Genomic DNA, 230686 nt, shown 5'->3' on the forward strand with positions numbered 1-230686 from the left:
AGGAATTGTAGAAAAAAGATGGACTGCTAAACGTAAAAAAGCCATTTTAGAAAGCCGGGTAAAACCTATTGAACTCATTTATTCTGTTTTACAAAAAAAGAACAAATCGCTGAAAGCATTTGTTTCTGCTTCTGCAGTTGGAATCTATGGAGCCGAAACTTCTGACGAGATTTGTACAGAAAACACTCCTCCAGCCAATGATTTTTTAGGCACTACCTGTCAGAAGTGGGAAGGAGCAGTTACTAAAATAGAATCACTGGGTATTAGAACTGCAAAAATCAGGACCGGAATTGTTTTAGGCAGAAATGAAGGTTTTCTTAAAAAACTGCTGCCGGGTTTTAAAATGGGCTTCGGAACCATATTAGGAACGGGAAAACAATTTTTGCCCTGGATTCATATTGAAGATTTATGTGGTATCTACTTAAAAACCATTCAGGATGAAGAACTAAATGGGCCTTATAATGCAACTGTTTTAGATAAGACTACAAATGAGACATTATCTAAAACACTTGCAAACTTGCTCGGTTATTCGATTTGGCTTCCTAAAGTTCCGGCTTTTGTTCTTAAAATTGTTCTTGGCGAAATGAGTATCGCTGTATTGACAGGAAAAAGGGTTTCTTCTGAAAAAATTAAGGGCGCAGGTTTCCATTTTCAGTTTGAAGATTTAAAAACGGCACTTTCAAACTGTGTGTCCTAATTACGGCTACTTTAAGGATAACAGAACCTTTTCGTCATTTCCAATTATACCGCTTAATTCTGTATTAGCAGTTTTTGCAATTTTGGAAGCTATTCTGTCTGGTATTTCAATATCAAAATCTGAAATAGTGATTGGGAAGTCAGACTTGATTTGAATTCCTCCGTAAACTTTTTTCAGAAAAGCCTTTACCAGCATGTCCTTAGATTTTCCGCGGATTATTAATTTGCCTTTTATCAGATATTCTTTTTCTGTTTCATCAATATCTTTTAAGTCAAATTTTGCAATTTTACCTTTAAAAACAGCTTTGGGATACCGATGGCTTTCTATATAATTTTCGTTGAAATGCTCTTGCATCAAATCCAGTTTAAAATGAAAGTCTCTCATTAAAACAGCACAAAATAATGTACTAGTTTTTGGATCCAAAATAATCATAACCGATCTGTTTACCGCTTTTATTTCTTCAAAAAATGGTACACTGGCTTCAAAGTTTATTATTGCTTTCTCAGTAGTAATTTTTTCCTGGGCAATAAAAGAATAAGTGGTAAACAATAAAATTAAAAATACAGTTCTTTTCATAATCGTCAACATTTAAACAATTATGTCATTCGGTTTTTAATTTAAGAAGAAGAAAAAATCAGGATCAAAAAAATCGAATGGCGACTCCGTGAAAAATTCCGTAACCTGCAAATGGTTACACTTAAAGTTACGAAATTTCCATGAATTCGGTTGACGATTTTGTGCTAAATATTTGTGAATGTTTTAAGTATAACTATTCATGAACTGCAGTACAAATTTCTATTAAAAAGCCATTCAAATCCCTTACATAGGCAACGATTTGACCCCATGGTTTCTGTTTAGGCTCTGTAACCAAAACAGCCCCTAAAGAAGTTGTCTTTTGCACCAGTTCACCAACATCATCTGTTATAAAACCTAATTCAATGGCAAAAGGTTTATCTTCTAAACTGCTTTCGATAAAACCTTCTGGTAGATTTTGTGAAGCCAGGTTTTTTGAAGCGAATGAAATTGTAGTTTCTCCTGTGCTTAATTCACCATAATCATTTTCAGGAGTTATAAATTTTCTTGAAAAGCCAAATGCGTTTTCATAAAAAGTAATTGTCTTTTCTACATCTTCTACATATAAAATTGTATAGCCAAATTTTACCATCTTGTTTTTATTTAAAATATTTATTACTACAAGGTAACAAATTATCCAATTTCGAGCAATACATTATACTTGTCTAAATTTGCCAGATCCTCTATTGAATTTACTTTAGCTTCTTTGGCGTGTTCTTCTATTTCTTTTTTGGTTTCAATTTGTTTGATGCATTTTCTAAAGCGGCGTACCTCATCCAGATTCGTCAAAATTAATCCCGGAACCTGAACGCTTTTCCCTTCTTTATCTTTTGCAACCATTGTAAAGTAAGATGAGTTGCAATGCTTAATCACACCCGTCTGAATGTGTTCTGCCTCTACCCTAATGCCAACTACCATAGAACTTCTCCCAACATAATTCACTGAGGCTTTCATCGTCACCAATTCGCCTACTTCAATAGGTTTTAAAAAGTTTACTGTATCGACTGAAGCAGTTACACAATAATTACCGCAAAATTTTGAAGCACACGCAAAAGCAATCTGATCGAGAAGCTGTAAAATATATCCTCCGTGAATTTTTCCGCTAAAGTTGGTATGTGACGGAAGCATTAACTCGGAAATACTAATTTTTGATGAAGAAACGGGTTTGAAATCTGTATTCATTAATAGTGTTATTTATAGTTTTGGTTTGTTTATTTAAATGGAATTAATTTAATAATTGGTTTTCTTCAGAATTGGAAGCCCTGGTAACAATGTTCTCCGGAAGTGATTTTTTAGCTTTCGCCCCCATTTTCTTTAATTTTTCGACACTGGAAATCAGGTTTCCTCTTCCCTCAACAAGCTTGCTCATAGCGTTTTCATATTCGGATTTTGTGTCTTTGATTTTGTTGCCAATTTTTACCAGATCAGTTACAAAACCCTCAAATTTATCATATAATGCTCCTGCCTGACGTGCTATCTCAAAAGCATTTTCCTGTTGCTTCTGATTGGCCCACATACTGTCAATTGTACGTAAAGTCGCAAGTAAAGTCGTGGGTGTAACAATTACAATATTTCGTGCAAAAGCCTTATTATACAAATCGGAATCTTCATTTAAGGCAATGGCAAATGCGGGTTCTATCGGCACAAAAAGCAAAACAAAATCAGGACTTTCTATTTGATACAGATCGTGATAATTTTTACTTCCAAGCTGTTCAACATGTCTTTTTAAGGAATTGACGTGTTCCTTCAGGAATTCATTTTTAAAGATTTCGTCTTCTTCATTAGCCCATTTTTCATAAGCAGTCAGTGAAACCTTAGAATCAACAATCATTTTTTTACCGTCCGGCAGATTAATCACTACATCGGGAAATACACGATTCCCATCGGCATTGGTAAAACTTTGCTGAACTTCGTATTCCCTGCCTTTTTCAAGTCCTGATTTTTCAAGCACACGTTCCAGAACCAGTTCGCCCCAGTTGCCCTGCATTTTACTGTCACCTTTTAATGCTTTTGTCAGATTCAAAGTCTCTTTACTCATCTGAATATTCATTTCACTTAAACCTAAAATCTGCTGACGAAGGGCTGCATGATAATCAATACTCTCTTTATGTGTCTGCTCTACTTTTTGCTCAAATCCCTGAATTTTATCCTGCAGAGGCAACAGAATGTTTTTCATGTTTACGGAATTTTGTTCTGTGAATTTTGCCGACTTTTCTTCAAGAATTTTATTCGCCAGATTTTCGAATTCTTTGGTAAATTTCTGCTGCAGTTCAGTTATTTCGATTTTTTGCTCTTTATGACGTTCCCATAAATTTTCAAAATCAACTTCTTTTTTAGACAACTGTATTGCCAGACTGTCTTTCTCGTTTCGAATATTATCTTTTTCCAAATGGATTAAATGAAGCTGTTTTTCAAGATTATTTTTTTCACTTTGAAATTGTTCTTTCTGCAATTGAAATTGCGCACTGGCCGAATTAAGTTTTTCACTCAAACTTACTTTTTCCGACTCAAATTTAGCCGATGATAAAATTCTTCCTAAATAAATACCTAAGACTGCAGCAATAACAAAAACTGATAAAAGTGGAAGAATATCCGGCATAACTACGTTAATTTTTAAGTAAAAGTACGCAATAATACGTAGTTCTTAATCTTTGCAAATAAAATTTCACGAATTAGTAACCATTCTAAATTAAAAAAACAATTCAGTTGATTTTAAAAAAAATGTTTTTCAACGCAACCATTTTAAAACGATTGCATCTATTTAATTATAAACCTAATAATAATACTCATGAAAAAGTTAATGTTAAGCTTATTTATAGCTTTTGGATTCAGTGCCTGTTCACTGAATGATGATTTACCACAGAATACATGTGGAGAATATACGACTGTTCCTTTTAGCGGCTTCCCTCTGCCTTGTAACTATAATCTTAAAGAACAATATCCTAATCCAGCGGCTTTAATTGTTAGCAGTCAGGAAAAACTGAATCAGTATTTTACGCAACATGCCAATACATGTTCTGTTACAAGTGACCCAACTATCAATTTCAGCAATAACTTTTTAGTTGGAATTTTCTCAGGTCAAAAACCAACAAGCGGTTACGGTATAAAAATTACCTCGATAGTAGAAAACAACTGTCAGATTTTTGTTAACTTTTACGAATATGGTCCACAAACCGGAGAAACACCTACCACGGGTACAACTTTTCCTGCCGATTATGTTTTAATTCCTAAAACGACAAAACCTATCTATTTTAACAAAACTACAGAAAACAAAGACAATATTGTAATTGGAACTTTTGGTGCCGTTAATGACTTTTTCCAGTTAAACGATTACAATATTCTTAAATTCTTAAACGTTACGACCGGAAATTATGAATTTGGTCAGTATAAAAATACTGCTACAATAAAAAGGGGTGAATACACGTTGTTCCTGAAAAATGTCCCAACTGAAATCATAAACTTAAAAGGCCAAACCAAAACCTACGGATCTCCGGACCCGGCGAATCAGGGCGGTGTTTATTTTGAATTACGCCAAGGTGCCAGTACAACAAAAATCTATATCGACAATACTGATACAGCTGATCAAAGTACAGAAGTGAAAGCTTTCAAGAAGGCAATTAAAGACAAAATTGTACTCCTAAAAATTTAAACCAATCATGACAAAAAAACTATTTCTTTTTATTCTATTTAGCATTTTCACAACAGCCTATCCATTAAAAGTTAACACAGCCAAAACCAGTCAGATAATTGATACCTGGATCTGGCAAAAAACGATAGGGGGAGAAAACAATCCTTACATTGCTACTCCAAAAACAATAGGATTCAATAAAAAAATAGTTTTTACCCGCGAAGGAAAAATCATTACCTACAAAGATGATGTCGAAATTCGCAACAGCACATATGAAATCAAAAAAGGAATCAGTGTTCTGGATCAGTCAGAGAAAGACCTGATTTCTTTTGAAGGCAAAACATATATTATAGAAATACTTGATAATCAAAACTTAACAATCATAAGTAATGACTCTGAAGGTACACGTACTATCTACAAAAAATAGGTTAAAAGTATAAAAAAAGTTATTTTTACCAAAACTAAACCACCCTATTTTTGAAAGACGACTTAGACATATATATTAAACAATGTATACAAAATGACAGAGCAGGGCAACTGAAAATCTATCAGTTGTTCTCGCCTGTTTTATATGGTATTTGTTTAAAATATATGAAAAATGAAGACGACGCCAAAGATGTTTTTCAGGAAGCGTTTGTTATTGTTTTTCAAAAAATCCATCAATATAAATTTGAAGGCAGCTTTGAAGGCTGGTTAAAACGTATTTTCATCAATAAATTAATCGAAACTCTAAATAAGAAAAAAAAAGAAAGTTTCTTTTTGGATGTTTTTGATCCTGATACTGATTTTATAGAAGAAGAGGAACTGGAAATTATTCCGATAGCGCAAGAAAAACTACTCGAATACATTAGAGAATTACCCGATCAATACCGCATGGTTTTTAATTTGTATGTTTTTGAAAAAATGAAACACAGAGAAATTGCGGAACTGCTCAAAATTTCAGAAGGAACTTCTAAATCCAATTTAAACAGGGCCAAACGAATTTTACAAAAAAGAATTTTGAGTATTAAAAATTTTAAGACAGCATGAAAAAGCAAAAAATAGAAGATATTTTTTCATCAATTGAAAACTTTTCGAGTGTTCCACCACCCGAATTATGGAGTAAAATTGAAGAAGAACTTGATAAACCTAAAAAGAAAAAGAGAGTTATTCTTTGGTGGTCAGCTGCTGCATGTCTGTTATTAGGATTATTACTTCCTGCTGTTTTACATTTTAATTCTAATTCAGGAGTTGAAACTATAAATAATGGATCGATAGAAAAAAGTATTGTTATTGACGAAAACAAAAATGACGTTAATAACAACAAAACAATATCTGTAGAAAAAAATAATATCAAAAAAGAATCAAGTATTGTAGAGAATTCACCTATAGAAAACACAGTAACTGAATCAAACAACCCTCAAAATAAAAACACATATAGAACAACAACTACTCATAACCATTCTAATAATAAAATTAATTCAGGCAACTCCAAACATAATTCAAGCACCGGAACAGAAAGCTCTAATCAGGCTGTAGCTGAAAGAACATACACTGCAGGGAGTCAAAATTCATTTAATTCTTTTTCAAACAATCAAACCCATGATGAAAAAAGAAATAATGAGAAGGTTTTGGCTGAAAAAACATTGACTGCAGAGAAAAAAAATTCGTCTAATTCTTTTTCAGATACTAATCAAACAACTACTGAAAAAAGAAATGGAAACCAGGTTCTGGCTGAAAAGACATTGACAGCAGGAAAACAAAATTCGTTTAATTCTTTTTCAGATACTAATCAAATAACTACTGAAAAAAGAAATGAAAACCAGGTTCTGGCTGAAAAGACATTGACAGCAGGAAAACAAAATTCGTTTAATTCTTTTTCAGATACTAATCAAATAACTACTGAAAAAAGAAATGAAAACCAGGTTCTGGCTGAAAAGATATTTACTGCAGGAAAACAAAACTCGTTTAATTCTTTTTCAGATAAGCAAATACCAAATTCTGTTTTTGAGGACAAATTAAATTCAAAAAACAATGCTCCTGTTGCTTTAAATTCTCCAAATGTAATTCCGAATAACAAACAGAGCATGCAAAAACAAGTCTCTGATAAATCAATACTTCCTGAAAATATTCAAAAAAATAATTCAATAACGTCTAATTCATTGAGCATACAAGATTCTCTTCAATTAGCAGAATTGCAAAACCTGGAAAAAGGCATTGTCGAAGTTAAAACTGAAAAAGACAAAGAAATTAAATCAAATCCCAATTCTGAGAAATGGTCTTTGGAAGTTTTTGCAGGAATAGCAAATTCTGAAAACTACAATAACCAAAAAACATTGGGTAATGTTAATGAATCAAAACAAACAAATTCATATGGAGTAAAGACTAATTATAAACTCAATAAGAGATGGGCTGTAAGTTCTGGTTTAAAAATTAACGAATTAGGACAAAGTATTGCTAATGTTTCGTATTATAGCAGTAATAATACTTCTTCAGCACCTGTAATGAATGATTATTTTAGCCCAAATACCTTCGTTATTGAATCAATGCCAAAAATAACAAACAACCCGAACTATGTTTTTGTTTCGAGAAATACAAGTAATGTCTTAAAAAGTGAAACTCTTGAAAAAGGGAATATTGACCAGAGTTTAAAATACATTGAAATGCCTCTTGAGGTTTCTTACGCCCTTTTCAATAAAAACAAAACCAGTATTAGTTTGAACACAGGGGGTTTTGTAGGGAAATTAATTTCTAACAATGTGACTTTAAACGGAAATTCAATTGGGGACAATTTAAATGCCAGTGACTTTGTATATGGCTCTTTACTAAGCAGCACCTTCCAATATCGTTTATACAAAAAAACATATGTTTTTGTAGAACCGGGCATGAACTATTATATCAATCCGTTGAACAATCAAACTTTTAACCAGTTTCAGTGGGCTTTCAATTTTGGACTAAATGTTTCATTCTAACGGTGATTAAATAATGACAACTCAGGACAATTGGATTACTCCAGAAACTTTTCCTCATGATTTAATTTTAGCCAGGAAATTGGTTTATGACTCCTGTAATTTAGATTGTACAATGCCTCATCCGGAAACTGAAAGTACTGAATATAGTGCTTATCGTTTTAATATTAATAAAAATAGGATCTGTTACAGAGAAGCAAAAATTACCCCAACCAAAACGGGGCAATTCGTCACTTTATGGAAACGCAATTTATCCGGAACAATAGAACCTTTTGATTTTTCAGATCAAATAGATTTTGTTATCATTAGTGTTCGAAAAGAAAATAATTTTGGTCAATTTATCTTTCCAAAAGCTGTTTTGTTAAAAAATGGTGTTTTTTCTACCTCAACTAAAGAAGGCAAAAGAGCTACGAGGGTCTATCCCCCATGGGATATTACTACCAGTAAACAAGCCCAAAAAACGCAGCAATGGCAACTGGAGTATTTTTTAGAAGTCTCAGAAAATGATTTTAGTGTTTCAAGAGTAAAAAAAATATTTGGAATAGAATAGAAAAAAACAGGCAGTCTAAATTGAACTGCCTGTTTTTTCCTATTTCACTTTGATTTATTTTTTTATAAGCTTTCCTTTATAGATAACTTTATTATTTTCTGTCAAAGTATAAATATAGATTCCCGAATTCAAATAACTCACTGGAATTTCTGTCGTACTTATTTCCCCACCCAATTTTACATCAATAGAATTTCCAGTCAAACGGCCATTGATGTCATAAAATCTTAATTTCAGGTTTTTATCTGAATTGCTTTTTACCAAAACATTTACCACATCTGTTACAGGATTAGGAAATAGTTTGGCTGCGAATTTTTTATTTTCAAAATCAATTGTCCCAAGATTATCTTCTTTCAGTTCAAAACGAGCAATTACTGGCCCATGGTCTGAAGTGGTATTTGTATAATTTGAAATATCATTTCTGGGATCGTAAACTGCAATTGAATTTTGTATATATTCATCTGTTAACTCATTCGAAATAATAATATGATCCAGAAATCCTCCGGAACTTAAAAAACTGTAAGCCCCTGCCTGGCTAATACCAAGGGTAAGCGCATTATATCTATTTGTATCTGTAACAAAAGCTTCATAAGAAGAAGGATTTGGCGTAATAACCGATGCTTTTACATCATCATTAAAATCGCCTAAAATCATAAAATTTGCATTTGGATAATGTACGTCCAAACTATCTTTTAAGAATTGTGCATCGTATTTACGCATATTGTATCTTGATATGTCTGTTCCGCTGTTTGCACGGGCATGAAGATCAATAAGGTTAATTTCTTTTTTCACTCCGCCAATATTAGTTTCTATTTGTACCAGATAAGGCAAACGCCCGGAAGAGAAAAAGCTGTCGTCATTTCCGCCTGGATAACCAGGCAGAGTTGCTGTATTAGCACGTACCTGATCATACAAATCCTTAAACATGACACGGGTCTTTTTAACGGTTGTGGTTTGAGTATTGTACAATACAACCAATTTTTGAGGAGGAAAATTTGGATCAGGTGCATTAAATGAATATGACCATGAAGTTGAAATCGTTTTGTCAAACGTTTTACCGTTGATATTTATTTTCTGGATCAATGCATCAATTGACGGATCATCAGATACTTCCTGAACAACATAGACGTCTGCGTTCAGTTTGTTCATCACCCTCGCAACATTATCAATTTGAAGAGCATCATCAGTTGGACCAAATTCAACTCCGTCTGTTCCTTTTACATCAGTACCAAAAAACTCTAAATTATAAGTTACAACATCAAAAGTATCTGCTTTTAAAATTGAAGAACCGGTAAATGAACCAATCGGCTTATTTAGCGAAGTACCGGTAACTGTTAAAACACCTGAAATAGTTAATTCTTTTACCGAAGGAGCAAATTGCACATAAACCGTTTTATTGTTTGCAGCATCAGTAGCATCAACAACAATGCTTGACTGAAATGAAATATTATCTAACGACAATTTGTAATCTGCAGATGCTGTAAGAGTAATATCTCCATAACCTTCTGCTTTAAAAATAAAAGACTGGCTGGCAGATACTGCATTAACGCTTACATCCCCAAAATCTAAAACAGGATTTGCATCGACATAACCTGCCTCGTCAGTAATTGCAATATCATCAATTGACCATTCTGCAGCATTGTTAGTACCTCCGGCTGTAGTTTCATAGACCCAGGCTACATAAGTATTATTCGTTTTAAATCCGCTTAAATCTATATATTGTGATGCTGAGTAAGTTCCGGTTACCGTTGGAAATTTACCGTTTAATGCTACCCAGGTTGCTGTTTCCGGATTGCTTTTACCATCATAATCTGTCGAAACCATTAATTTTAACTCAGAACCTGCATAAAATTTACGGGAATAAAAAGACAGTAATATAAATTGGCTAAAATTATCCAAACGTAATCTTGGGGAAATCAACCAGTCTTTGCTGGCTCCGGCATCAGAATATCCGTTCATGAGTACAGCTCCGGTTCCTGAGTTTACATTTCTTACAGTTGTTGTATGTGTCCATGTATTTAAGCTGCCCGCTGTATTATGTTTTGTCCATCCACTGTTAGTTAAAACATTTGCATCGTTAAAGCCCTGAACATAAGGATTGATTCCAATACCTGATAAAGAGATGTTTTTTACCGCTGCGCCTGCTGATTCATGTGCTATCGATCCTGAAAAAGCAGATACAGAAGTTGGTCTAAACCTTACATAAACCGTCTGTGCTGCATTTGAAGCAAAATCAGAAGCAGCATATATTACAGAAGAACTAAATGTGTTATTATCTTTAGAAACAGTAAAATTAGCTGATGCAGTAACAGTTACATCTGCTGTAAGATTTGACCCCTGAATTTGGTAACTTAAACTTTCAGAGCTATAACTGGCTTCGGAAAAACCTAAATCAAGAGAAGAAACTGAAGTTGACAAAGATGGAGTAGCTACACTTGAAGTTGTAACATCTACTTTATTTACAACGGACTGAATATTTCCATAAAGGTCTTCCGAAACTGAAAAAACAGCGTAAGCTGTATTCAAATTTAATCCTATAAAACTTTTGATATATTCCTGAGAAACATCAGTAATGTCTAAATAGCCTGATTGTAAAGCTGCAGTCCCGGATGCATCCTGACCCGCTTTTACCTGAGTCACCGACGGACTTGTACTACCTCCCGGCAGCATCACATAATACGTTTTACCAATTTCATTTATTTTGTTGGCAAAGTCAAAACTTTCAGATAAGACATTGACTGCTTTTGGATAGCCTGCCTCACTAATTGGGGCATAAACGTCGCTTCTTAGATCAACATTATCAATTGCAAAAGATGGTCGGGACCCGCCGCCGGATACTTGTCTTGAAATCCATCTTATTTGCACAACAGGCTGATTGTTACATTCTGTGGGTAAAGTGACTTTTATGGTTTGCTCATTTTGTGGCGTAGTAACTCCTGAACCCGTTTGTGTAGCTGTATTATTTCTATAGACAGTCCCTAATAATGATGTAAAAGACGCTGTAGTACCTACTCTGTATTGCAGAACCATTTCATTAATACGGGTATTACTTCCTCCGTCATAAGGATTACGAATTGTCATAGCATCATACTGCACCATTATGGCAGACTGTCCTGTTGCATTAAAAGCAAAACCAATTGTTAAATCTGAAGAACTATTATTCAGAAAACCAATTTTGCCATTATAGTTATGAATGTTTCCACTGCTTGTACCTGCTGAACTACTGCCTATTAATGGCTTGTCTGCAACTAATGTTCCATTTGTATTAAAAGCAGATCCCGGCGCAGACGCTGCTGTCCATCCCTGAAATCCAAATGGATAATCTGTAGAATTCGCTGCTAAACCAGTAAAATATTCTGTGTAAGGCAATGATCCTACAGGTACTGGCATCGTCTGAGCGACAAGGCTGCCTGAAAACCAAAACAAATATGAAAGAGCCATTAAATGCCTGAAGAAGTAAATGTTTTTCATAATTTTTAAAATTAAGTTTAAGATTACAAATTTATGTATCTTAAAGTTAAGACATTATTATAAAACTATAAACATTACACTCCTTTTTTATAAACATTCAACAAAAAATGGTGTTTCAAAATGAAATATGATAAAACATTATTAACAAAACCAGCTTTAAGCTTTCAAATTAACATTTTCAGAACCCCTACTTTTAACAAAAAAAAAATCATTCATGACACATAAAAAAAGCTGTCTGCAGAACAGACAGCTATGAAACTGTTTTTTTAAAAAAACTTAAATCGCTGTGTAACCGCCATCAGCAATTATATAGCTTCCTGTTGTGAAAGAAGATTTCTCAGAACTTAAAAATAATACCAATTCTGCAATCTCCTCAGCACTTCCCAAACGATTCATAGGTGCTTTTGCTGCTACAGCATTCATGGCATCTTTATTTAAGTTGTCTTTTAATAATGCTGTTTCAATATAACCGGGCCCTACAGCGTTGCATCGAATATTTTTCTGTGCATATTCTGCGGCAATATTTTTCGTCAATCCAACAACGCCATGTTTAGAAGCGGTATATGCCGGACTTAAAGGTGCTGCCACCTGTCCGTGAATTGATGCAATATTCACGATATTCCCTCCACCGTTTTTTTCCATCTGTTCCAATTGATAACGACAGGCATAAAAAACACCGTTTAAATTTAGTGCAATCACTTTATCCCATGCATCTGGTGCATATTCTCCAGTTGGTTTTGCAGGACCGCCCATTCCGGCATTATTACAGGCTACATCAAGCCTTCCATACTTGGATACTGTTACTTCAACCATATGTTTATTATCCATTGCGCTTGATGAATCTCCTTTTACAAAAAAGGCTTCTCCACCATTTTGCTTTATAACATTTACAGTTTCTTCGCCATGTTCGACATTAATATCCGAAACTACAACTTTTGCTCCTTCACGGGCATAAGCTTCTGCAACTGCACGCCCAATTCCTGACCCCCCGCCCGATACATAAGCTACTTTATTTTCTAAAAGTGCCATATTTTTAATTTTAAAATTTGTAGATACAATTTACGAAGATGTACTTTGCTGACCTTATCCAAAACAGACTTTACAATAAGATTATGATTTTCTCACAATCAAATGTTATTTAGGAATAAAGAACAATAAAATGAGTTTATTATTCATTCTTATCTTCATCCAGTTTCATGTTACCCCGGTCCTGATGATTATCCGGATGAGAATTTGGATAACGGTTAGGCGTAATATCTGAATTTCGGTCTTTGTTTTCAACTGTTTTTTTTGCTTCTTTTTCAGATGAAACTCCACGATTGGCATTGGCATTGCTCTGGCTCACATCATCTTTTACTTTTGTAATTTCCTCATTCTCATTTCGAGCCCTTTCTACAACTGTTTTATTTCCATGCTTATCGGCAACTACTTCTTTTTTTAAATTTGCATTTTCTGAATTTCCATCGTGTGAAATATTTTTCCCTTTAGATTCGTCTATATCTTTTTGTACTCCGTTTATCTTTTTTGATCCTAAATTATTCGTTTCCATGTCATTGATTTTAAATATTCTTCTTATATAATATTACGAATTCTAAATTTTAAAACTAAATGGTTTAACATTGCTTTGGGTTTATTCTTCGATAATTTTCAATCAAGATAAAACAAAACTATCTTTGCAGTAAAATATAAAATATGCATCGTCACTTCCTTCTTTTTAAACCTTACGGCTATCTTAGTCAATTTATTTATGAATTGAAAAGAAAGAAAAAGCTTTTGGGTGAATTGCATGATTTTCCTGAAGGGACAATGGCAATCGGAAGACTTGATGAAGATTCTGAAGGTTTACTTTTACTCACTACTGATGGAAAAGTAAGTGAACTAATCAGGAGTAAAAAAGTAGATAAGGAATATTATGTTCAGGTTGACGGCATTATAACTCCTGAAGCGATTGAACAGCTTCAAAAAGGGGTTGAAATAGGTTTTGAAGGTGGTAAATATAAAACGAAACCCTGTAAGGCTTTTATTGTTACTGAAATTCCTGATTTTGGCCCAAGAGCCAAAAAGATCAGGGATGAGCGTCACGGCCCGACATCATGGGCTTCGATAACCATTAATGAAGGAAAGTTTCGACAGGTTCGAAAAATGACATCTGCAGTTGGTTTTCCTACTCTAAGACTTGTACGCGTTCGAATAGGAAATGTATATTTGCAAGACTTAAAAGCTGGTGAAGTTTTAGAAGTTCCCTCTTTTCAATTAGATGATGAATCGATTTGAGAATTAGATATTTCAAAACTTCTAACTTTTAACCTCTAACATTTAACTATAAAAAAATGCTAAACATTGTTCTTGTAGAACCGGAGATACCAAATAATACCGGAAACATAGGCCGCTTATGTGTTGGCACAGAAAGCAGGCTGCATTTAATTCATCCTTTCGGATTTGTAATTAATGACAAAAACCTGAAGCGTTCCGGATTGGACTACTGGGTACATCTTGATGTCACCGAATATCAAAATGCAGAAGAATGGATACAGCAAATTCCGGACAAATCGCGCGTATTCCTGATGAGTTCTCATTCTGATAAATCGTATCTGGAAAACGTATTTCAGGATGGCGACTGGCTGGTGTTCGGAAAAGAAAGTGTTGGGCTGAGCAAGGAATTTATGGCCAGATTCGAAAATCATCTGACTATTCCGATGTCTCCTCTGATTCGCAGTTTTAATATTGCTAATTCCGTTGCTTTTGTGGTCGGAGAAGCTAGGAGACAGATTGGATTGAAAAAGGTTTAATCTTTATTTGTTTACTTTTCATTGAAAAGTTGGTTTGGAACAGGATTTCTAGCCCTGATGGAAGCGACATCCTTTTTTGCCGGGGTTCGGCGAAAAAGATATAGCGGACAGCAGGATTAGCTCTTGCAAATTTAACTCACAATAAACTTCCCTTTTTCAACATCAAAAACAATATGTTCGTCTTTAAACAAAGCATTAAAGCCTCCTTTTGAGATTAAATTACACGGTTCATCCTGCATTACCATTTCCGGGGTCATCATAATCATTTCATCACTCAACTGGATGGCCAGATCAATATCATGGCTCGAAAACAAAATGCATTTTTGAGTTTCCTTCGTTAGCTTTTTCAGCAATTTGAATAGTGAAACCTTATGTAGCAAATCAAGATGAGTTGTAGGTTCGTCTAAAATAATCAAAGGTGTGTCTTGTGCCAGTGCCCTTGCAATTAAAACTTTCTGCAATTGTCCGTCGCTGATTTCAAAATGCCTTTTCGAAGCTAAATGTTCGATTTGCGTCAGCTCCATCGCTTTCCTTACTTTGTCTATATCAGTTTCTGTTAAAGTTCCAACCCAATTCGTATAAGGCTGACGTCCCAAAGCAACCAATTCGAATACTGTGAGATTACTTGGAGGCAGCTTCTCGGTTAAAACCACACTCAGGTTCTGAGCCAAATCCAATGGTTTATAATCTGAAATATTTTTATCATTCAGAAAAACGCTTCCTGACAAAGGTTTTTGAATACCTGTGATTGTTCTCAGCAAAGTTGACTTCCCTATTCCGTTTGCACCAATCAAAGCAATGAGTTTTCCAGAATCAAAAGTTAAATTTAAATCTTGTGCAATAACCACAGTTCCTTTCCTGGACCTATAGCCAATACTTAGATTTGAAGTTGAAAGAATAGTGTTATTTTCTGTCATTGATTTGAATTACTTAAAGTTATTTTTTCGCACCAATAACCAAATTACAACCGGAGCACCAATTATAGACGTAATCGCATTTATGGGAAGCGTTACATCAAATCCCGGCATTTGTGAGACTATATCACAGAATAGCACAATAATGGCTCCAAAAAGCAATGTACTCCAAAACAAAATCGTATGATTACTGGTTTGAAAAGTAAGTTTTGCAATATGCGGAACTGCAAGGCCTATAAAAGCAATTGGACCAGCAAAAGCGGTTATACTTCCGGCTAAAATACTGGTTGCAAAAATAATGATTAAACGTGCTTTTCTTAAATTCAAGCCCATACTTTTTGCATAATTTTCGCCCAGAAGTAATGCGTTTAAAGGCTTAATACTGCCTGCACTCAAAACTAAACCAAAAATTACACTGACAGCTAAAACTATAATTGATTTCCAGGAAAGGTTTCCTAGATTTCCTAATGACCAGAAAGTAAATTTCTGAAGCTGCTCTGCCGTACTAAAATAAGTCAAAACACTAACTATTGCAGTGGTAAAGCTTCCGAACATTAAGCCAACAATCAAAATTGCCATGGTATCTCTTAACCTTTGTGAAACTAGCAAAACCAACAATAAAACAAGTGTGCTTCCTAAAGTAGAGGCCAAAACAATTCCGTAAGATGACAAAGCGATTACTTTTAAAAAATAAGGCAAAAAACCTGCTCCCAAAATCACAAACGCAACTCCCAAACTTGCACCAGAACTCAATCCTAAAACATAAGGCCCTGCCAGCGGATTCCTAAATAACGTCTGCATTAGTAAACCGCTTATAGAGAGCCCTGTCCCAACTAAAACTGCTGTAATCGCTTTTGGTAAACGGTAATTAATTATAATATACTCCCAGGTTGATTTACTGACCTGTCCGCCTGTTAAACTTGTATAAACATCTTTAAACGGAATATTTACAGACCCAAGACTAATGCTCGCAAAAAACATTAAAAGCAGACCTACAGCCAAAATGGCAAATAAAATTGTATTTCGTTTTTTGTTGCTCAATTTAATTCAGTTTTGTTGCAAAAGTAAACTCATAACCCGGCAGTAAATCCGGATGGAAAATTTTGATATAATCTTTCAGCACCAAATCCGGTCGGCTTGGTGATACTTCATAATAAATGGTTCCGCCTGTAGGACCAAACTTACTTTCTAAACAATAAACCGATTTATTGGCAAAAGCGTCAAACTTGCTGTAATGTGGATTCGCTTTTTGTAATTCGTCTAAGGTTCTAAAGGAGCCTGAGACAATCCAGAAATTAGCGTTTTTGGCTTTATCTAATACTTTCTCAAACGACAAACCTTCGCTTCCGGTCCCTTTTAAATCTGACCACAAATAATTGGCCTGAGCATCTTTCATAAATTGGGCAACCCAGCTGTTACCTTTGGCAACATACCAGACATCTTCATACATTGAACCATATAAAACTGTTGATACTGCGGGTTTTTTAGCCACTAATTTTAACGCCTGATTGTAACTTGTTACAATTTTATCGAACAATTCTTTCGCTTTGTCTTCCTTACCAAATAAAGCGCCGTAAAGTTTTATCCATTCGGCTTTTCCAAGTGGAGACTGCTCCATCCAGTCTGCCTGAATCAGCACATTTAGACCACTTTTTTTCAAATTATCCAGCATCGGATTATTATTGTCTACTCCAAAAGTCACAATAAGATCGGGTGATAATTCTATTAATTGTTCCATATTTAATTTTTCGTTCTGCCCTACATTTTTAACGGAACCTTTGTCAATTAAAGTTCTGGTTTTTTCAGAAGAAATATAATCCGTGTGTGGAAAACCCGTTAACTTATTTTCTACGTCAAGCATTTCGAGAAACGGAATATTGGTTGTCGAAGTTACTACAATTGATTCCAGCGGAACTTTAATTGTTGTATAATTGTTTAGGCTATCAGGCACTTCAGCATCTTTTTCTTTTAAAATGTATTTAAAACTTTTATCTGCATTTGGCCAGGGATTTGAAACCGTAACCACAGAGTATCCTTCGTGTTTTACTATTGAAAGACCTGATGCATATCCGATACTGTTTTGAGGAATTTTGGAATTTTTGATTTCTATATTTTCATTCTTTTTACATCCCGAAAGAAGAAAAAATGAAGCAATGAAAATAAATTTGGAAAATAACTGTTTCATAGATTGTTGTATTGTTTCAAAGAATATGGCATCGTTATTGTTCGTTATTGCTGCTGCCTTTATCAATAATGACAAAGGTAACGTAATTTACATATTTTTTTATTTACCTTTATTCTTACAAATTTAAACAAACCCTTTTTTACATATTATGAATAGTATAAAAACAAAAGTTTGTTCGAGCTGTGAATCCTCTTTTGGGTGCGGAAATATTTCTCCTGAAAATACTTGCTGGTGCAATGATTTCCCTCCTATTTTTAATCTCTCAAAAGGAGGAGATTGTCTTTGTCCGGAATGCTTTAAAGAAGCTTGTATCGACAAAATTGATGCTTATGTTGAAACTATTACTCCTAAAAAAGCCCATAAAAACAAAGCGATATCTTTACCAAAAACCGAAAAAATAATTGAAGATATTGACTATTATATCGAGAATGGCAATTATGTTTTTAAAACCTGGTTTCATTTAAAAAGAGGAACCTGCTGCGGAAATGCTTGTCGTCATTGTCCTTATTAATTTCCTGAAAAAATAAATCTTACTACTTTAGCCGAAATTAACATAGGCACCATTTGCGTTAGGGATAGTAGTGGAAAGCCCACAGTAAAATGAAATGAAATGGAATTTTGCGAGGACTTGAAACGAATAGCCCGACCGGAGGGAACGCCCAAAACATTAATAAATGATTTACTTAATTACCGGAGGCGAAAGATCCGGAAAAAGCAGTTATGCTCAAAATCTCGCTTTGCAGCTTTCAAATACACCAATGTATGTGGCAACGTCCAGAAAATGGGATGATGATTTTCAGAACAGAATTGACCGCCACCAAAAGGAGCGTGATGAGCGCTGGACGAATATTGAAAAAGAAAAATATTTGAGTGAGATTGATTTCTCTGGAAAAACGGCTTTGATTGACTGCGTAACACTTTGGCTGACCAATTTTTTCGTTGACACTAAAAACGATGTTTCATTATCACTTAAAGAAGCAAAAAGCGAATTTGAAAAAATGGCACGTCAACCCAATACTAACCTGATTATTGTAACAAATGAAATCGGTATGGGCGTACATGCAGATACTCATATTGGCAGAAAATTTACCGAACTGCAAGGCTGGATGAATCAGTTTCTGGCTTCAAATGCCGATGAGGTTGTACTGATGGTTTCAGGTATTCCTGTCAAAATAAAAGGCTAGGTAAATTTCAATGACAAAAATCAATATAAATAAAGAATTTCGATTTTTAAATTCCAAATTTCAAAGCGCTGTCTTAACTTTACATAAATTCAAATATCAGAATTATTACAATTGATTTTGCCATTGTAATTGATTTTTGAAATTGTAATTGTAATTGATTTTTGAAAATGAGCAGTCTGGACGATATATTAAAATCACGCCGCGATACACGCCACTTTACAGCCGATGAAGTTCCTGATGAGGTGATTGAAAAAGCTTTGCAGGCAGGGCATTGGGCACCATCTGTGGGGCTAACTGATGCCACGAGATATTACATCATAAAATCTGCAGAAGTAAAAAGCGCCGTTAAAAATCTGTTTTTGGATTATAATAAAAAGGCTGAAGAACTTACTGATAATCCCGAACAAAAAGAACTTTATAAATCCCTGAAACTCGAAGCGATTGAAGAAGCTCCAATTGGACTTATCATTGCATATGACCGATCTGTACTAAATCAGTTTACAATTGGAACTATTGGCAGTAATGAAGCGGTAAAATTCAGTTCGGTTTGTGCAGCTCAAAATATCTGGCTTTCGCTAACAGAGCAAGGTTACGGAATGGGCTGGGTTTCGATTTTGAATTATTATCAGTTTAAAAAAATACTTGATTTACCCGAAAATATTGAGCCACTGGGCTATTTCTGCATAGGAAAACCGGCAACTAATTACGGTAATCAGCCCATGTTGCAGCAATTGCACTGGAAACAAAAATCGGAAGCCCCGGATTGTACAGAAATTAAAAATGTTATTGAAAATTGTGTTTCAGATTTTGTTTTAAAACCTCAGCCTGAAACTGAAGACAAAACACATTTTAGGAGCCTTTTACAGGAAAAAATAGATTCTAAAACCAAACCCGTTGGAGCTTTGGGAACTTTAGAAACACTCGCTTTTCAAATCGGAACGGTTTTTAAAACCTTAAATCCCAAAATAATCAAGCCGAATATTGTGGTTTTTGCAGCTGACCACGGAATTGCAAATCATGGTGTCAGCGCTTACCCGCAAGATGTCACCAGACAAATGGTTAATAATTTTCTGGAGGGCGGTGCAGCGATTAATGTTTTTTGCAATCAGCATGATATTAAACTCTCCATTGTAGATTCGGGTATTAATTATGATTTCCCAACAAATGCAAAATTGATTAATGCTAAAATCGCTAAAGGGACACAATCTTTTTTACACTCCCCGGCAATGAGCGAAACTGAATTGCAGTTATGTTTAGAAAAAGGAAAAAAAATTGTCGAAACTATTGCAAAAACAGGCTCTAACTGTATTGGTTTTGGCGAAATGGGAATTGGGAATACCTCAACAGCTTCAGTTCTGATGAGTATTTTAACTGGTTTTCTAATTGAAGAGTGTGTAGGTAAAGGAACCGGAGTTGCTGATGAAAAATTGATTCAGAAGCAAAAGCTGCTTGAAAAAGCTATTAAAAACTATTCTGGGTCTAAAGAATTAATGCCACAGCTCGCCTATTTTGGAGGTTTTGAGATTATACAAATGGCAAGCGGAATATTAACGGCTTTCGAAAATAATATGATTATTTTGGTTGATGGTTTTATTTGCAGTGTTGCCTTTTTGATCGCTTCAAAAATAAATCCTGCTATCATTCAAAATGCTGTTTTCTGTCACTGCTCTGCCGAAAAAGCACATCAAAAATTATTGAATTATCTGCAGGCAAATCCAATTTTAAATTTAGATTTGCGACTTGGAGAAGGAACAGGCTGTGCTGTTGCTTTTCCTGTTTTAAAATCTGCTGAAGCTTTTTTAAACGAAATGGCGAGTTTTGAAAGTGCAGGAGTCAGCAGGAAATGATCAAATTGCAATGTCAATATCAATTGCAAATTTCAATTTTAAAATATTCTATAAATGAAAAAAGAACTTCATATTTTCTTCACCTGCCTAATGTTTTATACCCGGATTCCGTGTCCAAAAAACATAAGTCACGATCCTGAATATTTAAACAAAGCTACACGTTATTTTCCTTTAATTGGCTGGATTGTGGGAAGCATATCATTTCTTGCATTCTATATTTCTTCTCTTTTTCTTTCTGCAGAAACTGCGGTAATTTTAGGAATTATAGCTTCAATATTAACAACAGGAGCTTTTCATGAAGATGGTTTTGCTGATGTCTGTGATGGTTTTGGCGGAGGCTGGACCAAAGAAAAAATTCTGATGATTATGAAAGACAGTGCCATTGGTGCTTACGGAGCGATTGGTCTGGTTTTGCTTTTTTTATTGAAATTCAAATTACTATCTGAATCTGTTTTACTTTTTACAAATAATAATTTCTGGCTGCAAATTTTTCTGTTATTTGTGTCTGCTCATTCCTTAAGCCGTCTGGCCGCCATCAGCATTATTTTTACGCATGAATACTCACGAGATGATGCAAGCAGTAAAAGTAAGCCTATTGCAAAGAAGCATAGCTGGAAAGAAGTTTTAGGTTCTTTTTTCTTTGGATTACTTCCTTTATTGGCACACTCCTTTTTTCAATATCAAATTCTTTTAGTTCTAATTCCGGTTTTCATAACGCATTATTTTCTGGCGCGTTATTTTCAAAAATGGATTGACGGCTACACAGGTGATTGTCTCGGTGCAGCACAGCAGGTTTGCGAAGCGGTTTATTATTTAAGTATTCTTTTGATATGGAAATTTATTTAGTCCGTCATACCGAAACGATCTGTGAAAAAGGAATTTGCTATGGACAGTCAGATGTCGATATCGCTGAACCTTTTGATACTGTTTTTAAAAAAATCCTTAACCATTTACCCTCTGAAGCAATAATTTTTTCCAGTCCGCTGAAGCGATGTGTTACTTTGGCAAAATATATTCAGAACAATATAAAAACTATTTCTTATGAAGAAGACAAACTTCTCATGGAAATGAATTTTGGCGATTGGGAAATGAAAAACTGGAATAACATTCCACAGGAACAGCTTAATCCATGGATGGAAGATTTCGTTAATATCCGGGTATCAAACGGCGAATCTTTTGTTGATTTACATGAAAGGACTGCTGTTTTTTTATCTGAAAAAAAATCAAAAAAAATAAATTATCCGGTTATTATAGTAGCTCATGCAGGCATTATCAGAAGCTTTTTATGCCATCATTCTTCAATTCCTTTGAAAAATGCTTTTCAAAATAAAGTAGATTTTGGGCAGGTTATCAAAATAGATTTTTAAAGTCCTTTTGTTTAGAATTTCTTTTAAAAAGTAAAACAAATTTGATTTTTACATATTTTTAACTTTATCTTTGCACGCAATTAAGGTTGTGTTTTAATTACAAAAACACATTAAAAGGGAATCAAGTTACTGATTTTAAATTATTTAAAACCAAAAATCTTGAGCTGTACCCGCAACTGTAAGCTTAGTTCTTTTTTAAGAATGTTTGCTGTTATCTACAAAACCACTGTCATTTTCTTGATGGGAAGGTAAACAGCAAGACGCAAGCCAGGAGACCTGCCTTATTTAACAAATATCGAACTCTCGGGAAAAAGAGTGTAGAAATTATGATTTTTAAAAAACGATTTACTTTTTGCTTGCTGCTTTTGTGCCAGATTATTTCGGCGCAGCATGACTCTATTACCAAATTAAAAGAGGTTTTAGTTTCTGATACCAATCTTAAAAAATACTCCGATTCCCAATCGGTTTTAAAACTCAATGATTCGATTATTAGTAAAAACGAGGCTTTATTAACCGATTTATTAAACTTTAATTCATCACTTTATTTCAAGGAATATGGTCGTGGAATGCTTTCTACGGTTTCTTTCAGAGGAACAACTTCTTCTCAGACAGCTGTAATATGGAATGGAATCAACATTAATTCTCAAATGAACGGAAGCACTGATTTCAATACGATTTCAGGCACTGATTATAATTCAGTAAGTGTAAAAGCGGGAGGTGGAAGTGTAATTTATGGCAGCGGTGCTGTTGGCGGGACAGTACATTTAAATAACGATTTGGACTTTTATAATCGTTTTGAGAATAATTTAAAACTGGATTATGGAAGTTTTAATACAATTGGAATCAATTATAAAACCAATATTTCCAACAAAAAATGGAGCGCACAAATTGGAATTTCAAACAACAGTTCAACCAATGATTATAAATATGTAGATAAATACACGTGGAAAGGCGAACAGCGCTGGAACCGAAATGGTGAGTACAATATTTTTACGATGAGTGCCAATTTAGGTTACAAACTGAATGCAAAGAACATTCTTAAGTTATACACTCAGACATCCAATACAGACCGAAATACTTCTTTAGTTACAGAAACTGAAACTCCAAGTAAATACATCAATGGTTTCAATAGAAATTTATTAGAATACGTGGGTAGTTTTGGCAAACTCACCGCAAATCTCAAAACAGCCTACATATTTGAAAACTACCAGTATTATGCGGATAATTCAATAAATGATTACACTTACGGAAAAACAGAGAGCTTAATTACAAAAGCTGATTTTGGTTATACTCTATTTAAATCAACTCAGATAAACGGGATTGTAGATTATAATAAAACCACAGGAACAGGAAGCGGTTTTGGAACCAATACCCGTGAAATCAGTTCGGCATCTTTATTGGTAAAACAAAATATTTCTACTAGTTGGATAAATGAATTTGGTGTTCGAAAAGAATTCACAGACAATTACAAATCACCTGTTTTATTTTCTTTAGGCTCATCTTATCAGTTTGGCCAATTGTACAATTTAAAATTGAATCTGTCACGTAATTTCAGAATCCCGACCTTTAATGATTTATATTGGGAACCAGGTGGAAATCGCGATTTAAAACCTGAAAGTTCCTATCAGGCTGAAATAGGAAATGTATTTACATTCAGCAATATCACACTAACCCAGACTTTTTATTACATCAAAATAAAAGACTTGCTACAATGGGTTCCAGGCAATAATGGTATTTGGACTCCTCAAAACACAGACAATGTGAACAGCTACGGAGCAGAAACTTTACTAAGCTGGAAAAAACAATTTGGTAAAAATATTTTTTCAGTCAATGTCACCTACGCACATACCATTTCTGAAAATATTAACACCAAAAAACAGCTCTTTTTTGTTCCTTTTGATAAAGCTACAGCAGCAATTGCTTATTCAAGAAATAGAATTTCTGCCAATTATCAATTTTTATATAATGGATTTGTTTACACAAGAGCCGATAACGATCCTGATGAAATTATAAATGATTATATGATATCCAACATCGGAATTGATTATGATTTTAATTTTTTTGACTCTTTCAAATTAGGCTTCCAGGTACTGAATTTATTTAATGAAGCTTACGAAAGTCTTGAAAACAGATCTATGCCGGGTCGCAATTTTAATATGTATTTAATCTTAAAATTTTAATATAATGAAGTTTAGCAAATTATTTTTAATAGCACTAAGTGCCTCTCTATTTGTTTCATGTTCAAGTGACGATGGCGATTCAAACGAACCACAAGGAATTTATGATAATGGGGTTTTCATTTTGAATGAAGGAAGCTCAGGACAGGGAACTGTTTCTTTTTTGAGTGAAGATTTTAGTGTTTTCACTAAAGATATTTACACGGCAGTTAATGGTGATGATTTACTTGGAAAATATGCGCAGAATATTTTCTTTTATGAAGATAATGCTTATATCATTGCTGGAGGTTCAGACGTAATTAACGTAGTCAACCGATATACTTTTAAATTAGTGGATAAAATAGAAACCGGCCTTAAAAATCCTAGATATGGAGTTGTAAAAGACGGAAAAGCGTATGTAACCAATGCAAATTCTTATGCAGATTGGGGAGCTCCCGCTACAGACCCTGGCAATATGGACGATTACGTTGCTATTATTGACTTAAAAACCAATAAATATGAATCTAAAATTGATCTGAATGCAACCGGTAATCGTTTGGTTTTAGAAAATGGCAAATTATATATTACCGAACCTGTTACAAGCACCAGATTATTGGTAGTAGATATCGCTGCCAAAAAATTGGAAGCACCAATAGAAATCGGTTCAAACGCTGATTGTATTGAAGAAGAAAATGGCTTTTTATACATTTTAAGAGGTCCTTACACAAACAGAAGTGAAATTGTAAAAGTAAAATTATCTGACAAATCGGTTTCAAAAATTACTTTCCCTGAAACTTTAGACGGAGCCGGTTTTATGGATATCGAAGATAACAAGGTGTATTATACAGTAGGAAGTTCGGTTTATGCAATCAATGCTAATGCAACAACAGCTTCAACTACTCCAATTGTTACTTCTCCTGCGGGCTATGTATATGGATTTGCTGTAAATAACAACCGTATTTATATTGCTGACGGAGTTTTCACTAAAGATGGTTCAGCTTATATTTATGATTTAAGCGGAGCGCTACTTAAAGAATTAACAACAGGTGTGGGAACAAACGGTTTTTACTTTAACGACTAAAACTAAAATGCCCTTACTAACAAAATCGTAAGGGCATTTAAATTATTTCTTTTATGATAAAAAAATTACTATTTACCTTATTGCTTACATCATCGCTAATTTCTGCACAATCTTATGCTCCTGCAGCAGATCAGTCTGGCAGCACAGCTATAGCAAAAAACAGTTCCGTTTTTATAGGATGGGCAACCGGAATTACAGTTGTAAGAGGACCTCAGGATATTGCGGTTCCCAATAGTCCTTTAGCTAATGTCGGAACACCAGCAGACGGAATGAAAGGCGGAACATCAGGATCTGGTATCGTTTGTCTGGGTGATGGCGGAAGTGCGACCTTAACATTTGACACTCCGATTGCCAATGGTCCCGGATTTGATTTTGCCGTTTTTGAAAATGGTTTTAAAACTGGTGGTCCGGGGTTTGCTTTTTTAGAATTAGCTTTTGTGGAAGTAAGTTCAGACGGGATCAATTTTTTCAGATTCCCATCCCACAGCGAAATTCAAACAACTACGCAAGTTGGCCCTTTTGCAGGAATCGACTGCCGATATATTAATAATCTGGCAGGAAAATATATTAACGGTTACGGAACCCCTTTTGATCTTTCAGATCTTCCTGACAATATACTGTTAGATAAAGATAATATAACACACGTTAAAATAATTGATGTAATTGGGACGATAAATCCTTTGTATGCTTCTTATGACAGTAAAGGAAATATCATAAATGAACCATATGCAACAGCATTTGGCTCAGGAGGCTTTGATTTAAATGGTGTGGGCGTAATTAATCAAAAAACTTTAGGCAACAAAGACTTCAATATTAATTCTGTTGCATTATACCCAAATCCGGCTTCGGATATTGTTTATATAAACAGTAATGAAGAAAGTAGTGTTCACATTTTTGACATCACCGGAAAAATTGTAAAAAAACTGCCCAAAGCAAATTACAGCGAAATCATTGTTTCAGATATAATCCCCGGAACTTACCTCTTTGAAATTAATATTGAGGAGAAAAAAATCATAAAGAAAATAATTATCAATTAGTTAATTTTGTTTTTTTAAATTGTTTTTTTGGAAAAGGCTTTCATACACGAAAGCCTTTTATTGTTTTATAGAACCATTATTAGCATTACTAAATTCTGATTCCAGGCGGAAGCAATTCCTTATATTTTGGATTTTTCCTAAAAAAAGTAGCAATTTTTGGATGAATTGGAACGACCCTGAATTTTTTCTCAGTACTCAGATCCATTATATTTTTAAGCAGAGTATCAATCATTAGCGGATTTTCAAAATTTTCCGGCGTATTGATTTTAGTCAAAAAAATCTTTTTTTCCTGAAATGAATATTCAACACTCAATAAGCCCTCAGGAACTGTGGCTTCAAATTGTCTTGCAAAAGTATTGTCTTTAATTTCCATTACGGTAGGTTCCATATTTATCATGTTTTTGGGGTTAATAAAAAATATTAGAAAAAGAACGTGAAAATAATATGAGATAAAATCCTTTAACAAGGGATTTATCTGTAAAGAATTCGGACTACAAAGATAATCATTTGATTTTCAATACAAGACATTTCTTTTAAAGATACAGAATGATTTTAGATAATAATTGTTTGCTAATTTTATTATAATTAAGTTTAAGATTTGCTGTACATATTAGGAAAAGGGGTAAATTTAACTCAAACTTAAACCTCTCCCCGGAAATGAGTAAGATTCCTGTTTATTTTATGCCTGGATTAGCTGCCAGTCCAACCATTTTTGAAAGAATAAAATTAGATGAAAGCGTTTTTGAAACAATTCTGCTGGAATGGGAAATCCCAAATCCACAGGAATCATTATCTGATTATGCTCTTCGAATCACAAAAAAAATTAAACACGAAAATCCTGTTTTAATTGGCGTTTCTTTCGGCGGAATTCTGGTTCAGGAAATGGCCAGACATATCGAAGTCCGAAAAGTAATTATTATTTCGAGCGTCAGAAGCAATGCTGAATTTCCAAGGAGAATGAGAGTTGGGAAAACTACAAGGGCTTACAAGCTCATTCCGATGAAGCTTATTTTGAATATTGAGAATCTTGCCAAATATTCTTTTGGAGAAAAGGTCAATAAGCGTATCAAATTATACGAGAAATTTTTGGCTGTCCGTGACCTTCGTTATCTGCAATGGGCAGTTGAATCTGTTATTTTGTGGAACAGGAATCAAATAGACGAGAAAGTAATCCACATCCATGGTGATCAGGATGATGTATTTCCTATAAAATATATCAATAAATGTATTGTTGTTAAAGGCGGCACACACATTATGATTCTGAATAAATACAAATGGCTGAATGAGAATTTGCCTTCAATAATATTGGAGGATTAGAAAGGAAGTAAATTTCCTTTTTTTTAATTTAAATTCCCATAATTTAATCTTTGCCGATTATTCCAGCCCTGATAGAATCGATATCCTTATATGGCGGGGTTTGCCATATAAGATACAAGCGGATAGGAAACAGCTCCTAAAAAAAATCCCAAACTCACATTGGAATTTGGGATTTCAAATATTATATTTTAAAGAATTTAGATTTTCTTCATCTGCTCCTTCATCATCGAGATCTGCTCTTTAAGCATTCCCTGCTTGTCTAATTTTTTAGCTTCATTCAATAAATTAGTTGCTTCGAGTTTTCTTCGGCGTGACATAGCAACTCCTGCGAGATTTAATTTTGCCACAGCTAAATCCATATCCATTGACAAACCAAGTTCGATTGCTTTTTTGAAATGTTTTTCGGCCTGATTGATATTGGTCTGAGACAACATAATTCCGTGCAGGTAATTAAAGTATCCCTGTTGTTTTCTTACTAATGCAGCTTCAGGATTTTTGATGTATGTCAGCCATTTTTTAGCCCCATCAAAGTCTTGTTTTCTTAATTTAAGGAAAGCTAAAAGGATGAATTCATTTTTAAAGTATAAAAAAACCGGAATAGCTGTCAGCAAAATAAGGAAAATTCCATTCCCGATATTGCTCTCTGTAAATTGCCAAACGCCAGCGACTACAAGAAGTCCGGCTAAAATAAGTTTAATATTTTTATGAAACATAATAGGTGTATATTTGTGACTGCAAATATAGTAAAATGAATTAAAAATATTTTTATTAAAGTACTTGCCAGAAAAAAAAGTCTTTGTATATTTGCACTCGGTTTTTGAACAACGATATCCAAAACCAAGAAAGAGTTAATAGATACCATTTTTAAAGATACAAAGCAATGAGCAAAAGAACGTTTCAACCATCGAAAAGAAAAAGAAGAAATAAGCACGGATTTATGGACAGAATGGCTTCTGCGAATGGAAGAAAAGTTCTAGCGCGTAGAAGAGCTAAAGGAAGACATAAATTAACTGTTTCTAGCGAACCTAGACACAAAAAATAATGTTTGTATAAGCATACATAAGGCGATTACTTTTTTAGTATCGCCTTTTTTTATACCTTGTCGGTAAAAATTTTCTCAACATTCTAGTTTATAACACACTAGAACCGTTTTTTAAAATCGTAAATAACTACACAATACATATAAAATGCCTAAAGACACATCAATAAAATCAGTTTTAATTATAGGTTCAGGACCTATTGTTATTGGCCAGGCTTGCGAATTTGATTATGCAGGATCTCAATCTGCACGCTCTATTCGTGAAGAAGGAATTGAAGTTATCTTGATCAACTCAAATCCAGCAACAATTATGACCGACCCATCTATGGCCGATCATATTTATTTGAAACCATTAACTACAAAATCGATTATTGAAATTCTGAAGGAACATCCACAAATTGATGCTGTTTTACCAACAATGGGAGGTCAGACCGCTTTGAATTTGTGTTTGGAAGCTGAAGAAAAAGGAATCTGGCAGGATTTCGGCGTAAGATTAATTGGTGTTGATGTAAACGCAATTAATATTACTGAAGACAGAGAGCAGTTCAAACAGCTTTTAGAAAGAATAAATGTACCAACAGCGCCAGCAAAAACGGCTACTTCATATTTAGAAGGAAAAGAAATTGCTCAGGAGTTTGGTTTTCCGCTTGTAATCCGTCCTTCGTTTACACTTGGAGGAACCGGAGCCGCTGTGGTGTACAAAAAAGAAGATTTTGATGAGCTTTTAACAAGAGGCCTTGAAGCTTCTCCAATTCACGAAGTTTTAATTGACAAAGCTTTGATGGGATGGAAAGAATACGAATTAGAGCTTTTAAGAGATAAAAATGACAACGTTGTAATTATTTGTTCGATCGAAAACATGGATCCAATGGGAATCCATACAGGAGATTCGATTACAGTAGCACCAGCAATGACATTATCAGATACAACTTTCCAGAAATTACGTGACTATGCCATCTTAATGATGAGAAGCATCGGGAACTTTGCGGGAGGATGTAATGTACAATTTGCAGTTTCTCCAGACGAAAAAGAAGATATCGTGGCAATCGAGATCAACCCTCGTGTATCCCGTTCCTCCGCTTTAGCATCAAAAGCAACCGGATATCCAATTGCAAAAATTGCTTCTAAATTAGCTTTAGGATACAACCTGGATGAGCTACAAAACCAAATTACTAAATCTACTTCGGCTCTTTTTGAACCAACTTTAGATTATGTAATCGTAAAAATACCACGTTGGAACTTTGATAAATTTGAAGGCTCAGACAGAACTTTAGGTCTTCAGATGAAATCTGTAGGTGAGGTTATGGGAATCGGACGTTCTTTCCAGGAGGCTCTTCACAAAGCAACCCAATCTCTAGAAATTAAGAGAAACGGCTTAGGCGCTGACGGAAAAGGATATAAAGATTACGAATTAATTATCGACAAACTGACTCACGCAAGCTGGGATCGTGTTTTCGTAATCTACGATGCAATTGCGATGGGAATCCCATTGAGCACTATTCATGAAATTACAAGAATCGATATGTGGTTCTTAAAACAATACGAAGAGCTTTATACTTTAGAGAAAGAAATTTCAAACTACAAAGTTGCTGATCTTCCTAAAGAATTGTTATTGGAAGCGAAACAAAAAGGTTTTGCAGACAGACAATTAGCACACATGATGAATTGTCTTGAAAGCGAAGTACACACTTTACGTATGGAACAAAAAATCAACCGTGTATTTAAATTGGTTGATACTTGTGCAGCAGAGTTTAAAGCACAGACTCCTTACTACTACTCTACTTTTGAAGCTGAAATCGAAAAAGCAAACGGAGAGCGTTTTGTGGACAACGAAAGTATCGTAACAGAGAAAAAGAAAGTAATTGTTTTAGGTTCCGGACCAAATAGAATCGGACAAGGAATTGAATTTGACTATTCTTGTGTACACGGAGTTTTAGCAGCTAAAGAATGCGGCTACGAAACGATCATGATTAACTGTAATCCTGAAACAGTTTCTACAGACTTTGATACAGCTGACAAATTATACTTCGAGCCAGTTTTCTGGGAACATATCTACGATATTATCCAACATGAAAAACCAGAAGGTGTTATTGTACAGTTAGGCGGTCAGACTGCTTTGAAATTAGCTGAAAAACTTTCTAAATATGGTGTGAAAATCATCGGAACCAGCTTTGACGCACTTGATTTAGCAGAAGACAGAGGCCGTTTCTCTGACTTACTGACTGAATTACATATTCCTTTCCCAAGATTCGGAATCGCTGAAACAGCTGATGAAGCTTCAAAACTAGCTGACACGCTGGATTTCCCACTTTTAATCCGCCCTTCTTATGTATTAGGAGGACAGGGAATGAAGATTGTAATCAACAAAAAAGAACTTGAAGAGCACGTTATCGATTTATTGAAAGCAATTCCAGGAAACAAATTATTATTAGATCATTACTTAGCTGGAGCAATCGAAGCTGAGGCTGATGCAATCTGCGATGCTGATGGAAATGTTTACATCATCGGAATTATGGAACACATCGAACCTTGTGGTGTTCACTCCGGAGATAGTAATGCAACATTGCCTCCTTTCAACTTAGGAGAATTTGTAATGCAGCAAATTAAAGATCACACATATAAAATTGCAAGAGCTTTAAAAACTGTTGGATTAATCAACATCCAGTTTGCAATTAAAGATGATACGGTTTACATTATTGAGGCAAATCCAAGAGCTTCAAGAACGGTTCCGTTTATTGCAAAAGCTTACGGAGAACCGTATGTAAACTACGCTACAAAAGTAATGTTAGGCCACAGCAAAGTAACCGACTTTGATTTCAACCCGCAATTAAACGGTTATGCGATCAAACAACCAGTTTTCTCTTTCAGCAAATTCCCAAATGTAAACAAAGCATTAGGGCCAGAAATGAAATCAACAGGAGAAAGCATCTTGTTTATTGATGACTTAAAAGACGATCAATTCTACGAATTGTACTCCAGAAGAAAAATGTATCTGAGTAAATAATCTCAAATCTATTATAAAAAAAAGCTCCAATGAAAATTGGAGCTTTTTTAGTTTTGATTTATTCTAAAATTATTCGCTTTGACCAAAATTCATGTTATCTCTTGTGTTTTTCTGAACAGAAATAGCGCCAAAAAGTGCTAACAAAAAAGCAAAAGCATAGAATCCCTTTTCACTTGGTAAAATAGTGGCATTCCAAAGTCCAACTACCAATAAAACAATTGATAAAAGAGTTCCAAACCAACAAATTCCGTAATAAATATCTGTTACCGGAAGATTTTCTAATCTGTCCCTAACACTTTTTTGCAATGAAACTACAGCAAAAAGCCCGAACATTAAAACGGTAAAGTAATATCCTTTTTCGTTTAACTGCATTTCAGCTCTTGCAAGCCCGACTATAAAACCAATTGTTCCAGCTCCCAGAGCTACCCATGATGCCGCTATAAAGGCATTCGATGTTTTTTGTATCATATTTATTATTTTGGTAAGTCGCAAATATAATCAAGTAGCTCAACTTTTAGAATAGAAAAAACAAATATTATTCAGCATAATCTTTCAAATATACAAAAAGCCCCAAATCGAGGCTTAATTGTATTAATCCAGAAAATAATTATTTAACCAATTGCTGCAATGGTTTCAATTGTTCCATATCAATATTTGATTTTTTCAAAACCGACATTAAGGTCATAATATTATTTGGATTCATGTTTTTCCCTAAAACGCGAACGACAGCAAAACCGTTTTCTTTTCTATTGGCAAAAATCACAAACTCTTCTATATTTTCATCAGTGCCCACAAAACTCACAGAAGCACCATCTTTACCAGAACCAACCTTCATCAATTCCTGATATTTAGGATTTTTTAAAAGAGATTTTACTTTGGCACTCTCTTGCTCAAATTGTGCTTGATTTTTATCATTTGTCTTAAAAGCCAGAATATTCATTTTATCAAAAGAATTTAAAGCTTCTGTTTGCTCAGGCGATAATTTTGTTTTATCAACATTTAAAATACTAGGTGAAACATCAAGCGTTATAAAATCCTTATTCTCTGTATTTTCCACAAAATATTTTTGCAGTGAAGGCTCAGAATTACAACTTATTAAAGTTAGCAATACTATAAAGGCTGAGGTAAAAACATTAGCTTTCATTTTATTTTTTGGTTTTTGAAGCCTTTTTCAAATCTGCTCCACCGGGAAGCTGCATCTTATCTGTTAGTACTGATATTTCATTTAAATCAAAGTTCCCGGTTAAAGACAGCAAAACTGTATCTTCATTTTTGACACCATCAATAAACATAAATAATTCTTTTATCTTAGTATCACTTGCACCTGATTTGACGTAAATTTTCACATTTTTCCCGCTATCATTAATACGCATCAATTCTTCTAAACTGGCCGTTTTAATGTATTTATCAGCAGATAGTTTCATATCTGCTTCAATTTTTGGATTTTTGGTAGTAAACACTTTCAAATTATCCAGTTTTTTAATCAGATTCATGTATTGCTGAGTTTCTTTATCAGAAGCATCCACTTTTACCTTACTCATTATGTCGAACATTTTTTTATTGACAATGACAGAAGTCACGTCGTCCTGGCCATCAAATTTATCAAAGGCATTTTGTGCATAAAAAGAATGAGTAAAAAGGGCTAAAATTACTGTTATGATGAAATTTTTCATGTTATATAAAATTTATTGTTTAAAAATTTTGTTTTTTGATTGTTCATATTCTTTAATGTAATGTACACTTTCTATACCTACATTCACATTGTTTGATAATAATGACAAAGCTTTTTGAGTTGCCTTCAGCGCTTCTTCAGGATCATCATAAGTCCCTAATTCTGATTTTGCCACAACATTATTTGTACTGTTGTCGCTCACATAATAAAAGGTACCGATTCCCAGTAAAATTACAATCGAAGCCGCAATCGATAACCACGCCACATTTCGTTTTTTAGTTTTTAGTGGAATCTCCTGCATCATTTTTTGTTCTTTTACCTGAGAGAAATAGCTAAAAATTGGCTGATATTGCTTTAAATGCTGCGCAACATTTGGCGAAGAAAAGTATTCTTTTAATTCGTTTTCTTCAGCAATAGTAGTTTCTCCCTGAAAGTATTTTTCTAATATATTTTTTATTTTATTTAATTCCATAACTATGTGTATTAACCATTGATTCTCTTATTTTTTTTCTCGCTCTTGAAAGTGCTACCCTAATAGCTGTTTCATTCATGTTTACAATTTTTGCGATTTCCTCAAATTCGTATTGTTCAACATCCCGCAACTGAATTAATATTTGAAGCTGCTCAGGCAGTTGGTTTATTATTTTCTCAACCCATTCCAAACTATCTGAATCTTCAAGTTTTTTATCTAACTGAGGCTCCCGATCAGTAAAATTATTATGTACAATTTTAAGATTATCTGCTCTTTTAGACTTTAACTGATCGAAGCAATAATTTTTTGTCATTGTCATAGCCACAGCTTCAATATTGTTATAAGTCTCTAAATTTTCTTTTTTGCTCCATAACTTCACCATTACTTCCTGAGTTGCATCTTCAGCTTCTTCGGTGCTTGTCAATAATCTTTTTGCCAGACGAAAAACTTTGTCTTTAAAAGGGCTTATTAACTCTATAAATACAATCTGGTTCATATTTGGTTAATTATTGGTTTTGATCAGTCACATGTAACCCATATATTTGATTAATGTTTTTTGACGTGTTTTAAAGTCATATTCATTTTATAAATCAAAGGTGGTTTGTTAGCTTATATATTCAAGACGAATTAGTATTATTTTTGTTACACTCAAGTTTAAAAAAATATTGTAAAAAAACTGTACATTCATTATAGTTAAAACTAAAGGTACTATTTTTACGTTTATATCATGACAAACTCAGAATTATGAAAAAAATATTAAAAAGGGCTTTTTTATTGTTTTTAGCAGTATTTAGTTTTCAATCCTGTGATGACAAAGATGATGTTGCTACTTCAAAAGATTTACAAATAAATAATTTCATCTGGAGAGGATTAAATAAGGTTTACCTTTGGCAGGCGGATGTTCCTAATTTAGCTGATAACCGTTTTACAGACCAAAATGCATTAGATTCGTTTTTGAAAGGATATTCAGAGCCGGAAGATTTATTTCAGGATTTATTAAATAAACCAAAAAGCAAGTATCCAATTGGAATCGCCATTGATCGTTTTAGCTGGATTGTAGATGATTATACCGTTTTAGAACAGGAATTAAACGGAATTACAAAGAATAGTGGTATTGATTTTGGGTTAGGCAGACAATCCGAAGGATCCGAGAGTTTGGTAGGCTACATTCGGTATATAATTCCTAACTCTGATGCTTCAAAGAAAGATATTAAACGTGGTGATTTATTTACAAGTGTGAATGGCATACCGCTTACAGAATCAAATTACAGATCATTACTTTTAAACTCTGATTCTGACAGTTATACGTTAAATTTAGCTGAATACAATGGGAGTGCTTTTGTTTTGAACGGCAAATCAGTAGCGTTGACAAAAACAATTTTAGAAGAAAATCCAATTTTAATCAATAAAATAATCTCTTCAGGAAGTCATAAAATAGGCTATCTAATGTATAATGGATTTTATGCCGAATATGACAACGAACTGAATCAGGTTTTTGGAAAATTTAAAACAGAAGGAGTTACTGATTTTATTTTAGATTTAAGATATAACGGAGGAGGCTCTGTTCGTTCTTCAATTAGATTAGCAAGCATGATTACGGGACAGTTTCCAAATGATATTTTTGCGAAAACACAATATAATCTCAAACGAATGAATACGTTAAGCAGCTCACAATTAGAGTCATTAGAAGAAAAATTTGTATCAACGTTTAACGGTAATGCAGTAAATAGTTTAAAATTAAATAAAATTTACATTATAACAACAGGAAGTACCGCTTCTGCCAGTGAGTTAGTTATTAATGGTCTAAAATCACATATTGATGTGGTTCAAATTGGAGGAACCACTGTAGGTAAAAACGTTGGTTCTCAAACGGTTTATGATTCACCATCTTTATCGAAAACAAAAGTAAATCCGACACATAAGTATGCCATGCAGCCTTTGATTTTTAAAATTACGAATAAGGATAATTTTGGTGATTATACAGCAGGATTAAAACCAGATTACGAATTATCTGAAAGAGCAAGGACTCTTAGAGTTTTAGGCGAGGCATCAGGAGACCCGGAAGACGATCAGGCGGAGCCTCTACTGAACCTTGCAATCTCAATTATAAATCCAAAAAAAACAACCACAAAAAGAACACAACCAGAAAAAGGATTAACCCTTCCCTATTTTACAGACTCAAAATCAATGCGTCGTTTTGGAAAAGAAATGTATTTAGAAACCGTACCCAAAGGTTAAAACAATAAAAAACAGAAATCCCTCTAAGGCCATATATAGTTCTTAGAGGGATTTTTATATAAAGCAGAAAATTTTACTTTTCAATTTCTCTCATCGAATCCATTTTTTTATGTGCCAGGAAACCGGCAACATCTTCAAAATGTTCTTTTACACGTTTGTTTCCAAATTCGAAAACTTTAGTTGCTAATCCGTCAAGGAAATCACGGTCGTGAGAAACCAGGATTAATGTTCCGTCAAAATCACGCAATGCATCTTTGATAATATCTTTAGTTTTCATATCAAGGTGATTTGAAGGCTCATCCAGAATCAACAAGTTTACTGGCTCCAACAATAATTTAATCATCGCCAGACGTGTTTTTTCACCTCCTGAGAGTACTTTTACTTTTTTGGTAATATCGTCACCCTGAAACATGAAAGCTCCTAATATATTCTTGATTTGAGTACGAATATCTCCGACGGCAATAGCATCAATCGTTTCAAAAATGGTCGCATTTTCATCTAATAATGCTGCCTGATTTTGAGCAAAATATCCAATTTGCGCATTATGTCCAATTTCTACACTTCCTGAATCAACACCAATCTCTTTCATAATCGCTTTGATCATGGTTGATTTTCCTTCACCGTTTTTTCCAACAAAAGCCACTTTCTGACCACGTTCAATTACAATATTAGCATCTTTAAAAACAACGTGATCACCATAAGATTTAGACATCTCTTTTACAATAACAGGATACTGTCCCGAACGTGCAGCAGGTGGAAATTTCAATCGCAATGCAGAGGTATCGACCTCATCAACCTGAATAATTTCTAGTTTTTCCAACATTTTTACACGAGACTGAACCGCATCTGTTTTCGAGAAAGTCCCACGAAATCTATCAATAAAAGCCTGATTATCTGCAATGAATTTCTGTTGTTCATCGTACGCTTTCTGTTGATGAATTCTTCTGTCTTTTCTGAGTTCCAAATAATGGGAATATTTGGCCTTGTAATCGTAAATCCTTCCCATTGTTACTTCGATAGTTCTGTTTGTAATGTTATCTACAAACGCCCTGTCGTGCGAGATTACCACAACCGCTTTTGCCGAAGTCAGTAAAAATTCTTCTAACCATTGAATACTCTCAATATCCATGTGATTCGTTGGCTCATCCAGTAAAATCAAGTCCGGTTTTTGCAAAAGGATTTTAGCCAGCTCAATACGCATTCTCCATCCTCCTGAAAATTCAGAAGTCTGGCGTGTAAAATCTTCTCGTTCAAAACCAAGACCTACTAAGATCTTTTCAACTTCAGCTTCGTAATTTATTTCTTCAATAGCATAATATTTCTCACTTAAATCCGAAACTCTTTCAATTAATTTCATGTAAGCATCACTTTCATAATCAGTACGAACGGTTAATTGTTCGTTGATTTCATCAATTTCGGCTTTCATTTTAAAAATCTCACCAAAAGCTTTGGAAGCTTCTTCCATTACAGTCGATCCGTCTTTGGTCAATAAATGCTGAGGCAAATAGGCTACTACTGCATCTTTTGGGGTCGAGATACTTCCGGTTGAAGGTTTGCTTTGGCCCGCAATTATTTTTAAAAGTGTCGATTTTCCCGCACCATTTTTACCCATAAGGGCAATTTTATCATTTTCATTGATAGCAAAAGAAACATCGCTAAATAATGTAGTTCCACCAAACTGAACCGAAATATCGTTAACTGTAATCATTGGGATTTTTTAGTTTTTTAGACTGCTCAGATTTTTAAATTTCCCAGCAAGTATTTTTTTGAAGGTGCAAAGATAGATTTTAATTAGATAATTTGCGAATGCGATAATTAGATAATTATCCGAATCTCTAAAAATAAAACCCGACACGTTTTTAAATCTGTCGGGTTTATAAAAAATTATCTTATTGACTAATTATCTCATTGACACATTAATCCTTTCTCCATTTTTTGGTTTCCTCAAAAACATGTTCTAAGATTGCAGCTTCTGTTTCATCAAACTCGATATTTCTTCTTCCCATTACCAATTTAGCAGTTTCAAAAGCTTTTTTGGTAATATAAGTTGTAAATCCGGCAGCACCTCCCCATGAAAAACTCGGAACAAAATTGCGAGGAAAACCAGATCCGAAAATATTAGCGCTCACTCCTACTACCGTCCCTGTATTAAACATTGTATTGATTCCGCATTTACTATGATCCCCCATCATTAAACCGCAAAACTGAAGTCCGGTTTTGGCAAAGCCTTCTGTTTCATAACTCCATAATTTCACTTCTTCATAGTTATTTTTCAGGTTCGAATTATTGCTGTCTGCTCCAATATTACACCATTCGCCTAAAACAGAATCACCCAGGAACCCATCATGCCCTTTGTTTGAATTTGCAAAAAGAACTGCGTTTTTAACTTCTCCCCCTATTCTGGATCCCGGTCCAACTGTTGTAGCGCCGTAAATTTTTGCATTCAGTTTTACCTGTGCATTTTCACATAAAGCAAAAGGGCCACGGATAACGGTTCCTTCCATAATTTCGGTATTCTTACCAATATATATTGGTCCGGTTGAAGCATTTAAAGTCACAAACTCTAGTTTAGCACCTTCCTCAACAAAAATATTCTCAGGTGAAATAACATTCACGCTTTTCGGAATTGGCTGTGATTTTCGATCTTCTGTCAGATATTCAAAATCAGCACGAATGGCAGCGTCATTTTTAGAGAAAATATCCCAGGTATGTTCAACTGTCAGACATTCGTCACTGTATTGAATAATATCATACGAGTCAAAATCGACTTCCTCCTGATTATCAGTTGAAAAAAAAGCAATTACATCATCCCCTCTAAAAATGGCCTGGTTTTCCTTTAAATCAGAAATCATTTCTACAAGCGTATCATTGGGCAAATACGCCGCATTTATCATCACATTTTCTTCCATCTCCACCATCGGAAATTTGGCCGACAAATATTCTTCTGTAATTGTAGTGATTGTAGAACCCAATCGGGCTTCCCATTTTTGACGAATAGTCATAATTCCGATTAGAATATCAGCCACAGGCCTGGTAAAAGTAAAAGGTAATAAAGCATTCCGAACGGGACCGTCAAAAAGAATGTAGTTCATAATAATAAATTTGGTACTTGTTAAAATCTTGATTTGGTTATCAGTTCCAAAGTTACAAATATTTATGCGTTAGATTAAGAGTCTGTTTTCATAAAACAAAGAAAACTCTTCCGTTATTTTCAAATAACAGATTAAACCATAAAAAAAGCCCTCCGAATGGAAGGCTTTTGTATGAATAAAATAACTATTATTTTTTAGCGTGTTTTGCGTATTTAGTTTTGAACTTGTCAATACGTCCTGCAGTATCGATAAGTTTAGATTTACCAGTATAAAAAGGGTGAGATGTTCTTGAAATCTCCATTTTTACAACTGGATACTCAACTCCGTCAACTTCAATTGTTTCTTTTGTATCTGCTGTAGATTTAGTGATAAAAACGTCATCATTTGACATGTCTTTAAATGCAACTAATCTGTAATTTTCTGGGTGGATTCCTTTTTTCATCTTTTCTTTTATTTATTGTTTCAGAGCATTTTCGTTTTGAAGCTTTCTCATGGTTAGAAAAAGGTGTAAACAAATTATACTCTTTTTTGTTTAAAAATTTAATTATTTTTGAGTGTGCAAATTTACAATTCTTTTTTAATAAACAAATACTTAACCTGCTTTTTTTTAGTTAATTTCGAAAAGCTTTTTTTATATTCGATTATAGCGGGAATTGCTATATTTGTGGATTAATTTTAAACATATAAAAATATGATTAATGAAGTTATAAAGAAGAATGGGATTACGTATGGTGTAATGATTGGAATTGCATCTGCATTAATTACAGCTACAATATATGCAATTGATTTAAACTTATTTACTGCATGGTGGATGGGATTATTAGGTATTGTTATAAGTCTGACGATTTCTATCATTTTGCTTTCTAAAACCAAGAAAGAATTAAAAGGCATTTTTCCTTTTAAAGATGCTTTTACTACTTATTTCATAGCAGCAGTAATCGGAATTCTGATTTCTACTTCTTTTAACATTGTCCTTTTTAACGTTGTAGATCCTTCAGCAAAAGATACTTTAAACGAATTAATGATTAAATATACGGTAAACATGATGCAGAAATTTGGATCACCAGCTTCTGTAATTAATGAAACCATTGACAAAATGAAACAGTCGAATCCTTATTCAACTTTTGAATTATTAAAAGGTTCTGTTTTCGCGATAGTAATCAGCGCCGTTTTCGGATTAATTTTCGCAGCATTTTTTAAAAGCAAAACTACACAAGAATAAAAAATAAATGAATTTATCTATACTTATACCGCTTCTAAATGAAGAGGAATCACTAAAAGAACTCTACTCATGGATTATTAAAGTGATGCAGTCTAACAATTACTCTTATGAAATCATTTTTGTAGATGACGGTAGTACGGATGATTCTTGGAATATTATCGAAAGCTTTTCTAACGAAAATCCGAATGTAAGAGGAATTCGTTTCATGAAAAACTTCGGAAAATCGCAGGCTTTACATGCCGGTTTTGCAAAAGCACAAGGCGACGTCATTATCACAATGGATGCCGATTTACAGGACAGTCCTGATGAAATTCCGGGATTGTACGAAATGATTACTGCTCAAAAGTATGATTTGGTTTCAGGCTGGAAGAAGAAACGTTACGATTCTGTTGTTGCAAAAAATCTTCCTTCAAAATTATTTAACTGGGCCGCCAGAAAAACCTCTGGTGTTGCGTTAAACGATTTTAATTGTGGGTTGAAAGCCTACAAAAACGTTGTTGTAAAAAACATTGAAGTCTCAGGCGAAATGCACCGGTATATTCCGGTTTTGGCTAAAAATGCCGGATTTGGAAAAATTGGTGAAAAAGTAGTAATACATCAGGCCAGAAAATATGGCGAAACCAAATTTGGAATGGAGCGTTTTATTAACGGATTCCTTGATTTGATTACTATTTGGTTTTTATCGAGATTCGGAAAAAGACCAATGCACTTGTTTGGCGCGATTGGTTCTTTTATGTTTATCATTGGATTTTTAGCAGCAGGATATATTGGAATTTCCAAATTGTACCATATGTATACAGGGATGAAATATACTTTAGTTACAAATAATCCGTGGTTTTACATTGCCCTGACAACAATGATTCTGGGCACTCAGTTGTTTTTGGCCGGGTTTTTAGGCGAAATTATTTTACGTACTAAAAGCAATGAAGCCCGATATAAAGTTGCCCGGGAAGTTAATTTTTAACGCAATGCCCTAGCCCTGATGGGAACGGCATCCTTTTGTGGCGGGGTTCGGCACAAAAGATATAGTGAACAGCAGGATTAGCTCCTGAAAAATACTTATCTTTAATTAAAACATTAAAAAAATAGTTACATGAATATAGCACCTAATATTTTAGACGCCGTAAACGAATGGTTAACACCAACATTTGATAAAGAAACACAAGCTGCTGTTAAAGAATTAATGACCACATCTCCAAAAGAACTTGAGGAAAGTTTTTATAAAAACCTGGAATTTGGAACAGGCGGAATGCGTGGCGTTATGGGTATCGGAAATAACCGTATCAATAAATATACGCTTGGAAAAAACACACAGGGACTTTCTGACTATCTGCATGAAGTTTTTCCTAATCAGACGATAAAAGTAGTGATTGCTTACGATTGCCGTCACAACAGTAATACTTTGGCAAAAGTAGTAGCCGATGTCTTTTCTGCAAACGGAATTCAGGTTTATTTGTTTTCTGATTTGCGTCCAACTCCTGAATTGTCTTTTGCGCTTAAATATTTAGGATGTCAATGCGGAATTGTATTGACTGCTTCGCATAATCCACCTGAATACAACGGATACAAAGTATATTGGGAAGACGGCGGACAAATTGTTCCACCGGAAGATGCAGCTATTATTAAAGTAATTGAAAGCCTAACCTATGATAAGATTAAATTTAATGCGAATGAAAGTTTAATCCAGTACATAGATGCTGAAATCGATAAAGCTTTTGTTAAATCATCTATTGAAAACGCAAGTTTTAATACTCCGGCTGAAGCCAAAGATAACCTTCACATTGTATTTACTTCATTGCACGGAACTTCTATAAAATCGATTCCGGACACTTTATCTGAGGCTGGTTATAAAAACGTACATATTGTTCCTGAACAAGCGGTGCCGGATGGAAATTTCCCTACTGTTAAATCCCCAAATCCTGAAGAGCCTGAAGCACTGACTATGGCTTTAGCTTTGGCAGACAAAACCAATTCGGATATTGTAGTGGGAACTGACCCCGATTGTGACCGTTTAGGCGTTGCTGTTCGTAATAACGATGGTAAAATGATTTTGCTGAACGGAAACCAGACGATGGTTTTAATGACTTCATTTTTATTAAAGCAATGGAAAAAAGCTGGAAAAATCAATGGAAAACAATTTGTTGGTTCTACTATTGTTTCTACTCCAATGATTATGGAACTGGCTACAAGCTATGGTGTAGAATGTAAAGTTGGTCTGACCGGATTTAAATGGATTGCCAAAATGATTAAGGATTTCCCTGAACTTCAATTTATTGGAGGTGGTGAAGAAAGCTTTGGTTTCATGGTTGGCGATGCAGTTCGTGATAAAGATGCTGTGGCTGCAACTCTATTGATCTGTGAAGTGGCTGCTCAGGCAAAAGCTGCCGGAAGTTCTGTTTACAAAGAACTTTTACAGCTTTATGTTGAGAATGGTTTCTACAAAGAATATTTGGTTTCTTTAACTAAAAAAGGAATTGAAGGTTTGGAAGAAATTAATCAGATGATGATTAATTTAAGAGAAAATCCATTGAAAGAAATCAACGGGCAAAGAGTAATCATGGTCGAAGATTATCAGTCCTCTGTTGCTTTGAATTTACTGACCAGTGAAGAATCTGTAATGGATATGCCGAAATCAAACGTTTTGATTTATTATACCGAAGACGGTTCTAAGATTTGTGCCAGACCAAGCGGAACTGAGCCAAAAATCAAATTCTATATTAGTGTAAATGCTGAAATTGAGTCGGTTTTGGATTTTGATGCAGCAGAAAAATTCTTAGATCAAAAAATACAAAATATCATTGCAGATATGCAATTAAGTTAAAATAACGAACTAAGTATAAAATTTTCTTAAGCCCTGATTGTATTTTCTCAATACAAATCAGGGCTTTTTTTATAAAAAAAAGCAAAAAGAAATTGAAACCTCCCTAATTCGATTAATTTTGTGCGATAAAAAAATAAATTTCAAAAAAATAAATGAGTAATTTCAAAAAAATACTACCTTTTATATATCCCTATAAAAAATATGCATTTTTAAACATCTTTTTTAATGTTTTGTATGCACTTTTCAGCACCCTTTCATTCATGGCATTAATTCCGATGATACAGGTTTTATTTGACAAAACAAAAAGAAACACAGTGATGCCTACTTATCAAGGAATCGCACACATAAAAGAATATGGAGAAAACTACTTAAGCTATTATATCACCACCAATACTGACCAAAACAATCCCGGTTTTGTACTTTCGGTTATGGTCGCCATCATTATTTCTATATTCCTGTTAAAAAACCTGGCTGATTATCTGGCCATGTTTTTTGTTACTTATTTGCGAAATGGCGTTTTGAAAGATATGCGAAATGCGATGTATAAAAAAACACTGGAATTACCATTGGCTTTTTTTTCTGAAAAACGAAAAGGAGATGTTATTTCAAGAATTTCTGCGGATGTCAACGAAGTCCAGACTTCTTTTTTAGCCATCTTAGAACTCATTGTAAAAGAACCTTTAACCATAATTTTTACCATAATCGCTATGTTAATCCTTAGCGCCAAACTAACTTTATTTGTTTTTGTATTCATTCCGGTTTCAGGGTATATTATTTCGTTAATTGGGAAACAGCTTAAAAAGAAATCCAGTAAAGCACAGCAGGAACAAGGCACCTTTTTATCTACCATTGAAGAAACTATTGGAGGATTAAAAGTTGTAAAAGGATATAATGCTGAAAATTATTTCACTACTGTATTTCAAAATTCAACTGACCGTTTCTTTAAATTATCAAACAGCATCGGACATCGTCAGAATTTAGCTTCTCCGGCAAGTGAATTTATGGGAATTATGGTAATTACCATTTTATTATGGTACGGAGGCCAGATGGTTTTGATCGAAAAAACATTAGACGGAGCATCATTTATTGCTTATATGGGGCTTGCTTACAACATACTTACACCTGCAAAATCAATTTCAAAAGCATCCTATGCTGTGAAAAGAGGAAATGCAGCTGCTGACCGGGTATTGGAAATTTTAGAACAGGAAAACACAATTGTTTCTAAACCAAAAGCCCTTGAAAAAGAAACTTTTGACAATAACATTAGTGTTCAAAACATCAATTTCAAATACGAAAACGAAACGGTTTTAAAAGACTTTTCTCTTGAAATCAAAAAAGGTCAGACTGTTGCCCTTGTTGGACAATCAGGAAGCGGAAAGAGCACAATTGCAAATTTGCTAACCCGTTTTTATGATGTCAGTGAGGGATCTATTTCTATTGACGGAGTTAACATAAAAGAAATAAATCTTCAGTCCCTTAGAAGTCTGATGGGTTTGGTTACCCAGGACAGCATTTTATTTAATGACACTATCAAAGCCAATATTTCTTTAGGAAAATTAGATGCTACAGATGACGAAATCATTGAAGCTTTAAAAATAGCCAACGCATTTGAATTCGTAAAAGAATTGCCTTTAGGAATCTACACTAATATTGGCGACAGCGGAAACAAATTATCAGGAGGCCAGAAACAACGTTTATCTATTGCACGTGCAGTACTTAAAAACCCGCCAATTATGATTCTCGATGAAGCAACATCAGCACTGGATACCGAAAGCGAGAAATTTGTTCAGGTTGCCCTTGAAAACATGATGCAGAACAGAACCTCAATTGTTATTGCTCACCGCCTTTCTACGATTCAAAAGGCGGACTTAATTGTCGTAATGCAAAAAGGACGAATTGTAGAGCAAGGAACCCATGAAGAATTAATTGCACACAACGGCACCTATAACAAACTGGTAACAATGCAGTCTTTCGAATCTTAAGATTCACTTACAATAACCTTATTAATTTACACAGATTAAGGAAACATTAAAACTGAGTTTAATTTCCTTAATCTGTGTTTATTTTTATAACTTTAGGTTAGTTAAAGAATAAATCATTTAATTCTCTCAGAATGTATCTTAACAACCCAAACATCAAACTGCCTGACGATCCTGATACCGTTGTCTGGAAATACCTTGATCTATCTAAATTTCTTGATTTATTACTCTCAAAAAAATTATTCATGTCCCGATCTGACAAATTTGAAGATCAGTACGAAGGGACTTTCAGTGAACCAACTTTCGAAGAAATTAAAAAACTCGCCATCGACAACCCTGAGTTTTTAAATTATTATAAAACACATCGGGAAAAGGTAGCTGTCAGCAGCTGGCATATTAACGAATACGAATCGTTTGCCATGTGGCAGATTTTCACACAAAACAGTGAAGGATTAGCTATACAGTCCACGATTGGAAGATTGCAAAAAGCAGTAAATCCTGAGCAAAATTTTGATCAGTATATCGGTGAGGTAAATTATATCGACTACAAAAAAGAATATATTCCGTTTGATGATTCCTTCTTCCCTTTTTTATTTAAGCGAAAAAGTTTTCAATACGAACGTGAAGTACGCATTATTACAGACACGTCCCAAAGTACTTTAAAACTGAATGAAGGATTAAAAATCAATGTTGACATTAATGAGTTAATCGAAAAAATATACATTCATCCTAAATCAGAAAACTGGTATAAAAAACTGGTTATTGAATTGGTAGATCGCCTGGGATTTGGACTAGAAATAGAAAAATCAGATCTGGAAAGCGATATTTTGATTTGAGTTTTTAAAGTTGCTAAGATTCTGAGGTACTTAGCTACTGAGTTTTTTCTAGCCACAATAAAAAACCGTATAGAAATTTAAAATTTCTATACGGTTTTCCTTTTTATTTATTCTAAAGGCAGAATCTTTTCTATCTGCTGCAAAACCTTAGAAGCTAAGTACCTCAGAATCTTAGTATCTTAAATAGGCTTATAATTTTTCACTTCCCAGTTTTTTAAAGCCAAATCGATATAATTATAATGCAAAACATCGTTTTTATCAAACTGCCCATTTTGATTGGTATCTTCAATTGTTCTGAAATACAGACGATTTTTTGATTCAATTATATTCCAGTCTACAAGTTCCTGTAAATCCGTAGAAACTTTTGTAAAGTTTTCTCCGCTAATATCACTAAGATAAAGGGTTTTGATATCACCTGTATCTATCTTACCATCTTTATTCGTATCCGAATCTGTAAGCGTATAAACCATGATTCTATTTTGTGTTTTATCAGCAATTGTTTTTAAATATGTCGCTGTTAGAATTAAAATAGGTTTATCAGACAGCGGTCGTATGGAATCTGAATCTGTTTTTTGAAATTTCAAATTTTGTAAATAACCCGTAATTTCATATTCCCCTAAATTAGAAATAGTAAAACTTACATCATTTACACTTGAAGACCCGTAACGGGCTTTCGACCCTTTTTCAAAAACCCGTAAATCTCCAACAGGATGTATCAGATAGTTAGTTCCTTCCATCTGGATTGGCAAATCTGCCACTTCAATTTGTGTTGAATCTGTTTTACTGACACTTACTTTGTTCGAGACATCATAACTCACTTTTGGTTTTTGAACTTCTTCGCGGCAGCTGATTAGTGTTCCGACAATTGCTAAGGCTGTATATTTAAAGTACTTTTTCATCTGCAAATTATATTCGATTATCAAATATACTATTTTTGATTGTATTATTGGTTTTTATTGAATTTTACTAATGAAAAGATGTTAATTAGAACAATTCCTAAATAGGCTGGAAAAACAATCCAGTTCTTTCTATATGAATCAATAACCCCTCTTTCTTCTTCTTCTTCTTTCTTTTCTTTTTCTAATTCCTCAACATAAACACAACCACAATATTTAGTTGTCTTTTTTTCTTTAATTAATACTTCATTTTTAAACTGAGGAATTATAAAGATCCAAATATCATCATCATACAGCATCCATGTTGAAATATTTTCTATATAAAGCATATCTATTATTTCAACAAAAACTTCATAGGACAGCTTTTTCCCTAAATGTACTCTAATTCCGTTTACCGTATCGAGGTTATTTTTCATTTTTTTCAAAGAAAAACTTAATTTACTTAAGCTATTTCTATTAAAATCGATAGATTGATCAAAAGTAAAAACTTTGTATTCTCTTAAACCTTTAATTTTATTTGTAATAAAGATTCCTCGTTTTTAAAACTAACGTTTAATCCATTATTAACCGGAAAAAAATAATTTTTCGAAAAATGAAATAAAAAAAACAATGGAATCAAAGCCAACGAAATCATTCCCGGAACATATAAAATTCGTTTCCTTTTTATCCGTTTTTTCATTACAATCTCGCATTCAGTTTTATATTAAAAACTCTCGAAGTCATATAATTTGGAATCGCATATTGATTTTTAGAATAAGCGTCCCGCACCCAGGTATTGGTTATGGCATTTTGATTATTGAAGAGATTGAAAATTTCTAACCCCAATGACAATTCCTTAAAGTTTTTAAGCCAGCTGGCTTTTACTGAATTATTATGATCAATAAAAACTTTTGCAAAACCTACATCGGCTCTTCTGTAATCATTTAGTCTGTTTTGGTATAAGTAAGGATCTGAGTAAGACGGCGAACCTCCCGGCAAACCGGTATTGTAAACTAAATTCAAATACAATTTGATACTTGGAATGTTTGGCATATAATCCTGAAACAACATCGCAAATTTCAATCTTTGGTCTGTGGGTCTGGCTATAAAACCTTTATTTTCGTAATTCTCTTCCGTTTTCAGATAACCAAAACTTATCCAGGATTCTGTTCCGGACACAAACTCTCCGTTTAACCTGAAATCTACTCCCTGTGCATACGCTTTGGCATTATTATCTGCTACATATCGAATTCTTACATTGTCAATTGAATAGGTATTTACATCTGAAAGCGATTTATAATAAACTTCGGTAACCCATTTAAAAGGACGGTTCCACATTTTAAAATTATAGTCGTTACTTAAAACAACATGTATCGATTGCTGTGCTTTGACATTTGGATCAACTTCTCCGTTCATATCACGAAGTTCCCGATAAAATGGCGGTTGATGATACATACCTCCTGAAAGCCGAAAAATCATATCCATATCCCAATCCGGTTTTAAAGCAAATTGCGCACGCGGACTAAAAACAGTCTGATTTTTTCCTTCAACAGCTGCTCCGGAAACCTGCCAGCTCTGAAAACGAGCACCAACTGTATACCAAACCTGACTGGATCCAAGATCCGACTTATTATTCCATTGTGCGTAACCGGAAAAGCGGTTTATATCATTAAAATTCGTCGCACGAATATTTTGATACGGCAAAAGCGGTCCGGTATACGGCTCGTATGGCTGATTATTTTTCGGAAGATTTAAAATAGGAGGATTTAATGAAAACCCTGCCGAATCAATCATCTCCCACTCTACAATTCTGTCACGTATTGATTCTCTTGTAAATTTCAATCCAAATTCTATCTGGTTGTTATTCTTCCACTCTTTGAAACCTTTAATTTCAATATTCGCTATCAGGGCATCGAGATCGTTACGGGCGTGATTAAGCTGGGTACCGATTCCTCTGGTAAAATCGACATCATCAGGATTCATATTTCCTTCTTCATCTATATTTCCCAATCGGTATTGTGCCAGAATATCAAAATGTTCCTGCTCAATAGTATGAAATAAGGATCCAATCAATTTGAAAGTAAGCGTTGAAGAAGCTTTATAAGTTGTTTTTATAGCTCCAAAATAAGTATCATACTGATCTTTTTCCTGACCTTGGTAAAAAACAGCAAGCGCCATAGGCTTATCTATAGTTCCAAATTTTGTTTCACGTGTTAAGGGGCGATATAAATACTTGTTTTGCGAAATATTGCCTAAAAAACTCAACTGCCATTTTTGAGAAATATCATAATTAATATTCGTCTGAATGTCTGCAAATGATGGCGTATAATTGGTCTGCGTATCCTGACTATTAACCAGTAGACTGTTGTTGCGATAACGCACACCCGTTACGGCAGACCATTTTTTATTTTTGGAAACAGCATCAACAGAAATACTTCCACCAAGAAAACTTGCTTCGAGCGACGCTCCGAATTGGGTAGGTTTTCTATAAGTAATATCTAAAACGGAAGAAAGTTTATCACCAAATTTAGAATGAAATCCACCTGCAGAAAAATCTACGTTTTGCACTAAATCAGTATTCGTAAAACTCAATCCTTCCTGTTGACCGGAACGAATTAAAAATGGACGATAGACTTCGATTTCGTTTACATAGACCAGGTTTTCATCGTAATTCCCTCCACGAACAGCATATTGTGTACTCAACTCGTTGTTTGAATTTACACCAGGTAACGTTTTAAGTATATTTTCGATTCCGGCATTTGCTCCCGGTACTTTTTTTATGGCAGTCGGATCAATAACTGTAATACCCTGAACACGTTTTTTATTTTTTGAAGAAACAAAAACTTCCCCCATTTGTTCCTCGGAGTTGTTCATCACAGGATTAAAAACAAAGGTTTCGTAAGGTTTCAGATTTACCGTTAAGGTCATCATTTTTAAAGAAATGTGCGTAAAGACCAAAACCACCTTTTTGTTTGACGGTATAAAAATATCAAAACGACCTTTAATATCAGATTTCGAAACTTTATCACCTGCAGTAATATTTACATCAGCAACCGGACGATTTTCACTATCTGAAATAATTCCTTTAACACGAGCGCTTTGGGCAGATGAAACACAACCAACACATAAAAAAAGGAAAACAATTATTAACTTAAAATTATTCAAACGCTTAGATTTTATTTTTGTTGACTTCTAAAAAAATGAGTTTCAAAGATAGCAGAATTCCCTACATTATCAACTACTTCAACTTTTAAATCATTAGCACCTTCAGCGACTATTGCATCATCAAAAGTGTGTGTTATTTTTCTCGTTTTATTATCATATTCAAACAAAATCCAGTTTCCGTTCAGATATCCATTATAGGATTTTATTCCGGATAAAGCATCGCCAATTGTAAACTGAATATTTTTGACTCCGGTAATCCATTTATCCTGAATTACTTTATTGATTTTTATAACCGGAGCAATCGTATCCAAAACCAAACCGTACTGTCCTAATATTTTTGATTTGATTGTAAAAACATCATTTTTTCTGGTTGTAGCATTATAACTTTTACTATTTCCGTTAAGTCTTGCAATAAAAAGTTTATCTCTTATATTTTCAGCATAAGTACTGTCTTTTATAGTAACTGTAAAATTTGAATGCACCGGAACAACATCTTCATGAATATAGATCCGGTTATTTTTTACATCAAAATTTAAATTAAAATCTTCATAAAATGTATTGGCAGGAAAGAAAACAGACATATTGTCTTTTTCAAAATTCGAATCCTTATTATATCGGATAAAATAATTGGAAGTTACAGGCTCAGCATTTACAATTGGCGTTTCCAAATCATATTCAACAGGAACGGTAACCGAATTTAAATTACCGAAATAATCAGAAACTTCAATTCGGTAAGATGAAGCAAGATTTGGTTCAACCGGAATTATTCCGTTAAGAGAATCTGTTTTGATAATACTTAGGGCGAAAGGCGTCTCCATAAATAACTTTTGCACCCGCTGCCCTGTTTTTTTGTATCTTGGATAATCAATAAAAGCATTAATATATCGCATTTCGTCAAAAGAATAGGTATTAAACTGATAATTGTATTTCGGATCACCATTTAAAAAACCTGTTACATTAAAAACCCCGTTTCTGTTGTTCGATACATCATCAAAATCCACAGCAGTGATTCCGAAACCTATTTTCCCGTTCGCTTTTACTTTACCTGCCAGATAAGTCCCGTCTTTCTGAAGCGAAAGGTTTAGTAATAAAGGCTGTCTGGATTGATTTACAGTAGTATTATCTATCGGATAGACGAATAAACTGGAAATGGTTGGCTTTTTATTATCTTTTAAATACTGGTCAAATCCAAAAAACATAGGATTTATTATAAATTCTGTTTTTGTATCACGAAATTCAAAATGCAGATGCGGCCCTTCAGAAGAACCTGTATTACCTGAAAGTGCTATTATTTGCCCTTTAGCAACCGGAAGTTCTTCTGGTTTAGGGAACATTTCAATTTCAAATGATTTTTCACTGTAATGTGTTTTTTGAATGTATTCCTGAATTGGTCCAATCGCAGTTTGTAAATGTCCGTAAACTGTAGTATAACCATTTGGATGCGTGATATAAATGCATTTTCCGTTGCCATATGTCGAAATTTTTATTCGCGACACATAGCCATCAGCAACAGCATAAACATTTAAACCTTCTCTCTGATTCGTTTTTAAATCGAACCCAGCGTGAAAGTGATTAGGCCGCAGTTCACCAAAATTACCCGATAGCTGCATAGGAATATCCAGCGGTGATCGAAAATAATCTTTAGGATACTGAGTCTGGGAAAAAATAATATTATAAGTAAATAAAAAAAACAAAGAAAATCTCATAAGCAACATTTTTGCTAAGATAAAAAAATCAGAAGCGAAAACCGAAGATAAACAGGCAAAAATACAATTCACTGAATTTCATTAATTTGCTTATTTTTAATGTAAAAAAATCGATAAAAAATTGCATTAATAAAAAGGAATACTAACTTTGTAGGATTAAGTAATGAAAAGGATTTATAATGAGTGTAATTGCTGAAATAATTGATACTCTTGAATATAAAGTCGAAAAGCTTTTTGCGAAATCAAAAGCTTTAGAAAAAAACAATCAGGATTTACGATTTGAACTAAACAAAGCAACGCAAATTATCCAGAAACAATCTGAAGAAATGGAAGCTTTGAAGAAGCAATATGAAACACTTAAGATAGCCAATTCGTTGCTCGGCAGCGACAATAACAAGAGAGAAACAAAGCTTAAAATAAATTCATTAATTCGCGAAATCGATTACTGTATTGCACAACTATCAGATTAGGAAATATGGACGGAAAGCTTAAAATTAAAATATCAGTTGCAGACCGGGTTTACCCGTTAACGGTTGAGCCTGCTCAGGAAGAAGGACTCAGGAGTGCTTCTAAGAAAATTGATGCTATGATTAAGCAATTCGAAGAAAATTACGCAGTTCGCGACAAACAGGATGTTTTGGCTATGTGTGCCCTGCAATTTGCATCACAAGTAGAACAAAAACAAATTGATAACGCTATTGATGGCGAAGCAACCATCGCAAGAATTAAAAGATTAAATTCGCTTTTAGATCAATATCTCGAAAATTAAACGTTCTTTACACGAAACTAAGATACTGCCTACATTAGTTCACAATTGGTAAACTCAACACTAACAATTTAGAATGAGCAAATCGTCGCTACTATAGTATGCCCTCCTTTGGCTGGGGAAACTTGAACAGTGAGTTAGCTCAAAACTTGTCTTTACGAGTTTATTCAAGCAATTAATGTAGGCTTTTTTATATATAAATTTTAACAAACATGGACATCATAACGATCATTATTTCAGGTATTGTAGGTATTGCAGCAGGTTTTGCGATAGCTAAAATTATCGAAAAAAGTAATATTTCTAATTTAATCAAAAACGCAAAAAAAGAAGCCGCTTCGATTTTAAAAGATGCTAATTTAGAAGCTGAAAATATTAAAAAAGATAAAATTCTTCAGGCAAAAGAAAAATTTATTGAGTTAAAGGCAGAACACGAACAGGTAATTCTGGCAAGAGACAAAAAAGTTGCCGAAGTCGAAAAAAGAGTTCGTGATAAAGAATCACAGGTTTCAAATGAATTATCGAAAGCTAAAAAAGTAAACGATGATTTTGAAGCTAAAACCCAGGAATATAATAACAAAATTGAACTTCTGGACAAAAAACAGACTGAAGTTGACAAACTACACAAAAGTCAGTTACAGCAACTGGAAGTAATTTCAGGACTTTCTGCTGAAGAAGCAAAAGAACAATTAGTGGAAGGCTTAAAAGCTGAAGCCAAAAGCAAAGCTATGTCTCACATTCAGGAAACTATTGAAGAAGCAAAACTTACAGCTCAACAGGAAGCGAAAAAAATCATCATCAACACTATCCAAAGAGTTGGAACTGAAGAAGCCGTTGAAAATTGCGTTTCTGTTTTCAACATTGAATCAGATGATGTAAAAGGTAGAATTATTGGTCGTGAAGGACGTAACATCAGAGCTCTTGAAGCTGCTACCGGAGTAGAAATCATTGTTGATGATACGCCCGAAGCTATTATACTTTCCTGTTTCGATCCTGTTCGCAGGGAAATTGCACGTTTGTCTTTACACAAACTAGTAACTGACGGACGTATTCACCCGGCAAGAATTGAAGAAGTTGTTGCTAAAACTGCTAAACAAATTGATGATGAAATTATTGAAGTTGGTAAACGTACCGTTATCGACTTAGGAATTCACGGTTTGCATCCTGAATTAATCAAAGTAGTTGGTAGAATGAAATACCGTTCTTCTTACGGACAAAACTTATTACAGCACTCCAGAGAAGTTTCTAAACTTTGCGGTATCATGGCAGCTGAACTGGGCTTAAATGTAAAACTAGCCAAAAGAGCTGGTTTACTACATGATATTGGTAAAGTACCGGATACTGAAAGCGATTTACCTCACGCTTTATTAGGTATGCAATGGGCTGAGAAATATGGCGAAAAAGAGGAAGTTTGCAACGCCATTGGAGCACACCACGATGAGATTGAAATGAAATCTTTATTATCTCCAATTATTCAGGTTTGTGACGCCATTTCAGGTGCAAGACCGGGCGCAAGACGTCAGGTTCTGGATTCATACATTCAGCGTTTGAAAGATCTTGAAGATGTAGCTTACGGATTCAGCGGTGTTAAAAATGCTTATGCTATTCAGGCAGGCAGAGAACTGCGTGTAATTGTAGAGAGTGAAAAAGTTTCTGATGAAAATGCAGCAAACCTGTCTTTTGAGATTTCACAAAAAATCCAAACTGAAATGACTTATCCGGGTCAGGTAAAAGTGACCGTTATTCGTGAAACCAGAGCAGTTAATATAGCCAAATAATTCACAAAGATATTTCAACAAAAAAACTTCTCAGCAACGGGAAGTTTTTTTTATTTCCGATTTCATCTAAAAACTCAAAAACCAGATAATTATCTTCTGGGATGAAAACTATGCATTACTTCTTTCAGAAAACTCCTGTCTAAATGAACATAGATCTCCGTAGTAGTTATTGATTCATGACCAAGCATCAATTGAATAGAGCGCAAATCAGCTCCATTTTCAAGTAAATGCGTAGCGAAAGAATGCCTCAAAGTATGTGGACTGATATTTTTATTTAAACCTGTTTTTATCGCTAAATCTTTTATAATAGTAAAAATCATAGCACGGGTTAATTGGCTGCCTCTACGATTCAAAAACAAGGTATCTTCATTCCCTTTTTTGATATTCAAATGACTCCTTATTTCTCTTTGATAGATGGCAATATATTTCTGCGTTAAATCACCAATCGGAACAAAACGTTCTTTATTCCCTTTACCGGTAATTTTAATAAAACCCTCATCAAAAAACAGATCCGAAATTTTCAAAGAAACCAACTCTGAAACACGAAGCCCGCAACCGTACAAAGTTTCCAGCATAGCTCTGTTTCTTTCCCCTTCATTTGAACTTAAATCAATTGCCGCTATCAAACGATCAATTTCTTCAACGGATAGCGTATCGGGCAATTTTCGTCCAGTTTTTGGCGTTTCAATCAATTCCATAGGATTATCTGTCCGGTAATCTTCAAAAACCAAATAATTAAAAAAGCTTTTTAATCCTGAAATAATTCTGGCCTGAGAACGTGGATTAACTTCCTTCGAGACTGAATATATAAATTGCTGAACCGTTTCATCTGAAATTTTTATTGGAGAAACCTCTATTTGAGTAGTTTCTAAAAAAAGACATAACCGTTCAAGATCAAAACTGTAGTTTTCAATTGTATTTTTAGACAAACCTCTTTCGATTCGCAAATACGATTGATAATCTTTTATGTATGTTTTCCAATTCATACTCACAAAGTAACATATTTTTTGAGCATAAAAAAAACCTTCCTGTTAGGGAAGGTTTTAAAATATAAATATTTTCTTTTATTAGAAATGTAAAGCAAATCCAACATTGAATTGGAATGCACTTTCGTAAAAATCATCGTTTAATGAATGGTTGTAACGAACACCTGGCTCAATAGAAACGTTTGATCCTAAAAAGATAGCATATCCACCTTGAAGTCCAATGTAAGAAGGATTTTCATCAAAGTCTTTGTTATCTACTCCATTGTAAGAAAGCTCAACTGGAAATTTGTTTGCTATATAATATTTAGCTCCTACTTTGTAAGCGAAAGTACTGAAATCGTCTCCATCGTCTCCATAACCTAGACCTAATTTTACAGCTAAATTATTAGCTACAAAGTATCCTCCTTCAGCTCCAATGTTATAAGCAGTATTTCCATCTTGAGACCATAATCCAAATTGAGTACTTCCTACACCGTCACCAAAGCCAGTATTAGCTTCAATTAACCATTTTCCTTTTGCTGTTTGTTCTTGAGCGTTTGCGAATGCAAAAGCCATAACTGCGATTGCAGATAAAATAATTTTTTTCATTTTTTTTGATAAATTAATGATTATTTAGTAGGACAAATCTATGTTAATTATTGGCAACAAACCAAATTATAATATCAAATAATTTATAAATTATGTTTAAAAAATCTTGTTAAAAGAATCAAAAAACTAGAAATCAAATAATTACATTTTTAAAAATCACTAAAAATAGTGAGATAAAAAAAAACACAATTGTTAGTAAAATTCTTTCATTAATAAATAAACAAATGATGTTTCCTGTTAATTTGAGCAATAAATAAGTGGAAATCTTGAAACTTCACCCGGCAATAATTATAAATATTATAAGTTTATATTAATGTTATTTTGTAACATTCTAAATCTTAAAATTAACATTATGAAAAAAGTATTTTTAGCAGTGGTTTTGTTTCTTGCAACAGCTGCATCTATTCAGGCACAATTATTAAAAATCGGGGTTAAAGCAGGGGTTAACTTTGCAAATCAAACAGGGGACGCTACTGATGCGCCCGGAATTGACAAAGAAGGTATAACAAGCTATCATGCAGGTTTAGTAGCCGAGATTAAATTGCTAGACAGATTTGCTGTTCAGCCAGAGCTTTTGTATTCAACTCAGGGAGCTACATACAAAAATGCTGTTGACGAATTTAAAAATGAATTAGGTTATTTATCTATACCTGTCATGGCCAAATTTTATTTAACAGATTCTTTCAGTCTTGAAGTAGGACCACAAGCTTCATTTTTATTGAGTGAGAAGGATAATGTAGATTTTGAGGACGCAGAAACTTTTGAATTTGGTGTGAATGCCGGATTAGGATTTAAGATAACTGAAAATTTCTTTATTCAGGGCCGTTATGGTTTAGGATTAACGGATGCTACAAAAAATGCAGATGTTAGAAATACAACCATACAATTGTCTGCAGGATTTTTGTTCTAAATAATATCACATACTTTTATTAAACCGTTCTGTTTATTCAGAGCGGTTTTTTTATTTTTACACATTAGTAAAATGATTTCTGTAAAATGTAAAATGAAATCCTTTATATACCTTAATCAAAATAAAATTCCATTATGAAAATCGCTATTATCAACGGCCCAAATTTGAATCTATTAGGAAAACGTGAACCTGAAGTTTACGGAAGCCAGACTTTTGAAGATTATTTTGAAACGCTGAAACAAAAATTTCCAAATGTTGAACTTTCTTATTACCAAAGTAATATTGAAGGCGAACTGATTGAAAAAATTCAGGAAGTAGGTTTTACATTTGACGGAATTATTTTGAATGCCGGTGCTTATACCCACACTTCAATTGGTTTAGGCGATGCGATGAAAGCTGTAACCACTCCTGTTATTGAAGTTCATATTTCTAATACTTATGCCCGCGAAAGTTTCAGACATCAATCGTATTTGTCCGGAAACGCAAAAGGGGTTATCCTCGGTTTCGGATTAAAAAGTTACGAACTTGCTATTCAATCGTTTTTATAATATTTACTTAAATAATAATCCAATCGTATTAAAAAAAGCTTTTTAGTATCCTTATAATCAATCAGTTGTTTTTTATCAAATCCACAAATATTGAATAATTCTTAAAATATCAATAAAAATTCTAAAATAAATAATTTAATCTCTTATAAATTGTTAAAAAATAAAAAAGTATTAATCTTTAATTTCACTTACGCAATTAATATATTTGCCTATATTTAAAAATTTAACTTATGAAATTAAAACTTTACTCTTTATTTTTTATTACCTGTTTATCTTTCGCGCAACAAGCAACCCACTTAAATTTTGATGGTTTTAACGATCAGATTAACCTAGGAAATGCGTTAAGTACAACTTTAGACCCCTTAAATAAAATTACAGTCGAAGCATGGGTTAAACCCACTAACAATACTGCCCAAAACGGTGTGATTTTTGGTAATTATGCTTATCCTACTGATAATGGATTGTGCCAGGTATTACTAAGACGGGACCAGAATACTTACACTTTTCATGTTAATGACGGAATATCACTCAAAGTTGTGACTGCCGCAGCAAGCGTACAGTTCGGAACCTGGCAGCATGTTGCAGGAGTATGGGACGGAAGTTTACTTAAAATTTATGTTAATGGTGTTTTGGCTGCAACCACAACAGGAGTTACAGGTTCTAGTTTTCTTAGTCTTCCAAATAACTCTTACACTATTGGCTTTTCGTATGCAGGAGCTCCTGATGAAGCTTTCATAGGAGATATAGACGAAGTCAGGTTATGGAACTATGACAGAACGGCTGCACAAATTTTAGAAAAGAAAGACTGCGAATTATTGGGTACAGAAACAGGCTTACTTGCATACTACAATTTTAATCAGGAAAATGCAGGAGGAGATAATTCAGCTGCAACAACATTAACAAATCTAGTTTCCGGAGGATCAAATGGTACGCTTTCTAACTTTACACTAAACGGAAGTACTTCAAACTGGGTTTCAGGCTCACCTATCGTTACCGGCAATATTTGTACAACACTTAGTTCACCGTCTTTAGAATTTGAAAAAAATATTAAAATATATCCAAATCCGGCTAAAGACAAAGTAAATATTAATATACAAAATGCTACGAATGTTGAGTTAAGGGTTTATAACTTAAATGGTAATACTGTATTAAGTGAAAAACTAAACACAGCTACAAATTCTGTTTCTATCGAAAATTTAACAACTGGAACTTATTTCTTCAAAGTTATTTCGAATGAAGGAACCTCTACCACAAAAGTTATTAAATTATAATTGAACTGAAAAAAACGGGCTATTTTAGAAATTAGCCCGTTTTTTTTCATCATTTCTCAAATCCTTAGATAAGTAATATCTTAAATTATCATTTATTACAACTATAAAAAGAGTTTAACTAATTTATTAATTGTAACTCGATATAACCTTTCTAAATCTTTTTAATTTTAAGTCGTACTAAAAATTATTTCACTGTCAATTTAACAAATTATTAGTACCCTCAGATTTAGCTTATTTTATTTTTGTAAGAGAAACTTTTTTACATGAGAAACTATATTTTATTTGCCTATTTATTTTTTTCGCTTTCCAGTTTTGCCCAAATCAAAGGAACCATAACGGATGAAAAAGGAAATCCTTTGCCGTTTGTTTCTGTCTTTGAAGAGAACACGTATTTTGGAACAACATCAAATGAACAGGGAAACTATCAATTAAATGTAAAGGAACCAGGCAAAAACAAAATCATTTTTCAGTATCTGGGTTTCAAAACCCAAAAGCTCACTGTCCCTTCAGATTCAAATACAGCAATCCTTGATGTGAAAATGTCTGAAGAAAGTTTTACTTTAAATGAAGTCATTATTGATCCAAAAAACAATCCTGCAAACGCAATCATAAAAAACGCAATTGCTAACAAAAAAGAAAACTCGGACAAAACAGGACGCTATACTGCAGATTTTTATTCGAAAGGAATGTTTAAAGTAAAAGATCTACCTAAAAAAATCCTGGGGCAAAAACTAGATCTTGGTGAAGACATGACATCTAATTTAGACTCAACCGGAACCGGTATTTTATATCTTTCTGAAACCATTTCAAAAGTCACTTTTGAAAAACCGGATAAGTTAAAAGAAAAAATAATTGCTTCTAAAATATCCGGAAATAATAGAGGTTACAGCTACAATACCGCAGCCTTATCTACTTATGACTTTTATGACAACACCTTAGATTTCGACATCAAACTCATCTCTCCTATTGCGGACAATGCTTTCAGTTATTACAAATACAAACTCGAGGGCACTTTTTTTGATGATAACAATCGCCAGATTAATAAAATTAAAGTAATCCCTAAACGTGATAAAGAGCCTGTTTTTGAGGGCTACATTTATATCGTTGACGATAGTTTTGCCATTTATGCTATAAATTTAGACATTAAAGGTTATCGAATGAAAAATGAGTTTACCGAAGTAATGAGTCTAAAACAGAGTTTCAGTTATAATACTGCCAATAAAATCTGGTCAAAAAATGCGCAGACGCTTTCCTTTACTGCGGGTGTTTTTGGAATAAAGTTTTCCGGAAATTTCAATTATGTTTATTCTAATTACGAATTCCCATCTTCCTTTGAAAAGAAAACTTTCGGAAATGAAATCGCAGCTTTCGAAGTCAATGCCAATAAAAAAGACGAAACGTTTTGGAATGAAATACGTCCGATTCCTCTGACTATTGAAGAAAGCACAGATTATACTAAAAAGGACAGCCTGCAAACCATTAGAAAATCCCGAAAATATACAGATTCAATTGATGCTAAAAACAACAAATTCAAAGTTTGGGATATTTTAATGGGTTATGATTACAAAAACACATTCAAAAAATACTCATTTAACTACAAAGGCTTGTTAAATATAAGTTCTTTGAGTTTCAATACAGTCCAGGGATTCAATTTAGATTCAGGATTTTCATTTAAAAAATGGAATGAAGAGAAAGGAAAAAGCACGTCTGTAAGCACAACTTTTAATTACGGTTTTTCAGATGAAAGACTGCGTGTAACAGGAGAATTTAGTCATCGTTTCAACACTACCAATTATGCCACAATTTGGGGTTCGGGAGGCATAAAAACGATGCAGTTTAATAATTCTCAACCCATCACTAAACTTGTCAATTCAATAAGTTCTTTATTCTTTAAAGACAATTATATGAAATTGTACAATTTAGAATTCGCACAAATTAATTATGGCCAGGATATTGCGAACGGGATTAATCTGACAGGACAAATTGGTTACGAACAGCGAAAACCATTGTTCAACACTACTGATTATTCTTTTTTCAAAAAAGATGATTTTTACAGCTCCAATAATCCTTTAGCACCAAATGATCACACAACTCCTGCTTTTGAGACTCATCATTTATTTAAAACACTTATCACAACCAGAATTAATTTCGGAAATAAATACATTTCAAGACCAGACGGAAGATATAATTTCAAAAATGATAAATACCCAACAGTTTATTTAGCATTTGAAAAAGCCTTTGCTGCGAGCGGAAAAAAATATGAATTTGAAAGAATCGGCGCCTCTGTTCAATATGATTTAGCATTAGGAAACAAAGGAGTTCTGGGAACAAATTTCAGGCCCGGAAAATTCTTCAACGCTGAAAATATTTCTTTTATAGATTACAGACATTTTAACGGAAACCAGACGCACATTGGCACAACAGACCGCTATTTAAACGTTTTCAATTTAATGCCTTATTATTCTAACAGCACAAACGACAGTTATTTTGAAATGCATCTGGAACACAATGACCTTGGATTTGTAACCAATAAAATTCCGCTGATCAATCTTTTAAAATCAACAATGAATATCGGATTTCATTCGCTCGCAATTCCGGATAGAAAGCCGTATTCTGAGTTTACCATTGGTTTAGATAATCTGGGATTTGGAAAATTTAAATTATTCAGGATTGATTACATTCATTCTTATCAGGGTGGTGTTCAGCAAAATGGCGTTGTATTTGGGTTGAAAATTTTGAATGTGTTGAATTAAGCTTTTTTTAGATTGGGGGGCGTTACCTACGGCCGGGCTGTCCGCTGTATCTTTTTATTTTTAAAGAAAAAACAAAAAGGATGCCGCTCCCATCCCTAACGCATTTATGGGTAAATAAACATTTATGATATTAATTAAAATTTTACTCAAAACGAAAAATCCGCTTAATCTGCCAGATCTGTGCGAAACTAACAATTTAAACGGATTGAAATTATTTCAAATTAACATCAGTATCTTAGCTACTTAGCAGCTTTTAATTATAATCATCCGGCTCTATATGAATCAGAACATTTCCTAATTGCGGAATTTCTTCTTTTAATTTGTCCTGCAACTTATGAGATAAATCATGCCCTTCTTTAACCGAAATTTTTGCCGAAACAATAGCATGAAGATCGACATGATAACGCATTCCTGCTTTACGAATAAAACATTTTTCGGTGCCTAAAATCCCTTTGACTGTTAGAGCGGTAACACGAATCATTTCTACTAAATCATCGTTTAAATGCTCATCCATAATTTCACCCAGTGCAGGTCTGAAAATCTTATAGCTGTTGTAAAGAATAAAACTGGCTGCAAAAAGCGCTGCCCAGTCATCTGCAGACTCATATCCTTTTCCCATAAACAATGCAAGCGAAATACCTATAAATGCTGCAACAGATGTTATCGCATCACTTCGATGATGCCAGGCGTCGGCCGCTAAAGAAGTACTGTTGGTCTGTTTACTGCGTTTCATTACTAATCTAAACGAATATTCTTTCCAGATTATAATTGCGCCTAAGACGTACAAAGTCCAAGATTTTGGCAAATCATGTGAAGTCTGAATATTGGCAATACTTTCATAACCAATAATTGTTGCCGAAGTAATTAAAAAGCCAACTACCAAAAACGTAATCAAAGGTTCTGCACGTCCATGCCCATAAGGATGATTTTCATCAGCTGGTTTATTCGAATATTTAATTCCAAACAAAACCAAAAATGACGAAAATATATCCGTAGTCGATTCGATCGCATCTGCAATCAGGGCATAAGAATTGCCAAAAAAACCTGCGAAGCCTTTTATGAGTGCTAAGCAGGTGTTTCCGGCTATACTGAAGTATGTAGCTTTTATAGCTTTTTGTTCGTTTGTCATGTAACGGACATTTGTTTTTTTTGCCGCAAATTCACGAATTATTCTGATAATCTTTGACGATTAAAATTCGTGAATTGCTTCGCCGTCAGCTATGGTCGTGGCTAACTTTTTATGCTCTAACGATTTTTGCGCCGATCGCTCTTAAACGTTCGTCAATACGTTCATATCCACGGTCAATTTGCTCAATGTTTTGAATTGTACTTGTTCCTTTTGCAGAAAGCGCCGCAATCAACAATGAGATTCCCGCACGAATATCCGGAGAAGACATGGTAGTTGCTTTTAGTTGAGATTCGAAATTGTGTCCCATAACCACTGCTCTGTGCGGATCACACAACATGATTTTTGCCCCCATGTCAATTAATTTATCTACGAAGAACAAACGGCTTTCGAACATTTTCTGATGTATTAAAACATCTCCTTTTGCCTGCGTCGCCACAACCAGAACGATACTTAACAAGTCAGGCGTAAACCCTGGCCATGGCGCATCTGCAATAGTCAGAATAGAACCATCGATATCTGTTTTTACTTCGTATCCGTCTTTATGGGCCGGAATGTAGATATCATCGTTATGTTTTTCGATTGTAATTCCCAGTTTTCTGAAAGTATTCGGAATCAAACCTAAATTATCCCAGCTTACGTTTTTGATCGTGATTTCGCTTTTTGTCATAGCTGCGAGACCAATCCAGGAACCAATTTCTATCATATCCGGAAGAATTCTGTGTTCACATCCACCAAGGCTGTCAACACCTTCGACAGTCAACAAGTTAGATCCAACTCCTGTTATTTTAGCTCCCATAGAGTTCAGCATTTTACACAACTGCTGTAAATATGGTTCACAGGCAGCATTGTAAATTGTAGTTCTTCCTTTTGCTAAAACAGCAGCCATTACAATATTTGCTGTTCCGGTTACAGATGCTTCGTCTAAAAGCATATCTGTTCCCTGAAGACCTTCCTCCGGAGTTTCTACTCCGTAAAAGTGATCTTCTCTGTTATATCTGAATTTTGCTCCAAGGTTAATAAAACCCTCAAAATGCGTATCTAATCTGCGACGTCCAATTTTATCCCCACCCGGTTTTGGAATGTATCCTTTTCCGAAACGGGCCAAAAGCGGACCAACAATCATAATAGAACCACGAAGTGCTCCGCCTTCTTTTTTGAAAGCTTCAGTTTCTAAATATCCAACATTAACCTCATCGGCCTGAAAAGTGATTGAACCTGGTTCGTTACGTTGAATTTTCACTCCTAAATTACCCAGTAAAGTGATTAATTTATTGATGTCTATAATATCAGGAATATTATTAATTTTTACCTTCTCTCCTGTCAGAAGCACAGCACATAAAATTTGTAATGCCTCATTTTTTGCTCCTTGCGGAGTGATTTCTCCTTTTAAAGGAGTTCCTCCTTCGATTTTAAAAATTCCCATAGATTTTTTTTAAGGTTCTGAGTTACTGAGGTTCTAAGGTTCTAAGTTTATTTTCTCCCTCAAAGAAAAACTTAGTAATTTAGTTTCTTAGACACTTAGCAGCTTTTTACTTTTGATTATTGTTTTTCTGAAAAGGCTTTTTACCTCCTTTATTATTTTTATTGTTTTGAATTTTTGGCTGTCCGGGCTGAGAAATTTTATTCGACATACGTTTGTTGGTACGCATTAAATCAGTTGTATTTAAAAGCTCTTCTGTACTTTGTAACAAATTGATTTTTCCTCCGGAAAGTTCATATAAATGTTCAAAGATTACATCATCTTTTACAGTGTCTTTGTTCCAGCTTAAGAAAGATTTTTTCATATGATTAGCAATCACCATCACCAAAGCATTTTTCATTTCGCCTTCCTCCCATTTATTAGCAACATCAATCATGTATTTAATGTTGTTTCCATAAAATCTGTACTTAGGAAAGTTTTGGGGATACTGCAAAGCATCCGGTTTTAGCTGTAATACGTCACGTGACGGAATTGGATATGGTGATTCTACATTTAACTTAAAATCAGACATGATAAAAAGCTGATCCCATAATTTATGCTGAAAATCAGGCACATCGCGCAAATGCGGATTTAAACTTCCCATTACCTGAATAATGTATTTCGCGGCTTTGTTCCGTGTTTCATCATCTTCAATAATAGTAGCCTGATCAATCAGTTTTTGCAAATGACGACCATACTCCGGAATAAGTAAACGCTGTCTTTCAGAATTATATTCTAAATTAAAAACAACGTCGTTTGCGTTTTCTTTTTTATATTTTTCGATCATAATTATAATGAAACTATACCATCTATGGTAGAAACTTCTTTGTATTTGCCAATTACTTCATCAGCACTATTCATCGTTACATCTATAGAAACACTGGTAAATTTACCTGTTTTAGATTTTGTTGTTTTGATAACCGCACCCATCCTGTCAAAAGCTTTTTCAACTCGCTCCACATTATCAGCTACCGAAGGCACTATGAATTTATACAAATATTCTGCAGGCCAGGTGTTTGAATTGTCGAGCTCAACCTTTAGTCTTTCGTAAAATTCTGCGGTGTTTTTTTCTTTATCGTTCTCCATTTGTAATTAAAAATAAACGCAAATATACGGTTTTGGTTTCTGATTTCGGATTTTAGATTTTAGATTTTTTTCAATGAAAGACATCTTATTATTTTTGATTTAAAAGAGACAGAATACAAACTAATAATTAATATTTCAAAAATAAAGCATGGGGTTCTAAAATTTACAAAAAACATGTTTACTAATTGGCTGTGATGGCAGCGAAAATCCTTTTGCTTTTTTCTTCATAAAGCAAACATCAGGAACTCAAGTTTAAAAAATTGCCAAATCTTTCGCTTCTGACAAATATTCTTTTTAATTATAAATAACTTTAGGTAAATTTGCACTTAATTTTTAGAATAGTGCAAAAAGAAATCATAGTTCTCCTTGGCGGTCCTGGCACAGGAAAATCTACGCTTATAAACGAATTAGTAGCTCGTGGCTATTGCTGTTACCCTGAAATTTCCAGACAGGTTACTCTCGAAGCACAACAGCGTGGTATTGACCAATTATTTCTGGAACAGCCTTTATTGTTTAGCGAAATGTTGCTGCAAGGCCGTATCAAACAGTTTGAAAACGCACTTACTGAACCTGACAATATCGTTTTTATAGATCGCGGGATTCCTGACGTTGTTGCTTATATGGATTATATTGGCGATGCATATCCGGAACATTTTTCTAAAGCCTGTGAGGATTTCAAATATTCCAAAACTTTTATTTTACCCCCATGGGAAGAAATCTACGAAAGCGATACAGAACGTTACGAGAATTTTGAACAGGCATTGGCAATCCAGGAACACCTTATTGAGACATATAAAAAATACGGTTACAATTTAATCGAGGTTCCAAAAGACACGGTTGAAAACAGAATTCTTTATATATTAGACAAAATTTAGCAGTCAGGATTAAAGTTGCAAAACCAGAAACTGCTTTCTAAATTTTTAACTTTAATACTTTGGTCATGCAGGAAGCACAGGATATTCTTTTAAAATACTGGAAACATACCAGTTTCCGACCGCTGCAAAAAGAAATTATTGATTCGGTTTTAGAAGGCCACGACACTTTTGCACTGCTTCCCACAGGTGGAGGGAAATCGATTTGTTTTCAGGTTCCCGCAATAATGCAGCCAGGAATTTGTCTTGTTATTTCGCCTTTAATTGCTTTAATGAAAGATCAGGTTGCGAATTTGCAAAAACGAGACATTAAAGCGATTGCCCTTACAGGCGGAATTCATACTGATGAAATCATCGATCTTCTGGACAATTGCCAATACGGAAATTACAAGTTTTTATACCTTTCTCCTGAGCGCTTACAGTCTGACTGGATTTTGGAGCGTATTAAAAATCTTCCAATAAATTTAATCGCAATTGATGAAGCACATTGTGTTTCGCAGTGGGGACACGATTTTCGACCGGCTTATCTGAAGATTTCAGAACTTAAAAAATACTTTCCGAAGACTCCTTTTTTAGCTTTGACCGCTACAGCAACACCGAGAGTTATTGAAGATATTAAAACCGAATTAGGATTAAAAGACCCCAATTTTTTCCAACAGTCTTTTGAAAGAAAAAATATCGCATACATGGTCTTTGAAATAGAAGACAAATTGTACCGTGTCGAACAAATTTTAAAAAAAAATCCACAGCCATCAATTATATATGTCCGTAACAGAAAATCGTGCCTGAATATGTCAACACAGCTACAATCGTTGGGGTTCAGGGCAACTTATTATCACGGCGGACTTTCGGCTAAAGAAAAAGACAAAAACATGCAATTGTGGATGTCGGAGCAGGCACAGGTTATTGTTGCCACAAATGCCTTTGGAATGGGGATTGACAAAGACAACGTAAAAACGGTCATTCATACCCAGTTGCCTGAAAACTTAGAAAATTATTATCAGGAATCCGGAAGGGCCGGACGAAACGGAGAAAAAGCCTTTTCGGTTTTACTTTACAACAATTCTGATGCAAATCAGACAGAACAGCAGTTTTTAAGTGGCCTGCCAGACAAAAAGTTTCTGAAAACGATGTATATCAAGCTTTGCAACTATTTTCAGATTGCGTATGGCGAAGGATTAGACGAGTCGTTTTCGTTTAAACTAAATCATTTTTGCAATAAATATGACTTCCCAACTTTAAAGACCTACAACTCTTTGCAGTTTTTGAATCAGCAGGGAATCATTACCTTATCACAGGAATTTTCAGAGAAGATTACCATGCAGTTTTTAATCGAGTCGAAAGAAGTGATTCGGTACATGAGTCTAAATCCGAATGATGAAGAAGTTATCCTTGCGATTTTGAGAACCTACCCGGGTGTTTACGAAATGAAAACACCTTTTAACCTTTCGCTTATAGCCAAAAAGTCACAACATACTGAAGAACAGGTTTTGGCTGTTTTAGAAAGACTAAGAGAAAAAGAAATCATTGAATACAAATCAAAAAATAATGATGCCACCATATTGTTTAATGAAGTCCGCGAAGATGAATTAACTATAAACAGAGTTTCAAAATATCTGGAAAAACAGAATCAGTTAAAAAAAGAGCAGCTAATGTCTGTTCTACATTATATAAAGGAAAACAAAACCTGCAAAAACAGATTAGTTTTAGATTATTTTGGAGAAGAAACGATGGAGAACTGTGGTGTCTGCTCCTACTGTATCATCCAAAAAGGAAAAATTACAGAAGCCGATTCAATTGCTGATAAAATACTTCATTTATTAAAAACAACTGCATTAACTTCGCGGGAGATTCAGAATCAGATAAAATTAGATACTAAAGATGTTTTAGCGGTAATTCAGGAATTATTAGAAAACAATCACATCGTTATTTTAGCGAACAATAAATACACTTTAAAAACCTGATGGAAAAATTACGAATTATATTCATGGGAACTCCTGAGTTTGCAGTTGGCATTCTGGATACCATTCTTAAAAACAATTATGAAGTTGCCGGTGTCATTACTGCTGCTGATAAACCGGCAGGACGAGGGCAAAAAATAAAATATTCAGCTGTAAAAGAATATGCACTGGCGAACAACCTTACATTATTGCAGCCAACCAATTTAAAAGACGAAGATTTTTTATCCGAATTAAAAGCACTGAATGCCAATTTACAAATTGTAGTTGCTTTTAGAATGCTTCCAAAAGCAGTCTGGGAAATGCCCGCGTTAGGAACCTTTAATCTTCATGCATCGTTATTACCAAATTATCGCGGTGCTGCACCAATAAATTGGGCAATTATCAATGGTGAAACTAAAACAGGGGTTACTACTTTCTTTATAGATGATAAAATTGATACCGGAGCAATGATTTTAAATTCGGAAATTAAAATTGAACCTCAAGAAAATGCAGGCCAGTTACACGACCGATTAATGACCCTAGGGAGCCAAACGGTTATTGACACCTTGAAAGTGATTGAAAACGGAAATGTAAAAACAACTATACAGGAAGATAATGAAGAAATTAAAACGGCTTATAAACTAAACAAAGAAAACTGCAAAATAGACTGGACAAAGCCTGGAACAGAAATTAATAACCTGATTCGCGGTTTGAGTCCATACCCTGCTTCCTGGTGTTTTTTAAAAGATAAAAATGAAGAATTAACCATCAAAATTTACGAAGCAAAACTACTTTTAGAATCACATACACACGAAATTGGAAAACTAATTTGTAGCAAAAAAGAATTAAAAGTTTGTGTAGAGGATGGATTTTTACAATTATTAAGTTTACAATTGCCCGGAAAAAAGAGGATGCAGGTTGCTGAATTATTAAATGGTATGGTTTTTTCTGATGATGCAAAAGTCTATTAAACACCAATAAAACAGGGGTTTCTAACTATATTTAGTGATAAAATCGCTTGCTTTATGAACAAAAAAAACAAGTTATTAACAATTCTTGCTAAATTTAGAGAAAACACTTGCAAGGAACGGATTTCCTACTAAATTTGTGTATTAACAATTTTTTTTAACCAACAATTAATAACTAATTATTATGAACAAATCAGAATTAATCGATGCTATCGCTGCTGATGCAGGAATTACAAAGGCTGCGGCAAAATTAGCTTTAGAGTCATTTTTAGGTAATGTAGGTACTACTTTGAAAAAAGGTGGAAGAATTTCATTAGTAGGATTTGGATCTTGGTCAGTATCTGCAAGAGCTGCAAGAGACGGAAGAAACCCGCAAACTGGAAAAACTATCAAAATCGCTGCTAAGAATGTAGTAAAATTCAAAGCTGGAGCTGAATTAGAAGGTGCAGTGAACTAAGTAAGAAAGTTCGCTAAACTTATAACATAATTAAAACCCTCATTTTTTGAGGGTTTTTTTGTACGGTTTAACGATTTTATTTGGGTTTTTACAAATTTTATGATTAAATTTAATAAAAATTGTAGCCGTATGATTTCAGAAAAATTAAAAAAAGGACACCTGCTTATTGCCGAGCCTTCAATAATTGGAGATTTATCATTTAACAGATCGGTAATTTTATTAGCAGACCATAACAAAGAAGGATCAATAGGTTTTATCATTAATAAGCCCTTAAAATACACCATTAATGATTTGATACCTGAAATTGATGCCAATTTCAAAATATATAATGGAGGCCCTGTAGAACAGGATAACCTATATTTCATTCACAACATCCCTGAATTAATTCCAAACAGTGTAGAAATTTCTAACGGAATTTATTGGGGAGGTGATTTTGAATCGACTAAAGACTTAATAAACGACGGATCTATTCACAAAAACAATATTCGTTTTTTCTTAGGTTATACAGGTTGGGACGAAAATCAGCTGGAAAATGAAATGCAGGGAAATTCGTGGATTATAACCGATAACAGTTATAAAAACAAAATCATCGGAAAATCCACCACTCATTTTTGGAAAGAGCAGATTATTGAACTTGGAGGTGACTATCTTATATGGTCAAATGCACCTGAGAATCCATATCTGAATTAATTTTCAGAAATGGATTCATTTAACTTTTGAACTAATAAGTGAGCCAGATTGCTTGTAAATTCTTTTTTCCGGTATTTAGTTATCGGCTGTATTCCCGTGATTACATTTGTCAGAAATAATTCATCTGCTTTCTGAAGATCAAATGGTGAAATTACTTCTTCTAACACTTCTATACCCTCTATTTTTTTTGCCAGGGCTAAAATCTGTTTCCGCATAATTCCATTCAGACAACCTTCAGAGACCGGTGGCGTAATCAGTTTTTTACCCGTTACCATAAATATATTTCCCTGTAATGCCTCAATTACATTTTTAATATCATTAAGCAAAATACAATTTTGCAGGCCATTTTCATGTGCAAAAATACTTCCTGTTACATTTATTATCTTATTAGTCGTTTTAATTGATGACAACAATTGTTTAGACACATAGAAATCTTTATATAAATCAACTTCGTACGGAGCTGTATTTAAAGCATAAGAGATATTTTCAAGAGGTGTTGCAAAAATTAAAAAAGACACAACATTTGATTCTGGCAAATACAATCCTCCATTATTTCTAAAAATTGTTATTCTGGCTCTTGCTGATATGGCAATACCTTTTTCATTAACTAGATTTAAAATCTGTTCTTCAAAATATTCCATGGTAAAATTCATTGGAATTTCCATTCTCACCACGCGCATTGAAGCCATTAGCCTGAAATAATGATCCTCCAGAAACAAAATCCCGCCATTCACAATTTTTAGCGTTTCAAAAACTCCATCTCCATACAGAAATGCACGATTTTGAGTTAGTATATTTTCTTCGTGCCCAATGTTTCCGTTAAAATTAATCATAAAAAAACCCTGAATTTTGTTCAGGGCAAATATAAGGCATAAAATAGACTTTTACTAAACAGAACCTATAAGATGTTTCAGATCTGAAATCTGATTCTCCCACAATTGTTTAGCTTCACCAATTTCTTCTTTTTCGGCAAAATCAATAACCATCAATGAAACATCTTTGGTTAGTTCATCAACCAATATATGCAGCTCAAAGAAATAATCTGTGTCTTTGCTTGCTTCATCAACCCATTTAAATTTTACTTTTTCACCTGTTTTTTTAGATGCCAGACGTGCTTTTTCCTGTGAATCATTCCAGATAAAAGTAAAAAACTCACCTCTTGAGTTTACATTGTCTGCAAACCATTCTGATAAACCTGAAGGTGTTGATATATATTGGTATAATAACTGTGGCGACGAATTGATTGGAAACTCTATTTCGTAACGTATTTTTGAATCCATGTGATGCATTTAATTTTTTCGAAATATAAGAATATCTGTCCAAAAACAATGCATTTTTAAAAATATTTTTTTTTCTTCATTTTATAGTTGTAAGCTTTAATATTATTTCTATATTTGCACCCGCAATCAGGAACTGATTCTGACTGCAGTCCAGGCGAGGTAGCTCAGTTGGTTAGAGCGCAGGATTCATAACCCTGAGGTCACGGGTTCAACTCCCGTCCTCGCTACAAAGACAAACCCTTAAACAGCAAATGTTTAAGGGTTTTTCATTGAAACTTCCCTAAAAAATTATCGACTTCAAATAGCTCAAGTGGGGTTCTCAAGTGAGGAAGCTATTAAAAATATATTATTATTTAGATACCTTGCTTTAATCTTCAAAACTTAATTTGAATCGTTAATAATCGCAACGAGAATACTTCTATCATTTTTGTATTGGTTATTATTTGACAAAAAAACACATCAATTACGTTTTTCCCTATTTTTTATAAAATATATTTTAATATTTTCACAAAACCCTACTATTTTTCAACATTATGATATCATCATACGAAAAGTTTAACAAATGGGTTTACAAATATTACATTGATAATTGTATTCTTCAAAGAGGTTTTAAAGCAAAAGCTGAAAAAATCGCAACAGAATGTAGAGAGAATCTAGGCATTCATGCTTGCGCGCCTTTATGCGCATTTAAATTAGCAAAGAGTTTAAATGTTGATGTATTCAATATGACAGAATTTTTAAAAAATGAAAAAGAAATTGAAGGATGGAGTGCCTTGACTATGGTAACAAAAAAAGGTAATCGCATTATCATTCACAATAATTTTCATAACTCGTTTCGCCAACAAAGTAATATTATGCATGAGATTGCCCATATTTTATGCGAGCACAAAATTAAAGAACTACCTAAAGGCATGAATTTACCATTTGGAATGAGAGATTTTGATAAGTTACAGGAAGAAGAAGCAATATACTTAAGTGCCACATTACAACTATCAAAACCTTGTCTTTTATGGGCTAAAAAAAGGAATTTAACAAATGATGAAATTTCACGTCATTTTAACTGTAGTATTGAAATGGTTAAATTTAGAATGAGTACAACCGGGTTAAATAAACCTTTTTATTCGAAGAAAAAAGCTTCTTAAGAATTAAAGTATATCTTCTAATCCTTTTTTTCAAAAGATAAAAATACTACAGTTTTGTGGTACTACATTTAATCGAATATCTAATCGTGTTGTGCAAATTTAGAGTTATGTATTTTGCACATATGTTTTACTACGTTTTATTGAGAAGTATTATACTTAAATCGTTTACCATATAAGTATACTTTTAAAATGAACAGCGTAAACAATCTTAAATTATCACTATACTAGTTTATAAAATATATTAGAACGATATGTGTCTTAAAAAAAAGCTCTTTGATATATTTTAAAAACTTAAAACATTATCTTTTCAAAGCAAAATGACCTCTAAAGATTCTATTATCTTCAAGTTTCACAACATACCAATAGTCATCTGCCGGCATTTGTACACCTAGATAAGTTCCGTCCCAACCTTGACTCATTGGATCAATTTGTTTTAATAGTTTTCCATATCGATCAAAAATCTGAATAACTGAGTTTCCATTTGAAGCTGCATTAACCCCTTCTATGTTCCAGTAATCATTATGACTGTCTTGATTTGGGGTGAAAAATTTTGGGATACCAAACACTGCCACCTCTTTCATTACGGTTCCACAACCGTTCTGGTCTTTTATAAAAACTGTATGAATTCCGGAAGGAACATTTACAAAAGTATTCTCTTCCTGATAATATCCATTTTGATCATCCAGAGCATAAACATAATCCCCAGTTCCTGAAACTGAAACGGCGATATTATTGGATTCATTAACAACTGCAACTACATTTGAGGCAATGTCAGATGCAAAAACTTTTATTGTACGAGTTCTTATACAATGTGTCCGCTTATTGCTTACATCAACCGTAAAAATTCCTTCTTTGTTTATAGTTAAACTATAATTCGTTTCACCGGGAATAACATTACCATTCCAAGACCACTGATAATTAAAATCATTAAGTGTATTTAAATCTATGAGTCCGGCATCTATTTGTTTTGTAAAAGTTGGCAAATTGCTGCATACCAATTCTTCTCCACTCAACATAATTTTAGGAACAGGATTTACAACGAAAGCCAAAGTCGCCCTGGCGCTGCAATGGAGATTTTTAGGATTTGTAATTTCTACAGTTATCTCTTGTGAACCCGTAACAAATGGATTGGGAAGCGGACTTGACAGCCTATTACTGCTACTATCATAATAATTAACAATCATTCCTGTCTGATTACCCAATAAAGAAGATTCAAAAGAAGAAGTATCAAAAGCATATTTTCCATCTTGTAAAACTGGATCTTCTTCGTCATCACAAACATTGGTCAAAGCAGGATCAACCGGAAAAACTTGTGGCAGGTCATCCACTACAAAAGTAATAGTCGAATTAAATGAACAAGCTGTTGGTGTTTTATTTGTAACGACAACCTTTACGACCTGAGAAGTAGTTACAAAAGGATTTGGAAGCGGACTTGGTAGTAGATTATTATTTTGATCAATATAAGAAACAGTTACATCCACTAATCCATTTAGTAATTCTTCTTCCAGACTTAATGTATCAAATGCAAATAGACCGTCCTGATTGTCATCGCAATGTTTTTTTTCAATTTTTTTTACAATTGGAACTGATTCAACTTTTAAGGTAATATATCCTCCTAATCCTAAGCAATCATTATTGAGTTTACTGTCAACACGAATGAAAATTCTTTGCATATTGGGCGAAGCTGTATTCCTATGATTCGAAATATCAGCAATTGCATTTTTTTCAGCTAAAGCATCTATAATATTCTGGTAATAAGTAACATCTAAAAGCTGCCCTGAAGGAAATATATTTTTGATTTCATTTGTAACTGTACTGAAATCAAATTTTGAAATTCCATCTTTATTTGTCCCTGAAATTTCATCATCACATTGCGTAAATGTTTTAGAATATGTAGATGGAATTTGGGTTGTAGAAACAATCAGATTTAACTGAGCAATTCTATAACAACCATTAGCATTCGCTACGCGAACATAAACCTTATCTACACTAACAATTTGATTGGTATAAGCACTCGCATTTGAGATAACATTTACATTATTTTGTGCATCAGGTAAGGTCTTGTGAAAACTAATAGTTTCAGTTGCTGAATTAACGGTTATTTTATTTATTGCTTCTTCCAAATTAAAAATACTGATCCCATCAATATCATCATCACATTGCTTTAAATCTACAACATTCACGATCGTTGGCATAGCATAAACTTTTAAGTTAAATGAGGTTGTACCTATGCAGTTTGGATTGTCCTTATTTACCACTTTTACAAAGATAGTTTCAGCTGCAATTGTATTTTTATATGAACTAGGCATAACAATAGGTATAGTTAATGCTGAATCCTTATAATATGAAATTACAAACTGCAAAGCCGATTGACCATTTAAAATTGCTGCTGCCCTTTGGGTTAAATCAAAGGTTGCTTTTCCATCTATATCACTCCCAACACTTGTATTATCGCAACTCATTAAGTTAGGTATTACCGTTGGTAAATTGGGTAAAGGAGTATCAAATACATCAATACCGAAAGTGGCACTGCTTTTACATTCACCATTGGCTTTGTTTGATACTTCGGCTGTAATGGTTTCTTTTTGATACGGAACAGTATTGATATAAGTCCCAGGAGAAGTAATTGCCACATTATTGACAAAATAATTTACAATAAACAAATTAGGATCTTGTCCATTTAAAATTACAGTATCTTGACTGCGTAAATCAAAAGTATGTAAACCGTCATTGTTATCATCACAAACTAATATGTCTTGAGGTGCTTTTGCAGTTGGGGTCTGATAGATTGTTATAACTTTGGTTTTGGTACTGCTGCCATTTGCATTTGTTACAGTTACTGAAACATTGAATGTACCAGTAGCTGTATAAATATGGTTTGGATTAATGGTATTTGAAGCAGTCCCGTCTCCGAAATCCCAACTGGCAGAAGTTATGCCTTGGGAAGCATTTAATTTAAATTCTGTAGCTGCTCCCAGACAAACCTTTTTGACTGTAAAAGAAGGATTAAAATATGACTGACAAAAGGAGGGTAAGCCCAAAATAGATTTTTTGCCCCCTAAATCCACTAAACTAGCTTGTAAATCACAACTCAATCCCAAGGTGTTCGGATTATTAATCACTCCCAGACTGGAGGTGTTATAATTTGCAATATAAATTTTATTATTAGGTCCTAACTGCAAAGCTCCCAAAAAATAAGGTGTCGTAGCAATCAAATTCTGGCTTAAAGCTATATTTGGAGCTTTTAAATCGTATTGATAAACCTTACGGTCTATTTGAAGCGCCATATACAATACCTCACTATTTGGCGAAAATTCTGCTCCATATGGCTGGTGTCCATTGTTTATATCTATAGGGTTTGATACGATACCTGTTGCAGTATCAAAATCAAATAACTGTGTCAGGGATAAAAATTGATGACATGCAACTAATTTTTTTCCATTGGGTGCTATTTTCATATAGCCCATTACATTATCCATTGACGAATCATCAACCACAACACCTGAGTTTGAAATTACAGGAGTTGAATTTATACCAGAGGAAGATAATAAGTGAGCATAAAATGCATTGTTTTTCCAACCATGGGTAACAATCCAATAATCAATCCCATTTGCATGTTTTACCACTGAGAGTTTTTCGCACACAGGGGTAAAAATTGAAATGTTTTTATTAGCAGTCACAGCTCCCAGTCCTCCATCCAGGTTAATGTCTATTTCGCTATATTCTAATCCGTCAATTCGGGCATTTACGGTGGTTGTAAATATATAAAACAAATTAGAAGAACCTGGCTTTTGAACAATTGTTGCAGATTGGGAACTGGAAGTATGTCCTTTCAAACCTGTTCCGTTTATCATGACCTGATGCTTTTTATTGTAAACAGTTATCCCATCTGTATAAAACATTAAATCACCATTACTGTCTGATAACGTAGCACAACCTTCTATAGTATTCAATTGTCCATCTACAAGAGGGGTTACAGAACCATCTGTATGAAATTTAAGTCCAGCATTATTCCCAAAGTACCATGTACTTGCTTCTCCTTGAGAAAAAGAGAATGAAGTACAAAACATCAATAATACAGCGACCCGAAATTGTTTAATCATAATCCTATTAACTTATTCATAAATTATATTGCTTTGATAATAGTTGTTTTCTTTTATGATATTGAATAAACTTCCCAGCTAAGTCCGGTGCTATCAAATTGTAACTTCGTAAAGTACATTAAAATTTATTATCTTTTTTAAAACAAAAATTCCAGAGCAGTAAGTCCAAGTTCATTGGGATTATTATCCAAGAACTTATAACACTAATCCTTAAAGGTTTATTTATATCATCGAATAAAGTATATATAATTGGTAACACTTAATCCGAAATAAGTCTAACCAATTAATAGGATTTTTTTAAAACATATTACTCTTTATTTTTTTTATCTTCAAAATTTGATAAATAGGTGTTTAATAAAATAACTTCCTCTTCATTTATTAATCCTTCTTGTTGATATGGGACAATTACATCAGTTACAAAATCAAACTCCTGAATATTATTAATTTTTTTACGTTTTAAAATTTTAACTAATTTATTTTCTCTTTTGTAGGGCAAGTTTTGTGCCTTTATTTCTTTCCAGAATTCTTCAACAAAAACTCCGCTTCCTTCTAGAAATGTGGTAAAAATATTTTCGTATACATATTTTAAACTTTGCATATTACAAAACTGTGGTTCTGGATTTAAGGCCATTTCTTTCCATTCCATATATAAATCAATAAAATGATTAATTTGATTTTTATTTTCAGTTACATAATGTTCTTCCCACCCTTTTGGAGGAAATTTTTGAAGTACAGCTATTGCAATGTCTGATGCTTTAGCAAGATTTTCTGATGCGATTTTATATTTGTCAGTCATAATTTATTATATTTTTCGTTTAAATAATTTTTATTAAAACAAAAGTCTTAATCCATATTCTATATATTTTGGTAAATTTCCATTGTTTATACCTATACCCCATATAGAATTCCCACTCATCCCTCTAGCATACCAATATTCTATTTGTAATTGTTCACTTCCTCGTATTGACCAATAAGAGGGATCACCCAATCTATTTGTATAACCTCCGTCTACAGTCGCTGGTAAAGAGCTAGTAAGTACTGCATCTCCATAACCAATCATATGATGTCCGGCATCCCTTTGTTTTACTATTTGTTCTGGGGTACCAACACCACTAGATCTGCCCACATAAACTTTCGAACCATCCAAACTTGTTTTTGTATAGGTTACATAATGAAAACCTTTGGGGTCAAGTGATCTGTTTATTGCATCTACAATTTCTCTTGTATCCTCTAATATAACTTCTCTATTATTCAATAACCAAATACCTGTTCCAATTCCAGCCACTACTGGTATAAGAACATCATCGGCTACACCTATTACAGTTGCATCATCTGCGACTAAAACTGCTGTTGCACTACCAGCATATTCAAGGGCTTGATTATTATATCTTGATGAATTTGAACTCTCATTAGAAACGTATGGATGCAAATCTTTATTCCCCACATCCGCTGCACTAATCCCTAACTCAGGTGGTTTATTATAATTATCTAAATAATTATTCGTAAAATTTGTAGCCACTGTCGATGCTCCAATCGACGCTCCTTTTGCAGCAATATTTAAATATGCAGAGGAATTCCATTTTGCAGGATTTAATTCGCCTCCACTAGCATAAGCACCGCTTACATATGCAGCAAATAAATATCCAACAACTACATTCCAAAATTCACCGCTTGGATCTGTATACTTAAGAGGATTATTTAAAACATAGCCATAGCGATTATAATTCTGGCTATCAAACGGATTCTGAATATTATTGTCTGCTTGTATAAAACGACGCAATTTAGGGTCATATAAACGGCCGTTCATATGTATAAAACCTACACTCTGCAAGTGTTCATGACCGGTATATCCTCTGTCTAAAAGTGTTAAACCTGTAAGTGTATTCCCTGCACCGTCAAGCACTTTAATAATATTACCCCAAGGGTCAAACAAACGTTTTTCAACAATTGTTCCTGCCTGATTACTAATGGCTATAATGGATTCCTGATAATCACGATGCAAATATAAATAATTTTGATTACTTCCTCCGTCACTCTTAAATACTACTGGTGCAGAATATCCATCACCTCCAATATAAGTAATAAATTCTACTTCTCCAGTTATTTTATTTTCTTTAATTTCCATAGTACCATCACCAGAATAGTATTTACGGTAAGGTCGTAACAATTTATCCTGGACTCCTCCATAAAATATAGTACTGCGATCATTATTGTCATTATAATTAAAACTTACTTTCTCAACACCTGTATCTTCAATCTGATAAGGGCTGTTAAAAGCATTATAAGTAACAGTCTGCGCTGGTTTGCTTTGATAATAAGGCAGAGCATTAGTACTAATGTCAATCGATGAATTTTGATACACTTTTCCACTGGTTGGATAATTATAAGTACCCAAATCATTTGATGTAATTCTTCCTTTTGTATCATATCCTTGCAAAGCGGGAATTTTTCTTTTTCCAACAACGTTATCGAGGATGAATACATTTAAAGAGGTTGTATTCACCTTCTCTATTCTTAAAATTACATTCGTATACTGAGTTACAGTATGGCTTAGGGTGTAACCGATACTAGTTGATGCTATTGTCCCTTTTAGATATTTAACCGTTGCTAATGAGACCGGATCCTGTTCCTGAATATAAACATTATAAGAGTCTGAACCGAGTATCCTTCTCAGATCAAAAGCTAAAGTTATTCCATCGCCCAATTTTGCTCCTGTAAGCAACGTTCTCTTTACTGTACCTCCTGCATTTGTGATCTGAACGCTAAGTGCACCGCCTGAGCTGGATATTCCGGAAACATTTTCTCCCTGATAACCTTCAACATTCGAAGTATTAAACGTATTGCTTAAAAATTGTTCAAGCGTAATAATCTCAGTAAGTCGATCTAAAGAATCATATTTAAACTCTTCCGGATAATCAAAAAGGTTGGTTTTTCTACTGTTCAAATTTCCTTTTTCACGATCAAAAAAGTTTTCCAGCTTTAATAAGTTTGTTGTTCCGAGTGTAAATTCCTTACTTGTATTATATCCGTCACCATCATGTTTATTTGTTACAATAATACCATTCCCAAATGTACCCCAACCTAGTTCTCCATTAAAATCGATATTATCTTTTTGCCACAAAACAGTTGTGCCATCCAAAATCTGATAAAAGCTACCGTTCTGATACGTTCTTTTTAGGGTTTTACTGCTTGTTTTGCCTCCAGCTGTAGAGATGGAAGTTTCTGTGTCAATTCTTCCAAAATGATCATATGTAATAGCTTTTGTAAATGCTGCATATGGTGTATTTTCTGCTATTTTGTCATTTCTATGCAAGCTATCATAAAAATATGTCTTGGTTGTCTTGATGCCTCCATTCCAGTTATCTGTGAATTCACTACCTGATATCTGCTTTAAGGAATTATACGAATAAATCGTTTTAGAATCCGTATTTGTTCCCAGGATTGTTTTTTCTTCTAATCTTCCGAGAGAATTTAATTTGTAATTGGTAATTCCATTATTGTTTTCTTCTTTAATAAGCTCATTAAAATCGTTATAAGTGTATTTGTATGTCCCTGCTGAAGGATCTTCGAGTTGAGTTTTCCTTCCCCATTTATCCTGAAGTATTTTTGTTTTTATCCCATCTACATCAGTTTCTTTCAAATTGCCATTTGCATAATAACTGTATTTGATTGTGCCTCCAGGGCTGTCAATTACTTCAATAACATTTCCAATAGCATCTTTTGTTATTTTTTTTGTTTTAGATCCATCATCAGCAGTGCTGGTCAGTCCTGAATATGTAATATTAGCGCGAAGACCAGTGGGAGAAATCTGCTGAATTACCCTTCCGTAAACATCATATATTTTTTGAAACCGGCGAATAGAGCCCGCTTTATATGGTACACCTTCCGCAATAATCCTATCATAAATATCATGAGTGTAATTTTTAGTAATATAATAACCACTCACATTTGCTTTTACTACTTCATTTATTTTTCTGCCAAACTCATCATATTTCTCGGAAGTCTCAGTACCGTCACTGGAAACGGCAGATAAAACCGTAGAATTGTCCACAATATTATTCGTGTAAGTATATGCTATTGTATTTTGAAGATAGTCTGTGGCTTTAATTTTTCTGAACCACGAATCACATTCATATGTTGATGTTTGCCCGTAAGGATTTGTTTCTGTCTTCAAAGTTCCGTTGGGATAATAAGTAAAAGTAGTCTGTAATGATTCAATATCTGTCTTTGAAGTTAAAAAGCGTCCAGATGAATCATATGTCCAACTTGCTGTTCTGGAATCTGGCCCGGCTGTTATTTTTTTTGATGTTATATTACCATATAAGTCATAAGTATTATACTCTGTTACATAATTCGTTGTAGCATCTGCCCTTTTTTCAACCCGGGAAAGTAATTGATCCGAATTGTATGTGTATTTTTCTTCGCTCGTCGCTACATGTCCGTTGTAAGAAACTGTTTTAATTTTGCTTTTTTAGCCTGCCTACTATGTAAGGAGTCACACTAGGATCCTGATAAGCTGCATCGGTTACAGTAGTTTGTACAGTTGATGCATTATCTTTCACTAAGGTTGTCACCTTAAGAGGATTTTTATACGAATCAAAATCTGTTATTGTCTCAGTACTTGTGTTAGTTAATCCATCAAATTGTATTGATGATGTATTTTTAAGTTTAAAAACTTTATTGCTTTGTAATGCGTCTTCCGGTGAATTATATCCCAAAATTGATTTTGATATAAAAGTTGTTGGCGTATTATCGGAAGGTAAAGCCAAACCTACTACACTGTACTTTTCAACATTTGCTCCTCTTAAAAGAAAATTATTCTTAGACACTCTAGAAACTACAGGAGCATCATAATCATTATGTAAATTGGTACTCATAGTTGCTCGGAATCCTAGAAAACCTAATCCCTCAACATTCATCATTGCACCAAAATATTTAAAAAGCCTTTTCGAATGTGCTTTATTCGGATAATATATTTGAGAAACCACATTAAAGTTCGGGCTTGTTTGGATTGCAAGGTTTGGATATAACTCAGAATCACCCCCTTCATAAACACCATTACCATTTTTTAATGGACTATAAGTTATTTCTTCTTTCACTCCATTACCCAAAGTTATATTTTTTAATAAATGCTGATCAGTTGAAAAACAGTTGTTTGAAAAAAATGAAACTCTTGCACCCAATAAAGCTAATTCCATTTTACTGGGATCAGTTTTGTTCTTCCTACTAAAAAGGGGAGCTAATGTAATATCAAAGTGGTTATCATCATCAGGAAAAGAGTCTTCAGTATCATAGGGTACTAAAACTCGTGAATATTTGTGATTTAACCATACATTAGGAGTTGTACCTCTCCGATAAAAACAATTAATTTCAATAGAAGATGATTTCTCTGAGTAACCATATGGCTCCTTATACGAACCAAATCCCTTTGTAGTTGGCTTAATTCTTAGAATATCATCTTTGCCATCGCCATTAAAATCCATAGCAAATATTTGTAAATTAGACACATTGGGATACTCCGGAATATCAAAAGATGAAGGTAAAAATTCCTCGATAAAATACTTCCCACCAGTTGATATTAAAATTTTCCGTAACATAACCAAGAAAATATCACTTTTCCCATCACCGTTAAAATCTCCTATTACAATAGGAAATTCAAGCGGGCTATTATGACTTTGATCAGCGATATCACCAGGTATATTTTGCTGCCAGCGTATAATTTTACTTAATACTTGGGTAATTTTAAATTTTCAGGAATTTATTTTATAAAATAATTACAATAACTTTGTAGTCTCACAAGCAATTACAGAAACAACATGGATATAGTCAAATTTAAAATCACATCGAAAACCATAAAAGTAGAAGTGCGCAATTCCAACAATTATGTTTTTAATTTTAATACGGCTTTAGAAATTGCAAAAGAAGACAGAGATGTTTTACTAAAACTATACAATGCCCTGGATATTCTTTTTAAGAAAGAAACTCCAAGCGAAATAAAAAACTACATTTCACCAAACCAGACCAATATATTAGACCAGATTTCTGCTGCTGATAATTTAGAACAGGAAAAATAACATTGACACATCAAATTATACTAACACGCAGCTGAGGAAATTAAAAAAATGATGTGTTTTTATTATATACAGACTTACATATAATTTTCTTTTACAATTATATCCAATGGTATAAAGTGTACTGCATCTAAGTTTTCCTCTAAAATAATTTTTTTATAGAGGTAATTCACTCCCATATACCCCTGCTCTTGAGGTTTTTGATTAATTAAGAAATCAATTATTCCAGAATTTAAGTGTAGAATGTTTTCTTTTAAGAGATCATAGCCAATTATCCTTATTCCCTTAATGTTTTGCTTCTCTAAAAACTGAGCCACAACGTAAGCCCTGGAGTTAGGAACAAATATGCTGCTAACATTCTTAAACATTTCCAGATTTAGCAGATTTACATCAGGATTTTTGATCGTAATTTCAGAAAAACTAAAATTAGTCAGTTCCGGATGCTCTTCAAAAAAAGTATAAAATCCTTTAATACGCTGTAAATAAACGGAGGTATTATCTATTTCTTTAGCGATCTTAACTATAAGTACATTTCGCTTATTCCTAACTGCAAAACTAATTAGCCGTCCTGCAAGATATCCGCTTTTAAAAGCATCCTGACCAATATAATAATGATCTATTTTATCTTTAATATCGGAGTCAATCATTGCTACCGGTTTATTTTTCTTCTTATAGTCGTCTAAAAACATTAGCGATTCCTCATGAAAAATTGGAGAAAAAAGTAATCCGTCACATTCAAAATCAAGAACCTTAGCAACCATTTTTTGAAATGATAAGCTATCGAAATCATAAAGAAAATAATGCAGTTCAACACCAAATTTCCCAAACTCTTCTGCAGCTTTATTCACTCCGTTGAGCTGACTCTCCCAATATTCAAACTTCTCAGTCTTTGGCAAAAAAACAGCTATTTTACATTTCTTATTTGAAGCCAGATTGCTTGCAAAAATATTTCGTTTAAACCCATGTTTTTTAATTATGGCATTTACTTTATCTATATTCTCCTGCGAGACCTGACCACGCTTGTGAATAATCCTGTCCACTGTTCCAGGCGAAACATTGGCTAGCTCTGCTATTTTTTTGATTGTTATGATATTCCTCAGCTTTAAGTTAAATATTTAATGAAAGTGGTAAAATTAATTTTTTTTATTCAAAAGTCGATTTTTATTTAAGTTTTATATGTGTTTACAAAATACGTGTTCACACACGAATCAAGAAACTACATCTTTTAAAATTATTTGGAAATAACTTTTAACAAAAAAACATTTGCGCACACGCATAAATTATTAAATATGAAGTTGACTACTACCAAAAAAAAACATACCCGATTTGACCTGATCATGCGATTTATGATTTCCAGAAAGATCATTTACAAAAGATACTTGATCTTAATATCATCGAAACGATTTTACCGACGCAAGTATTCCTAATCTTTTTGTAAAACAACAATGCCAAAATGATGCAGTTATTAGATCCAGATCAGGAATTTGATTCTATTGGCGATTAGATTATTCCCCAGAATATGAGTCGCTTTTGGTCGTTTAATCAAAGAAAATGCATTAACTAAAACAAATCGTTTATAACCTAAATCTGCGAGATAGTGGTTTCCTAAAAAGAACTATTGGAAGATAGCTGGAAGAATTTGAGGCGTATTAGTTTCAAAATTAGGCAATTCCCTTTTTTATTCAGACAGGTTACACTATTATATTTATTCTTTGTGCTGTGGCTCACCTGACTAATAAATGGTCATCAAAACTCTGATTCCAAAGTATGCTGAGATTAATGATTTATAAAAACTATAAAGTATTCGATTAAATTATTTTATAAAAAAAGGGAATATTCATTAATCCGAATATTCCCTTTTAATATTATAATTTAGCTTATTTTACTAAAACTTTTACTGTTTTTGTACCTTCATCTGATTCTGCTTTTACAATATAAACACCACTATTAACAGATAAACTTACATCACCACTAATTTCAGTAGATTTAACCAAAACACCTGTTATGCTATACACACTAAGTTTAGTAGCTGTAGTTACATTTGCTACATTGATTTTTCCATCTGCACCAAATATAGTTGCTTTAGAATCTGCTTGAAAATTATTAGTTGAAAGTGTTGCCCCAGAAACTTCAATCTTATAAACTGCAAAAGCACTATCTCCATAAATATAAACCAAACCAGCATTTGTAACATTAACGGTAACTACATTAGATATATTAGCAGTTACGTCATTAGTAACTGAACCGCTTCCATAAGGAGTTGCTGTTCCATCTGATACATAAAGAGTACGTGTTGAAGGTGCTGTACCATTAGTAGGTATCGCTGTTGTATGTTTTATCCAAGCTTTAACTGTACATGGACCACTTACATTAAAAGAAAAGTAACGAATAGTAGGTAAAGAAGTACCTGTTGCTGCTGCACTTGAACCTCCAGTACTTGCTCTATTTGCTCCAACATATCCATCAGAAAAAGTTTGGCCATTATTTGTTATATTAGCAAAAGCAGAAGCACCAACAGCAGTATGTCCATATAAATTCAGACCTCCAACGTTTATAGTATTTGGTGAAGTTCCTGCAGTGGTGCCCGAAGCACTTGTAAGAACCCCTGAAACAGGAAACGCTGGACTTGCAACTGTAACGCTACCATTAACACTAACAGTATTGTCGCTAAAATTCCAAATTGTCGTTTGCGCATTAATAGTCGTAGCTGAAAACAGCACAATCGACGCTAAATAAAGTAATTTTCTTTTCATAAATCTATAGTTTTTAGTTTGTTAAAATGTAATCGATTGCCTAAATTTAAATATTTTTTTTATTATATTCAAAAAATAACTTATTTATTTTTAGGTATTCATCTTACTAATCCAACCAAATAGCTCTACAAAAAAGCAAGCCTAAGATAAAAATCTCAGGCTTACTTAAAAAATATTATGTATCAAAAATTTTAATGGGTAATCACCTTTACAGTTTTTTGACCATCAACCGATTTAATTACAATAATCCACACTCCATTTTGAAATTCAAAATCAATATCCTGAGTTGTTTTAAATGTTTTTACTTTAGCTCCTGAAATGCTGTAAACAGTTACAGCAGTTTCTGATTTTACATTTGAAATCACAATTCTGTTTTTATATGCGGATACGTTAACTGATGAAATTGGTGTATTGTCTTTTACTCCCAGAGTTTCATTAGAAATCAATTGTGGCAACGGATCCCATCCATCACTTCCTTTTGTAAAATTTAAAGTTGTAATCGCAGTACCATCATTCAGTACAGGTGTTGTTAATTTGGTAGACCAGACAGCACGGCTTGTGCTATTGTTTACTCCGGAATTTTCGATAGTTCCGTATTCGTACATTTTAGCAGATTCTCCACTTAATGAATTATTCCATCCTGCAGGCACAATTAAAGACAGGTTTTCACTACCCGGATAATTTGATGTTTCAATTGTAGTATTATAAAAAACTACTTCACTTGTGTTTGCTGCCCACGGACGACCAAAATAGCCCGGTTTTGCACGATAAAGGGAAGCTGTTTCTTTACCCGGAATAGCTGAGGTCACCTTACACTCGTACATCAAATATCCTCTTCCAGTAGTTTGTTGTGCGGCTGTAATGTAAGCCTGATCACTACTCACGTCACTTGTATTCATTGCAAAATCTGTTTTGTAGAAAACAGCATTCATTCCTCCAAAGATATAATCAACCGCGCCCATCATTACTCCTTTATACACTACGACTCTTGTTCCAGTGCCTCCATAAAAAGAATCCTGACGACCCACTACCCTGCATTTATTCAATACTACTTTATCAACATTGTTAAGAATTGAAATAGCAGCTGCTCTTTCAACAAAACTCCTGTTTTGGACAGCAGTGTTTCCAATATCTGTTGGACGGAGTCCTTTATTGCCCACGGCCCACATTTCAACCACATCTTCTGATTCTTTTTTAGAAATGTACTGGTTAAAAGAATTCTCAAAAATAATATCATTGGCTTCAAAACCGTTGGCATTTATTACTACAGTCGCATTCCAATAAGAACCATTTGTTGTTCCTGAACCAGCATTCGCATAAGATAAGTAGCCATTTTCTTTGTTTACTTTTAAAACATCTTCATGCCATTTCTGATCTGATGACATACTGTAATAACTATATCCATGACCGTAATATGAAGTAACCCTAACCGCAGAGCTTCCAATATCTACACCCTTATTCAGTAATTCAATATCAGGATTTGCGGCGGCATTTTTTAATGTTACATTAGCTTGGTTTATTACCAGCATTTCTTCATAATTTCCAGGATCAATCATAACTGTGACACGATCTGAAGTGGTACGTGGCATTTTTGAAATAGCGTCTAATGCCTCATTTATGGTTTTATATGTTTTATTAGTTCCTACAGTTATTGTTGAAGCATAAGGCACACTTCCTCCAATTTTTATTTCAGTAATATACGTTGTTAAGGCTGTACCTCCCATCGCAATCGTTACATATCCGGACGTACTTCCAGGATATGTATATTCTACTTTTTCTACATTTGCTGTACTGTTAGTTGCTGTTGTAATTGATGCACCACCGTCAATAGAAAAATTAGCTGTATAGTAATAAGAAACCGTAATTTTATCTCCCACATTCACCGGAACCTGAATAGTGCCACCGGTTTTAGCCAATAAATGACCAGAGGAAACACTATTGGAAATAGTCGCAGCGGTTCCGCCAAACAACATCCCTTTATAGGCTGTCGTAGAACTTGTTATTGTTTTATCATCAAAAGACCAGACTGAAACCGGTTTGAATGCTAAAGACTTTGCAACTGCTGAACCATTAATTGTTAAATTAGAAACTAAACCAAGCTCAACCGAATAAGCATCTAAGCCAGTATAGCTAAGTTTATATGTCCCATTACGCAAAGAAATACCGGTTGTTGAGTTAAAATTATACACATATCCGTTTTCGTTCAGATTGGTAAAGGTCAATTTTAGATTACTTAATTGTGCAGCATCTAAACCTGTAGCATTTATTGTTACACCATAAACTGGCTTTGCTGTAAACGCAACATCTGCTGAAGTAACACCGCTTATATTTACAATGTTTGATACAATTTCATAATCATTAACTCCCTGACCTGAAACAACATATTGTGTATTCGATTCTAGATCTACAGTATAAGTAGCATTAGCAGTATTAATTACAGGTTTAGGAATATATACTTTATTTGCAGATGCATCTGGAGTATAAGTCAAACTTAATTTTGAAACATCTGTTCCTAACCCTGTAATTGAACCACTTACAGTATATAAATCTACTTTTAGAACTGAAATATCGTAGGTTGTAGTTGCATCTGAAACCGCTAAATATTCACCATTGCTAATAATATACCCATTAGCATTAAGTAAAGTCATTTTATAAGTGAAACCCTTAGGAAGATTCACACTATAAGTTCCTCCGGTAACAGGTGCCGTCCATGATTTTCCTGCTGTATTTGTAAATACTACAGAGTATCCATTAGGAATCCCTGCAGCTTGTGAAACATCTAAATTACCTGTTATTGTTGCATAAGAAGCTGGTTTTCTATAAATCCTGTAGTAATTACCTTTACCGCCCAAACAAGTTACTGTAAAATTTCCTGCTTGCTTAGCCTGAAATTTGGCAAGTGTAACAGCAGTACCGGATGTTGTTAAGGGTATCAGATCAGTTTGTGTATTTGTAGTTGTATTTACAACCGTTAAATTACTATTTGAGGCACCTGATTCTATACTTGCAACAACTGTTACTTCATCATCTTCATTCAATGTTAAAGTAAAAAAACGTGTCGTAGCACTCGCATTACCATTACAATAGTACCTTGCTGTATAATTTGTATCCGTTGTACCTAAATTACCTGTTGCGTATCTTGTAATAGCTGTATTAGTTGTATATAACCTGTCATTATTACCTGTTTTAAGTGTCAGTGCTCCTGAAGTGAGTGTTAAAACTGTAGAATTAGATAATGTATTAGCGGAATTTGAGGTTCCCTGCACAACTGTTGCACTATAGGTGTACCATGTATTAATATCTGCGGCCGTCAATTTATTATTATATAAACTGGCGTCTAATGTCGCGCCTCCAAAGTCCCAGACATCAGTTTTCTGGGCATGAGTAAACGATACAAAAAACAGTATCGCAATAAGCAATAAGGGTAATTTTGTTTTCATAGAAAGTGGTTAAATAAATTAGTAAATTTTTTAATTGTTTATTTTTAGTGATCAATGTTAAAATCCGTTGGTTTAATTAAAACTATGATTTAAAAAAAAGGCATGCAAAAACGGTTAAATTTCAGCATGCCTTGTTTTATAGTTAGGAGAATAACTTATTATTTAATCCAACGTGGATCTCCAACTTTTCGATCAATCAAAGCCTGATTTTTAATTGTGAAATCACCTGTTGCTGCATTAACAAATTGTGGATCTAATGCAGTTCCTTCCGGATCCGATTTGAATGGTTCAATTGGTGCAGCCTGATTAAGAGTTGCCGCATTAAAATAATTATTATTTGTAAATGTCGGATTTTTAGTTGTTGATTGATTAGCATATCTTGCTACTGTTGCAGCAAATATTGAATTACGAACAATTGCAGCATTATCAGCAAAACGAACATATAATATTTGAAGACCACTAGTAGCAATTGTATTTGTTACACCATACAAAGTGCAATTTTCAATTATTACATCAGTTGTAACTGCACCAAATACTGTAGCATTATCTGATCTAATAAAAGCAGCTCCCGGAACACAATTATTAAATGTACTTTCTTTAAATTTAATTTCATCTGCAAAAGCAGCTCTAAAGTCTACAAACGATCCTGTTCCAGCAGTTCCAACATTAGTTACAACTGAATTTTCTACAATTATTGATGGTATATTTGCATTAATACCAGTACCAGCTCCAACTAATGTGCGCTCATAATCATGAATAGTACATCCACTCACTAAAAGCTTACTATAATTTCCACTTACTGAATACCTTATAACATCTACTTTATTACCTGCTGATGCAGGAGAACCTGTTAGATCCAAATCAATCAAATTAATATCACCTGTAACTCCAGTCGCGAAAGGCGCCAAAGAAAAACTAAGTTTTAATTTTGGTTTATCAAAACTTCTTAAACCTCTAATAGTAATTGGTTTATTCAATACAATAGTACTAACCTGTGAAGTATAATCTCCAGGCTTTAATATTAATATATCCCTTGCAGCTGCATTAGCTATTATTGTAGCTAAATCATCCGTTGGACTAACCTCTGTCCCATCTGAAAGATCAATACCCGTTTTGATTGCCTGAGACCCCCTTCTTGAAGTATTGTTGAATATATCTGCAGTATATGAAGTCAAAGAACTTAGCCCTGTAACAACTGCAATTCCAGCTGTTTTTTCCTGAGCAGTAATAGTATGTGTAACTGTAGGTTTCGTTTCGTCAGCCGGTGTAAGTACTATCCTTGTAGCAGTACTATTCGGAACCCATCTTAGAGTAGCTTCTTTACCAAGCACATCACCAGCCTGAGCCACTAAGAAAATTTGTTCATCTAAAGTTTGAGCCGAAGTCTCTGACCATTTTGAATCTTCTTTTCCTCTGTTACTTATTGCTTTCACTCTTATAGAATAAAGTGTTTCTCCTTCTAAAACTACCGTTACCGGCAATTGATCAGCAGTAACGTTTAATTCTTTAAAAACAGTACCAAAATCTGTGTCGTTTGCACTAAACTGAACCACATAATGATCATCAGATTCGTTAGTATCCCAAATTAATTCAACAGATGTTCTATTACGCACTGTAGCCTTCACATTGGTTGGGGAAAGCTCACGATTAGTATTTAATTCAGTAATAATATCCTCTGTATGACTTTCACAACTGCCCGCTATCACTACTAGCATAGAAGCGGCAATTATTCCTTTGAATATATTTCTTTTTTTCATAATTTCTTTTTCTACATTAAAAATCACATAAAAGCATTATTGATTTGGATATCCATAATCATTTACCAATTGTCCACTACTACTACTTATAAAGTTCAGCCAAATAGGCCAGAACTGACGGTTATCTGGATTAACACCAGCCTTATATACCGAATTAATTTTAGCATCATTCAAATTATTCCATGTAAAAGATGAATAATCAGCTCCAGGATTTGTAGATTCACCACGATTTAGTCCATAGATTTGTAAAATAGTAGTATTGTCTTGTCCTCCATATTTAGATTCATTAGCCACATCTTTTACATATCTATAATATAAAGTACCCGGCACATCTGCATACTCATTAGCTCTATCACGCAAATTGACCATTTTCACTTTAGTTTCATCTAATTTAGTTTTCAAAATATTCCAACGAATTAAAGCTTGTTTACGTTCCATTTCACCAGTAAATTCAAATTTATGCTCTTTTACAATAGCATCAAACATAGCTTCCTTTGAAGATAATGCATTTACATATGCATCCACTTTAACAGCTCGGTCAGCAGGCGCAAAAGCTCTTTCTCTAATTTGCTTCAAATACGGAGCAGCTGCAGCCGGACCTTCTAATTCATTAGCTGTTTCAGCAGCGATCAACAATACTTCAGCATAACGCATATATACTTTATTTACTCCGTCATCACTCGCAGCAGTAACTCTTCTCTTCATCCATTCATAACGATATTTACCAAAATACCATGTATTTAAAGCTACCAGTTCCTGTTTAGCAATACCATTGACAGCTGTACCCCAACGATAAGGTACACAAGTTACATCTCTACGGGTATCTTTTTCGTCAAAATCATAAAAAACAGTAGGCAGTGGTCCAGCGGAACCTCCTGGTCCCGATCCATTTGACTGAAATTGATTTGGTGACTGATTTTTAACCGCAAAACTAAACAACACACGCCCACGACCTTCGGCAAAAGGAATCTCCCAAAGTGATTCTCCTCCTGCAGTTATATAATCCTGGTTCACATTTCTCCAAAATCCTTCAAAAGTAGAATTTAACTGTGCTGTACCACTTTGAATTACCGAACGTGCTTCACTTAAAGCCAAAGCATACATTTTATCAACAGACAAATCCGGATCATTACTTTTACGGATTCCATCAGGATATTGCTGGTATCCTGAAGCTACTAAAGCCAAACGTGCTCTTAAACCTTTTACAAAAGCTTTATTAATACGCTCAACGGTTGTAGTCCCGGATGATCCATTAGGCCATGCTACCAATGCAGAAGCTTCTCCTAAGTCAGCAATAAGTTGTTTATAAATTACATCACGATTTGTTTTAGGAAGATATATAGTTTGGTTGCCAATAGGTTCAAAACGATATGGTACATCACCCCATGCTTTCATTAAATCAGCATAATAAATAGCACGCAATGTCAATGCTTCACCTAAAAGTTCTCCCATTTCAGTTCCCGGGGATGGATTTCCGTATTGGCGAAGACCTCTAATAGCAATATTTGCACGCTCAATACCTCCATACATAGAGGCCCAGGCATTATCAGGTGTATTCATTTGAATGTTATCTATTCTGGCATCGTAAGTACACAAATCAGATTGTGCAGTAACGGATTGCGAATTATTATACCATTCAACATCTGTATTCATTCCATAAAATGGTATAAAACGACCTCTATAAGAATTAGTTTCCCCAAAAGGAACCTTGATTCCATCAATAGCTCCTTTAGCTAATCCAGGAGTAGAAAAAATTACAGATTCATCTAATGTTGATTTGGCCGGAGCATCTAAATAATCATCTCCAAGCTCCTGGCAGGCAGTAAAAAGTGTAGCCAAAGCTAATCCTGCAATTATTATTTTATATTTCATTTTTTGTACTACTTTAAAATTAGAAATTAACATTTAGACCAAAAATCAACTGTCTGCTGCGTGGGTATGCTGATGAATCAACTCCCGGAGTCAAAGTCGTTTTTCTTCTTGTTGAAACTTCAGGGTCAGAACCTGAATAATTTGTCCATACAAATACGTTAGTAGCCGTCAAATAACCACGTAACTTCGTTAAACCTAAATGAGAGACAAAACTATCCGGAGCAGTGTACCCTAGAGTTAAAGTGTTTAAACGTAAGAAGGAAGCATCCTCCACAGCCCAGTCACTCATCACAAAGCGCCCCATATAAGGTGACCACATAGTTGTATTAGCATTCAAAGCTTCTAAATCTGTAGGATTTGTAACTAATTCTCCTGTAACTGGATTTAAATTAGTCCAACGTTTCCCGTCAGCCATAATCGCACTTAAATTTCTATACTCGCCATTGGTCTGATTAGCAGTTGAAAATTCAATTTTATCGGCATTGTAAACATCATAATCAAGAGCCCAGTTAAAAGCTGCAGACAAATCAAATCCATAAGCATTGGCATTGATTACCATACCCCCTGTATTTTTTGGAAGTGCACTACCAATAACCTCTTGATCTTTACTATCAATTATATTGTCACCATTCAAATCTTTTAATTTCATAGAACCAGGTTGTACTGAACCCACAGGGCCATTATCAACCAAACCACCTTTTAAAGTATATGTGGTTCCATTCCAATCAAAATCAGAAACTTCATAACGTCCAACATTTCTGTAACCATACATTTGTCCTAAAGCAGAACCCACCATTACCATATAATCATTAGTAATTTGAGTTGATGCCCAACCTGATGAGTATGGGAAATCTGGCATTATACCTAATGAATTGATTTTGTTTTTATTTATTCCTACATTAAATGCAAAGTTTAAACCATAATTTTTCCCTTCAATTGCAGCAATATTCAAACTAGCTTCAAATCCAGTATTTTGAGTTTGTCCCATATTACGATATTGATACTCATAGCCTGAACCAGCTACGGGAAATTCAATTAGCAAATCACTGGTTTTATTGTTGTAAAAATCTAATGTTCCACTAAGACGGTTATTAAAGAAACCGAAATCCAAACCTATATTTTGTGTAACAGTAGTCTCCCATTTCAAATCAGGATTAGCCATATATTTACTGTTGGTAGCCCAGCCACTAGAAACCCCATTTATTGTAGTTATAGGTCTGGATTCGAAGTTTTGAACTGTTTGGCCAGTAGGGATATTGTTATTACCAGCCTCTCCGTAACTAGCACGAACTTTCAACTGACTCAACCAGCTTTTATCTTTTAAGAATTCCTCTTCTGAAATTTTCCAGGCAGCAGCAAAAGCAGGAAAATACCCCCACACATTATTTCCTATAAACTTACTTGAACCATCAGCACGGAAAGTAGCTGTTAACAAATAACGATCTTTAAAACTGTAATTGGCTCTACCAAAAAAAGATAATAATTTATCATCAGGAGTATAGAAGTTATCTATAAAACGAGCCTGGTTAGTATTTGAAGGAGTACCTGTATAAGCTGGGTTAGGAACTCCTGACTGTGTTGTTAATTTTCTTGCGAGATTTAAATCAAAAAACTCAGGAAAACCATGAAGTGTATTTGTCAAAGTATTTGACGTAGTTCTAAGAGTTTCTTCTCCAGCTAATAAATCTAAATGATGATCTTTACCTAATAGTTTTTTAAAATCGTAAGTTAAAGTGTTCGCATTTCTAAATCTCACATCTTTTCTATCCGTAATTATCACAGCTGGCATCCCTTTAAAAGGAGCGTTAACATCTGGCGAACTATTAACATAATAGGTTGATGTCCCATAAAAACGAGCATCCTGATAATTATAGTTATCCAAACCTAATTCGGTTTTAAATTTCAAATTGTCAACCAGCTCCCATGAAAAACTCCCTAACATATTAAAATTTTTACGGGATTGTTCACGATCATTATCCCAGACTGAAAGCACTGGATTAACCAAGCTATTAGCTACATCTTCATTTGTTTCATCGCTAGAAATCCCTGGAATTGGTAGTGGCGCATAAGCAATAGAGTTTCTTAAACGGGAATCAGCTGATGATTTTTCATTTTGCTCATTTACGCCTCCACCATTAACTTGAGTATCTGAATAGCGCATTGTATAAGTTAAATCAATTTTATCATTCACTTTACTCTTCAATGCCAAAGACAAGTTATTACGCTTATAATCAGAGCCTAACATAATCGCCTTTTCATCATAATGAGCATAATTAAAATTGTAATTTAGCTTCTCATTTCCTCCTCTGATACCTAAATCACGGCTTTGCACCTCACCTGTACGACCAAAAATTTGTTTTTGCCAGTCATTTCCTTTCATCCCTTGATATATATCATAATCCTCCCAGTTACCAAAATAATTTGTATATGAAGCAGGATTAGAAGCTACTTTTGTACCCGTTCCCTGATTTAGAAGAGCATACTCATATTGCCATTTTACGTAATCTTCTACCGGTAAAACATCAAAGTCTTTCGCTCTTGTTTTCATACCGTAAAAAGTATTAAAACTAACCGCTAATTTACCGTCTTTACCACTTTTTGTTGTAATCAAAATTACACCATTAGCTCCACGAGAACCATAAATAGCAGTAGAAGATGCATCTTTTAAAACCGTCATCGTTTCAATATCAGAAGACGAAATATCACTCATACTGTTTACAGGGAAACCGTCAACTATATATAAAGGTGCTGCAGATTGTGTTAAAGACCCTCCACCACGAACTCTAATGCTAATTTCCGCATCAGGAGAACCTTCTGAAGAGGTTACCTGTACCCCTGCAATACGACCTGTTAAGGCTTCAGCCACATTTGGAACAGGCACTTTTTTCAGGTCAGTACCTGAAATACTGGCTACCGCCCCTGTCAGGTCAGACTTTTTAACTGATCCGTACCCTACCACGACAACTTCATTTAATGCATTGGCTTCTTCAGCCAAAACGATATTAATTGTTTTTTTACCGGCAACTGCTACAGACTGTGTTGTAAATCCAATAAATGAAAATTCTAAGGTTGCTTTTGAATTTGAAAGTTTCAATTTGTATTTTCCATCAAAATCTGTTGAAACCCCATTTTTTGTACCTTTTTCCAACACATTAACACCAGGCAAGGTCAAACCCGATGCATCTTTTACAACCCCTTCAACTGTTAGGTCCTGTGCACTTGCCTTAGTACTGGAAAGCAAACACAGTACAAAAACTGCCGCAAAGCAATAATTTGCTCCTTTATTAAAAAACTCCTTAAAATTCATAGTGTAGTGTTTAGTTATTATTAATTGTTTATAAAGTTCATTTATGGTTTTAAGATTAAATTCACTTTTTTAAGTCCTGAAAATATATTTTTTAATTCAAATCAACTTTTAAGTTTATTTCTGCAACCCCTGAAAACAAACATAAAAATGAATATCTAAAGCAAAAAAAAGTAATTTGTAATCGATTACACAAACATAAAAAAAAAATCTATATAAAAAATTATATTTCACAAAAAAATCATAAAATAAATTATATATAAAAAAATAATCTATTTAAAAATATGATATCTACAATTTATTTCCATAGATTCTGAGAAATATTCTTTTATATTTTTAAAGCGATTAAATTATTACACAAAATTCAATCGATTACATCATTACTAATATATGTATGAAATCGTAACAAAAAACAGATCTTAGGAAATTTTGTCATAATTATTTTCCAGAAAACAGATTGACATTTCTTATCATCACAAAAAAACCATTTACATATTATATAATTCAGGAATAAAAAAAACCCTTAAATAAAATTTAAGGGTAATAAAGCATAAATGAAATTTACCTACTACTCCATTTCCAATTTCAAAACAGTTTTATGTTTTTGCATTAAAATAAAGGTTATAAACATACCTATGATTGCCATTCCTACACCTATAAGATTTGGTGATGCATAACTGTATCCGGCAGCTAGAGGAAGACCTCCTAAAAAAGCTCCTAGAGCGTTCCCAATATTAAAACTACCCTGAAGCGCTGCCGAAGCAATCATTTCAGCATCTTTAGCTGTTTTAATCATTAACATCTGAATTGGTGCTATCACCGAAAAAGAAATTGCCCCGGTTAAAAAAGTAAAAAGTAAGGACATATATTGATTAAAAGAGAAAAAGTAAATCATCAATAAATCAATCACCATTATAAATAATAAAGCCAATACAGTAGGCGCAGGCGAATACTTATCAGCCAGTTTACCTCCGACGAAATTCCCAACAACCATTCCTAAACCTGCTAAAATCAATATATAGGAAACATCCTCTGGCGAAAACCCGGAAATATTAATCAATAAAGGAGCGATGTAGCTTATCCACGCAAACAAGCCTCCAAAACCAATTGCTGTAATCCCAATGATTAACCATGCTTCTGTTTTTTTAAAAAATTTCAGTTGTGTCTTCATATTCACATCACCACTTTTTTCTAAATTAGGCATCCATAAAGAGATAAACAAAAAGGTAAGCAATCCAACAATTGCAATTAATACAAAAGTATAACGCCATATTAAATGATGCCCAATATAGGTACCAATTGGAACACCAATTAAATTAGCCAGTGTTAGTCCTGAAAACATAATAGCAATTGCCTGAGCTTCTTTTCCTTTCTCTGCCAAACGGCTTGCGACTACAGCCCCTACTCCAAAAAAAGCTCCGTGTGGCAATCCGGAAAGAAATCTCGAAGCGAATAAAACGTTATAATTAGGCGCTATTATTGAAAGTGTATTAAAAACCGTTAGCATCAAAGCTAAAATTAAAAGCATTTTTTTAGGAGGAAAATTTCTTCCGAGGATAACCAATAATGGCGCACCAATAACGACTCCCAAAGCATAAGCTGAGATTAAATATCCGGCAACGGGAATTGAAACTTTCATGTCCGAAGCGATATCGGGCAGTAAACCCATCATTACAAATTCGGCTATACCAATTGTTAAACCTCCTAATGAGAGGGCAATAAGACTTTTTTTCATTGTTTCTATAAGAAAAGAATAGGTTTTCTATGATGCAAATTTACGCCGGAAGCAACAGAATTAAATTGTATTTTTGTGATATAAAATTGTAAATTTAAGTTATGCCGAAATTAAATCAGTTTGAAACACTTGTCATTCATGAATTTGAAGAAGAGAAATTTCATCTTCCACCACATACGCATACTTATTATGAAATCATTTACATTAAAAAAGGAAATGGCATTCATCATCTAAACAACAACTTATTACCTTATAAATCAGGAGATCTATTTGTAATTTCTCCAGATGATGAACATTATTTTGACATCAGAAAAAGTACTTGTTTTTTTTATATCAAATTCACAGACCATTATTTTAATTCGAAACAAAACTTAACCTGTGATGAATTTTTAGTGCATACCCCGGAAAGTTTCATGCGCGACAAAACATTAAAAGAAACTGTTTTAAAATTAGATGATCCGTGTAAAACAATTTTAAAAAATACCATTGACAACATATCAGCATACAATTGCAAAACTGATGTTTCCAATTCGCCAATTGTATTTTATCAGATTCTTTCGGTTTTTGGATTGATTAAAGAAACCTTACGTAGTATGAATGTTATTGTTAAAGGGAATTCTATTGATAACGAACAAATAACTTCTTATATCCATCAGAATATTTATCAGCCAAAACTGGTTCAGATAAAAGTAATTGCAGATCATTTTAATATTGCACAAACCTATTTCAGCGCTTATTTTAAAAGGACTTTTGCCATTAGCTATCGTGATTATATTCATAATTTAAGAACGACGTTAATCGAAAAGCGTTTTCTAAATAACCAATTGCCTATTAAGCAAATTGCACATGAATTTGGTTTTACTGATGAAAGTCATTTATCAAATTACTTTAAGAAGCGAAAAAACATGAAACCAACAGATTATAAAAAACTATAGTCGTAAAAAACAAAACATGAAATTATATATCAAAAATATGGTTTGTGGCAGATGCAAGATGGTTGTAAAAACTGAGCTAGAAAAACTTGGCCTGCAAACTATTTCAGTTGAATTGGGCGAAGTTGAGCTTGAGAACACTATTAGCGAAGATCAAAAAAAACAGATTTTAAATCACCTGCGTATTTTAGGATTTGATTTAATTGATGATAAAAAAAGTAAAACAATTGAAAAAATTAAAACACTGATTATTGATTTGGTTCATCGCAAAAACAATGAACTTAAAACTAATTTATCTGATTATTTAGCAGAAAACCTTAATCAGGATTACAATTCACTGAGTAATCTTTTCTCAGAAGTTGAAAATACAACAATTGAAAAATATTTTATCAGTCAAAAAATAGAAAAGGTAAAAGAGTTAATTATTTACAATGAACTTTCGTTAAGTGAAATAGCCGATATTTTAAATTATAGCAATGTCGCACATTTAAGCAATCAGTTTAAGAAAGTAACAGGTTTTACACCAACCTATTTCAAACAATTAAAAGACAAAAAACGTATTCAGATCGAGAATTTGTAAATCTTGCAAATCATTCCCAAAATTTTACAATTATAAGTGCGTCATTGTTCGGAAATTTGTTTTTAATCCTAAATCAAATATCATGACACATACCTATCAAATTAGCGGAATGACGTGCAGCAGCTGCGAGGAAAAAGTAAAGAAAGCATTAGAAACAGATGACAACATCACAAATGCAATAGTTTCAAAAGATAACGGAACCGCAACTGTAACGATGAAAAAACATATTTCTTTAGCAGATTTACAAAATGCTTTAGACAATAAATATCAAATTTCAGAAATTAATAATCAGCATGAAGCTGGGGAAGACAGAAGAACCTGGCTTGAAACTTACAAACCCATTTTATTGATTTTCTTTTATATCAGTCTGGTTACGATTCTGATTCAGTTAACAAATCATCATTTTGATGTGATGCAGGCAATGCAGCACTTTATGGCAGGATTTTTTATCGTTTTTTCTTTTTTTAAATTGCTTAATCTAAAAGGTTTTGCACAAAGTTATGCCATGTATGATGTTTTGGCTAAGAAAGTTCCAGCCTGGGGATATTTATATGCCTTTTTAGAACTCGGATTAGGAATTTCTTATCTGTTGCATTTTAACCCGATATTTACAAATACAGTTACATTTATTGTTATGACTGTTAGTATTATTGGTGTTTTACAATCGGTTTTGAATAAAAAGAGCATTCAGTGTGCCTGTTTGGGAGCCGTTTTTAATTTACCGATGAGTACTGTAACGATTATAGAAGATGGTTTGATGATCGTAATGAGTTTGGCTATGTTGATTTCAGTACTATAATTTAACTAAATCTTGAGAATCATCAAAACTAAATCTTGTTATATTTGACCGGATATCAATAAGAAACAAAACAATTAAACTATAAAAAAATGAAAAAACTATTTACCGTCTTAGCAATCGCATTGTTTACAATTAGTCTTCAGGCACAGGAAACCAAACCAGCGAAAGAAAAAGCAAAAAAAGAATCTTGCTGCAAAAAGACTGCAACAGAAAAAAAATCTTGTTGCACAAAAAAATAAATGAAATCCTATTTCAACAAAAAAAGACCTCAAATTGAGGTCTTTTTTTATTATTAATGATAGTTGAATTATTTTAGACGAACACTCCATTCAAAATCCATTTCAGAAACCTGAACACCTTCTTCGTTTGTCCCGACAGATTTCATCCAGAACGTCTGTCCTTCTCCGGTTTCTATTGTTTTCCTGATAGCTTCTGCAATTAAGTGCCCATCGTTGCAGACAAATGTAATTCTGCCCGTAGCTTTTTTAGTAAAGTTTCCTTTATTGTTGGCAACCAGCATCGAAATTTTCTTTCCGCTTTCCTGAATTTGTGAGATTACCAAAGCCCCTGTAGTTAGTTCAGCTGCCATTGCCTGAACTGCAAAATACATGGAGTTAAAAGGATTTTGATTGATCCACCTGTGTTTGACTGTTACCGTACAGCTATTTTGATCAATAGCTTTAACACGTACCCCGCAAAAGTAAGCTGACGGTAATTTGAACAACACAAATTTATTGAGTCTGGAAACTGAAACTGCCATTTAGATATATTTTTTATGTAAAAATACAAAAAAACTATGCACGCACAATAAATTACAATGATTTTCATAAACCCCTCATATTTACTAACATAAACACCAATTTACGCTCTATAAATGTATAAATCAAAACAACACACTTGTTAAATTTTTGTTAACATTTGGTACTATGTAAAACAAGATACTGTTTTTTAGATATATATTTGCATAAGAAATTACTATATACTTTTAATCATGGAAACATTAACACCACTCATCATGGAAAAATCATCAGAAAAGAACACTGCGGCGTTCACGCATTTAAGCACATTAAGCCAATACATTATTCCGTTTGGGAATTATATTTTTCCACTAATCATCTGGACGAATTATAAAGACAAATCTGAATTTGCAGATCACCACGGAAAACAGACTTTGAACTTTCAGTTAAGCTTATTGCTTTACACTTTGATTTTAGCACTTATTGCCATCCCAATTTTTGTAACTGTGTTTTTGCAAAATCTTCCGATTGAAGCAATCATTAACGATGACGATTTTGTAATCAGAAATTTTAATCTTCAGGGAAATATTGGTCTTTTAAGTGTTGGGATTACAGCAGTCGTTCTTTTTGGGATATTAAAGTTTGTTGAATTCTTTTTAGTGATTTATGCTTCGATAAAAGCATCAAACGGAGAATTATACAAATATCCGCTAACGATTCCTTTTATAAAGTAATACTACTAAATATTAAAAGTTATAGATTCACAAGAGCCCTAGCCCTGACAAAAGCGGCATCCTTTTTCTGGCTCCTTTAGCCAGGAAAAGATACAGCGGATGGCAGGAAACAGCTCCTGAAAAAATCAATCATCAATCAAAATCATCAAATCATCATCAATCAAAAAACGAATTGTTCAATCTAAAAAAAACAAAATGAAATTATGAACATTGAAAACACAAAAGCACAGATGCGCAAAGGTGTTCTTGAGTTTTGCATCTTATCAGTACTAAAAGAAAAAGACGCATATACATCTGAAATATTAGACACTTTAAAAAACGCAAAATTATTAGTTGTTGAGGGAACAGTTTACCCGCTTTTAACAAGACTGAAAAACGACGGTTTGCTAAATTATCGCTGGGAAGAATCGACATCAGGACCACCTAGAAAATATTATGGATTAACCGAAATAGGGCAGACATTTTTAAACGAATTAAGCGGAACCTGGACAGAATTATCAGATGCCGTAAAACTAATCACCAATCAAAATCAATAATCATGAACAAAACAGTAAATATTAACTTAGGCGGGATGTTTTTTCACATCGATGAAGATGCATACTTAAAATTGACACGCTATTTTGACGCAATAAAACGATCGTTAAACAACTCATCAGGACAAGATGAAATTATTAAAGATATTGAAATGCGTGTTTCTGAATTATTAACAGAAAAACAAAAAAGCGAAAAACATGTTGTGGGACTGAAAGATGTTGATGAAGTGATTGCGGTAATGGGACAGCCGGAAGATTACAGACTTGAAGACGAAGAAAAACCAAATCAATCATTTAATAATAGTACTATAAGAAGCAAAAAATTATACCGCGATAAAGAAAAAGGTATGATTGGCGGTGTTGCTACCGGCTTAGGACACTATTTTGGAATTGACGCTGTCTGGATTAAAATTGTGTTCTTAATATTTGTTTTTGCAGGTTTTGGAACCGGTATTTTAGCCTATTTTGTATTATGGGTTGTAACTCCTGAAGCAGTTACAACCTCAGAAAAACTGGAAATGACCGGTGAGCCTGTGACAATTTCAAATATCGAAAAAAAAGTTCGAGAAGAAATTGATTCATTATCTGATAAATTTAAAAATGCAGATTATGATAAAATGGGTAACCAGGTAAAGTCGGGAGCTGAGAGAATAAGTAGCTCATTTGGAGACTTTGTCATGACGGTTTTTAAAATCTTCGCCAAGTTTTTAGGGGTTGTATTAATAATGTCTGGCATCTCTGTACTAATTTTGCTACTTATTGGCGTTTTTACTTTAGGAACGAATCTGTCAATGGATTTTCCATGGCAAAACTTTATTGAGGCCGGAAACTTCACAGGATATCCAATATGGTCATTTGGCTTATTGATGTTCTTTGCAGTTGGAATTCCGTTTTTCTTTCTGACACTTTTGGGTTTCAAATTGTTATCTCCAAATACGAAAACTATCGGAAACATTGCAAAATATACCTTGCTTGCAATTTGGATTATTGCAGTTGCAATTGCTATCAGTATCGGAATTAAACAGGCTACTGAAATATCATATGACAATAAAACTGTAGAAAAGAAAGCAATTAGTCTTTCCCCTAAAGATACACTTTATGTAAAATTCAGATACAATGATTATTATGCAAAAGACCTTGACCATCATCACAGAGACTTTGAATTTGTACAGGATTCTGCCAACAATGCGTTAATTTATTCAAATGATGTTCGCTTACATGTTTTGCATACAGACGAAACAACTCCTTACTTACAAATAGAAAAGAGCGCAAGAGGAAACTCATTTACAAATGCAAAAAAGAGAGCAGAAAAAATCAATTATAATGTTGACATTAAAGGAAATTATTTAATTTTGGATAATTATTTTCTTACAGACGTTAAAAATAAGTTCAGAGGTCAGGAAGTTGACGTATATTTATACTTGCCAGAAGGTCAATTATTTAAGCCGGATGCTTCGATACAAGATTATGATGATTCAGAGGATGATTTTTTCAATTTACACTTTAGCGGTAACTATAACTATAAAGTAGAAGGATCTAAAATAAAATGCCTTAACTGTCCTATAGATGAAAATGAACATGATGATGTAGCACAGGACACTATTGTAAATGATACTGTAAAAGAAGTTTCGATTAAAATTAACGGAGAAGAAGTTTTAAATGCTAAAAAAGGGAAAGGAAAACTAACCACTGATAAAAACGGAGTTATAATTAAAATTAACTAAAACCATGATCAAAATAATCATTCATATTACGAAATTTATTATTGCCACTATCACTGCATTATTGTTCGCTTCGTGTAACTTTAACATAAACTCAATTGAAGGAAGTGGAAATGTTACTACCGAAAAAAGAATTGTTCAGGGTGATTTTAAAAGTGTATCAGTCAGCAATGCCATTGATTTAGTTATTGAACAATCTGATTCTACAGAAATTATTGTTGAAGCAGACGATAACATCCAAAAAGAAATTATAACAAAAGTTAAAAACGGAACCCTAATAGTTTCATGCAAATTCAATTCATTTAACAATGTTACCAAAAAGGTTACTGTAAGAATGCCGGTTATTGATAAACTCGAAGCTTCAAGTGCCTCATCTGTACACAGCAAAAATGTAATTGAGGGAGAAAATATAAATCTTGAAGCTTCAAGCGCTGCATCTATGGATATTAACATTGAATCTGATAATATTTCTTGCGATTCGGGAAGCGGAAGTACTGTTAATTTAGAAGGCAAAGCATTAAAAATTAAAACATCAGCTTCTAGCGGTTCAAGTATCAACGCTGAAAAATTATTAGCAAATGAAGTTGAAGCAGATGCTTCAAGTGGTGCAAGTATAAATGTGCATCCTATCGTACGATTGAAAGCAGATGCATCCAGCGGAGCAAGTATTAGTTTTGATACAAATCCAAAAATATACGAAAAATCAGAAAATTCAGGAGGAAGTGTCAGCAAAGGATAACACTATATTAAGTGTTAAATATAAAAGAAATCATTCATCAAAAGTGGATGATTTTTTTATATTTGTCAAAATCAAAATTTAGAATTAATGAAAAAAAATACAGTCCTGTTCTTATTGCTATTAGTTACTGCCTTAACTTTTGCCCAAAAGAGAGAAAAAATTAAAGGTTCTAAAATTGTTACAACATCAATAAAAGAAGTTGGTGATTTTGATGCCCTGGAAGTAGATGATAATATTGAAGTCTATTTGGAAAGAGGTGAAAAAAACGAAATAAAAATTGAAGCAGATGATAATTTACACGATATTATCGGAATGGATCTGAGAGAAAAAACACTACGTTTGTATACTTCAAAAGAATCTTCTATTTTCAAAAAACTAAGTGTACGCGTTACTTACACAAAATCATTAACAAAAGTAATTACTAAAAATGAAGCGATAATATATGCTATTCAGGAGCTTCTGTTAGATGACATTACATTTAACAGTTTTGATTATTCTAAATTACTTTTGAATGTCAATGCAAAGAAGTTCAGCCTGGTTGCAGATGATAAATCAAAATCGGAGATTAATTTAAAAGCCGATGACGCATCTTTACAACTAAGCAAAAGCTCCTCTATAAAATCTCTGGTATCAGCAATTAAATTCAAATGTGATTTATACCAAAAATCAAACGCTGCCATTGAAGGTGTCGCAGAAAAAGGGAGCATCCGCATAGACAACAATTCTACTTTCACCGGAAATAAATTCACCATTAAAGAAGCCAGCTTTACTGCTGAAAACAATGCAACCGGAAGTGTATTGGCTGAAATATCTATTTCACTTGCTATTGGAGACAAAGCCGAAGTTTCGCTTTTAGGTAAACCAACAATTCAACTTACACGTTTTAGTGAAGAGGCTAAATTGATTAAGAAGATTAAATAATTTTGTTTCAGGTTTTCTTGTTTCAGGTTTCAGGCTCGAAATAAAGACAAAAAGCTACAGAACAGAAAAATCCCTGTCTAAAATTTTAGACAGGGATTTTTTTTATCATTAATTTTTACAGATTCCAGTAACCTGAAACAAGAAAAAAAACTGAAACTACAATAGATTATTCTTTAGCAGCCAAATAACGTTCTGCATCAAGTGCGGCCATACAACCTGTACCCGCAGCAGTAATTGCCTGACGGTATACGTGATCTGCAGCATCACCAGCAACGAAAACACCTTCTACATTTGTCTTAGATGTTCCCGGAACATTCACAATATATCCTGTTTCATCAAGTGTGATGTAATCTTTAAAGATATCTGTATTGGGTTTGTGACCAATAGCTACGAAGAATCCTGTTGCTGGAATTTCAATAACTTCAGCAGTTGTTTTATTTAAAGCTTTAATAGCATGTACTACATTTCCATCACCTAAAACTTCAACAGTATCATGATTCAGTAAAATCTCGATGTTTTCAGTCTTACGAACACGCTCTTCCATAATTTTTGAAGCTCTGAATTTTTCGCTTCTTACCAGCATCGTTACTTTTTTACAAAGTTTTGACAGGTAATGTGCTTCTTCACAGGCAGAATCACCAGCTCCTACAATTACAACTTCCTGATTGCGGTAGAAAAATCCATCGCAAACCGCACAGGCAGAAACTCCCCCACCCATATTTAAGTAATGCTGTTCTGATGGCAATCCCAGATATTTAGCTGAAGCTCCTGTCGAAATAATAACAGTTTCACAGTGTAATTCTATCTTATCATTAATCCAGACTTTATGAATATCGCCTGAAAAATCAACCTTTGTAGCCCAACCGTCACGAATATCCGCTCCAAAACGTTTTGACTGCTCCTGTAACTGAATCATCATTTCAGGTCCTGTAACCCCATCCACATAACCAGGAAAATTTTCAACTTCATTTGTAGTTGTCAACTGACCTCCAGGCTGCATTCCCTGATAAAGAACCGGATTCATATTTGCTCTGGCAGCATAAATAGCAGCGGTGTAACCCGCAGGACCAGAACCAATAATAAGGCATTTAATTTTTTCGATTGTATCTGACATAATATTATGGTTGTGTTAATAATTACGGTGCAAAAATAAGTTTTTATTGTTGGAAAAAAGAATCCGATTAATCAGTTTTTATTATCCTGAAATAGAGAATCACCAATCAGCTAAAAAACAAAAAATCCTTTCTGTAAATACAGAAAGGATTTTGTCGGGGTGGCAGGATTCGAACCTGCGGCCTCCTGCTCCCAAAGCAGGCGCGATAACCGGGCTACGCTACACCCCGTAAGCGGGTGCAAATATACAACTATTTTTTGCTTATCCAAAAAATTTGAGGAATTAAAATAAAACTTTAATTAGAAGGATTAAAAGTAACCCCACTACAATATTATCCGTGAAATTTAAATATGAACACTTTTTCGCAAAACAAACAGTTACCGTAAAAACAAAATACATTAGCTAATTTAATTCAATTCGTTTAAGAACACCCACCAAACAAAGGCTAAAGAGTGTTTATCAAATGTTAACAAAATAGATTTTCAAAAACCATAAATAATTGTATTTTTACGGTTCAAAATTCAGAAAATAAATGGGCAAAATCATTGCTATTGCTAATCAAAAAGGAGGCGTTGGAAAGACTACTACATCAGTAAATCTTGCTGCCTCATTAGGTGTTTTAGAGAAAAAAGTTTTATTGATCGATGCTGATCCTCAAGCCAATGCTACATCTGGCCTTGGAATTGACGTAGAATCAGTAGAAACCGGAACTTATCAAATTCTTGAACATACTGTAACCCCAAAAGAAGCTATTTTAAAGTGCACATCTCCAAATGTTGACGTGATACCTGCTCACATTGACCTTGTAGCTATCGAAATTGAATTGGTTGACAAGGAAAACCGTGAATATATGCTTAAAAAAGCATTAGAGGAGGCTAAAGAAGAATATGACTTTATCATTATCGACTGCGCACCATCTCTGGGTCTCTTAACCTTAAATGCTTTAACAGCTGCAGATTCTGTAGTTATTCCAATTCAGTGTGAATATTTTGCACTTGAAGGGTTAGGAAAACTACTGAACACTATTAAAAGTATTCAGAAAATCCATAATCCTGATTTGGATATTGAAGGATTATTGCTAACCATGTACGATTCCAGATTGCGTTTATCAAATCAGGTTGTTGAAGAGGTTCAAAAACACTTTAACGATATGGTTTTTGAAACCGTTATTCAGCGAAATGTAAAATTAAGTGAAGCTCCAAGTTTTGGAGAAAGCATTATTAATTATGATGCTACCAGCAAAGGAGCAGTGAATTACATTAATTTAGCTCAGGAAATTATAAAGAAAAACAGCAAATAGTTTTTATGACAAAAGCAATTAAAAAACAAGCCTTAGGAAGAGGATTATCAGCATTATTAAAAGATCCGGAAAATGACATTACATCAGTAGAAGATAAAAATGCTGACAAAGTTGTTGGAAACATTATTGAGCTTGAAATAAGTGCTATCGAAATAAATCCTTTTCAGCCAAGAAGTAATTTCAATGAGGAGTCTTTACGCGAATTAGCCACTTCTATCAAAGAATTAGGTGTAATTCAGCCTATTACTGTTCGAAAATTAGACTTTAACAAATACCAGTTAATTTCTGGAGAACGTCGTTTACGCGCTTCTACTTCGATTGGCTTGACACATATTCCTGCTTATATCCGTATTGCTAATGATAATGAATCATTGGTGATGGCTTTGGTTGAAAACATTCAGCGTCATGATTTAGATCCTATTGAGATTGCGCTTTCTTACCAGCGTTTGATTGATGAAATTCAGCTAACCCAGGAACAAATGAGTGAACGTGTTGGAAAAAAACGCTCTACGATTGCCAATTATTTACGTCTTTTAAAACTGGATCCGATTATTCAAACCGGTATTCGCGACGGATTTATCAGCATGGGGCACGGAAGAGCTATCATTAACATTGAAGATCTTGACATTCAGACTGATATTTACCAAAAGATTGTGAGCCAAAACTTGTCTGTACGCGAAACAGAAACTCTGGTAAAAAACTATCATGAAGGCCTGAAACCAAAAGCTGAAGGAAAACCAAAAGCAGCTTCTTCATTTGTAGTTAAAGAAACGCAAAAAAACACTTTCAATGATTATTTTGGTGCGAAAGTTGATGTAAAAGTGGCAGGTAACGGAAAAGGAAAGATTACAATTCCGTTTAATTCAGAAGCCGACTTTAACAGAATTATAAAATTAATAAACGGATAGTGAATAAAATTGTCCCCATAGGCTTATTGTTCTTTCTCTTAGGAACCGTCTCTCTTTTTGCCCAGGCAAAAGAAGAAACGGTTTTAGTCACTAAAGACACCACTAAACTAGAGGAAATAGACCCACTGCGACCAGCAAAAGCTGCCTTTTACTCAGCCATCTTACCTGGTTTAGGACAGGCATACAATAAAAAATACTGGAAAATCCCTTTGGTTTATGGTGCAATTGGTACCAGCCTGTATTTTTATCTTGACAATAACAAAAAATACCATCAGTATCGCGACGAATACAAACGAAGGCTTGAAGGCTATAGTCCGGAAAGCGGCGATTTTGATTATCTGAGCGACGACAGGCTTATTGCCGGTCAAAAGTTTTATCAGCGTAATCGCGATTTGTCTGCCTTATTTGTTGTTGGATTCTACGTTTTAAACATCATTGACGCCAATGTCGACGCTTCTCTGATTCAATTTAATGTTAACGAAAGATTATCTCTGCGTCCGGAAATTTACCCTACGGATGTAACTTTTAAACCAAATGTCGGACTAACTTTTAACTACAACTTTTAAACGCATTTTTTAATCTGTTTAAATTTTAAAAAAATATACAAAAAAAATGAAAATTGCACTTTTAGGATACGGAAAAATGGGTCAGGTAATCGAAAGAATTGCTCTGGAAAGAGGTCATGAAATTGTCTTGAAAAAAGATGAATTCAATACTTATGACGGACTTTCAACTGCTGATGTTGCTATAGATTTTAGTGTACCTACAGCAGCCGTTGACAATATCTCCAATTGCTTTCATGCCAATGTTCCAGTAGTTTCAGGCACAACAGGCTGGCTGGATCGTTACAATGAAATGGAAACCCTTTGCAAAGAAAAACAAGGTGGTTTTATTTCGAGTTCAAACTTTAGCCTGGGTGTAAATATCTTTTTTGAACTGAATGAATATTTAGCCAAAATCATGGCTCAGTTTGATGCTTATAAAGTATCAATGGAAGAAATTCACCATACACAAAAATTAGATGCCCCAAGTGGAACAGCTATTTCTTTAGCAAAAGGTGTAATTGAAAACAGCGCCTACGCAAATTGGACTATGGAAGATGCAAAGTCAAATGAAATTCATATCGAAGCAAAAAGAATTGGTGATGTTCCGGGTACTCACACCGTAACCTATGACTCAACTGTGGACAGCATCGAATTAAAGCACACTGCACACAATCGTGAAGGCTTTGCTTTAGGAGCTGTTATTGCTGCTGAATGGCTTGCGGGTAAAAAAGGAATCTACACGATGAAAGACGTTTTGAATCTGGAATCCAAATAATATTCAAAAAATAATATTCTGAAATTTCAGAATTAAAAATATACAACTATGACACTTTATCTTTGGTTTGTTTTCTTCTTAGCTGTACAAATAATCCATTTTCTGGGAACCTGGAAATTATATCAGGCTGCAGGCCGAAAATCATGGGAAGCTGCAATTCCTGTTTATAATTCGATTGTTTTAATGAAAATTATTAGCCGCCCAACATGGTGGACAATATTACTTTTCATTCCGATTATCAACCTGATTATGTTTCCTGTTGTTTGGGTTGAAACCCTGAGAACGTTTGGAAAAAAAACAACTTTGGATACCTTTTTGGGAATTTTTACTTTAGGATTTTACATTTATTATGTCAATTACACTCAAAAATTAGTGCATAATGCTGACAGAAAATTAACTCCCGAAAACAGAACAGCAGACACAGTAAGTTCATTATTATTTGCCGTAATCGTAGCAACACTCGTACATACATATGTGGTACAACCTTTTACAATACCAACTTCTTCTTTAGAGAAATCACTATTAATTGGGGACTTTTTATTTGTAAGCAAAGTAAACTATGGACCAAGGGTTCCTATGACTACAGTTGCATTACCAATGGTACACGATTCGATTCCGTTAACAAAAAAGAAATCGTATTTAAGCTGGCCGCAATTACCTTATTTAAGGCTACCAGCTTTAGAAAAAATAAAACGAAATGACATTGTTGTTTTTAACTGGCCTGTTGATACCGTACATTACTTCTTTGAACCAAAAGGAAGACCAGGCGTTATAAAACCTATCGATAAGAAATCAAATTACGTAAAACGCTGCGTAGGTATCCCTGGCGATAGTTTGTCAATAAAAGATGGTTTTGTTTATATCAATAACAAAAAATTAATCCTTCCGGAAAGAGCCAAACCACAATATTCTTATGCCGTAGCTTTAGATGGTAAAACACCGATTGATTTTGAATCCCTTTTAAAAGAACTTAATGTCAATCTTGTTGATGTTATGGGATTTAAAGATGAAGCAAAAAGAGACACCTTATATTTTGCGGCTTTAACAGAAGCCAGCGCTGAGCGATTAAAACACACACCTGGGATCACAAATGTCAAAAGACAAATTTCCAAAGGAAACGAAAATGCAATTTTCCCTCATATCAACAAATGGAATCAGGATAATTTTGGACCGATATATATTCCGGAAGCAGGAAAAACAGTTGCTTTGACAAATGGATCGTTACCATTCTATAAAGACATCATTACCACTTATGAAGGTAATACTTTAGAGCTGCAAGGTTCAAAATTTTTAATAAATGGCAAACCTGCTACTACATACACCTTTAAACAAAACTACTATTGGATGATGGGAGACAACCGTCATAATTCTGAAGACAGCCGTTATTGGGGATATGTTCCAGAAAATCACATTGTAGGAAAGCCGGTTTTTATCTGGATGAGCTGGGATACAAACGGAAAAGGCATTAATAAAATCCGTTGGGACAGAGTCTTCACAACAGTTGATGGAGAAGGTCAGCCACAATCCTATTTTAAATATTTCCTGATTGCTTTAGCGGCATTTTTTATTGGAGAATATTTTTGGAAAAAGAGAAAAGAAAACAAAGCATAATTAAATAAGTTATTTTTGTTTGCTTCGCCTGTTCGAGCAAAGCTCTCGGGTAAGGTTTCAAGTCTCAAGTTTACATAAAACCTGAAACTTGAAACCTGAAACTATTTTAAACTAAAAACAAAAACATGAATTCCTTATTACTTCCTACTTATTTTCCGTCAATCAGCCATTTTACAGTTATGGCTCAATCTGAGAATATCACTTTTGAAATGGAAGATAATTTTCAAAAACAGACTAATAGAAACCGTACCTATATCTACAGTCCTAATGGAATTCAACTATTAAATATTCCTATTAAACATTCTAAATCGACACATCAAAAAACAAAAGATGTTTTGATTGAAAATGAATTTGACTGGCAAAAACAGCATTTTAAATCACTGGAAGCAGCTTACAGAAGTTCTCCTTTTTTTGAGTTTTTCGAGGATGACATTCTTCCTATATTCGAAAAAAAACATACCTATTTGATGGATTTAAACATGGAGGTTTTGGATACAGTTACCAAATGTTTACGCATGAAATTGCAATTTGGTAAGACTTCTGAATATTTTCATGAAGTACAAAATGTTTCTGATTTCAGATATCTGGCTAATGGAAAAAAAGATCAGAATTCATTTGAAAAATACCCGCAGGTTTTTGATGACAAACACGGTTTTATAAACAATTTAAGCATTTTGGATTTACTCTTCAATGAAGGGAAATTTGCAATGGATTATTTAAAAACACAGAAAATTATATAAAATTAATTGTGAATTGTAAGTTGTGAATTATAAATTTATATCACTTTCACTTAACTTTTCACTTTCGCCTTTGGTCTAAAAATCATTCTATTGAAAGCCTTGCCATGATGGGATAATGATCTGAATTTTCAAAATCAGAAAAACTTTCAAACTGTTTTACTTTCATTTTAGGATCAGTAAAAATATAGTCGATTCTTGCAGGATAGTATTTAAATTTATAAGTAGCACCAAAACCTTCTCCTGCTTCTTCAAAAGTATCTTTTAGTTTTCCTTTTATGTTTCGATAGACATAAGAAAAAGGGCTGTTATTCATATCTCCGCAAATAATAATCGGGAATTTACATTGTTTGATATTTTCTTTAAAAATCTCTGCCTGCTCCTGCTGCTGCCTGAATCCTTTACTTATTCTGGCAAATATTCGCTGTGACTTTTTTTGATTAACATTATCAATATCATCCGAAATCTCATTTACATCAGGCGAAATTTTAATAGACTGTAAATGCATATTATAAACCCTGATCACATCCTTGCCACGTTTTATATCAGCATAAACCACATTATTATCTGAGTTGGGGAAAATAATATTTCCTTCATTTATAATCGGAAATTTTGAAAAAATAGCCTGACCGGTTTTTATTTTTTTTCCATCTATAAAAATATAACGGTGAGGATATACTTTTAAATCCAGGTGAGCAGAATTCGAATACTCCTGAACACACAAAATATCAGGGTCTTTTTCATCTATAAATGCTTTTATATTCGCAGGAATATCATCACGGTCCAACCATTTAAAAACATTAAAAAGGCGGACATTATAACTCATTACAGAGAAATCCTTTTCGTCTTTTACATATTCTTTGCCAGATATTTTATAAAATTTACTAATAAATGTTATTCCGGTTAACAAGACTAATCCGGACAAAATAAGACGCTTTTTAAACTGAATTGCCCAATAAATGAAGAACAATCCATTTGCCACAAAAAAAGCAGGCATAAACAAAGTCAGCACCGATAAAAGCGGAGAGCTTTTAGGCGCCAAAAATGGTAAAACATAGATACTAAATGTAAGAACAGTTAGTACTATATTCAAAAAGAACATTATTTTATTAAACCAGGAAAGGTTCTTCATATTATTTTGCTAAGATTTATTTTCCAGCTTTAAATAGAAACTCTTTTTCTTCTTTAGTCAGACAATCATACCCAGACTGGCTGATTTTATCTAAAATTTCATCAATTTGCTGTTGCGTTTTGTCTTTCGTAACAATTCTTGATGTAGCTTTTTCTGTAGTTTTTTGATAATTTTTATGCACTTTTTTGAATGGGGTCGTTGGGGATTTTCTAAACAGATTGGCAAAAAAGTCTAATGTTTTAGAAATAATAACACTTAAATCTGTGCCATTTTGAAGTAATTTAATATAAGCAAATCCGAAGAAGGCTCCAGCCAAATGTGAGATATGCCCTCCGGTATTATCCAACCGTAATTGCATCAAATCTAAAATCAGGATTACACCTGTAATATGCCATAATTTTACATTTCCAATTAACAACAAGCGAACATTCATCAGTGGCTGATACGTTGTTGCCGCAACAAGAATTGCCATAATTGCAGCAGAAGCTCCAACGATAGGTGCCGAAATGTTTAAAAAATAATAAGTTAATGCAAACGTAATTCCTGCAAAAACAGCTCCTAAAATATACAATCCTAAATATTGTTTCTGAGTGAAAAAGGTCAAAAATAACTGGCTTGCAAAATTTAAAACCATCATATTAAACAATAAATGTAAAAATGAAGAATGAAAAAAAGCATACGTCAAAAATGTCCATGGCTTAAATAAAAAAACATTTGGATCTGAAGAAAGCGCCAACCATTCCGGATAAGCAAATCCACCACCAGAATATTGATAAAAAAACACTAATGAAATCAGAAAACAAGCAATATTCCAATAAATCAAACGTAGTGAAATACTTCCTATTTTATATTGTAATTTCAAATCATCCAGAATATTCATAAAAACTTCTTTTTCGTTTTATTAATTATTTAAAGTTAAAAATTAATTCCAACGATTGTTATTAAACTGATTTTTTTTCCAGTACAACATCATCAAAAAACCGGCAACTGCACCTCCAACATGTGCAAAATGCGCAATTCCTGTACCTCCACTTCCAAAGAGAGAACTTCCTTTAAAACCTAAAAACAAGTCGATTGCTAAAATTCCAGGAACAAAATATTTCGCTTTGACTGGAACCGGAATAAACATTAAGCCTAATTGTGCATTAGGAAACATAAATGCAAAAGCAGTTAGTAAACCATAAATCGCACCAGAAGCTCCTAAGACAGGCGACTGAACTATTGAACTTGCTTGCGCCAAATAATTAAATTGTTCTTGTGTACAGTGAACTTTATTCAAAATAGCCGAGATTTCACCCTGCACCATTTTTCCATTTGAGTCAAATAAAGACTGATAATCTGCATTTAAAATCAAATGAAGATCAGATTTAGACAAATTCAATTCTGACACTGAACCCAAGAGTGATTGCAACTGAAGGTAATTTACTCCTGTGTGAAGCAAAGCCGCTCCTAAACCACAAGAAATATAAAAAAACAAGAATTTTTTGCCACCCCAAAAATGTTCTAACATTGACCCAAACGAATATAATGCGAACATATTAAATGCAATATGCATAAAACCACCATGCATAAACATGTGTGTTATCGGCTGCCAAACCATAAAATTATTATTCTCAGGATAATAAAGAGCTAAAATTCTGTACGCAGGATTATCCGGATTGAAATCCCCTAGAGCCATAGTTCCTACAAAAAACAGAACATTTATTATCAATAATTGTTTTACAATGGGAGTCATGTTCATCATAAGGCAAACTTTTTATCTATATCTTCCACACGCATGGTGATGAAAGTAGGTTTTTGAAAAGGTGAAATATTGGGATCTTTGCAGGCAAATAACCCATTTACTAAATTATCCTGCTCTGTTTCGGTTAAATAAGATCCGGTTTTAACTGCTAAACTTTTGGCCATTGATTTGGCTATGGTATCATTCTGACTATAACTGCTCGCTGGTATTCCTTCCTGCAGATCACTTAATAACTGTTCGATTACAAGAGAAACTTCGCTTTCGGTAATATTAACCGGAATTCCCGAAATTACAATATGATCTGTTTGAGCTTTTTCGAAAACAAAACCTGTTGTTTCCAATGAAGGTTTAAGCTCTTCTATCAATGCCATTTCATCTGATGAATAAAACAAATTCAACGGAAACAACAACTGCTGACTTGAAGCCTGATTTACTGTCATATTCAGCAAAAATTGTTCATATAAAATACGCTGATGAGCCCGCTGCTGATCAACAATTACCATTCCTGATTTTATCGGCGAAACGATATATTTTTTATGTATCTGATATGTTTTTTGGCTTGCCTGCTCTACTTCATCATCATTAAAGAGTGAAGATGTCACTTCTTCATTTTCGAATGTAAATGGTGAACTTTCAATACTTTCCGCATTATCTAAATCCAGCCCAACATATAAACTTTCCCAACTTGCTGTTGGTTCAACTCTTTTAGAATAACCTGAATATGATGAACCTGAATGTAATGCTCCTGAAGATGAGGACGATCCGGAACTATAACCCGATCCTGAATTGGCTTTTGAATAATGCTGATTCGTTTTATCATCCGTAAAAGGATTAAAATTGCCATCTATCTGAATCGTTGGTGTTTCTGCTTCTAAATCTTTATAGTGATATGGTGTATCTAAATTCGAATCCCGATCAAAATCAAGAACCGGCGCTACATTAAACTGACCTAAACTATGCTTAATCGAAGCCCTTAGGATAGCATACAAAGCCTGTTCATCATCAAACTTTATTTCAGTTTTTGTTGGATGAATATTAATATCAATCGTGTTTGGCGGTACCTGTAAATATAGAAAATAGCTTGGCTGAGAACCCTCTTTTAAAAGTCCCTCGTAAGCAGCCATAACTGCATGATGCAAATAACCACTTTTTATAAAACGATCGTTTACAAAAAAGAACTGCTCACCCCTGCTTTTCTTGGCAAATTCAGGCTTACAGACAAAACCCTGAACATTTATAATTTCAGTATCTTCATTAACCGGAACCAGTTTTTCGTTGGTTTTGCCAGACATTATCCCAACTATACGCTGACGATATCCTGCAGCCGGCAAATTGTACATTTCGCTTCCATTATGATAAAAAGTAAAATGAATGTTTGGATGTGCCAAAGCTACACGCTGAAATTCATCCATAACATGACGAAATTCAACTGTATCCGATTTCAGGAAATTACGTCTGGCAGGAATATTAAAAAATAGATTTTTAACCGCAAATGAAGTTCCTTTTGGCAAAACCGCCACTTCCTGCGATACGAACTTACTTCCTTCGATAACAATATGCGTACCTAGCTCCTCCTGATCCTGCCTGGTCTTCATTTCCATATGCGCAATCGCAGCAATAGAAGCTAAGGCTTCGCCACGAAAACCTTTAGTACATAATGAAAACAAATCTTCGGCCTGGCGAATTTTTGAGGTTGCATGACGTTCAAAACACAAACGTGCATCTGTAACACTCATTCCCTTACCATTATCAATAACCTGAACCAATGATTTCCCGGCGTCTTTGATAATTAATTTAATGTCGGTTGCATCAGCATCAACAGCATTTTCCAGCAGCTCTTTTACGACTGAAGCAGGTCTTTGAACCACCTCTCCGGCGGCAATTTGATTGGCAACATGATCAGGAAGCAATTGAATAATACTCGACATTGAAAATTTTAGATTGTAGATTAACGATTTAAGATTTTTGATTTGAAATCTAATCCAAGGTGTACAAATTTAATGAATTTATGCTTGGTTTTAGAAAATTCACAATCATAAAAAAAACAAAAAACCTATACTATTTTACACAGTATAGGTCTTACTATTTTTAAAACAGTTGGGTTTTATTCGTTCTCAATTTTTATAGGAGTTTCTTCGATTTGAAGAGCACCTGAAGACAACAAAGGCTGATTAAAAGAATGTGAAATAGAAGCCTGTTGACGAATATAAGCCATTTTTATTGCAGCAATAGCAGCTTCTGTTCCTTTATTCCCATGAACTCCTCCACTTCTGTCAATTGACTGCTGCATTGTATTATCTGTCAAAACACAAAAAATAACCGGAATATCAGTCTGAACATTCAGATCTTTAATCCCCTGCGTTACACCTTCACAAACAAAATCAAAATGTTTTGTCTGCCCTTGAATTACACAACCAATTACAATAACTGCATCAACATTTTGCGTCTGCAGCATTTTTTTTGCGCCATAAATCAGCTCAAAACTTCCGGGAACATTCCAACGGATAATTTGTTGCGCAGGTACATCACAGTCAATTAGTGCTTCAAAGGCACCGTTATAAAGTCCTTCGGTTATAGTGTCGTTCCACTCAGAAACAACAATCCCAAATCGAAAGTCTTTCGCATTTGGGATTGTGTTTTTATCGTATTCTGATAAATTTTTATTTTCCGTAGCCATTTGTAGTATTATTAGAATTTAAATTTACGATTGCTAAAATACGAATCTAAAATATAAAATCTGAACTCAAAAGCATAATTATTGCGCTAATCCAATCAGGGCATCAACTGAATTTGCTTCCGGAGTTCCGTCAAAGTTTTCTTTGATATCTGTCAGATATTTCAAAGCATCTTCTTTTTGACCTAAAGTTAATGCTGTTTTAGCTGCTTTTAATAAAAAACGAGGTGTTGTAAAATCATTCTTATTAGATTCGGCAGCTTTTACATAATAATCAAGAGCTTCTTTTTGGTTGTTTTTTTGAGAATAAGCATCTCCTATTGCTCCTTTTGCCAAAGCGCTTAAAATCATATCATCTGATTTGAACTCTCCTAAATATTTGATTGCTTCGTCAAATTTACCAGTATTTAAATAAGCAATGCCAGCATAATAATTTGCTAAGTTTCCTGCATCCGTTCCGGAATATTCATCAGCGATTTTCACGAAGCCGAATTTACCTTCAGAACCATTCAAAGCCAATTTGTACAATGAATCGCTCGCTACACCATCAGTTGCTTTTTGGAAATTTTGCTGCGCAACAAACATTTCATTTGCAGCCTCATCCTGTTTAGGAGCTTCAATAAATTTTTGGTAAGCTAAATACCCAATAGTTAATACAGCAATACCAGCAACTAAACCAATAATGATTTTTTGATTTTTAGCAACCCAATCCTCAGTTCTTGAAGCAGTTTCATCTAATTTAGAAAAAACACCAGCTGTGGTACTGTCTCTTTCGTCAATTACTACCTGTGGTTCTTCATTTACATCTTTAACTTCCTTCTCTTTTGGTGCTTTATATCCTCTTTTATTGTAAGTAGCCATTTAAAATTAATTTAGTGAACGGCAAAAATAAAATTTTTATTGAAACTGAAGTAAAAAAAATCAAAATTATCACTATTTTAAAAAAAATATTTTCAGCAAACGTAACTCCTTTCGCAACAGCGTTAAAATAAATCAACCTGAAACGTTTCAAAAACCGTTTATATCGATAAAATTAGATAATTTTACATACTCAAATTTACTGCGCAAAAACAGTATTTTTTCTTTTTAGAGTCCCTTAAAAAATGCATTTAAACAAAATCTCATTATTCAATTATAAAAATTTCTCCGAAATCAGTTTCGATTTTGACCACAAGATTAATTGTTTTGTTGGTAAAAACGGAATTGGAAAGACCAATGTATTAGATGCGATTTACCATCTGGCTTACGGAAAAAGTTATTTTAATCCTCTGGCGGTTCAAAACATCAAACATGGAGAGGAGTTTTTTGTAATTGATGCTGAACTTGAAAAAAATGACAGAACGGAACAAATTGTCTGCAGTTTAAAAAAAGGACAAAAAAAAGTTTTAAAAAGAAACGGAAAAGCTTACGATAAATTTTCAGACCATATCGGCTTTATCCCGTTAGTAATTATTTCACCTGCAGACCGCGATTTAATTGTTGAAGGAAGCGAAACGCGCCGTAAGTTTATGGACAGTGTGATTTCGCAATTAGACTCAGCCTATCTGCATCAGCTTATTCAATATCAGAAAGTAATTGTGCAGCGAAATGCACTTTTAAAATATTTCGCTCTCAATCATACTTTTGATAATGATACCTTATCTATATATAATGAGCAATTAAATGAATACGGAAAATTTATTTTTGAAAAACGAAAAGATTTCCTGGAACAATTTATACCTATATTTAATGTACACCATCAGACCATAACAGGTTCTGAGGAATCGGTGCAATTAGTCTATGAAAGTCATTTGTTTGAAAATGATTTATTAACTCTTTTACAGGAAAATATCAATAAGGACAGAGCGCTTCATTATACAAGTTCAGGAATCCATAAAGATGATTTGTCTTTTGAAATTGATTCGCATCCGATAAAAAAATTCGGTTCACAGGGACAACAAAAATCGTTTTTGATTGCGTTGAAACTGGCTCAATTTGAGTTTTTAAAAAAACAAAGCGGTGTAAAACCTATTTTACTTTTTGACGATATTTTCGACAAACTGGACGAAACAAGGGTAGCTAAAATTATAGAAATGGTAAACAGCGAAACTTTTGGTCAGCTATTTATTTCTGACACACATCCGGAACGTACCGAAGCGATTGTAAAATCGACACACCAGAGTTATAAGATATTTAATTTGTAATTTTATAAAGAAATCAAAAGTTAAAAAAACAACTGCAATAAAAATATAGATTATGCTAACAAAAGATTCATTGCAATTTTTAGACGATTTAAAAAAGAACAATAACCGTGACTGGTTTCAGGATAATAAAAAACGATATGAGATTTTCAAAAAAGATTATCATCAACTGGTAAGTGATTTTCTGGATGTAATGAAACCGCTTGATCCTTCGTTAGAATTGTTAGAAATTAAAGATTGTACTTTCAGAATCAATCGTGATATTCGGTTCTCAAAAGACAAGTCTCCATATAAAGCTCATTTAGGCGTATGGCTTTCATCAGGTGCAAAAGGCGCCAATCGTTCCGGATATTATGTACATATTGAAAAAGGAGCCAGTTTTATTGCCGGGGGGTTTTATTCGCCTGATGCTGATCAGTTAAAAAAAGTCCGTAAAGAAATTGCTTTTTTTCATGATGATTTAGAAGCTATTTTAGCAGATAAAAACTTCAAAAAAGAGTTTGACGGTTTTGACATCAATGAAAGTAACTCTCTTAAAAGTATGCCCCGCGGTTATGAAAAAGATCACCCGGCGATTGAGTTTTTAAAACTGAAGAGCTTTACAACCTCTCAAAAATTTGATATTACAGAAGTAACTCAGAAAGACTTCGTAAAAAAAATGAGCCAGAAACTGATTGTCTTAAAACCTTTGAATGAATTCATCAATCGTGCTTTGGACACAGATGAATGTTAATATTGTCGAATGAAAAAAAGAAAAATACTTTTTCTGGGAGAATCATATCGTGCAGATGCTATTACCTGGATGAAAGGCCTGAAAGAATTTGGTGATTTTGAAATTATCACCTGGGAACTTAACACGCCAAATAATTCCAAACTTAATCGTTTCAAACGTATTTTAGAATACCTCTTCTCTCCTGTTTCTATTCGAAAAATAATCCTGAAAGAAAAACCCGATATGGTAATTGCTGAAAGAACAACCAGTTACGGATTTCTTGCTGCATTATCCGGATCTAAAACCATCGCAATCGCCCAGCAGGGCAGAACCGATTTATGGCCGGAAACCTCCATTTTATATGCTTTTAAGAAATTTATTCAGAAATATGCTTTTACGAAAGCCCATTTAATTCACGCCTGGGGACCTGTCATGGCAATTCACATGAAAGCAACTGGCGTTGACATGAAAAAAGTTTTAGTACTGCCTAAAGGAATCGACTTATCACTTTTTACTCCTTCAACAAATAATTCGAACAAAATTGAAGCCATTGTAACGCGTTCGCTTCAGCCGGAATATCGACACGATTCTATCCTAAAAGCTTTTGGAATTCTAAATCAAAGAGGAATTGATTTTTCATTGACGATTGTTGGTAACGGAACAAGATTACAGTTTTTAAAAGATTTAGCAAAAGAACTCCAAATCGAAAATAAAGTGATTTTTACAGGAAGAATCCCAAATACGGAACTTCCAAAACTGTTACAGCAATCCAATATTTACATCAGCATGCCCATTACTGAAGGCGTTTCAGCTTCTTTATTTGAAGCAATGGCATGTAATTGTTTTCCTGTTGTTTCAGACATTCCGGGAAATCAAAGCTGGATTACACATCGCGAAAATGGTCAATTAATAGAAATTGACAATATCGAAATGCTGGCAAACGAATTAATCTGGTCTTTTGAAAATGCTGAATCCCGAAATCAGACAATAATTCAGAATAGAAAATTTGTGGAAGAAAATGCTAATTATAATATTAACATGAAGTTTATTTCAGAGAAATATCATGAATTATTAAACTTGAAAAACTTTTAACCTCAAGGTTTACTAAGTCATTTTTTCAAACCCATTTAAACTTGCGTTCGCGACATAAAACTTTATATCCTTTGCGGTCAAACCAAAAATTATAATTCATACTTTTGATTCCTATTAAAGCCTTTTTACATATGGAAATCCAATCCAACTTTTCTCTAAAAAACTATAATACTTTTGGCATTGAAGCCAAAGCAAAACAATTTGCTGCAGTGCACTCTGTTGAAGAATTGAAAACCATTTTGGCAGCAAACAAAAACGAGAAAAAATTCATTTTGGGAGGCGGAAGCAATATGCTTTTAACCCAGGACATTGATGCTCTGGTTATCCATATTGATTTGAAAGGCAAGAAAATAATCAAAGAAGATGACGATTTTGTCTGGGTAGAAAGTCAGGCGGGTGAAGTATGGCATGATTTCGTACTTTACACTATCGACCATAATTTTGGCGGATTAGAAAACATGTCCCTGATTCCGGGAAATGTTGGTACTACTCCGGTTCAGAATATAGGGGCTTACGGAACGGAGATCAAAGATACATTTATTTCCTGCGAAGCCATGAATATCACTACTCAGGAAATGAAAAGTTTTACAAATGCTGAATGTAATTTTGGCTACCGCGAAAGCATCTTCAAAAATGAAGTAAAAGACCAGTATATTATTACTTCGGTTATTTTTAAACTGACTAAACGCAATCATAAGATCAATACTTCTTACGGGGATATTTTGGCTGAATTGGCAAAAAACAATATCACAGAACCTACATTAAAAGATGTCAGCAACGCTGTAATTGCCATCAGACAAAGTAAATTACCGGATCCTAAAGAATTAGGAAACAGTGGAAGTTTCTTTAAAAATCCGATTTTACTGAAATCTGATTTTGAAAAAATTCATCAAAAATTTCCTGAAATGAAATATTACGAAGTCTCAGAAACCGAAGTAAAAGTTCCTGCAGGCTGGCTGATTGAACAGGCTGGTTTTAAAGGAAAACGTTTTGGCGATGCAGGAGTTCATAAAAATCAGGCGTTAGTTTTAGTGAATTACGGAAATGCAACCGGCCAGGAAATCCTTGCTGTTTCAAAAGAGGTTCAAAAAACAGTTTTTGAAACTTTCGGCATTCATATTGAAGCCGAAGTGAATGTAATTTAACTTTTATGAATCAAGATTCTAAATGAAAAAACTCAACATCAGAGTAATTTTACTTCAATTACTCGGAATGATTTTCCTCATTCATGGTACATTACAATTAAGATTCTACTCTGTGGCTGAAGAGATTATTTGTGCTGCCAACGATTTTCAGAATCAAAAAAAAGAATGCTGGAACAGATTGTTTCCAACAATGGAAAGCATTTCCGGTTTTTGGCCAGGCGTTTATATCTGGATATTTTTAGGCGCATCAGCCGGCATTATTATAATCTCTTTTTTGAATTGGAAAAACAAACTCTCTGCCTTAAATACAATTTTAGTTTCAACCCTTATATATATTCTTTTAAGGCTTAAATTTTTCAGAAAAAGCACCATATCGCACTTATTATCTTCATTTGGTAATTTATTTTCTGATGATTTTAAAACACAATGTCTGATTAGGGGAGCAGTTTTTACCTTACTTGGAATTTTTATTTTATGGGTAAGTGCTAATCCAAATTTATCTAATTTTAGAAAAAATATTAGTAAAAGCTAATTCAAAAAATGTACACACCACATATCTATAAGAATGAAAACCCGGAAGAAATCAGAACTTTTTTGAAAGAAAATAGTTTTGGAATTTTGATCAATCAGACTAACGGAAAATTATGCGCAACGCATATCCCGATAGAACTTGACATAAATACTGATGGAAAAGAAATTTTGCAGGGGCATATTTCAAAACTCAATCCGCAGGCAGAAGGCTTTGCAGAAAACGATCATGTTCTGGCAGTATTTACCGGGTCTCATGCTTACATTTCTTCTTCCTGGTACGATCATGAAAATGTGCCTACATGGAATTACATAGCCGTACATGTTTATGGCAGAATTAAAATTGTAGATGAAGCAACCTCAATACAACAGCTTAAAAAATTGGTTGATAAATATGAAACTGGCTCAGAGAATCCTGTCCGAGTAGAGAATTTATCCGCAAAAACGATGCGTGAATCAAGAGGAATTTTTGGTTTTGAAATTGAAATAGATGAAATCCAGGCGACCAAAAAACTATCCCAAAGTCGTGATGATTATAACTTTAAAAACATAATTTCGGAACTGGAAAAAACAGAAAACCCTCAGGCTATTGCCGTTGCAAGAGAAATGTCAAAATGCCGAAAGTAAATCGGTTTTAACCATTGAAAATTAGGAATTCATAAGTACATTTGCACTCGCAAGATTCAGAAATTAAAAGACCATAAAACATATGCTTATATTTTTACTTTACTCTTTTATTGCCGTTGTATTCATACAAATTTTTTACTACTTAGGGATTTTTGGAAAGTTCGCTTTTGGTAAACCTCAAACTATTACACCAAAAAAACTTCCGGTTTCTGTCATAGTGTGCGCAAAAAACGAAGAAGAAAACGTAAAAAAATATATCCCGTTACTTGCCGAGCAAAATTATCCTGACTTTGAAATTGTTTTAATTGATGATGCATCAAGTGATGAAACACTGGAGGTTTTTGAAGAATTTGAAGAGAAATATTCAAACATCCGATTAGTTAAAGTAAAAAATAACGAAGCTTTTTGGGGAAATAAAAAATATGCTTTGACATTAGGGATCAAAGCCTCTACAAAAGAGTATTTATTATTTACGGATGCTGATTGTTATCCAACTTCAACAGAATGGATTACCACTATGACTTCACAATTCACAATGAACAAGACTATTGTTTTAGGTTATGGGGGTTATGAAAAAACAGAACGCTCATTACTGAATAAAATTATTCGTTTTGAAACCGTTCTTACAGCTGTACAATATTTTTCATGGGCGAAAATTGGACTTCCCTACATGGGAGTAGGAAGAAATTTAGCCTACAAAAAGGAAGAATTTTTTAATGTAAATGGTTTTATTGAACATATCCAAATCCGTTCCGGCGATGATGATTTGTTTGTCAACCAGGCCGCAAACAAAGCAAATACTACAATCGCATATAACCCTGAAAGTTTCACTTATTCAAAAGCAAAAGAAACTTATAAAGAATGGTTTGCCCAAAAAAGAAGACATGTAGCTACTGCAAATTATTATAAGTTTTTCGACAAAATTCAATTAGGTCTTTTTTACAGCTCACAATTATTATTCTTTTTATTAGTTATACTTTTATTAGCTTTCCAATTTCAATGGATTGCCGTGTTGGCATTATTAGCAACCAGATATACGATTGCATGGATTGTAATTGGATTTTCTGCCGGAAAATTAAAAGAAAATGATTTGAAAATTTGGTTTCCTATTATTGAAATTGCACTTGTATTTACACAAATCAATATCTTTATAACTAATCTTTTCTCAAAACCAGTAAATTGGAAATAAATTCTAAAATAGAAAAAGCAAAAGAAGGCGATCAGATCGCCTTTACTTTTCTATTAGATTTTTACTGGAACGAAGTGTACAGTTTTATGTTAAAACGTACTGAAAATGAAACGATAGCTGAAGACATTACCATTGAAACTTTCTCAAAAGCTTTCGATAAAATTGCAACTTATAACCCGGAATTTCAATTCAATACATGGTTAATCAGTATTGCAAAAAACGTCTACATTGATTTACTCCGTAAAAAGAAAACAAATCTTTTTATAGAAATCACAGACAACGAAGACCAACAGGCATACAACATTGCTGATCCTACTCCATCAGCTGAAGATGCACTGATTAAAGAGCAAAATTTATCCCGTTTGCTTTTATGCATCAAAGAATTAAAACCCCACTATCAGGAAGTCATACAGTTACGTTATTTTCAGGAAATGACATATCAGGAAATTGCATTGAAAATAAATGAGCCTTTAAGCAATGTAAAAGTAAAACTACTTCGTGCTAAAAAATTACTGGCAGAAATTATCGAACGTAACAGATAATTTACTATCTTTAGAATAAGAATAAAATATATGCAATTTTATTCTTAAAAAAACACATATTTAACATACCAGAAGTTCTTTGTTTTCGTTATTAGTCAAACTAAAACCTGTCATGCTTATGATTTAATGCTACTTAACCTTTTAAATCTAATTACTATGTCTAAATTAAGCCTTTACGAAACCAAATGGACTGATCTTGTTTTCGAGAACAAAAACAAAGAGTACGGCGCGTACCAATTACGTCAGGAGAATACCAAAACAACAATTACCGCACTTTTTACGGCGTTGTTAATAATTGCATCTATTGGAAGTATATCGATGCTTATCGGTAAATTCACAACATCATCTATTGTCACAGAAAATCTTCCTCCTCTTGATGAAATAATCAGACCAATAGATTTAGAAAAGATAGTAATTCCTGAAACAGAACAAGCCATTGCCCCACCAGCACAACAGCAACAAGCTGCTACACAAGTAACGCAGGCCAGCCAATTGGTAAACCCTGTTGTTGTTCCTACTCAGGATGCTTTGCCAGAAATTGCTCCAAACAAAGACAACATCCCCGTAGTAGATAACACTTCTGCAGGAACAGGAACCGTAGCTAATACATTGCCATCAACAGGCAATGGAAGTGGAGATGGAACTGGAACAGGCTCAGGAGCCGACAGTGGAACTGGAAGCACCATAATAAACAGTGCTATATTAGACAAAATGCCTGAATTTCCGGGCGGGATGAGCAAGTTTTACACTTACGTAGGAAACAACTTCAACAAACCTGAACTGGATGCCGAAAAAACATTAAGAGTATACGTTTCTTTTGTAATTGAAAAAGATGGCTCAATGACTGATATTACAATAAAAAGCGATCCAGGCTACGGATTAGGTAAAGAAGCTATACGTGTTTTAAAATCATTGAAAACAAAATGGACTCCCGGAATATTAGACGGTAAAGCGGTACGAACAGCATACAATCTTCCGATAACGATAAAAACAGAAATAGAATAATAATTGAAAAGGCAGAATTTAGGTTCTGCTTTTTTTATGTTTTTTATCCCTAAAATTGTTTAATATAAAAATCATTACTAAACTTAATTTATTTAATGGCTAAAAAATACATTCTTATATTTTAATTACTTTTACAATAGTATAAATTAAAGTATAATATTAAAAAAACAATAGGAATGGGAATATTTTCAGCTATTCTTGGCAACGCCGGTTCAGTAAGCCAGGAAGATTTAATTAAAAAATACGGACAACTTTTAACGGCTAATGAAGAAATTGAAATGGGTTTTAAATTAATTCGTGACACTTTTATCTTCACTAACAAGAGATTAATTTTAGTTGACGTGCAAGGCTTAACAGGCAGTAAAACTGAATACAAATCAATTTCATATAAAAGCATTACACGATTTAGCGTTGAAACTGCCGGAACTTTTGAACTTGACGCCGAATTAAAAATCTGGGTTTCAAGTGAGCAACAACCGAGTATCGTAAAACAATTTAATAAATCGGTAAATGTATATGATGTCCAAAAAGTGTTAGCACATCACGTTTTAGGTTAACTTTAAATAAAAACCCGACAAGCTTTTAAAATTTGTCGGGTTTTGTTCTAAATAAAAAAAACAATTATTTCTTTTTAGTAGTAGCTTTTTTTGTAGTTGTTTTTTTTGCGTTCGTTTTCTTAGCTACTGGCGCTGTATTATCTATTTTTTGCTGAACATACGCTTTGTACACACCATCTTTTTCAGCTCTCTTTTTTGCATCTTCCGCTCTTTGTTTTGAATCCGGATGCGAACTCATCATTTTTTCTAAAAACGATGCCTCTTTACCTTCACTCATTTTAGCCAAGATTCTAAATGCAGATTCTTCAGCATTGACATTATAGCCATTTTTTTTCATAAAATTATAGGCAAATAAATCCGCTTCGGCTTCTTGTTTACGACTGTGTTTGCTGTCAATCATCGCACTTCCAATTTTTCCTAGCTGACTATCCGTAATACTGGTAATGGTTGCAGACTGCGAAGAAACCCCATCAAGTAAAGCCTCTTTTTGATATGCGGCACGCATAGCATCTCTTGAATCATTATTGGCAACGTGACCAATTTCGTGACCAATTACAGCCAGCAATTCATTATCATCCATAATATCCATTAGTCCTGAATACACACGCACACTTCCGTCTGCTGTTGCAAATGCATTTACTTCTTTTAATTTATATACTTTATAGTTCAGAGTATAACCTTCACCTGCGGTGTGTTTGCCAAAAAGTCTGTTCAATCTTAAAGTGTACGGATCATTTAGCCCTGCAACTTCGTGTTCTGCGTCTAATTTATCCACTGCTTCTTTGGATAATTTAGCAGCATCCGCATTGGTAAGCGTAAAACTTGTTACCCCTTTTTGAAGTGCCCCCACCGCTTTTTCACCAAAATTAATTTGTGCCTGTACTTTTGTAAAGCTTAAAGAAGCGAACAGAATTCCTAAAACTATAAATTTATTTTTCATCTTTTTTAATTTAATTACAGAGCAAATATACTTAGATCTAAAAACATATACCGATTAATATTTATTTCTTTTAACCGTTAAATAATCACAAATACAGTATATTATTAAAATTAACCTCTGACATATCCCATAAAATTAACAAATTACCGATAATTAACCAATAAATTCGACAAGATAACAATTAGACAGCATCTTAACTTCTACAACTTTACGTATATTTGTAGTTCAATTTTAATGTATGGAAACCGCAATAGAAAATATACCAACCGGGAAGCCTAAATGGTTAAAAGTGAAGCTTCCTATTGGTCAAAAATATACTGAGCTTCGTGGTTTGGTAGATAAATATAGCCTAAACACTATCTGTACCTCGGGAAGTTGCCCCAATATGGGTGAGTGCTGGGGAGAGGGAACGGCAACTTTTATGATTTTAGGAAATGTGTGTACCCGTTCTTGTGGCTTTTGCGGTGTAAAAACCGGAAGACCGGAAACAGTAGACTGGGACGAACCTGAAAAAGTAGCCCGATCTATCAAAATAATGAATATTAAGCATGCGGTAATTACCAGTGTAGACAGAGATGATTTGAAAGATGGAGGTTCTATTATCTGGATAGAAACTGTAAAAGCAATCCGCAGAATGAACCCAAATACAACACTTGAAACTCTAATTCCGGATTTTCAGGGAATTGAAAGAAATCTGGACCGAATTGTAGAAGCAAATCCGGAAGTCGTTTCACACAACATGGAAACAGTCAGACGTTTGACCCGAGAAGTACGTATTCAGGCAAAATATGACCGTAGTTTAGAAGTATTACGTTATTTAAAAGAAAAAGGAATCAACAGAACAAAATCAGGAATCATGTTAGGTCTTGGTGAAACGGAAGAAGAGGTTTTTCAAACAATGACTGATTTACGCAATGCAAATGTTGACGTAGTAACTATTGGTCAATATTTACAGCCAAGTAAAAAACATTTACCTGTAAAAGAGTTCATTACTCCCGAGCAATTTGCCCGATACGAAAAATTTGGTCTTGAACTTGGATTCCGTCATGTAGAGAGTGGCCCTCTTGTTCGTTCCTCTTACAAAGCACAAAAACATATATTATAAAAAGTTCACCCCGGTTAATCAATAATTTGTTTTAACCGATTAAGCAAATCAATAATAAAAATTTGAAAACCAGAATTGCTATAAATGGCTTTGGGAGAATCGGCAGAAATTTATTTCGATTACTTTTAAACCATCCTGAAATTGAAGTTGTTGCAATTAATGATATTGCTGACAACAAAACTATGTCACATTTGATAAAATATGACAGCATCCACGGGGTTTTGCCTTTTGCAGTATCTCATGATGAAAAAAGCATAATTGTCAATGAAAAACATTATTTGTTCTTTCATGAAAAGAAGATTTCAAATTTAGACTGGAAAAGTCACAATATTGATTTTGTAATTGAATCAACAGGGAAACACAAAACCCACGAGGAGCTAAATGCACATATTGAAGCCGGGGCAAAAAAGGTGATTCTTTCTGCTCCATCAGAGGTTGACACAATTAAAACTGTTGTTTTAGGAGTAAATGAGAAGATTTTAGACGGGAGTGAAAAAATTGTTTCGAATGCAAGCTGTACCACAAACAATGCTGCTCCAATGATAAAAATAATTGATGAATTGTGTGGTATTGAACAGGCTTATATTACAACAATTCATTCATATACTACCGATCAAAGTTTACACGATCAGCCGCATAAAGATTTAAGAAGAGCGAGAGGAGCCAGCCAGTCGATTGTTCCAACAACAACCGGAGCAGCTAAAGCACTCACAAAAATCTTCCCTAATCTGCATCAAAAAATTGGAGGCTGCGGTATTCGTGTTCCGGTGCCGGATGGGTCTTTAACAGATATTACGTTCAATGTAAAACGTGCCGTTACTATTGAAGAAATTAATGATGCTTTTCAAAATGCATCAAAAACATATTTAAAAAACATATTAGATTACACAGAAGATCCAATCGTATCCGTGGATATAATAGGCAATACAAATTCATGCTTATTTGACTCTCAGCTAACTTCTGTCATTGATAAAATGGTAAAAGTGGTGGGCTGGTACGATAATGAGATAGGCTATTCATCAAGGCTTATCGATTTAATTTTGCTGATGAAAAAAACATAAGATTCCATTATAAAAAGTATTGCATTATGAAATACCTTTTTATTATTATCAGTTTTTTTTCCACATTTTTGTATTCGCACAATAAAACGAATACAAATAATATTTTGTATGGCAACCAATTAAATATCTCCAACAAAAAAGCCGTCGATGTTATTGATAAATCGAATTTTAGAAACTCTTATGAATATTTGAATTTCCAGAAAGCGATGTCTTTAAAATCTCTGAAAAAGTACGATTTAGCTTCCAAAACGCTAAAAGAAATAATCCGACGTCCGGACAATTCCACAAATTCAGCAATCAAATCAGAGTCGTGCTATCAACTTGGACTAATAGAAACACACTTAAAAAGAAACGACTCTGCTATTTTTTATTTGAATAAGGCCCTCGAATCGAATGCTAAAACTCAAAATTTAAAACAAAAAGCCAATATCATATTAGCAATAAGCCAGTATTATAAAAGTAATAAGCAATACGAACCGGCTTACAGCTATCTGAATGAATATCATCAAATTGAGCATAATATTTTAAAAATACAAAACAGCAAATCCAATTCTGACAAATACAAAAAAATCAATGAAAATCATCTTTTAAATGAAGAAAGAAGAAAAAGTGAAGAAAAAGCTCAGATCAAAACCTATCGATATTCAAAATTAATCAGCATTTTAGCTATAGCACTTATTTCTATTCTCTCTTTATTAAGCCTGGCTCTTTACAAAAACAATGTTATCCGAAACCAGAATAATTTAGTTTTAAGAGAAAAAAACAAAGAACTTATTTTAGCAAAAAATAAAGCAGAAGAAGCTTCAAAAGCAAGATCAGAGTTTTTATCCACAGTGAGCCATGAACTCCGGACTCCATTAAATGCAATTAACGGGATTGCGCATTTATTGCTTGAAGAAAATCCAAAAGAATCTCAATTAAAATATTTGGATTCATTGAAATTCTCAGGGAATTACCTGACTACATTTATCAATGAAATACTTGAAATCAACAAAATTGACTCAAGTAAAATTGAAATAGAAAAAATTAGCTTTGACTTAAAAGCTTTACTTAACAACATTCAGAATTCATTAAAAGAATTAGCAGCCGCAAACAACAATGATTTCTTACTGAAAATAGATGATGCTATTCCGGATAATTTAATTGGCGATACAACAAAGCTTTCACAAATAATCCTAAACTTAATCAATAATGCATTAAAGTTTACTCAAAACGGAAAAGTTACAGTAATTGCTAAACTGCATGCACTGGAAAATGAAAAAGCAACGGTTTATTTTGAAATAACGGATACCGGAATCGGGATTCCAAAAGACAAGCAGAAAAAAGTTTTTGAAAGTTTTTCACAAGGTTCTGTAGAAGTAAATCGCAAATATGGCGGAACAGGCTTAGGGCTTACCATTGTTAAAAAACTCATTCACCTTTTAGGGGGCAAAATTCATTTAGAAAGTGAAGTGGGTAAAGGCTCTACATTTAATTTTAAATTAAACTTTGATATCAGCAAAAGCCCATCAGAAAAAATTCAGGAGATAAAGCATTACAATGATGACCAGTTAAAAAACAAACTCATTTTATTGATTGAGGACAATAAAATCAATCAGATGATTACCCGAAAAATGCTTGAAAACAAATCTATACGCTGTGAAATACTTGATAATGGTGAAGAAGCAATCGAATTATTAAAAACAAAAAGTTTTGATTTAATCTTAATGGATGTCCATTTGCCGGGTATAAACGGTACAACAGCTACACAACTCATTCGGGAATTTAATAACACAACGCCAATCATTGCCCTTACCGCTATATCGCTGGACGAAAACAGAGAACAACTTTTATCTTTCGGAATGAATGATGTAATTACAAAACCTTTTGTTCCTGATATATTTTACAATACTATTGCTCAATTTTTCGATTAAGAATCACCTTTCACATACTCTAAAATAGTGGTATCAAAATTTTGCTTATGACTGATGAATGAAATTTTTATTGGTAAATAATATAATTTCGAAATCCCCCGGGCATCTTTTAAACGAACGTAATCTTTTTCCGTTGTAATGATTTTTTTATTTTGAGCTTTATTCTGAATGTTATTTAAATCTGTTTCAGAAAAATGATGATGATCCGGAAAAGTCAGACATTCATCATTTTCATTCTTTAAATAATCATAAAAAGGTTTTGGCTTAGCAATTCCTGCCAAAAGCAGTTTTGTTTCAGATATAATTTCGTTTACAGCAATTTTTTCTTCTTCATTATAAACCGCATCATCATAATCTATAAAAGTAAAATAAATTTGCTGCGAACAGTTTAATTTTAATTTTAAACGGATTTCTTCCTGCTTTTCATCAGAAAGGTTTTTCGGGCATTTTGTAACCACAACAATATTCGCTCTATCAGCTCCACTCCTGCTCTCACGCAAATTCCCTGTCGGAAGCATAAAGTCATCCGCATACAAATCGTCGAATGCAGTTAGCAAAATATAAAAACCGGCTTTTACTTTTCTGTGCTGGTAAGCATCATCCAGTAAAATAATTTCAGGCCTATTCTTTTGTGAAAGTAATTGCTTGATTCCATTGGTTCTGTTTGCATCAACCGCAACCTGAATATTTGGGAATTTTTGATAAAACTGAAAAGGTTCGTCCCCTAAAATTTCAGCGTTTGAAGTCAGATCAGCCAAAACAAAACCTTCAGATTTACGCTTGTAACCACGGCTTAAAGTAGCAATTTTATATTTATCCGATAATAGTCTGATAAGATATTCTATCTGAGGTGTTTTTCCGGTTCCGCCCACACTTAAATTACCAACCGCAATAACCGGAATATCAAATGAAGTTGATTTCAGGATTCTTTTGTCAAAAAGAAAATTACGAATTGAAGTAATAAATCCGTATAAAATGGCAAACGGGAAAAGTATTTTTCGAATTAAGTTCATTTTACGAAAGTATAATTTTTTTCGTTAATTTGTTTCAGGTTTAGGTTTCAACAAAAAACTAAAAAATGAAAATCAAAAACATAATAGACATACTCGAAGAAATGGCTCCCTTAGCCTATGCAGAAGATTTTGACAATGTCGGACTTCTTGTTGGTGATGATGAAACAGAAAGTACCGGTGTTTTGGTCTGCCACGATGCTTTAGAAAACGTAATCGAAGAAGCCATTGCCAAAAACTGTAATCTGGTCGTTTGTTTTCATCCGATATTATTCTCCGGAATCAAAAAAATCACAGGCAAAAACTATGTAGAACGTGCCATTTTAAAGGCTATAAAAAATGATATTACTATTTATGCCGTTCATACCGCTTTAGACAATCATTCGCAGGGGGTAAACAAAATATTTTGTGATGCTTTAAGCTTAGCGAATACAAAGGTTTTGATTCCGAAGCAAAATTTCATTCAAAAATTAGTGACTTATACAGTTCCGGAAAATGCACAAAAAGTACGTCAGGCTTTATTTGACGCTGGTGCCGGAACGATTGGTAATTATGAAAATTGCAGCTTTAATTCTAATGGAACCGGAACTTACAAAGGTAATTCTGAAAGCAATCCGGTAATTGGGGCGCGCCATGAACTTACAGAAACTGAAGAAACAAAAATTGAAGTTACTTTTGAAAAACATTTGCAATCCACGATTTTAAAAGCCCTTTTTGCAAATCATATTTATGAAGAAGTAGCTTATGAAATTTATAATTTACAAAATTCACATCAAAATATCGGCTTGGGAATGATTGGTGAACTTGAATCTGAAATGGATGAGAAAGATTTTCTTCACTTCGTAAAAGATAAAATGATTGCCAATGGAATCCGACATTCAGCCTTCACAGGAAAGAAAATAAAGAAAATTGCCGTTTTGGGAGGGTCAGGAAGTTTTGCAATTAAAAATGCAATTCAGGCCGGGGCAGATGCTTTTTTGACAGCCGATTTAAAATACCATCAGTTTTATGAAGCTGAAAATCGATTACTTTTAGCCGATATTGGTCATTTTGAGAGCGAACGGTATACAAAAAATTATATTGTTGATTATCTTAGGAAAAAAATCCTTAATTTTGCAATCATTTTATCAGAAGAAAATACAAATCCAGTTAAGTACTTATAAAATATGGCGAATACGAAAGAATTAAGTGTTGAGGACAAGTTAAGAGCAATATACGATTTACAGCTTATTGACTCGAGAATTGACGAAATCAGAAACGTAAGAGGAGAACTTCCTTTAGAAGTGGAAGATCTAGAAGATGAAGTTGCAGGTTTGAGCACTCGTTCAGAGAAATTGAAAGGTGAACTTGAAGTGGTTGAAGAACAAATCAAAGCAAAGAAAATTGCTATTGAAGAACACAAAGAGGTTATCAAAAAATACACAAAACAACAAGAATCAGTTCGCAATAACAGAGAATTTAATTCTTTGACCAAAGAAGTTGAATTTCAGGAATTAGAAATTCAGTTAGCTGAAAAGCAAATCAAAGAAATGAAAGCTTCTATCGAACATAAAAAAGAAGTTATTTCTAATTTAAAAGAAAAGTTAGAAGCTAAAAGTTCGCATCTAAAACATAAAAAATCTGAATTAGATGCAATCATGGCTGAAACTCAAAAAGAAGAAATTTTCTTAACTGAAAAATCTGCTGAGTATGCTGAACAAATCGAAGAAAGATTATTAGCTGCTTACAACAGAATCAGAAGTAGTGTTCGTAATGGTTTAGCGGTAGTTTCTATTGAAAGAGGCGCTTCTGCAGGATCATTCTTCACGATTCCGCCACAAACTCAGGTAGAAATTGCCTCAAGAAAGAAAATTATCACCGATGAGCATTCAGGAAGAATCTTAGTTGACAGCGCACTTGCTGATGAAGAGAGAGAAAAAATGGAACAATTGTTCGCTAAAATCTAAATAAATTGTCCCGATCAACATCGGGACTTTTTTTTACAATAAATTCACTGGTTTTGGGACTTAAAAAAGGAATTCGTTTTATTACATTAAAATCGGTTGGACAATACATCAACTTCCTCAGTTATGTCCGCCCACAAAAAGCCGTTGAGCTTTCATATGCACTTTTCAGTCAGCCTCGAGATGGAAGGTTACTAAAAGAAAAACTACCTAAAATTCTAAGAAACACAGATACAGAAACGTTTCACCATAACGAACACCATTTTCAAACTTATATCTGGAAAGGAAATGAAACCAAAATACTTCTGGTTCACGGTTGGGAAAGCAATTCATCACGCTGGAAGAAAACACTTCCGCATCTTCAAAAATCTGGAAGTACCATTATAGCCCTTGATGCCCCGGCACACGGACAAAGCAGCGGTAAAGAATTTAATGTTCCGCTTTATGCCGAATTCATCAATAAAGCAGTAGAAAAATACCAACCGAATATTATTATTGGGCATTCTATTGGCGGTGCAGCATGCGTGTACCATCAACATTTGTTTCCAAATACCAGTATAAACAAAATGGTAATTCTGGGAGCTCCATCAGATTTAAAAACACTAATTGACAATTATGTATCGATGCTCAGTTTAAATAACAAGATGTTTTCACTTCTGGAAAATCGTTTTTTGACGCATTTCAATTTTAAGTTTGAAGATTTTTCCGGGCAAAAATTCGCTTCAGGATTTAATATTCCCGGATTAATTGCTCATGATACTACAGACAAAATTGTAGCTTTTGAAGAGGGAAAAAAAATCGCCAGCAACTGGAAAAACAGTCAGTTTATCGAGACCAAAGGTTTGGGTCATGGCATGCACAATGACGAATTGTACCAGAAAGTGATTGAGTTTTTGTTTGAAGCGAAATAATAGGCTTTTTTGCCGATACCTTTCCCGCTTTCCACTATATTCCCGATGAAAAACTACGGTAAAAAGCCTTGTTTTTAAAATTGGGTGATACCGCTCCAATAGGGCTAAAGAGCAGCAATTTTAATTTTTGGGCATCATTTGTCTTTATCTAATTTTCAAAATCCGTATTTTTGTAACATGGAAGAAAATCTAAAACGTCTTAATAAATTTATTGGAGAAACAGGTTATTGCTCCCGTCGTGAAGCCGATAAACTCATCGAAGAAGGACGAGTTACCATAAACGGATCCATTCCTGAAATAGGAACCAAAGTTTCTCCGGATGATGAAGTGCGTATTGACGGGAAATTAATCTTTGAAAAGCACGAAAAAATGATTTATCTGGCTTTCAACAAGCCTGTTGGAATCGAATGCACCACTAATCTTGAAGTCCGAAACAATATAGTCGATTATATCAATTATCCAAAACGTATTTTTCCAATAGGAAGACTGGATAAAGCCAGTGAAGGCTTAATTTTCATGACCAATGACGGCGATATTGTAAACAAGATTTTACGCGCCCGAAACAATCACGAAAAAGAATATACAGTAACTGTAAACAAACCCATAACAGATCGTTTTATACAACGAATGGGAAATGGCGTTCCGATTTTAGATACTGTTACTAAAAAATGTAAAGTGGAGCAGATCAGTAAATACACGTTCAAAATTATTCTGACACAAGGTCTAAACCGCCAGATTCGAAGAATGTCAGAGTATTTAGGCTATGAAGTTACGGCATTAAAACGCATCCGAATTATCAACATTTCACTGGATGTTCCTGTTGGCCGTTATCGCGATTTAACGGAAGCTGAAATTAAAGAATTAAATAAGCTAATCGAGCCATCAAGCAAAACAGAAGAAGCAAGTTTCCCAAAACCGGAAACCCCAAAAAGAAGAACTGAATTTATTTCAAAACACGATCCCCGATTTAAGAAAAAAGGCGATTATTGATTCTTATCATAAACAAATCCTTCAGAAATCTGAAGGATTTTTAGTTTTAAATATTCTTAAAAGCTGCTATCTTATTTTAAAATACGAAAGTTTTTTACGAAGTCTTTGTACTTATCGCTCAAGGTAACTTTATGGTTCCCTTTTAAAATGATCAAATTATCATTTACGTTTATTTGTTGAATCTTACTGAGGTTGACTATATAATTACGGTGCGTTTGGCAAAACTTAGCTGGATCCAGCAACTGAATAATTTTAGTTAAGGATATTAAAATAACAAATTTTTCAGCGTCAGTAATGATATTACAGTAACGATCTTCAACTTCTATGTACAAAATATCCTTGATTTGAACTTTCTTTAAAACTTTATTTTTTTTTATAAAAAGCGAATCTCTGCTTATGACCGTATTTTGATCTTCGCTGTGAAAAACATTTGTCTGCTCGTAAAACTTTTCAACTGCCATTTCAAGGGCATATAAAATTTCAAGTTCATTGAATGGTTTCATTAAAAAACTAAAAGGTTTTGTCAGTTTAGCTCTCTCAAAAATCTGACGATCCTTAGAGCTGGTCAGAAAAACAAATGGTTTTTGCCCGTCTGGCACTATATTGATAGTTTCGGCAAAGGTAATTCCGTCCGGTTTTCCATCTAAAAAAACATCAATTACCACGATATCTATTGTATTTTGGTAAAATAATGTCAGCGCCTCCTGGTGAGTCCGGGCTACACCAACAATATTGTAATTATTTTCTGAAAGCACTTCTACAAGCGCATCGCTTTCGGCAGGTGTATCTTCTACAATGAGTACATTTATATTATCCATGGTTTTTAAACTTTGGTAATGCTATGATAATCCTGGTTCCAACATTTTCTTCACTCTCTATATCGAGTTTTCCTTCATTTTTTCGAATCAGGCTTTTACATAACTGCATTCCTAATCCTGTTCCTATTATATCATCGTTTTGCTTTTTAGAAAGCAAAATAGTTTCTTTTAATAATTCTTTCCTTGTGGATTCTTTCATTCCTAATCCGGTATCTTCAATCACTAAATAACAAAACTCTTCTGATGAAGGACGCGTATAGATTGAAATCGTTCCGTTTTCTTTAGAGAATTTAATAGCATTGTCTAAAAAATTCCTGATTATTATTTTAAGCGAATCAAGATCAGCAAATACATGATCTGCTGCAACAACATCATTTCTAAAATTGATGTTTTTGTTAAACATTAATGGTTTGTAATTGAATTCTACATGCTGTACAATCGTGGCAAGATGTAAGGATTCCCGATAAAAATAGGCCTGTTGGGTTTGTAATAAAGCCCAGTTAAGCAAATTGTCTAATAAATTATACGCTCCGCTGGCAATGGAGCTGTTTTTATGAAGCAAAACATCGAGTTCTGAATAATTTTTATGCTTCAGATTCTCCATTAATTTACCATTACTGGTTTTCAGTGCATTTACCGAAGAACGTAAATCATGACTTACTATAGAGAATAATTTGTCTTTGGTAGCGTTCAGTTCATCCAGCTGATTTTTCTGGGCTAAGATTATTTTGTTGTTTTTAGCTTTCTGTCTGTAAAAATAAACCCCGGCCCCAAACATGACAAACAATAAAACCGAAGAAATGAAAAATACATTTCTTTCGGCTTTTTTTGCTTTATTTTCTGCTGCAAGCACGTCAACTTCTTTTTGTTTTTGCTTGATGGCAAATTTCTTTTCGAGATCTGCAATTGCCCAGACTTTGTTTTGATCGTTTAGTGAGTCTTTCCAGGCTTCGTATTCTTTTCTATAGGTTAAGGCTAAAGGAAAGTTTTTTCTGTTCTCTTCTACTACTGCCATGTTTAAAGTGGCATTTTGTTTTAGTTCAAATGATTTTACTTTTCTCGAAAGATTATATGCTTTTTCAAAATATGGGATTGCTTGAGCATCTTTATATTGTTCATAATACAAATTGGCAATATCCGTGTAAGAGCCTATAAGCATTAATGTATCTTTTTCTAATTCTTGTAACTTCGATGCTTTAAATAAATATTTTTCTGCTTCATCAATTTTTTTGAGATGCAAATAACACAATCCTATATTATGAAAAACAGTACTTTTTTTTAAATCATATATTGATGAATTAGGAAGATTTTCAATTTCTTTAAAATATTTCAGCCCCTTTCTAAACTCATTTTGTTTTAAAGCAATTTCACCCAAAGCTAATTTAGCTTTATATTTAAATTTAAATTTAGATGAAATTAGATTAAACTCTTTTTTGGCTTCCTTAAAAAGTTTTTTATTATTAAAACTTGTAGCCCTAAAATAATGACAGTAATCATTTAATTCCTTATTTTCAGAACTTAATTGTTTCATTGAGTACACTAAAGTAGAATCCCAATTATTTTCTAAAAAAAAATATTGAGCTTTATTAAAGTTGAATTCTTCATTGAACTCTTTTGCTTTCTTTTTAATTTCAGAACTAAATAATTTACTGTCAAATTTTAATTGTGAAAAAAGAAGAAAAGGAAAGCTAATTATAATTAAAAAAAGAAAATGCTTAATTTTAACCATTAAATTTTATGTAAATGACACTACTAAATTCCATTTAATTACCATCTTGAACAATCGTAACCGTTCCTCTTGAAGTGATAGGGTCTGTGTCCCAAAGAAAAGTTTCAATCGTTTTTATTTGAGAAAAGTGATCCACAAATGGAATTGGATCCGCATCAAAGGTAACTTCATACATATCGAAATTAATGCCTTCATACTCTATCATATCATAAGCTACAAAAAATTGCAATTGGGGAACTCCATCAATATCGACATAGCAATTTTGATAAATACTAAAATTTAGTGTATTGTCACCTTTTGCAATAAAAACCACAGCCCTTATAACTAATTTTTTCTTATTATTTTTAAAACGAGCATCTACAATAGGAGGCAAAAGCGCTTTAGATCTGTTATCAGGAAATGATATTGAACCAACTGGCTCACTTGGTAATTTATCGACAATACAAACTCCAGGAGGAATTCTTCTGTCAATTTTTTCTGAGGTAATTTTTTCTGAGGTAATTTTTTCCATGGTAATAGTTTTTTAGGTTAGAAAATGATTAATATCTCGCCTCTTAATATAAGGCATATTTAACTTACATAAGCTACAAATTTCAGATGTCAAATATAACAAAGTATTTCTTAATAACTTTTATTTCAAGGGTTATTAAACGATTATATTGGCATTTTGACGTTAAATTATTAAGCCAGGGTTTGAAAGAAAGACTTTTTATAAAAAAAATCCTATTCTGCAATAGAATAGGATTTTAGAAATTTATTACTTATTATTTTTCAAAAAAAGCATAATACAATGGTTTAGATAAAAACGATTTTTCCTGATAAGAATGAATCTCGTATTCTCTTTTAGTTTCTTTTAATTTTCCATCTAAATTATTCTTTAAAAAATATTCTCTTCGTGCTTCATCATTAAAATTTAAATCGCTCAAAAATATTGGTTCGACTCCTTTATTAACTGATATATTGTAATTGGTAATCAGGTTTCCCCAATTGACAAAACTGCACAAGAGTAATAAGACATAGCAATACCAGACCATTTGGTTAAAAAGGTATGCATTTGTTTTTTGTCTGGTTATTTTTAGAAAAGCGTAAACCAAACCAATCGTTATTAAAATCAGAAACGCATACACTCCTAATCGTTTGTACGTCAATCCGAAAAAAGAAACGTATTCTGAGTTTTTGATAATAGCACTTACTATCAAAATGCTATTGAGGTAAATCCATACTTTGGCTAATTTTTTAAGCGCTGTGGCTTTCGCATCAAAATTAAAACCTCCTTTAAAGTAAAATAAGATTACTCCAAGTGCCATCAGGATTGAGAAAATAACAGCATTTACTCTTTCATGTATATCTGAACTTAGCTTTGTTTTTTCGACAGCTTCAAAAAACTGCTCATAATTATAGGTTGCAATAAAAACCAGCAGCAATACATTTAAAAGTACTAAAGTGATTTCGCCACTTTTTCTTTCGAAGTCAATATCCAGAAACGAAAAAGAACTTTCGTTTTGAGTTTTAGTTTCATCGCTAAAATCATTATCCAATAGATTGTTTTTTTCATAACAAACTTCAGGAATCCAGTAATTCCAAAAATTGAATGAGATATAAAATCCTAAAACGCCAATTATGATAAGCTGCCAGAGATCAAGGTCTAATTCATAATCAGTAAACAGGGATGAAAAGTAGTTGCTTCCGAAAGAATATACGATTAGAAATAATCCCAAAAAGACTGCCGGAATGATAAAATAGGCAATTAGTTTTTTAGCAAAACCGTTGTTTACTTTTCTTTTTGGAAGATATTGACTGAACATGAATATCCGTCCTAATGAAGCTACTCCATTTACGAATATTAGCGGAAATACCTGTAAAAGCTTCAGCTTGGGTTCCTGTGTTTTGAATTGCAAAAAAACAAGCGACAATGCCAGAGCCCAAAATGAAGCAAAATCACCATACCAGGCAAAAGCATAACAAGACAATATCGAGGTAACGACCAAAATCAAATGTGACCTGTGAGTAAACCGATCCTGAAAGAAATAACAAATTAAGGCTGTTAGTGCTAATCCGAAGATACCCAGATTCACACCTAACTCCTGTTTGTAAAAAAGCAGCGTAAATATTAAACTGCTGACTAAGATAAAATGTAGTTTTTTCATTATTACAAATTTAAAAGTACTTTGTTTTTCAAAGTTATTAGACAAAAAAATATAGTTATTACGATTTCATTAATTTTTCAAGATACGATAAATGCTCTTTGAAAGCAGCACGCCCAAGCGGAGTAACCTGATAAGACGTTTTTGGCTTTTTACCCACAAATTCTTTTTTTACTTCAATATATTCCGATTTTTCAAGTGCCGAGGAATGACTTGCCAAATTACCATCTGTAATATTCAATAAAGTCTTCATCTCGGTAAAATCAACCCATTCATTCACCATCAGGACGGACATTATACCCAGTCTGACACGGCTTTCAAAATCTTTATTTAATTTATCAATGATTCCCATTGGTTATTTGTATTTTTTGAACATGATTAGTCCGTACAAGATATGCAAAATACCAAAACCTATGATCCAAAAAATCAAACCATATCCAATATAAAAAAGAGAAATACATCCTAAAATCAACTCACAAAAACCTAAATATTTTATATCTGAAAAAGTATATTTCTCGGCATTTATAACAGCAAGTCCGTAAAAAATCAAAGTAGACGGCGCCACCAGGCCAAAATACCCATGATAAAGTAATGCCAGACAAAATATACCTCCTGTCACAAGCGGAACCGCAAGATTAAACAGCATTTTTTTTGTTGCAGAAGTCCAGATTGGTAAATTGTATTTTCGGCTTTTTCTTATGGTAAAAAACGCACCGAATACAAATGCAGAGATTAAAATTATAATTGCGATCCAAAATAATTCTGAAACCAGACTGACAGAATATAACCTGTGTTCATCATTTAAATAATCCATTCCATTGGCCTTAAATAACTGATAAACGTATAATCCCCCTATCAGAGCTGACAACCCTGCAAAAACTCCTGAGAGCCCGCTTAAGGATATAAATCTTGAAGAACGTTCCATCATAGAACGAATATGTGCTAAATCTTCCTGGTGCTTCTGATTCATAATTAAAGTACTTTGTATTGCAAAGTTATGTTTTATTTTTAATTAGCAAATAAAAAATTTATTTATTTTATCAATTTATACACCTGAAAGATTTTGAAACGCTATAAAAGAGAATTTCTTATTACCACGGAGCTGCGTGAGGGATAGAAGCCAGCTACCAAAGTAGCGCGGATAGCCCGACCCCATTTGCAAAAGGCGCACAATATTCGGTTTGTGAGTTAGCGCCTTTTGCAAATGGGGTCACGCCCAAAGTATAAAAACAACAAAACCCACTCGACTGAATGGGTTTTGATTATTGATATTCTGTAAAATATTATTTTCTGCTTCTGATTTTTCTCGCCAAAAGTGTGTTTTGAAGCAACATTGCAATAGTCATTGGTCCTACTCCACCCGGAACCGGAGTAATAAAGGACGCTTTTTTGCTTACTTCATCAAAATCAACATCACCTTTAATAACATATCCTTTTGAGTTTGAAGCATCGTCAACTCTGGTAATTCCAACGTCTATAATTACAACGCCGTCTTTCACCATATCGCCTTTTAAAAATTCCGGAACACCTAAAGCCGTAATGATAATATCAGCATTTTTAGTGAACTCAGCTAAGTTTTTGGTACGGCTGTGCGTTAAAGTCACTGTTGAATCACCAGGATTTCCTTTGCGGCTCATCAAAATGCTCATTGGGCGGCCTACGATATGACTTCTACCAATAACAACAGTATGTTTTCCTGCAGTTTCAACTTTATAACGCTCTAATAATTGCATGATTCCGAAAGGAGTTGCGGGAATAAATGTTTCCATTTCTAAAGCCATTCTTCCAAAGTTTGTCGGGTGAAAACCATCAACATCTTTCTCCGGATCAATGGCTAAAAGAATCTTTTCTTCATCAATATGTTTTGGTAATGGCAACTGAACAATATAGCCGTCGAGGTTGTCATCTTCGTTTAACTCTTTAATTTTTGCTAATAAATCTGCTTCGGTAATATCTTCTGGTAAAGCAACCAAAGTTGAATCAAACCCGATTTCCTGACATGATTTTACTTTACTTCCTACGTAAGTTAAACTTGCTCCGTTATTTCCAACTAATACTGCAGCTAAATGAGGTACTTTTCCTCCTGCGGCTTTTATGGATTGAACTTCGGCTGCAATTTCGTTTTTAATGTCTTCAGATGTTTTTTTACCGTCTAGTATTTGCATTTTCTTTTTAAGTTAAATGTTCTATGTTAGAAGTGAGAAGTTTCTAAACTGAAAATCTCGAATATTTATATTAAAAAAGTTTCAAATTTCAGCTTCACAACCTGAAACCTTAAACTTGAAACTTTTTAATTTATTTATCTCGGCATTCCGCCTGGCATACCTTTCATACCGCCCATCATCTTCATCAGGTTTTTTCCGCCCGGTCCCTGCATCATTTTCATCATCTTGCTCATTTGGTCGAACTGCTTCATTAACTGATTTACCTGTTCAACCTTAGTTCCCGAACCTTTTGCAATTCTGGCTTTTCTTTTTACATCGATAATCGCTGGCTTACTTCTTTCTCCCGGAGTCATCGAGTGAATAATTGCCTCAATATGTTTGAAAGCATCGTCTTCAATTTCTACATCTTTCATGGCTTTTGAAGCACCTGGTATCATTCCGACAAGGTCTTTCATGTTACCCATTTTCTTTACTTGTTGAATCTGCGTAAGGAAATCATCAAAACCGAATTCGTTTTTAGCGATTTTCTTTTGAAGTTTTCTGGCTTCTTCTTCATCAAACTGCTCCTGAGCTCTTTCAACAAGCGACACAACGTCACCCATACCTAAGATACGCTCAGCCATACGTTCCGGATAGAAAACATCAATAGCTTCCATTTTTTCTCCGGTACCAACAAATTTAATTGGTTTGTTTACAATTGATTTAATGGAAAGCGCAGCTCCACCACGAGTATCACCATCTAATTTCGTTAAGATAACTCCATCAAAGTTCAGGATATCGTTGAATGCTTTTGCTGTGTTTACAGCATCTTGTCCTGTCATCGAATCGACAACAAACAAAGTTTCCTGAGGCTGAATTGCTTTATGTACACGTGCAATTTCGTCCATCATTTCCTGATCTACAGCTAAACGTCCGGCAGTATCGACAATAACTACGTTTAAACCGTTTGCTTTGGCATGTTTGATTGCGTTTTGAGCAATTTCTACAGGATTTTTATTTTCCGGTTCTGAGTACACCTCAACACCTATCTGATCTCCCACAACATGCAACTGGTTTATCGCCGCAGGACGGTAGATATCACATGCTACTAAAAGTGGTTTTTTATTTTTCTTTGTTTTTAAGAAATTAGCCAATTTTCCTGAGAAAGTCGTTTTACCTGAACCCTGAAGTCCGGACATTAAAATAACTGTCGGATTTCCTGAAAGGTTAACACCGGCAACATCTCCTCCCATCAATTCGGTAAGTTCGTCTTTAACCAGCTTCACTAATAGTTGTCCTGGCTGAAGCGTAGTCAATACATCCTGACCGATCGCTTTTTCTTTTACCCTTGCAGTAAAATCTTTTGCAATTTTAAAGTTAACATCGGCATCAAGCAACGCACGACGAACTTCTTTTAAGGTATCGGCAACGTTTACTTCTGTAATTTTCCCGTGTCCTTTTAATATATGGAACGCTTTATCTAACTTATCACTTAAATTATCAAACATAATTTTGCTTTTTTTGAAGTTGCAAATATAGAACAAAGTTAGAAAGTTTCAAAGATTCAGAGAAGCAAAGGTTTAAAGTTTTAATACGTAATCTTTCCTTATCGTATTTATTGAAACGAATTATAAATTCATAAAAAAAGAGGTTAGAAAAAAATCTAACCTCTATCAAAAAAAAAAATAAAAAAACCAAGTTATTAACTAATTGAAAAGTTAAATATTGTAATCTCTTAGAAGGTCGTAGTACTATTTGCCTGATAAGCGAAATTAAAAGTATAAAATCTGGTATCTTCAGTTTTTAACGGGTCTGGAGTTACAGGAGCATCTTTATAATAACTTAAGATTTCGAATTTAGCATATTTACCATCATGCGTTTTTACAACAAAAACTTTTCCTGCTTTTGCAGAAATAACATGAGTTTGTCCATTATAATCATACCACGCATTTGCTCCTGAAGCTGGAAATGCATAAACTGAAGCCGCATCCTGAGCAAATGTAGAAGCAGCTGGAAATGCTGTAACACTGGCAAATGCTCCAGAGACAATGCTGACAGATCCTGATCCTGTTCTTGCCGGTTCACCTGTATCTGCAGCATTGTATTTAGTTCCTCCATTCACTATAATTACTGTACCACGAAATGCAATATCCCATTTATCTGTAGTAACAATTTTGTTTTCAGAAAAACTAAATTTTGTGAATTGACCACTAGCTGGTCCTGCTTGTCCTCCTCCAGTTTGTGGAGCTGGAAGATTTGAAACTTTTGTGGTTACAACAGCAGGAGGAGTTGTATTTTTATCGTCATCACTACTGCAAGACGCTGTAAAAATAAATAATGCTAATAGTGAAAGTTTTAAGAATAGTGTTTTCATGGTGTAAAAGTGTTTAATAAATATTGATTAAAAATTATATTGAATTCGTGCAAAAAATTGTCTTCCGGCAAGGTTAGGAATTTGTTCCGGGTCTGTATAGTCCAGTAAATTATTGGCTCCGACCTGTAGCATTAACTTATCTGAAATATTATTTGAAATGGATAAGTTGGTAATAAAATAATCATTCACAAACTTGTCATATTTATCCAGAATATTATTTCCGTTGGTATCAAACATTCCGTATTTACTTCTATAGATAACACGCAAATTGATATCTGTCTTAATTTTCGGAATAGTGTATAAAATCTTAACATTCGCTGTATGTTTAGATCGATTGTAAGCTCCAAAATAGTCGGATTTATTAATTTGAACCGTTTGTAATTCTGAATTACGGATGTATTGATAGTCTTCGAAATTATCTAACACTTCTTTGTTTTTTGCTATTAAATATTGGTATCCTAATGACAAAGAAAATTCTTTCGTAAAACTATAAGTGGAGTTATATTCTATCCCGTAGGTGAAAATTTGATTAATATTAAAATAACTAAAGACGTTCTGACTATTATTTTTTTGCGCTACGACCTGAGTATCAATTAAATTATCTATCGAATTGTAGAAAGCATTTATATCCATTCTTAGTTTATTCCTTTTATAGAAAGATCCAAAATTAAAATTGACTGAACTTTCAGCTTCTAGTGGTTTGTCAAAACTAATTCCCGAAACTCTGGACAAAAGCTGCCCCTGCTCTTCAAATTCGTCTAGACGGGCTTTTGCAACATTATATCCTACAACAGTATATCCAACTGACGGATTCGTAAAATCGAAAAATAATTGTCTAAAATCCGGTGCTTTATAACCGTAACCTACTGATCCTTTTAGAGAAAAATTCGGGTTTATTTTATAGTTTACAGCTAATTTAGGACTTAACTGCGATGCGTATTCACTATGATTATCATATCTGAATCCGGCAAGGATATTCCATTTTTCTGATGGATTATAATCATATTGCACAAAAACATATTGAGAATTAAAATCCACATTCTGGTCAAAATAAGTTCTGTCTAAACTTTCATAATTCAACCCGATTCCCGCTGTTAACTTATCTTCGTTTATTGAAAAAGTAGTTCTTACTTCGGGTCTGAAAAGCCATTGATTATAATATGCTTCTTCAAAAATTACGTTATTTTCATCTTTTAAAAACGAATCATTTTTATAATTGGTAGTATAAAATTCATATTCAGAATATATTTTCGGATTCCATTTGTGCTCTAATTTGATTTGCGAATTCCATTCGTTTTCTTCCGCATCACCTTTATATTCTTCAGATTCAATCATTGCAGCATTATCTGCTTTCTGATTGAAAAAACGATTGCTCACAATTAGTTTGAGATCTTCCGAAAAATCATAATATAGTTTTGGCTGAATTGTAGAGTTGTAGTAACCTTCCATATTTGGCAGTGGTGTACTTTTATTCAGATCAAACCAATCGGTTGAATAATAATTAGCAAACAAATTGGCTGCAAATTTTTTCTTCTTCCAAAGCAAATTAGCATTCGCATCACTTGTATTAAATGTTGCATATCGATAAGAAAGACTTCCTCCAAACATATCTTTTTTAGGTCTTTTTGTAATTACATTAATTACCCCGCCCATTGCTTCAGAACCGTATAATGCTGATGACGCACCTTTCACAATTTCAATTCTCTCAATATTCCCTACAGAAATCCTTGACAGATCCAAAACTCCTGAACTTCTCCCGACAAGAGGAAGACCATCGATCAAAATCATGGTATAAGCCGCATCTAATCCCTGCATCTGAATACCTTCGAAGCCACTTTCATCCGGAATCAAAATAATCCCGGTCTGTTCATTTAAAATTTCATTTAACCTTGTTACCCCTGATTTTATTATCGCTTCAGATGTAATAATTGTCATGGGCAATGGCAATGAAGAAAGAACTCTCTCTGTTCTTGTTCCTGTAGTAACCATAACTTCGGACAATTCGTTTGAAGTAATACTGTCTTTTTTTTGTATTTCCTGAGAAAAAGAAATTTGACAAACAAATAAAGCAGTAAAAAGGGTAAATTTTATTTTCATTATTTTTATTCAGTCTTAATAACCCTGCAAATATATAATTATTTTTATTTATTCTAAATAAAGTTTATATATTTGCCAAAAAAATTTTAAACCATATAATAAAGTAATTATGATTACAAAAAGCCTCTATTTTTCAGCCGTAATGGCTTTGGCTTGCAACCTTGGTTTTAGCCAGGACAAAAAGCAGCAAGACATTAAATCAATCAAATCCATGTGCGGATGCTATGAAGTGAAGTTTAATTTCGCTGAAACTTTTCAGTACGCAAAAGATTCGGCTAGCTATAAACCTTCACAAACAAAACATGAATCTGCTTTGGAATGGGTAGAATTAGTAGAAGATACTCCAAACAAAATCGTAATGCAGCATTTACTGATTGTAAGTGATGATATGATTATTAAACACTGGAGACAGGATTGGTTATACGAAAACACCGATTTATATTTATTTGATAAAAACACTTCATGGAAGTATAAAAAGTTAGATAAAAAAGCCGTTAAAGGACAATGGACTCAAAAAGTATATCAGGTAGATGACAGTCCAAGATACGAAGGAACTGCAACATGGGTACACGTTGACGGTCAGGATTACTGGGCAAACGTAACGGATGCTCCCCTGCCAAGAAGAGAGCACACAAAACGCAATGATTATAATGTTTTAAAAAGAAGAAACATTCATGAAATTACTGCAACAGGCTGGAATCACGAGCAGGACAATGACAAACTGATCAGAGATGACAGCGGAAAAGACGTATTGTTAGCACAGGAAAAAGGAATGGACGTTTATACTAAGGTTCCGGATATTAAATGTATCGCCGGACAAAAATGGTGGAAGGAAAACAATGCGCTTTGGAAAAATGTTCGTGACAAATGGCAAACCCTTTTTGAAAGAAATAAAGATTTGAACTTAGCCGCTAAAGTAGATAAAAAGGCATTATACTCTCTTTTGTTTGATTTGAAACCAACCGCAACAAAAGCAGAAACGGATGCGATAATCGAAAAGTTCGTAAAATAAAAAATGTTTTGTATTAGTTGTTAAAAGAGCCGATAGTTTTAGGACTATCGGCTCTTTTTATTTGTTTTAAAATTGAATTATGAAAAATTTACATTCTCTCCGGAACTTCAATTCCTAATAATGAAAATGCCGATTTAATTACCTCAGCCACTTTTTGAGAAAGCTGTACTCTGAATATTTTCTTTGTCAAATCTGTTTCTCCTAATATATGTACTGATTGGTAGAATGAATTGTATTCTTTTACTAAATCATAGGTGTAATTGGCAATCAAAGCCGGACTATGATTTTGAGCTGCATTTTGAATTACTTCCGGGAAAAGCTGGATTTGTTTAAGCAGTTCTTTTTCTTTTTCGTGAATGATTTCAATATCTGTTTTTGCAGAGAAATCAAAATCAGATTTACGGATGATCGATTTAATTCGCGCGTATGTATATTGAATAAACGGCCCCGTATTTCCGGCAAAATCAACTGATTCTTCCGGATTAAACAAAATACGTTTTTTTGGATCTACTTTTAAGATGTAATATTTTAAAGCGCCAAGTCCTATTGTTTTGTACAATTTCGCTTTGTCCTCGTCTGAGTAGCTGTCTAATTTACCTAAATCTTCAGAAATTTGTTTTGCTGTTGCAGTCATATCATACATCAAATCATCAGCATCTACCACAGTTCCTTCACGGCTTTTCATTTTTCCTGAAGGTAAATCAACCATTCCGTATGATAAATGATATAAGCTCGATGCCCAGTCAAATCCTAATTTTTTCAGAATTAGAAATAATACTTTAAAATGGTAATCCTGTTCGTTCCCAACGGTGTAAACCATTCCGCCCACATCCGGCATATCTTTTACACGCTGAATTGCAGTTCCGATATCCTGTGTCATATAAACCGCTGTTCCGTCTGAACGTAATACAATTTTACGATCCAGACCTTCATCTGTCAAATCAATCCAGACTGAACCATCAGGATCTTTTTCAAAAACACCTTTGTCAAGTCCAACCTGAACAACATCTTTTCCTAATAAATACGTATTGCTTTCGTAGTAATATTTATCAAAATCAACTCCAAGATTGGTGTAAGTTGTAGCAAAACCGTCATAAACCCATTGGTTCATTTTTTTCCAAAGTGCAATTACTTTTTCATCTCCGGCTTCCCATTTCTTCAGCATATCTTGCGCTTCAACGATAATTGGCGCCTGCTTTTTTGCTTCTTCTTCGGTTTTACCTGCTTCTTTTAATTGATTGATTTCAACTTTATAAGCTTTATCAAATTCTACATAATATTTACCAACTAATTTATCTCCTTTTAAATTTGAACTTTCCGGAGTTTCACCGTTTCCAAATTTCTCCCAGGCCAGCATTGATTTACAGATATGAATTCCACGATCGTTGATGATTTGGGTTTTATATACTTTTTTACCCGAAGCTTTCAAGATTTCAGCTACAGAGTATCCTAATAAGTTGTTACGAACGTGCCCTAAGTGCAATGGTTTATTGGTATTTGGCGAAGAATATTCTACCATTATTGCTTTGTCTGCAGGATTTGGAGTTACATAACCAAATCTGGAATTATCTTTTATTTCATTAAAGAAATCCAGATAATAACGATCTGAAATCACAATATTCAAAAAGCCTGAAACTACATTAAAACGGGCTACTTCAGCAACATTTTCAACTAAGTAATTTCCAATTTTACTTCCTATTTCTACAGGATTGCTTTTCATTAATTTGACTAACGGAAAAAGTACCATCGTAATATCGCCTTCAAACTCTTTTCGTGTAGTCTGGAATTCGATTTTATCAACTGTAACATCAAATAAGGCTTGTATAGCTTTTTGTATAGAAGGAGTAAGAATTTGTGATAATGACATGTAAACTTATTTTAAAGTGAGCAAATATACTGCTTATTCATCAATTAGAGAAAACGAAAAACATATTAAATAACAGTCAATCCTTTAAAATTACCAAAATTCAGTTTATTATAATTGTTAAAATTATCAAAAAGCCGAAATGCTAATCTGTTATAAAACAGGCTATCTGAAGAAATTTATTTTTTTGTTGTAAAATTCCTGTAACAAATCGTTAATAAAAAGGTCTTATTGAAAAAAAATAAACACAATCATCATCAATCAAATCAAAAAAATCAAGTAACAACTTATGAAATTAAAATTCTTTCTGTTCGCATTACTGGGTGTAATTGGAACAGCGAAAGCCCAAAATCCGGGGACAGTTTCGGGAAAAATTATTGAAAAATCGAATAAGGCTCCCATTTCTTATGCTACCGTTTCGATCAAAGACAACGGAAAAGTTGTTTCCGGTGTAAACACAGACGATAACGGAGATTTCACAATTAAAAACCTTGCCCTTAAAAGTTATACTATCGAAATCCAGTACATTGGTTTTAGAAAATACATTGGATCTGTAATTTTAAGCGATAATAAAAAATCGGCTACTGTTAATGTATCTCTTGAAGAAGAAGCAACACAGCTGAAAGGAGTAAATATTATAGCGGAACGTTCTACAATTGAGCAGAAAATCGACCGAAAAGTAATTAATGTTGGAAAAGATCTTACTACAGCGGGAGCTTCTGCATCTGACATCATGAACAATATTCCGTCAGTAAATGTAGATCAGGATGGAAAACTTTCGCTTCGCGGAAATGAGAATGTACGTGTATTAATTGACGGAAGACCTACAAATCTTGATCCGGCACAATTGCTAAAACAGATTCCGTCAACTTCAATCAAAAAAATCGAACTGATTACCAATCCAAGTGCTAAATACAATCCGGAAGGAATGTCAGGGATTATCAATATTGTTTTACACAAAAATGCGAATACCGGCTTTAACGGAACTTACAGCGGCGGAATTACCTTCGGACAAACCGCAAAATACAATCAATCTTTAGATTTGAATTACAAGACCGGAAAAGTGAATTTTTTTGGAAATGCAGGAAATAACTTTGGAACCCATTTTAACGATGGATTTATCACAAAAACCGATAAAACTATCACTCAGGATTTAGATATAACCAATGAAGATGATTCATACTTGTACAAAGTGGGTATGGATTATTTAATTGATGACTACAACACTGTATCTTTTTATACAACTCAAAATAAAGCAACAGGGCTTGGTTTTGTAAACACTGATATTGATTATATCAATTCATCTGATGACATTGTTAATATGTATCAAAAATCAAGATATCAGGGTCCTAACAAAACCGGAACTTATAATCTTGCTTACAAACACATCTTTAAAAAAGAGGGACATACCTTAGATTTTGAAGGGAATTACAGCGACACAGAAGAAACTCAAAATGCGAGTTTCGACACTGAGACTACAAAAACTGACAATACATCCAGCAGCATTGTTTATAATGATTTTATAAATGACGAAAGAAAGTTAGGCACTTTTAACATTGATTATGTAAATCCGTTAAACGAAAAAACCACTCTTGAAGCGGGAGCTGAAGCGAGAATAACCAAATCAGAGAATAACTATTCAACAAGTAATACTTTAGTTCCTATCAAGGTTTCCAATTATACATATGATGTAGATATCTATTCTGCTTACATAACATTTGGACAGAAATTTAAAAAGTTAAGCTACCAATTAGGAGCTCGTTTTGAAAGCTATAAAGTAAAAGCTGATTTGAATAATGGATTTAAAAAATTTGACGATGACTATATTACTTTATATCCTTCAGCTTATTTAACATATAACTTAAATGAGAAAAACACTTTACAGCTAAGCTATAGTCGTCGTGTGGACCGTCCGAGTTTAGAACAGACAAAACCTATTCGTGAGTTTTCAACTCCGTTAGTAACTTCATTAGGAAATCAGGAACTGAGACCTCAGTTTACTAATTCTGTTGAAGTAAATTATACTAAGACCATAGAAAAAGGGAGTTTCACTACAGGTGTTTTTGTGAGAAGCATCAATGATCAGATTAGCAGAACCTTACGCCCGGATGAATCTGATCCAAGTGGTAATAAACAAATTTTATCTTATACCAATTTCGACCACAATACTGCATACGGATTTGAAGTTTCATTAAATTACAAAATCACAAAATGGTGGGATATTCAGCCATCTGTTGACTTTTCAAGCATAAACCAAAAAGGAGTTGTTTTTGAATATGATCCAGTTACTAATAACATTAAAGCAACTGAAAGACCTGTTACGGTTACAGCATTTAATGCCCGAATGAATTCTAACTTTAAAGCCACAAAACGCTTGAGTTTTTTATTGTTCGGCTTTTTCAGGGGACCAGTTGAAGATATACAACAGGAAAGAAAAGAAATGTACAAAATGGATATAGGCTCACGCTACACTCTATTAGACAACAAAATGAACCTTAGCTTGCGTTTCAACGATGTTTTCAATACTATGAAATATGCTTTTGACACCAAATATCCTTATCCGCAGTCTGGACAATTTACATGGGAAAGCCAAACCGTTTATTTAGGATTAACGTATAATTTTGGCGGTGGAAAAATCAAAAATTTACAGCGTAAACAAAGAGACGATAACACCAATAAAGGAGGTGGCGGAATGTTTTAGTCCTGTTTTTAATCTTATTTGAATATTTTTAATTAGTACTTGTAGAAAAAAAGGTCTGAAGTTTGCCAGCTTCAGACCTTTTTTATTGAATTAACTTTTATAAAAAATTCCGGATTTCTTTTACTTCTTCAGGATTTGCTGTTTCTGTTTCATCCGTAATAGCTGACGAATGATAAAAAGTAGCTTCTAATCTATCCTGTAATAATTTAATATTAGACGATCGCAATCCTCCACCGGGCATAATTTCAATTCTGTTATTGGCTAATTTTTGAATTTTCTCCAGATTAAAAATCCCCTCTTCAACATTTATCTCCTGTCCGGAAGTTAAAATGGTTTTAAAACCACAATTTATAATATCTTCCAAAGCTTGTTCGGCATCTTTAACCACATCAAAAGCACGGTGAAAAGTGCAGGAAAGCGGATGAGCTAAATTGACTAATTCCTGATTTTTCTTTTTATTGACACTTCCGTCTTCGTTTAAAATTCCAAATACAAAACCATCAACTCCTAATTTTTTAAACTGTTTTATATCCTGTTTCATTTCGACAATTTCCTCATCGGTATAAAAAAAATCTCCACCTCTTGGTCTTATGATAACATGCATTTTTATCGAAAGTTTTTCGCGAACTCTTACCGTTAAAACATAATTAGGTGTTGTCCCTCCAAGCCTCATATTTTCGCACAATTCGATTCGGTCAGCACCATTATCCTGAGCTATCAATGCTGATTCATAATTAAAACAGGCTATTTCCAGTCGATTTTTTTTCATTGTACAAACTTGAATTCAATAGATCCAAATATAAAAAAACCTGCTTCAAAACGAAACAGGTTTTATATAATTTCATGGCTTAATTTACCATTTGATAATTGCACTTGCCCAGGTGAATCCACTTCCAAAAGCCGCTAAAACAACTGTATCTCCTGATTTGATTTTTCCCTGCTCCCAGGCTTCTGTTAAAGCGATTGGAATAGAGGCTGCAGTAGTGTTACCGTATTTTTGTATATTATTATGAACCTGATCGTCTGATAATTTGAACTTATTCTGAATGAATTGCGAGATTCTTAAATTCGCCTGATGCGGAATCAGCATGTCAATATCCGATACATTCAAACCGTTTGCTTCTAAACCTTCATTAATAACTTCGGCAAAACGCACAACTGCATTTTTAAATACAAATTGTCCATTCATATATGGATAATAACTTTCATCATTAGGGTCATTATCAGCAATAATATCTGTCACCCAACGTGCTCCCATTCCAGGTGCCTGCAGAGCCAGTTCTTCAGCATGCTGCCCTTCAGAATGTAAATGTGTAGATAAAATTCCTTTGGATAAATCTTCTTCACGACTTAAAACCGCCGCTCCTGCCCCATCTCCAAAAATCACGGAAACTCCACGCCCACGAGTCGTCATGTCTAAACCTGTTGAATGAACCTCAGAACCAATCACCAAAATATTTTTATACATTCCGGTTTTAATATATTGATCTGCTACAGAAATTGCATAAACAAAACCTGAACATTGGTTTCTGACATCTAAAGCCCCAACAGTTCTTAACCCCAAATCACGCTGCACTAAAACTCCGGGACCAGGAAAATAGTAATCCGGACTTAATGTGGCAAAAACTACAAAATCAATATCTTCTTTGGCTACACCTGAACGTTCAATTGCTATTTTAGCCGCTTTTACTCCCATAGAAGTTGTAGTATCTTCTCCACGAATAATATGTCTTCTTTCCTGAATTCCGGTCCGCTCCTGAATCCACTCATCATTGGTATCCATAATCTTAGACAAATCATCGTTTGTCACCACATTTGAAGGAACATAATATCCTAAGCCCGCAATTTTTGAATGATACATACTCTTTTTTTTATTTGTTAAAAATTGGACTGCAAATTTAAGTATACTTTAAAATATCAGAGTACAAATTACTACTTTTTTCGTAATTAACATTTCATATACTTTTAAAATATCCAATTGATATTAAAAGAATTAATTTTATAAATGACAAGAAAACAAAAAAGCCTCTAAAAATAATTTCAGAGGCTTCCATTTGGTATTGTTTATTTCTAACCTTTCAACCAGGCATTTTTAAGTTTTTCTTTTGATGGATCAGTTGCCTTAAATGTCTCACTATCCTCATAAGGTAACTTTACAGTCCCTTTTACGGTCTTATCAGCACCTGCTCTTTTTATCTGAACCGTAATCGTATCATTTTCTTTCCAATTTTCGCTTTCGCCAATTAAGTCATAAATATTATCTAATGAATATGGTTTAGCATTTATAGACAAAATAATATCTCCGGGTTTAAGGTCTAAATTAGCAAAAAACGGATTTAACTCTATATCCGGACGCACACTTATTTGTTTTGTGTTTGGATCTATTCCTATGTATGGGACCTGACCCTTTAAGAAAACTGAACCGGCTTTTTTCTCAGATGCCTTCGAAACCCCCACTTTAGCTAAATATTGATCGTATGGAATTGGAGTTGTTCCGGCAACATAGGTTTTTAAAAATTCCCCAACTTCAGGATAAGTCAATTTTGTGATTTTATCAAAAAGTTCATTATCATTAAATGGTTTTTCAACTCCATATTCTTCAGATAATTTATGCATCAGATCCAGGATCCCTCTTTCTCCGTTACTTTTTTCCCTGATAATAATATCGATACACATTCCGATTAAAGCCCCTTTTTGATATACATTTAAATACTGGTCTTTATAAGGCTGTTCTAATACATTCTTACTCATTACCGTAAATGACATTGTATCGTTTAAGCTTTTTGCCTGTTCAATTTTGTCAGCAATACGAGTATAAAATTCAGCTTCATCAATTAACCCCTGATTAATCTGAAAAAGATTGGCAAAATATTCCGTTACACCTTCATACATCCATAAATGTTCAGACATCTTTGGAGCGTTATAATCAAAATACTGAATTTCTTTAGAATGAATGGTTAATGGCGTTACGATATGGAAAAATTCGTGAGAAACCACATCTTTCATAGATTCCACCAATTTTTCTTTCGGCATTGATTCAGGTAAAACAACTGTAGTAGCTGTTGGATGTTCCAAAGCTCCAAAACCATGCGCATCATCTTTAGCCATGCTTGACAAATACAATAAAACTGTATATTTTTTGGTAGCATTTACTTTTCCTAAAAAGTTTTTTTGAGCCGTCATCATTGTTTTCATTTCCGGCGTAATACTTTCTGCTGTAAATTTTCCGGTTGGAGAATAAACCGCAATCAGAATATCCATTCCGTTAACGTTAAATGTAGTATAATCTGGCTTAGAATACATAATTGGATTCTCAACCAAAACAGCGTAACGAGGCGTTGTAAAAACATCGCTTGTTTTGCTTGCATCTTCATCAGTCATTGAAGTTGCTCCCCAAAGTGTTTCAGGATGTGTGATCGTAACTTTATAAGGGATGTCTAATTTATCCTGAAAATACCCCACAAAACCATGTGTATTAACCATAAAATTAATTCCGGCATTGATGTTTGTTCCGGCTGGCGAAAACACATCATCATTACCAAAACCTGTTCCTTTTTCAGTATCAAACGTATCTTCAACCAAATAGGTTATTGTTTTTAGTTTTTTTGCATCCGAAATCGACCAGGAATTTTCATCGATTCTTTTTACTGTCAAAGCATTTCCTTTAGCATCAAAAGCTTTAAAACCATCTGAATACTTTCCGTAATTATCTGTAGAATAAGTTCCGGGAACAGTTTTAGGTATACTGTAAATTACTTCATCTGTTTTTATCTCAGGTGCTGTCACTGTTACCAAAACTTTATCATCCTTCACATCAGTAAGATTGATATTAACAGCAACGTTGTTTTTCACAGCACTAGAAGTCCCCGTTTTACAGCTCCAAAACGCAACTGCAAGTGCTAATGTGCAAATTATTTTTTTCATGTATTTTAAAGTTTATTTTTATATAAGTCTTACAAATTGTAAAACTGTTACAGTAAAGATATAAATAAAAAAACTCCTGCAATTCAGGAGTTTTTTGATTAGTCTAATTTATTTTTTATATAATACTTTCCGTCCAAATCTTCATCAAAATCGTCTATTTTTACTGGTTTTGGTTTTGGTTTATTTGCGATTGCCTTCTTTTTCCACATCTCAAATTTTTCAAGAGGCATTTTCTTTTTCATTATTTCCAGAACTTCTTTTTCTGACAATCCAAATTCTTTCTTTATGATCTCGAATGGATTTCTCTCTTCTAATGCCAACGAAACAAGCTTTTCAGTTTGTTCCCAATTCAATTCTTTGCGGTTACTCTTTTTCATCACGTGAAAATTAATTCAAAATAGAGGGTTAATGATTAATAGATTGATTTTCAATTTAAGTATCAATATTAATAAAAAAAATAATTAGTTGATCAGATTGAGTATATTTTTTTATTCGTTTAAGCTTTTTTTTTCAGCATATGAATTTTGAAATATTTCTTTTATAAATTATTCATTTTTCACTTAATTAAATACACCTTATACCTGTTAAGATATATTTATATCAAGATCATTAATCTAAGTATACTGGTATGCCCACAAAATCAACAAAAGTTGTAATGGCATACGTAGCAATAAAATCCATTTTGGCAAGCCAAAACCTGCCTTTTTATTTTGATACATAAAGAGATTTGCCGGAAACACAGCAACCAGCAAAGCTATTATTCCCCATGCGGCAAAATGACTGAAAGAAGGAAGCATAAGTAGAATACCTAAAATTATTTCTGCAGCTCCGCTTAAAGTATTTAATAATCCGGGATTTGAAAAATAAGGAGGAATGATTTTAAGATACATCCTCGGGCACCTGAAATGATTGATTCCGGCAGCAATATAAAGTAAAGCCATTAAATACAAATGCCAGGAGAAATCCATAATAACGAGATTTTAGAATTAATTTAATTTCAAAGACTTTTACCTCTAAAGATGTTCTTTTTTACAAATAATAAATCAACCATTTTTAAATTTAATATTCATTATAATGATCGCTAAAATAATAAGTATAATTCCAATCCATTGCAAAAAAATTACTTTTTCGTTTAATAAAACAAAAGCCATCATTACAGAAACAGGCAGCTCCAATGCCGAAACTATGCTTCCTAAACCAATTCCTGTCAATGGGAAACCTGCATTCATGAGCATTGGAGGAATAATAGTTCCGAAAAGAGAAAGTACAATACCCCATTTTAGAAAAATTGAAAAATTAAAAGGTGTGTTTTGCGTAGCCAATGCAAAAGAAAAAACAATGACTGCCCCTCCCAAAAGCATGTATAAACTTCGTTGCGCGGAAGAAATTTCGACAGCAACGCGATTTGCAGTAAACATAGTTGTAGTAAATGATGCTGCAGCGAGAACACCCCAGCCAATTCCTCTCCAATCTAATACAATATCATTATTAAAAATATTGGTTGCCAAAAGAGTTCCAACAAGAACAATAAAAACAGCTGTTATTTTTTGAAGTGAAGGTAATTTCCTTTCTAAAATCATTTCGAGCAAAACTCCCATCCAGACAGTTTGCATTAGTAAAACAATACCGATAGAAACCGGAATGTATTTTACCGCCAAATAATAAAATAAACTGGTCATTCCCATCGAAGTTCCTGCCAGCATTAAACTAATAATATTTTTTGTCGTTGCTTTTACTACATTATGTTTATGTTTTAGTTTTTGAAAAGCATTAATCAGCAAAATACCTGAAATTCCTAATATAAATTGGGCTGTTGTAACTTCAGCAGTAGTAAAACCTTCAGTATAAGCCATTTTTACAAAAGTAGCCAGCATCCCATAACTTGTAGCACCTAAAGCTACCAGAAAAACTCCTTTCAGGACATTTTTTTGTGACATTCTTGTTTTATTTAAAAAAATTAGCCTGCAAAGATAACACTTAGTTTTTAGCTCAATGTTAAAAATTGGAAAAGACAAATTTGAACTTTAAGAACCAACTGCATTTATTTCTGAAAAATTAAACCTTCAATCTGCTTCATTTAAAAAAATTCTTTATTTTGCACCCAAATCGAAAAAACAATGAAAAAAATAATTATTGCAATTATTGCAATTGGCTTATTAGCTGTCTCATGTGATAAAAAAGAATCAACAGACGGTTTGCATCTTACAGGAAATATAAAAGGATTAAAAGAGGGAAAATTATACATCCAAAGATATAATGACACAGCTTTGGTAGCTATTGACAGCATTAAAATTGATGGAAACTCTGCTTTTGAAACCAATATAAAACTGGAATCACCTGAAATGCTTTATTTATTTCTGGATCGCGGAGTAACCAATTCATTAGATAATAACATTATGTTTTTTGCTGAACCAGGAAATGTAAACATTGATGCAAATCTTGATAATTTTATCAATGGTGCCAAAATTACGGGTTCAAAAAATCACGAATTATATGAAGAATACTTAAAAATAGCTTCTCGTTTTAAAGACGAAAACCTATCATTAATTGAAGCAAAATTCAAAGCATTAAAAAGACAGGATCAAAAAGCAATTGACAGTATTGTGGCAAAAGGTGACTCAAACATTAAAAGAAAATATTTGTTTGCTACTAATTTTGCAATTAACAATAAAGATCACGAAATAGCACCATATATTGCTTTAGCAGAAATTTACGATATCAATATTAAATTCCTGGATACAATTCAAAAATCAATGACACCTAAAGTGGCAAATTCAATGTACGGTAAAAAACTTACCAAGTATGTAAATGAGATTAAAAAAGAAGAAAAGAAATAAATTAAATCCTTAAAAATTTAAGAAAGGCCTGAAAATATTTTCAGGCCTTTCTTAATTCACAAAACCCAAGCCAAACGGTTCAAAATTATTTTAAAAAACAAAATCCTGTAAGCATTAAACTTACAGGATTTATTTACTTGTTGGTCTACTAGGACTCGAACCTAGAAAGACGGCACCAAAAACCGTAGTGTTACCATTACACCATAGACCAATAAAGTAGTGCGGTTTAGCGAGTGCAAATTTAGAGCTTTTTTTAGTTTGCGCAAACTTTTTGACAAAAAAAATGATTTTTTTTGTCTTTTTTTTTCTTTCAAACCCGCAATATCATTGCAAATATTTCATAAACAACAGGTTACTCCTACCAAATACTTTTGTAGATTTTTTTGTTAATGCTCGTTTCTTTACACAAAAAAACATTTTCTTTGTAAGATAGAAAACATACAAAATTTTAATACCCAAATATGGCACAATTCAATTTCAATAAATGGAATACAATTATTGGTTGGTTTGCATTTGCAATCGCTTTAATTACTTATACACTAACTGTTGAACCTACCATGAGCTTCTGGGATTGTGGCGAATATATCGCTACAGCTGCCAAACTTGAAGTTGGCCACCCACCCGGAGCGCCTTTATTTCAAATGATGGGAGCCTTTTTTGCCATGTTTGCAATCGACAATCAGCATGTCGCTTTAATGGTTAACATGATGTCTGTTTTTTCAAGTGCTTTTACTATTTTATTTATGTTTTGGTCATCATCTATGATTTTGAAAAAAATCATAGCTCGTTTTACTGAAATCGATCAAAATAATTCAATTGCAATCTTAGGCAGTTCTTTTGTTGGAGCTTTAGCCTATACCTTTTCAGACAGCTTTTGGTTTAATGCCGTCGAAGCTGAAGTTTATGCAATGGCGTCATTATTAATTGCATTGCTTTTTTGGCTTGGATTACGCTGGGAGCAAGATATGGACAAACCAAAGGGAAACAAATGGCTACTCATTATTTCCCTGGTTATTGGTCTATCGTTTGGAGTTCACTTTATGGCATTATTAACCATTCCGGCTATTGGCTTTTTATACTTCTTCAAGCATTATGAAAAAGTTACCATAAAAAACTTCATCATCGGCAATATTGTAGTGATTGCAATTTTATTGTTTATTTTTAAGTTACTTCTTCCTTTGACGATGGCATTCTTTGGCAAAACTGAAGTATTTATGGTAAACAGCATGGGATTACCTTTTAACTCAGGAACCATTTTTGTTGCTTTACTTTTTATCGCTTTCTTTTATTTTGGACTAAAATACACCAAACAAAAAGGATTCGTTTTCTATAACACCATTATTTTATGCATTCTGTTTATCCTGATTGGATTTTCTACATGGATGATGTTGCCTGTACGTGCCAACGCAAACACAGTAATAAACGAAAACAAACCATCTGATGCCACAGAAGTTTTAGCATACTACAACCGTGAACAATACGGCGTAAATCCATTGTTTTACGGACCACAATACACCGAAGTTTTTGCCGGACTGGATGAAAAAACTCCTTATCTGGATAAAAAACCGAACTACGAAAGAGACTATAAAACCGGTAAATATATTATTACCAACAATTATAAAAACGCAGAACAAAATAGCGATGATAATCAAAAAACGATTTTGCCTAGAATGTGGAGTACCGAAAACGGGCATATTCAAAATTATATCAATTTCACAAATCCACCGCAGTTCAAAATAAACCCTAATTATCCTTATGAAGAGGATTTAGGAAAATACGGAATCGATGCCAATCAGTTAACTGAAGATGAGTACAACAAAGCCATTGCACAACTGCGTAACGAAGTTGAAAAAACAGTTCAGGAATTCAGACAGGCTTACGCCCAAAAACAAATTGACAACGAAGGCTATGTAAAATTCTTAAGGAGTTACAGCGATTACTTAATCATCGAAAAGCCTTCAAACGTTGACAATTTCAGTTTTATGTTCGAATATCAGTTTGGATATATGTACTGGAGATATCTGATGTGGAATTTCGTAGGGCGCCAAAGCGATGTTCAGGGAAAATACGACAATCTTGACGGCAACTGGATTAGCGGAATTAAACCTTTAGATTCACTCCATTTAGGCTCCCAGGACAATTTACCTTCAGACGTTTTAAACAATAAAGGACGAAATGTTTATTATTTCTTACCGTTCATTTTAGGACTTATCGGACTTATGTATCATGCCAACAAAGACCTTAAAAGCTTTTATGTTCTTTTAGTATTATTCTTATTCACAGGAATTGCACTTAAAATTTACCTGAACGAAAGACCTTTTGAACCTCGTGAAAGAGATTATGCTCTTGTTGGTTCTTTTTATGTTTTTGCAATCTGGATAGGCTTTGGGGTTTATTCTTTATACGAAACTATTCAGAAATATGTAGCACCGAAAATTGCAGGACCTGTTATTATTGCCGGAAGTTTATTGGCCGCTCCTGTTTTAATGGCTTCTCAAAACTGGGATGATCACGACAGATCAGGCAAATATACCGCTGTTGCAATGGCAAAAGCATATCTGACATCATGTGACAAAGATGCTATTTTATTTACAATTGGAGACAATGACACTTTTCCATTATGGTACGCACAAGAAATTGAAGGTATTCGTACTGATGTAAAGATCGTAAATACGAGCCTTTTCATGACCGACTGGTATATTGATCAGATGAAAGCCAAATCGTATGAATCTGAACCTTTGCCAATCTCATTTAAACACGAAGAATATGTTGGTGATAAATTAGATTATGTGGCTCACATTCCAAAAGTAGAAACCCGTTGGGATATTAAGGATTTTATCACTTTCATAAAACACCCAAAATCAACTGTTGGCTTACAAAACGGTCAAACTATTCATTTTTTCCCAACTAATAAAATCAGAATTTCTGTTGATAAAAATACAATCATCAAAAACAAGGTAGTCAATGCTAAATACAACGATTCTATTGTATCGTATATGGACATCGATATAAAAGGAAGTGCTATTTATAAAAACCGCCTGATGATGTTAGATCTTTTAGCTAACAACAACTGGAAAAGACCAATTTATTTTAGCGGCGGCGCGTTTGACGATGAAGATTATTTATGGTTAAAAGACTACCTTCAATTAGACGGAATGGTTTACAAATTAGTTCCAATTAAAAACACTCCTTCAAAAGACGGTGGGCCAATGGACATGGGCCAAATTGACGCTGATAAAATGTACAATATTGTAACAAAATGGGATTGGGGAAACAGTAACGGTAATATATATCACGACCCTGAAACCAGAAGAAACAGTATCACGTACCGTACGAATCTTTCCCGGTTAATGAATCAGCTTCTCGCTGAAGGCAAAATAGATAAAGCCAAAAACATTATTAATCTGGCGATGACAAAAATGCCGTTAGATCAATATGGATATTATTCTTTAGTTGAACCTTTTGCAGGCGGTTATTACAAAGTGGGCGAAAAAGAAAAAGCTCAGGATTTACTAAATAAACTTGTTCAGAAATACAAAGAAAATCTTAATTACTATGCCACTTTAAGCGGTGCAGATCAATCTGACTTAGCAATTGATATCATAACAGATATTGAACGCTACAGAAGCCTGCTTCAGGTCATGAAAGCCAATAAAGACACGGCTTTTTACAACACTCACAAAACAACTTTTAACACCTATGTAAACGTGTTCGAGCGCTTTGGCCGTGAGAAAGAATAATATACAAAAAATATACTGATTAAAAAAATGCAGTGCTGTTAGTAAAATAGCACTGCATTTTTTAATTTTACATATCTCTAAAATGTTTCCAAAATGAGTTTTTACTGGGTCAAAACGAATTCATTTATCAAAAGGATATTTTCTAAGTATTGTTGGGATATTCCAAACAAAGAGAAGAAAATATACCTCACTTTTGATGATGGGCCAACTCCAGAAATTACGGACTGGGTGCTAACCGAATTGAAGAAATTTGACGCAAAGGCAACTTTCTTTTGTATCGGAAAAAATATCAAAGCTAACTTAGACTTATTTGAAAAATTAATAACCGAAGGCCACTCTATAGGAAATCACACTATGAATCATGTTAATGGTTGGAAGAGCCATACTAATGATTACATTGAAAACGTACAAAATTGTGCTGCCGTTTTAGAAGAAGAAAAAAACTGCAACCTGATATTTCGTCCTCCTTATGGGAAGATAAAGAAAGCTCAATCCAAAATCCTAAGAAAACTAGGATATAAAATCGTAATGTGGGATGTTTTAAGCGCAGATTTTGACCAGAGTATTACTCCTCAAAAATGCCTTGAAAATGTTATCAAAAATGTAACATCCGGAAGTGTAATCGTATTTCATGACAGTATAAAGGCATCGCAAAATTTAAAATTTGCACTTCCTAAAACTTTACATTTTTTAAAAGAAAACGGATATGATTTTGATGTTATCCGATAAATAATAGCAAATAAGAAAAAATTATTATACCCCAAATTGTTCCTGAACAATCCCAATGATAGTATTAGCATCCAACTCACCAGATTGTCTCCAGATCATTTGCCCTTCTTTATAGATCATCAGCGTTGGAAGCCCTTTAATCCGTAAAGCTTCTGCTAATTCCTGATTTTTATCAACATCAATTTTAATTACCTTAGCTTTATCACCAAGTGCAGCCGCAACGTCCTTAATAACAGGATGCATTGAAACTGACGATTCATTCCAGTCTGTGTAAAAATCAATTAGCACAGGTACCTGAGCATTTATTAGTTCTCCAAATTTTGACATAAAACCAAAAATTTAAATTTTTAAATCTGCTAAAAAGAGATTACATTATACAAATGTAGCATTTTTACCGAATTAAGCCACATTGTTACCCTTTTTTAGTTCAATTACTGTGATTTCCGGCATGATACCCACACGTCCAGGATAAGCATGAAAACCAAAGCCTCTGTTTACATAAACATATCTTCCTAAGTTCTCATAAAGCCCCGCCCACTGCTTGTAAATATATTGTGCCAGACTCCATTTAAAATATCCCGGGATTTCAATCCCAAATTGCATTCCATGAGTATGTCCTGACAATGTTAGATGAAAGTTTTTAGGATGCTCTTTTATCTCTGCATCCCAATGACTAGGATCGTGACTCATTACGATTTTAAAATCATTCTCATCAACATGCTGAGATGCTTTATTCAGATCTCCCGCCTTTTTAAAATTCACTCCCCAGTTCTCAACCCCTATCAAAGCAATTTTATCATTGCCTTTATAAATATAAGCATGTTCGTTTAACATTAATTTAAATCCAATCTGCCCGTAAAGATTTTTAATTGCCTGAAAATTTTCATCTTTTTGTTTTTCTGAAGGCCAAGCTACATATTCACCATAATCATGATTTCCTAAAATAGAAAACTTTCCGTATTTGTAATTCTTTATTCGACTGAAAGCATCTATCCAGGGATGCATTTCTTTAGCATGCGTATTGACAATATCTCCTGTAAACAAAATCAAATCTGATTCCTGATCGTTAATTAAATCAATAGCATAATTTATTTTTTCAGAATTGTCAAAACTCCCACTATGAACGTCCGAAATCTGTGTTATTTTAAATCCGTCAAAAGCATCAGGCAGATCCGGAAAAAAGATGGTTTGCTTAAATACTTTAAAGTTGTATTTCCCTTCAAAAATTCCATAAATCAAAGACAAAAACGGAACAGCCGCCAACCCTAAAGCCAATTGACTCACAAATTTTCGTCTTTCGGGCATCATTTCTTTTCTTGGTGCATTGTACATACAATAATTTAGAATACTGGCACCAATCCTGAAAACATCTTCTCCAAATAAAATAAGCGTAATTACAATTTTAGGAACATAGACCAGCAACATTAAACCCATACTAAACATAGTAAATTTGGTTTGTCCAACCGAACGGTCAAATTGCGTAAATGAATAAACAATAAAAACCATAAGCATTATACTAATAACCTGATAAGCTATTAAAACCCATCTCAATTTGATCAGAGTACGAAAGGCCTGATAGGAATAGAACTCAATAAGCAAGAAAAGAGCACACAGAATTACAAAACGAAGAATCATTATTTACAGTTTTAAACAAAGTAACAAATAATGAAAATTTTAACGCTTTTTATTATCAAAATTTTAACTAGAAAAAGAAACCCGTTTATCAAGGAAATCAATTTCAAAAATCAAATTAACCTGGAAGCTTTATATAATTTTAAATAACAATCAGTTTTTAAAACCCAATTGTTTATTTTTACAGACTAATATTTTTTTTATGTCAACTCAAAAACGCCTTTTTCTTTTAGACGCCTACGCTTTAATTTTTCGCGGTTATTATGCTTTTATTAAAAACCCGAGAATCAACTCAAAAGGAATGGATACATCAGCAATCATGGGGTTCATGAACTCACTTTTAGATGTCATCAAACGCGAAAAACCAGATCATTTAGCCGTTGCTTTTGACAAGGAAGGAAGCCATGTAAGAACAGAAATGTTTTCTGACTATAAAGCAAATCGTGACGCTACTCCAGAAGCCATTAAAATTGCAATTCCATACATTCAGGACTTGTTAAGAGCCATGCATATTCCAATTATTGAAGTTGCAGGCTGCGAAGCTGATGACCTGATAGGAACCATCGCCAAACAAGCTGAAAAACAAAACTACAAAGTATTTATGGTGACTCCCGATAAGGATTTTGCACAATTAGTCTCAGAAAATATTTTTATGTACAAACCGGCCCGAATGGGTAATGGAATCGAAATTTGGGGAATTCCTGAAGTTCTGGCAAAATTTGAAGTAGAAAGACCGGAACAGGTAATCGATTTTCTTGGAATGATGGGTGACGCTGTCGATAATATCCCAGGACTTCCGGGTGTTGGCGAAGTTACCGCCAAAAAATTCCTTAAAGAATTTGGCTCCATAGAGAACCTTTTAGAAAACACACATTTGCTGAAAGGCAAAATGAAAGAAAACATAGAAGCGAATAAAGACAAAGGAATTTTATCTAAAAAACTGGCAACTATTATCTGTGACTGCGATGTTGTTTTTAACGAAGACGACTACGAACTTTCCCGTCCGGATATAGAAAAAACTGATGCTATTTTTCAGGAACTGGAGTTTAGAAGAATGGCTGAACAGTTCGATAATTTATTCAAAGTGGGAGGAGGAAATGAATTAGTTGAGAATAATTCTTCCGAGGCCAAATTATACAAAAAACCACAGCCTAAAAATGAAGATCAGTTTGATCTTTTTGGCGGTCAAACTACAGAGGAAAACACAGAAGAGAGAACTTCATTTTATAATACTTTAGAAAACACACCGCACTCGTATCAGCTTGTTCAGGGTGATTTAGGAATTAAATTGCTTTTACAGAATTTACAAAAGCAGACTTCTGTTTGTTTTGACACAGAAACAACAGGATTAGACGCTTTGCATGCTGAGCTTGTTGGGGTTTCGTTTTCGTATGAAAAGGGAAAAGGATATTATGTTCCGTTTCCGGAAAACCAGGAAGAAGCAAAGGTTTTAATCGACAAATTCAAGCCATTTTTTGAGAATGAAAATATCGAAAAAATTGGCCAGAATCTAAAATACGATTTAAAAATCCTTTCTAATTATGGCATCACAGTAAAAGGAAAACTTTTTGACACTATGATTGCGCATTATCTTATCAATCCGGATATGCGTCATAACATGGATATTTTAGCAGAAACGTATTTGAAATATTCTCCTAAGTCAATTGAAACTTTAATTGGAAAAAAAGGAAAAAGTCAACTTTCAATGCGCGATGTTACACTTGAAGACATTAAAGAATATGCTGCAGAAGATGCTGATGTAACCCTACAACTGAAAGAAATTTTCACGACAGAATTAGACAAAACCGAAACCAAAAAGTTATTTGAGGAGATTGAAATCCCATTGGTAAGTGTTTTGGCCGCCATGGAAACAGAAGGAATTCGTCTGGATGTTGAGTTCTTAAAATTAATGTCTGCAGAAATGGATCTTGAAATTAAAACTCTTGAACAAAATATTTACGAAACTGCAGGCGAAAAATTCAATCTCGCTTCACCAAAACAATTAGGTGATATTTTATTCGATAAACTTAAAATCGGAGGCGCTAAACAAAAGAAAACCAAAACAGGTCAATATGCTACCGGCGAAGAAGTTTTGACTTATTTAGCCAACGACAATCCAATTGTTAAAGAAATCCTCGACTGGCGTCAGATGGTAAAATTACAAAGCACCTATATTTTGGCTTTACCTGAACAAGTTGACAAAAAAACACTGCGAGTTCATACAGATTATATGCAGACAGTTGCTGCAACAGGTCGCTTGAGTTCTAATAATCCAAATCTTCAAAACATTCCGATCCGTACCGAAAGAGGACGTCAGATCCGTAAAGCTTTTGTTGCTCGTGACGAGAATCACACACTGATTTCTGCCGATTATTCTCAAATAGAATTAAGAATCATTGCAGCTTTAAGTGGCGAAGAAAACATGATCAAAGCATTTCAGGACGGAGAAGATATTCACAAAGCAACAGCAGCAAAAGTTTTTAACGTGCCTTTAAATGACGTTTCCCGCGAGCAAAGAAGCAATGCAAAAACTGTAAACTTTGGAATTATATATGGTGTTTCCGCTTTTGGATTAAGCAACCAGACTTCATTGTCACGAAGTGAAAGTGCAGCTTTGATAGAAGCTTACTACAATACTTATCCGAAATTAAAATCATACATCTCAGACCAGGTTGAATTTGCCCGCGAAAACGGCTATGTACAAACGATTTTAGGCCGTCGTCGTTACTTAAAAGACATAAACTCTGCAAATGCAGTAGTGAGAAGCGCTGCTGAAAGAAATGCCGTAAATGCACCAATTCAGGGAAGTGCTGCTGATGTGATTAAAATCGCAATGATCAACATTCATAAAAAACTTCAGGACGAAAACTGGAAATCTAAAATGCTGTTACAGGTACATGACGAGCTTGTGTTTGATGTTCACAACGATGAGCTCGAAAAAATCCAACCGATGATTAAACACGAAATGGAAAATGCTTTTAAAATGACCGTTCCTTTGGAAGTTGAATTAGGACTGGGCAAAGACTGGTTAGAAGCTCATTAAAATTTATCTTTAAAACCGAAAGCGTCCCGATTAATTTTCAGGACGCTTTTTTATGCAATTGAAATCAGATTTTATATAAATCAAAAAAACCACCACAAAACTGTGATGGTTTTTCGCTGAGCCGATAGAGGGACTCGAACCCACGACCTGCTGATTACAAATCAGCTGCTCTAGCCAGCTGAGCTACATCGGCCTCATTACGGGTGCAAAGATAAAATTGTTTTTTAATATTCCAAAAAATATTTCACACCTCTCTCTATAATTAAAAAAACCATCACATTTCTGTGATGGTTTTCCGTTGAGCCGATAGAGGGACTCGAACCCACGACCTGCTGATTACAAATCAGCTGCTCTAGCCAGCTGAGCTACATCGGCCTCATTACGGGTGCAAATATAAAGCGGTTTTTGGTTTTGCCAAAATAAATCTGCACTTTTTTACACTTTTTTTTTCTTACAATGCGTTGATTTTTTCAATCAATTGATTAGCAGTTTGTTCTAATTCAACATTGATTTGTTTGAAATGTGCTTTTTTATTTTCAACATTTTTTGCGTTCACTTTTGTTATTAAAGTATCAAAAGCATTGATAGCCTCATCAACTAAAGCATTCGTCTCCGGAGTTGGATTTCCTGTTGTAGACATCTCAAACAAGTAAACCGCTTCAATAATATCTCCTAATACGAAATTGATGTCTTTCTTTAAATTCTTAACGTTTGCCATTTTAATTTTAATTTTAATTTGCGTCTGCAAAAGTACATATTATCTTTAGAATATATGTTAAGAAATGTAAATTTCTAAAATTGAAGCATTTCCGTTCAAAACAAATGCATTAATCTGAGCCGGTACTAAAACTGTATCTCCTTTTTTATACGATTGCTTAAAACCGTCATATTCAATCTCAAAACTTCCTTCAATGCACATATAAACCGTAAATGTTTCTCCGGATTTAGAAACTTCAATTGCATTTTCTAACGGAATGAAATTCGTTGTAAAGTACGGACAATCAACGATTACATTTGATGCATTTGTTTTTGTTTCGTATTTCTTCTGTGTATCTACCTTATTATAATTTATTGCATCAAGTGCCAAATCAACATGCAGTTCCCTTGTATTTCCCTGAGCATCTTTACGGTCAAAATCATACAAACGATAAGTAATATCTGAAGTCTGCTGTATTTCGGCCACAACCAGCCCTGCTCCTATCGCATGGACTGTTCCTGTTTCTAAAAAGAAAACATCACCTGATTTTGCTTTAACATCATCCAGAATTGAAACCAGAGTCTTATCATTTAAATGCTGTAAATATTCTTCTTTGCTTGAATCTTCTTTAAAGCCAACAATAATTCTGGAATCCGGATCAGCCTGCATTACGTACCACATTTCGGTTTTTCCGAAAGAATTGTGACGTTCTTTGGCTAATTTATCATTTGGATGAACCTGGATTGAAAGGTCTTCCCTGGCATCTAAATACTTAAAAAGTAACGGAAATTGCTTTCCGAAGCGTTTGTAAACTGCTGTCCCCAGAATTTCGTCAGGCATATCATTTATAAGATCCATAAGAGATTTCCCTTTCAGTTCTCCATCAGATACAATACTAACATCACCTTCTACAGTTGAGAGCTCCCAGCTTTCTCCTGTAATTTTTGAAGTGATTGCTTTATTTAATATAGTTTTAAGTTTTTCTCCACCCCAGATTCTTTCTTTTAGAATTGGCTGGAATTGTAAGGGATATAAATTAGATTTCATACTTTAATTTTAAGGCTAATATTTATAATTAAATAAAAAGGTACTATTATTTTTGACAATTTACAATACCAATTCTTTAATTGTACCTAAAGCTTTTGGAATATGACTGGCAGCATTTACACTATCGAAAATCAATATAACAACACCATTTCTGTCAATAACATACGTTACCCTTCCTGGCAGGAGTCCAAACAAATTATTTTTAACTCCAAAAAGGTTCCTCAGTTTCTTATCCTGATCCGACAATAAAATAAAAGGTAATTCGTGTTTTTTGGCAAATTTATGGTGTGATTTGACACTGTCACTGCTGATTCCAATTACTTCAGCACCTAAATCTTTAAAATCTTCGTATTGATCCCTAAAGCTACAAGCCTCGGTAGTACATCCGGGTGTATTATCTTTTGGATAAAAATAAATCACTAAAGGCTTTCGTCCTAAAACGCTTTGGCTTTCAAAAACTTCTCCGTGGCTATCTTTCGCAGTAAAATTCGGAACTATATCTCCTATTTTTAACGACATTCTTTATTCTCCTTTATAAGTTACAAAATTGCGGTCTGTTTCGTTCAAAACGACTTCTAAGTCAAAATCTGATTGAATTCTTTTTCTAATTTTATTCCATATCACAACAGCAATATTTTCTGCAGTTGGATTCAAATCCTGAAATTCCGGAACATCCAGATTCAGGTTTTTGTGATCGAACGGAATCTCTACTTCTTCAAGTATAATATCCGCTAACACTTTCACATCTAAAACAAAACCAGTTTCCGGGTCAATTTTTCCTGTAACACTTACTGTTAAACCATAATTATGACCATGAAAGTTCGGATTATTACATTTTCCAAAAACAGCATTGTTTTTTTCAAATGTCCAGTCTTTCCTATGCAATCGATGTGCAGCATTAAAATGTGCCTTTCTTGATATGGTTACTCTCATTGGTTGGTTAGTCGTTAAATTTATGGTCTTCTAAATAATGATAAAATTCATCAAAAATTATTTTAAACCATACAGTATAAATTTCGGGCTTCTTTTCAATATCTTCTTTTACAGCTTCAATCTTCATCCATTTCCAGTCTTCTACTTCTTCTAAATTGATTGACGGACTCTCATTATAGTATCCAATCATTACGTGATCAAGCTCATGTTCGGTCAAACCGTTATCAAAAGGCGCTTTATATATAAAATGAAACAACTCTTTTAATTCTGTCTTAAAACCCATTTCTTCGAACAACCTCCTGCTTCCTGCTTCTACATTTGATTCCCCTTCTCGCTGATGACTGCAACAAGTATTTGTCCAGAGTAACGGTGAGTGATACTTTTGATGAGCGCGTTGCTGGAGCATTATTTGATTATTATCATTTAAAATAAAAACTGAAAATGCCCGGTGTAAAAGTGCTTTTTCGTGCGCTTCTAATTTTGGCATTAAACCAATCTGCTCGTCATTCTGATTTACTAATATTACATTTTCTTCTATCATAGTGCGTATTGATATAACAAAAATACGAAAAAAGAATTGGCTGGAAAATCTCAGAAAACATTGTGAAAAGTTTAACTGGCTACGAATATTATAATTTACTCATCAACAACAAAATACAACATATTAATTTCAATAAAAACCTTAAAAATAAGATTCTAAAAACCACTTCAATTTATTTTGCGTAAATAATAGAAAGTTAAAACATACTTAAAAAAAACTCAATTGTACAATACCCAACATTTCCTTTCAAAACCGAATTGTACATTTGAAATAAAAATTAAAGCATTCAAAACAATGAAATCAACCACACAATTTTTCAGCCTTTGCTTTTTAATTCCACTTTTTATTCTTGAGGCTTGCGGACAGTCAACAAAAAAAGAAGACAAAAAAACTGTAACTACTGAAAATAAAATAAATAAACCAGGAAATCCTTATTATTCCAATACAGACTCTACAAAACTAAATGTAACTGATACAGAATGGAAAAAAGTGCTGCCGGAAGACGTTTATGCAGTAATGCGCGAAGCAGACACTGAAAGACCTTTTACTGGAAAGTATTGGAATACAGATGAAAAAGGAACTTATTACTGCGCTTCATGTGGAAATAAACTTTTTAGATCCGGAGCCAAGTTTGCAAGTAACTGCGGATGGCCAAGTTTTTTTGAACAAGACAATAAAAAAAGCGTTGTTTATAAAAAAGATAATTCACTTGGAATGGAAAGAATCGAAGCGCTCTGCGGAAGATGTGACGGACATTTAGGTCACTTATTTGATGATGGTCCCGCACCAACCGGAAAACGTTATTGCATGAATTCGATTGCACTTGATTTTATTCCTGATTCTCAAAAATAATTCAACATATGAAAAATATCATTTTATTCTTCTTTGCATCATTATCTCTTAGTAGTTTTTCTCAGGGAAGCAAAACAAAAAACACATCAAATCTGGAAACCATCATACTGGGTGGAGGATGTTATTGGTGTGTTGAAGCTGTTTACGAAAATTTAGAAGGTGTAAAATCTGTAGTTTCCGGATTTTCAGGAGGAAAAGTCGTTAATCCAACTTATGAAGAAGTTTGCACAGGAACAACGGGCCATGCTGAAGTTGTACAGATTACTTATGATAAAACAGTAACCGATATCAACGAAATTTTCAAAGTTTTCTTTACAGTTCATGATCCAACAACTTTAAACAGACAAGGTGCAGATATTGGCACACAATACCGTTCTGTAATTTTCTATAAAAATGTGGATCAGAAAAAAGCAGCTCAAAATATTATTGCTGAATTAAACAAAGCAAAGGTTTACGATAGTCCGATTGTTACAAAAATTGAGCCTGTCACAAAATTTTATAAAGCTGAAGATTATCATCAGAATTATTATGCCAACAACAAAAATCAGCCGTATTGCAAAATGGTCATTCAGCCAAAAATAGAAAAATTTGAAAAAGTTTTTAAAACTAAACTAAAAAAGAAGCCTTAAAAACCAACAATTCAATTTACTATAAAAAAAGAAAAGTCTGAATCAATAATAAATTCAGACTTTTCTTTTTTAAGTATTTAGATATCCTTAGTGACTAACATCTAAGGAGTAAAATTTCACATTTGCATACGCTCCTGTTTCATCCCCCTGAAGATTACATCCAACAGTAAAATAGTTATCAAATGCATTCCACAATTTGTAATCACCTCCGGAATAAACCTTTTTTTCACCATTCACACTAACTTCCATCTTTCCGTCAGTAATCTCAATTTGAAAATTAAATTTATCAAAATCTACCTTGTTTTTAAAAGTATAACCATCATCATCAATCCAGGAATCCTCTTTTAGCACATCAACTCCGGTAATAGAAGGATCAGCCAACCTTTTTGATCTTAATTTTATATATCCGTTATCCCAAAAAACTTTCAATATAGATGGAGCAGTTTTATCTTTCGCCCCTATCAAATTAACCTGTTCTTCCTTTAATCTTCCACCAATTTGAGCAAATATAACACGTGGATGCATATCATTCTTCTTATAAATATCTCCCATTTTTAATGAAGCTTTCAATTTAGCTCCTTGCTTAAAAGTCCAGCTTGCATCACCTCCGAAAGAATTTTGTTCTTTCAAATCTGTTTTATTAAATGATCTTTTAGATTTTATAGATGGATACACATAAAACACCAGCGATCTGTCTGTTAAATCATTAAACATAAATTTTTGAATATCCCTATTTTCGGCATAATCCAAAATTTTTGGCGCTTTAAATGTCGTAACAGAACCTTCAGGAATTGTCAGCTTCCATAATAATAAATCTATTTTTGGCGCTTTTTGAGCATGAATTAGAAAAGTAGTACTTGTTAATAGTAATAAAAGATAAGTTCTAATTTTTTTCATTTTTTTGCTTGTTTTTGGATTAAAATAATTGTAAAAAATCGAATTATTGATAAAATTGCATCCAAACTGTATTATAAAAAGCATTTATAATTTTAGTTCTGTTCATAATAAAATACAAATAAATTTTACCTTGTAATCGATTGCATAAAATTATATTTTTTTTTTAATTTCATTATATTTTTTTAAAATATTTTTCCTATTCCTTAAAAAATTAAGCTAAAAAATAACAATCTATAATTAAAAATCAAAATATGCTGTTTTTAAGTGAGAAAAAAACAGCATAAACAACAAATCGTTGAATATTTAAAAAAGTTGAATTTTGAAAATTTAACCAATTTTTCTGTAAAATATTGAATTACAAAGTAATTACATACAAAAAAATATTTATTTTTTTGTTTAGCTACTGCAAAAAAAATAAAAAAAAGCAAAATAAAACTAAATAATGCATAGAAATAGAATTTGCCGGCATTAAAAATAAATATTACTTATTTACCTAATCCAACTTATCAATTTTTATCTTAATTATTTCTGATAATTCTAAAATCCTTACAACATCAATTTTGTTTACGACAAAAAACAAATAATTATCACCATATGTGTCGTAAGTCATTAATTCAAGATTTAATTTCTCTAATGCCGACTGGATATAAGGAAACAAATTATGACTATACGTTTCTTGAGGATATTCAAAATTTAAATTTTCTCCAATCATTTCGGAAATGAAATATTCTGCATCTTCCGGGTCAAATTTCCAGTCACTGTTCCAGCAATTTATACTTTCAAAAAAATCAAAATGCCCGTCAACTATACTATGATATTGCGTCACATCCTCATTAAAGTTTTTAAAAAGCAGTTTGGATTGTTTTTTAAGCTCCTTTTCTTCTATATTAGCCCTGGAAACCAAATTTACAAACTCCTCAAAAGTCTGTAAAGTAACTTCTTCGGCTGTTATCAGGTTTTCTGAAGAAGGAAGTACTATATTATCTGGAATTTGAATGTTTAAATATTGACATATACCCTGCAAAACGAGTTTAAAGTCCTTAACCCCTATTGCCTGACTTTCATTTTTAGGATTATTAAAATCCAAAAGTTCACTATCCAATAAACCTTTTATATAATCAAAGAAATGGGTACCTGAATATAAAATTTTAAAATCGTTTGTTTCTATACTATCTGTACAGCAAAAAAAGATAATAAAATTTTTTATAGTACGATTAAACATCTTTTTCTCATCAGAAGTAGGCTCAGAATAAAACTGAAAATGTATAAAATCATATTCAAATCCTTGATCAATCATTTCCTGAGAAAGAGTCCCAATATTCATTTTTTTATAAAGTTCATTTAAAACTTCATAGGAACTACTAAATCCGGCTTTCTCAATTTCAGACCTGCTCTCTTCATGATCTAATGAACCCGGAAAATAAAACAAATTAACCGAAACGTGTTCCTTAATTCCTTTTACTTTAAGTTCTAAATTTCCTCCTTCATTATATAAGTAAGAATATATCTGATCAATAATATCAAAAGAAATGATTGATTTTGGATCGTTGTTCCTGCTAAATAAACCGGAAAAAAAGTTTTTCATGTGGCGCATAATTATTAAAACTAGTACAATATATATATTACAATTTTTTAATACCCAAGAAAAAGCAAAAAGTACATTATTTCAACGATTCAGCAATCATCAAAGCACATTTTTCTCCATCAATTGCAGCCGAAATAATTCCCCCTGCATAACCTGCGCCTTCTCCACACGGATACAAGCCTTTGATTTGCAAATGTTCTAAAGTGTGAGAATCTCTCGGAATCCTGACCGGAGATGAAGTCCGGCTTTCAGGAGCATGCAAAATCGCTTCGTTCGTAAGATAACCACGCATCGATTTCCCGAATTCCTGAAAACCCTGACGCATTATCTGTGATAGAAATCCCGGAAAAACCTGACCCATTTCTACCGAAGTCGTTCCGGGAACATAAGAAGTTTTGGGAATATCTGAAGAAACTTTATTTTGTGTAAAGTCTATCATTCGCTGGGCAGGAACTTTTTGAGTCCTTCCTGCTAAGTGCCATGCCTTTTGTTCAATGCTCTTTTGAAATTCCATTCCGGCCAGAGCACCGAATTTAGCAAAAGGTTTAAAATCCTCTAATTTTAATTCCACTACAATACCTGAATTCGCTGTTGACTGATCGCGTTTAGAAGGTGACCAACCGTTTGTAACCACTTCGCCCGGGCTAGTTGCGCATGGGGCAATCACACCTCCCGGACACATACAAAATGAATACATACCACGACCGTTTACCTGCTTTACAATAGAATAAGGTGCCGGAGGTAAATGTTCTCCGCGATAATCACAACTATACTGAATACTATCGATTAATTGTTGCGAATGTTCTGCCCTAACTCCCAAAGCAAATGGTTTTGCTTCTATAAAAATTTTCTTTTTATCTAATAATTCAAAAACATCCCGAGCCGAATGCCCCGTTGCTAAGATTAATTTATTTGCAAGAATCCTGTCTCCGTTTTGAGTTACGATTCCTTGTACTTCATTATTTTTTACTAAAATATCCGTTACCCGGGTATCAAACAAAACCTGACCCCCAAATTCGATTATTTTATTACGGATATCTTCTATTATTTTAGGCAATTTGTTGGTTCCTATATGCGGATGTGCTTCTACCAAAATATCTTCAGAAGCTCCAAAAGCAACTAAAAGTTCCAAAATACGGGTTACATCCCCACGTTTTTTAGAACGTGTGTATAACTTCCCATCTGAATAAGTTCCTGCACCGCCTTCACCAAAACAATAATTAGAATCTTCGTTTACTATATGCTCCCTGTTGATTGCTTTCAGGTCACGTCTGCGTCCACGAACGTCTTTACCCCGTTCGAGTACAATTGGCTTTAAGCCTAATTCAACTAACTGCAAAGCTGCAAACAGTCCTGCCGGACCTGCACCAACTACAATTACTTCCTGAGCTTTCGAAACGTCTTTATATATAGGCAGTTGAATTTTAGCTTCCTGAAATGATTCACCTTTTAAATAAATAAATACTTTTAAATTGACTTTTATCGCTTTTTGCCGCGCATCAATTGAACGCTTCAGAATTGAAACATGCTGAATTTCTTTGAGAGAAACTTTTATTTGTTTGGACAAATAGTCTTTTAGCAATAATTCATTTGCTGCTATTTCGGGAGTTACCTGAAGTAAAAGTTCTCTTGGCATCGTGTTTTATTTATTCTATTAGCTTTTCTATCTATGAAAAGAACATGCAAAAATAACATTTTGAACTGAGACTTTGTACCTTTGTTTCTTTGAAACTTTGTACCTATAAATAATGTCCAGAAAAATAAAACTAATTTGGGATTTTCGGGGTCCGGCATCTGCAAAAACAGCTGAGCACCATGAAATTCATTTGAAAGAATATATTGCTATTGAAAAGCTTCCGTTAAATATTACGGGATTTAAAGTGATAAACGATATGCATGCCATAGCTTTTATGGTGGCAACTGACGAAAATATGATTCAGGTAAGAGATGCTTTGAAGCCCCATCGAGGAGAAGTTTATACAGAGTAAAATTCTAAATTTTTGAATTCCAAAATAAAAAAATCCAAATTCCAATACTAGACTGTAGATTTGGAATTTGGATTTTAAAAGATTGGGATTTATTTATTTTAATTCGCAACCTCACTAATAAATTTGATTCGCATCAAACGCAACTCGTCAATATCGTAATCACCATCAAACTCTTTTAAGGCATCTTCTATTTTATCAGATTCTGATTCCATGAAATAATCGTGGATTTCTTCCTGCTGATCATCATCAAGCATATCATCAACCCAATATTTGATATTTAATTTGGTTCCGGAATAAACGATTTGTTCCATCTCTTTAATCAACGCATCCATTGTTAATCCTTTTGCAGAAGCAATATCGCTTAAAGGCAATTTTCTGTCGATATTCTGAATGATGTATAATTTATTGGCCGAATTGACTCCTGTAGATTTTACAACCAAATCGTCCGGGCGGATAATATCGTTATCTTCAACATATCTGCTGATTAAAGCGACAAACTCTCCTCCGTATTTTTTCGCTTTTCCTTCCCCAACTCCATGAATATTAAACAATTCCTGTAATGTAATTGGATATTTTAAAGCCATATCCTCTAAAGAAGGATCCTGAAAAACCACAAATGGAGGTACCCCCAGTTTTTTGGCCACTTTTTTCCGAAGTTCTTTCAACATTCCGGTCAAAACCTCATCAGAAGTCCCAGAGGATTTGGATGATGCCACAATTGATTCATCATCAGCTTCGCTGTATTCATGATCTTCAGACATCATAAACGAAACCGGTTTTTTGATAAAATCCAATCCTTGTTGTGTTATTTTTACAACTCCATACGTTTCTATATCTTTTGACAAATAGCCCGACACTAAAACCTGACGTAATAATGCCATCCAGTATTTTTCATCATGATCTGAACCTGATCCGAAAAAGGACTGAACATCTGTTTTATGAGCCTTGATAACAGCGTTAATACGACCTATTAAGGTAAACACAATTTCTTTTGATTTGTAAATATGTTTGGTGTCACGAACAATTTCCAACAATTTGACAACCTGATCTTTTGCTTCAATTTTATTTTTCGGGTTACGAACGTTATCATCCATATCTGCTCCATCGCCATCATCCGGAAATTCTTCACCAAAATAATGCAGCAGGAACTTTCTTCTTGACATAGATGTTTCAGCATAAGCTACAACTTCCTGCAACAAAGCAAAACCTATTTCCTGCTCAGCTACCGGTTTTCCTGACATGAATTTCTCCAGCTTTTCCACATCTTTATAAGAGTAGTAAGCCAGACAATGTCCTTCTCCTCCATCGCGTCCTGCACGCCCCGTTTCCTGATAATAACTTTCTAATGATTTTGGAATATCATGATGAATCACAAAACGAACATCCGGTTTGTCAATTCCCATTCCGAACGCAATTGTTGCAACCACCACATCTACATCTTCCATCAAAAACATATCCTGATGTTTGGCACGGGTTTTAGCATCCAGCCCTGCGTGGTAAGGCACCGCACTGATTCCGTTTACCTGTAAAACTTCAGCAATCGATTCAACTTTTTTACGGCTTAAACAGTAAATAATACCGGATTTGCCTTTATGCTGTTTGATAAACCGAATAATATCCGACTCAATACTTTTTGTTTTTGTTCGAACCTCGTAATAAAGGTTTGGCCTATTGAAAGATGCTTTAAAAGTATTTGCATCTGACATGTCCAGATTTTTCAAAATATCTTCCTGGACTTTTGGAGTTGCAGTTGCAGTAAGACCTATAATTGGTACCTGACCTAATTGTTTGATTATGTTTTTTAGATTTCTATATTCAGGCCTGAAATCATGACCCCATTCTGAAATACAATGCGCCTCATCAATTGCCACAAATGAAATGGATACACTTTGTAAAAAAGCTACATATTCTTCTTTTGTTAAAGATTCAGGTGCGACATATAAAAGTTTAGTCAAACCAGATGTAATATCTTTCTTAACCTGTGCAATTTCAGTTTTTGTAAGAGATGAATTCAGTACATGAGCAATTCCATTTTCAGAAGAAAGACTTCGAATGGCATCGACCTGATTTTTCATTAAGGCAATTAGTGGAGAAACAACTATAGCTGTCCCATCCTGAATTAAAGCAGGCAGTTGATAGCAAAGAGATTTACCGCCTCCGGTTGGCATAATAACAAATGTATTTTTTTTATTTAAAATACTTGTAATAACTTGTTCCTGCAAACCCTTAAATTGGCTAAAGCCGAAATACTTCTTTAATTCTTTATGTATTTCAATTTCGTTTGAACTCATTCTTTATATTAATGGTATTTTTGTATAAATTTGCATCATAAAGATACGAATTTCTTTCACATTCACAAATTTTAACTTTCCTGTTTTGATTACAAAAGAAAATATTTTAGCTATCGCAAAAAAAACAATACTCTCTGAAAGTGAAGCAATTACAAAGCTAATCGATTTCCTTGATGAAAATTTTTACGAAGCAACCCAACGAATTTACGAAACAAAAGGGCGATTAATCGTTACAGGAATTGGAAAAAGTGCCATTATTGCACAAAAAATGGTTGCGACCTTTAATTCAACCGGAACACCTTCCATGTTTCTTCATGCTTCTGAAGCGATTCATGGCGATTTAGGGATGATTCAGAATGATGACATCATAATTTGTATATCAAAAAGCGGAAACAGTCCTGAAATCAAAGCTTTAGTTCCTTTATTAAAACGCTTTGGAAATGTCTTGATTGGAATGACAGGAAATATAACTTCATTTTTAGCCAAAGGCTCTGATTACGTTTTAAACACCACTGTTGACATGGAAGCCTGCCCCATAAATCTGGCCCCTACAAACAGTACGACTGCCCAGCTTGTAATGGGCGATGCTCTTGCAGTCTGTTTGATGGAAATGCGTGACTTCAAACCCGAGGATTTTGCAGTATATCATCCGGGAGGAGCTTTAGGGAAAAAATTATTACTCCGTGTAAAAGATATGATTGAGAATTCTCTAAAACCTACGGTAACTCCTGAAACACCTGTTAAAAAAGTAATTTTTGAAATTTCCGAAAAAAGACTTGGTGTAACTGCCGTTATTGAAAACAACAAAATAGTAGGAATTATTACTGACGGAGACATTCGAAGAATGCTAAACAACACAGATACAATAGCCGATTTAACCGCCAAAGATATTATGAGTAAAAACCCAAAATTAGTTTCTTCAAACACCATGGCCGTAGATGCCCTGAATATTTTAGAAGATTTTTCGATAACACAATTGATTGTTTCTGACAATGGCGAATACAAAGGAGTATTGCATTTACATGATATTTTAAAAGAGGGAATTATATAATGGCAAAGAAAAACCTTAACGAAATGTCATTTTTAGACCATCTAGAAGAATTAAGATGGCTATTAGTCAGAAGTACAATTGCTATTCTTGTAATGGCTTTTTTTACCTATTTTTTTAGTGATTATTTATTTGATGAAATAATTTTAGGCCCAACAAGACCTACTTTCTTTACTTATGTATGGTTTTGCGATTTATCTCATCAATTAGGGTTCGCAGACAGCATCTGCATTACTGAGCTGAATTTCATCATTCAAAATACTCAAATGGAAGGGCAAGTCAATATTTTTGTATGGATGTGTATTTTGGTAGGTTTCATTTTAGGCTTTCCTTATATTCTATGGGAGCTTTGGAAATTTATCAGCCCGGCTTTATATGAGAAAGAAAGAAAAAATGCTAAAGTATTTATTTTCACTTCCTCCCTCCTGTTTTTTTTAGGTGTAATTTTTGGATATTTTATAGTAATTCCAATGTCTGTAAATTTCGTTGCCACTTTCTCTGTAAGTGATGTGGTAAAAAATCAATTTACTCTTGACTCCTATATGGGAATGGTAAAAACGAGTGTTCTGGCAGGCGGCTTGTTCTTTGAGCTGCCAATCATCATTTATTTCTTAACCAAATTAGGATTAGTAACTCCGATTTTTTTAAGAAAATATTGGAAATATGCCGTAATTCTTATTTTGATTATTGCTGCAATCGTAACACCTCCGGACGTGGTCAGTCAGACAATTGTAGCAATACCAATGTTAATTATCTATGAAGTAAGTATCCTGATTTCAAAGGTTGTTTATAAAAATAAAGAAAAATAAAATGTCTGATATTATTCAAGAATTTAACGACTATCGTTCCAAGATGAACGAAAAATTACTCGCTGATAACAACAAAATTGTAAAGCGAATTTTTAATCTTGACACTAATGCATATGCGTCGGGCGCTTTGGATGTAAAAACAAAAGAACTTCTTGGCTTAGTAGCTTCTGCAGTTTTACGCTGTGATGACTGTGTAAAATATCATTTAGAAACAAGTTATAAAGAAGGCGTTACAAAAGAAGAAATGATGGAAGCAATGGGAATCGCCACTTTGGTTGGAGGTACAATTGTAATTCCGCACTTAAGAAGAGCTTACGAATTCTGGGAAGCACTCGAAGAATCGGAAAATTAGTCAATTAGATAATTTAACACGATATGTTAATTCATTTATTTGATTAATTAATTTTTATTTATTTTGCCGATCTGAGATTGAAATTATCTCATTTCCAAATTACCTAATCATCTAATTAAAAAAATGAAGCTAAGAGCCGATAATTTAATCAAAACCTACAAGGGACGAAGTGTTGTAAAAGGAATTTCTGTTGAAGTAAATCAGGGGGAAATAGTTGGATTGCTGGGTCCAAATGGTGCAGGAAAAACAACTTCTTTTTACATGATTGTAGGATTAGTAAAACCTAACCAGGGAAATATTTATCTCGATGATCTTAACATTACTGATTACCCAATGTACAAACGTGCCCAGCAAGGAATTGGTTATTTAGCACAGGAAGCTTCTGTTTTTAGAAAACTCAGCATTGAAGACAATATCTTAAGTGTTTTACAATTAACAAAACTTTCAAAAGAAGCTCAAATTGCAAAGATGGAAAGTTTAATTGAAGAATTCAGCTTAGAACACATTCGCACCAACCGTGGTGACTTGCTTTCTGGTGGAGAAAGACGTCGTACCGAAATTGCGCGTGCATTGGCAACAGATCCGAAATTTATTTTGTTGGACGAGCCTTTTGCCGGAGTTGACCCGGTTGCGGTTGAAGATATTCAGCGAATTGTAGCACAATTAAAAAACAAAAATATCGGAATCCTGATTACAGATCACAATGTTCAGGAAACTCTGGCTATTACCGACAAAACATATTTAATGTTTGAAGGAGGAATATTAAAAGCCGGAATCCCTGAAGAATTGGTTGAGGACGAAATGGTACGCCGTGTTTATTTAGGACAAAACTTTGAACTTCGTAAAAAGAAATTGGAATTCTAAAAATAGTAAAATGTAAATAGTAAAAAGTAAAATGTTCATTATTAATCAATTGTTCATTTTTCTTTTTAAAACTTACTTTTCACAAAAAAACTAATCCACAGTTATATATTGCAATTGCTGGAAATCTCCGTTGTAAATATTTATATCTACCGTACGTTCAATTCCTGGGACAGTTGCTTTTTCAGTAAACTGCCAAAATAGCCAGTCATCTTCAATTTTTTCTCTGTAGAAATTATAATTGGCAATCCAAAAAAGATATTCCCCAAATTCATCCTTTAAAAAATCTGAATAATATCGCTCTCCTGTATAAATAATAGGACGAACTTTATAATGATTTTCTACTTTTAAAAGCCAGCGTTTTAATCCTTTTTTCAAACTATCCAAAGATTGACTCTTTGGTAATTTTTCGATATCCAGAACCGGAGGCAAATCGCCTTTTTCAAGCTTTACTGTTTCAATAAAAAGATTAGCCTGTTCAATAGAATTTTCATTTGGACGATAATAATGATACGCCCCACGAATCATATTATTCTTCTTAGCTCCAGTCCAATTGCGTTTAAACTGAAAATCTGTCCTGTCCCTGCCTACTGTTGCCCTGATAAATACAAAATCCAACGGATATTTTTGCTCTAAAGTATCTACATACGACCAGCTGATTTTACCCTGATATTCCGACACATCCAATCCAACTGACTTGCCTTCATGTTTTGCCAGAACCTGAAAATTACGAATATCAGACAATCGCTTATCCTCAACTTCTTTCTCAGACATTTTATGGCTTTTAAATCCTAAATAATAAGCTAATCCTCTACGATAGTGATAGATTACGGCAATAAAAAGCAAAGCAAAAATTGAGAAGGAAATAAAACGCAGTATCCTACTAAAAATAGATCTGCCCGTTTTTCTGGAAGTTGTTTTACGATAAGTTGTTTTTCTTGCCATTCGAATACAAAACTACTTTTTCAAAAACTTATTATTTATAACTGATAACAACACATAAATAATAATAATTACAGGAACTGCACTAAATTGAAGTAACAAAAGTAAAACGATAGAAATTGCCAAAAACACAATCTGAAGAACATTATCTTTGATCGTAAACTTTTTAATTTTCAAAGCAAACAGGGGAATCTCGGCATTCAGGATATAAGCACTGGATAAAGTAATTACAAGTAAAACCCATTGGTTGGTTAATAGTTCCAGGGTGATTAATGAATCTGAAAATTTTAAAACCAAAGGCAAACTCAGGATAAAAAGTGCATTTGCCGGAGTTGGCAAACCAATAAACGAATCTGTTTGACGTGTATCAATATTAAAATTAGCTAATCGGTAACAAGATCCTAAAGTAACAATGAATCCTAAAAATGGAATTACAGGGCTTGTTCCTAATTCGTGAGCACTATTTGTAAACATTGAAAACATAACATATCCCGGCACCACTCCACTAGTTACCATATCAGCCAGAGAATCCAATTGTAAGCCAAGCGGACTTGACACTTTAAATAACCTCGCAAAAAAACCATCAAAAAAATCAAAAAATATTCCTAAACAAACCATATAAAAGGCCATTTCATAATCTTGTTTTGAAACAAAAACTACCGCGACACAACCACAAAAAAGATTGATTAGTGTAATAAAATTAGGAATGTGTTTTTTGATATTCATTTTTTATAATTTTGAAGATTGGAAGAGCAAATTTAGCATAATAAGTCATTCTTATATGCGTTTTAAATAGAGTTTTTTATTCTGACGCCCGACTTTTATATTATTTCCAAAAAGGAAGAAATAAGCTCGATAAAAAATTATATTTTTGGTAAAATTTTAAACAAGCCTAGGTTTGAAAAAATAAATACGTTGAAAAAAATCTTAGTATTTTTATTGTTTTGGAATTGCACTTCACATTATGCTCAGACCGTTCGAAAATATTCGAATGAGTTTATGAATATTGGAGTCGATGCTGCAGCTCTTGGAATGTCAAGTGCTGTTGTAGCTTCGACTAATGATGTCAATTCTGTATATTGGAATCCGGCCGGATTAACACATCTTGAAGATCATCAAATTTCATTGATGCATGCCAGTTATTTTGCCAATATTGCGCAATACGATTATATTGGATATGCCAGTCCTATTGACGACAGAAGTGCCTGGGGAATTTCGATGATTCGTTTTGGTGTTGATGACATTATGGACACCACCCAATTAATCGATAACCAGGGAAATATTGATTACAACCGCATCAGTTTATTCTCTACCGCAGATTATGGTTTTACATTTTCATATGCCCGGAAACTACCCCTTGAAGGATTTCAGTACGGTATAAATGCAAAAATCATTCGCCGTGTTATTGGAAAATTTGCTAATTCCTGGGGATTCGGATTTGATTTTGGTCTTCAGTTTGAAAGAAACGACTGGAAATTCGGGTTGATGTTACGGGATATTACAACTACTTACAATGTTTGGAATATCGATGAAGAAGAATATAAAAAAGTCTCAGATGCTATTCCCGGAGAAAATCAGGAATTACCCGAAAGCACAGAGATTACATTACCAAAAGCACAATTAGGAGTTTCAAAAAAGTTTGAATTTCATAATGACACGAGTCTTTTGGTTGCTACAAATTTAAACATGCGTTTTGAACAGACTAATGACATTATTTCATCAAATCTTGTAAGCATTGATCCGGCATTGGGTTTTGAATTTGGTTATACAGAGCTTATTTTTTTAAGAGCTGGAGCAGGAAATTTTCAGAACGTTACACAATTGGATAATTCTGAAAAGTTGAATTTCCAGCCTAATATTGGACTTGGTTTTAAGTATAAAGGAATCCAGGTTGATTACGCACTGACTGATTTAGGCAATCAAAGTACTGCATTATATTCTAATATTTTTTCGCTTAAAGTAGACTTAGGTATATTTAGATAAGGATTTATCAAAAAATCAAAAATGAGAAGTTTTACGTTTCTAAAAATAATGTTCTTATTACTAATATCCAATTTTAGTTTTGGGCAAAATTTACCATTGTCAAAAGAAGGGCATGTAAGTGTATTGACATGTGGTCTTGGCAATGAATCTTATTCTTTTTTCGGACACACGGCTATACGCGTCACTGATCCTGCAAACAATATTGATATTGTATATAATTACGGGGCTTTTGATTTCAGAACTCCTAATTTCGTGGCCAAATTTGCAAAAGGAGATTTACAATACTTTGTAATAGCACATTCTTACAATGATTTTATAAATACATATAATTACGAAAGAAGAAGCGTTTACGAACAAGAACTTCTTATTCCGCAAGAAGCAAAACAAAAACTTTTTGATAATTTAAATACTACGCTCCTTTCAGAAGATCGTTATTACACTTATAAATTTATCGATAAAAATTGCACTTCAATGGTAGTTGACGTTATTAATAAGTCATTGAATAAAAAGGTAATTACTAAAAAGGAAGATACTGGTATAACCTACAGAAACATTTTATTCCCATATTTTGATGGGCATTTTTATGAAAAGTTAGGAACAAGTGTCATTTTTGGAACAAAAGTAGACCAATTAGGCACAAAAATATTCCTGCCTTTTGAGTTAAAAAACAGTTTAGAAAAAATAACTTTTCAAAACCATGCTCTTGCCGGCAAAAGTAAAACATTATTAAATTTTGAAAAAGAAACACCAGCTTCATGGTGGAATAATATATACACTTATATTATTTTGCTTGCCTTTATTGTTTTAATAAATAAAAGGTTTATTGATAAAATCTATATATTTATTTTATCCTTAATGGGAATCTTTTTTGTCTCGATGGGGTTTTATTCTTTCCATCAGGAATTAGCAATGAATTATAATATAATGTTATTTAGTCCGTTATTGTTATTTTTAATTGTTTTTTCAGCTATTAGCAACAAAAAATGGACCTATAAGTTTGCTGTACTGCATTTAGGTTTATTGTTTATTTATACCGTTTTTATAATCAACAAAGCTCACTTTTTTATTGTTCTGCCAATGATTATTACGAGTGGAGTCGTTTTAGTAAGGATAGCCATTAAAAATAAAAAAAGAATACCAATAATAATCTAAAGTTATTGCCCTCTGTAGAATAAAACTGTGGTTATAGTTTTTAAGGTAATACTCAAGTCCAGAAATATACTTCGATGCTTGATATAGTACAAATCATATTGCAATTTTATCAGACTTTCTTCAATAGATTCTCCATATGAGTAATTTACTTGTGCCCAGCCTGTAAGTCCGGGTTTAATGACATGGCGGGTTTCATAAAAGGGCATTATTTCAGCAATTTCCTTAACAAAAAATGGCCTTTCAGGTCTTGGGCCAATAATAGCCATATCTCCTTTTAAAACGTTTATAAATTGCGGAAATTCATCAATTCTTGTTTTTCGCATAAATTTTCCAAATGGCGTAATTCTTTTATCATTTGATTTTGCAAAAACAGCTCCATTATTTTCAGAATTTTCGACCATGGTCCTAAATTTATATATCTGGAAGATCCTTCCGTTTTTACCTACACGCTCTTGTGTATAAAACAAACTCCCTTTATTCCAAAAAACATTAGCAATAAAGATTAAGGGTATAAAAATGGCGCAAAGAATCAAACCAGTCAATGAAAAAACAAATTCAATAAAGCTCACTAGTAATAGATATAACTTATTATTATTACTTCGGCTAAATGGAAAAAAGCGATAAAAATCCCTTGCGATATATTGAACCGGAATGCGTTGCGTTTTGTTTTCGTATACTTGTGTATATTCTCTGATGATATTACCTTTTTCAAGCAAATAAAGTAAATGTTGATATAAATCAGCAGTAATACCCTCTGTTTTTTGTGAGGCTATGATAATTTCTGAAACACTGTTTTTACTAACAAAAGTCAATAAATCATCCTTTTTAATTTCTTTTATATAGTTTAAGGAAAAATCCTGTTCCGCCATAACATCTGAATTTACAAATCCAATGATTTTATAATGCGGATCAACATTTTCTAATCCTAAAACGAGTTCATCGACCTGATGTTTATTACAAATTAAAATTACGTTTTGTGAAAACCTATGAGTCGCTAAAAAGAAAACGTAAAAAAATCGCCAAAGCAATAAAGCCCCCAGAATAGTAAAATAAAAAATCAGAATCACCAAGCGCTGTTTTGGAAGTTCTGGCGAAAATACAGGCGTAAACAAATATACTAATGTAGCTGTTGTCACAGTTAAGATAATGCTTCGGAGAATCTGGAACTGATTACTCGCAACCTGAAGATTATATATCTCGAAGATTGTCCCAAAGCCACTAAGGTAAACAATGAATAAAATTGGTCTGTAATAATCTGCAGTATCTAAATTGAAATATGAATAATAAAAAAGTTCATCCATTAAATATAAGGCAGACAAAACAAAAACGATATCAAAAAGCCTAAGAAGTACTTTCCTTTCCGAAATTTCAAAATGCATTTTTTTGTTTGCCTGCATATATTGTATCTTAATTTTACGCCTTTAATTTGTGACAAATGTATTATAAAAATAAACTTAATTCCCTAAATCCTCTGCTTTTTCAGGAATTTTAATCTGAACTAAAAGAAGTGATAATGCATAAACAAAAGCAGGAGCGGCTGTTCGCATAGCAGCATGATTAATAGTCAGGAGCCAAAAAAAATAAAAAGACAAAAAATACAGATGCTGCTTATTATTAATATACAGTATAAAGGGAGCTATAAAGAGTATCAGAAGTCCAAAAATACCCAGTAAACCATGTTCACTTAACATACGTGTTATTTCATTATGCGATGCGGCTTCAATTCCAAATGATTCTTTCCTTATAGATTTTCCCATTCCTGGCCCAACACCTGTAATGGGATTATCTAAAAAAAGCTTAACTTCAGCATTCATAATTTTTTCTCTTCCCCCCAGGCGATCTTTTTTCACTCTTCCTGTACCATCTTCATTTGCATAACGTTTATTAATAAGGCCCGATGTTTGCAATGAACTATAAGTCCATATTCCTCCAGCCATTAAAGCAGTTAATACAAAAACTAAAGTGAATTTACTTTTACCTTTTGAATTAGAAAAATAATATAATAAAAACAACAAGCAAATAATCATTACTATACCAGTTATAACTCCGCCTCTGGAAAAAGTAACAATTGCCCTGTAACTTATAAACAATAGGAGAACACCATTCAAAATTATTTGTTTTTTTGATTTTGAAAACAAAACTAATTGTGCAAAAAAAACGAACATGCCTAAACCTAAAACCGTGGAAACCTGATTAGGACCAAAACCTCCTGATGTCTCAAAATTTGATTGCGTACCCGTAACAACATCCCTAACACTAGGATTGTATAAAAACAAATAAGCTGCAGTGGTTACAATAGGCAATCCCAGTGCAACTAAAACATTTTGCAAATCGGCAAATAAAATTTTCCTTTTATACATATAAATTGCAGAAACCGCAAGACAAACTGGTCCCGACAAATTAAAAACTAATAATTTTCTAACATTTGAAGAAAAATCAGCATTTGAAGATGTTACCAAAATCCCAGGAATTAATAACAATAAAAAAAGCCAATACACAAAAGCATTAATAGAAAAATTACTATATATCATGCCTAAAAACATGAAAAATATCACATTTACTTTAACAAATTCATTGTTAAAATTACCCCCTGTCATTCGTAAAAAAACCTCAACACCTACCATGTAAGCTGCTACCAAAAGAACTCTATTATTTTTATTTTTAGTTACATAGACAAAGTAAAAACCAACAATAGGAATTAAAAGCGCATAAATTTTCGATAAAAAAGGAACAACAAAAACAACCAAAGCAATTAATGCATGGATTATAAGAAGATAAATATAAGACAATGAAAAATTTTTCATTATATGTTTTTTTTATATGCGAATATTAACTTTTCAATTACGACTTCTTCTGAATAATTTTTCATGACAGATTCGTTAAAATTATCACTTAGCTTTTTTATTAGTAAATCATTCATAATCAATTTAAGTAATTGGTCTTTCACATCATAATCCGAAGAAGGATCAAATAGTAAGCCTGTTAAACCATCTTTAATTACATATGAGCAATACCCAGCATTTGTTGAAACTACAGCCAGATTTCCTAAAGCATATTCCAATAAGGTTACCGGAAACCCTTCTTCAGTTGAAGCTAAAATTCCAATTGATGCTTGTGATAAAATAAATTTTATATCATTTTTTTCTCCATACAAATGGATATCATTCCCAAGTGAACAAAATTTTATAAAACTTTTAATCTCCTGAGAATAGGAATCAGAATAATCTTTACCGATTAAATGCAAACTCCATCCTAATTCATTTAGTTTTAATTCATGAAAAGCTTTTAAAATCAAAATATGATTTTTAGGTTTTTTTAAATTCGCTAAAAAAACAATTCTTTTGCCTTCTTTACCTTTTAAAACAGTTACTTGTTCAGATACATTTTGAAAAGTTGCAAAATTTGGTATAAAAATTACGTTAGAACATTTCATATTTTTTTTGTTCCATTCTTTTAACTGAAGATTCACAACAAAAATAGATGAAAAAAAAACAGACATTAAAATCAAAACTTTATTTTGCTTGACGGACTCTTTAGCACGAGTTCCATAATGGTCATGCCAAATAATCTTCACTTTTGGAAAAGTCAATTTTACTAAAACAGCTATAAAAAAAGAAGAACTATGTGCATGCACTATATCGACTTTGTTCTTTTTTATAAACTCCCTTAATTTAAAAACAGCTTTTACATCTATCCTTTTCTTCTTTTCCAAAAATAAATAGGGTACTTCTGAATGAATTTGATTTATCAATACTCCCTCTTTTCTGGTCGCAACTAATCCTGAAAAAGTTATTTTTTTAGCTAATGCATTGGCGTAGTTTACAGCCATACGTTCTGCGCCACCAGCTTCAAGAGAATCTATGATTTGTATTACTTTCATTTAATCAATAGCTTTTTAATTTCCAATTCAAAGACATCAGTAGTATATTGCTGCGACCAGTTACGTGCTAGTTCACTTTTAGAAAAAAATTTTTTTTCATCATCTAGTACTTTTTCAATTTGTATTATATCTTTTTCTAAATCCATCTCTAATAAAACACCTCTGTTATTATGATCAAGCATAAAAGGCACACAGGAAACTTTTGAAGCAATAGGAACACAACCCCAAAACATTCCTTCAGCAATGGCTTTTGGCCAGCCCTCACTTTTAGATGGCAAAATTACAAAATGACTTTTCTGATAAGCTGTTTTTACAACATCCTGATTCTGATTTCCTTTCAAAATCACATGATTCTCTAACTGATTTTCCTGAATATAACTTTCTAAAACTGGTCTTTCCGGGCCTTCGCCATATAATTCTAAAGTGACTTTACTTGTTTTTTTAATTAGCTCTTCAATTAACTTAACAGCATAAAGTGGATTTTTCCCTAAAACTAAACTCCCAACAAAAACAAAATGAATTTCGGAATTTAAACTGGTCTTTTTGATTATTTTTTTCTCTGATTCTGAATATGTCGCAGTAAAAAAGGATTTTATATTTTTTGATTGATTTTCCCAAACTCCATAAACCAGAACTTGCATATTTTTAGTCAAAAAAGTATTGTTGAGAATGTATTTTTGCAAATTGTATGTCCATGGTTGTTTGCTTTTTGGATCCCAATTTCCGGCATATTTAGCCGTTTTGGTTTTGTGTGGAAAAAATATCTGAATAAAAGTACCTAATAGCCCCATATTGCCAGGGCATCGCAAATGAATGTGATCAGCACTTTTCATTGCGCAGAATATTTTTAGACAAAGAACTGGAAACTTAAATAAAGATGCTGTAATACTTTTAAAATTAGTAATATTAAAATTAGGAACTTTTATGAAGTTAATTTTATCATGTTGATAGTCTATATCAATTACTGATGGATTTCTTTTAATTAAAGGTGCTACAATGGTGACCTCATCAACGTATTTTAACCAGATATTCATCTCACGTATATAAGGAGCATAACCAAAGTATTGATTGCTATCCTGAACATGATTAACGTGGGTGATTATTGTAAATTTCATTTCTATTTGATTTCGGCAATTACATAAATGGCATGATGATACTTACCAATTAAAACTTTGACAAAAATTAAGTTATTTTTTAATCTATTCAGAATCAAAACATTTTTTTCATTTTTTTCATTTTTTTTATTTTTTTTATTTTTTTCTAAAAAAAATCCAGATGAACTGCTGTTGTGCCTGGTATAGTTCTCAAATCTTTCAAGAATTTTCATAACTGAGATTCTTATTATAATTAGATGTCGAAAACTAATTTAAATTCACTACCAAGTTATCCTTGAACAGCTCAAAGGAATTTGAGATTATGAATTTGTTTTAATACTTCTTAAAACATAATGAGATGCTCTTTTTGAGTATTATCTGCCTGTTTCAAAATCTCCATTTAAAATTATAGCTGGCGTTTGAATCCATACTTATTCTTGTATGGGTTTATCAATTTTGACATCTTCATAATTCATAAAATTTGAAGCATTATAAATTTTATTTTTTCGCTTATACAGTTGATTAAGAAAGTCTTTAACAATTTCTTTATTATGATCGCCACTTATACTTTTTCCTATACTTGCCTTTTTATTATAATACTGGTTCCCTCCAATTCCCATATCCAGGCCATAAATTTCAAGAACTTTATTTTTTCTACAAGCTAAAACTGCAGCCAGCATTAACGTATTGAAACCTGAATTGATACTTTGATATGTAAAATTAAAATCTTCTTTCAGGCTCTCAGTTAATTCCTTATGCAAGAGCTCTGAACTTTTGTTATACTTATAATTGGTTATCAAAAATTCTCTTTTATTTCTATGTTTTCGAAGAATATAATGCAATACTTTTTCAAACGAATTTGAGTTTACCTTAGAATTATTATCTATTATCCAAAAAATAGTCCCCAACCATTTCTCTGATGCCATAAACGACTTCAAATATAGAGTTAAATAAAACGGATCGTGGACAACATAGACATGAGGCATCGATTTAACAATATTAATTGAGTCATTACAACAAAAGTAAAGTGCATCTTTCTCCGGCACTATTTTTTTAGCACTTGGGCCACTTGCTACAACAACAATTTTTTTAAAATCTGCAATCTTGAAGTAATTACTTAAATCATCCAGAGAATCATAGTCTGAATAATCAAGCATTCCTTTTTTAACAGATTTGGAATATGGCTTTAACTTATGATAAAAATAGATATAGTTCCTTTTCTTAAATAATGAAAATAAATTCATGCCTAATGTTTTTCTTTTGGCGGATTAAACAAAATAGAAAACCAACCATAAATCCTCCCTGCGGTTTCTGTTAATGCTTCCTTCTTTTTTTTACTATTCAAGATATTGGTAGCTCGGACAACTGTAAGAAATAGTGCGGTTAAATTCCATTTTATTCTTGCTTTTAATCTTGGTTTAGGAAAACTTACTCTCCAAACATACCATCCGTTGCGCAAAACCATTTTTCCATATTGAAATTGGTTAGGCCTCCCGTCATCATCATGAAAGTGAAATAATCTGGCTGACGTGTTAACATACAAATTTCCTACTTTAGAGACCCTAATGGTAAAATCGGCATCTTCATAAAGGCCATATCCTTCAAAGTATTCTGAGAATTTAATAGTTTCTAAAATACATTTTCTGAAGGACGAAACGCCTCCCAAAAAAAACTCTGTCTTATAAATTTTGTTTGTAGGCGGAAAATAACTCATTGCTTTCCCGTGTCCGAAATCCGGAACAATTCCTGGGGGACTATCGTCTAATAAACCTATTTTTTTTCTTAAAATAAATCTTTGCGAATATTTTCTTTTCCACATGTCAAAGTAAAAATACTTATAATTTATAACATCTTTATCGACATGTCTTTCCCAGTTTGCATTGTTATTTATAATATATCCGCCCGCACCCAAAGCTTCCGGATATACTTTATAAGTATTCAATAAATTTTGAAAATAGTCCGGTTCTAAAACCGTGTCATCATCTAAGAAACAAACAATATCAATATCTTTTGCTACTTTAGAAATACCAAAATTACGTTGCTTGGTAAGTCCTCTATTTTCATCTGAAACCAATTCGTATTTTAAATATTGAAATGAATTTTCTTTTAAAATAGTTTCTGTTTTATTGTTAGTTGATCCATCTATAATTAAAATTTCATTAGGATATAAATTTTGTCCCTGAACCGATTTTAATAATTTCAGTAGAGGTTCAGGCCGCATGTAAGTGCAAACTATGAGTGAAAATTTCATTTTTTATTATTCAATTCGTTAGCCCAATATTCACTTTGTTTCCATTGTTTTTTAAAATTAAAAAAATATTTCACCAGATTTTTAATGCTCTGAATTTTGTAATACTTAAAAAACAAAATAGTCTTATATCCTCTTAACTGTTGTTTAGACAAATGCAATTGCTTATATAACATAATTGTTGGTGAAGGCTTAGGTGGAATTTTATCGCCTTGCCAGGGCAAAACAGGTTTAGACCTAAAACCACCTATTGGGGCTTTTAAATGTAAAACTCCTGGTTCTGAAAAATAAATAATATCATTTCCCTGATTACGAAGCTGCATACCAAAATCTGCATCTTCGCCAAAACCAAACTCGAATTTCATATTAAACTTTATATTTTTTAAAGCCTGATGCTGAACAATGCTGCAACCGGAACCAAAAGTAGGCCATTGAAATACATTTTTGAAAACTATTTTTTCATTTTTTTGAAAACAATTAAAAGTGGCAGCTTTTATTCCATTTAATTTTATTTGATTCAAAGCTTTTTCCAGAAAATGATTTTCAAATCTAATATCATCATCTGCCATAAAAACCCATTCACTTTTTACTTCAAACAAAGCTAAATTCCGTGCATTACATGCACCTGCCTGATGCGTAAAAATGTGTTTTATCTCAAAGTCCCAAATTTCATTTTTAAGATAATCTAATTCTGAAATACTATTAAGATTTGGATTCTGCTCAACAATAATAACATTTTTAGGAAGGTAAGTCTGCTGCGACAAGTCTTTTAGAACATGGTATAAATACTCCTTTCTTCCAATAGTAGGTATGATGACATCTATACTTACTAATTCGGCTACTTCTTTTATTGATTGAACATCAACTTTTTTTAACAAATTGTCTTTTAACTTTCTTTTGGAATAAAACAATGAATAAATTAAAGGCAGCAAAGTAATTTTCTTTTCATACAAGAGAAAATTAAGAAACAACAAAAATATCCAACGCATTTTATAATGCTGTTTTACAAAACGAAATAAAATAAAATAGCTTTTTTTATGAATTTTAGTTTGATTAGTAACGCCCTTTAATAATTTGGGATCAGAATAACACAAAAGGCCATGAGGCATTGCGAGTTTTGCCAAAGAAAGTAAAAAATAATCCAGACTATCTGAAACGTTTACATTCTCCTTCAAAGCTAGTAATACAGAGCCTTGGATACCTCCAACAAAACTACTCATCTGCCAGGTAGGATAGGTAACTTTTTTATTAAGATTTATAAAAACAGACTCTTCTATATAACCAATAGCATCTGGCAAAAATGAATTCTCAAAGGGATTATAAGAAACCATCATTTTTTGATGATGAAAAATTGAATCAAATTCATCAAAGTTTACATTTGATTTGAGATTAAAACTACACCAGATGACTAACTCATTTGGAAAAGCGTTAGCAATTTCAAATAAAACTTTTACAGGATTTTTATCTGAAAAATTTAAATTTTGACCGGCTTTACTAACAGAAACAACTTTATTATTTTGATGATAGAGAACGATCATTTATTTTTGTTTTTGGCGAATTATATTTTTATAAAACGTTATATTTTGATTAGCAACCACGTGCATATCGAAACATTTTTCTACTTTATTTCTTGCAGCCTGGCCCAATTTGATACGTAATATTTCATCTTCAAGAAAATCATTAATTGCTTGTGCAAAATCTGCATGCTTTTTTGGATCTGCTAAAAAACCATTAGTTCCATGATCAATCATTTCTTTGGCCCAACCCACATTAGAAGCTACGATTGGTTTTTTCATTGCCATTGCTTCCAACCATGAAACAGGAAAAGCCTCTGCAAATGACGGGAAAACACAAATTGCAGACTGCTGAATTTTTTCTTTTATCTCAGTGTACGGAACACTACCAAAATAGGATACATTTTGCATTGCCTGATCTGAAAACAATTGCTGCATCATTTTCCAGGTTGAATCATTTCCTGAAATAATGTCCGGAACATCCCTGCCAATTAAAATCAATCTTGCATCCGGATTATTTTCTATTACTTTATTAAAAATCAATGGCAACTCTAAAAGCCCTTTTTTTCTAATTAGACTTCCAAAATACAATATAGTTTTCTGTTTTTGATCATTTTCATTATTAGCCTGAAATAAGTTAGCATCAATAGGATTTGGAATAACGGTAAATTTCTTATCCAAACCAAAAACCAAATTTGTTGTATCAGCTGTAAATTGGCTTACTGACAATAATCCATCTGCATTTTCCAGTGCCCTTTTTTCATGAAATTTATTAATCCATTTTACCTTGCGATTATCCAAATAACAAAAATAGGTATCTGAACCGTGTAATCTGATGAGTAGTGGGCATGATTTTGGTTTTATAAATGAAGTTATTCCTGTCCAGTCAGGAGCTTCAACCAGATCAATATTTTTTTCAGAATGTAGTTTATCAATTGTTCTTTCTATTTTCTTCCTTGTTAAAAACCAGGATAACCCTTTAAATTTTATATTTTTTATTTGCTGAACTAGAATTCCGTTATCATTAAATGTATCGTCTTGTTTTTGACCATACACTAATATGTGTACAGAAACTCCTTTAGCTAAAAGTCCAATTGCTAAATTTTTAATACTTGTTCCAATTCCTCCGGAGTTTCCTGTTTTAGAGTGCGGATATTCCGGAGTTAAAAAAGCTATCCTCATTCTATTTGTCAAAAAAATCTTTTAATATCTTAGCAGTAAAAATTTTAGATCCATCGTCATTCATGTGCCCACAAGAAGAAAAATATTTATTCTCGACAACTACATTTTCATAATTATAAATTTCAGGATATGCTTTTTTTACTTTGTCAAAATAATTCATTCCTTTTACATTTTCACACATTGGTGTCATCACAGCAATAAAATTGATATTATTAGCTCTACAGATATTTTTAATCTCTTCGTAATATTTATTTTTTGGTAAAGGGTTTAGATTGATAATATTATTTTTCATATTACCATTTTTGTGTTTTACTAACGGATGATATCCTAAATTATCTAAAGTATTTGTTTTTTTATGTATAGCTGTAAAAAAAGTTTCTCTAAAACCAATTTTTGCATCAAATTTTATATATCTGTAAAAAGGCACATAATACAATTCATTAAAATTTTCCTGCGTTTGAAAATGTTTTTTTATAGTTTGAGAATTATGAATATATGGCAGAAATAATGCTGCTATTCCTTCGGCCTGATGATCACTTGAAAGATTCAAATCAGCCTCTAAAATTACATTTTTAATGCTATATTTTCTTTCGATCATTAATTTCAGCAACAAAGATGCTTCAAACAAATGACCTCCACTCATTCCGTAATTAAATGTCTTTAAACCTTTATCTTCAAACATTTTTGAAACAAAATGATTATTAGCGCGAGACGAACCTAAAATTACAACATCATAATTTTGCTGTTTTGAATTAAAAACAGTCTCAATTTTTCCTCTGTTTTTGGATTGCAAAAAAATGCAAGTGTATAATCCATCGAGAGCAATAGCAATTAACAGAATTACAATAAAAATTTTAGCTGTATAAATTAAAAAGCGTTTCATTAAAACTGAAAATATATAAATTCTTTATAATCAGAGAAAGTCCCAAAAGCTATAATAGCCATAATAGCGAAAGCCACTTTCATCATACTGTTTTTACCCGAAAAAGGCTCAATTTTAGCTCTGTTATTCCATTCGACTAAAACAAATAATCCAATCATAAGAAGCAATTCGTAATTATAACGTTCATTGTTTAAATATTGAAAACTGAAATTTTTATTGGTGACAATGTGCTTTAAATACAAAATAGCATCGTTTATAGTTTTAGCCCTAAAAAACACCCAGGCGACACACGTAATCAAAAATGTCATAAGAATACTAGTAATGGTCTTAACGGACTTAAAATTCCAAGAAAGCTGTATTGCATCTATATTATTTCGATTACTATTACGTAAAAGCAAAGGCAGAAAATAAACAGCGTTTATAAACCCCCAGGCTATATATGTCCAGTTTGCTCCATGCCAAAACCCGCTTACTACAAAAATGATAAAAGTGTTTCTGATTTTCATCCAAATCCCTCCTTTGCTTCCTCCTAACGGGATATACAAATAATCCCTAAACCACGATGAAAGTGAAATATGCCAGCGACGCCAAAACTCTGCAATATCTCTTGAAAAATAAGGATAATTGAAGTTTCTCAATAAATCTAAACCAAATAATTTTGAGGTGCCTAATGCAATATCTGAATATCCTGAGAAATCGCCATAAATTTGAAATGCAAAATAAACCGCTCCTAAAATAAGGGATAATGAGTTCATAGAACTATAATGATCAAAAATGGCATTAGCATAAGTAGCGCAGGTATCCGCAATCACTACTTTTTTAACTAATCCCCAAATAATTTGAAAAACACCTTCTTTGGCTTTTTCAAAATTAAATTCCCGCTTTATTTTTACCTGAGGCAATAAATGAGTAGCTCTTTCGATTGGTCCAGCTACCAGAAGCGGAAAGTAGCTTACAAACAATGAATAATCTACAAAATTATATTCGGCTTTAATTCGCTTATAATAGATATCAATTACGTACGACAGCCCATGAAAAGTGTAAAATGAAATTCCAACCGGCAGAATTACATTTAATAAAATTGGACTCGATTTTAAACCTGCAGTATTTAATAAATCTGAAAATGAAGCCGCAAAAAAATTATAGTATTTGAATATCCCTAAGAAGCCCAAATTCACTAAAATACTTAACCAAAACCAAAATTTCCGGCTATTTTCTGTTTTCCCTTTTTCAATTTGAATTCCTGTGTAATAATCCAGGAAAGTAGAAAACACTAATAAAAAAAGAAATCTCCAGTCCCAACAGGAATAAAAATAATAACTGGCAATAATTAATAATGCATTTTGGGTGCTTTTGGTTTTATTAAAAACAAACCAATACAAGAAAAAAACTATTGGTAAAAAAACAGCAAATGCTATGGAGTTAAAAAACATAAATTAATTGGAAATTTTTTCTATTTGAAATGCAAAGAAAGACTATTTGCTAGAAATTATAGTCATAATTCCATCCCAAATTCGTCCTGAAGTTTCTTCTGGAGGATGTCTGTTAATTTTTTCGAACCATGCCTGCGCATCTTCGATACTATGTTGTGGCTCTTGCAAACCATATTCAATCTTATCAGCAATTTCACTTGCAGAATCTAACCAAATCACAGCATTTTTATTCGGCATTGAACGAAAGTGAATGTATTTATATATTTTTGAAACGGACCAGTTTTTATTCACTTTAAGCTTTACATCATAATTAATAAAAGCGCATGGCTTTTTATAAGCAGCATAATCAAAGACCATCGAGGAACCTAAATTTATAACCATTTCGGTATGCTGTATTGTATTGGTCTGTAAAATCATATCTGCTTTGGTTGGTAAAATAGTATTCCAACCTTCACCAATCTTTTCCCATAAAGGCGTAATTGGTGTTATAATATCCTGGTATTTGCCTAATACTGAATCAAAACGTTTCGAAAAATCCACCGGGCAGCGCCTCAAAAGTATTCCCAGGGAATGTCCTTTTGCATTCAACTTTCTAACAGCTTCTGCTACATCACTAAGATATTGGGGGTCATCCGGACAAGTTGTTATATCGTCACCTGAATAGCAAATGTATTTTTTATTTACATCGAGTTGATGTTCTTTGTAAAACTGTTCTTTTGACACACGCAGATTACTGTCAAAATGATTTTCAAATTGCGGCGTACCTGTTATAATTATTTGTTTTTCGCTTATGTAGGGATAATAATGAAGTAATTCTTTTTTCATATGTTCGCTCCACACAAAATAAAAATCAGTTTCAACCACCATAGTTGCTTTTGGCAAATTATCCCACGAAAAGATGAATGTTGCTGTTGGTATATTTAATTTTTTTGCTGCTAATAAGGGAGCGATTGCTAAAACCGGACGCTGATTGGTGCAAAACACAAAATCTGGTTTTTGATTTTTGAGGGTTTCCAGACACTCATTAAAATAAGAGGTACTGCTTTCTAATTTTACAATTTTTTTTCGAACTTTCTCTAATCCTTTATCTGAGGAATAAAACGTAATTAAAAATCTTGAAAATAAATTTTTTAAGGATGTTTTAAATTTATTATATGAAAATGGGAACCGATATGCGTTATACACAGGATCGTTTTCTTTTTTTATACTTAAATTAAGTTCAATATGTTTACGGGCATTTTTACAACTGTCCGTTAAAGGATTTAATTTTGCTCTTTTGATTTTAATTTCATTAAAACCCAATGTCTCTAAATCAAACGGTGTATTATTCCAATAAGTTATGTCAAAATTTTTCTCCAGACCTATTTTATGAAAATTAGAAAAAGCAAAATTCCGAAGCCCGATTCCGTCCGGTAATAAGATGAATATTTTAAAATTTGTTGCCTGTTCTTTCATTTATTTTTACAATCATTTTTAAATTAACATTATCGATAATTTATTATACACCTAATTCAATTCTAAAATAGAAAACGCTTACTATTTAATCCAATTCCTTTATAAATTTCTCTACAATAAAATCTTCAGTCATTTCCATTGATTCAATTGTTGCACCTGCAATATGAGGTGTAATAATTATTGGAAAACCTTTTTTAGATAAAGTAACTAATCTGTTTTCCTGAATTTTATAGTCTAATTCGTTTTTTAAAACATCTGTTGCAACACCTTTAATTTCTTTCTTTATTATCATTTCACAAAGTGCAGATTCATCCCAAATTCCTCCTCTTGATGTATTGATCAGTACTGCTGTATTCTGAATGCACGATAATAAGTATTTATTTACAAAATTTTGATTAGCATTATTCTGCGGAATATGAATTGTAATAATATCTGCCCATTCAAACAAAGCCGAAGGGGTATTAAATTTAAGATATGGCAGGTCGATTTCTTTGATGTCATAATAACCAACCTGCATATTAAAACAAGTGGCAATTTTGGCAACTTGTTTACCAACTCTTCCTATCCCAAGAATTGCAATTTTTTTATTTTTAAGATTATTTCCTTTAAATGCATCTCTATTCCAGTTACCCTGCTTTACATCATCAAATGAAAATGGAATCTTTTTGTATAGTGATAAAAGCAATGCCCACGTATGTTCTGCTGTCGATGGTATCTCTTCTAAAAATTCAGTTTCTCCCTTTAAACAAATTATTTGTCCTCCACGTTTTACAAAAAAATCTTCTTCTATATGATCTGTTCCGGTAGTGGCTGAAAGAATAAACTTTAAATTAGGGAGCAGTGCCAGAATCTCTCTGGTAAATTTAAAACGCAAACGGACAAAAAGAACCTCAACTTTTTCACACACATGAATGAGCTCTTCAATACTCTTAAAATCATATTGCTGAACTTCACCAATTGTTTTCAGTTTTTCAAGACCGATTTGAGTGAAATTTTCTGATTCAGTTATTGCTATTTTCATTTTTCCATTCTTCATAAATTAGACCGGCAAGCATAAAATCTTTAGGAGTATCGATATTCACATGATATTTAGAATCCATTAAATAGGCTTTTTTTCGCAAAGGCATTACCGAATTTTGAGTTAAAAATGATTCTGTTTTTACCACATAAAAACAACCATTTCTCAGATAAACAGGATCTAAATCCTGCCTTCTGACGGTTTCGCCTTTACAATTCAAAAAAGGGTTCATCATGTAATCAGAATCCAGACTATACATTCTTGCAGGGTGTGCATCATCAACAGATACAACACTAATGACACCTTCTAACGAGTTATCATTTTCAAAACAATCGATAATCTCATCCAGTTGCCCGCTTTTTCTAAAAGGAGAGGTTGGCTGTAACAATACGATTAAGTCATACTTAACAGGTAAATTTTCCAGAACGTGATGGATAGCACTTGTAACCGGGCTTGAATCTTCTGCAAATTCAGCTGGTCTGTCAATTACTTTAATATTGTTTTCAATACAAATACTTTTTATTTCATTGCTGTCTGTAGAAACAACTATATCTATCTCATATTTAGAATTATCAGCACATTCATAAGCGTGTAAAAGCAGCGGTTTTCCACCTAACAATTTGATGTTTTTCCCGGGAACGCCTTTTGAACCTCCCCTCGCAGGTATTAGGGCTAAAATTTTCATTTAATAGGATATTGTTTTATGAAACTTCAATTGAAGTTCCGCTAATAAATTTGCTATTTTCTGTCCGGCATCACCTCCCCCATAAACATTTGACGGATTAAATTTTCCATTTGTAATACAGTGCTGAATAGCTGTAACGATTTCTTTTTGATCATATGAAACATCCACAACATTATTCCCACGGTCCCTTCTATTTTGACGTGAGCCAATATTAATAACAGGAACTCCTAAAAAAGCACATTCTCGTATTCCAACACTGGAATTTCCTATCAGGCAATCACTATGTTTTAATAATTGCAGAAAGTCTTTCCCTTCCATATTCTTGAAAAAATGAACATTTGGCAGTTGATGCTGCTCTCTGAAAGCACGGATTCCTGTTGAAGTTCCATCTGCTCCGGCATCTACATTGGGCCAAAACCAAAGAGTTGGTTTCTCTAATTTGTAAACAGCTTCTAATGTGGCTTCTATATGCTTTCTGGAATCCTTATATTCAGTAGTAACCGGGTGCTGCATCACAACCAGATAACCCTGAGTCAAATCAGGTTTTGCTCCTACCCCGCCATATTTTTCATAGGGATCAAATGGAAGTTCTTTACTGTTAATCACCTCCTCTGCCAAATCTATGGAAGGACAACCTGTATTAAAAACCATTGTTGGATCTTCTCCTAATTTTATTACTCTTTCTTTAGCATTTTCCGAAGCTACAAAATGATAGTCAGCCAGCTTTGTAATAGCATGACGTACTTTTTCGTCAATATTTCCGGTCACTTCTCCTCCCTGGATGTGCGCCAAAGGAATGTTCATGTAAGAAGCCGCAATAGCAGTTGCCATTGTTTCAAAGCGGTCTGCAACCGTTACGACAATATCCGGTTTTAAATTATCAAAAACAGTAGATAGCTCTAAAATACCTATTCCTGTAGTTTTTGCCGCTGCAGTCAGATTTTCTCCTTCAAGGACATTGAATACCTTCGCAGCAATAGCAAAACCATCTTTTTCAATATAGTTAACTGCTGAACCGTAACGATCCAATAAAGCAGATGCTGCCACTATCAATTGCAATTCTAACCCCGAATGTTTATTTATGGCTGTTAATACTGTTTTTACCCTGCTATAAGATGGCCTTGCAGTAATCACAACTGCTATTTTTCGTTTAATATTCATATAAATCTGCTACATTTAAAAAATCCCATTGTTCTTTTTCGAGCTTTATTTTTTTACCTATTACTTTCTCAAAATCTACAGCAGGTATTCCATACCCTTTTGGCTTTTTAGCTTCTAAATCATCAAAAGTTAAAATATGCCCCGCGGGTAGTTTTTTGTTTACTGCTAATGATTTCTCAAAAATATTTTTCAGATTTTCAAAAGCTGATATATCATTTTTATCGATTGGATGCTGAATGGCCTTACTTATACTTCGTACACTTTCAACTAATTGCCTGGTCTCATCAATAGTCAGCGATGAATTAGAATCAGGCCCAAATTGCCTTCTGTCAAAAACCACATGAAATTCTAAAATAGCGGCGCCAAGAGCTGTAGCGGCGATAGCAGTGGCAATTTTAGCTGAGTGATCCGAATAACCAACAGTAACCTGATAACGGTTTTGCAATTCAGTTATAACATTCAATCCATACTGTTCAGGCTGCGTTGGATATGCAGTCGTACATTGCAGGATTGAAAATGAAACATTTCTGTTTTTTAAAAACTCAACCGTCATATCCAATTCTGCAAAGCTGCTCATTCCTGAAGATAAAATTACCGGCTTTTTCGTTTGGGCTATTTTTTCTAAAAGTAAAAAATTAGTAATTTCACCTGAACCTATCTTGTACCTTTGAACCCCAATTTCTTCCAGCCAGTCAACAGCCAAGTTACTAAAAGGTGAGCAGATAAATTCCAATCCGACAATATCACAGTGATTTTTAATTTCTTTCCACTGCTCCAAAGTAAAACTCATACGTTTCCAGTAATCAAATCGGGTTGCATCTTCATAAGAAAACTTTATCCGAAACGGTTCATTTAAACTGCTTTCAGCTTCTGCAATATGCATTTGAAATTTAATTGCATCAACTCCTGATGTCGACAAAGCATCGATATAAGAATGAACCATTCCTAAACTTCCCTCATGAGCCTGACCAATTTCGGCAATTACAAACGCTGAATTATTTTGTTGTTCCATTTCTGAAATTTCTATATTTGATAAATTCATAAAATGTGTTGTTATTACTTAAGAAATCGAAAAGTTTTTTCAAACAAATTAAATCCTTTTTGTATTGGAAGTTCATTTCCTAAAACCTGTTTTTAGCATTTTCAATAATTTTATCCATGCCTGAATTCCAACTTTGGGCTGAATACAAATTATCCGGAATTATAACCTCTTCCATTTCCTCCTGATTCAGAAAATCTAAAACGGCATGTTCCCATTCTTCCTGAAAATGCGGATTTTGTATTAATCTGCCCAATTTTCCATATTGTAAAACCTCCGGAACGCCTCCAATTGCCGAAGCAATACAATAACAACCTGAATGAAGGGCTTCTATTAAACTCATACCAAAACCTTCATGGCAAAGCGTTGGAAACAAGTAACAGTCTGCCATTTGATAATATTTGGGAAGTTCATTGTTTGGAATTTTCCCTAAAAATTGAACGCCCTCTATCTGATAATTTCGTGTAGCTCCAACGACTAGCAAAGCTGTGTTTTTGTTTTGTACATGTATCTTTTTCCAAACTTCCAGTATAAAATTTAATCCTTTTTTAGGAAGATCTTTAGAACACCAAATAAAAACCTTTTTGTCTTTTAAATCAAATTGTTTTTTCAGGATTATTTTTTCTGCAGAGGAAATTTTATGGAATTGATTAGTGTTAATTCCGTTATGCAATACTGAAAATTTACAAGGCAATGTAGTGTAGGTATCCTTATGGACTTTATAACTGTCATGCGTGAGTAAAATCATTTCATCAATACTTTCGAAAAACCATCTGCCTCGAAAATTTTCTAAGTAGGGTGGAAACCCATGATAAAAAAATTGAACCTGACAATTTTCTCTCAAACCTTTTTCTACCAAAAATTTTTGTAAAGGATTTATTATTCCAAAATTATCAACGATTTGAATAATGTATTTGTTATCCTTTTTAATGACCTCATTAAGTGCCTTTAAATATCCCAAATAGGGTTTTTTAAAAAATTTTCTTTTTATTTTAGCAACAATATTTTCTGATATAAATTGATATTTAACAGTATTCAGGACATGCTCAGGCTTTTGGCAAATTATATAATTTATTTGATGATTATTGCTCAGATAATTATAATAAATTGTTGTCCAGCTTCCGGTTTTAGAATAAGGAAGTGGGAATTGCGATACTAAAATTACTTGTGCCATCTCGTTTTATAAAATTATATTCTATCCTGTTTTTTAATTTTAAAACTTATACTTTTTAAGTTATTACTAACCTTATACGTATAAGGAAATTGGTGATAAAAAGAAATAATATGTAAAAGTAGCTTATCATTAATTTCTTTTAAACTATAATATTTTGGTGTTTTTTTGCCCATTTTCTTTTTGAGCTTGTATTTTAATGATGTCTGAAAATCATCTTTAACAAAACGGACTGATAAAATGCCATCCTGAAATCTTGGCAGTTCAACAAATAAAAAATGCTCAACTACTTCTGCTTTATTAATCAAAACCACATTAGTATCAAAACCTTCTAATTCATTAAACTCTGATTCTGAGATTATTCCTCCCCAGCTTTCTGAATTTACATTCCCCATTTCATTTTGAGAATTGTGTATTAAATGACGATGATTTATCTCTACAATTCGGGATAATTGCAATTCTGTATTTAAATGTAAAGTTTCTCTGCTTCTGTAATTTTTATGCCATTGATGTAGCATCAATACTTTTTGATCATAAAATTCCAGCTCACATCCCGCTTGTATTATCCTGTTGTGTATTTCAGTATCCTCTGCTCCCCAAAAATGAAAAAACTCATCAAATCCTTGGATGCTTTTTAACCTTTTAACCGGAAAAAGGGTCATTCCGGTAGAATCCCTGCTGCTTAAAAATTTAATTTTATAATGATCGTAATTAGCTCCCTCTTTTTTATTTTGGTCATCAGACATATAGCCAACCTGAAAATAAGTTGCTTTGTCAGGATTACATTTCTCTTCTAAAACCGATGTAAATTCAGGATGAAAAATCATATCCACATCAGCTGTAAAACAATATGCAGAATGAAGATTTTTCAAAACATAATTAAAAGCTTTACTCTTGTTCCATGGCTGAAACTCTGTAAACAAATAATGATAACTACAAAAAGAATAACCTTTAACAAGTTCTTTTATCTCTGAAACGATTTCTTTTTTAGAACCATAATCTACAAAAACAACATTAAAGTTTTGATTTATCTGCCTGGCTAATGAATCCAGTGAACGTTTAACACGGCTAAACTCTCTATTACGATATGCATATAAAATAGTTATCAATTGAAAATGTTTGTAGTTTGTTTGTAATTAATGTTAAGTGCCTTTAATAAATAATTTGAGTAATCTAAAGAGTACTTTTCTATTTGTCCCATAATATTTTAAAAACTCTAAAAAGAAATCTAAAAATTGCGTTTTTAATCTTTCCTTATGTGAAGTATATTTTGTTTCTCCTTTACTTGTTAATCCATCCAAATCATAAATTGCAAAAGGAATGTTTAAATGAATGAATTTAGTTTTTCTTTTAAATAAAGAAAAATGCATTTTCCAATCAGAAATATATTTTAATTTTTCATCAAAAATACTTTCACAAAAAAGAGATTTATGATAGATTACAGCTTGTTGGCATATGGTATTTGTGAAAAGGAACCGCTCATCTAAATTTGCCGGATATTCAATCTTATTTTCAACTAAATTACTCTTCATCAAATATATGGGTGCATAATAAACACCGGGACAATTTAAATTCAGAACAATTTTACTTATGATTTCTTTATCATCTATTAATACATCTCCACTGTTCAAAAACAAAAGGTAATCACCACTTGCCTGTAATATTCCCTTATTCATTGCATTATAAATACCTTTATCAGGCTCACTGACCCAATAACTCAGGTTCTCATTCTGAGAAAATAAGTATTCAGCACTTCCATCTGCTGAACCCCCATCAATAACAATATATTCAAAGTCTTTTGAGGATTGTTTAACTACACTTTCTACTGTTTTTTGCAATCCCTGAATATCATTATAATTGATCGTTATAATGGATAGTTTTAGCATTCTTTAATCAATTTTAAATTTTTGGCTCTTTCTGTCAAAGATTATTTTAGGCGGATAATCAAATATTGCTTCTTTATTTTTTCTCATTTTCATATAAAAAATAAGATCAAATATTTGTCTTAAAGGTTTGAATCGTAATTTGGCTGTTACAACATTGTGCTTTGTTATTTGTGCTACTACTTTTTTTTCTTCAAGTGAAATAAAATGGCTGACTTCATTATTTATTTTATCGCTTGCTTCATTAAAGTAGTCATCTTTATGATCCAGAGACAATTGATTTTTTGATCTTATCCGAAAACCTGCCAATAAAGCATTTGTAACATACAATTTTTCGAATCTAAAAAAACGAAGCCACAATTCTAAATCACTTGCATATTTCATTTTGGTTTCCAATTTTCCCCCTGAGATTTCCCATAAAGATCTTCGCCAAAAAACCGACTCTTGCTGTATCCAGTGGAAATTGCCGGTATAGTAGTTAAATTTTGACCATTTTTTTACTTTGCTGACCCCTATTGTCCTTCCCGTTTCATCCAGAGTAGAAGGGACTCCCTGAAGCCAGTTTACTCCATTTAAAGTAAATATTTCTGCCACAGTAAAAAAAGCTTTTGGATGATACACATCGTCTGAGTTTATCCAGGCCATAATTTCACCTGTTGATTTATCAAAACCTTTTTGAACTGCTTCATATAAACCATTATCAGGTTCGCTTACCCAATATGTTAATTGAAATTCATATTTTTTAATTATAGCAATTGAATTATCTGTACTGCCACCATCAATAATTATATACTCCAGATTAGGATAGTTCTGAGACAAAACAGACAGAATAGTATCCTCCAGATACTCTCCACCATTAAAGTTTGGTGTTACAATTGATATTTTTGGGTAATTCATTTAATTAATTCCTGCAATAATGTTCATGAATTTTTCGCCAAATAAAGCTAACTGTTTGTCATAATTAAATTCTGGCTTTTCAATTTTGTTTTGCAAAAACAAAACCATATGATCCATCAGCTCTTTTTCATCATTGGGATTAAAATAATAAGCCTGAGTCTCTAATTGCTCCTTATGAACGTTTAATGACGATACAATAAGATTTTGGTTCATCGCTTTAGCATCCTCAACAACACTGCTCCATCCTTCAAATAAGGAAGGCTGAATTACAGCTAATGCATTTTTCATGAAACATAATTGCTCGCTTCTGTCAATAAACCCTAAAAATCTCACATTGTCAGTTAGGCTGTTTTCCTGCACAAACTCCTTTATCGCTTTAAAATACTCCGGATTTCTATGATCAGATTCTTTTCCTGAAAAAAGAACCTGAAAATTAAAATCATAGTTTTCTTTCAACTTTTTTATGGCTTTTAAAACTACAATATGATTTTTATGCTGCCAAAATTGGTTAGGCGAGAAAAAATAAGGAACATCATCTAATTGATATTTATGCTTAAGTTCCTCTATTTTAATATTTGAATAATTTGGATGAAAAACAGAAAAATTAACTACATGACAATTTGATTCTGCCAATGGATATAATTTTTTAAAATCACTATAAGCATCCTTACTGCTAAACAAAATATGATTATTATTAAAGAGAATTTCTGACTGGACTTTCTTTCTAAACTCTATGTACTCTTTTGAAAACAGATGAGGCAAATGCACTTCCTGAAAATCCGGAATCCAGTATAAATGTTTTTTGATTGAATTAGGAATCTTAATTTCTGTTGGATGAAATAATACATCAATCCCAAAATTTATTTTTTTAGCACCACTTTTTTTGCGAATTATTAAACTAAATAATTTATCAAAAAACCTTTTAAAAAAAGGACGTTTTTTATATAGTTCTTTGTACGTAATGAATGGATAATCTAATTCTTTTATCGAGTCAAAAGAGCCACTATTATTACTTACAATGACCAAATGTGGCTGCTGTTCCTGTGGGAGCAATTTTAGGGATTGTATCAGGTTTTGATAGTAATAAGTACCGCCAATCCAGTTTTCATCGTAAGAATAAATTATTCCTATTTTAATTCTTTTACCCACTTTGCATATTTTTTTATACCTTCCTCTATTCCAACTGTTTTTTGAAAACCCATTTCACTAATTTTTGAAATATCTGCAACCCAATTGTTTGGATCTCCAATTTTAGTTTCTCCATTAAAAACAAGTTTTTTTTGAGGAGAAAACTCTTTAATGAAAACATTTGCCGCTTGAGCAATTGTAGTTTCAGTATTACTAGCAACATTGTAAATGGAACCCGTAAATGGAGATTTGTCAATAATTAGTTTTATAATTTCCAATAAGTCATCAATAAATATAAAATCCCTTGTTTCATTACCTGTCCCAAAAAGTGAAACTGCATTATTTTGAGCTGCTTTCTGATATAAGTCCCAAAATAATTGTTTTTTTAATCCTGGTCCGTAGGCTGAAAAAACACGTAAGCTACAAGTATTCAAACCAAAGAACTTATGATATTCTGTTAAAAGAAGCTCGCTTTGTAATTTATGAAATCCATAAGGAGATAAGGGTTTGCAATCCGTGCTCTCTGAAATTGGCAGAACCTTAGGGTTACCGTAAACTGCAGCACTGGAAAAATTAATAAACTTACAATTACTATTATAATCCCTAATTGCTACTAATATTTTTTGTACATTAACAACATTTAGTTCAAAATCTAAAGAAGGATTCTCAAACGAAAAACCAACGTGAGCAGACCCTGATGCATTAATACAAACATCAAATTTATTTTCTTTAAAAGCTACAGAAAAATCAGAATTTTTACGTTCTATTTTATAAAATTTTTCCTTTTGACTTGCATTAACATCTGCTTCCCAGACTTCAAATCCTTTATTAGAAAAATAATCTACACAATGGCTTCCAATAAATCCTTTAGAACCTATGATTAATATTTTCATTGATTTTTGTTATATTCTGGCAGATACTTCACTATAACTGCCGGGTTTCCCACAACTACTGTCCAGGGTTCTACATTTTTTGTTACCACACTTTTTGCTCCAATTACTGCTCCTTCACCTACTGTCACTCCTTTTAAAATTGTTACACCAAAACCAATCCATACTTTTGATTCTATAACTATGGGAGCATCTGCAACATAAGACCAGTTTTTATTTGCCACATTATTTCCATTGCAATTTATATAATCATCATAGCATTGATGATTATCGCTTTTTCTTTCTTCCCAATAAATACTGTGCGAATTATGATCGTAAATAGTGATTCCCCAAGCCATTGTCACGTCATTATGAATCTCTATTTTATTTCTGCTAATGAAAGTCACACCTCCTAAATGAACATTGTTTCCTATAATTATTTCGCCTCTTGCAGACTCAAAAATAAAATTAGCATTGATAATTCCTTTTTCTCCTATAGTAATATATTGGCGATTTTCAATTTGATCAATGACGTCAAAACGAATAGTACAATTCTTCATAAATGTAGAATCTTCCTTTGTGAAATAGTTTTGATATCTTTCTAATGAAGTCAAAACCTTTTTCTTTTTTTTTAAGATATTGAGGATTTTACGAATCATTTAATCTTATTTTTAAAATATCGAAAAACTCTAAAACCAAAATTAATAATTTTATTTCGCTGATATTTTTTTTCTATTTGAAAAAGGGTAAGTCTTCTGGCTTTCTTATTTTTTTTATACTTCTTCCAATTTTTATAAAGTTCAAAATATATATTTGCCTGTGTTTTTATATTAAATTCTTTTTCTACCTTTTGCAAAGCATTTTTACTTAATTCGAATAAAAGGTCTCTATCGTTATTAAGCGTTGCGATTTTATCAACCATTGCGCATACATCATTTAAATCTACCACATAACCAATATCTGATGTAATAACTTTTTTTATTCCTTCACTAAAATTATATACCACAGGAACGCATCCAACACTCATAGATTCAAGCAGAGAAACGGGTAATCCGTCATGCGATGAGGGCAATATATACACATCTTGCATCTTTAAAATTTCAATAACTTCCGTATCATTCCTGGGTATGCTAAATTGAAAATTTTCGAGATGCTCAACTTCATTTTTAAAGTTTTCCCTTTCTTCTCCGTCTCCTAAAATTGTCCAGTTGACATGTATATTTTTATCTAAAAGCCCTTTATTTATTTTTGGCAAATCATAAATCCCTTTTAGTTTTACATGTCGGGCCAGAAAAACTAAATTTAATTTACTGTTTTCATTCTTATTTCGTGAAAAATTTTGAATTTTGACACCGTGCTGAATAAAATGAATATCATCTAATCTTGTTGGCAGCATTTGTTTTATATTCTCATAAATTTCAATATTATGAGCAATAATCACGTCCATTAAATAATCATATTTTTTTACTAAGTGTAAAAAACCTTTGTCATGGCAGATAAAATACACTGTTTTTTTGGACTTAGGAAAATAACTTAATGCAATTAATTCTTCTTGCAGATTAGCTACAATTGCTCCTTCCTTATTTGATATATGATGATTGAATTTTTTTGCTAAATCATATTCTGGTTCATTTTCAAATTCAAAAATAACATCATTAGCTCCTAATGTAATATCTTCAAGTCTTTTTGCTTCCCAATGTAATGGATCTAAGTAAATACATTTAATATCAAAGTAATTGTCAGGTTTATTCGCAATCATATTTCTATGAAAACTTGATCCGCCCCCCATTAGATTTTGACTAATAACAATTAATTCAGGTTTAGAATTCATGTAATTTTAATTTAGACTCTACCAATTAGGTCAATAAGTTCTACTTTATTGGTTCTTGTATTATAAACCTCTTTTCCTATCAATGTATTTCGTTTCTCAACATCTGAGAATTGTTCACCATCTATCTTTCTACTAAGTGAAAATTTTGCATTCTTAAAACCTTCTTCAACAGAAAGTTTTTTTAAATCTTTCATTTTATCATTTCTAATAAAATATGCATTGTTACCTTGTGAGTTACAACCGACAAAACTATAACCTTTTTGTTCTGCTAAATCACATAGCGAAACTAAAGATGTTCCCCAGTAATACATGTCATTTTTTTTATCCCAAACGAAATCTTGTTTGTATGGAATTGTCCATGAATTTAAGCCAAATTCAGCATTGTATTCTGAAATTACAATAATAGGATTAATGTTTTCTAAAGATTTCCAAATCCAATAATCATTTCCATCAATATCTATACTTAATAAACCGGGTTCAACATTAAAATTTCGAGATTCTATTAATTCATTTATATTGTCTTTAGTAATGAAAGAACATATTGATTGAAGATCAAAAAAATAACTCACTACATCATTTTTAATATAATCTATATTTTTTTTGTCTCCATCAATAACTAACCCTTTCCAGTTATCATTGAATAATAAAAATCTTGTATTTGACTCAATATATTTTTCAACTCCAAACTCAATAAAAGTTTTATTTGGAATTTCTAAATAATTTATTAGCCATTGAATAATACCGTCATCACCGAATTGTGAAAAAACCTGAAATTCTACTTCATTAATGTTATTTATTATTGTTTTTTGAGAATTTAATTGAGACTGAATTTGCCCCATATTCACTTTTACATTTTTATAACTATATAAATCTCTTTGATAGTCTTGATTCATTTTTTTAACCCCATAATATATCGAATTAAATTTTTGAATAAAGCTTTTAAATTTGTGGAATTTTTCTAAAATAAAGCTCATGAAGTATATTTTATTATTTTCATTGGATTACCAATACAAACGGCAAATTCAGGTATATCTTTAGTTATTATTGTGTTTGCGCCAATAATTGCTCCTTTCCCTATTCTAACTCCTTTTAATATTGTTGAATTAAAGCCAATCCAAACATCATCTTCAATTATTATTTCTTTTTCATCAAGATAATTTTCTTTTTGTAAACCGTTAGATATTATATGCTTAAAATCTTCATGTCGTAATTGAGACTCTAAAGGATGCGAATTATTATCGTGTATATTAACATTGTGAGATATTAAAACTCGATTTCCTATACTTATTTTTTTGGCAGACCAGATTTTTGTTCTTTCACCTATAAACGAATAATCTCCAATATTAATTTCTCCACCATGTGCAAATATTAAAAGTTCTCCTTTAACATCACAGTAATCTCCTAAGATTATTTTTGTTTTATCCGCTAAATTATTATAGATTTTTGCTTCACTAAAAATTCTGCTATTATTTCCAATGACAGCACTATTATTATTTAAATAATCTATTTCTTTTTGCTGTTTCAATTTTAAAATAGCATCATTTTTTTCATGAACTTTATAAAGAAAATCATTTAAATATTTTTTGACGCTTTTCATAATTAAATGATTTCCCATTTAGAATTAATAATTACATTTCCATAATCTATACCTTCGTATTTTGAAAAAATTGTTCCAGTATCATGTATTTTTATGTTGCAAACATTCTCAATAACATCATAAACTCTACCATTAAATTCATATAATGCAAAAATAAAACTATAATGATTTGGTGCTATAATATTACTTGGTACAATAACTTCAACTGTAAAATTATCTTTTGAATTATCCACTATAATATCAACAAGATTATTCATGAATGTACAAACTCTAGTATTAAATTTATCTTGAAGTCCAATTCCTAAAACAACATTTTTAAAATCCTCTTTAATAGCAATTGACAATCTAATTTTGATGGATTCGTTAAATCCAAAATAATCTGTATTTTGATTGTTTGAATTAATTGTTTCAATTTTTGTAAAAAATATTTTCTTACTATTCAAAGATTCTACATTCGGTAAATATAAATTTGCTTTAGTTTCACCTGATTCTGGGAGCAAATATTGTTCTATAATTTCTGAAACTGTACCACAGTCAACAATTCTACCTTTATCCATAAGCATCCCTTTATTACACAATGTTGCTACAGATCCTAATTGATGGCTTACAAATAATATTGTTCTTCCTTCGCTTTTAGAAATATCCTGCATCTTGCCTATGGCCTTCTTTTGAAACTCTGCGTCTCCAACGGCTAAAACCTCATCGACAACTAGAATTTCAGGTTCTAAAAAAGCAGCCACAGCAAAAGCCAGACGAACTGTCATTCCGCTGCTGTATCGTTTTACCGGTGTATCAATATAACGTGAGCAACCAGAGAAATCAATAATTTCATCAAGTTTTGAAGTTATTTCTTTTTTGGTCATTCCCAGAATGGCACCGTTTAAGAAAATATTTTCTCTACCTGTCATTTCTCCATTAAAACCGGTTCCAACTTCTAAGAGAGATGCAATGCGCCCTCGTGATTTAATTGTTCCTGTACTTGGTGCTGTAACTTTGGATAAAATTTTTAAAAGTGTCGATTTTCCTGCACCATTTTTCCCTATAATACCCAAAACATCCCCACGCTGAACTTCGAAATTAATATCCTGTAAAGCCCATACATAATCAGAATTTCCTTTTGTTGAGCGATCATTTGTATCGCCAATTTTTAAATAGGGGTTTTCCTTGCCTCTAATTTTATACCACCAGCGATTTACGTCGTGACTGATTGTGCCGGTACCGACTTCTCCTAAACGATATTGCTTGGAAATATTTTCTGCCTTTAAAATAATATCTTTCAAATTAGATAATTATATTGTTTTTTATTCAATTATTTTTCCTCTCAATTAAACTGTATCTATAAAACTTTTTTCTGCCTTATTAAAAACCAATAAGCCAACAAAAAATACTATAATTGTAAAAGTGAAGGTATATAGCAATCCTGATAATGAAATATGACCAAAATTCAAAAGCATGTATCGGGATGTTTCAATGATATAAGCTAAAGGGTTATATTCAACAACCCAACCATACGATGGGAGTTTACTTTTGACCAATTCCATAGGATACATGACTGCCGATAAATACATCAACAATTGTATCCCAAAAGCTATTAAATAACTAAAATCTCTGTATTTGGTTACCATTGATGAGATTATCATTCCGAGACCTAAGCCTAAAATACCCATAATAACAATTAATACAGGAAAAAATAAAATGGAAAGATTTAATGTTAGATTATATCCGTCAAAATAATAAAAGATATAAAAGCCTATAAAAATTAAAAACTGAATTCCGAATTTCATTAAATTAGAAATTACAACAGAAAGCGGTGTAATGATTCTTGGGAAATAAACCTTACCGAATATACTGGCATTTGTTTTAAAAGTATCTGCAGTCCCATTAAGGCAGGCTGCAAAATAGTTCCACATTGTAATTCCAGCTAAATTAAACAAGAATGAAGGAAGCCCTTCTGTTTTAATTCCAGCTACATTATTAAAAATTATTGTAAAAATAACTGAAGTAAATAAAGGCTGAATTAAATACCACAGCGGGCCTAAAACTGTTTGTTTATAAACAGTAATTACATCTCTTTTTACAAACAAAAATAATAAATCTCTGTATTGCCAAATTTCTTTGAAATTTAGAGAGAAGAAATTATTTTTTGGTGTTATTTCAAACAGCCAGTCTTTATTATCAGTATTATTCATTTACAAATTAACAGGATTTTTACCAGTTCCGAAAAAGATTAAAAAGCAAAAAGGCGTTTTTTTAAAACACCTCTATTACATCATATATTATATCAACATTTATTTATCCAAGACTTCAAAAGTTGAGTTCATACTTTTAAATTCAGGAACAATTTTTTTCATTTTACTTACTATCTCATCATTGCTATAAAAATCCGAAATTTCTATAAGTTCTTCAATTTCAATATGTAAATTCTCATACTCATCCTGAATTTCCTGTGCTATCATGATCTTGTTATGATAAGTAGGCAAAGTTTTTGAAGTATCATTTAATAATTCTTCATATAATTTTTCACCTGGTCTCAGACCTACAATTTTTATTTTGATTTCTTTATCAGGAATAAAACCGGCTAACTTAATCATTTTTTTAGCTAAGTCAATAATTCTTACCGGTTTTCCCATATCAAAAATATAAATCTCTCCACCATTTCCCATTGCTCCAGCCTCTAGAACCAGCTGACAGGCTTCAGGAATGGTCATAAAGTAACGGATGATATCCTGATGTGTAATTGTAACAGGGCCTCCATGTGCAATTTGTTTAGTAAAGAGTGGAACTACTGATCCATTAGAACCTAAAACATTTCCAAAGCGGGTTGTAATAAATTTGGTTTTACACTCTGATTGTTCTTTTTGATTTTTTAAAAACAATGACTGGACATATTTTTCGGCAATACGTTTACTTGCCCCCATAACGTTACTAGGATTTACAGCCTTATCCGTAGAAACCATTACAAACTTCTTTACTCTGTACTTACAGGATAAATCGGCTAAATTTTTTGTGCCCTTAACATTTGTAAGAATTGCTTGTGAAGGGTTTTCCTCCATTAACGGAACATGTTTATAAGCTGCAGCATGAAAAACTACCTGAGGCCTAAAATCGGCAAAGACTTTTTCTAAGGCTTTTTTACTTTTGACATCTGCAATAATGGCCCTGATTTTAGTTTGAGAATCTAATGCAAGGGTTTCTAAGCATAAATTATGTAAAGGCGTTTCTGCATGATCCAAAATGACTATTGTTTTGGGATTAAATCCTAAAACCTGCCTTACAATTTCGCTTCCAATAGAACCAGCGGCACCTGTAATGAGTATAACCTTATCCTTTAATTGTTTAGATATTGATTTGCTGTCCAATACGATTGGTTTTCTTTCTAATAAATCCTCAATCTGAATATTCTTTACTTTTTGAGAAATTTCTTTTTGGTTTTCCCAGTCAGAAATTAACGGTACGGTATAAACTCTATAATTGAATTCTAAACATTGGTCTACAATAATTAACTGTTCATCTTTTGATAAACTTTTGTCTGCAATAATAACAGCTTCAGCAGCAACTGACCGCATTAAAGCAGGTAATTTTTTCTTTTGAATCAATATAGGCAAATCCAGCATTCTCTTTGAAGCATTTTGGTTGTTTTTATCAACAAAACCAACAATCTTGAATCTTGAAGGGGTTTCAAATTTTAATGCGTTTGCCACAGAAATCGCATTAGCATCTGTACCATAAATAACTGTGCGTATTAATTTTGAATCCGTTTTCTCTGAAAAATAGATTTCAAAAGTTTGTTTTACAACAACTCTATATAAGAATAATCCGCAAAAAGACAGCACTAAGTTTATAAAAAGTGCCGTATTTAAAAACGCCTTATGCCCCGAATATAATTCAAAAACTAAATTGAAAATCAAAAAGAAAATCAAAACCGACATTTGAGAAAACAGCAGCTTTATTGCATCAATGTAAGAAGAATGCCTGATTATTCCTGAATATGTCCTGAATAGCCAGAAGAAAAATACATTGACAAAAATAAGAGCAGATACAAAATAAAAATGGTATGATGTTATAATATATCCTAATGCTGTTCCTTCAAACAACATATAAGTAAATGTAAATGAAAAGATAAGAACCATTATATCGATAGCAACGATAATCCACCTTGGCAAATAGCTAAGGTTATTAATATTTGCTTTTAGATTTCTTGGCGAAAAACTGTTATGCAGCAAAGCAGACATTTTGGTTTGTTTATCTGTATTCAAATTCTTTTTATTTAGTATTGAAAACTAAGAACACTTACAAAAGTACTAATTAAAGATTCTAAAAAAATATTTCTTTAAATTAAAACCTTACTCCTTTTTTCTTTTGTTTCAAAAATTCAATCAAATAAGCTCCATATCCGGATTTAACCAAAGGTAATGCAAGTTCTTCTAATTGTTCATCAGAAATAAAGCCTTGTCTCCAGGCAATTTCCTCAATACATCCCACTTTTAAGCCCTGTCTTTCTTCTAAAACCTGAACAAACTGTCCGGCCTGCATTAAACTGTTGAAAGTTCCTGTATCAAGCCAGGCAGTACCTCTGCTTAAAATACCTACTTTCAATAGTCCTCTTTCCAGATATACTTTATTAACATCTGTGATTTCATACTCGCCCCGGGCACTTGGCTTAATGCTTTTCGCTATTTCTACAACTGAATTGTCATAAAAGTACAATCCCGGAACTGCATAGCTTGATTTTGGAGCTTGTGGTTTTTCTTCTATAGAAATAGCTTTTAAGTTTTCATCAAACTCTACTACCCCATAACGTTCAGGGTCTGATACGTGGTAAGCAAATACGACACCTCCGTTTGGTTTAGTATTTGATTTTAAAAGTTCCTGCATGTTTGAACCAAAAAATATATTATCCCCTAAAATCAGTGCTACATCATCATTACCAATGAATTCTTCCCCAATCACAAAAGCCTGGGCCAAACCATTCGGGATTGCCTGCTCAGCATATGTAAATTTGCATCCTAAACCGGAACCATCTCCTAATAATTTTTTAAAATTTGGTAAATCGTGAGGCGTAGAAATAATCAATATTTCATTTATTCCAGACATCATCAATGTTGATAATGGATAATAAATCATTGGCTTATCATATACGGGCATCATTTGTTTACTCATAGCGAGAGTCAAAGGGTGTAATCGTGTTCCTGAACCACCAGCTAATATAATTCCTTTCATAATATAAATTTTTAAATTTCTTTATTGTTATCTGAAATATTCTTCGTTCAATCTCAAGTCCTTTTAAACATTTTCTTTAAACTTTCTTTATAATCCGGAACATCTAAATTATAAATTGTTTTTATTTTATTCTTATCTAATAATGAAAATTCCGGACGCCTTGCCGGGGTTGGATATGATTGAGAAGGGATACCTTCTACTTTACATTTATAATTTCCAAATTCTTTAATGCTCAACGCAAATTCATACCAGCTTATTTCACCTTCGTTGGAATAATTATAAATTCCCGGCATCCATCTCTCAGATTCTAAAATATCCATCATCGCTTTTGCTAAATCTGCTGCATATGTTGGTGAACCTATTTGGTCATTAACTACATTAATGGATTCTCTTTCCTGCATCAAGCGCTGCATTGTTTTAACAAAATTATTTCCAAATTTACTATATACCCAGGAAGTTCTGATAATAATTGAACCTTGATTTTCTTCCTGACAGGCAAGCTCACCAGCAAGTTTACTGGCTCCATAAATATTTATCGGATTTGTTTTGGCTTCTTCATTTAAAGCTAAAGATGAGGTTCCGTCAAAAACATAGTCTGTTGAGATATGAATTAGTTTCACATCGTTATCTTTCGCATATTTTGCTATCAACTTTACTGCTAAATGGTTTACAGTAAAAGCCAGATCTTTTTCTGATTCTGCTTTATCAACAGCTGTGTAAGCTGCGCAATTCAAAATTATATCCGGCTTTGTTTCATTCAGCTGTGCCTTTAGCAAATCAAGATTATCTAAAGTAATCTGGGTTCTGTCTGCAAAACACCATTCATATTTAGGATACACAGAAGAAAGTTCTAAGAGTTCTGATCCTAATTGCCCGTTTGCTCCTGTTACTAAAATTTTTTTCATTAAAACAAACTATTACAATTTTCAATAAAAGGTAAAATCTGATCTTTTTCAGACACAATTGCCTCATTTAAATCCATTCCCCAATCAATATTTAAAGATGGATCGTCAAACTTGATGCCTCCTTCAGAAGCTTTATTATAAAACTGATCACATTTGTATAGCACTGAAGCTGATTCACTAACAACAGAAAAACCATGTGCAAAACCCTGAGGAACTAATAATTGTTTCTTATTTTCTGCAGAAAGTAAAATGCTAAATGATTTTCCATAAGTTGGAGAATCCTTTCTTAAATCTACTGCAACATCAATGATTTCACCTTCTAAAACACGCACCAGCTTAGTTTGCGCAAAAGGTGGGTTTTGATAATGTAATCCTCTTAACGTTCCTTTTTTAGAAAAAGATTGATTATCCTGAACAAAATCAATATTTATCCCTAATCCCTCAAATTTAGTTTTACTGTAAGATTCAAAAAAATAACCTCTTTCATCTCCAAAAACTGTTGGCTCTACTATTATTAAATCTTTTATAAACGTTTCTTCAATTTTCATATTAATATTATTCTTTATTTGATGAAGTCAGTAATCACTTTCTTAATTCTATTTTTATCATTTTTTGTTAAATCAGATCCTGAGGGAAGGCATAGTCCTTTTTCGAATAAATCACGGGCTACATTATTGCCATAATATGGACAACCTGAAAAAATAGGCTGTAAATGCATTGGTTTCCAAAGAGGACGGCATTCAATATTTGCATTTTCAAAAGCAATCCTTAAATTCTCCTTGTTTATATTTTTCTCCGGGTTGTTTTCTACTAAAATTGTGCTTAACCAGTAGTTTGCAAAACAATCATTATTATTTACCTGAAAAAGTTCAATTTCACTTATGTCTTTAAAAATTGTTTCATAAAAATTATTTATTCCCCTTCTGGAATCAATATTTTCTTCTAAAATTTTCATCTGTCCCAAACCTATTCCAGCACAAACATTACTCATCCTGTAATTGTATCCTATCTGACTATGCTCATAATGCACTGCATTATCTTTAGACTGGGTTGCATAAAAAACAGTTTTCTCTTTTAATAATTGTGAATTAGAGATCAATGCTCCTCCACTGGATGTAGTAATAATTTTGTTTCCATTGAAAGATAATACTCCAAAAGCGCCAAAAGTCCCACATTTTTTGCCCTTGTAAGAACTTCCAAGGGCTTCTGCACTATCCTCAATAATCGGAATTTCGTATCGCTTTGCAATTGCATGAATTTCATCTACTTTATAGGGATTTCCGTACAAATGAACTGCAATAATAACTTTAGGTTTTTTACCTTTTCTAATTCTGTCCTGAATTGCGATTTCAAGATTTTCAGGACAAATATTCCACGTTTCACTTTCGCTATCGACAAATATCGGTATAGCTCCCTGATATAATATAGGATTAGCAGATGCCGAAAATGTAAGGCTTTGGCAAATGACTTCATCTCCTTCTTTTACTCCTAATAAAACTAATGCCAGATGAATAGCCGATGTTCCCGAATTTAAGGCTGCAACGTATGAATCATTTTCGAGATACTTTTCAAGAATTCTCTCAAAATCATTTACATTCGGCCCACCGGTTGTTATCCAGTTATCATCAAGCGCTTTCTGAATATATTTTTGTTCGAAACCACTTTTTTTCGGCAAGGACAAAAAGATTCTTTTATGATTCATTAATTTTCCAATAATCTGAATTATAACGAACATCATCATCACTAACTTTTTTTAGTGGCAAAGTTGAAAATGATATTAATTTTGAATCTGGCTCTAAAGATTCTATTGCATTAGCGTAACCCGCAGGAATATGTACTATTTTGCTTTCTGAAGTATTCACAATTATGGTTTCAATATTTAAATCTTTTGCCGGGTTTTCCCAATTATCAATTTTCACAAAATGAATTTTAAAAGATCCATTTATACAATAGAAATTCTTTGCATCTAATTTGTGACCCTGCCAGGCGCGTATTGGATTTTCATCAGAATTACTGATGATATAAAATCTTTCTATATCCTTAAAACTAAAATCATTTACATAAGATATATTTCCCCTGTGATCTGAAAAATTTCCGCCTTGAATTATCTTAGGATTACCCATTAATTTAATTTTAGATTAGCTTTTTTTATCAAATAAAATTTTGAAGTATACACTAACAATAAACAACCTGCAATTATTGCAAATATTATACTTTCTTGAACCTTCTGATATAAAAATACAACTACTCCTGATACAATTATTTGTGCTGCTGCATAATACAAAGCCACTAATCTATGCTGTATTTTGTATTCGTTACTCAAAATCTGATATAAATGTAGTCTATGTGCTTCAAAAATATTCTGTTTCAGATACAAACGATGTAAAATTGTACAAATACCATCAGCTCCATAAACTGCAAAAAACAAAATCCAAATTACAGAATTAGTCATTAAAATAAGTTTTAAAACCAAATAAATAATCCAAAAAGCAATTGCTATGCTTCCAACATCCCCTGCAAAACATTTTGCCTTTTTTCTATAATTAAAAAATAAAAAAACAAAGCTGGCAATCATCGCATATTTTATAAAATTACTATCTGTAAATAACTGAATATTTTTGTTAACATACAGTAATGATCCCATAACTACCAAAGTATATAAGCCTGTTATACCATTTATCCCGTCCATAAAATTATAAATGTTTATGAATCCAATAGCAGCAATGTAAATCAAAAAAATCACAAGTAAGTTAAAACTTCCAAACATCCCCAAATCATAAACAACTAATGTTATAGCCAAAAAGTGAATCAGAATTCGGATTTTATTGGACAAACTCTGAATATCATCCCAAAAACTTACCAAACTTACCAATGTAATTCCTGTGAAGAAAAAATAGTTGCTTTGTATATGCTGAACAAAATAGATTAAGGCAGAGAACCAAAAAATTATTCCGCCCCCGCGTAAAGTGATATCTTTATGAGAGCTTCTCTGGTTGGGTTTGTCGATAATATTATATTTTTCAGCGATTAAGAAATAAAATAGTTCTGCTGCAAAAAAAAGTAAAATTAAAAAAACGTATTGTATTGGAATGTATAACATTGAAATTATTTAAATCAAGTTTTTTATTATCGAATCTCCTTCTATGAAAATAAAAAAAGTTCAAGTTGCTTAGTAATTACTTTCCTAAATAAGGATAAGCTTATTATGCGTATGATATAAGATAAATAAATATATAACACATAAAAAAACAGATGAGAGATTTAGTATTCTGACAATTTGTTTTTTTAATGGATCAAAATTCAAAAACAACAAAGCAAATAAAACATAAGGGGTAAAACGAAAGGCCATAATTGGATTAACAAAATAGCTTACATAATAAAAAAATGCCGTTGTAACCAGAAAAGGGTGCAACATTCTTTTTTTATATAATATTATTCCGAGTAAATAAAGAAGAGTTATAAATGCAAAAAATAGCCAATGCGTATACCCTATCACAATGTTTACTTTAGAATAATCATTAATTTTCCATAATACATAACGAAAGAAATCTAGATTTTCTAAATAAGGCATAAATACTAAAAAAAATATTGGGCCCAAGATACATATGATGGCAAAAAACAAATAATATTTTTTCCATTTATAAAAATAAACAATCAATATTAAAATGGAGCTTATATGCATAAACGGAGTTAACAGTACATAATTAAATTTCAGGTTTCTATAACTATAGTAAAAATATACCGCAAACAATAGGTAAGCAGGAGCATTCCTAAGTAAGACAAAACCGAAAAAAAAGTAAAAAATCGAAAATAGAAGCATCTTTTTCCAAACATCAATATCTTTAAGTTTTATTAGCCATACAAAAAAAACTACAGTAACAATGTGATTAAACCAATATATACAGGAAAAGATTATTCCTTTGTCATTTGAAAAAATATCAAAAAAAGCATAAACAGAATATAAGTATGGCTCTTTTAATAAGAAGGAAAATAAATCAGCAGGCTTATGGAAAATCTTGAAATCATAATATAAATAAAAATCATTGTTTAACTCTGGGGCAATTATAAATCTTTGTACAAAAGCAATAGTTACAAAACAAATTATATAAGATAACTTCTTTTTTGAGTCTGCAAAATCAAAGCATGCAAAATAGTAAAGAAAGAATGTTAGCAAAGAAGATATTATCAATAGATTCATTTGATATAAAAAAGTATTATAACCAATGTAATATGAACAAAAATCCGGCTAGTAGTCAAAATCATAATTTCCTGATAGCCTTTCCCTTCATCAATAGCCCCCATAACCTTTGGATCAATAAACAAAATTAATAACATAGACCCAAACATATTAATAATCTGAGTTCCCGAACTCAGCATTAAAGCTTTTTGCGGATACGAAAAACTAATAAAATATAGAAACGTAATGCTAATCGAAAATAAAAATCCTGCAATATAACTAGTGAAAAACAAATAAAAATCAGAAGAAACGGAGAGTTTCGGCCAATGTTTTTGTTTTTCTATATATACTAATTTAAGAGGCTTAGATTTTCCAAAAATCAAATTCAGAATATGTATAACTTTCTTTGAAAAATAATAACTAAACCTATGAGAATAAAGCAACAATAACAACAATACAACAAAAAAATGGGCAAAAACAGTAATAATCCAAACTTCATTTTTGTCTTTTACTGACTCGGTCAAATAGGACATAATGGGACTAAATATCAATATAAAGAAACGTGCTGAATATTGAAAAATATTAATCATTGAAAACAAATGTCTAATATTCTTGTCATCCTGAATGTAATATTTAAAATGATATACCGCTACATCAATAAATATCGAAAAAGCGTATGCTATCGCAGCAATAATAAACATATAATAATTTAATTATTTTCTTTTAAAAATATAAAACTGAGTTTATTTGTTTATGTATTTTTTCTAAAAAAATCAAAAGTAATTTTTAAACCCTCTCTGGAACTCATGGGCAATGGTTTTCCAATTTTACTATTAATTTTTTTATTGTCAACTATATAGCTTTCTGTCAATTTTTGGAGCTTCTCCCTGTTAAGGGGAAGTTTTAAGAAATTACCCAGCAATGCCATTGTTTCTATGAGTTTAATCGGAATTTTCAAAATGTTTACTTTTTTTCGTAAACTCTCACCCATAATTATTATTAACTCATTGGTAGATAAATGATCGTCATCTGCTACATTATAAATCCCTGAAGGTATAGTTGTTTGCTCCAATAATTCCTTTATGACAAAGCACAAATTTTCTATACTTAAAAATGAGCGCTGATTTTTAAAAGCCCCTAATGGCCATGGAAATCCTTTAACTATCAATTGATAAAGCAAATTCAAATTTCCTTTATTTCCCGGACCATGAATCATGCAAGGCCGTAGAATATAAATTTTTTTCCCAACCGGTAATTCTTTACTCAGAATGTATTTTTCAGACTGATGTTTTGCAATACCATAATGAGTTTTTGGATTAGGTTTCATTTCCTCAGTCAAAACACCTACAACTTCATCCGCTACTGCTTTTACAGTACTCATAAAAATAAAAATCGAAACTTCTGAATTTAAAAAAGAATCAAACAACTGCTTAGTTAATTCATAATTAGCTTCATAATAATCCTGAGGTTTTGAAACTTTTTTTAAATCGTGAGCTTTACCGGCTAAATGAATAATAACATCTCCTTTTAAATCAAATTGTTGATTTTCTTTATAACGAACACTCAAACTATCTATCTCGTGGTCCTTTTTAAGATAATCCTGAAGATTTTGTCCAACAAAACCTGATACGCCTGTTATTATTACTTTCATTTTTTTAAGAATCCAATAACTTTCCAAAAGAAACGCATTTTGATCTTTGAAGCTGTAAATTCAACCCCATTCATGTTAAGCGCTTTTTGAATTTCTTTTGTTATTAACTTATAAGAAGAAAAGCCTGAACTGCTAAGGCCTCCTATTAACATTGCTGTGGTTGTTATTCCTGAATATTTCCAGCTAATATGGTTCTTTAAGAAAAATCGGGTAATCAACTCATAATCAGCCCCTATTTTAAAGCCAAGGTCATAATATCCAAATTTTTCAAAAAGCTCCTTTTTAAAAAAAATAGAAGGGTGAGGAGGCATAAAACCAATTTTAAGCTTTTCGGGATTCCAATATTTTGATGAGTACAATCTCACGATTTCTCCATCTTCTTTATGTTGAATAATATCTCCAACTATTGCGTCGACATTATTGTATTTATGAAAATTGACTATTTCTTCTATAATAGTAGGCGTATTAAAAGTATCGTCCGAATTTAAAACCCCTATTAAATCGCCTGTAGCCATCGCAATGCCTTTATTCATTGCATCATAAAGTCCAATGTCAGGCTCTGAAATCCATTTCGAAATTCTACTACTATTATTTTTAATAATTGATAGTGTTTCGTCTTTTGAATTACCATCAATTACAATATATTCTAAATTTTTATAAGTTTGATTTGAGACAGATAAAATAGTTCTTTCAATTGTATCTTCGCTATTATAGCAAACTGTTATTATTGATACTTTCATTTTTTTTCAACTTCAGACAACCACTTTAGGGTATTTTCTATCCCATGTTTTCTTGTGTATGGTAAATTTGGTGCGATTTCGTATGTATTCGTTAAATCTAAAACATTATCAGTAGTCATATTATTTAAACGAAATGAATTAAGTGGAAAACCAAAATTAAACAACTTTAAAAAATCTCCAAACAAAGCAGCACATTTTATCAGAAAATATGGCATTTTAAAAATTTTATTTCCAAGTTCAGCGGAGATTTCATTAGCCCACTCTTCAATATTAATTGCAGGATCATCACCTATATAAAATACTTTTTTAGATTCATTTTTTGTTTCTGAAAAAAGGATTTGTTTAATTTGATATACTGCATTGCCAACATATCCATATGTTTTAGTGCATCCTTTATTTCCTATATGAAAATACTTTTTTGAAATAATCATATCAAAAAAATGTCTATATGGTATTCCAAACCAGGGTCCCCAAATTGATGTAGGTCTAATAATTGCCCAATCGCAAGAGGGCTTATTTTCCCAAACAATCTTTTCAGTTATGACTTTACTTTCTCCATAAATTGTTGTTGGCTTAAAATCAAACTGATTTTTTGGATAATATCCTCCATGGCATACCAGCATAGAAGATGTAATAATTATTTTTTTTAAAGAGTTTAATTTGTTTGCAATTTTTAAAATATTTTCTACTCCCAAAATATTTAAATCATAGTCTTTTAATTCCAATCCATTCAGATCAGTACGCGCTGCCAAATGTATTATATAATTAGGATTAAAAACATCTATAGCATTTTTTAATGCATCGAAAGAATTAATATCAACTTTTTCCCAATATTTTGAAAATTTTTTTTGAGGAGGTTCTTTTACATCAATATTTAAAACTACATAACCATCCAAAACCAGGGCTTCAATTAAATTTGTTCCAATAAAACCGGATCCTCCTGTTACAAGAATTTTGTTCATTAATTATTTTTTTTAGATTTCATAGTTTGCTTGTCCAAATAAATGTTCTTCATATATCTTTTAAACATCAAAACCAATCACTATAGAGTGTGGTTAATATAACCACTTTAAATTTATCTAAAAAGTAAAAATCCCAGGACACGCCCTTTAATCCCCAGAACCATTTTATTAGCATTTGTAAAATTAAGTACAATTAAACTAAAAAATAGTCTTAGAAATTGATAGCCAATTGACATTATATATATCTGAATAAATTTTATGTCCAAATTTTTTCTAAAGACAGAACCGTAACCAAATGCATAGTTATATACCTTTTCTTTAGGCATAATACTTACATTAAGATCAGGATGCCAAATGTGTATTGCTGGAGTATATTTCACAACAAGGTTTCTATTCAGAATCTGCATCACATAATCAAGTTCTTCTCCTAAACCTATCTTTGCACCAACACCAAATCTTTCGTCAAAATGAACATTTTTCAATTTTGTAAAACAGGTAACTGCTGAATAGTTTAAGTGAAAATTAAACTTATTTAGTTTTATTTCCTTATCAGACCATTCTCTCATTACATTTTTTTTTCTTGATCTATCGTATAAGCGACCATAAACAACATCTACTGTTGGATTTTGCTCAAAATATGTAATTGCAGAAGAAATTGTATCATTATAAAATGTACAATCATCATCAGAAAATGTAATTATATCTCCTTTTGATAATTTTATACCTATGTTTTTAGCTTTCGATAATCCTTTAAAATCAGCTTTATAATGAATTAAATTTAATTTTTTATCAAATTTCAAAATCAATGGCAATAAATCAATCTGGTCATTCTGATCAACAATTATTACTTCAAACAGATCCTGTTTACAGTTTTGCGAAACTAGACTCTCAAATAAGGAATCGATTTCAGCATATCGACCATAAGTAGAAATTACAACACTAACTTGTGGATTCATAAGGCTTAACTTGCATTATTATTTGCTTTAAAATTCTAAAAGAAGGAATAAAAGCTTTAATAAATATAATTGTTAAAAATGATGAGTATAATTGAGTAAAAAACATAACCCAATCAAAAAAATAAATCAAATTAAAAAAAGAAGATAAAAAAGCTATCACCACTAATGGATTGTTCCTGAAGAAATATAAAATTCTGTAGAATACAATTACATAAAGAACAGTAAAAGGTATTGCAAAATAACTGTATTTTAGATATAAATATACAGGTAAAGTAAAATTAATTGACATATAGTTTTCTGCCACAAAAGATTCTGAAAACCCCATAAACATTGATCTATAATAGTTATTTGGCATAACATCATTTTCAAAAAACTGACCTGGCAAGACGGCATCTATAGATAATTTTAATTGATGCCAAAAATCATACTTCAAATAAAACAAACTTAAATCTAAATTATTCGAATCATAATACAAAGGCAACATTGAAGTTTCTAATGTTGAAATTCTG

The 230686-nt window shown here is 33.0% G+C and carries 210 protein-coding genes, 5 tRNA genes and 1 riboswitch (2 of these 216 only partly in view); of the genes, 87 read left to right on the forward strand and 128 right to left on the reverse strand.

Going from position 1 to position 230686, the window contains the following annotated elements:
* Positions 1-697: the 3' portion of a TIGR01777 family oxidoreductase gene (locus GXM16_RS07335; RefSeq protein ID WP_163393754.1), read on the forward strand. It extends 215 nt beyond the left edge of the window; 697 of the gene's 912 nt are visible here — the last part of the coding sequence; its start codon lies off the left edge, out of view; its stop codon occupies positions 695-697.
* A 6-nt stretch (positions 698-703) separates the two neighbouring features.
* On the opposite strand, the gene GXM16_RS07340 is transcribed toward GXM16_RS07335, so the two are convergent.
* From GXM16_RS07340 to GXM16_RS07355, 4 genes are all read right to left on the reverse strand, one after another.
* Positions 704-1273, reverse strand: coding sequence for a YceI family protein (locus GXM16_RS07340; protein ID WP_163393755.1), 570 nt, complete (start codon positions 1271-1273; stop codon positions 704-706).
* Positions 1274-1466: 193 nt separating this feature from the next.
* On the reverse strand, positions 1467-1862 hold the full coding sequence (locus GXM16_RS07345; protein ID WP_163393756.1) for a VOC family protein: 396 nt from the start codon (positions 1860-1862) through the stop codon (positions 1467-1469).
* 41 nt (positions 1863-1903) lie between these two features.
* Entirely contained in the window at positions 1904-2452 is a 549-nt protein-coding gene (locus GXM16_RS07350; RefSeq protein WP_163393757.1) for an acyl-CoA thioesterase, read from the reverse strand.
* A gap of 43 nt (positions 2453-2495) precedes the next feature.
* Complete coding sequence (locus GXM16_RS07355) at positions 2496-3869, reverse strand: DNA recombination protein RmuC (protein ID WP_163393758.1); 1374 nt, start codon at positions 3867-3869, stop codon at positions 2496-2498.
* Positions 3870-4058: 189 nt separating this feature from the next.
* Here GXM16_RS07355 and GXM16_RS07360 point away from each other — a divergent pair, with 189 nt between their 5' ends.
* From GXM16_RS07360 to GXM16_RS07380, 5 genes are all read left to right on the forward strand, one after another.
* A complete protein-coding gene (locus GXM16_RS07360; protein WP_163393759.1) occupies positions 4059-4919 on the forward strand; it encodes a protease complex subunit PrcB family protein in 861 nt (286 codons plus the stop codon).
* A gap of 7 nt (positions 4920-4926) precedes the next feature.
* Positions 4927-5325, forward strand: coding sequence for a hypothetical protein (locus GXM16_RS07365; protein WP_163393760.1), 399 nt, complete (start codon positions 4927-4929; stop codon positions 5323-5325).
* 125 nt (positions 5326-5450) lie between these two features.
* Positions 5451-5927 carry an RNA polymerase sigma factor gene (locus tag GXM16_RS07370; RefSeq protein WP_280115143.1) on the forward strand — a complete coding sequence of 159 codons (477 nt, stop codon included), beginning with the start codon at positions 5451-5453 and terminating at the stop codon, positions 5925-5927.
* A complete protein-coding gene (locus GXM16_RS07375) occupies positions 5924-7849 on the forward strand; it encodes a hypothetical protein (protein WP_163393762.1) in 1926 nt (641 codons plus the stop codon). Before GXM16_RS07370 ends, GXM16_RS07375 begins: the two co-directional genes overlap by 4 nt.
* A gap of 13 nt (positions 7850-7862) precedes the next feature.
* A complete protein-coding gene (locus GXM16_RS07380; RefSeq protein ID WP_163393763.1) occupies positions 7863-8396 on the forward strand; it encodes a MepB family protein in 534 nt (177 codons plus the stop codon).
* A gap of 54 nt (positions 8397-8450) precedes the next feature.
* On the opposite strand, the gene GXM16_RS07385 is transcribed toward GXM16_RS07380, so the two are convergent.
* The 3 genes from GXM16_RS07385 to GXM16_RS07395 all read right to left on the reverse strand — a co-directional run bounded on the left by GXM16_RS07385 (position 8451) and on the right by GXM16_RS07395 (position 13413).
* Positions 8451-11864 (reverse strand): T9SS-dependent choice-of-anchor J family protein, encoded by a 3414-nt coding sequence (locus tag GXM16_RS07385; protein WP_163393764.1) that lies wholly within the window; start codon positions 11862-11864, stop codon positions 8451-8453.
* 276 nt (positions 11865-12140) lie between these two features.
* Positions 12141-12893, reverse strand: a complete 753-nt coding sequence (locus GXM16_RS07390; RefSeq protein WP_163393765.1) for an SDR family NAD(P)-dependent oxidoreductase — start codon at positions 12891-12893, stop codon at positions 12141-12143.
* Positions 12894-13032: 139 nt separating this feature from the next.
* Entirely contained in the window at positions 13033-13413 is a 381-nt protein-coding gene (locus tag GXM16_RS07395) for a hypothetical protein (protein ID WP_163393766.1), read from the reverse strand.
* Positions 13414-13556: 143 nt separating this feature from the next.
* Between GXM16_RS07395 and GXM16_RS07400 the strand changes: the two genes are divergently transcribed.
* Positions 13557-14138 (forward strand): pseudouridine synthase, encoded by a 582-nt coding sequence (locus GXM16_RS07400; protein WP_163393767.1) that lies wholly within the window; start codon positions 13557-13559, stop codon positions 14136-14138.
* Between the two features lie 56 nt (positions 14139-14194).
* On the forward strand, positions 14195-14653 hold the full coding sequence (locus GXM16_RS07405; protein ID WP_163393768.1) for a tRNA (cytidine(34)-2'-O)-methyltransferase: 459 nt from the start codon (positions 14195-14197) through the stop codon (positions 14651-14653).
* A gap of 131 nt (positions 14654-14784) precedes the next feature.
* Here GXM16_RS07405 and GXM16_RS07410 read toward each other — a convergent pair whose 3' ends face one another.
* Genes GXM16_RS07410 through GXM16_RS07420 form a run of 3 tightly spaced genes read right to left on the reverse strand, consistent with a single transcriptional unit; the run spans position 14785 to position 17752 of the window.
* The gene (locus tag GXM16_RS07410) at positions 14785-15570 is read right to left on the reverse strand and encodes an ABC transporter ATP-binding protein (RefSeq protein WP_163393769.1); all 786 of its coding nucleotides are present in this window, start codon (positions 15568-15570) and stop codon (positions 14785-14787) included.
* Positions 15571-15579: 9 nt separating this feature from the next.
* Positions 15580-16608 carry a FecCD family ABC transporter permease gene (locus GXM16_RS07415; protein WP_229684290.1) on the reverse strand — a complete coding sequence of 343 codons (1029 nt, stop codon included), beginning with the start codon at positions 16606-16608 and terminating at the stop codon, positions 15580-15582.
* Position 16609: 1 nt separating this feature from the next.
* Positions 16610-17752, reverse strand: coding sequence for an ABC transporter substrate-binding protein (locus GXM16_RS07420; protein ID WP_163393770.1), 1143 nt, complete (start codon positions 17750-17752; stop codon positions 16610-16612).
* A gap of 148 nt (positions 17753-17900) precedes the next feature.
* On the opposite strand from GXM16_RS07420, the gene GXM16_RS07425 reads away from it, so the two are divergent.
* The 8 genes from GXM16_RS07425 to GXM16_RS07460 all read left to right on the forward strand — a co-directional run bounded on the left by GXM16_RS07425 (position 17901) and on the right by GXM16_RS07460 (position 26424).
* Positions 17901-18263, forward strand: coding sequence for a C1orf53 family protein (locus tag GXM16_RS07425; protein WP_163393771.1), 363 nt, complete (start codon positions 17901-17903; stop codon positions 18261-18263).
* A 163-nt stretch (positions 18264-18426) separates the two neighbouring features.
* Positions 18427-18936, forward strand: coding sequence for a bifunctional adenosylcobinamide kinase/adenosylcobinamide-phosphate guanylyltransferase (cobU, locus tag GXM16_RS07430; RefSeq protein ID WP_163393772.1), 510 nt, complete (start codon positions 18427-18429; stop codon positions 18934-18936).
* A gap of 167 nt (positions 18937-19103) precedes the next feature.
* Positions 19104-20783, forward strand: coding sequence for a nicotinate-nucleotide--dimethylbenzimidazole phosphoribosyltransferase (gene cobT, locus GXM16_RS07435; protein ID WP_163393773.1), 1680 nt, complete (start codon positions 19104-19106; stop codon positions 20781-20783).
* Positions 20784-20837: 54 nt separating this feature from the next.
* Complete coding sequence (locus GXM16_RS07440; RefSeq protein WP_163393774.1) at positions 20838-21629, forward strand: adenosylcobinamide-GDP ribazoletransferase; 792 nt, start codon at positions 20838-20840, stop codon at positions 21627-21629.
* A complete protein-coding gene (cobC, locus tag GXM16_RS07445) occupies positions 21614-22150 on the forward strand; it encodes an alpha-ribazole phosphatase (RefSeq protein ID WP_163393775.1) in 537 nt (178 codons plus the stop codon). Before GXM16_RS07440 ends, cobC begins: the two co-directional genes overlap by 16 nt.
* A 66-nt stretch (positions 22151-22216) precedes the next feature.
* Positions 22217-22448, forward strand: a riboswitch (cobalamin riboswitch).
* Positions 22449-22476: 28 nt separating this feature from the next.
* Positions 22477-24330: a TonB-dependent receptor plug domain-containing protein gene (locus GXM16_RS07450; protein ID WP_163393776.1), complete on the forward strand. Its 1854-nt coding sequence runs from the start codon at positions 22477-22479 to the stop codon at positions 24328-24330.
* A 4-nt stretch (positions 24331-24334) separates the two neighbouring features.
* Positions 24335-25387, forward strand: a complete 1053-nt coding sequence (locus tag GXM16_RS07455) for a YncE family protein (protein ID WP_163393777.1) — start codon at positions 24335-24337, stop codon at positions 25385-25387.
* A 53-nt stretch (positions 25388-25440) separates the two neighbouring features.
* Positions 25441-26424, forward strand: coding sequence for a T9SS type A sorting domain-containing protein (locus tag GXM16_RS07460; protein ID WP_163393778.1), 984 nt, complete (start codon positions 25441-25443; stop codon positions 26422-26424).
* An 88-nt stretch (positions 26425-26512) separates the two neighbouring features.
* Here the strand turns inward: GXM16_RS07460 and GXM16_RS07465 are convergent, their stop codons facing one another.
* On the reverse strand, positions 26513-26797 hold the full coding sequence (locus GXM16_RS07465; protein ID WP_163394122.1) for a GNAT family N-acetyltransferase: 285 nt from the start codon (positions 26795-26797) through the stop codon (positions 26513-26515).
* A gap of 284 nt (positions 26798-27081) precedes the next feature.
* Here GXM16_RS07465 and GXM16_RS07470 point away from each other — a divergent pair, with 284 nt between their 5' ends.
* Positions 27082-27741 (forward strand): alpha/beta hydrolase, encoded by a 660-nt coding sequence (locus GXM16_RS07470; protein ID WP_163393779.1) that lies wholly within the window; start codon positions 27082-27084, stop codon positions 27739-27741.
* 197 nt (positions 27742-27938) lie between these two features.
* Here the strand turns inward: GXM16_RS07470 and GXM16_RS07475 are convergent, their stop codons facing one another.
* Complete coding sequence (locus GXM16_RS07475) at positions 27939-28454, reverse strand: DUF2892 domain-containing protein (protein WP_163393780.1); 516 nt, start codon at positions 28452-28454, stop codon at positions 27939-27941.
* Positions 28455-28621: 167 nt separating this feature from the next.
* Between GXM16_RS07475 and rpmH the strand changes: the two genes are divergently transcribed.
* Both rpmH and carB read left to right on the forward strand, forming a co-directional pair.
* Positions 28622-28783 carry a 50S ribosomal protein L34 gene (gene rpmH, locus GXM16_RS07480; RefSeq protein ID WP_008464848.1) on the forward strand — a complete coding sequence of 54 codons (162 nt, stop codon included), beginning with the start codon at positions 28622-28624 and terminating at the stop codon, positions 28781-28783.
* A 145-nt stretch (positions 28784-28928) separates the two neighbouring features.
* Positions 28929-31784 (forward strand): carbamoyl-phosphate synthase large subunit, encoded by a 2856-nt coding sequence (gene carB / locus GXM16_RS07485; protein ID WP_163393781.1) that lies wholly within the window; start codon positions 28929-28931, stop codon positions 31782-31784.
* Between the two features lie 69 nt (positions 31785-31853).
* Here carB and yiaA read toward each other — a convergent pair whose 3' ends face one another.
* From yiaA to GXM16_RS07510, 5 genes are all read right to left on the reverse strand, one after another.
* Positions 31854-32252, reverse strand: coding sequence for an inner membrane protein YiaA (gene yiaA, locus GXM16_RS07490; RefSeq protein ID WP_163393782.1), 399 nt, complete (start codon positions 32250-32252; stop codon positions 31854-31856).
* A 139-nt stretch (positions 32253-32391) separates the two neighbouring features.
* The gene (locus GXM16_RS07495) at positions 32392-32928 is read right to left on the reverse strand and encodes a DUF4252 domain-containing protein (protein WP_163393783.1); all 537 of its coding nucleotides are present in this window, start codon (positions 32926-32928) and stop codon (positions 32392-32394) included.
* Position 32929: 1 nt separating this feature from the next.
* Entirely contained in the window at positions 32930-33457 is a 528-nt protein-coding gene (locus GXM16_RS07500; RefSeq protein WP_163393784.1) for a DUF4252 domain-containing protein, read from the reverse strand.
* A gap of 12 nt (positions 33458-33469) precedes the next feature.
* Positions 33470-33928, reverse strand: coding sequence for a hypothetical protein (locus GXM16_RS07505; protein ID WP_163393785.1), 459 nt, complete (start codon positions 33926-33928; stop codon positions 33470-33472).
* The gene (locus GXM16_RS07510; protein WP_163393786.1) at positions 33915-34424 is read right to left on the reverse strand and encodes an RNA polymerase sigma factor; all 510 of its coding nucleotides are present in this window, start codon (positions 34422-34424) and stop codon (positions 33915-33917) included. Before GXM16_RS07510 ends, GXM16_RS07505 begins: the two co-directional genes overlap by 14 nt.
* 248 nt (positions 34425-34672) lie before the next feature.
* Between GXM16_RS07510 and GXM16_RS07515 the strand changes: the two genes are divergently transcribed.
* Positions 34673-36166 carry a S41 family peptidase gene (locus GXM16_RS07515; protein WP_163393787.1) on the forward strand — a complete coding sequence of 498 codons (1494 nt, stop codon included), beginning with the start codon at positions 34673-34675 and terminating at the stop codon, positions 36164-36166.
* 73 nt (positions 36167-36239) lie between these two features.
* Here GXM16_RS07515 and GXM16_RS07520 read toward each other — a convergent pair whose 3' ends face one another.
* From GXM16_RS07520 to GXM16_RS07530, 3 genes are all read right to left on the reverse strand, one after another.
* Positions 36240-37874 (reverse strand): ABC-F family ATP-binding cassette domain-containing protein, encoded by a 1635-nt coding sequence (locus tag GXM16_RS07520; protein ID WP_163393788.1) that lies wholly within the window; start codon positions 37872-37874, stop codon positions 36240-36242.
* Positions 37875-38082: 208 nt separating this feature from the next.
* On the reverse strand, positions 38083-39258 hold the full coding sequence (locus GXM16_RS07525) for a GlmU family protein (RefSeq protein ID WP_163393789.1): 1176 nt from the start codon (positions 39256-39258) through the stop codon (positions 38083-38085).
* 187 nt (positions 39259-39445) lie between these two features.
* Positions 39446-39700: a type B 50S ribosomal protein L31 gene (locus GXM16_RS07530; RefSeq protein ID WP_011921626.1), complete on the reverse strand. Its 255-nt coding sequence runs from the start codon at positions 39698-39700 to the stop codon at positions 39446-39448.
* Between the two features lie 249 nt (positions 39701-39949).
* On the opposite strand from GXM16_RS07530, the gene GXM16_RS07535 reads away from it, so the two are divergent.
* From GXM16_RS07535 to GXM16_RS07555, 5 genes are all read left to right on the forward strand, one after another.
* Positions 39950-40480, forward strand: coding sequence for a DUF4199 domain-containing protein (locus tag GXM16_RS07535; protein ID WP_163393790.1), 531 nt, complete (start codon positions 39950-39952; stop codon positions 40478-40480).
* A 7-nt stretch (positions 40481-40487) separates the two neighbouring features.
* Complete coding sequence (locus GXM16_RS07540) at positions 40488-41444, forward strand: glycosyltransferase family 2 protein (RefSeq protein ID WP_163393791.1); 957 nt, start codon at positions 40488-40490, stop codon at positions 41442-41444.
* Positions 41445-41573: 129 nt separating this feature from the next.
* A complete protein-coding gene (locus GXM16_RS07545) occupies positions 41574-43301 on the forward strand; it encodes a phospho-sugar mutase (RefSeq protein WP_163393792.1) in 1728 nt (575 codons plus the stop codon).
* 152 nt (positions 43302-43453) lie between these two features.
* Positions 43454-45283 carry an ABC transporter ATP-binding protein gene (locus tag GXM16_RS07550; protein ID WP_163393793.1) on the forward strand — a complete coding sequence of 610 codons (1830 nt, stop codon included), beginning with the start codon at positions 43454-43456 and terminating at the stop codon, positions 45281-45283.
* Between the two features lie 131 nt (positions 45284-45414).
* On the forward strand, positions 45415-46116 hold the full coding sequence (locus GXM16_RS07555; RefSeq protein ID WP_163393794.1) for a DUF2971 domain-containing protein: 702 nt from the start codon (positions 45415-45417) through the stop codon (positions 46114-46116).
* 179 nt (positions 46117-46295) lie between these two features.
* On the opposite strand, the gene GXM16_RS07560 is transcribed toward GXM16_RS07555, so the two are convergent.
* From GXM16_RS07560 to GXM16_RS07575, 4 genes are all read right to left on the reverse strand, one after another.
* Complete coding sequence (locus GXM16_RS07560) at positions 46296-47015, reverse strand: hypothetical protein (RefSeq protein ID WP_163393795.1); 720 nt, start codon at positions 47013-47015, stop codon at positions 46296-46298.
* 44 nt (positions 47016-47059) lie between these two features.
* Complete coding sequence (locus GXM16_RS07565; RefSeq protein ID WP_163393796.1) at positions 47060-47428, reverse strand: hypothetical protein; 369 nt, start codon at positions 47426-47428, stop codon at positions 47060-47062.
* A 262-nt stretch (positions 47429-47690) separates the two neighbouring features.
* Positions 47691-50156 carry a TonB-dependent receptor plug domain-containing protein gene (locus tag GXM16_RS07570; RefSeq protein WP_163393797.1) on the reverse strand — a complete coding sequence of 822 codons (2466 nt, stop codon included), beginning with the start codon at positions 50154-50156 and terminating at the stop codon, positions 47691-47693.
* Between the two features lie 11 nt (positions 50157-50167).
* On the reverse strand, positions 50168-51862 hold the full coding sequence (locus tag GXM16_RS07575; protein ID WP_163393798.1) for a M23 family metallopeptidase: 1695 nt from the start codon (positions 51860-51862) through the stop codon (positions 50168-50170).
* 179 nt (positions 51863-52041) lie between these two features.
* Here GXM16_RS07575 and GXM16_RS07580 point away from each other — a divergent pair, with 179 nt between their 5' ends.
* From GXM16_RS07580 to rny, 3 genes are all read left to right on the forward strand, one after another.
* On the forward strand, positions 52042-52332 hold the full coding sequence (locus GXM16_RS07580) for a hypothetical protein (protein WP_163393799.1): 291 nt from the start codon (positions 52042-52044) through the stop codon (positions 52330-52332).
* Positions 52333-52337: 5 nt separating this feature from the next.
* Positions 52338-52631, forward strand: a complete 294-nt coding sequence (locus GXM16_RS07585; protein ID WP_163393800.1) for a cell division protein ZapA — start codon at positions 52338-52340, stop codon at positions 52629-52631.
* 209 nt (positions 52632-52840) lie between these two features.
* Positions 52841-54403, forward strand: a complete 1563-nt coding sequence (gene rny / locus GXM16_RS07590; RefSeq protein WP_163393801.1) for a ribonuclease Y — start codon at positions 52841-52843, stop codon at positions 54401-54403.
* 89 nt (positions 54404-54492) lie between these two features.
* Here rny and xerD read toward each other — a convergent pair whose 3' ends face one another.
* Both xerD and GXM16_RS07600 read right to left on the reverse strand, forming a co-directional pair.
* The gene (xerD, locus tag GXM16_RS07595) at positions 54493-55389 is read right to left on the reverse strand and encodes a site-specific tyrosine recombinase XerD (RefSeq protein WP_163393802.1); all 897 of its coding nucleotides are present in this window, start codon (positions 55387-55389) and stop codon (positions 54493-54495) included.
* Between the two features lie 81 nt (positions 55390-55470).
* Positions 55471-55944: a hypothetical protein gene (locus tag GXM16_RS07600; RefSeq protein ID WP_308422533.1), complete on the reverse strand. Its 474-nt coding sequence runs from the start codon at positions 55942-55944 to the stop codon at positions 55471-55473.
* 385 nt (positions 55945-56329) lie between these two features.
* On the opposite strand from GXM16_RS07600, the gene GXM16_RS07605 reads away from it, so the two are divergent.
* The 4 genes from GXM16_RS07605 (at position 56330) to GXM16_RS07620 (ending at position 61459) form a co-directional block, all read left to right on the forward strand.
* Entirely contained in the window at positions 56330-56887 is a 558-nt protein-coding gene (locus GXM16_RS07605; RefSeq protein ID WP_163393804.1) for a porin family protein, read from the forward strand.
* Between the two features lie 134 nt (positions 56888-57021).
* Positions 57022-57435 carry a type II 3-dehydroquinate dehydratase gene (aroQ, locus tag GXM16_RS07610; protein WP_163393805.1) on the forward strand — a complete coding sequence of 138 codons (414 nt, stop codon included), beginning with the start codon at positions 57022-57024 and terminating at the stop codon, positions 57433-57435.
* A gap of 230 nt (positions 57436-57665) precedes the next feature.
* The gene (locus tag GXM16_RS07615; protein ID WP_163393806.1) at positions 57666-58706 is read left to right on the forward strand and encodes a T9SS type A sorting domain-containing protein; all 1041 of its coding nucleotides are present in this window, start codon (positions 57666-57668) and stop codon (positions 58704-58706) included.
* A gap of 263 nt (positions 58707-58969) precedes the next feature.
* Positions 58970-61459 carry a DUF5686 and carboxypeptidase regulatory-like domain-containing protein gene (locus GXM16_RS07620; RefSeq protein ID WP_163393807.1) on the forward strand — a complete coding sequence of 830 codons (2490 nt, stop codon included), beginning with the start codon at positions 58970-58972 and terminating at the stop codon, positions 61457-61459.
* A gap of 253 nt (positions 61460-61712) precedes the next feature.
* Here GXM16_RS07620 and GXM16_RS07625 read toward each other — a convergent pair whose 3' ends face one another.
* From GXM16_RS07625 to GXM16_RS07640, 4 genes are all read right to left on the reverse strand, one after another.
* Positions 61713-62588 (reverse strand): cation diffusion facilitator family transporter, encoded by an 876-nt coding sequence (locus tag GXM16_RS07625; RefSeq protein WP_163393808.1) that lies wholly within the window; start codon positions 62586-62588, stop codon positions 61713-61715.
* A gap of 109 nt (positions 62589-62697) precedes the next feature.
* Positions 62698-64011 carry a UDP-N-acetylglucosamine 1-carboxyvinyltransferase gene (gene murA / locus GXM16_RS07630; RefSeq protein WP_163393809.1) on the reverse strand — a complete coding sequence of 438 codons (1314 nt, stop codon included), beginning with the start codon at positions 64009-64011 and terminating at the stop codon, positions 62698-62700.
* 106 nt (positions 64012-64117) lie between these two features.
* On the reverse strand, positions 64118-64834 hold the full coding sequence (locus GXM16_RS07635; RefSeq protein ID WP_163393810.1) for a DUF4290 domain-containing protein: 717 nt from the start codon (positions 64832-64834) through the stop codon (positions 64118-64120).
* Positions 64835-64836: 2 nt separating this feature from the next.
* A complete protein-coding gene (locus tag GXM16_RS07640; RefSeq protein WP_163393811.1) occupies positions 64837-65133 on the reverse strand; it encodes a DUF493 family protein in 297 nt (98 codons plus the stop codon).
* 341 nt (positions 65134-65474) lie between these two features.
* Between GXM16_RS07640 and GXM16_RS07645 the strand changes: the two genes are divergently transcribed.
* The 5 genes from GXM16_RS07645 (at position 65475) to GXM16_RS07665 (ending at position 70060) form a co-directional block, all read left to right on the forward strand.
* Positions 65475-66008, forward strand: coding sequence for an AAA family ATPase (locus GXM16_RS07645; RefSeq protein ID WP_163393812.1), 534 nt, complete (start codon positions 65475-65477; stop codon positions 66006-66008).
* Positions 66009-66073: 65 nt separating this feature from the next.
* Complete coding sequence (locus tag GXM16_RS07650) at positions 66074-67969, forward strand: RecQ family ATP-dependent DNA helicase (protein WP_163393813.1); 1896 nt, start codon at positions 66074-66076, stop codon at positions 67967-67969.
* Positions 67969-68916 carry a methionyl-tRNA formyltransferase gene (gene fmt / locus GXM16_RS07655; protein ID WP_163393814.1) on the forward strand — a complete coding sequence of 316 codons (948 nt, stop codon included), beginning with the start codon at positions 67969-67971 and terminating at the stop codon, positions 68914-68916. Before GXM16_RS07650 ends, fmt begins: the two co-directional genes overlap by 1 nt.
* Positions 68917-69097: 181 nt before the next feature.
* Positions 69098-69370 (forward strand): HU family DNA-binding protein, encoded by a 273-nt coding sequence (locus GXM16_RS07660; RefSeq protein ID WP_012022249.1) that lies wholly within the window; start codon positions 69098-69100, stop codon positions 69368-69370.
* A 129-nt stretch (positions 69371-69499) separates the two neighbouring features.
* On the forward strand, positions 69500-70060 hold the full coding sequence (locus tag GXM16_RS07665) for a YqgE/AlgH family protein (protein ID WP_163393815.1): 561 nt from the start codon (positions 69500-69502) through the stop codon (positions 70058-70060).
* On the opposite strand, the gene GXM16_RS07670 is transcribed toward GXM16_RS07665, so the two are convergent.
* Together GXM16_RS07670 and GXM16_RS07675 are read right to left on the reverse strand one after the other, a co-directional pair.
* Positions 70057-70893: an aminotransferase class IV gene (locus tag GXM16_RS07670; protein ID WP_163393816.1), complete on the reverse strand. Its 837-nt coding sequence runs from the start codon at positions 70891-70893 to the stop codon at positions 70057-70059. The genes GXM16_RS07665 and GXM16_RS07670 overlap by 4 nt on opposite strands.
* A gap of 54 nt (positions 70894-70947) precedes the next feature.
* On the reverse strand, positions 70948-71340 hold the full coding sequence (locus tag GXM16_RS07675) for an START-like domain-containing protein (protein WP_163393817.1): 393 nt from the start codon (positions 71338-71340) through the stop codon (positions 70948-70950).
* A 153-nt stretch (positions 71341-71493) separates the two neighbouring features.
* On the opposite strand from GXM16_RS07675, the gene GXM16_RS07680 reads away from it, so the two are divergent.
* Both GXM16_RS07680 and GXM16_RS07685 read left to right on the forward strand, forming a co-directional pair.
* Positions 71494-71567 (forward strand) — tRNA-Met (locus GXM16_RS07680).
* A 306-nt stretch (positions 71568-71873) separates the two neighbouring features.
* Positions 71874-72482: an ImmA/IrrE family metallo-endopeptidase gene (locus GXM16_RS07685; RefSeq protein ID WP_163393818.1), complete on the forward strand. Its 609-nt coding sequence runs from the start codon at positions 71874-71876 to the stop codon at positions 72480-72482.
* Between the two features lie 299 nt (positions 72483-72781).
* On the opposite strand, the gene GXM16_RS07690 is transcribed toward GXM16_RS07685, so the two are convergent.
* The 4 genes from GXM16_RS07690 to GXM16_RS07705 form a co-directional block, all read right to left on the reverse strand.
* Positions 72782-76585, reverse strand: a complete 3804-nt coding sequence (locus GXM16_RS07690) for a T9SS type B sorting domain-containing protein (RefSeq protein ID WP_163393819.1) — start codon at positions 76583-76585, stop codon at positions 72782-72784.
* Positions 76586-76892: 307 nt separating this feature from the next.
* Complete coding sequence (locus GXM16_RS07695) at positions 76893-77381, reverse strand: hypothetical protein (RefSeq protein WP_163393820.1); 489 nt, start codon at positions 77379-77381, stop codon at positions 76893-76895.
* 33 nt (positions 77382-77414) lie between these two features.
* A complete protein-coding gene (locus GXM16_RS07700; RefSeq protein ID WP_163393821.1) occupies positions 77415-80759 on the reverse strand; it encodes an RHS repeat-associated core domain-containing protein in 3345 nt (1114 codons plus the stop codon).
* A gap of 283 nt (positions 80760-81042) precedes the next feature.
* Entirely contained in the window at positions 81043-82182 is a 1140-nt protein-coding gene (locus GXM16_RS07705; RefSeq protein WP_163393822.1) for a hypothetical protein, read from the reverse strand.
* A 219-nt stretch (positions 82183-82401) separates the two neighbouring features.
* Between GXM16_RS07705 and GXM16_RS07710 the strand changes: the two genes are divergently transcribed.
* Positions 82402-82659, forward strand: a complete 258-nt coding sequence (locus tag GXM16_RS07710) for a hypothetical protein (RefSeq protein WP_163393823.1) — start codon at positions 82402-82404, stop codon at positions 82657-82659.
* Positions 82660-82733: 74 nt separating this feature from the next.
* Here GXM16_RS07710 and GXM16_RS07715 read toward each other — a convergent pair whose 3' ends face one another.
* From GXM16_RS07715 to GXM16_RS07745, 7 genes are all read right to left on the reverse strand, one after another.
* Positions 82734-83771 carry a substrate-binding domain-containing protein gene (locus tag GXM16_RS07715; protein ID WP_341874170.1) on the reverse strand — a complete coding sequence of 346 codons (1038 nt, stop codon included), beginning with the start codon at positions 83769-83771 and terminating at the stop codon, positions 82734-82736.
* A 762-nt stretch (positions 83772-84533) separates the two neighbouring features.
* Positions 84534-85409: a T9SS type A sorting domain-containing protein gene (locus GXM16_RS07720; protein ID WP_163393824.1), complete on the reverse strand. Its 876-nt coding sequence runs from the start codon at positions 85407-85409 to the stop codon at positions 84534-84536.
* Positions 85410-85600: 191 nt separating this feature from the next.
* Entirely contained in the window at positions 85601-88849 is a 3249-nt protein-coding gene (locus tag GXM16_RS07725) for a pectinesterase family protein (protein WP_163393825.1), read from the reverse strand.
* A gap of 158 nt (positions 88850-89007) precedes the next feature.
* Positions 89008-90606: a DUF5123 domain-containing protein gene (locus GXM16_RS07730; protein ID WP_163393826.1), complete on the reverse strand. Its 1599-nt coding sequence runs from the start codon at positions 90604-90606 to the stop codon at positions 89008-89010.
* A gap of 36 nt (positions 90607-90642) precedes the next feature.
* Positions 90643-92478 (reverse strand): RagB/SusD family nutrient uptake outer membrane protein, encoded by a 1836-nt coding sequence (locus GXM16_RS07735; RefSeq protein ID WP_163393827.1) that lies wholly within the window; start codon positions 92476-92478, stop codon positions 90643-90645.
* Positions 92479-92497: 19 nt separating this feature from the next.
* The gene (locus tag GXM16_RS07740; RefSeq protein ID WP_163393828.1) at positions 92498-95785 is read right to left on the reverse strand and encodes a SusC/RagA family TonB-linked outer membrane protein; all 3288 of its coding nucleotides are present in this window, start codon (positions 95783-95785) and stop codon (positions 92498-92500) included.
* Between the two features lie 565 nt (positions 95786-96350).
* Positions 96351-97517: an MFS transporter gene (locus GXM16_RS07745; RefSeq protein ID WP_163393829.1), complete on the reverse strand. Its 1167-nt coding sequence runs from the start codon at positions 97515-97517 to the stop codon at positions 96351-96353.
* 101 nt (positions 97518-97618) lie between these two features.
* Here GXM16_RS07745 and GXM16_RS07750 point away from each other — a divergent pair, with 101 nt between their 5' ends.
* The 4 genes from GXM16_RS07750 (at position 97619) to GXM16_RS07765 (ending at position 100067) form a co-directional block, all read left to right on the forward strand.
* The gene (locus GXM16_RS07750; RefSeq protein ID WP_163393830.1) at positions 97619-98452 is read left to right on the forward strand and encodes an AraC family transcriptional regulator; all 834 of its coding nucleotides are present in this window, start codon (positions 97619-97621) and stop codon (positions 98450-98452) included.
* 16 nt (positions 98453-98468) lie between these two features.
* Positions 98469-99029, forward strand: coding sequence for a helix-turn-helix domain-containing protein (locus GXM16_RS07755; protein WP_163393831.1), 561 nt, complete (start codon positions 98469-98471; stop codon positions 99027-99029).
* Positions 99030-99111: 82 nt separating this feature from the next.
* Positions 99112-99828, forward strand: a complete 717-nt coding sequence (locus GXM16_RS07760; protein WP_163393832.1) for a heavy-metal-associated domain-containing protein — start codon at positions 99112-99114, stop codon at positions 99826-99828.
* 89 nt (positions 99829-99917) lie between these two features.
* Positions 99918-100067 carry a hypothetical protein gene (locus GXM16_RS07765; RefSeq protein WP_163393833.1) on the forward strand — a complete coding sequence of 50 codons (150 nt, stop codon included), beginning with the start codon at positions 99918-99920 and terminating at the stop codon, positions 100065-100067.
* A gap of 68 nt (positions 100068-100135) precedes the next feature.
* Here GXM16_RS07765 and GXM16_RS07770 read toward each other — a convergent pair whose 3' ends face one another.
* The gene (locus GXM16_RS07770) at positions 100136-100588 is read right to left on the reverse strand and encodes a DUF4442 domain-containing protein (protein ID WP_163393834.1); all 453 of its coding nucleotides are present in this window, start codon (positions 100586-100588) and stop codon (positions 100136-100138) included.
* 255 nt (positions 100589-100843) lie between these two features.
* Here GXM16_RS07770 and GXM16_RS07775 point away from each other — a divergent pair, with 255 nt between their 5' ends.
* The 5 genes from GXM16_RS07775 to GXM16_RS07795 all read left to right on the forward strand — a co-directional run bounded on the left by GXM16_RS07775 (position 100844) and on the right by GXM16_RS07795 (position 105213).
* Positions 100844-101299 carry a DUF4870 domain-containing protein gene (locus GXM16_RS07775; RefSeq protein ID WP_163393835.1) on the forward strand — a complete coding sequence of 152 codons (456 nt, stop codon included), beginning with the start codon at positions 100844-100846 and terminating at the stop codon, positions 101297-101299.
* A gap of 203 nt (positions 101300-101502) precedes the next feature.
* Positions 101503-101835 (forward strand): PadR family transcriptional regulator, encoded by a 333-nt coding sequence (locus GXM16_RS07780; RefSeq protein WP_017498072.1) that lies wholly within the window; start codon positions 101503-101505, stop codon positions 101833-101835.
* A gap of 2 nt (positions 101836-101837) precedes the next feature.
* Complete coding sequence (locus GXM16_RS07785; protein WP_163393836.1) at positions 101838-103556, forward strand: PspC domain-containing protein; 1719 nt, start codon at positions 101838-101840, stop codon at positions 103554-103556.
* A 4-nt stretch (positions 103557-103560) separates the two neighbouring features.
* The gene (locus GXM16_RS07790) at positions 103561-104292 is read left to right on the forward strand and encodes a head GIN domain-containing protein (RefSeq protein WP_163393837.1); all 732 of its coding nucleotides are present in this window, start codon (positions 103561-103563) and stop codon (positions 104290-104292) included.
* Positions 104293-104379: 87 nt separating this feature from the next.
* Complete coding sequence (locus GXM16_RS07795) at positions 104380-105213, forward strand: GIN domain-containing protein (RefSeq protein ID WP_163393838.1); 834 nt, start codon at positions 104380-104382, stop codon at positions 105211-105213.
* Positions 105214-105379: 166 nt separating this feature from the next.
* On the opposite strand, the gene trxB is transcribed toward GXM16_RS07795, so the two are convergent.
* A complete protein-coding gene (trxB, locus tag GXM16_RS07800; RefSeq protein ID WP_163393839.1) occupies positions 105380-106327 on the reverse strand; it encodes a thioredoxin-disulfide reductase in 948 nt (315 codons plus the stop codon).
* A gap of 154 nt (positions 106328-106481) precedes the next feature.
* A tRNA-Pro gene (locus GXM16_RS07805) sits at positions 106482-106556 on the reverse strand.
* A gap of 303 nt (positions 106557-106859) precedes the next feature.
* Between GXM16_RS07805 and GXM16_RS07810 the strand changes: the two genes are divergently transcribed.
* The 6 genes from GXM16_RS07810 (at position 106860) to GXM16_RS07835 (ending at position 112206) form a co-directional block, all read left to right on the forward strand.
* Positions 106860-107627, forward strand: a complete 768-nt coding sequence (locus tag GXM16_RS07810) for a ParA family protein (RefSeq protein ID WP_163393840.1) — start codon at positions 106860-106862, stop codon at positions 107625-107627.
* 5 nt (positions 107628-107632) lie between these two features.
* Complete coding sequence (locus GXM16_RS07815) at positions 107633-108535, forward strand: ParB/RepB/Spo0J family partition protein (RefSeq protein ID WP_163393841.1); 903 nt, start codon at positions 107633-107635, stop codon at positions 108533-108535.
* Positions 108535-109101, forward strand: coding sequence for a DUF5683 domain-containing protein (locus tag GXM16_RS07820; RefSeq protein ID WP_163393842.1), 567 nt, complete (start codon positions 108535-108537; stop codon positions 109099-109101). The genes GXM16_RS07815 and GXM16_RS07820 overlap by 1 nt, the downstream gene beginning before the upstream one ends.
* Positions 109102-109147: 46 nt before the next feature.
* Complete coding sequence (dapB, locus tag GXM16_RS07825; protein ID WP_163393843.1) at positions 109148-109855, forward strand: 4-hydroxy-tetrahydrodipicolinate reductase; 708 nt, start codon at positions 109148-109150, stop codon at positions 109853-109855.
* A 48-nt stretch (positions 109856-109903) separates the two neighbouring features.
* Positions 109904-111466: a signal peptidase I gene (gene lepB, locus GXM16_RS07830; protein ID WP_163393844.1), complete on the forward strand. Its 1563-nt coding sequence runs from the start codon at positions 109904-109906 to the stop codon at positions 111464-111466.
* Positions 111467-111591: 125 nt separating this feature from the next.
* A complete protein-coding gene (locus GXM16_RS07835; RefSeq protein ID WP_163393845.1) occupies positions 111592-112206 on the forward strand; it encodes a WbqC family protein in 615 nt (204 codons plus the stop codon).
* An 82-nt stretch (positions 112207-112288) separates the two neighbouring features.
* Here the strand turns inward: GXM16_RS07835 and GXM16_RS07840 are convergent, their stop codons facing one another.
* From GXM16_RS07840 to GXM16_RS07865, 6 genes are all read right to left on the reverse strand, one after another.
* A complete protein-coding gene (locus tag GXM16_RS07840; RefSeq protein ID WP_229684294.1) occupies positions 112289-113305 on the reverse strand; it encodes an endonuclease/exonuclease/phosphatase family protein in 1017 nt (338 codons plus the stop codon).
* Positions 113306-113351: 46 nt separating this feature from the next.
* Entirely contained in the window at positions 113352-114215 is an 864-nt protein-coding gene (locus GXM16_RS07845; protein ID WP_163393847.1) for a rhomboid family intramembrane serine protease, read from the reverse strand.
* Positions 114216-114257: 42 nt separating this feature from the next.
* Complete coding sequence (locus GXM16_RS07850; RefSeq protein WP_163393848.1) at positions 114258-115079, reverse strand: rhomboid family intramembrane serine protease; 822 nt, start codon at positions 115077-115079, stop codon at positions 114258-114260.
* Positions 115076-117007, reverse strand: a complete 1932-nt coding sequence (gene mutL / locus GXM16_RS07855) for a DNA mismatch repair endonuclease MutL (protein WP_163393849.1) — start codon at positions 117005-117007, stop codon at positions 115076-115078. Before mutL ends, GXM16_RS07850 begins: the two co-directional genes overlap by 4 nt.
* Positions 117008-117183: 176 nt before the next feature.
* A complete protein-coding gene (gene ribH, locus GXM16_RS07860) occupies positions 117184-117756 on the reverse strand; it encodes a 6,7-dimethyl-8-ribityllumazine synthase (RefSeq protein WP_163393850.1) in 573 nt (190 codons plus the stop codon).
* Positions 117757-117834: 78 nt separating this feature from the next.
* Positions 117835-118614 (reverse strand): tetratricopeptide repeat protein, encoded by a 780-nt coding sequence (locus GXM16_RS07865; protein WP_163393851.1) that lies wholly within the window; start codon positions 118612-118614, stop codon positions 117835-117837.
* A gap of 242 nt (positions 118615-118856) precedes the next feature.
* Here GXM16_RS07865 and recF point away from each other — a divergent pair, with 242 nt between their 5' ends.
* From recF to GXM16_RS07915, 10 genes are all read left to right on the forward strand, one after another.
* Positions 118857-119936, forward strand: a complete 1080-nt coding sequence (gene recF, locus GXM16_RS07870) for a DNA replication/repair protein RecF (RefSeq protein WP_163393852.1) — start codon at positions 118857-118859, stop codon at positions 119934-119936.
* A gap of 52 nt (positions 119937-119988) precedes the next feature.
* Positions 119989-120666 (forward strand): DUF2461 domain-containing protein, encoded by a 678-nt coding sequence (locus tag GXM16_RS07875; protein ID WP_163393853.1) that lies wholly within the window; start codon positions 119989-119991, stop codon positions 120664-120666.
* Between the two features lie 9 nt (positions 120667-120675).
* Positions 120676-121737, forward strand: coding sequence for a glycosyltransferase (locus GXM16_RS07880; RefSeq protein WP_163393854.1), 1062 nt, complete (start codon positions 120676-120678; stop codon positions 121735-121737).
* Positions 121738-121868: 131 nt separating this feature from the next.
* The gene (murB, locus tag GXM16_RS07885; protein ID WP_163393855.1) at positions 121869-122882 is read left to right on the forward strand and encodes a UDP-N-acetylmuramate dehydrogenase; all 1014 of its coding nucleotides are present in this window, start codon (positions 121869-121871) and stop codon (positions 122880-122882) included.
* 22 nt (positions 122883-122904) lie between these two features.
* Positions 122905-123414 (forward strand): hypothetical protein, encoded by a 510-nt coding sequence (locus GXM16_RS07890; protein WP_163393856.1) that lies wholly within the window; start codon positions 122905-122907, stop codon positions 123412-123414.
* An 8-nt stretch (positions 123415-123422) separates the two neighbouring features.
* Positions 123423-124037 carry an FMN-binding negative transcriptional regulator gene (locus GXM16_RS07895; protein ID WP_163393857.1) on the forward strand — a complete coding sequence of 205 codons (615 nt, stop codon included), beginning with the start codon at positions 123423-123425 and terminating at the stop codon, positions 124035-124037.
* Positions 124038-124119: 82 nt separating this feature from the next.
* Positions 124120-125226 (forward strand): glycosyltransferase, encoded by a 1107-nt coding sequence (locus GXM16_RS07900; RefSeq protein WP_163393858.1) that lies wholly within the window; start codon positions 124120-124122, stop codon positions 125224-125226.
* Positions 125217-125768, forward strand: coding sequence for an RNA polymerase sigma factor (locus tag GXM16_RS07905; protein WP_163393859.1), 552 nt, complete (start codon positions 125217-125219; stop codon positions 125766-125768). Before GXM16_RS07900 ends, GXM16_RS07905 begins: the two co-directional genes overlap by 10 nt.
* Before the next feature lie 156 nt (positions 125769-125924).
* Positions 125925-126773, forward strand: a complete 849-nt coding sequence (locus GXM16_RS07910; protein ID WP_163393860.1) for an energy transducer TonB — start codon at positions 125925-125927, stop codon at positions 126771-126773.
* Between the two features lie 176 nt (positions 126774-126949).
* Positions 126950-127330 carry a PH domain-containing protein gene (locus GXM16_RS07915; protein WP_163393861.1) on the forward strand — a complete coding sequence of 127 codons (381 nt, stop codon included), beginning with the start codon at positions 126950-126952 and terminating at the stop codon, positions 127328-127330.
* A gap of 64 nt (positions 127331-127394) precedes the next feature.
* Here the strand turns inward: GXM16_RS07915 and GXM16_RS07920 are convergent, their stop codons facing one another.
* Positions 127395-128270 carry a M48 family metalloprotease gene (locus GXM16_RS07920; protein WP_163393862.1) on the reverse strand — a complete coding sequence of 292 codons (876 nt, stop codon included), beginning with the start codon at positions 128268-128270 and terminating at the stop codon, positions 127395-127397.
* Between the two features lie 238 nt (positions 128271-128508).
* On the opposite strand from GXM16_RS07920, the gene lipA reads away from it, so the two are divergent.
* The 3 genes from lipA (at position 128509) to GXM16_RS07935 (ending at position 132349) form a co-directional block, all read left to right on the forward strand.
* Positions 128509-129375: a lipoyl synthase gene (gene lipA / locus GXM16_RS07925; protein WP_163393863.1), complete on the forward strand. Its 867-nt coding sequence runs from the start codon at positions 128509-128511 to the stop codon at positions 129373-129375.
* 62 nt (positions 129376-129437) lie between these two features.
* Positions 129438-130436 carry a type I glyceraldehyde-3-phosphate dehydrogenase gene (gene gap, locus GXM16_RS07930; RefSeq protein WP_163393864.1) on the forward strand — a complete coding sequence of 333 codons (999 nt, stop codon included), beginning with the start codon at positions 129438-129440 and terminating at the stop codon, positions 130434-130436.
* 26 nt (positions 130437-130462) lie between these two features.
* Positions 130463-132349, forward strand: a complete 1887-nt coding sequence (locus GXM16_RS07935) for an ATP-binding protein (RefSeq protein WP_163393865.1) — start codon at positions 130463-130465, stop codon at positions 132347-132349.
* Here GXM16_RS07935 and lpxK read toward each other — a convergent pair.
* Positions 132346-133362 (reverse strand): tetraacyldisaccharide 4'-kinase, encoded by a 1017-nt coding sequence (lpxK, locus tag GXM16_RS07940; RefSeq protein WP_163393866.1) that lies wholly within the window; start codon positions 133360-133362, stop codon positions 132346-132348. The genes GXM16_RS07935 and lpxK overlap by 4 nt on opposite strands.
* A gap of 65 nt (positions 133363-133427) precedes the next feature.
* Between lpxK and GXM16_RS07945 the strand changes: the two genes are divergently transcribed.
* From GXM16_RS07945 to rluF, 4 genes are all read left to right on the forward strand, one after another.
* On the forward strand, positions 133428-134522 hold the full coding sequence (locus GXM16_RS07945) for a Nif3-like dinuclear metal center hexameric protein (RefSeq protein ID WP_163393867.1): 1095 nt from the start codon (positions 133428-133430) through the stop codon (positions 134520-134522).
* 3 nt (positions 134523-134525) lie between these two features.
* Positions 134526-135305, forward strand: a complete 780-nt coding sequence (locus GXM16_RS07950) for a zinc ribbon domain-containing protein (RefSeq protein ID WP_163393868.1) — start codon at positions 134526-134528, stop codon at positions 135303-135305.
* A 53-nt stretch (positions 135306-135358) separates the two neighbouring features.
* The gene (locus GXM16_RS07955; protein ID WP_163394124.1) at positions 135359-136213 is read left to right on the forward strand and encodes an alpha/beta hydrolase; all 855 of its coding nucleotides are present in this window, start codon (positions 135359-135361) and stop codon (positions 136211-136213) included.
* 177 nt (positions 136214-136390) lie between these two features.
* Complete coding sequence (gene rluF, locus GXM16_RS07960) at positions 136391-137203, forward strand: 23S rRNA pseudouridine(2604) synthase RluF (protein WP_163393869.1); 813 nt, start codon at positions 136391-136393, stop codon at positions 137201-137203.
* 71 nt (positions 137204-137274) lie between these two features.
* Here rluF and GXM16_RS07965 read toward each other — a convergent pair whose 3' ends face one another.
* The 10 genes from GXM16_RS07965 to GXM16_RS08010 form a co-directional block, all read right to left on the reverse strand.
* Entirely contained in the window at positions 137275-138021 is a 747-nt protein-coding gene (locus tag GXM16_RS07965) for a LytR/AlgR family response regulator transcription factor (protein ID WP_163393870.1), read from the reverse strand.
* Positions 138014-139552 carry a tetratricopeptide repeat-containing sensor histidine kinase gene (locus GXM16_RS07970; RefSeq protein ID WP_229684285.1) on the reverse strand — a complete coding sequence of 513 codons (1539 nt, stop codon included), beginning with the start codon at positions 139550-139552 and terminating at the stop codon, positions 138014-138016. Before GXM16_RS07970 ends, GXM16_RS07965 begins: the two co-directional genes overlap by 8 nt.
* 232 nt (positions 139553-139784) lie before the next feature.
* On the reverse strand, positions 139785-140261 hold the full coding sequence (locus tag GXM16_RS07975; RefSeq protein WP_163393872.1) for a hypothetical protein: 477 nt from the start codon (positions 140259-140261) through the stop codon (positions 139785-139787).
* A gap of 253 nt (positions 140262-140514) precedes the next feature.
* A complete protein-coding gene (locus GXM16_RS07980; protein WP_163393873.1) occupies positions 140515-141897 on the reverse strand; it encodes a DUF4153 domain-containing protein in 1383 nt (460 codons plus the stop codon).
* Between the two features lie 58 nt (positions 141898-141955).
* Positions 141956-142246 carry a winged helix-turn-helix domain-containing protein gene (locus GXM16_RS07985; RefSeq protein ID WP_163393874.1) on the reverse strand — a complete coding sequence of 97 codons (291 nt, stop codon included), beginning with the start codon at positions 142244-142246 and terminating at the stop codon, positions 141956-141958.
* A 3-nt stretch (positions 142247-142249) separates the two neighbouring features.
* Positions 142250-142864 (reverse strand): hypothetical protein, encoded by a 615-nt coding sequence (locus tag GXM16_RS07990; RefSeq protein WP_163393875.1) that lies wholly within the window; start codon positions 142862-142864, stop codon positions 142250-142252.
* 313 nt (positions 142865-143177) lie between these two features.
* Positions 143178-144059, reverse strand: a complete 882-nt coding sequence (locus tag GXM16_RS07995) for a bifunctional 5,10-methylenetetrahydrofolate dehydrogenase/5,10-methenyltetrahydrofolate cyclohydrolase (RefSeq protein WP_163393876.1) — start codon at positions 144057-144059, stop codon at positions 143178-143180.
* Between the two features lie 134 nt (positions 144060-144193).
* Positions 144194-145546: a signal recognition particle protein gene (gene ffh, locus GXM16_RS08000; protein WP_163393877.1), complete on the reverse strand. Its 1353-nt coding sequence runs from the start codon at positions 145544-145546 to the stop codon at positions 144194-144196.
* 227 nt (positions 145547-145773) lie between these two features.
* Positions 145774-146412, reverse strand: a complete 639-nt coding sequence (locus GXM16_RS08005; RefSeq protein WP_163393878.1) for an HmuY family protein — start codon at positions 146410-146412, stop codon at positions 145774-145776.
* A gap of 27 nt (positions 146413-146439) precedes the next feature.
* The gene (locus tag GXM16_RS08010; protein ID WP_163393879.1) at positions 146440-148509 is read right to left on the reverse strand and encodes a TonB-dependent receptor plug domain-containing protein; all 2070 of its coding nucleotides are present in this window, start codon (positions 148507-148509) and stop codon (positions 146440-146442) included.
* A 109-nt stretch (positions 148510-148618) separates the two neighbouring features.
* On the opposite strand from GXM16_RS08010, the gene GXM16_RS08015 reads away from it, so the two are divergent.
* Entirely contained in the window at positions 148619-149521 is a 903-nt protein-coding gene (locus GXM16_RS08015; protein WP_163393880.1) for a DUF6607 family protein, read from the forward strand.
* 88 nt (positions 149522-149609) lie between these two features.
* Here GXM16_RS08015 and argS read toward each other — a convergent pair whose 3' ends face one another.
* Positions 149610-151388: an arginine--tRNA ligase gene (gene argS / locus GXM16_RS08020; RefSeq protein ID WP_163393881.1), complete on the reverse strand. Its 1779-nt coding sequence runs from the start codon at positions 151386-151388 to the stop codon at positions 149610-149612.
* A 286-nt stretch (positions 151389-151674) separates the two neighbouring features.
* On the opposite strand from argS, the gene GXM16_RS08025 reads away from it, so the two are divergent.
* Complete coding sequence (locus tag GXM16_RS08025) at positions 151675-154086, forward strand: TonB-dependent receptor (protein ID WP_163393882.1); 2412 nt, start codon at positions 151675-151677, stop codon at positions 154084-154086.
* 97 nt (positions 154087-154183) lie between these two features.
* On the opposite strand, the gene GXM16_RS08030 is transcribed toward GXM16_RS08025, so the two are convergent.
* The 6 genes from GXM16_RS08030 to GXM16_RS08055 all read right to left on the reverse strand — a co-directional run bounded on the left by GXM16_RS08030 (position 154184) and on the right by GXM16_RS08055 (position 159947).
* Positions 154184-154855 (reverse strand): copper homeostasis protein CutC, encoded by a 672-nt coding sequence (locus GXM16_RS08030; protein WP_163393883.1) that lies wholly within the window; start codon positions 154853-154855, stop codon positions 154184-154186.
* A gap of 84 nt (positions 154856-154939) precedes the next feature.
* Positions 154940-155947, reverse strand: coding sequence for a 3-oxoacyl-ACP synthase III family protein (locus GXM16_RS08035; RefSeq protein WP_163393884.1), 1008 nt, complete (start codon positions 155945-155947; stop codon positions 154940-154942).
* A 209-nt stretch (positions 155948-156156) separates the two neighbouring features.
* Positions 156157-158010: a M61 family metallopeptidase gene (locus GXM16_RS08040; protein WP_163393885.1), complete on the reverse strand. Its 1854-nt coding sequence runs from the start codon at positions 158008-158010 to the stop codon at positions 156157-156159.
* 98 nt (positions 158011-158108) lie between these two features.
* Complete coding sequence (locus GXM16_RS08045) at positions 158109-158387, reverse strand: DUF2805 domain-containing protein (protein WP_007803893.1); 279 nt, start codon at positions 158385-158387, stop codon at positions 158109-158111.
* A gap of 237 nt (positions 158388-158624) precedes the next feature.
* Positions 158625-158978, reverse strand: a complete 354-nt coding sequence (locus GXM16_RS08050; RefSeq protein WP_163393886.1) for a DoxX family protein — start codon at positions 158976-158978, stop codon at positions 158625-158627.
* A 75-nt stretch (positions 158979-159053) separates the two neighbouring features.
* Positions 159054-159947: an EamA family transporter gene (locus tag GXM16_RS08055; protein ID WP_163393887.1), complete on the reverse strand. Its 894-nt coding sequence runs from the start codon at positions 159945-159947 to the stop codon at positions 159054-159056.
* Positions 159948-160127: 180 nt separating this feature from the next.
* Between GXM16_RS08055 and GXM16_RS08060 the strand changes: the two genes are divergently transcribed.
* Complete coding sequence (locus GXM16_RS08060) at positions 160128-160847, forward strand: DUF4369 domain-containing protein (protein WP_163393888.1); 720 nt, start codon at positions 160128-160130, stop codon at positions 160845-160847.
* A 140-nt stretch (positions 160848-160987) separates the two neighbouring features.
* Here GXM16_RS08060 and GXM16_RS08065 read toward each other — a convergent pair.
* Positions 160988-161058, reverse strand: a tRNA-Gln gene (locus GXM16_RS08065).
* A gap of 250 nt (positions 161059-161308) precedes the next feature.
* Between GXM16_RS08065 and GXM16_RS08070 the strand changes: the two genes are divergently transcribed.
* Positions 161309-164587 carry a glycosyltransferase family 117 protein gene (locus tag GXM16_RS08070; RefSeq protein ID WP_163393889.1) on the forward strand — a complete coding sequence of 1093 codons (3279 nt, stop codon included), beginning with the start codon at positions 161309-161311 and terminating at the stop codon, positions 164585-164587.
* A gap of 93 nt (positions 164588-164680) precedes the next feature.
* The gene (locus tag GXM16_RS08075) at positions 164681-165316 is read left to right on the forward strand and encodes a polysaccharide deacetylase family protein (RefSeq protein ID WP_163393890.1); all 636 of its coding nucleotides are present in this window, start codon (positions 164681-164683) and stop codon (positions 165314-165316) included.
* A gap of 24 nt (positions 165317-165340) precedes the next feature.
* On the opposite strand, the gene GXM16_RS08080 is transcribed toward GXM16_RS08075, so the two are convergent.
* Complete coding sequence (locus GXM16_RS08080; RefSeq protein WP_110347818.1) at positions 165341-165643, reverse strand: thioredoxin family protein; 303 nt, start codon at positions 165641-165643, stop codon at positions 165341-165343.
* A gap of 72 nt (positions 165644-165715) precedes the next feature.
* Positions 165716-166951 (reverse strand): metallophosphoesterase, encoded by a 1236-nt coding sequence (locus tag GXM16_RS08085; protein WP_163393891.1) that lies wholly within the window; start codon positions 166949-166951, stop codon positions 165716-165718.
* Between the two features lie 199 nt (positions 166952-167150).
* Between GXM16_RS08085 and polA the strand changes: the two genes are divergently transcribed.
* Entirely contained in the window at positions 167151-169991 is a 2841-nt protein-coding gene (gene polA / locus GXM16_RS08090) for a DNA polymerase I (RefSeq protein ID WP_163393892.1), read from the forward strand.
* Between the two features lie 119 nt (positions 169992-170110).
* Here polA and GXM16_RS08095 read toward each other — a convergent pair.
* The 7 genes from GXM16_RS08095 to idi all read right to left on the reverse strand — a co-directional run bounded on the left by GXM16_RS08095 (position 170111) and on the right by idi (position 173209).
* Positions 170111-170184, reverse strand: a tRNA-Thr gene (locus GXM16_RS08095).
* A gap of 108 nt (positions 170185-170292) precedes the next feature.
* Positions 170293-170366 (reverse strand) — tRNA-Thr (locus GXM16_RS08100).
* Between the two features lie 76 nt (positions 170367-170442).
* Complete coding sequence (locus tag GXM16_RS08105; RefSeq protein WP_163393893.1) at positions 170443-170709, reverse strand: hypothetical protein; 267 nt, start codon at positions 170707-170709, stop codon at positions 170443-170445.
* A gap of 57 nt (positions 170710-170766) precedes the next feature.
* Positions 170767-171735 carry a type I phosphomannose isomerase catalytic subunit gene (locus tag GXM16_RS08110; protein WP_163393894.1) on the reverse strand — a complete coding sequence of 323 codons (969 nt, stop codon included), beginning with the start codon at positions 171733-171735 and terminating at the stop codon, positions 170767-170769.
* A gap of 60 nt (positions 171736-171795) precedes the next feature.
* Positions 171796-172254, reverse strand: coding sequence for a peroxiredoxin (locus tag GXM16_RS08115; RefSeq protein WP_163393895.1), 459 nt, complete (start codon positions 172252-172254; stop codon positions 171796-171798).
* Positions 172255-172257: 3 nt separating this feature from the next.
* Positions 172258-172668 carry a 6-carboxytetrahydropterin synthase gene (locus tag GXM16_RS08120; protein ID WP_163393896.1) on the reverse strand — a complete coding sequence of 137 codons (411 nt, stop codon included), beginning with the start codon at positions 172666-172668 and terminating at the stop codon, positions 172258-172260.
* 7 nt (positions 172669-172675) lie between these two features.
* Complete coding sequence (gene idi / locus GXM16_RS08125; protein WP_163393897.1) at positions 172676-173209, reverse strand: isopentenyl-diphosphate Delta-isomerase; 534 nt, start codon at positions 173207-173209, stop codon at positions 172676-172678.
* Positions 173210-173503: 294 nt separating this feature from the next.
* Between idi and msrB the strand changes: the two genes are divergently transcribed.
* Both msrB and msrA read left to right on the forward strand, forming a co-directional pair.
* On the forward strand, positions 173504-174061 hold the full coding sequence (gene msrB, locus GXM16_RS08130) for a peptide-methionine (R)-S-oxide reductase MsrB (protein ID WP_163393898.1): 558 nt from the start codon (positions 173504-173506) through the stop codon (positions 174059-174061).
* Positions 174062-174069: 8 nt separating this feature from the next.
* Positions 174070-174690 carry a peptide-methionine (S)-S-oxide reductase MsrA gene (gene msrA / locus GXM16_RS08135; protein ID WP_163393899.1) on the forward strand — a complete coding sequence of 207 codons (621 nt, stop codon included), beginning with the start codon at positions 174070-174072 and terminating at the stop codon, positions 174688-174690.
* Positions 174691-174777: 87 nt separating this feature from the next.
* Here the strand turns inward: msrA and GXM16_RS08140 are convergent, their stop codons facing one another.
* The 3 genes from GXM16_RS08140 to GXM16_RS08150 form a co-directional block, all read right to left on the reverse strand.
* On the reverse strand, positions 174778-175587 hold the full coding sequence (locus GXM16_RS08140) for a polysaccharide lyase family 7 protein (protein ID WP_163393900.1): 810 nt from the start codon (positions 175585-175587) through the stop codon (positions 174778-174780).
* A 493-nt stretch (positions 175588-176080) separates the two neighbouring features.
* Positions 176081-177172, reverse strand: a complete 1092-nt coding sequence (locus GXM16_RS08145) for a DUF6630 family protein (protein ID WP_163393901.1) — start codon at positions 177170-177172, stop codon at positions 176081-176083.
* Between the two features lie 76 nt (positions 177173-177248).
* Positions 177249-178808 (reverse strand): NAD(P)/FAD-dependent oxidoreductase, encoded by a 1560-nt coding sequence (locus tag GXM16_RS08150; protein WP_163393902.1) that lies wholly within the window; start codon positions 178806-178808, stop codon positions 177249-177251.
* A gap of 112 nt (positions 178809-178920) precedes the next feature.
* On the opposite strand from GXM16_RS08150, the gene GXM16_RS08155 reads away from it, so the two are divergent.
* A complete protein-coding gene (locus tag GXM16_RS08155) occupies positions 178921-179160 on the forward strand; it encodes a hypothetical protein (RefSeq protein WP_163393903.1) in 240 nt (79 codons plus the stop codon).
* A gap of 98 nt (positions 179161-179258) precedes the next feature.
* Here the strand turns inward: GXM16_RS08155 and recQ are convergent, their stop codons facing one another.
* Positions 179259-181451 (reverse strand): DNA helicase RecQ, encoded by a 2193-nt coding sequence (gene recQ, locus GXM16_RS08160; protein ID WP_163393904.1) that lies wholly within the window; start codon positions 181449-181451, stop codon positions 179259-179261.
* A gap of 85 nt (positions 181452-181536) precedes the next feature.
* On the opposite strand from recQ, the gene GXM16_RS08165 reads away from it, so the two are divergent.
* The 4 genes from GXM16_RS08165 to lptB all read left to right on the forward strand — a co-directional run bounded on the left by GXM16_RS08165 (position 181537) and on the right by lptB (position 184524).
* Positions 181537-182502 carry a KpsF/GutQ family sugar-phosphate isomerase gene (locus GXM16_RS08165; protein WP_163393905.1) on the forward strand — a complete coding sequence of 322 codons (966 nt, stop codon included), beginning with the start codon at positions 181537-181539 and terminating at the stop codon, positions 182500-182502.
* Complete coding sequence (gene tatC, locus GXM16_RS08170; RefSeq protein ID WP_163393906.1) at positions 182502-183308, forward strand: twin-arginine translocase subunit TatC; 807 nt, start codon at positions 182502-182504, stop codon at positions 183306-183308. Before GXM16_RS08165 ends, tatC begins: the two co-directional genes overlap by 1 nt.
* Before the next feature lies 1 nt (position 183309).
* On the forward strand, positions 183310-183660 hold the full coding sequence (locus GXM16_RS08175; RefSeq protein WP_163393907.1) for a carboxymuconolactone decarboxylase family protein: 351 nt from the start codon (positions 183310-183312) through the stop codon (positions 183658-183660).
* A 123-nt stretch (positions 183661-183783) separates the two neighbouring features.
* Positions 183784-184524 carry an LPS export ABC transporter ATP-binding protein gene (gene lptB / locus GXM16_RS08180; protein ID WP_031455966.1) on the forward strand — a complete coding sequence of 247 codons (741 nt, stop codon included), beginning with the start codon at positions 183784-183786 and terminating at the stop codon, positions 184522-184524.
* A 90-nt stretch (positions 184525-184614) separates the two neighbouring features.
* Here lptB and GXM16_RS08185 read toward each other — a convergent pair whose 3' ends face one another.
* Both GXM16_RS08185 and GXM16_RS08190 read right to left on the reverse strand, forming a co-directional pair.
* On the reverse strand, positions 184615-185466 hold the full coding sequence (locus GXM16_RS08185) for a glycoside hydrolase family 25 protein (RefSeq protein ID WP_163393908.1): 852 nt from the start codon (positions 185464-185466) through the stop codon (positions 184615-184617).
* A 12-nt stretch (positions 185467-185478) separates the two neighbouring features.
* On the reverse strand, positions 185479-186189 hold the full coding sequence (locus tag GXM16_RS08190) for a CDP-alcohol phosphatidyltransferase family protein (RefSeq protein ID WP_163393909.1): 711 nt from the start codon (positions 186187-186189) through the stop codon (positions 185479-185481).
* A gap of 189 nt (positions 186190-186378) precedes the next feature.
* On the opposite strand from GXM16_RS08190, the gene GXM16_RS08195 reads away from it, so the two are divergent.
* Together GXM16_RS08195 and GXM16_RS08200 are read left to right on the forward strand one after the other, a co-directional pair.
* On the forward strand, positions 186379-187446 hold the full coding sequence (locus GXM16_RS08195) for a putative type IX sorting system protein PorV2 (protein ID WP_229684282.1): 1068 nt from the start codon (positions 186379-186381) through the stop codon (positions 187444-187446).
* A 21-nt stretch (positions 187447-187467) separates the two neighbouring features.
* Positions 187468-188598, forward strand: coding sequence for a lipoprotein N-acyltransferase Lnb domain-containing protein (locus GXM16_RS08200; protein WP_163393910.1), 1131 nt, complete (start codon positions 187468-187470; stop codon positions 188596-188598).
* Between the two features lie 2 nt (positions 188599-188600).
* Here GXM16_RS08200 and GXM16_RS08205 read toward each other — a convergent pair whose 3' ends face one another.
* The 41 genes from GXM16_RS08205 to GXM16_RS08405 all read right to left on the reverse strand — a co-directional run.
* On the reverse strand, positions 188601-189995 hold the full coding sequence (locus GXM16_RS08205; protein ID WP_163393911.1) for a sugar transferase: 1395 nt from the start codon (positions 189993-189995) through the stop codon (positions 188601-188603).
* Positions 189996-190052: 57 nt separating this feature from the next.
* Entirely contained in the window at positions 190053-191402 is a 1350-nt protein-coding gene (locus GXM16_RS08210; protein WP_163393912.1) for an O-antigen ligase family protein, read from the reverse strand.
* Positions 191402-192478, reverse strand: coding sequence for a glycosyltransferase (locus tag GXM16_RS08215; RefSeq protein ID WP_163393913.1), 1077 nt, complete (start codon positions 192476-192478; stop codon positions 191402-191404). The genes GXM16_RS08210 and GXM16_RS08215 overlap by 1 nt, the downstream gene beginning before the upstream one ends.
* Positions 192475-193593 (reverse strand): glycosyltransferase, encoded by a 1119-nt coding sequence (locus tag GXM16_RS08220; RefSeq protein ID WP_163393914.1) that lies wholly within the window; start codon positions 193591-193593, stop codon positions 192475-192477. Before GXM16_RS08220 ends, GXM16_RS08215 begins: the two co-directional genes overlap by 4 nt.
* Before the next feature lie 2 nt (positions 193594-193595).
* Positions 193596-193805 carry a hypothetical protein gene (locus GXM16_RS08225; RefSeq protein ID WP_163393915.1) on the reverse strand — a complete coding sequence of 70 codons (210 nt, stop codon included), beginning with the start codon at positions 193803-193805 and terminating at the stop codon, positions 193596-193598.
* Positions 193806-194003: 198 nt separating this feature from the next.
* On the reverse strand, positions 194004-194816 hold the full coding sequence (locus GXM16_RS08230) for a hypothetical protein (RefSeq protein ID WP_163393916.1): 813 nt from the start codon (positions 194814-194816) through the stop codon (positions 194004-194006).
* 2 nt (positions 194817-194818) lie between these two features.
* Positions 194819-195823: a glycosyltransferase family 2 protein gene (locus GXM16_RS08235; protein WP_163393917.1), complete on the reverse strand. Its 1005-nt coding sequence runs from the start codon at positions 195821-195823 to the stop codon at positions 194819-194821.
* Entirely contained in the window at positions 195820-197358 is a 1539-nt protein-coding gene (locus GXM16_RS08240) for a glycosyltransferase family 2 protein (RefSeq protein WP_163393918.1), read from the reverse strand. The genes GXM16_RS08235 and GXM16_RS08240 overlap by 4 nt, the downstream gene beginning before the upstream one ends.
* Positions 197359-198528, reverse strand: coding sequence for a glycosyltransferase family 4 protein (locus GXM16_RS08245; RefSeq protein WP_244307517.1), 1170 nt, complete (start codon positions 198526-198528; stop codon positions 197359-197361). It lies immediately after the preceding gene.
* The gene (locus GXM16_RS08250; protein WP_163393919.1) at positions 198518-199399 is read right to left on the reverse strand and encodes a hypothetical protein; all 882 of its coding nucleotides are present in this window, start codon (positions 199397-199399) and stop codon (positions 198518-198520) included. The genes GXM16_RS08245 and GXM16_RS08250 overlap by 11 nt, the downstream gene beginning before the upstream one ends.
* The gene (locus tag GXM16_RS08255) at positions 199399-200832 is read right to left on the reverse strand and encodes an MBOAT family O-acyltransferase (protein WP_163393920.1); all 1434 of its coding nucleotides are present in this window, start codon (positions 200830-200832) and stop codon (positions 199399-199401) included. Before GXM16_RS08255 ends, GXM16_RS08250 begins: the two co-directional genes overlap by 1 nt.
* A 42-nt stretch (positions 200833-200874) precedes the next feature.
* Positions 200875-202287, reverse strand: a complete 1413-nt coding sequence (locus tag GXM16_RS08260) for a glycosyltransferase family protein (RefSeq protein WP_163393921.1) — start codon at positions 202285-202287, stop codon at positions 200875-200877.
* A gap of 85 nt (positions 202288-202372) precedes the next feature.
* A complete protein-coding gene (locus tag GXM16_RS08265; RefSeq protein WP_163393922.1) occupies positions 202373-203308 on the reverse strand; it encodes an NAD(P)-dependent oxidoreductase in 936 nt (311 codons plus the stop codon).
* Positions 203289-203990 carry an acylneuraminate cytidylyltransferase family protein gene (locus tag GXM16_RS08270; protein ID WP_163393923.1) on the reverse strand — a complete coding sequence of 234 codons (702 nt, stop codon included), beginning with the start codon at positions 203988-203990 and terminating at the stop codon, positions 203289-203291. The genes GXM16_RS08265 and GXM16_RS08270 overlap by 20 nt, the downstream gene beginning before the upstream one ends.
* The gene (gene neuC / locus GXM16_RS08275) at positions 203991-205151 is read right to left on the reverse strand and encodes a UDP-N-acetylglucosamine 2-epimerase (protein ID WP_163393924.1); all 1161 of its coding nucleotides are present in this window, start codon (positions 205149-205151) and stop codon (positions 203991-203993) included.
* On the reverse strand, positions 205141-206193 hold the full coding sequence (locus tag GXM16_RS08280; protein ID WP_229684280.1) for an N-acetylneuraminate synthase family protein: 1053 nt from the start codon (positions 206191-206193) through the stop codon (positions 205141-205143). The genes neuC and GXM16_RS08280 overlap by 11 nt, the downstream gene beginning before the upstream one ends.
* Before the next feature lie 79 nt (positions 206194-206272).
* Positions 206273-207364, reverse strand: a complete 1092-nt coding sequence (locus tag GXM16_RS08285; protein ID WP_163393925.1) for a glycosyltransferase family 4 protein — start codon at positions 207362-207364, stop codon at positions 206273-206275.
* Between the two features lie 14 nt (positions 207365-207378).
* Entirely contained in the window at positions 207379-208470 is a 1092-nt protein-coding gene (locus GXM16_RS08290; protein WP_163393926.1) for a glycosyltransferase family 2 protein, read from the reverse strand.
* Positions 208471-208503: 33 nt separating this feature from the next.
* Positions 208504-209247 (reverse strand): glycosyltransferase family 2 protein, encoded by a 744-nt coding sequence (locus GXM16_RS08295; RefSeq protein WP_262892351.1) that lies wholly within the window; start codon positions 209245-209247, stop codon positions 208504-208506.
* Between the two features lie 3 nt (positions 209248-209250).
* Positions 209251-210141 (reverse strand): glycosyltransferase family 2 protein, encoded by an 891-nt coding sequence (locus GXM16_RS08300; protein ID WP_163393928.1) that lies wholly within the window; start codon positions 210139-210141, stop codon positions 209251-209253.
* Positions 210142-211290 carry a glycosyltransferase gene (locus GXM16_RS08305; protein WP_163393929.1) on the reverse strand — a complete coding sequence of 383 codons (1149 nt, stop codon included), beginning with the start codon at positions 211288-211290 and terminating at the stop codon, positions 210142-210144.
* Entirely contained in the window at positions 211269-212162 is an 894-nt protein-coding gene (locus tag GXM16_RS08310) for an NAD-dependent epimerase/dehydratase family protein (RefSeq protein WP_163393930.1), read from the reverse strand. Before GXM16_RS08310 ends, GXM16_RS08305 begins: the two co-directional genes overlap by 22 nt.
* On the reverse strand, positions 212159-212797 hold the full coding sequence (locus tag GXM16_RS08315; protein WP_163393931.1) for an acyltransferase: 639 nt from the start codon (positions 212795-212797) through the stop codon (positions 212159-212161). The genes GXM16_RS08310 and GXM16_RS08315 overlap by 4 nt, the downstream gene beginning before the upstream one ends.
* Complete coding sequence (locus GXM16_RS08320) at positions 212794-213969, reverse strand: glycosyltransferase family 4 protein (protein WP_163393932.1); 1176 nt, start codon at positions 213967-213969, stop codon at positions 212794-212796. The genes GXM16_RS08315 and GXM16_RS08320 overlap by 4 nt, the downstream gene beginning before the upstream one ends.
* An 11-nt stretch (positions 213970-213980) precedes the next feature.
* The gene (locus GXM16_RS08325) at positions 213981-214943 is read right to left on the reverse strand and encodes a hypothetical protein (protein WP_208797379.1); all 963 of its coding nucleotides are present in this window, start codon (positions 214941-214943) and stop codon (positions 213981-213983) included.
* Positions 214940-215566 carry an acyltransferase gene (locus GXM16_RS08330; protein ID WP_163393933.1) on the reverse strand — a complete coding sequence of 209 codons (627 nt, stop codon included), beginning with the start codon at positions 215564-215566 and terminating at the stop codon, positions 214940-214942. The genes GXM16_RS08325 and GXM16_RS08330 overlap by 4 nt, the downstream gene beginning before the upstream one ends.
* Positions 215567-215568: 2 nt before the next feature.
* Positions 215569-216846 carry an ABC transporter ATP-binding protein gene (locus GXM16_RS08335; protein WP_163393934.1) on the reverse strand — a complete coding sequence of 426 codons (1278 nt, stop codon included), beginning with the start codon at positions 216844-216846 and terminating at the stop codon, positions 215569-215571.
* Between the two features lie 45 nt (positions 216847-216891).
* Positions 216892-217755 carry an ABC transporter permease gene (locus tag GXM16_RS08340; protein ID WP_163393935.1) on the reverse strand — a complete coding sequence of 288 codons (864 nt, stop codon included), beginning with the start codon at positions 217753-217755 and terminating at the stop codon, positions 216892-216894.
* Between the two features lie 99 nt (positions 217756-217854).
* The gene (locus tag GXM16_RS08345; protein WP_163393936.1) at positions 217855-219822 is read right to left on the reverse strand and encodes a polysaccharide biosynthesis protein; all 1968 of its coding nucleotides are present in this window, start codon (positions 219820-219822) and stop codon (positions 217855-217857) included.
* Positions 219823-219901: 79 nt separating this feature from the next.
* Positions 219902-220786, reverse strand: a complete 885-nt coding sequence (rfbA, locus tag GXM16_RS08350) for a glucose-1-phosphate thymidylyltransferase RfbA (protein WP_163393937.1) — start codon at positions 220784-220786, stop codon at positions 219902-219904.
* A 53-nt stretch (positions 220787-220839) separates the two neighbouring features.
* Positions 220840-221691, reverse strand: coding sequence for a dTDP-4-dehydrorhamnose reductase (gene rfbD / locus GXM16_RS08355; protein ID WP_163393938.1), 852 nt, complete (start codon positions 221689-221691; stop codon positions 220840-220842).
* Complete coding sequence (rfbC, locus tag GXM16_RS08360) at positions 221691-222239, reverse strand: dTDP-4-dehydrorhamnose 3,5-epimerase (RefSeq protein WP_163393939.1); 549 nt, start codon at positions 222237-222239, stop codon at positions 221691-221693. The genes rfbD and rfbC overlap by 1 nt, the downstream gene beginning before the upstream one ends.
* 14 nt (positions 222240-222253) lie before the next feature.
* Positions 222254-223393 (reverse strand): DegT/DnrJ/EryC1/StrS family aminotransferase, encoded by a 1140-nt coding sequence (locus GXM16_RS08365; RefSeq protein WP_163394129.1) that lies wholly within the window; start codon positions 223391-223393, stop codon positions 222254-222256.
* The gene (locus GXM16_RS08370) at positions 223383-223814 is read right to left on the reverse strand and encodes a WxcM-like domain-containing protein (RefSeq protein WP_163393940.1); all 432 of its coding nucleotides are present in this window, start codon (positions 223812-223814) and stop codon (positions 223383-223385) included. Before GXM16_RS08370 ends, GXM16_RS08365 begins: the two co-directional genes overlap by 11 nt.
* Entirely contained in the window at positions 223814-224791 is a 978-nt protein-coding gene (locus GXM16_RS08375; protein ID WP_163393941.1) for an MraY family glycosyltransferase, read from the reverse strand. The genes GXM16_RS08370 and GXM16_RS08375 overlap by 1 nt, the downstream gene beginning before the upstream one ends.
* Before the next feature lie 1094 nt (positions 224792-225885).
* Positions 225886-226569: an alkanesulfonate monooxygenase gene (locus GXM16_RS08380; protein ID WP_163393942.1), complete on the reverse strand. Its 684-nt coding sequence runs from the start codon at positions 226567-226569 to the stop codon at positions 225886-225888.
* Between the two features lie 50 nt (positions 226570-226619).
* On the reverse strand, positions 226620-227519 hold the full coding sequence (locus GXM16_RS08385) for an NAD-dependent epimerase/dehydratase family protein (protein ID WP_163393943.1): 900 nt from the start codon (positions 227517-227519) through the stop codon (positions 226620-226622).
* Entirely contained in the window at positions 227516-228259 is a 744-nt protein-coding gene (locus GXM16_RS08390; protein WP_163393944.1) for a glycosyltransferase family 2 protein, read from the reverse strand. The genes GXM16_RS08385 and GXM16_RS08390 overlap by 4 nt, the downstream gene beginning before the upstream one ends.
* A complete protein-coding gene (locus GXM16_RS08395; RefSeq protein ID WP_163393945.1) occupies positions 228256-229221 on the reverse strand; it encodes an NAD-dependent epimerase/dehydratase family protein in 966 nt (321 codons plus the stop codon). The genes GXM16_RS08390 and GXM16_RS08395 overlap by 4 nt, the downstream gene beginning before the upstream one ends.
* 113 nt (positions 229222-229334) lie before the next feature.
* Complete coding sequence (locus tag GXM16_RS08400) at positions 229335-230177, reverse strand: glycosyltransferase family 2 protein (RefSeq protein WP_163393946.1); 843 nt, start codon at positions 230175-230177, stop codon at positions 229335-229337.
* A protein-coding gene (locus GXM16_RS08405) for an oligosaccharide repeat unit polymerase (RefSeq protein WP_163393947.1) crosses the window boundary here: on the reverse strand, positions 230161-230686 show its 3' portion. Its footprint extends 662 nt past the window's final position; 526 of the gene's 1188 nt are visible here — the last part of the coding sequence; the start codon falls outside the window, past its right edge — the gene reads right to left on this strand; it ends in the stop codon at positions 230161-230163. Before GXM16_RS08405 ends, GXM16_RS08400 begins: the two co-directional genes overlap by 17 nt.

Source organism: Flavobacterium limi, from assembly GCF_010645075.1.
GTDB classification, from domain to species: Bacteria; Bacteroidota; Bacteroidia; order Flavobacteriales; family Flavobacteriaceae; genus Flavobacterium; species Flavobacterium limi.

Bases quoted from the DNA above. Each gene is read 5' to 3' on its own strand.
- GXM16_RS07340 (WP_163393755.1), bottom strand. From the start codon at position 1,273: ATGAAAAGAACTGTATTTTTAATTTTATTGTTTACCACTTATTCTTTT.
- GXM16_RS07345 (WP_163393756.1), bottom strand. From the start codon at position 1,862: ATGGTAAAATTTGGCTATACAATTTTATATGTAGAAGATGTAGAAAAG.
- GXM16_RS07350 (WP_163393757.1), bottom strand. From the start codon at position 2,452: ATGAATACAGATTTCAAACCCGTTTCTTCATCAAAAATTAGTATTTCC.
- GXM16_RS07355 (WP_163393758.1), bottom strand. From the start codon at position 3,869: ATGCCGGATATTCTTCCACTTTTATCAGTTTTTGTTATTGCTGCAGTC.
- GXM16_RS07360 (WP_163393759.1), top strand. From the start codon at position 4,059: ATGAAAAAGTTAATGTTAAGCTTATTTATAGCTTTTGGATTCAGTGCC.
- GXM16_RS07365 (WP_163393760.1), top strand. From the start codon at position 4,927: ATGACAAAAAAACTATTTCTTTTTATTCTATTTAGCATTTTCACAACA.
- GXM16_RS07375 (WP_163393762.1), top strand. From the start codon at position 5,924: ATGAAAAAGCAAAAAATAGAAGATATTTTTTCATCAATTGAAAACTTT.
- GXM16_RS07380 (WP_163393763.1), top strand. From the start codon at position 7,863: ATGACAACTCAGGACAATTGGATTACTCCAGAAACTTTTCCTCATGAT.
- GXM16_RS07385 (WP_163393764.1), bottom strand. From the start codon at position 11,864: ATGAAAAACATTTACTTCTTCAGGCATTTAATGGCTCTTTCATATTTG.
- GXM16_RS07390 (WP_163393765.1), bottom strand. From the start codon at position 12,893: ATGGCACTTTTAGAAAATAAAGTAGCTTATGTATCGGGCGGGGGGTCA.
- GXM16_RS07395 (WP_163393766.1), bottom strand. From the start codon at position 13,413: ATGGAAACGAATAATTTAGGATCAAAAAAGATAAACGGAGTACAAAAA.
- GXM16_RS07400 (WP_163393767.1), top strand. From the start codon at position 13,557: ATGCATCGTCACTTCCTTCTTTTTAAACCTTACGGCTATCTTAGTCAA.
- GXM16_RS07405 (WP_163393768.1), top strand. From the start codon at position 14,195: ATGCTAAACATTGTTCTTGTAGAACCGGAGATACCAAATAATACCGGA.
- GXM16_RS07410 (WP_163393769.1), bottom strand. From the start codon at position 15,570: ATGACAGAAAATAACACTATTCTTTCAACTTCAAATCTAAGTATTGGC.
- GXM16_RS07420 (WP_163393770.1), bottom strand. From the start codon at position 17,752: ATGAAACAGTTATTTTCCAAATTTATTTTCATTGCTTCATTTTTTCTT.
- GXM16_RS07425 (WP_163393771.1), top strand. From the start codon at position 17,901: ATGAATAGTATAAAAACAAAAGTTTGTTCGAGCTGTGAATCCTCTTTT.
- cobU (WP_163393772.1), top strand. From the start codon at position 18,427: ATGATTTACTTAATTACCGGAGGCGAAAGATCCGGAAAAAGCAGTTAT.
- cobT (WP_163393773.1), top strand. From the start codon at position 19,104: ATGAGCAGTCTGGACGATATATTAAAATCACGCCGCGATACACGCCAC.
- GXM16_RS07440 (WP_163393774.1), top strand. From the start codon at position 20,838: ATGAAAAAAGAACTTCATATTTTCTTCACCTGCCTAATGTTTTATACC.
- cobC (WP_163393775.1), top strand. From the start codon at position 21,614: ATGGAAATTTATTTAGTCCGTCATACCGAAACGATCTGTGAAAAAGGA.
- GXM16_RS07450 (WP_163393776.1), top strand. From the start codon at position 22,477: ATGATTTTTAAAAAACGATTTACTTTTTGCTTGCTGCTTTTGTGCCAG.
- GXM16_RS07455 (WP_163393777.1), top strand. From the start codon at position 24,335: ATGAAGTTTAGCAAATTATTTTTAATAGCACTAAGTGCCTCTCTATTT.
- GXM16_RS07460 (WP_163393778.1), top strand. From the start codon at position 25,441: ATGATAAAAAAATTACTATTTACCTTATTGCTTACATCATCGCTAATT.
- GXM16_RS07465 (WP_163394122.1), bottom strand. From the start codon at position 26,797: ATGGAAATTAAAGACAATACTTTTGCAAGACAATTTGAAGCCACAGTT.
- GXM16_RS07470 (WP_163393779.1), top strand. From the start codon at position 27,082: ATGAGTAAGATTCCTGTTTATTTTATGCCTGGATTAGCTGCCAGTCCA.
- GXM16_RS07475 (WP_163393780.1), bottom strand. From the start codon at position 28,454: ATGTTTCATAAAAATATTAAACTTATTTTAGCCGGACTTCTTGTAGTC.
- rpmH (WP_008464848.1), top strand. From the start codon at position 28,622: ATGAGCAAAAGAACGTTTCAACCATCGAAAAGAAAAAGAAGAAATAAG.
- carB (WP_163393781.1), top strand. From the start codon at position 28,929: ATGCCTAAAGACACATCAATAAAATCAGTTTTAATTATAGGTTCAGGA.
- yiaA (WP_163393782.1), bottom strand. From the start codon at position 32,252: ATGATACAAAAAACATCGAATGCCTTTATAGCGGCATCATGGGTAGCT.
- GXM16_RS07495 (WP_163393783.1), bottom strand. From the start codon at position 32,928: ATGAAAGCTAATGTTTTTACCTCAGCCTTTATAGTATTGCTAACTTTA.
- GXM16_RS07500 (WP_163393784.1), bottom strand. From the start codon at position 33,457: ATGAAAAATTTCATCATAACAGTAATTTTAGCCCTTTTTACTCATTCT.
- GXM16_RS07505 (WP_163393785.1), bottom strand. From the start codon at position 33,928: ATGGAATTAAATAAAATAAAAAATATATTAGAAAAATACTTTCAGGGA.
- GXM16_RS07510 (WP_163393786.1), bottom strand. From the start codon at position 34,424: ATGAACCAGATTGTATTTATAGAGTTAATAAGCCCTTTTAAAGACAAA.
- GXM16_RS07515 (WP_163393787.1), top strand. From the start codon at position 34,673: ATGAAAAAAATATTAAAAAGGGCTTTTTTATTGTTTTTAGCAGTATTT.
- GXM16_RS07520 (WP_163393788.1), bottom strand. From the start codon at position 37,874: ATGATTACAGTTAACGATATTTCGGTTCAGTTTGGTGGAACTACATTA.
- GXM16_RS07525 (WP_163393789.1), bottom strand. From the start codon at position 39,258: ATGAACTACATTCTTTTTGACGGTCCCGTTCGGAATGCTTTATTACCT.
- GXM16_RS07530 (WP_011921626.1), bottom strand. From the start codon at position 39,700: ATGAAAAAAGGAATCCACCCAGAAAATTACAGATTAGTTGCATTTAAA.
- GXM16_RS07535 (WP_163393790.1), top strand. From the start codon at position 39,950: ATGATTAATGAAGTTATAAAGAAGAATGGGATTACGTATGGTGTAATG.
- GXM16_RS07540 (WP_163393791.1), top strand. From the start codon at position 40,488: ATGAATTTATCTATACTTATACCGCTTCTAAATGAAGAGGAATCACTA.
- GXM16_RS07545 (WP_163393792.1), top strand. From the start codon at position 41,574: ATGAATATAGCACCTAATATTTTAGACGCCGTAAACGAATGGTTAACA.
- GXM16_RS07550 (WP_163393793.1), top strand. From the start codon at position 43,454: ATGAGTAATTTCAAAAAAATACTACCTTTTATATATCCCTATAAAAAA.
- GXM16_RS07555 (WP_163393794.1), top strand. From the start codon at position 45,415: ATGTATCTTAACAACCCAAACATCAAACTGCCTGACGATCCTGATACC.
- GXM16_RS07560 (WP_163393795.1), bottom strand. From the start codon at position 47,015: ATGAAAAAGTACTTTAAATATACAGCCTTAGCAATTGTCGGAACACTA.
- GXM16_RS07565 (WP_163393796.1), bottom strand. From the start codon at position 47,428: ATGAAAAATAACCTCGATACGGTAAACGGAATTAGAGTACATTTAGGG.
- GXM16_RS07575 (WP_163393798.1), bottom strand. From the start codon at position 51,862: ATGAGATTTTCTTTGTTTTTTTTATTTACTTATAATATTATTTTTTCC.
- GXM16_RS07580 (WP_163393799.1), top strand. From the start codon at position 52,042: ATGAGTGTAATTGCTGAAATAATTGATACTCTTGAATATAAAGTCGAA.
- GXM16_RS07585 (WP_163393800.1), top strand. From the start codon at position 52,338: ATGGACGGAAAGCTTAAAATTAAAATATCAGTTGCAGACCGGGTTTAC.
- rny (WP_163393801.1), top strand. From the start codon at position 52,841: ATGGACATCATAACGATCATTATTTCAGGTATTGTAGGTATTGCAGCA.
- xerD (WP_163393802.1), bottom strand. From the start codon at position 55,389: ATGAATTGGAAAACATACATAAAAGATTATCAATCGTATTTGCGAATC.
- GXM16_RS07600 (WP_308422533.1), bottom strand. From the start codon at position 55,944: ATGGCTTTTGCATTCGCAAACGCTCAAGAACAAACAGCAAAAGGAAAA.
- GXM16_RS07605 (WP_163393804.1), top strand. From the start codon at position 56,330: ATGAAAAAAGTATTTTTAGCAGTGGTTTTGTTTCTTGCAACAGCTGCA.
- aroQ (WP_163393805.1), top strand. From the start codon at position 57,022: ATGAAAATCGCTATTATCAACGGCCCAAATTTGAATCTATTAGGAAAA.
- GXM16_RS07615 (WP_163393806.1), top strand. From the start codon at position 57,666: ATGAAATTAAAACTTTACTCTTTATTTTTTATTACCTGTTTATCTTTC.
- GXM16_RS07620 (WP_163393807.1), top strand. From the start codon at position 58,970: ATGAGAAACTATATTTTATTTGCCTATTTATTTTTTTCGCTTTCCAGT.
- GXM16_RS07625 (WP_163393808.1), bottom strand. From the start codon at position 62,588: ATGACAAACGAACAAAAAGCTATAAAAGCTACATACTTCAGTATAGCC.
- murA (WP_163393809.1), bottom strand. From the start codon at position 64,011: ATGGGAATTTTTAAAATCGAAGGAGGAACTCCTTTAAAAGGAGAAATC.
- GXM16_RS07635 (WP_163393810.1), bottom strand. From the start codon at position 64,834: ATGATCGAAAAATATAAAAAAGAAAACGCAAACGACGTTGTTTTTAAT.
- GXM16_RS07640 (WP_163393811.1), bottom strand. From the start codon at position 65,133: ATGGAGAACGATAAAGAAAAAAACACCGCAGAATTTTACGAAAGACTA.
- GXM16_RS07650 (WP_163393813.1), top strand. From the start codon at position 66,074: ATGCAGGAAGCACAGGATATTCTTTTAAAATACTGGAAACATACCAGT.
- fmt (WP_163393814.1), top strand. From the start codon at position 67,969: ATGGAAAAATTACGAATTATATTCATGGGAACTCCTGAGTTTGCAGTT.
- GXM16_RS07660 (WP_012022249.1), top strand. From the start codon at position 69,098: ATGAACAAATCAGAATTAATCGATGCTATCGCTGCTGATGCAGGAATT.
- GXM16_RS07665 (WP_163393815.1), top strand. From the start codon at position 69,500: ATGATTTCAGAAAAATTAAAAAAAGGACACCTGCTTATTGCCGAGCCT.
- GXM16_RS07670 (WP_163393816.1), bottom strand. From the start codon at position 70,893: ATGATTAATTTTAACGGAAACATTGGGCACGAAGAAAATATACTAACT.
- GXM16_RS07675 (WP_163393817.1), bottom strand. From the start codon at position 71,340: ATGGATTCAAAAATACGTTACGAAATAGAGTTTCCAATCAATTCGTCG.
- GXM16_RS07685 (WP_163393818.1), top strand. From the start codon at position 71,874: ATGATATCATCATACGAAAAGTTTAACAAATGGGTTTACAAATATTAC.
- GXM16_RS07690 (WP_163393819.1), bottom strand. From the start codon at position 76,585: ATGATTAAACAATTTCGGGTCGCTGTATTATTGATGTTTTGTACTTCA.
- GXM16_RS07695 (WP_163393820.1), bottom strand. From the start codon at position 77,381: ATGACTGACAAATATAAAATCGCATCAGAAAATCTTGCTAAAGCATCA.
- GXM16_RS07705 (WP_163393822.1), bottom strand. From the start codon at position 82,182: ATGTTACGGAAAATTTTAATATCAACTGGTGGGAAGTATTTTATCGAG.
- GXM16_RS07710 (WP_163393823.1), top strand. From the start codon at position 82,402: ATGGATATAGTCAAATTTAAAATCACATCGAAAACCATAAAAGTAGAA.
- GXM16_RS07720 (WP_163393824.1), bottom strand. From the start codon at position 85,409: ATGAAAAGAAAATTACTTTATTTAGCGTCGATTGTGCTGTTTTCAGCT.
- GXM16_RS07725 (WP_163393825.1), bottom strand. From the start codon at position 88,849: ATGAAAACAAAATTACCCTTATTGCTTATTGCGATACTGTTTTTTGTA.
- GXM16_RS07730 (WP_163393826.1), bottom strand. From the start codon at position 90,606: ATGAAAAAAAGAAATATATTCAAAGGAATAATTGCCGCTTCTATGCTA.
- GXM16_RS07735 (WP_163393827.1), bottom strand. From the start codon at position 92,478: ATGAAATATAAAATAATAATTGCAGGATTAGCTTTGGCTACACTTTTT.
- GXM16_RS07740 (WP_163393828.1), bottom strand. From the start codon at position 95,785: ATGAATTTTAAGGAGTTTTTTAATAAAGGAGCAAATTATTGCTTTGCG.
- GXM16_RS07745 (WP_163393829.1), bottom strand. From the start codon at position 97,517: ATGAAAAAAAGTCTTATTGCCCTCTCATTAGGAGGTTTAACAATTGGT.
- GXM16_RS07750 (WP_163393830.1), top strand. From the start codon at position 97,619: ATGCCGAAATTAAATCAGTTTGAAACACTTGTCATTCATGAATTTGAA.
- GXM16_RS07755 (WP_163393831.1), top strand. From the start codon at position 98,469: ATGAAATTATATATCAAAAATATGGTTTGTGGCAGATGCAAGATGGTT.
- GXM16_RS07760 (WP_163393832.1), top strand. From the start codon at position 99,112: ATGACACATACCTATCAAATTAGCGGAATGACGTGCAGCAGCTGCGAG.
- GXM16_RS07765 (WP_163393833.1), top strand. From the start codon at position 99,918: ATGAAAAAACTATTTACCGTCTTAGCAATCGCATTGTTTACAATTAGT.
- GXM16_RS07770 (WP_163393834.1), bottom strand. From the start codon at position 100,588: ATGGCAGTTTCAGTTTCCAGACTCAATAAATTTGTGTTGTTCAAATTA.
- GXM16_RS07775 (WP_163393835.1), top strand. From the start codon at position 100,844: ATGGAAAAATCATCAGAAAAGAACACTGCGGCGTTCACGCATTTAAGC.
- GXM16_RS07780 (WP_017498072.1), top strand. From the start codon at position 101,503: ATGAACATTGAAAACACAAAAGCACAGATGCGCAAAGGTGTTCTTGAG.
- GXM16_RS07785 (WP_163393836.1), top strand. From the start codon at position 101,838: ATGAACAAAACAGTAAATATTAACTTAGGCGGGATGTTTTTTCACATC.
- GXM16_RS07790 (WP_163393837.1), top strand. From the start codon at position 103,561: ATGATCAAAATAATCATTCATATTACGAAATTTATTATTGCCACTATC.
- GXM16_RS07795 (WP_163393838.1), top strand. From the start codon at position 104,380: ATGAAAAAAAATACAGTCCTGTTCTTATTGCTATTAGTTACTGCCTTA.
- trxB (WP_163393839.1), bottom strand. From the start codon at position 106,327: ATGTCAGATACAATCGAAAAAATTAAATGCCTTATTATTGGTTCTGGT.
- GXM16_RS07810 (WP_163393840.1), top strand. From the start codon at position 106,860: ATGGGCAAAATCATTGCTATTGCTAATCAAAAAGGAGGCGTTGGAAAG.
- GXM16_RS07815 (WP_163393841.1), top strand. From the start codon at position 107,633: ATGACAAAAGCAATTAAAAAACAAGCCTTAGGAAGAGGATTATCAGCA.
- dapB (WP_163393843.1), top strand. From the start codon at position 109,148: ATGAAAATTGCACTTTTAGGATACGGAAAAATGGGTCAGGTAATCGAA.
- lepB (WP_163393844.1), top strand. From the start codon at position 109,904: ATGACACTTTATCTTTGGTTTGTTTTCTTCTTAGCTGTACAAATAATC.
- GXM16_RS07835 (WP_163393845.1), top strand. From the start codon at position 111,592: ATGAATTCCTTATTACTTCCTACTTATTTTCCGTCAATCAGCCATTTT.
- GXM16_RS07840 (WP_229684294.1), bottom strand. From the start codon at position 113,305: ATGTTCTTTTTGAATATAGTACTAACTGTTCTTACATTTAGTATCTAT.
- GXM16_RS07845 (WP_163393847.1), bottom strand. From the start codon at position 114,215: ATGAATATTCTGGATGATTTGAAATTACAATATAAAATAGGAAGTATT.
- GXM16_RS07850 (WP_163393848.1), bottom strand. From the start codon at position 115,079: ATGATGAACATGACTCCCATTGTAAAACAATTATTGATAATAAATGTT.
- mutL (WP_163393849.1), bottom strand. From the start codon at position 117,007: ATGTCGAGTATTATTCAATTGCTTCCTGATCATGTTGCCAATCAAATT.
- ribH (WP_163393850.1), bottom strand. From the start codon at position 117,756: ATGGCTACGGAAAATAAAAATTTATCAGAATACGATAAAAACACAATC.
- GXM16_RS07865 (WP_163393851.1), bottom strand. From the start codon at position 118,614: ATGGCTACTTACAATAAAAGAGGATATAAAGCACCAAAAGAGAAGGAA.
- recF (WP_163393852.1), top strand. From the start codon at position 118,857: ATGCATTTAAACAAAATCTCATTATTCAATTATAAAAATTTCTCCGAA.
- GXM16_RS07875 (WP_163393853.1), top strand. From the start codon at position 119,989: ATGCTAACAAAAGATTCATTGCAATTTTTAGACGATTTAAAAAAGAAC.
- GXM16_RS07880 (WP_163393854.1), top strand. From the start codon at position 120,676: ATGAAAAAAAGAAAAATACTTTTTCTGGGAGAATCATATCGTGCAGAT.
- murB (WP_163393855.1), top strand. From the start codon at position 121,869: ATGGAAATCCAATCCAACTTTTCTCTAAAAAACTATAATACTTTTGGC.
- GXM16_RS07890 (WP_163393856.1), top strand. From the start codon at position 122,905: ATGAAAAAACTCAACATCAGAGTAATTTTACTTCAATTACTCGGAATG.
- GXM16_RS07895 (WP_163393857.1), top strand. From the start codon at position 123,423: ATGTACACACCACATATCTATAAGAATGAAAACCCGGAAGAAATCAGA.
- GXM16_RS07900 (WP_163393858.1), top strand. From the start codon at position 124,120: ATGCTTATATTTTTACTTTACTCTTTTATTGCCGTTGTATTCATACAA.
- GXM16_RS07910 (WP_163393860.1), top strand. From the start codon at position 125,925: ATGTCTAAATTAAGCCTTTACGAAACCAAATGGACTGATCTTGTTTTC.
- GXM16_RS07915 (WP_163393861.1), top strand. From the start codon at position 126,950: ATGGGAATATTTTCAGCTATTCTTGGCAACGCCGGTTCAGTAAGCCAG.
- GXM16_RS07920 (WP_163393862.1), bottom strand. From the start codon at position 128,270: ATGAAAAATAAATTTATAGTTTTAGGAATTCTGTTCGCTTCTTTAAGC.
- lipA (WP_163393863.1), top strand. From the start codon at position 128,509: ATGGAAACCGCAATAGAAAATATACCAACCGGGAAGCCTAAATGGTTA.
- GXM16_RS07935 (WP_163393865.1), top strand. From the start codon at position 130,463: ATGAAATACCTTTTTATTATTATCAGTTTTTTTTCCACATTTTTGTAT.
- lpxK (WP_163393866.1), bottom strand. From the start codon at position 133,362: ATGAACTTAATTCGAAAAATACTTTTCCCGTTTGCCATTTTATACGGA.
- GXM16_RS07945 (WP_163393867.1), top strand. From the start codon at position 133,428: ATGAAAATCAAAAACATAATAGACATACTCGAAGAAATGGCTCCCTTA.
- GXM16_RS07950 (WP_163393868.1), top strand. From the start codon at position 134,526: ATGGCGAATACGAAAGAATTAAGTGTTGAGGACAAGTTAAGAGCAATA.
- rluF (WP_163393869.1), top strand. From the start codon at position 136,391: ATGGAAGAAAATCTAAAACGTCTTAATAAATTTATTGGAGAAACAGGT.
- GXM16_RS07965 (WP_163393870.1), bottom strand. From the start codon at position 138,021: ATGGATAATATAAATGTACTCATTGTAGAAGATACACCTGCCGAAAGC.
- GXM16_RS07970 (WP_229684285.1), bottom strand. From the start codon at position 139,552: ATGAAACAATTAAGTTCTGAAAATAAGGAATTAAATGATTACTGTCAT.
- GXM16_RS07975 (WP_163393872.1), bottom strand. From the start codon at position 140,261: ATGGAAAAAATTACCTCAGAAAAAATTACCTCAGAAAAAATTGACAGA.
- GXM16_RS07980 (WP_163393873.1), bottom strand. From the start codon at position 141,897: ATGAAAAAACTACATTTTATCTTAGTCAGCAGTTTAATATTTACGCTG.
- GXM16_RS07985 (WP_163393874.1), bottom strand. From the start codon at position 142,246: ATGGGAATCATTGATAAATTAAATAAAGATTTTGAAAGCCGTGTCAGA.
- GXM16_RS07990 (WP_163393875.1), bottom strand. From the start codon at position 142,864: ATGAATCAGAAGCACCAGGAAGATTTAGCACATATTCGTTCTATGATG.
- GXM16_RS07995 (WP_163393876.1), bottom strand. From the start codon at position 144,059: ATGCAAATACTAGACGGTAAAAAAACATCTGAAGACATTAAAAACGAA.
- ffh (WP_163393877.1), bottom strand. From the start codon at position 145,546: ATGTTTGATAATTTAAGTGATAAGTTAGATAAAGCGTTCCATATATTA.
- GXM16_RS08005 (WP_163393878.1), bottom strand. From the start codon at position 146,412: ATGAAAACACTATTCTTAAAACTTTCACTATTAGCATTATTTATTTTT.
- GXM16_RS08010 (WP_163393879.1), bottom strand. From the start codon at position 148,509: ATGAAAATAAAATTTACCCTTTTTACTGCTTTATTTGTTTGTCAAATT.
- GXM16_RS08015 (WP_163393880.1), top strand. From the start codon at position 148,619: ATGATTACAAAAAGCCTCTATTTTTCAGCCGTAATGGCTTTGGCTTGC.
- argS (WP_163393881.1), bottom strand. From the start codon at position 151,388: ATGTCATTATCACAAATTCTTACTCCTTCTATACAAAAAGCTATACAA.
- GXM16_RS08025 (WP_163393882.1), top strand. From the start codon at position 151,675: ATGAAATTAAAATTCTTTCTGTTCGCATTACTGGGTGTAATTGGAACA.
- GXM16_RS08030 (WP_163393883.1), bottom strand. From the start codon at position 154,855: ATGAAAAAAAATCGACTGGAAATAGCCTGTTTTAATTATGAATCAGCA.
- GXM16_RS08035 (WP_163393884.1), bottom strand. From the start codon at position 155,947: ATGTATCATTCAAAAATTGCGGGCTTAGGATATTATGTTCCTTCAAAT.
- GXM16_RS08040 (WP_163393885.1), bottom strand. From the start codon at position 158,010: ATGAAAAAAATAATTTGCACATTAGCACTTGCAGTTGCGTTTTGGAGC.
- GXM16_RS08045 (WP_007803893.1), bottom strand. From the start codon at position 158,387: ATGAAAAAGAGTAACCGCAAAGAATTGAATTGGGAACAAACTGAAAAG.
- GXM16_RS08050 (WP_163393886.1), bottom strand. From the start codon at position 158,978: ATGGATTTCTCCTGGCATTTGTATTTAATGGCTTTACTTTATATTGCT.
- GXM16_RS08055 (WP_163393887.1), bottom strand. From the start codon at position 159,947: ATGTCACAAAAAAATGTCCTGAAAGGAGTTTTTCTGGTAGCTTTAGGT.
- GXM16_RS08060 (WP_163393888.1), top strand. From the start codon at position 160,128: ATGAAAAAAATAATTATTGCAATTATTGCAATTGGCTTATTAGCTGTC.
- GXM16_RS08070 (WP_163393889.1), top strand. From the start codon at position 161,309: ATGGCACAATTCAATTTCAATAAATGGAATACAATTATTGGTTGGTTT.
- GXM16_RS08075 (WP_163393890.1), top strand. From the start codon at position 164,681: ATGAGTTTTTACTGGGTCAAAACGAATTCATTTATCAAAAGGATATTT.
- GXM16_RS08080 (WP_110347818.1), bottom strand. From the start codon at position 165,643: ATGTCAAAATTTGGAGAACTAATAAATGCTCAGGTACCTGTGCTAATT.
- GXM16_RS08085 (WP_163393891.1), bottom strand. From the start codon at position 166,951: ATGATTCTTCGTTTTGTAATTCTGTGTGCTCTTTTCTTGCTTATTGAG.
- polA (WP_163393892.1), top strand. From the start codon at position 167,151: ATGTCAACTCAAAAACGCCTTTTTCTTTTAGACGCCTACGCTTTAATT.
- GXM16_RS08105 (WP_163393893.1), bottom strand. From the start codon at position 170,709: ATGGCAAACGTTAAGAATTTAAAGAAAGACATCAATTTCGTATTAGGA.
- GXM16_RS08110 (WP_163393894.1), bottom strand. From the start codon at position 171,735: ATGAAATCTAATTTATATCCCTTACAATTCCAGCCAATTCTAAAAGAA.
- GXM16_RS08115 (WP_163393895.1), bottom strand. From the start codon at position 172,254: ATGTCGTTAAAAATAGGAGATATAGTTCCGAATTTTACTGCGAAAGAT.
- GXM16_RS08120 (WP_163393896.1), bottom strand. From the start codon at position 172,668: ATGAGAGTAACCATATCAAGAAAGGCACATTTTAATGCTGCACATCGA.
- idi (WP_163393897.1), bottom strand. From the start codon at position 173,209: ATGATAGAAGAAAATGTAATATTAGTAAATCAGAATGACGAGCAGATT.
- msrB (WP_163393898.1), top strand. From the start codon at position 173,504: ATGAAATCAACCACACAATTTTTCAGCCTTTGCTTTTTAATTCCACTT.
- msrA (WP_163393899.1), top strand. From the start codon at position 174,070: ATGAAAAATATCATTTTATTCTTCTTTGCATCATTATCTCTTAGTAGT.
- GXM16_RS08140 (WP_163393900.1), bottom strand. From the start codon at position 175,587: ATGAAAAAAATTAGAACTTATCTTTTATTACTATTAACAAGTACTACT.
- GXM16_RS08145 (WP_163393901.1), bottom strand. From the start codon at position 177,172: ATGAAAAACTTTTTTTCCGGTTTATTTAGCAGGAACAACGATCCAAAA.
- GXM16_RS08150 (WP_163393902.1), bottom strand. From the start codon at position 178,808: ATGCCAAGAGAACTTTTACTTCAGGTAACTCCCGAAATAGCAGCAAAT.
- GXM16_RS08155 (WP_163393903.1), top strand. From the start codon at position 178,921: ATGTCCAGAAAAATAAAACTAATTTGGGATTTTCGGGGTCCGGCATCT.
- recQ (WP_163393904.1), bottom strand. From the start codon at position 181,451: ATGAGTTCAAACGAAATTGAAATACATAAAGAATTAAAGAAGTATTTC.
- tatC (WP_163393906.1), top strand. From the start codon at position 182,502: ATGGCAAAGAAAAACCTTAACGAAATGTCATTTTTAGACCATCTAGAA.
- GXM16_RS08175 (WP_163393907.1), top strand. From the start codon at position 183,310: ATGTCTGATATTATTCAAGAATTTAACGACTATCGTTCCAAGATGAAC.
- lptB (WP_031455966.1), top strand. From the start codon at position 183,784: ATGAAGCTAAGAGCCGATAATTTAATCAAAACCTACAAGGGACGAAGT.
- GXM16_RS08185 (WP_163393908.1), bottom strand. From the start codon at position 185,466: ATGGCAAGAAAAACAACTTATCGTAAAACAACTTCCAGAAAAACGGGC.
- GXM16_RS08190 (WP_163393909.1), bottom strand. From the start codon at position 186,189: ATGAATATCAAAAAACACATTCCTAATTTTATTACACTAATCAATCTT.
- GXM16_RS08200 (WP_163393910.1), top strand. From the start codon at position 187,468: ATGAGAAGTTTTACGTTTCTAAAAATAATGTTCTTATTACTAATATCC.
- GXM16_RS08205 (WP_163393911.1), bottom strand. From the start codon at position 189,995: ATGCAGGCAAACAAAAAAATGCATTTTGAAATTTCGGAAAGGAAAGTA.
- GXM16_RS08210 (WP_163393912.1), bottom strand. From the start codon at position 191,402: ATGAAAAATTTTTCATTGTCTTATATTTATCTTCTTATAATCCATGCA.
- GXM16_RS08215 (WP_163393913.1), bottom strand. From the start codon at position 192,478: ATGAAAGTAATACAAATCATAGATTCTCTTGAAGCTGGTGGCGCAGAA.
- GXM16_RS08220 (WP_163393914.1), bottom strand. From the start codon at position 193,593: ATGAAATTTACAATAATCACCCACGTTAATCATGTTCAGGATAGCAAT.
- GXM16_RS08225 (WP_163393915.1), bottom strand. From the start codon at position 193,805: ATGAAAATTCTTGAAAGATTTGAGAACTATACCAGGCACAACAGCAGT.
- GXM16_RS08230 (WP_163393916.1), bottom strand. From the start codon at position 194,816: ATGAATTTATTTTCATTATTTAAGAAAAGGAACTATATCTATTTTTAT.
- GXM16_RS08235 (WP_163393917.1), bottom strand. From the start codon at position 195,823: ATGAAATTTTCACTCATAGTTTGCACTTACATGCGGCCTGAACCTCTA.
- GXM16_RS08240 (WP_163393918.1), bottom strand. From the start codon at position 197,358: ATGATCGTTCTCTATCATCAAAATAATAAAGTTGTTTCTGTTAGTAAA.
- GXM16_RS08250 (WP_163393919.1), bottom strand. From the start codon at position 199,399: ATGAAACGCTTTTTAATTTATACAGCTAAAATTTTTATTGTAATTCTG.
- GXM16_RS08255 (WP_163393920.1), bottom strand. From the start codon at position 200,832: ATGTTTTTTAACTCCATAGCATTTGCTGTTTTTTTACCAATAGTTTTT.
- GXM16_RS08260 (WP_163393921.1), bottom strand. From the start codon at position 202,287: ATGAAAGAACAGGCAACAAATTTTAAAATATTCATCTTATTACCGGAC.
- GXM16_RS08265 (WP_163393922.1), bottom strand. From the start codon at position 203,308: ATGAAAATAGCAATAACTGAATCAGAAAATTTCACTCAAATCGGTCTT.
- GXM16_RS08270 (WP_163393923.1), bottom strand. From the start codon at position 203,990: ATGAAAATTTTAGCCCTAATACCTGCGAGGGGAGGTTCAAAAGGCGTT.
- neuC (WP_163393924.1), bottom strand. From the start codon at position 205,151: ATGAATATTAAACGAAAAATAGCAGTTGTGATTACTGCAAGGCCATCT.
- GXM16_RS08280 (WP_229684280.1), bottom strand. From the start codon at position 206,193: ATGAATTTATCAAATATAGAAATTTCAGAAATGGAACAACAAAATAAT.
- GXM16_RS08285 (WP_163393925.1), bottom strand. From the start codon at position 207,364: ATGGCACAAGTAATTTTAGTATCGCAATTCCCACTTCCTTATTCTAAA.
- GXM16_RS08295 (WP_262892351.1), bottom strand. From the start codon at position 209,247: ATGCTAAAACTATCCATTATAACGATCAATTATAATGATATTCAGGGA.
- GXM16_RS08300 (WP_163393928.1), bottom strand. From the start codon at position 210,141: ATGAATTACCCAAAAATATCAATTGTAACACCAAACTTTAATGGTGGA.
- GXM16_RS08310 (WP_163393930.1), bottom strand. From the start codon at position 212,162: ATGAAAATATTAATCATAGGTTCTAAAGGATTTATTGGAAGCCATTGT.
- GXM16_RS08315 (WP_163393931.1), bottom strand. From the start codon at position 212,797: ATGATTCGTAAAATCCTCAATATCTTAAAAAAAAAGAAAAAGGTTTTG.
- GXM16_RS08320 (WP_163393932.1), bottom strand. From the start codon at position 213,969: ATGAATTCTAAACCTGAATTAATTGTTATTAGTCAAAATCTAATGGGG.
- GXM16_RS08325 (WP_208797379.1), bottom strand. From the start codon at position 214,943: ATGAGCTTTATTTTAGAAAAATTCCACAAATTTAAAAGCTTTATTCAA.
- GXM16_RS08330 (WP_163393933.1), bottom strand. From the start codon at position 215,566: ATGAAAAGCGTCAAAAAATATTTAAATGATTTTCTTTATAAAGTTCAT.
- GXM16_RS08340 (WP_163393935.1), bottom strand. From the start codon at position 217,755: ATGAATAATACTGATAATAAAGACTGGCTGTTTGAAATAACACCAAAA.
- rfbA (WP_163393937.1), bottom strand. From the start codon at position 220,786: ATGAAAGGAATTATATTAGCTGGTGGTTCAGGAACACGATTACACCCT.
- rfbD (WP_163393938.1), bottom strand. From the start codon at position 221,691: ATGAAAAAAATTTTAGTAACAGGAGCAAACGGGCAATTAGGATCAGAA.
- rfbC (WP_163393939.1), bottom strand. From the start codon at position 222,239: ATGAAAATTGAAGAAACGTTTATAAAAGATTTAATAATAGTAGAGCCA.
- GXM16_RS08365 (WP_163394129.1), bottom strand. From the start codon at position 223,393: ATGAATCATAAAAGAATCTTTTTGTCCTTGCCGAAAAAAAGTGGTTTC.
- GXM16_RS08370 (WP_163393940.1), bottom strand. From the start codon at position 223,814: ATGGGTAATCCTAAGATAATTCAAGGCGGAAATTTTTCAGATCACAGG.
- GXM16_RS08375 (WP_163393941.1), bottom strand. From the start codon at position 224,791: ATGTTATACATTCCAATACAATACGTTTTTTTAATTTTACTTTTTTTT.
- GXM16_RS08380 (WP_163393942.1), bottom strand. From the start codon at position 226,569: ATGTTTATTATTGCTGCGATAGCATACGCTTTTTCGATATTTATTGAT.
- GXM16_RS08385 (WP_163393943.1), bottom strand. From the start codon at position 227,519: ATGAAAGTAATAATAACAGGCGTATCAGGTTTTGTTGGACAAAATCTT.
- GXM16_RS08390 (WP_163393944.1), bottom strand. From the start codon at position 228,259: ATGAAAGTATCAATAATAACAGTTTGCTATAATAGCGAAGATACAATT.
- GXM16_RS08395 (WP_163393945.1), bottom strand. From the start codon at position 229,221: ATGAACAAAATTCTTGTAACAGGAGGATCCGGTTTTATTGGAACAAAT.
- GXM16_RS08400 (WP_163393946.1), bottom strand. From the start codon at position 230,177: ATGAATCCACAAGTTAGTGTTGTAATTTCTACTTATGGTCGATATGCT.